The following is a 230,686-nucleotide window of genomic DNA, read 5'->3' on the forward strand; positions in this document are numbered from 1 at the left end:
ATAAATTGGGTAATGAGATTTATTTATTTACTGCTCATAATGCTCCTTATTTGATGCGTGAAGTGGGTCGTTTGCGAGAGGAAGCCTTTCGGTATTACGGCGGTGGGACTGGAGAATCGGTGGATATAGACGAATTTGATACAATGGCAACACCCTATCGTCAGTTGATTGTTTGGGATCCATCAGGAGAAGAAATACTTGGTGGCTATCGTTTTCGTTGTGGGAGTGAGATTTCTTTGGGAGAGGATGGTCAACCGAATAATATTGCTACAAGCAATTTATTTCATTTTTCTCAAAAATTCAATGATGTTTATTTACCACAAATAGTAGAATTGGGCCGTTCATTTGTATCTTTAGATTATCAGGCTAGTAGGGCTGGAACAAAGGGTCTTTTTGCATTGGATAATCTTTGGGATGGACTGGGGGCGTTGTCTGTAATAGATCCCTACCTTCGTTATTTTTTTGGAAAAGTAACGATGTATAAAACTTACAATGTGGAGGCACGTGATATAATTCTTTTTTTTCTCGATAAATATTTTAGAGACAAAGAAAAATTAGTTACTCCTATTTATCCTTTGGAAGTTCATATAAACTCTAAAGAGTTAACAAATCTTTTTAATAAGGATACTTATAAAGAGAATTATAAAATACTTAATTTGGAAATAAGGAAGTATGGAATAAATATTCCTCCACTGATAAGTGCTTATATGAATTTATCTCCAAGTATGCTTGTTTTTGGAACAGCCGTAAATAAGAGTTTTGGTAATGTAGAAGAAACTGGCATACTAATAGATGTTCATGATATTTTTGAAGATAAAAAGCAACGTCATATAGAATCATTTTTGAGAGAAAAGCCGACTAAAAGACTAATAAATCGTATTCGTAAAATGATTAGTAGGGCATATGTTCGCCGGTGCAAAAAGCAAATAAGAAGTAAGAAGTAAGAAGTAAGAAGTAAGTGAGAATAAGAGGGTGGTGGGTGGCTATATGAATTGCTGAAATGCAGTTCATATAGCCACCCACCACCCTCTCTCCAAAGCAGAGTTTATTAATCATTTGAATTGAATGCTGCTGTATTTTCTTTTCTATTGCTATGCTAGCTTTGTTAAATTTGTTCTAACAATGGAGGGGAATATATATTTTATCTTTCTTAAAGGTTGATTATCTTTTTTTTTTATAAAGGTAATTATAAAAGGTAATCGTCTAGAGCTTTCCTAGTAAAATGAATATTTTCTTTCAGTTTTTATCAAAAGTCTCCTATGTTGTATTTCACCTGAGTATTTTCTTTTCTTCTTGTATAATCACTATATCTCTTTTTTATATTGATTATTTATTATTAGTGTTTTCTAATGTAAAGAGAAGTTTTGTTTCTGATTCTCCTCTCTCTTAGGGAATGTCTTAGACTTTTTTATAGAAGGCTATTGTTTTTGTACAAAAAACGGTTTGAACGTTGTCGTTCACAATGCAAATAAAAATCTTCTACAGGAATTTATTTTTAATATCTAGTATATTTTACTATTTGACGATTTATAGTTGTACTTTTCTTCCCTTAACAGATTTTTGTTTTGTGTTTTTTGACTAATCGATAGTTTTTCTTTTGTTCCAATTCATACTTTACTACCTATGAATATAGGTAGCACTTAAAGGGCGTTTTTAAAAAAAACTATTGCGAAGAAATACCGATTTTTTCATATTTCGTCAAGTTTTGATTTTGCTTACACTAGACTAGTGACAGTTCTATCCAATTAAAAAGTTACACCTGTAATTCTCTTTTATTTATTATATTACACTATAGATATTATATTACACTATAGAGTTGGATGCAATGTGATCTTTCAAATAACATATAATTTTTTTCTATATTGGAGTCCAATTGGCTACTTTTGTTTGTTTTAACATCACGACGACCAAGTAATTCCAGTTACTTTATCTCTCTGATTCAGAGTACTGAATTTGATGTTCTGAAATTCGGATCTTTGTAATAATCATTCATAAACCTTCTTCCTATTTGTAATGAGAGATCCATGTCAATAATTTCTATCTCTTTTAATTCGAGATAAACGATGAGGAATAATAAGTTATTAGTAATTTTTTATAGTTGTTTTGTTTCTCTTCAGTTATATTTTTAGCCTGTTTTTTTGTCTGTAATAGTACTTAATCTACAACAAGCATCTATTTTTCAAAATGCTTCCATTGATGTAATTTTTACCTTACTTTCCGTACATTATTGCTTTTTTAGTGTCATATTTCTCAAAAATCTTTATCAGGATAATTAAAGCTATTGACATTTATTAATATTATAAATGTCAATAGCAGGAAATGTTACTAACATATCCCAATTCAATGTTTTTATGTTGGCGTTAATTATTGTTTCAATTGTTTCAGCCTTGCTTTACAATTAGCAACATCGTTCATTCTACACAGTAGTAATAAAATTGAAAATTTCCATAAGATTAAAATTATAAATAACATCCACCTTTTAATTAAGACGAATAGTGATATAATAGAAGCTTTTCATTCATTAAAATTCGTATCATTTATTGCTTTTTGCAAAGTGTTTAGCAGAGATACTGTTGATATTGTTTTACCTGTAGCTTCTATCATCCATTGATTTGGGGTTAGATGTCCAATACGGAAGATACGATCTATTTCTTCAGCAAAATTTTTCCCTTCCAAGTATTGTTCCAATTGGAATTCAATTATCTGTCCGTAGGCATAAGCCGATAAATATAAAGGATAACTTATCATGTGCGAATAGATTGCTAGTATAGCTTGGTCTTGTAATTCGAATACAGATGCAAAATATTTATTCCAAATTTCTTTTGACAAGTGAATGATTTCATTTTTCAATTCTTCGGCCTTTACATTGGGATGATCGTATATCCATTTCCAAACAGAAATGTCTAGCATGGATACACCGATTATTTCGTATAAAGTCCATACTTTGTCAAAAGTAGCTAAAGTCCACTTTGAAAAATCATTTTTTTTCTCCTTGATGCCTAGTAATTCTAAATCACGTTTTTGAAAAATAAAAGCTAAAGCTTCAGTAAATGCGGTGTTTGGAACACCGCTTAGCAAATAATAGTCTACATCGTAAAGAGAAAGTGTTTGTTCTACATTGTGTCCGAGTTCGTGAATAGCTGTATTATATCCTTTATAATCCATTCCTTCTTTACAGAAAGGGGCACGTAAATGTGATTTTTGCCCTTTCATTGCAGTACCCCATGCATGACCAGATCCACGAGCAGCATCGACTGTAATTTTTTTGCTTATATAATCTGCTCGTTTGGTACTGAATCCTAATTTTTCTAACAGAATGTGCAATTTTTTTTCAAAAACAATTGTATTGGGATACAATTGGCGAATTTGTTCACTTAATTTGTCTTCATTTATATTACTACGATATTTGAATCCATCATACCAGATGTCAAAGGCTTCTAATTTTCTGTTTAATCGTTTAGATATAGTTTGTCCAACTATATGTAGGCTAGGAGATGAAAGATAATTATGGAAAAGTGTTTCTGTATCTCCTATCGAAATTTCCATATCTTCTAAAAAATGACGATCCATGTAAGTATTATTTGTGTACTTATCAATTGCTTGTAATGCTTTGAAATTGTGTATGAATTTTTCGTAACGGATAGTTTTTTCTTCGTTCCCTTTTTTAGCCTTTCCGTTCTGATAAATAATATTTGAAAATGGATCCCATTGATGGTTCTTGGAATTAATAACTTCTATTGGAATTTCTTGCGAAATAATACGTTTCATTACTTCGTAAATTGTTTGTTGCTTTTCCAAAGCTTCTGCCCCTTGATTGTAGTTGGCTTTTATTTCGTCCCGCAATCCCCAGTGTGATAGCAAAACCTTCTCTTTAGAGAATAAACTTTTTCCATTCTTGAGTAATTGTCCAACATGGATACGATAATTGGAAATATAGATGTCTGCTTTGCTAAAAGCTGTTGCGCATGCTTGTTGTATAGCAGCCGGAATACGAAAAGTAAATAGATCGCCCATACGTGCATATGCCCATAATAAACGATTCCTCCCTAATTGTTCTTTTTCGTTCAATGTTAATTTGGGAAAGTTTAAAACAATAATAAAGGCAATTTTATTTGTATATAAATCTTCTGTTAAATGTGCATTTGGGTTATAAGAGGCAAACAATTCATCAATGTTTTGTAAAGCTCCAGTGTCTTCGTGTATGTGGTATTGTAAACGTAAGGACATTTCATTGAAATGTCCGTTTATAGCTTCTAAATATTTGCTTATTTTTAAAAATAATTCTTCTCTTTGTTTTGGATCACTATAATAGTGTTTTTTGCAAAATTCTATGAATTCTTTATTTCTTCCATCGGATATTCGCCAGAGTTTAGCCACTTGTTTAACTCCCTGTTCTATCAATGCGTTTTTTTTTTCGTCAATTGTCGATAGTGTTTTAACGACTTTTTTTATACTGGTTTCTTGAATAACAGTTGTACATTTAACCATAAAGCAAATAGAATTAAATTAAAATTTTTGTTTTATATTCTATAAATATAACTACAACAAATTACAACAAATTTAGCGCTGAACAGTAACATTGGGAGTTTTCGAGCTTGTCATAGATAATTTACTTAAAAACACCGTATTATTGTGATAAATCAAAAAGGAAGAAAATATTTGATAGTACAGAAAAAAAAATTATTTTTAAGATAACGTCTATGATATCTTGATATTTGTTTAGTGTAGATTCCCATTTTCTACAGGGTATTATATCTTAGTCTGATGGCTAAATTATCTGATGGCTAAATTAATTAATAATTATTATAAAAATAGCAAAAACATGTATTGGCTATTGGGTTCTTCTATTGGCAGAAAATTTGTTATGAGTATTTCTGGTGTTTTTCTTGTTTTATTTTTACTTCTTCATATGTCTATGAATCTGGTTTTGATTTTTTCTACTAAAGCTTATGATAAGATCTGCGGGGTACTTGGAGCTAATTGGTATGCGGTAGTAGCGACACTTATTTTAACGGGAGGATTCAGTATTCATATTGCGTATGGGACATTACTTACTTTTCACAATATGAGAGCAAGAGGGATTGGCAATTATGAAATACCAAATGAAACAAAAATCGAGTGGGCATCAAAAAACATGTTCGTTTTAGGGCTTATTGTTATACTAGGATTAATTATTCACTTGTGGAATTTTTGGTACAAAATGCAATTTGCGGAGCTTTTTCAATCGGGAATTACCGTTAAAGAAGGTTCACGATTGGTTATTAGTCTTTTTTCTAGTCCGATATTTTCTTTTACTTACATTTTGTGGTTGGTGGCATTGTGGTTTCATTTAACACATGGTATTTGGAGTATTTTTCAAACTTTAGGTTGGAATAATAAAAAATGGTTCCCCCGTTTAAGATTTATTTCTAATATCGTTTCAACGATTATTATGATTGGCTTTGCTGTTGTTCCAATTTATTTTACTATTTACACATTGATAAAATGATACAATTAGAAGCAAAAATTCCTGAAGGTTCTTTGATTGAAAAGTGGGTCAATTATAAAAATCATCAAAAGTTGGTTAATCCTGCTAATAAGCGTTGTCTAGACATTATTGTTGTAGGGACTGGTTTAGCTGGTGCTTCGGCTGCTTCTTCTCTTGGAGAATTAGGATTTAATGTATTGAATTTTTGTATTCAAGATTCTCCTCGACGAGCACATTCTATTGCTGCACAGGGGGGTATTAATGCAGCTAAAAATTATCAGAATGACGGGGATTCAGTTCATCGTTTGTTTTATGATACGATTAAGGGAGGCGATTACCGTGCTCGTGAAGCTAATGTTTATCGTTTAGCAGAAGTCTCCAATAATATTGTTGACCAGTGTGTAGCACAAGGGGTTCCATTTGCTCGTGAATATGGTGGCTTATTGGATAATCGTTCTTTTGGTGGAGCACAAGTTTCTCGTACTTTTTATGCAAAAGGGCAAACGGGTCAGCAATTATTGCTGGGGGCTTATTCTGCATTGAGCCGTCAAATACATAAAGGAAGTGTGAAGATGTATACTCGTTATGAGATGTTAGATTTAGTAATTATAGATGGTCGTGCTCGTGGCATTATTGCTCGTAACTTGATTACTGGTAGGATAGAACGTTTTTCTTCTCATGCTGTAGTAATTGGTTCTGGAGGTTATGGAAATACTTTTTTCCTTTCCACCAATGCTATGAATTCTAATGGTTCAGCTGTAATGCAATGTTATCGTAAAGGAGCGTTTTTTGCTAATCCTGCTTTTGTTCAAATTCATCCGACTTGTATTCCAGTACATGGAAAATTTCAGTCTAAGTTAACTTTGATGTCTGAATCATTACGTAATGACGGTCGTATTTGGGTGCCTAAGAATTTGGAAGATGTCGAATCTATTCGTGAAGGCAAGTTGAAACCAACTCATGTAGCGGAAGAAAGGCGTGATTACTATTTGGAAAGAAGATATCCAGCTTTTGGTAATCTTGTTCCGCGTGATGTGGCTTCTCGTGCTGCAAAGGAAAGGTGTGATGCGGGTTATGGTGTGGGGAATACAGGATTGTCCGTTTATTTGGATTTTTCGGATGCTATTAATCGTCTGGGGCTGAAAGCAGTAGAATCTCGTTATGGGAACTTGTTTCAGATGTATGAAAAAATCGTTGATGAAAATCCATATGAAACGCCCATGATGATTTATCCAGCTATTCATTACACAATGGGGGGTCTATGGGTTGACTATGAATTAATGACAACTATTCAAGGTTGTTTTGCTATCGGTGAAGCAAATTTCTCTGATCATGGTGCTAACAGGTTAGGGGCTTCTGCTTTGATGCAAGGTCTTGCCGACGGTTATTTTGTGCTTCCTTATACTATTCAAAATTATCTTGCAGACCAAATTCGTATTCCTCGTTTCAGTACAGATCTGCCTGAATTTATAGAGGCTGAAAAAGCAGTAGAAGATAAAATTGCCACCTTAATGAGTATTAAAGGGAATCGTACGGTAGATTCCATTCATAGAGATCTGGGGCATATTATGTGGGAATGTGTAGGTATGGCTCGCACAAAGGAATCTTTGGAGAAGGCGTTAAATAAATTGAAAGATTTGAGGAAAGAATTTTGGTCTAATGTGTTTGTTCCTGGTGAACCTAATACATTAAATTTAGAATTGGAAAAGGCTTTGCGTGTAGCTGACTTTCTTGAGATAGGAGAATTGATGGCATTAGATGGATTGAGTCGTAATGAGTCATGCGGTGGTCATTTTCGGGAAGAATATCAGACTTTGGAAGGAGAAGCTTTGCGTGATGATGAAAATTATGCTTATGTTGCTTGTTGGAAATATAAAGGAGAACATAAAAGACCGGAACTTATTAAAGAATCGATTGATTATGAATTTGTAGTTCGTCAACGACGAAATTACAAAATCTAAAAACGACATGATTAAGAAGATTAATATTGTTATGAACAAATGAGAACAAATAAGAGACAAATGTATTTTGATGAGGTCTTTGGGTGCGTTGTACAAGATAAGAGAAAGGTTACTAAGGTTGTGTTGTTATAGTGTTTCGTTGACAAAATAAATTTTATGGATAGAGATATAAACATAAGTGTAAGAGTTTGGAGGCAAAAATGTCCTAAAGCAAAAGGCTTTTTTGAAACCCATAGATTAAATAATATTTCTGGAAGTACGTCATTTCTGGAAATGTTAGATATTTTGAATGAACAGTTGATAAGAGAAGGGAAGGAGCCTGTAGCTTTTGATAATGATTGTCGTGAAGGTATTTGTGGTATGTGTTCATTGTATATTAATGGGCGTCCTCATGGTCCAGACAATTTAATCACTACTTGTCAATTACACATGCGTCATTTTGAAGATGGCTCAACAATTACTGTTGAGCCTTGGCGTTCGGCAGCTTTTCCTGTTATACGTGATTTAATGGTGGATAGATATGCTTTTGATAAAATTATGCAAGCAGGTGGTTATATATCAGTGAATACGGGGGGGGGGCCAGATGCTAATGCAATCCCAATATCTAAAATTGATGCGGATGAAGCAATGGATGCAGCTTCGTGTATTGGATGTGGTGCTTGTGTTGCTGCATGCAAAAACGGTTCAGCGATGTTATTTGTATCAGCGAAAGTGAGTCAATTAGCTTTGTTACCACAGGGCAGAGTGGAGGCTAAAGCACGTGCTAAAGCAATGATTGCCAAGATGGATGAATTGGGGTTTGGTAATTGCACTAATACAAGGGCTTGTGAATTAGAGTGTCCGAAAGGCGTATCCATCAGCCATATTGCTCGTTTAAATAGAGAATTTTTGAAAGCTAAGTTGGGTGATTAAAAAATATATAGGATATAGTTTTTTTTGCTATTTCAATTTTGGAAGGTCGTTATTTTACATATTTGTAAAGCTTGTAGAGTTTGTTTGTTCAGCTCGGATGGTGGAAATAGGTAGACACGCAAGACTTAAAATCTTGTGACCATTTTGGGTTGTGCGGGTTCAAGTCCCGCTCCGAGTACTGTCTCTTTTCAAAATGAGATTTGTTATTAATGAGATTTGTTTTTTTAGCGTTAAAATATGACTTTACTAGGTTCTTCATTTTTTGTTCAATTGTATTGAATGATACAGATCAATTCTTTTGAAGAATCCTTTATTAAGTAAGTTGAGGTGAGCAAAATCTCTGTTGATTTTTGAGTGTTTTTTTTGTAGAAATCTTTCGTTTTTTTATTCCTCTGCACTTTATTCAAAATAAAAGTTTACACATAGGTAAAAGGACACAATACGCTGTTCGAAATCTAATAAAAAAGTAAAAAGTTCAATGTTCAATGTTTACCTAATTTGCAATTAGGTGACTAAAGAGTGTAAAGGACTATAAGAACGCTCTGTGTAAATTGTTAGGTGTTATTTATTATTACCTTTTATGTTTATCTAACGCATTTTTATATGTTTAGAGTATGCTGATATTTTTTATATTTGTATTTGTGAGGTTTACTACTTTTTATAGAACTTGAAAAGGGAAGGCTAAAATTAAGAAGTAAAAGTATTATGAAACTAAACTTTGAAAAACTGGGTGGATTAGTTCCAGTTATTATACAAGACAATGAAACAAGTAAGGTATTGATGCTTGGTTTTATGAATGAAGATGCTTATCAGCAAACAGTAGAAACAAATAAAGTGACTTTTTTTAGTCGTACTAAGAATTGTCTTTGGATGAAAGGTGAGACTAGTGGAAATATTTTGCAAGTGGTCAGTATAAAATCGGATTGTGATAATGATACTTTGTTGATAAAAGTTATTCCCACAGGTGCAGTTTGTCATACAGGAAATGATACTTGTTTTGGAGAAAAAAATGAAGAGGATATTCTATTTTTGAAAACATTGCAAGACTTTATTGAACGTCGTCGTTTAGAAATGCCTGAAGGATCTTATACTACTTCGCTTTTTAATAGTGGTATCAATCGTATGTCACAGAAAGTGGGGGAAGAAGCAGTGGAAACAGTAGTTGAAGCGACTAATGGAACAAGTGAAGGTCTCATGTACGAAGCTTCTGATTTGGTATACCATCTTATTGTTTTATTAATAAGTAAGGGATTGCGAATTGAGAATTTGGCGAGAGAATTAAAAGAGCGACGCAATGGGAAATAATTTGAATATGGATAAAGTATTGATTCATTATGAAGATGTTGAGATCAATCATGGGGGAAATGTTATTCTTCACAATGTAAATTTTGAGCAACAAAGAGGAGAATTTCTTTATATAATTGGTAAAGTAGGTTCAGGTAAAAGTTCTTTCCTAAAGACCTTGTATTGTGATTTTTCTATTAGTAGTGGAAAAGCATTTATTTGTGGTTACGATTTGATAAAGATTAAGAAAAAACAAATTCCGATGTTGCGTAAAAGGATTGGAATTGTTTTTCAAGATTTTCAATTACTAATAGATCGCTCGGTGAATGATAATCTAAAATTTGTACTGAAAGTTACAGGATGGAAGAATAAAAAAGTAATCAATGATCGTATTCAAGAAGCTTTAGTTCAAGTAGGAATGGCCGATAAGGGTTATAAAATGCCTCATGAATTGTCAGGTGGCGAACAGCAGCGAATTGTGATTGCTCGTGCTTTATTGAATTTTCCAGAAATAATTCTTGCGGATGAACCGACAGGTAATTTAGATCGAGAATCTTGTAGGAGGATTGTTCGATTATTACAAGATATTAGTAGTGATGGAACAGCTGTAATAATGGCTACTCATAATTATCAATTAGTTCAAGAATTCCCGTCTAAAACAAAAAAATGTGAAGAAAGTCAACTTTTTGATTGTCAATTGTCTAAAGTAATTGAATAATGCAAGCTTTTCCGATAGAAAAATTTAGGAATCTACAAACACCGTTTTATTTTTATGATATAGAACTTTTAAGAAAAACACTGCAGGTTGTTGTTCTGGAAGCTGCTAAGTATGATTATCATATTCACTATGCAGTTAAGGCTAATAAAAATCCTCGAATACTTTCCATTATTCGTGAAATGGGATTAGGTGCTGATTGTGTTAGTGGAGGTGAGATAGAAACAGTTCTCAATGAGGGATTTTCTGCTGAAAAAGTTGTTTTTGCGGGGGTAGGAAAAACAGATTGGGAAATCAATCTTGGGTTGGAAAAGGATATTTTTTGTTTTAATGTGGAATCTATTCCCGAATTAGTAGTGATCAATCATTTGGCCTGTGCGAAGAATACAATAGCAAGAGTTGCTTTACGTATCAATCCCGAAATAGATTCTCATACACATCATTATATTACAACTGGGATAAAGGACAATAAGTTTGGAATTAATTTGGATCAATTGGATAGAGTTTTGGATATGTTGAGTACGTTGTCTTCTATTCAATTAGTTGGTATACATTTTCATATTGGTTCGCAGATTATGGATTTGACTCCTTTCCGATTACTTTGTAGCCAAGTAAATGAACTTCAGCAGAAGTTTATACAGCGAGGCATTTTTTTAAAACACATTAATTTTGGAGGTGGGTTAGGAATTGATTATGAAAATCCTGATGAAAATCCAATACCGAGTTTTCGAGAGTATTTTAATGTATTTCGTACGCATTTTTTTGTTTTAAACAATCAACAAATTCATTTTGAATTAGGTCGTTCTATCGTCGGACAATGTGGGAATTTGATTTCTAAAGTGCTATATGTTAAGGAAGGAAGTGTAAAAAGATTTGTTATTTTGGATGCTGGCTTTACTGAATTAATTCGTCCTGCTTTCTATGAATCGTATCATGTTATTGAAAATTTAAGTTTAGAAGAAGCTACCGATGTATACGATGTAGTAGGTCCAATATGTGAGTCTTCTGATTGTTTTGCTAAACAAAGAGTTTTGAAGAAGACTTACAGAGGAGATATTATAGCTATTCGTTCAGCTGGTGCCTATGGAGAAGTTATGGCTTCTCAATACAATTGTAGACAGTTGCCTAAATCGCATTTTTCAGATTGTTAATACTTTTGTTTTATAAAAAGTATAGAAAAGAGAAAATTAGGGAAATATTGAAAAGAAGTTTTGTTGGTCCTATTTCTGTTTTTTGTTCAACGAAATTGAGTTGAACTGGCAATAGACAAAATATATCATAATTACTTAAGAGTTCGAAATTGTTTATGTAATTTGAGCGCCTATAGAAATGATATTGTACAAAAAAGGATGATATGTATCATCTAACTCTAGTTATTTGTAGAGAAGTGTTTTTGTGCAAAATTCGATTTTGTTAATAATTGCTGAAGAAATGAAAAAATATAACATTAATGTCTTTGAAGAAATTCAGCAATCTTTGAATGGTTTGCAGGGGAATATACATATTTTGGAGGCTACTATTCCAATTGAACAGCAAAAGGCATTTTTTAATTATGCTGAAATAGTAAGAAGTAGTAGAAGGGAAGGAGTTGTTGAAGAGTATATAAAAATATTGAACTCGGAGGCAGTCCCTTTGGAGAATAAAAGATATGCTATGGTTTTTCTTTCCATTTCAGCAGATATTAAAGCATTTAGAGCATTGGAAAAATATAATCAGAGTCCGCAAAAGGAATTGAGTAATTGGGCATCATTGGCTTTATTACAGGCGAGAATGATTCTTGAAAATGAACTTTCTGATGAAGAACAAATTTTCGTTTCTACGGGTTTGGGAGGGAAAGGAGATAGGTTTCGGTTTTTTGCTTTTTTAAAATCTAAAGATTTGATTCCCTTTTCTAATTATCAGCGAAACTTGATTGAAAAAGAAATGGATTTTTCCGTTCATAAACATTATGGTGAAATGGAAAAAATGGAAATAAAGAGTAATTATTTTACGTTGTTGTTATTATCTACTTTCAAAGTAATTCGAACCACTATAAGTAGTGCTGTCGAAGAATGCAACAAGTATGGTGGTTTTATCGATCATGATTTTGTAATTACTAATATGGAAATATTTAATGAAGAGGATATACAAAAAGAGTTGAATAAAGAGTGAAAGAAAACTTATTTATTGCAATATTTCTTTTAGTTTCAATTATTTTAGACTAGTTGAGTTTATTAACTTGTTGGAGAAGATATGTATTTTCCAATATAGGGAATTTGTAAGGATTGTTATTATGGATTTTATTCAAAAGCATATTTGGGGGCTATGGCTTATAAGGCCAAAATTGATTTTTGATGAGAGAGGTTATTTTATGGAAACTTATATGAAGGAAGAGTTCGAACGACGTGTTGGAACAATTGATTTTGTTCAGGAAAGTCAATCCTGTTCTGTTTGTGGTGTTTTGCGAGGAATGCATTATCAGCAAGGGGAAGCAGCTCAGGCCAAGTTAATAAATGTATTGGAAGGAACAATACAAGATGTAGTTGTGGATCTTCGAAAAGATTCTAATTCATTTGGAAAATATGAAACAGTAGAATTATCTGCTGAAAACAAACTACAATTTTTTATTCCGAGAGGTTTTGCTCATGGTTTTTTGGTGTTAAGTGAATGGGCTACCATTAATTATAAAGTAGATAATGTTTATTGTCCCGATGCTGAAAGAATATTGTATGCCGGGGATAAAGATGTGAATATTTTATGGGACAAAAGATGTGAATTGTGGAAACAATCTGAAAAAGATCGATTAGGTAGTTCGTTAAGAGAAATCGAAGTGCAATTATGAAAGGTATTATTCTGGCAGGTGGGAATGCTACACGGATTTTCCCCCTATCTAAATCAATATCTAAACAAATTATGCCTGTGTATGATAAACCTATGATTTATTATCCTTTGTCTACTTTGATGTTGGCAAAAATAAAAGAAGTCTTAGTTATTTCTACTCCGCGTGACTTGCCTATGTTTCGGCAATTATTGGGGGACGGAGAAGATTTAGGTATGAAGTTTGATTATATTGTTCAAAAAGTCCCTAATGGGTTAGTACAGGCATTTGTTTTGGGAGAAAAATTTATTGGTGATGATTCTGTTTGTCTTATATTGGGTGACAATATTTTTTATGGTCAAGGTTTTTCTGAAATGTTGTATAGAGTTCAATTGCACATAGAGGGTGCTTACATCTTTGGTTATTATGTAAAGGATCCCAAGGCTTATAGTGTGATTAATTTTGATTTAGATGGAAAAGTACTGTCTATTGAAGAAAAACCTGTTTGCCCGCAATCTAATTATGTTGTACCCGGATTGTATTTTTATGACAACTCAGTCATTGAAAAGGCAAAAAAAATAAAGCCATCAACAAGAGATGAATATGAGATAACTGATCTAAATCGTCTTTTTTTAGTGGAAGAGAAATTAAAAATTTCTCTTTTTGGGCGAGGATTTGCTTGGTTAGATATGGGTAGTTTAGATAGTTTATTGGATGCTGCTTGCTTTGTAGCAACTATTCAGAAGCGGCAAGGGTTTTATATTGCTTGTATTGAAGAAATTGCATGGCGCAATGGTTGGATAGATAATGAAAAACTGCAACAATTGGGGAAGAAAATGGGTAGAACGGAATATGGTAAGTATATTTTGTCTTTGCTTACATGAGAGTAATGAAAAATTTAATATTCAGTTTTGCTAGATCAAGACTTGTTAAGACAATTGATAATGTGAGTTGTTTTTTATATAAAAAAGTTAAGGTATTATGTTTTATTTGAATATCCAAGTATTCTTATGAATACTTGCATTCATGATTGAATATAAGTATTTTGGGAAAGAGTTGAAATATTTTGTACTAATTAGTGAATTGGTTTTATAAGAATAACTTTTGTAGGTTTTAAAAATTTGAACAAATAATTTTATTTTGTGTATGTTTATTTCGTTACCGGTGGTGCTGGATTTATAGGTTCTAATTTTGTAAAATATCTTTTAAAAAAATATAGAGATATTAAAATTGTTGTATTGGATAGTTTGACTTATGCAGGTAATTTTAATACAATTGAAGCAAATTTAGAAGATTATCGTTTGTCATTTATAAAGGGTAGCATTGGAGATGTAGAGGTCGTAAGTGATATTTTTCAGAAGTATCCCATTAATTTTGTAATTAATTTTGCGGCGGAAAGTCATGTAGATAGGAGCATTATCCATCCGCGAGTATTTTTTGAGACTAACGTATTAGGTACACAAAATTTATTAGAGATTACTAAAAAATATTGGACAATTGGGAAAAATGAAAAAGGTTATCCAACATATAAAAATTTTGTAAAATATTTACAAATATCAACAGATGAAGTATATGGCAGTTTGGGCGAAAGCGGTTGCTTTGTTGAAACTACGCCATTGAGTCCACATAGCCCTTATAGTGCCTCTAAGGCTGCTGCGGATTTGCTTGTGAAAGCATATAGCGATACTTATAAAATGCCTGTGAATATTACCCGTTGTTCTAACAATTATGGACCTTATCAATTCCCTGAGAAATTAATACCTTTGGCTATTAATAATATTCTTGAAGGTAGACAATTGCCTATTTATGGTAAGGGTCAAAATGTACGTGATTGGATTTATGTAGAAGATCATTGTAAAGCTATTGATTTGGTATTACACAAAGGGAGGAGAGGAGAGCTATACAATGTTGGTGGAAATAATGAGAGAAAAAATATAGATGTTGTCAAATTAATTATTTCTACTACAAAGAATTTGTTAGAAGAAAACGTGCAGTATCAAAAAGTTTTGCATTTGCCTGCTTCGAAATATTCATTAGAATGGGTAAATGAAAATTTAATTTCTTTTACAGAAGATAGACTAGGGCATGACAAACGTTATGCCCTAGATTTTACAAAAATTACAATGGAACTTGGTTGGCAACCAGATATGCAATTTGAAAGGGGTGTCCTAAAAACCATCTGTTGGTATTTAGAAAATCAGGATTGGGTGAACGAAGTAACATTAGGAAAGAATTTTAGTTTTTACGAAAAAATATGAATATATGGGAACAGATAATAAATAATGTATAAAATCCTATTACAACAAGCCAACTGGAAGTTTCATATAGATTATTTTTCGTTTTTCATCTATAGTAACGATCATTTCATTGGCAGTAGGAATAAGGATCTCTTTACTTTCTTTTTCAACAATGAATAAAGTATTGATGGTAGATTTATCTATATCAGTAATAGATCCTATTTCTCTATTTTTTTCGTCTATTATATTGAAACCAATATAATGATCCCATGAGAAATAATTTAATTTTGTATTTTCTGCTGATTGTTTTTTTGGGAGAAAAACCTCTTGATAAGTAAGAAGTTTGGTTTGCTCTATTGTATTTATATTTTTCAATTTTACTAATACTGTTGAATTAGAAATAGAACGATATGATTCTACCCTAAAAGGGATAAAGATGCCCTCCATTTCGCAGATAAGAAAAGAGTTTTTACCTTTAAAAAAAAAATTATTTGTAAAAACAAAAGAAATTTCGCCTTTAATTCCATGCGATTTATTGAAGTTTCCTACTTTGATTAACTCATTGAAATTAATCATGTTCTTATAATCTTTGCTCCAAGAGCATTCAATCGTTTGTCAATTGCTTCGTATCCACGATCAATTTGATCTATGTTGTAAATTTGACTAATTCCTTGAGCGTTCAAGGCTGTGATCAACATAGCTATACCTGCTCGAATATCTGGAGAAGTCATTGTAGTAGAACGCAAATTGTATTTTCTATCTGAACCTATAACGATTGCTCTATGTGGGTCGCACAAAATAATTTGTGCTCCCATGTCAATTAATTTATCAACAAAAAACAAACGACTTTCGAACATTTTTTGGTGAATTAGAACATTACCATTTGCTTGCGTAGCAACAACTAAGAAGACGCTTAACAAATCAGGAGTTAATCCCGGCCAGGGGGCATCAACAACAATTAGGATAGACCCGTCGATAAATGTATTCACTGTATAAGATTCTTGTGCTGGAACAATTATATCATCATCTTCTTTATTGAGAATGATACCTAATTTTCGAAAAACATCTGGGATAACACCTAAATTGTTATAGGAAACATTTTTAATGCGTAATTCCGACGCTGTCATTGCTGCCATCCCAATAAAACTTCCTACTTCAATCATGTCGGGTAAAACAGTATGCTCACATCCGTGTAGTGATCTTGTCCCCTCTATAACAAGTAAATTAGATGCTAATCCGTTTATTTGTGCCCCCATTGATATTAACATTTTTGTTAGTTGTTGAAGATATGGTTCACAAGCAGCGTTGTAGATAGTTGTCTTCCCTTCTGCTAGTACGGATGCCATTAAGATATTTGCTGTACCGGTTACAGATGCTTCTTCTAACAATATGTATTCACCGTGCAAACTATCATTTGATTTTACTTCATAAGTACAACGCTTTGTATCGTATGTAAATGTTGCCCCTAATTTTTGCATACCTGCAAAATGAGTATCTAATCGACGGCGTCCTATCTTATCTCCTCCAGGTTTGGGAACAATTGCATATCCGAAACGAGCGATCAAAGGTCCTACTAACATTATTGACCCTCGCAAAAAGGCACTTTTTGCGAGAAAATCATTTGTTTGTAAATAATCTAAGTTTAAATCATTTGCTTGAAAAATATAAGTTTTAGACAATGGATGTTCTATTTTTACACCCATTTTTCTCAATAGAATGATTAGATTATTGATATCTATAATATCTGGTATATTATGAATAGTCACCCTTTCAGAAGTCAGTAAAGTAGCACAAATAACTTGTAATGCTTCATTTTTTGATCCTTGCGGGACTATTGTTCCTGCAAGCTTATGTCCGCCTTCTATAATAAATGATGACATTGAACAACTGAATCTTTATTTAAATAGGATAAATATTTTTATACTGTTTCCAGTAATAACAAATGTAAAGAAAAGAAACTCCCCTTATAGAAGGGGCTAATCGTTTTTTAGCCTTAGCTTATTTCTTTCATATCATGGAATCTTAATTTTTCCCAAAGTAGATCTTTCAATACAGTAATGCCTTTCTGAGTGAAAGAGGATATAAAAATGTGAGGAATATCTGTAGGTAATTCTTTTTTAATTACATCCTCCAATTTTGTGTCCAACATATCAGATTTGGATATTGCCAAAATACGTTGTTTATTCAATAATTCGGAATTATAGCAGGCAAGCTCATTTAAAAGGATTTTGTATTCATTTGCAATATCATTTGCATCGGAAGGAATCATGAAAAGTAACAAAGAATTTCTTTCTATATGACGTAAGAAACGTAGTCCTAAACCTTTTCCTTCATTTGCTCCTTCTACAATTCCAGGTATATCAGCCATTACAAATGTATACGAATTATGTACGTTTACGACTCCTAGATTTGGCTCTAAAGTAGTGAAGGCATAATCAGCAATTTTAGGTTTAGCTGCTGAAACAATCGATAATAGAGTTGATTTCCCTGTATTGGGAAATCCTACCAATCCTACATCGGCTAATAATTTCAATTGAAAAACAATTTGTCTTTCTTCATAGGGTTCTCCCGGTTGGGAATGTTTAGGTGTTTGATTAACTGCTGACTTAAAATAATTATTTCCTCTTCCTCCCCTCCCACCTTTTAACAAAACAATTTCTTGTTTATCATATTTAATATCAGTGATAAACTTTCCTGTTGTACCATCAAAAACTGCGGTCCCAATAGGGAGCTCTATAGTTTTATTTTGACCATCTTTCCCATGCCTCAGTTTTCCTTCACCTGCTTTGCCATGATCTGCAAAAATATGATATTTGTGTTTTAGATGTAACAGGGTCCAATAATTCCGACTTCCTCTTAGAATGATATCACCTCCCTTTCCTCCATTACCTCCATCCGAACCTCCCCAAGGAATATATTTTTCATGTCGAAAATGAATAGAACCTTTCCCACCTTTGCCGGAACGTATATGAATTTTTGCGTAATCTACAAAATTGGATTTTGTCATTTGTTTTTTGTTAGCGGAAAAGATTATCTATTTTTTCTACTATATTCTCAAATACTTCTTCTACAGAATTTTTTCCTATAATTTCCATAAGTTTCCCTTTTTTTCTGTAATATTCTTGCACAGATTCAGTCTGTTCCCTGTAAACAGTCAAGCGATTTTGAATTGTTTCTAAATTGTCGTCCTTTCTACTAAAAAGTTTCCCTCTTTTTAACAAGCGGCGAATTAATTCCTTTTCGTCTACAGATAGACTAAAAACAATAGCAATAGAGGTATTTTGTTCTTTTAATAAGTCATCCAATGCTTTAGCTTGAGAAATAGTTCTCGGAAATCCATCAAAGATATATCCTTTATTGTTATCTACCTTATCAAAAAGATCAACAAGAATTCTAATAGTCAAATAGTCAGGGAGTAATTGCCCTTGATTAATATATTCTTCTGCTATTTTACCCAATTCGGTTTTATCTTTTATCTCGCGACGTAAAATTTCACCTGTAGAAATGGGATATAAGCTGTATTTTTCGCTGATTAACTCGCTTTGCGTCCCTTTCCCAGAACCGGGTGCTCCAAAAATACCAATATTTAACATTGTTGAATTTATAATTTTTGTAGGTTTTTTTTTGATATCTCTTCAAATATTTCTTTTACCTGTTTACTATTTTCACGCATTTATGATACGACAAACACGCTTATTGAAATCTGTATTTATTCTTACATATCATTTTAGAAAAATCAAGTATATTTTCACATTCAAGTTTTATTTATGATGCTTTTTTGAATAAAAAAATATATTTGTGCTACGCTTTACCTTGTGTTTTATACATAAACCTTCGTTATTTCTAATAAAGGGAGCTGGTTTTCCAAAACATTTACATATCTTAATTATTGTATTATCAATAGCAATTTCTGTTTTGGTTTTATCAAAAAGAAGTTCATTTTTTATCATCCCTTGATTTTATTTGTCTCGCATCCTTAATTTAGTGTAATTAAGTACTTAAAATTTCTTATTTTTCATTTACTACTTGATATATGCTTCTATAGTTTCTACCTTGTTCATCATAATCTGCTCCAAATCCAATGACGAATTCATTGGATATTTCTTTCACTACATAAACTGGATTTATGTTGAACTGAATAGCATTAGGTTTAAACAACAAGGTTGCTATTTTAATAGATGCTGGATTTTTTTTTCTTAAGAGCTTGAGCAGATAATTTATTGTATGCCCCGTATCTATAGTATCTTCGATAACTACTATATGACGATCCTCTATATTTTCTGTTAAACTTTGTATTTCTTTCATTTTTTCTCCACGCTCTATTCCTTCATAGGATTTTAATCGGATAAAAGTAACTTCACATGGAGAATTGAATCTTCCTATCAATTCTGAAGCAAACATAAATGCTCCATTTAGAATTCCAATAAACAAAGGCGTTTTACCTTTTAGATCTTCATTGATTTGTTTTGCCACTCGCTCTATCCCTTCGATCAGATCTTCCTCAGGGATTAACAATTTAAACCACTTATCTTTTATTAAAACACGTTCTATTAACTTCATAAGCTTCAAAATATATGTATTCTCCAGTAACAGAAGGATAAAAATAATTAAATTTTAAATGTGAAGGAAAAATGATTTTTTTATTTTGGTTGTTTGAAAAAATCGTTGCCTTTGTCATCAACTAATATAAATGCAGGAAAATTTTGTACTTCAATTTTCCAAATGGCCTCCATTCCAAGTTCCGGATAAGCTAAACATTCAATACTTTTGATATTGTTTTGAGCTAAAATTGCTGCAGGGCCTCCAATAGTTCCTAAATAAAATCCACCATACTTTTGACAAGAATCAGTTATTTGTTGACTACGATTTCCTTTTGCCAACATTATCATGCTTCCTCCGTGCGATTGAAGTAAATCTACATATGGATCCATACGTCCTGCCGTTGTTGGTCCCATTGAGCCACAAATCATACCTTTAGGTGTTTTTGCTGGTCCGGCGTAATAGATCGGATGTTCTTTGATGTACCTTGGAAGATCTTCTCCTTTATTAAGGAGTTCTTTTAGCTTAGCGTGGGCAATATCTCGTCCCACAATGACTGTTCCATTTAAGGACAGACGAGTGGCCACTGGGTATTTGGTCAAATCTGCCAGAATTTCTTTCATCGGACGATTGAGATTGATTTTCACTACATTCCCTTCACCCATATTGCGATATTGTTCGGGAATATATTGAGCAGGATGTTCTTCTAATTTTTCAATCCATACACCGTTTTTATTGATTTTTGCTTTGATATTACGATCTGCTGAACAAGAGACAGTCATTCCTATAGGGCAAGAAGCTCCGTGTCTTGACAGACGAATGATTCGTATATCATGAGCAAAATATTTACCCCCAAATTGGGCTCCCACACCGATTTCTTTAGATACTTTTAGTATTCGCTCTTCCAGAGCAAGATCACGGAAAGCTTGTCCATATTCATTCCCTTTGGTTGGAAGTTTATCATAATATTTGGCTGATGCCAACTTGGCAGTTTTTAAGCAAAAGTCAGCAGATGTTCCACCAACTATAAATGTAATATGATAAGGCGGACAAGCTGATGTTCCTAACAATTTCATTTTTTCTATTAGAAAATTTTCTAATGTTTTAGGTTTCAATAATGCTTTGGTTTCTTGATATAGATAAGTTTTATTAGAAGATCCTCCCCCCTTGGCGATACATAGAAAAATATATTCATTCCCGTCAACCGATTGAATATCTATTTGTGCAGGAAGATTACATCCAGTATTTTTTTCATTATACATGTCCAAGGGTACATTTTGAGAATAGCGAAGATTTTCTTCTGTGTAAGTTTCGTATATACCTTTGGATAAGGCTTCTTCATCGCCTCCACCTGTCCATATTTGTTGTCCTTTTTTAGCCACAATTGTTGCCGTACCGGTGTCTTGACAAAAAGGAAGGATTCCTTTGGCAGAGACTTCAGAATTACGTAGCATAGTCAAAGCTACGTATTTGTCGTTTTCACTAGCTTCTGGATCTTTCAATATAGCTGCTACTTGTTTTTGATGTGAGGGACGTAAAAAAAATGCACAATCATGAAAACATTGATTTGCCAGCAATGTCAAAGCTTCTTTTGATATTTTTAAGATTTCTTTCCCCTCAAAAAAGGATGTTGAAACTCCTTCCTTAGTTAGTAAATAATACTCAGTGTCATCTTTCCCCAAAGGAAATATGTTTTGGTATTTAAAACTAAAAGGAGGGATGTCTGTCATGACAGTAGCATTTTTCGTGGCAAAGATAGTTGATTTTTTTAGTTTATGGTAACAAGGAGTGAAAAATATTCAGAAATAGAAAGGAAACGGAGAGCATTGGTTAAAAACATAAAAACAAAATACCTTTTTCTTTGCTATTGTTTTGGATTTTATATTTTTTCGTGCTGTTCTCGTCTTATAGCGGTATATTTTTCTGAATGAGGCAATAATATTTTATGTGAGAGTTTGAATTTCCCAGTTTTAGAATCTATATCTACTAATTTTATTTTAATAAAATCCCCTTCATTCAATCCTGCTTCTTCTATAGATTCTAAATGTTTCCAGCTTATTTCAGAAATATGTAGCAATCCCTCTTTGCCCGGAAGAAATTCAATGAAAGCTCCGTAAGGCATAATAGAACGAATTTTTCCTTCATAAATTTCCCCTACTTCTGGGACGGAAACAATTCCTTTAATTCTAGTTAAAGCTGCATCAATTGATTTCTTATTATCACCGAAAATTTCTATACGACCCATTTTTTCAATTTCTTCAATAGTTATTGTAGTTCCAGTTTCTTCTTGTAATCTTTGTATGATTTTCCCTCCTGGGCCAATTACAGAACCGATAAACTCTTTGGGAATAATTATTATTTCAATTTTTGGGGTATGTGGCTTTAAATCCGTACGAGGCTCAGGAATTGTCTCAAGCATTTTATCAAGAATATATTCGCGACCTTGTTTAGCTTGAGATAAAGCTCTTTCAAGGACCTCATATGAGAGTCCATCGATTTTTATATCCATTTGAGTAGCTGTGATTCCTTTTTTTGTTCCTGCCACTTTAAAATCCATATCTCCCAAATGGTCTTCGTCACCCAAAATATCTGATAAAATAGCATATTTACTTCCTTCTTTTTCAAATATAAGTCCCATAGCGATTCCCGAGACTGGACGTTTGATTTGTACGCCTGCATCCATCAGTGAAAGTGTTCCAGCACAAACAGTTGCCATAGATGACGAGCCATTGGACTCTAAAATGTCAGATACAACGCGGATAACATATGGATAATTATTGGGAATTATTGGTTTCAGTGCTCGATGGGCTAAATTTCCATGACCGATTTCACGGCGGCCTATTCCTCTCTGAGCTCGTGCTTCTCCTGTTGCAAAAGGAGGAAAGTTATAATGTAGCAAAAAGCGTTCTTTATCATTGATTAATACATCATCAATGATTTTTTCGTTAAGTTTTGTACCCAAAGTAACGGTTGCCAAAGCTTGCGTTTCGCCACGAGTAAAAATAGCTGATCCGTGAGGGCCTGTTATTGGATTTACTTCCGACCAAATAGGGCGAATTTCAGTAGTTTTGCGACCGTCTATACGGATATTTTCATCTAGAATACAACGTCTCATTACTTCTTTCTCTATTTCGTAATAATAACGTTTTATCAAAAAGATTTTTTCTTCACTCAATTCTTTTTCCTTAAACTGCTTCTTGTATTCCTCTATAATAGTTTGAAATGCTTCAATACGTTTATTTTTGCATTGACCTGATTTGGCAACAGCATACACTTTATCGTATAGTTTGGTTTTAATATCTGAACGTAATTCTTCGTCATTTACTTCGTGAGAATATGTATTTTTTATCGTAGTTCCTACTATTCTTGCCAGTTCAATTTGAGCTTTACATTGAGGTTTAATAGCTTCATGTGCAGCTTTTATAGCTTCTAACATTTCTTCTTCAGAAACTTCATTCATTTCTCCTTCCACCATCATAATATTATCTGCCGTAGCACCAACCATAATATCCATATCAGCTTTTGCTAATTCTCCAAAAGTGGGATTTATCTTAAATTTTCCGTCTATTCTTGCCACACGTACTTCAGAGATAGGTCCGTTGAAAGGAATAGTAGAGACAGACAATGCAGCGGATGCTGCTAAACCTGCCAAAGCATCAGGAATATCTTCTCCATCTGAAGAAAAAAGGATAATGTTGACAAAAACTTCTGAGTGATAATCCCTAGGGAATAGGGGACGTAAAGTCCTATCAATTAAGCGGCAGGTTAAAATTTCATAATCGGAAGCACGTCCCTCTCTTTTTGTAAAACCGCCGGGGAAACGTCCAAACGCAGAGAATTTTTCTTTGTACTCTACTTGCAAAGGTAGAAAATCTACACATGGGTTTGTATCTTTAGCTACACATACAGTTGCTAATATCATTGTATTGTTCATTCGCAATACTATCGCTCCATCAGCTTGTTTGGCTAATTTTCCGGTTTCAAGGGTAATTGTCCTTCCATCACCTAAATCAATTGTTTTGATAATAGAATTAATCATGAAATAACATTTTTAATCTTTTTAAATTTTTTCATAAGCTAAAAAACTGAACATAATATAGTCAAATTGACTAATAATGGCAAACTATGATTTTTTCAATTTGCCGCACCACAAACCAACAATAATAGTGAGTAAAATAACATAGATAGGAGAAATTCCCAAATAGGTTAAAGCGGTAACAGTAATAGGGATAACTACGGTTTTCAGATTGATCTTGACTGTTTTAGCCGTGGTAAAAACTGAAACAACAATTAAAGCTATTATAGCAGGACGAATAGCTTTGAATATTTTGATAACAAATAAATTATTTTGATAATATTGAAAAAACTTGGCAATTATTAAGATAATTACAAAAGAAGGCAGTGTGGCCCCCATTACGGCAATTATACTTCCCATAATACCTTTCATTTTGTGTCCTGTGAAAGTAGCAATATTGACGGTCCATATACCCGGAATAGATTGTGATAAAGCTATCATATCCACAAAGTCGGATTGTGAAATCCATTGTTTTTGTTCAACTACTTCTTTATGTATCAAAGGTAACATAGCATACCCCCCCCCCCATTGTAAATAGGCCAATTTTGGTAAAGGTATAGAATATTTGCCAGTATAGATTCATGGGATCGCCCTCTTATTTTTTTAAAGAGCGACCCCGTGAATTAAAGGAAGATTTTTCATTTGAAAATGGTTTTGGTTCTTTTACTTCCAGTTCGGGAACAAATCTCTTATAGAAAATCATTTGTACAATTGATCATGTATGAACAAAAAGTGAAAGGAATAAATTAGAAGGTCTTAACTTTTTTATTTTGTTTCTGTAACCTTTAAAAACTATCGTTCAGGAGAATTTTAGGAGGATTGAGATAGAATTTGTTCTATATATCCTTCTGGGGTACTAATTATTGCAATTTATTTTATATTCATGGATAACACAGCGCTTTAATATACATAAGTAAATCCTTTTCCTAATTCGTTTCCTTACAAATTCCAAGTGTTTTTTGAGCGTAACTCTATAGTCATAAATTGTTTAACAAATGCTAAATAATACTTCTTTTCTTTAAAGGAGTTAGAGTTTGTCACTATATTTATTTGTGTTTCTTTATATTTTCAGATCCTTCCATGGATTTGAAAGCATTTCCATCAATGTAGATCTGTATATTTTTTCCCGAGCATGCGCATAAATCTTATCAAAATTTCCAAATCTTACTCAGCTACCTTACACAAAATAGATGTTTTGTAACATAATGACTAAAGGATAGTCTGAGTATTCTTTGGATCTGCAGGTAAGCTAATATACGAATTTCTTTCCCCTTTTAATCCTAATTTTAGTAATATTTTTAAATTCTAAGTTTTAGAACTTTTATGCAAAAAGGTGAATGCAGCATTTAAGGTTGTTTTTTAATAAAAAAATATCAGCCTTTTGGTATAATATCTTTGGACAAAGATGCTGAGGTTTTGCTATCTATTTGAATACAATTGACAAATTTTAATTAAAAAAGTAAATTGTGTTGAAAACTGTGCACAATTATTTGTATTCCCTTAAAAAGGATATTAGAGAGGAATTTATTAAAATGAGTACAATTTCAATTTATAGATATTGATTGTTCTCAATTTTTAGATCATTTCAATATTTTTCTTTTATACCATTGATATATTGTTTATAGAGATTAAAAATCTCATCTGTAGTATGATACGGATTTTTTGTATTTCTTCTAGTTCAGTTATTATATTTTTTTGATTTTTTTTTGCACTATCAATAATAGTTTGTTATAGCTTTAATTTTGAAAACTCTTTTTTAAGCAATTCTAATTGTTCATTAATTTGTTGGTCTATTATAGTTCCTGCAGGTTTGCTATTAGAGTTTTTTTCCAGTTCGAATGAAATTTGAGAGATATGATTAAGGCATTTTCTGCTTTTTCAATACATCTAGCTGAATTCAAATCTATTTATACTTGCCTAAATATATCAGTTTTTTCTTTGATGGAATAATTATCCTCTTTAGTTGTGTTTTGAGTTTTCAAAAATCACTTATAAAATAGGTTTGTACTTTTCTTACGAAATTTTCATTCTCTTTTTCATAAGAATCACAGAAAAAGATTTAAGTAGAATAAATACGGAGTTTTCAGATTCTTTGGACTAAGAATTTTATTTTTACACTTTTTAGATGGTTGAGGTTATTTATTTGAACTTTTGCCTTTTCATACTAATTCCATGTATTATTTTGATAATTTCAAACTTAGTAATCAAGCCTTTTTTGTGTCCTCTTGCAAAATATCCTTTTTACATACTTTTTTTGTAAAAAGGTGGATGTTCTAACTTCCGCTCTATTTTCTTAGGACTATTGTATTGTAATAAATATTTTTTTAACCTTTGTTATTTGAATCGGATATTGGTTTTGCGAATTAGCATTGACTGAATAATTATCTACAACATTCAATAATAGAAAACTTATAAGTAAATTTGACTGTGTTTTCTTGGTTTCTGATTTGAAAAAATAAATTCTTAATATTTGATTTTGGATTTTTAGGAATCGAAAATAGCTTTTGTAAGCTACAACACAATAAGTTCACCCTTGTTGTTATAAAATTTCTGTGTTTTTTACAATTTTTCAGTAAACAAAGTCTTGTTATTTCTTAATTGTTTCGTTATTTATTCGATTGTATTTTTCGTAAAAGGAATTGAATTGTTGCTTGTGAATTGGGGTTTTTTAATTTTTCAATTTCAGGAAAAGGTTTTTTTGAGAGTGAGGAAATTTTCTTCTTGTAAGAAGTTCAGTTAATATTCGTTCTCTTTTTTTATGCCTATTATGCCTATAAAAATTATTCTTGTGGGAGCTTTGAAAAAAACTTTATCGATAGAGACAGTTCTTTCCTATTTATTTCAGTTATTTTTCCATCTTTTGTAACAGCTTTGCTATTTTCGAAAATTATTATTTCTTGCCTTTTGAATATAATCAGTCTTATAGCTAATTTTTTATCACAACCACTTCTTTTCCTACTTCCTTGATCTTGATAATAACTTTCAATTGAATTTTAAATGTACTACATAGCAAATATTGGACTTATTAATACCAATTTCGAGTATTTTTGTCACTATCAATAAATCGAAGTTGTTATTAATGGTAATTTGACTGATTTTTTTTCATTTTCGATGTCTTCTTTTTCGGAAAGATTTCTATCCTTTATCAAAATGTGATACTAACTGTGGAGTAGTACCGATACTTTTGGACTCCCATTTTTTTATGTGGAATATGGACAAAGTACTAGTCTTGCATTGTTTTTGCTGTCTTTTTGCTCATAAAATATTGTAGGGTTAAAGTTTGGCAGACAGATATCCTTGCTATTTGTGATTGTTGCAGTATCCAAAAATTCCTTATAAAGTTTAGCCATTTATTGAGATTAATATTTGCAATTATGTCAATAATTTTGAATTGAATTTCTGGAAAATCTAATTATTTCAAATTTTACGATTGTAGTTTCTTCAGAAATATCAACTCCTCTCCGAATCTCAGAGAGAACATTATAGGATACTTTTGCTGTTAATAAGAAAAAAGTAAATGTTTTTATGTTTGATACATAGTATTTTTTTGCACTATTCCCTAAATGTAAATAAGATGATTTTGAAATCATGTCCCCATATTCTGAAGCACAGTGTGCTTCATCAATTACACTATAACTGAAATAATGATTGTTCTGCTTGCTTATTCTTAATGATTCCACTCTAAATGTATTTTTTTGTAAATGTTCAGGTGTGACAAAAATAAATATGGTTTGTCCATTTTTATTTTTGTCTAGTGCTATCTCTTTCTCTTGTTGCTTGACTTGTTGCTTGACTTGTTGCTTGAGAGAAAAGCTAATATAAATAGTATAGTCAATATTATTTTTTGTGAGTCCCATTGGAATTGATCTTCCATTAAAGATTTAATTGGGGAGGTATTAATGATTATGATCGTTCCATGGTTTAGAGGATTTGTAAGTCGGTTGGTTAAGGATTTTCAGAGTCTACTATTTGTAGGAAGAAGTCCAATAACATTAAGTCCTTGGACTTGCCCTATTGATGATTTCAATTTGTTCTTCTCTAAAACCTGTCTTTTTGAATATGATTTGGACAAATTTCTTTAATACTCCAACTTAACCCTTGTTTTCAATGAAAATATTTTTTGTGTTCTTTTCCCCCAAGAGGGTTATATGTTATTAAACTTGAAATCTTAAAATTTCTTTTTGTTTAGGTGAATTAGCAGAATGGATTATTTTTTTTGTATTGTACGATATACAACACTGTCATTAATTTTTGTTAATCTACTTTTTTGTAAAATTGAAATATCAATCAGTAAATCGCATCTTTTGTTTCTATCAATGTCATTTGAAGACACAGAAAACTGCACTAGCAAATTTTATATTACTTTTGACAAATATTTTAATGTTAGGTGGTTTATCAATTTTGCTCTTGAGAAGAGAGTTTACTGATCCTATCAATCTTCTGTTGCCAAATTTCCATAATGAATATCTTGATCTATTATTGTAATATCCAATTTACCAATATGGATATTCAGCTTGCCTTCACAAAAAAGCAAGTGAACAAGCGCATTCTTTCTATCCTCGAAAAAGCAAATGGAATCAATTATGATTCTGCACTGTTAATACTTCTTTTTCAATATAGAGTTGATCATCAAAACTTAATTTTACTAATTAAAAAATTGTTCCTTTCAAATTATTTTATGGCATTCATTTTATTCTATGATGGCTTTTCCAAAATTTAACTTTTCAGTTGTTTTATTTCTATCTGTATTAAGTAAGTTTTGTAGGGGATATATTGAGATCTATCGATTTCAATCACCATTTTTTTTGTTTTTTATTCCGTACGGAAATTCAATAGAAAAATCTAATTGTTGTTCATTAATTTTTTTTAATCGTCCCATTTATATATTGTAGGGCAAGTTTTTAACTTTTGCTACATTTTAAATAGTCGAATCCAAATAGATGAAGCGTATTTAGATAGTTTTTTATATGAAAAGTTTTCTTCAAAAGCACTTTCTAAATTTTCCTACGTATTGATTTTTTGCTTCGAAATGTTGTGAGCTATTGAATTATGATCAATGATATGTAATGCTCGAAAGAGTTTTTGAATTAATGTCTTTCTATTTTTAGTTCCTGCTTTATCGTTTCGATGTAGAATAATTTTTTATCTCGCTGGGTAAATTAAAAGAATCTGTAAGATCTTATCTTCTAGCCAAAACATTTGCCTTGTTGACAAATCTCATTAAAAAAAATAATATTATCAGCAATGGAAAAGATTTTTTCAAAACTTAAGTTGTCTTAAAAAAAAGTAGTTGAACTTGCAATTGATATCAAAATCAAAATCAAAATCAAAATCAAAAAATGTATCTGTCCTGTACCATTTTTGAATGGTTTTAAAACTAAGATAGAAGATAGGTAAAATCAGAGTTTTTCTTCTTTTTTAGTGTCACCGCAGGGATTCGAACCCTGGACCCAATGATTAAGAGTCATTTGCTCTACCAGCTGAGCTACGGAGACTTCACCAAGTGCTAGTTGTAAAAGTACAATTGTTTTTCTTTTTCTCCTATGAAAAAAGAGGTTAATAAAAATTAATCAAGTTTGTGGATAACTAAACCTGAACGTAATTTGGGTTCAAACCAAGTTGTTTTTGGAGGCATGATATTATCCGTATCAGCAATGTCCATCAATTGTTTCATAGAAACAGGATATAGGGCTAATGCCGCCACCATTTCACCAATATCCACTCTTCTTTTCAACTCTTCTAAGCCACGTAAGCCACCTACAAAATCAATACGTTGTTCAGTACGAAGGTCTTTCATTCCTAGTATTTTGTCCAAAATTAGATTGGACAAAATAGTAACATCCAAAACAGCAATTGGATCATTGTTACTATATGTTTCTTGTTTGGAATCCAATGAATACCAGTGCTCATTTAAGTATAGAGAGAAATTGTGCAATCTTTGAGGGCGATAGATGTCTTTCCCTTTGTCTGTAATATGAAAATCTGGAGCAAGTGCATTGAGAAATTCTGTAGAAGTCAATCCATCTAAATCTTTTAAGACCCGATTATAATCCATAATTGTCAATTGATTAGCAGGGAAACAGACTGCCATAAAATAGTTGTATTCTTCCTTTCCTGTATGGTGTGGGTTTTGCCTAGCTTTTTCTTCGCCAACTAAGGCTGCTGCTGCAGAACGATGATGTCCATCAGCAATGTATAAATAAGGTATTTGTGCGAATAAGTGAGTGATTTTTTGAATAACTATATCATTTTCAATTATCCAAAAGTGATGTCCAATACCATCGGAAGATATAAAGTCGTATTCAGGTGTTTTTCTTATTTCCTCTTTAATAATGTTATCTAGTTGTGGATTATCTGGGTATGCAAAAAAAACTGGTTCAATATTTGCGTTGTTGATACGTATGTGTTTTATGCGGTCATCTTCTTTGTCTTTACGAGTTAATTCATGTTTTTTAATTACCCCATTTCGGTAATCATCTACATATGAACTAACTACCAATCCGTATTGAGTGTGTCCATTCATGGTTTGAGCGTATATATAATATAATTCTTTATCGTCTTGTATTAACCATCCTTTTTTCTGGAATTTATTGAAATTTTCGATAGCTTTTTTGTAGACATCAGGATCATGTTCATTTTTCCCTTCAGGAAAATCTATTTCTGGTTTGATGATATGGTAAAGTGATTTTTCATTACCTCTTGCTTCTTCACGAGCTTCTTTCGAATTTAAAACATCATAAGGGCGAGATGCCACTTCTGTTACGTATTCTTTTGGAGGACGAATACCTTTGAAAGGTTTTATAGTTGCCATATATTGAATTAGTTTACAGATTGTTGTACACGATTTTATCTTTTGCGATAAATAATTATAGATGTGTAACTAGAAAGTATTTTTAGAGTTATTTCAGTGCAAGACTATTAAGTATAATAAATACTAATTATGTATAATTGTCATTATCACTTCTAAAACAGATTGCATTTTCACAATATACATTTTTTAAAAATCGTTATAATTTCCAATTTTTCAGATAGGGTAGAAGACCCCAAAAGACCGAAATATTATCAGAAGATACAAAACAGGCAATAGTCTCTTTTCGTTGACTATCTAAAAATTATAGAACATTTGATTTTTTAATGATTATTAAAATAACTTTTTAGGATATTCCCCTCTTTTGATTAAATCTCGAATCTTAGAAACTACCGATGCTCGTTCTTCTAAATAAGTTATTCCAAACCATTGAGATGATGTTTTTAATACTTGTACTTTTACTTGTTTATTTGTAATTAATTGATTAACAACAGATGGAATAAAAAATTCAGCTTTAAGATTATTTTGATTCTTAATAAGAAAATCAATAAATAAATTTTCTGAATAATTAAAATATTCGGGTGTAAATCCCCACATATTCATAGAGACAGGGGTATCTTCATCTATAGTAATCCAATTATTTATGTCATCTCTGTATTTTACCTTTCCATTGTTGTCACTAATGATATAATTACGTTCTGTGATAAAAGCTAAAAACCCATCCTTGCTTGTTTCACAGATACCTCGTGCTACAGCACCACTTTTAGATAAAGTATTACCTAGTTTGTAACTAACCATAATGTAGCTGTTTTGCTCTCTTTTGAGAGAGCCTAAGTAATAGGCTAATATCTTAAAGCTATCCTGTCCATAAAAGTCATCTGCATTAATTACAGCAAAAGGCTCATGTATTATTTCTTTTCCCATCATAATAGCATGATTAGTTCCCCATGGTTTAATTCTTTTTGTATTTAGTGAGAATCCATGTGGCAATTTATCCAAAGATTGGAAAACGATTTCAGTTGGTACTACGTGTTCGTATTTTTTCAAAAAATTCTCCTTGAAATCTTTTTCAAAGGATTTTCTAATAATAAAAACAACCTTGTCAAACCCATTCCTCACAGCATCGAAAACTGAATAGTCCATAATAGTTTCTCCATTTGGGCCCAATCCATCCAATTGCTTTAATCCCCCATAACGGCTTCCCATTCCTGCTGCCAGGACGAGTAATGTGAGCTTCATAACTTGCAAAAAAAAAGCCAAAAATGTGTATACAGATTTTAAAAAAGTTCTATTGAGAAGTAGAAACAAGAGTTTTTGCAACCAAATTCAGCGGTTAGACTTGCAGTCTCTATGCTATTTTATCTAATGCTTGCTGAATATCATCTTTAATATCTTCAATATTTTCAATACCTACTGAGATACGCAATAATCCGAGCTTTACTCCTGTGGATTTTTGTTCTTCCGGCGAAAGTTGTTCATGTGTGGTTGCAGCAGGGTGAATAATTAAAGATTTAGCATCTCCCACATTAGCTAAATGACTAAGTAATTTAACATTGTCTATCAATTTATCCGCGTTAGAAGGGTTTCCTTTAATTTTGAAAGTAAGCACTGCTCCTGTTCCCTTTGGAAAATATTTTTTGGCTAAATCATAGTATTTACTGTTTTTTAGGCCAGGGTAATTTACATATTCTATCTTGGAATGTTGTTCAAGCCATTCTGCTAGTATTTGTGCATTTTGTACATGGCGTTCTAGGCGAAGGGATAATGTTTCAATTCCTTGAACAAGGAGAAAAGAATTAAATGGGCTAATTGTATTTCCCCAATCCCGAAGTCCTTCTACTCGAGCACGTACATTGAATGCAATATTGCCGAAAGGGCTGTCCATTCCAAATGCATCCCAAAATACTAATCCATGATAGCTGTCCGAAGGTTCTGTAAAAGTGGGAAATTTTCCATTCCCCCAATTAAACGTTCCACTGTCAACAATTACCCCGCCGACAGATGTACCGTGCCCTCCTATCCATTTTGTAGCAGAATGAACTACAATTGAAGCCCCATGCTCAATAGGTCGGAATAAATATCCTCCCGCTCCAAATGTGTTATCTACAATAAGAGGGATATCATGTATTCTTGCTACAGACGCAATTGCGTCAAAGTCAGGTACATTAAGTTCTGGATTCCCAATTGTTTCCAAATAAATGGCTTTGGTATTTTTATCGATATGCTTTTCAAATTCTGCTGGATTGTCATTAGGACTAAAACGTACCTCTATACCTAGGCGTTTAAATTGTGATTTAAATTGATTATATGTTCCACCATATAAATGAGAAGTACTCACCAAATTATCTCCTACTTGTAGTATATTGTTCAGTGCAATAAATTGAGCGGATTGTCCTGACGAAGTTGCCAATCCAGTCACTCCGCCTTCTAAAGCCGCTACACGCCTTTCAAAAACATCAGTAGTTGGATTTTGTAGTCTCGTATAAATATTTCCAAACTTACGCAATCCAAAAAGATCTGCACCATCTTTTGCATCCTCAAAAACATAAGAAGATGTTTGATAAATAGGTAGCGCACGAGCATGTGTTGTTTTATCTACTTCTTGTCCTGCATGAATTTGTAACGTTTCAAATCTTAATTTATTTTTTTCCATATCCATAATTTTCAACAATCTTTATAAAAATATTTCCTCATTCCCCTTATTTCATATCACTTGCACATGGGAAAAGACCGGAGCTACTACTTCTTCGTGGGTATCACTTCTCAAAAGTGGCATGCCTACCAATTCATGCCTACCAATTCTAGACAATTGGGCTCGTTTTACTCGTAATGATTGCAAAAACTTGTCTTTATGTTCTTTTTAGGAACAATCATTATCAGCGCCTTTACTGCTTTAATTAAAGCAACATGACAACATGACACGTTGTTAACAACACTTCAGCAAATTTACAAGATCGAAAGCACAAACACGAAGGTACTCAATCTAAATTATATTTCATGAGAATATTGTTTTTTAGAAACATATTTTTTTAAATATTTTGTGTCATGCCTAGCATAACTGCAGAAAATAAAATTTTGAACAATACAATACTAATTATAGTTCCATGTAATTCTCTAAAATTTTTCACAGGGAATACGTTGGCGTTAGAGTTTTCAATTAGAACTTCCTTAAAAAATAATTTAGCTTGGAATTTAAGTTTCCAATTTGTTGCTAGTTAGCAAAAATATTAATTAATCGTTTGGGCAATCTATAGCTGTGTAGGATGGATTAAAAGTTGATGTTTATACTATAAAACTTTTAAATAGGATGATGGTTAGTCAAATTAAAACTCGTTCACTAGTATTGTATGGGGATCATATCTTAATGTATTTGAGATACTCAAAAGTTATATTTACTCAATCGTGTTTTTACTCCCAAATAAAGTAGGGACCTAAAACACGATTGAAATAAACTGCTTGAATTTCGTCAAATTCCTTGATATTTAAATATTTTTCCCAGGTTTCAGCATTACGATGGGTTTAGGAGTTATTCACTCTGCATCGCTTACACCTTTTTACATAATTCCGTTGTAGTGGAATATGTTTCACCTTCTTTTATTTTACTGAAAACTGCTTTGAAAGGACATTTTTTTACTACTGGTGGAACTTACCTACTTTTAGGTAATTGCTTTCGATTTGGGGTTTTCCTTTAGTTCTTTTACAGATACAGAGAAAATGCAATGCATTGCATTGCCCTGTTGCTGCAAAGAGGATAGGAAACATTGCGATTAAGATCAGTTTTTTCATAGTTGTTTTAGTTTATTGTTAATTTTATACGTTCATTATCCACTGTTCCATGTGGAACAGTGGTAATGGAATTAGTCTCTTATTTTTGATATGCTTCAAAAGCATGTCATTCCGCAACATTCTGTGGTAAAACTGTATGTATAGACTCCTTTCTCCGACTTACCATGTATCTGTATTGGTAAAGGGAATGCTTGGGGAAGGATAGAGGTTGAAATAAGTTTTTTCATAACTAATATTAAATAAGAATGATTCCTTGTAAGTCTTTTCATTTTTTTTGATTAAGTCTTTGCAAGCGAAAAATTCATTTATATGAGTATATTGAGGAGAAGAAGAACCCTGATTAGCTAAATATTTTTATTTACAGTCTTTAGTAAACTGCTTCATATTCGACTTTATTTAATCAAACGATATGGAATTTATCTGATAATCTTAGTGGATTGGGCATTATTTATTCAAGGAACTGATGCAGCTATGCTTTCCATTTTATAAACTTGAGACTGTTGAGTTTCAAATGTAATGCAGGTCTGCATTAGACCTCCTTAAGTTTTTTGCAAATCTTTCATCAGTTCTTTTGATCATTTGCTGTGCTTCTTTGACGACATAATCTACGAATCGCACCGATCAATCTTCTAGGATAGGAACATTTTTGTTATATATCGTTTTTGAATAAGCCCCCTGACTAAAGAGAAAATCAGCTTGTATTTGACTTGGTAATAGTTTTTCAAGCTTGATTTACTCGTTTGTTACGATATATTCTTTATGATCAAATTTCATGATCAAAATTGTTGATGATATCAAAAGAATTTATCAAAGATTGGTAAGACAATAGAATAATTAAGAGAAGTAGACGTAGACTTGCGGAAGTTGGAAGATGACAAGGCCTTTGGAAGATGACAAGGCCTTTAAATTTTTTATATTAAGATAAAAAATAGGCAAAATAGGCAAAAATTATTTTTTGATCTGCCTGATATCTGATGTATGGGCAGCAAATATTGCATGGATGGATAGTTTGGTAAAATTGTTCATTATCATTTCTAATAATGAATACAGATGTTCAAGGCATTCATTTATATCAGTCGCTGACATTCAGATAATTTTTGTACTTTTTTGTGAGCTTGATGTTGAAATTTTTAAACCTTTTGGAATCCAATTCCTTGATTTTTGCATATCTATCGTTGTTGGGATTGTCAATATTTCCCTCCCTCTATATATAAATTCGTATTTAATCATCCGAAACAACTCGCTGATCTTTCTTTAATGGTTTGTACCACTTATTGTGTGGTATTGCATGAAGTTAGTTATTCCTTTTTTTTAAAGTATATGAAAAGAGACATCGTTTATATGGTTGTTACTACTGGAATGCAGTTAATTTAAAAAAGAAGGGGTTGGACTAATTAATTTATATTTACAATGTATTCGCTTTTTTAGCTACGATGTGAGAAACCTCCAGCACTGTGTGATTGACCTCCAACTTCTCTACTCCAGGAATTATTTTTCTTTTGGTGATTATGAAAGCTAGGAATTGGGGAAAGACGTCATAATGATATTTGTCTTGTCTTTTGACAAATGATTGGCATACTTAGGGGAACGAATCGATAAACGTTATTCTTTCAAAAAAAATTATTTACTCGCTTTTATTTTTCTGTATTATATTATGCAGACGTCCTTCCAAAGATAACTTACAAACCACCGAACAGAGGAATAAAAAGGAACAGAAAATGTAATAAGCGTAGAATAATTGGTGAAAGCAATTGGGAAAACTAAAAGAATCCCAATCATCACTTCAAACGTATGATATAGATAATATAAAACGTACTCATATCATTTGTGATAATGATAAAAAATAGAATACATTGGGATTACTGCAAATGTGGGAAATAATTTCCAAGATTCTTCAAGATCTTAGTGTATTAGGAATAATAAAAAATAACAATAAAATTGCAGTCTATCTTTTGTGTTTTATAGAATGGTCTATTTACTTTTTTGTTTGGTTACATATAGAGTTATTAAACCATTAATTCCCTTTATTAAATGTAATTATTGCAATTTTTTTCGATTTGCAATGCAAAATCTGTTCCAAAGATTTTGCACTATTGGGATAAATAGGATAAAGTTTGAAGAAAGGACTGACTATTGTTTCAACAGAGTAGATTTGAAATTAAGTACATAAAAGGAGTGCACGAATGTTTTTTTTTTGTGTAAAAGATTCAATGTTACGAAGTATAACATAATATTCTTTGGAATCTTAAAAAAGAGAAGAGTTAGTTTATTTGTTTCTTTAATTAATTACCGTGTGTCAAGAATTACATTTAAGCATTGATGATATGATGAAATATTTTTGTCGAAATAACAAAAGGATAGATTATTTCCCTTGGATTTTTCAAAAATGAGATAAAGAGACTAGTGAACCCTACTGACAAATAATAGTAAGAGTTCAAGTACATTGCAGTGAGCATTACAGTGATGATAAGAATGAAAATTCCTAATGAATTATATGTTCTTCATTAGGAATTAGAAGTTTGATTTTAAAACAAAATATCATAATTATATTTTATGATATATTTAACAATTGTAATGAACAATGTTCTTTCTTACTTTTATCGAAAATGGTTAGGAGGGGGTATTTAGACTTTAATTTAAAATTGATGAAAGGAAGTAAGGGATTTATGTTAGTTATTATTCATAAGTTTATGAATGCAAGTGGTAATTTTCAAAACGATAATTGGCAGTTTATTTGTCCTATTCTAGAAGAAATCTAATTTTTGGATTGTTTTTTTGTTTATGATATTTGTTTGTGATATTTAATGAAAAATGATCAGTTATTAATTCGTAATAATTTTCATGGGTTATTTCCCCTTTTTGATAGACTCTACTCTTAGGGATGGAGAACAGGCTCCTAATGTCGTTTTTCTTCGGAAAGAAAAGATTCGGTTGGCACAAATGCTTAGCGAAATAGGGATAGATGAAATAGAGGTTGGTATCCCTGCAATGGGAGAAGATGAGTGTAATACTATACAGAATATTGTTCGTTTAAAGTTAAGACCAATTATTTCTGTTTGGAGTAGGGCGATAAAAAAGGATATAGAACAAGCTAGTACACTTGGAGCAACATGTATACATATTGCTTTCCCTTTATCTGATATTCAACTACAAGCAATTAATAAGACTTATGGATGGGTGGAAGATACATTTAGCAAAACAATTCAATGTGCCAAGAACTTATTTGAACGGGTGAGTGTAGGGGCACAAGATGCCTCAAGGTGTCCAATAGATCGTGTGATTCAATTTATTGATATGGCAGAGAAGTATGGTGTTTTTCGAGTAAGGTTTGCCGACACTGTTGGGATTTTAACTCCTATTCAAACAATTGAAATTATTCGGACTATCAAGAAAAAAAAAACCAATATGAATATAGATTTCCATGCACATAACGATTTTGGTATGGCCACTGCCAATGCTCTTACTGCATATCAGGTTGGTGCGAATTCTTTGTCTGTAACTATTAATGGACTAGGTGAGCGAGCCGGGAATGCTGCTTTAGAGGAAATCTTAATGGGGTTAAGGCAGATAAACGGGAAAACAAAATATGATCTCTCTACTTTGTTTGATTTATGTCGGTATGTATCAGTCATTTCTGGACGTCCCTTACCAGATGGAAAGGCTATTTGCGGGAAATTTGCTGTAAGTCATGAGTCGGGGATACATACCCAGGCCATTCTATCAGATATATTGGCATTTCAACCATTTAACGGAGATATTCTTGGACGTGAAAAATGTTCTATTTTATTTGGGAAACATTCTGGTAAGAGAGCGATTATTGATTTATTAAAGAGACAGAATATAGAAGTAGAAGAAAGTAGAATATCGTTGCTTATAGAAAAAATTCGAAATACAGCTAATGTTATTCGGAGAAGTTTATCGTCTGAAGAAGTTGTGGATTTATACTTAGAAAATAAAGGGATATAGATAGTATAAAGTCACATTTTTTTCATTATAGCTTGTAATTCAATAGAAATATTTTATGATAATATGACAATTTGTATATGATTTGTGATAGAATAGGGAGGGGGAAATGCTGTGCTGAAGCTGATTTGACATTTCTATCTAATATGGGTGATTTGTTAAATGAAATGGAAGATCCTAAGGATGCTTTGGAAGGGATTTTGAAAAATCTTTGTGGTTTTCTAAAAGCTTTTGTAGGTATGATTACTTTGCACGATCGTCTTTCAGGTATGCTTATGACAAGTGTTTCTTATGGTTTGACTGCCGAAGAAAAAATGAAAGCAATTTATCAAACAGGCGAAGGTATTATTGGTCGTGTCGCAGCGACAAGAAAACCGGCAATTATTTCTGATATTTCAAAAGATAGTGTTTTTCTCAATAGAACAGGTATTGTTTCTACAGAAAGACCAATGGCTTTTTTGTGTGTTCCTGTCATTAATAAGAATGAACTAGTTGGAACGCTTTCTATACATAAAGTAAATGATAGAGGAATGGATTTTTCTTATGAAGAAAAAATTTTAACAATTATTGGTTCTCTTATTGGCAAACATATTTCTGTACGTCGTCGTCATATTGAAGAATTAGAAGAATTACGTCGGGAAAATCAATTGTTGCAATCGCAATCGATTGAAAAACCCTTTCGCCCCGATAATATGGTAGGTAATTCCGCTTTGATGAGAGAATTATATGGACTTGTTAAGCGGGTGGCACCGACTAATAGTACTGTAATTATTCGAGGGGAGAGCGGAGTTGGAAAAGAATTGATAGCTGAAGCTATTCACAAGGCATCCTCTCGTATTAAGAAACCTTTTGTGAGAGTGAATTGTTCGGCCTTACCTGAAAACTTGATTGAAAGTGAATTATTTGGATATGAAAAAGGGGCTTTTACTGGAGCTGAAAGACAACATAGTGGACGATTTGAATTAGCAGATGGAGGTACTATTTTTCTTGATGAAATAGCAGACATTCCTTTTTCTGTTCAAGTGAAACTACTTCGTATTTTGCAACAAAGGCAATTTGAACGTATTGGTGGAACGCATACTATTCAAACTGATGTTCGTATTGTTACTGCAACTAATCGTAATTTGGAAGAAATGTTACAAAACAATACTTTTCGCGAAGATTTATATTATCGTATTCATGTTTTTCCAATTTATGTTCCTGCGCTTCGTGAACGACGAGCAGATATAACTATTCTTACGGATCATTTTATTCAAAAAATTAATAAACAAAACCAAACAAATGTCAAACGAATTACAAGTGGGGCATTGGATATGTTGATGATGTATTCTTGGCCAGGCAATGTCCGTGAATTGGAAAATGTTATAGAACGAGCAATGATTTTAACTACTGATGATGTAATTCATTCTTATAATTTACCTCCTTCATTACAAACAGGTGTTTCTTCTGATACAGTAAAAGTGGGACGTTTAGATTTGGTATTGGGTAAAGTAGAAAGGCAAATGATTATGGATACATTAATAGCTAATAGGGGTAATGTGGCTAAATCTGCTTTTCAATTAGGAATTAGTGAAAGAGTTATGGGATTGCGAATCAAAAGATATAATATAAATGTTCTTAATTATAAACATTTATCTAAACTGTGATTTAAGAAAGGTGCTATTTGCTAATGTTGGTTATAAGTATATGTTGAGAGAAATATTTGTTATCAGTTGTTGGAGTGATCCCTTTTGATCCTGTAATTATTTCGTAAATGATGCCAATCAATGAAGGTCTCTCATGTAAGTAATTCTGCTATTAAACAATGTATTTAATTAATTTCATTTGTATTTTCTTTTTATAGTTTCATAGTTTCCTTTTATTTTATTTTGAATTGGTTAACCTTCAAATTTGAAGGTTGTGAATTATATTTATTTTTAGTGTTTGGGATGTATATAGATAATTTAGGAATAAATAGACAATGGTATTTATGTCACAAAAAATGTTCGTTTTTTTATTGTTCGTAACTATTCTTTTTTCTAGTCTAAAATTTGAGCAAGTTTTTTGTGCAAAATCTGTTTTATTTGCACAAAGTGAAGATTATTTTCAACATACCGTTAGGCAAGGAGAAACGGTCTATTCACTTTCTAAGATGTATGGTATTCCTTTAGAGGATATTTATCATTTAAATCCTAAAAGTGAAATAGGGATTAAAGTAGGAACTCAATTAAAAATTCCGTCGAAGTCTGATTTATTTTTTTATCATATTATTCAATCCAAAGAGACTTTGTATTCGGTCTCACAAAAATATCGGGTGAAAGAGGAGGACATTTTGGAAGTCAATCCAAAATTATCTATTGAAACATTTACCACTGGTAAGACCATCTGTATTCCAGTTAGTAAGAGAGATACTTGTATCAATGAGTCACAAGGAGTCCATATGGTTAAAGTGGCTTTGTTATTGCCTTTTGGATTGAAGGATAGAACATATAAAAATATTAGGGGTAGGCATATGTTGGAGTATTACGAAGGTTTGTTAGTTGCTTTAAGGGATATTAAAGCAAATGGCATTTCGGTTAGTTTACAAGTTTTTGATATTGGTTCGGAAATAAGTTCGCTGCAAAGTATATTTAATAATCCTTGTATACAAAGCGTAAATTTAATTATTGGGGGGGTGACCGGAAAACAAATCAAACTGATTTCTGATTTTAGTGATAAATATAATATTCCATATGTTATACCTTTTACTTCCAAGTGTGATGAACCATTGTTTCATTCTAATACTTATCAAATTAACACGCCTCAACCGTATCTATATTCCAGAGTTTCTGCTGCCTTTTGTTCTAAATACAAAGACGCTAATATTATCTTTTATAGTCCAAACTTTTCGGGTAATAAGATGGATTTTGTAGACATTGTTCAAAAAGATCTAAAATTGAGGGAAATAGCTTACAAAGTTATTGGAGATTCAAATCCAGCTTATTCTGATGTAATAAAAGTATTAGATGGTAATAAGAATAATGTATTTGTTCTTTCTGATGATGGGCAAGATATTTTGGCAAAATTGATTTGTTTATTGAAAATAAAGAAAGAAAGTAGGACCTACTTTTCCATTTCTTTGTTTGGATATCCTGCTTGGCAAGTTTATGGCATGAAACAAACCAGTGATTTTTTTCGTTTCAATGTTGTTTTTTATAGTATTTTCTATGCTGATTTTACTTCTCAAAAAGTCAAATCCTTTTGCAATAGTTATCGATATTGGTATTCTAAAAATTTGATTAATAGTTATCCTAGGTATGGAATGCTGGGTTACGATATGGGAATGTTTTTTATACAGTTACTTAACAAGTATGGTATTTCATTGGCTGAGAATATTAATAAATCGGATTATTTGGGTATTCAGACTAGTTTTTATTTTGAAAGATTGAATAATTATAGTGGATTTATTAATACTAACCTTTATTGGGTAGAATTTAATAAGGACTTTACTATTAGTTCCCATCGTATTTTAGTCAAGTAATAAAAATTGAATAGTCAATTAATAGAGATAAAAGTAGAGAATGAAAGAAGACGGAAGTAAAATTGATGGCATATATTAATGGCATATTAGGTAATAATATTTTTAAAAATAGTGGATGTATTTGATATTTTAGGTGGGTGAAAAAAGTACTTATGCAAAAGTTGAGTAGAGTTTTAGTTATATAAGTTGCAGTGAAATTTTATTTAAGGAATAAATGTGTGTAATGTAGGATTGATGAATGTTATATTGCGAATACTTGTTTTTTTTGATAGATGAATGATTTTAATAAAAAAAATGTTTCTCGTATAGTTATACTTGGAGCAGGAGAAAGTGGTGTAGGAGCAGCAGTATTGGCAAAGAAACAAGGGTTCGATACGTTCGTTTCTGATATATCCGAAATAAAAAAGTCACATAAAGATATTTTAGGAAAGTATGGGATTCTTTATGAAGAAAAGCGACACAGTGAGGAGCAAATTCTAAATGCTGATAGAATTATTAAAAGTCCGGGTATTTCCAATAAAATTTCTATTATAGAAAAAATGAAAGAAAGAAATATTCCAATTATTTCTGAAATAGAGTTTGCCGGGTATTATACAAAAGCGAAAACTATTTGTATTACTGGAAGCAATGGTAAAACTACAACAGCTACACTTATCTATTATATTTTAAAATATGCTGGATTTGATGTTGCTCTTGTAGGGAATGTAGGGAAAAGCCTAGCTATGCAGGTAGCGGAAAAAGACTGTAATTATTATGTAATCGAGCTAAGTAGTTTTCAGTTGGATGGTATGTATCATTTCAAAGCAGATATAGCTGTCTTACTAAATATCACTTCTGACCATTTAGATTGTTATGAGTATGAAATACAAAATTACATAAATTCAAAAATGCGTATCATTCAAAATCAAACAAAGAATGATATTTTTATTTATTGGAGTGATGATCTGGTAATTGCTCGAGAGATTCAGAAAATGAAACCTACAGTTACTTTTTATCCTTTTTCTGAACAAAAACAAGTAGGAGTAAAAGCTTATACGGAAAATGGAAATATAAAAGTAGAAACCGCCAATGGTATGTTTTCTATGCCTCAAAAATATTTGGTTTTGAGAGGGAAACATAATTTGTATAATTCTCTTGCTGCTACTGCGGTGGCTAAATTGTTGGGTGTAAAGGATGAAATGCTCGAGCATTCGTTTTTGAATTTCAAAGCAATAGAACATCGTATGGAAAAAGTTGCTCATATAAAGGGTGTAGATTATATTAATGATTCCAAAGCTACTAATGTTAATTCTTGTTTTTATGTTTTGCAGAGTATGAGAACGCCGATCATTTTAATTCTTGGTGGAGTGGATAAGGGAAATGATTATTCGGAAATAGAAGGATTAGTTAGGGAGAAGTGTAGGGCTTTGATTTTTTTGGGTGTTGATAATTCTAAACTTCATGATTTTTTTGATGGAAAAGTAAATGTCATATATGATGTTGATTCTATGAAAAAAGCCATTCAATATGCATATAAAATAGCTCAAGAGGGGGATACTGTATTACTTTCTCCTTGTTGTTCAAGTTTTGATTTATTTCAAAACTATGAGGATAGAGGGAAGCAGTTTAAGAAATATGTCTGTAATCTTTAGTAATTTGAATTTACTATTGTGGATTTTATCAATAAAATATGTAGAGGTGACCGAGTAATATGGATGGTATTTCTGTTTTTATGTATTATTTCTATTGTGGAAGTATACAGTGCTTCGAGTACTTTGACTTTTCATACCGATTATTGGCAACCTATTTCTCGACATATTATGTTTCTACTGATGGGTTGGGGATTGGTGTTGATAACACATTCTATTCCGCCTAGATATTTTAGTTTATTAGGTTTTTTTTTACCGATTATTTTTTTGTTGTTGCTTGCTGCTCGATTTTTAGGTAATTCTATCAACAATTCATATCGTTGGATTGATGTAGTGGGTATTTCTTTTCAACCTTCCGAAATGGCCAAATTGAGTTTAATAGTATTCACTTCTTTTTTGCTTAGTAAAAAAAACTCCGATAATGAAAAAAAAATTTTTTATTGGATATTGATAGTTATGGGGGGAGTTTGTGCTGTTATTTTTTTAGATAACGGTTCCACAGCAATTATGTTGGCTGGAATAATCTATTTGATGATGTTTATAGGGCAAATTTCTGTTAGGCGTATGTTGATATTGAGTAGTGAAATTGTTTTTTTGGGAGCTGTTTTTTATTATACCATTAAATATGTCCCCTATAATTATTTAGATGGAATTTTCCCTCGTATCAAGACATGGGAAGCTCGTTTTATAGATTTTAAAGTAAGCATTGACTTAAGTAATTCCAATTTTGCAATAACTGACGATAATTATCAGATAGCTCATGCTAATATTGCCGTTTCTAATGGGCAAATTTTGGGAAAGGGATTGGGTAACAGTAGCGAAAGAGATTTTCTTCCTCAAGCTTATTCTGATTTTATTTATGCAATTATTATTGAGGAAACTGGATTAATAGGAGGGTTGGTAGTTCTTTTGCTCTATATAGTTCTCTTTATAAGAGTTGGTGTAATAGCCAAATGTTCTAAAAAACTTTTTTCTATGTTTATGGTTATGGGAATTGCTTTGGCTTTGGTTATCCAAGCATTGGCTAATATGGCAGTGGCTGTTAATCTTATACCTGTTACTGGACAAACATTGCCGTTGATTAGCCGTGGTGGAACTTCCACTCTTATTAATTGTATTTGTTTTGGAATAATATTGAGTGTAAGTCGTTATGAAACCATTCAAGGTAATGAACAAGAAGAAAAAATAATAATTCATATATAAAAAATCGATCTCTTCATCTTTTTTAAATTTTTATAAATTAAATTAGTTTTTACTATAATTAAAGAATCTTGGATGAATATTATAGTATGTGGGAGAACATATCAAGCGAGCATGAGAAGAATAGAAATTTTAAACCTGATATGAATGAGATGAGTCCGTTATTTGGAAATTTCTAATCAAATCATCTCAAGGTGATAGAAAAGTTGATTCAGAACATGAATGGACATAGGAAATTCGTATTTGAGCAAGATGTACACCCATTCTGAACAATATGCCTCACGTAGAAGATGTTATAGTAGGAATCGTTTGATTTGGGAAGATGGGAGCAAAAAAGGTATTGAGACAGGGATAAATCCAATATTTGGATTGATTTAAGGTGAGTTACTAGAGTAAAAAACAAGCTAAAATAGAATACTTTATGAAAGAGAAGAGTTTTTATTTGTGTTATTTGCCAGTACTTATGTTTAATCATTACAAGGGGATTCGGGCCAATTAAAATTGGCAACAGGTACAATTAAATGAATAAATGTTATTTTACTGCAGGTATATTTAAGTGCTGGTTGTTTGTTTTGTAAGTAGTAATTACTTGAGATTGAAAAATTTGATTAGGGTTGATATAAATATTGACCTTATGACTTATGAAGTGGGAATAATAGAGGATATATCAAGCTGGTGAATTATATAATAATACGGTTAAAAACTTTGAAATAGGTAATGGAAAAGGCAAACTTTGCTCTTCGGGAGTTTCACCGTAATGTTATAGTAGAGGTGTAATGTATACTTTTGTAGTTACGCAACTGATATGATTACTATATGATTACTATCATGATTGCAATTATTGTGAGTTTTTATTATGTTTGCACGCGTTTGAGTATCTCTCTATATGAGAGGCTACGTTATTTTTCGTTGGATTTTTATAGATGTGAATAGCAATTAAATTTAATCTATCTTAATTTTTCTAGTATGATGAAATTGTTTTTTGGTTTAGTGTGACTTTTTCTTTAAATTGAAGCTGGGGATTTAATTAGAAATATAAATGGAAGTATTATTAGCGAGAATAGTATTATTAATATTGTATTTAGGGATGAGTATCGTCTTGGGGACTGTATTATTTAGATATTTTAATAGTAAATGGGTTTCATTTTTAGAGAGGGATCCTCAATATGCCTTTGTATTCAAGATTGTAAAACAATGGGCCATTGTAATATTCGTGGTATTGATGATAGGAGTATTTATATGGAGTACGGCCTATTTTTTGTTTTTCTTCAAGAGGTTTCTTCATATTTTCAATAAATTTTGTCTGGAGTAGTAATGATTGTCTAAATTACTTAGACTGATTGAATTTTTATTTATTGCTTGTGTTTTTGATAGTTGTTATTTGCAATAACAAACAGGCGTATGAATTTCTTTATATCATAAATTAATCGTTACTGATATATCAGTAACGATTAATTTATGATATATGAAGGATATTGAAGAATAGAACGTGGAAAAATAATTAATTGTGTTTTGCAATTAAAATCAATTGGGTCACAAACTACAAAAAAAATCGGGATTTTATAGTTGTCAAAAGATACTTAGATATATTTGGTGAGATTTATATGTACAAAATTTGCCACGTTTTTTAGTTAATAAAAAAATTGTGTAAGCATGGTTTTATGAACATAATTGCCAAATTCACTTAACATTAGCGATTATTTTTATTTGATTTATTTTTTACATTTACGACAACAAAAGCAAATAATATTCTTAAAGTTTTGGGAAATACTTGTGATTATTGAAAAAAGAAGATGTACAATTTTTAGGGAAGCTATGATTCCCTGTTACTGATAAAAGTACATTTTATTCTGCAATGAATCAAAATTAAGCTAATAGTACGTGAAAAAGATAATCTAAACTATAAATTAGGTTGTACTATGTTTTAATGGGAATACCTTAATTTTTCTAATGAAGTAGAATGTAGTAGTTGAGTTCGTTTGGAGAATTAAAACAGGACTTAGGGAAAAAAGGAGATAGGGATTGATTATTATTTTCTGATGAAATGCAAATTGGAGAGGTCTCTGACTTTTACAGAGTTTGAAGAATAACCTTTATAAAAAATAAAATTGAATATTTTGATCAAAAATTACTAGCAGTGAAAACAAATTCATCAGTGTATCTGATTTACATCGGATATTATGTTGATACGTTAATACAAAGAATCGTAATAAAAGACCATTTTATTCATCTATATAAGGATTATGATAGTTATAAGGATTATGATAGTTTTACTCTTGCTTTTTTTTCTAAAAATCAAGAAATAGATATTGAAATATTGGAAAATAAACTCAATGACGTAAATTGGAATGAATTAGGGTTTGTTTGCAATTCTCGTTTTCCGTTTTCTCAGAAAAATGTTGGGAAGTTCTTTGTTGCTTTGAAACTTTGTTCAATATACGTTACAGCAATCTTTGTTTCGTGCGATAAAGTGTATGAAATATATGACAATAAATAAAATTCGACTTAAAATTATTTTATCAAACAAAAATGAGTGAAGAATTGAATAAAAAGCAATTGGCAGAAAAAATTGGTGGGGAAAATCTGGAAATAGCAAAGACAGATGACCTTAATAAAAATTTTGACTGGGATATTTGTGGAAACGAAGAAATTTATGATGGAATAAGTAGAGATCAATTAGTAGCAACTTATAGTCAAACGATCGGGAAAGTTAAAAACAATGAGGTAGTTGTGGGTAAAGTGACAGCTATTACTAAAAAAGAAGTGTTTATTGATATTGGTTACAAATCTGATGGTGTGGTTTCAGCATCGGAATTTCGTTATTGTCCTGATTTGAAAGTGGGGGATGAGGTAGAGGTGTATATTGAAAATCAGGAAGATAAAAATGGTCAATTACTTATTTCTCATAAAAGGGCTCTTTATATTCGTTCATGGGACAAAGTGAATGAAGTATTTGAAAATAGTGAAGTTATTAATGGTTATGTCAAATGTCGTACTAAAGGAGGTATGATTGTTGATATTTTTGGAATAGAATCATTTTTACCTGGCTCTCAAATTGATGTTAAACCTATACGTGATTATGATGTGTTTGTAAATAAAACTATGGAATTCAAGATTGTTAAAATCAATCAGGAATCCAAGAATATAGTTGTTTCTCACAAAGTTCTTATTGAGGCTGAGATAGAGCAACAAAAAAAGGATATTATTTCAAAACTTGAGAAAGGTCAAATTCTAGAGGGTACGGTTAAAAATATTACCAATTATGGGGTATTTATTGATTTGGGTGGTGTAGACGGTTTGATACATATTACCGATTTAAGTTGGGGGCGTGTGTCGCACCCGGAAGAGATAGTTCAATTAGATGAAAAAAAAAATGTAGTTATTCTTGATTTTGATAATGAAAAGAAAAGAATTGCTCTTGGATTGAAACAATTGACACCTCATCCTTGGAATAATATAGATGAAAATTTAAAGGTAGGTGATGTTGTAAAGGGGAGAGTGGTTGTTGTTGCTGATTATGGAGCATTTGTTGAAATAGCTCCAGGTATTGAAGGGCTTGTTCATGTTTCGGAAATGACTTGGACGCAACATTTGAAGAGTGCTCAAGAATTTGTGAAAGTTGGAGATGAAATAGAAGCTGTTGTCTTGAGTTTGGAACGCGAAGAGAGGAAAATGTCGTTGGGTATTAAGCAATTGAAAAATGATCCATGGGAAAATATTAATGATAAATACGCAGTTGGTAGCAGACACACTGCTAAAGTACGCAATTTTACTAGTTTCGGTGTATTTGTTGAAATCGAAAAAGGTATTGAAGGATTAATTCATATTTCTGACCTTTCATGGACTAGAAAGATCAAACATCCAAATGAGGTAACTTCTATTGGTAGCGATATTGATGTGCAAGTGTTAGAAATTGATAAAGATAATCGTCGCTTGAGTTTGGGGCACAAGCAGATAGAAGAAAATCCATGGGATGTGTTTGAAACAGTTTTTACAGTTGGATCGATACATGGAGGAACTATTATTGAGTTACTTGATAAAGGCGCTGTTGTTTCTTTACCTTACGGGGTGGAAGGATTTGCTACTCCAAAACATTTAGTAAAGGAAGATGGTTCTCAAGCATTACTGGATGAAAAGTTGAATTTCAAAATTATAGAATTCAATAAGGATGCAAAACGAATAATTCTTTCTCATAGTCGTATTTACGAAGATGAACAACGTAGAGAGAAAGCAACAACTAATGTAGACAAAGAAAATGATAAGGGAGGAGACGCAGTCTCTTCTCGAGAGTCATTAGAGAAACCTGTATTAGGTAATATTTCCGAATTGGTAGAGTTGAAAGAAAGAATGAAAGAGGGTAAAAAATGAATCCTTTCTAACAAATAAGAGATATTCCAATCGAAATGTTTCTTATATCGACATTAATCTTTTGAAAAGTTTCGAATTAAATTAAACTATTGTTCTTTATAAGTATTAATGGGGATTTTTATGTGATGGATATAGTTTTTTTGGCAAAAACTTCGACTTTTTCGACTGAGATGTGATTAATTTACATTAGAAGAAGGATCTTTTTTAAGGCTAAGGGACTTTTGCTAACTCCGTTTTGATTGGTGAAATTATTAGAATTCCAAATAAAAGTGTAAAGAGCTTTATTAGAAGGTATGCAAGAGTTATTGGAAAGTAAGATTACAAAGACTTCCGAAGTCTTTTGGGAGTAACTATTTGGAATTCTATTGAAAATAGGTAATTGCTTTACTTAGTTTCTCTCTAGGAGAATGATTATTTTTTTATTTTACGTTTGTAAATAGTTTTAAACTGTTCTAAAAAAGAAGAAGAATTAATTACTTGTCTTAAGGAAAGAACATTAAATAGACATTTAATTTCTCATAGACTATATCAACAAGAGGTATTTATAGGTCAACTATTATTCGATGTAGGAGGTGGATTTCTCCGAAATAAGGAGAATATGAGTTTATTAAAATGTTTATGGTGTTGGTTGGAGTATTACTCTTCTACTCAATATTCTAGATCTTTTATTTGAAACTGAAGAATAGAAGTACCGAACAATTGGGTTGATGAAGTTTTATAATGCGGAATAAATAAAGGGGGATTAATACTGCTTTTTCTACAATGAGACAGATTGGACATGGAAAATGCTTTCAAAAAAACATATGAATTTTGTTTCTGTTTGTACAGATGGAAATTGTGTAAAAACATTGCTCAATTTTTTAATCAAAAAATATATGTTGTTAGATAACGTTTTCTATAGAAGCAAAGCAATTTGCTGTAGATTCTTCTTAAGTTAAGATAAGATTGGGAACAAACTTTGTTTCGTTCGAAAATAACCAATTAAAGGGCAGAATTCAATTTCCTATTTTTTACTAATATATCAGTAAAAAGTGTGGAGGCATTTGATATTTCCAAATTGGATATTATTTATATTGGGAATAATTGTATTCAGATAAAGTACAACCTGTTTAATTACAGTTTTTGATTTGACAATACATTTTGAAACGACCTTTATATTAACTATTAGGGAAGGATAGCTTTTTTCTGCTGATGAACTAACATTGGAAGTTTCTACTTCTGCAAGTTTGATACTGTATCGAATAACGAATAAATTTTATGGTATTAAGGGTATGATCAATTTTCAATGAAAATTTATTGATTGTATAAATTTTTTGTTCTACATCTCAGGTATTTGCATTCTAAATGTTAGAGAGAAAGTAAAAATCAATATAGGATTAATTTAAGGTATCTGAATTCAAAAAAAATATTTTGTAAACGTATTAAAAATTGGCATGAAATGAACAAACAACACACACTTAAAGATTTTTTTTCTCTCTCGGGGCAAAGTTCTCATAGCAGACGGACTGTGCATATCACTTTTTATCCAGCACCTGAAAACCATGGTTATAAGATTAGACGTACTGATTTAGATGGACAACCCATAATTAATGCTGTAGCCGAGAATGTGATTGATTCTTTGCAGGATACTACTATTTCTGATAATGGGATACAAGTAAATGCTGTTGAACATGCTTTTGCTGCATTATATGCCTTGCAAGTAGATAATTGTTTGGTGGAAGTAAATGCATCAGAATTTCCTATTCTTGATGGTACTTCTATGCCTTATGTCAATGAAATTGAGCGAGTTGGATTAGAAGAGCAAAAGGTTGACCGGGAGTATTACATTGTAAAAAATAAAATGGAAGTTTGCGATGAGGTTGAAGGCTCGAGTATTGTGTTACTTCCTGATGACCATTTGGTGATTAATACACTCATGTCTTTTGATTCAACTGTTTTCAGTAGTCAGTTTGCTACGCTCAATTGTTTGAAAGATTTTAAAAAAGAAGTAGCAGCTAGTCGTACTTTTGTATTTGTGAGAGAAGTAGAATCTCTAATAAAAAATAACTTGATTAAAAGGAGTGATCTTGATAACATTATTATTATTTACGATCGACAAATAACTCAAGAACGATTAGATCTATTGGCGGAAAAAATGAATGTAGTTCGTAAAGATGTTGTGCAGTTAGGATATATTATGAGTAGGTCACTAGCTTATTCCAATGAACCTGCTCGACATAAATTATTGGATATTTTGGGGGATATTTCCTTGGTTGGCAGGCCTATACGCGGGCGGATTATTGCTACTTGTCCTGGACATAAGATTAATAACCGTATGGCACGGCTTATACGCAAAGATGTAAAACCTAATGAAATACAAGCTCCTGAATACAATCCGAATAAAACTCCTTTAATGGATATTAACCGTATTAAAGAACTCTTACCTCATCGATATCCTTTTTTATTGGTAGATAAGATCATTGAAATTGGTGAAAAACATATTGTAGGTGTTAAAAATGTTTCTGTTAATGAACCATTCTTTCAAGGACATTTTCCTCAAGAACCTTTAATGCCAGGTGTTTTGCTTGTAGAGGCAATGGCTCAAGTAGGTGGGTTATTAGTATTGAATACATTAGAGGATCCACACAATTATTCTACTTATTTTATGAAAATAGATGCTGTTAAATTCCGTCAAAAAGTTGTCCCAGGTGATACGTTGATATTTCACTTAAAATTTATTAGCGATATTCGTAGGGGGATGGCTAATATGAAGGGACGCTGTTTTATAGGTGAACGTTTAGTGTGCGAAGCCGAATTTATGGCACAAATGGTCAAAAATAAATAATTTAAAAGATGCATAATACATAGATTCACTATTGTGTAATTCTTCAGTTATTATTGATAAGGATCTTGTAATTAGTTTTTTATAGCATACACATAGCATACATAAAAAATGCAATTATCCTTTCTTACAATACTACTATTTTTTTATAAGTTATGAGATAAGAAATGGATTATAATGCTTGTATATTTTGTTAGATAAGGAATTTTTGGTATATACCAAACTGGATTCATACAGAAGATGCGTGATTGTTTTTTACTATAAAATATGAATTAGAAGAGAAACATTGTGTAGGGTAGGGTTGAAATAATAAAAATTTGGCTTGTATTTTTAATTTATATATAGGTAAATATAGTTTAATAGATTATTTAGAATGAGAATTATTAATTTTAATTAAAAGAGTTGATATGGTTTATCGTTTTGTTTTAGTTTCTGATGAGGTAAATAACTTTCGTAGGGATATTACTATTGATTCTGAAGCAACATTTTTTCAGTTACATGAAACAATACTGAGCTCTGTGAATTATACTAAGGACCAATTTACTTCGTTTTTTATTTGTAATAACGATTGGTCTAGAGAAATGGAAATCACTCTGATTGATATGGAATCAAATTCAGATAGAAATATTTATGTAATGGGTTCTTGTCAATTAAGCGAATATCTTAATGAAAAGGAACAAAAGTTAGTTTATGTTTTTGATCAGTTAAATGATCGTTGTTTTTTTATAGAATTGTGTGAAATCATTCATGGAGAAAATCAAGATAATCCTCGAATTGTTAAACTTGCAGGGAATCCACCTAAGCAAATGGCTCAAATTGGGAAAGGGAGTCTTTCTGATTTTTTTTTCGCTGATAGAGATGAAGGTGAACATCTTTATCATGATGAATTTGTGACGGAAAGTTCAGATGATGAGGATCTTGAGAATTTGAGTGAAGGGGATACTTTTGATTATTGATATCAATTAAGTACGTAATTACTTTGTTAGCTCTCTTTTAAATTTCTTAAAAGAGTAAAAAAGGGGAGAATAGTCTCGGGTGCAAACTGTTCATCCCTTCTTGGGATATTGCTGCTCTGAGTAGTATAAGCTATTTAGTTCAGACATTGGTGTTGTGTGTCCTCTTGCGCAAAATACAAGTTTTTTGCATCTCTCTTTTAGTTTCTTTTTTTATTGCCTTAGCTGTATTCCATCTAAACAAAAATATACTTAACAGTAAGAGCAACAAAAAATGCATAATACAGAATCTTCTTAAATTTCACTTGACGATGAAAAATTCATTGATTTTATATATTTGCTGTGATGTTTTTTTGCCGAAACAAAAAATCCGGCACATTTACCTTTCATTTTGCATTCATCACATTCTGGCAAATAGATATTTTTCCAATCAGATATAGATTGACGGGCATAATTTTGTATACTTTTTGGTAAAATACATAATTGAGCATTATAAATGGAGACTCTCATATCTCGGAGAGCAAGATTCAAAACAGCTTCTTCCAATTCTGTATTATATTCATAGGGGTCGATCCAAATTTTGTCAATATTTAGCGAAGCTAATCCTGTTGTTTCCATTTGTACAAAAGCGATATGGTAAACAAATGGAAAATTCCGGTATATGAATTCCGATAATTGAGGTAATCGCCTAAACGTTTGTTTATGTATGACTATTCTTAATCCAATTTTCTGATGAAAAAGAGCTAGATTATAGAGTCCTTCAATAGTTTTATAAAAGGTATTTGCACCAACAATCCGATTATGTTCCACATCAATATCTGAAAACAAAGGAACATCAATTTGCAAATTGGGGTGACAAATTAAAGCAAGTTTTTGAACGTATTTTCGATCTGCAAATTTTACTCCATTGGATAGTAAACTGATAGATGATTTAGGCAGATATCTTTTAATATTTTTAATTAGAACAAAAAGATTATCGCCAATAAGCGTAGGCTCGCCACCTGTTATTCCAATATTCTTTGTGTTTTTGTCAAACATGGAAAGTAATTTGAGATTGAAATTTGTTTTATCTTTTTCTTGTAGAATAAGAGGTTGCGGACACATGACGCATCTGTGATTGCATCGCTCCGTTGCAATAATTGCATTGTGAATAGAGCAAATCTCATATAGAATGTTCACTGATCCATCGGGAGTGATACGTATCACATCTCCTTCATTTAGCTGATCTAGTTGTTGAATATTGTAGATAGCAGGTTGGTTTATTGCTTGCTTTTGAACATTTGTTAGTATAGCTGAATAGCCTGATGGGAACTTAGATGTATCAAGTGCAATATAAATGTAATTTTTCTTTGAAAATCTGGTTCTTTTGAAAGTTACTTTCCCAAGGATTTCAGTTTTTATATTTTCTGGAATTCCTGATAAATATTTCATAATCGTTTGCTATGACTGTCTTGTTATCCAAGACCAAAAAACATTGTTAATTTTGGGATCGTTCTTTTTAAGAAGTTTAAGCAAGTATTTGATAATCGTCTTGTGTTTTTTACAAGATTCGTTTGTTGGACGATGTCCAATCATATCATTCTGTTCGGAAAAATTACGAACAGGATCTGCCCCACAAAATGGCTGATAAGCACATTCACTACAAACAGGGAGACATTCGGTACAAGAATTGGTTATTACATTATGTAAAAACTCCCCATTAAACATTTCTCGATAAGTATTTTCTTTTACATTTCCCATCTTGAAGTAGTAATTATTGGAGCTCGACATCATTCTTGCTTCATCGGAAACGTATACATCACCATTATAGTCATAAATAACACCGCTGATACCTACTCCAGCGGGTGATTGTAAATCGACAAAACCTGTTGCAAAAGGTGTTAGGATACGTGTCAATAATAGTCTTGCGTAGTTTTCAACGAAAAATATACCGTTCAAGTTCAATTCGATGATATAATTCAAAGCTCCTTTGTAATTATCGATAAATTCCGAAATAGGATAAGCAATTTTATGTTTGTCACGTTTCGCAAATCCATAAGGATTCAATGCTCTTAAAAATATTGAATTAAAGCCCAATCGGATATACTCGTCTATAATCTCTTTGAAACGTCCTAAACTGTAATATGTTGTTGTCATCAATGCAGAAATGCTATCTTTCCCTAATATTATTCTGCATAAATCCAGTTTTTCCTCGAAAATCTCATGACTGTATTTGGTCTCCTGTAAAGGACGATTGGTATTATGTAAATCGCTTGGACCATCCAATGAAGTTGAAATATGACATTTATGTTTTTTGAGGTATCTTAGAATTTTGGGTGTAATCAAACTTATATTTGTGCAAATCACAAACTCTAAATGTTTTTTTTTGAATAAATTAATCCATTCTGCCTCTTCCATAATATATTGTACCATTTCAAAATTTGTTAATGGTTCACCTCCTTGAAACTCGATTTTTATTATAGACGAAGGACTTTCAAAAATCATTTTTACAATCTTTTTAGCAATACCTTTCGACATATCGAATCCCTTTTCAATTAAATTTTTCTTTGAAGCTTGACAATAAATACAATTGGAATTACAGCGCACAGTAGGAACAATCATATGTAAACTCGTGAAGTTGTTAAGTACGCTTTTCTTTGTACGGAATTTAGCTGCCAACATTTCAATTATAGGCTCTATATCTGTATCTGTAGCTATTTGTTTAGATTTCAAATTGAGAAATGCATCACTTTTTGTATCCATTTGTTGGGATACAAATTTTCGGAAGTCATTTATCGACAAAAATTCAAATTCACCAACATCATTAGAGAGAAAGTATTCAGTGTCACTAAATCTTTCAAATCGAAAGGGCAATAGTTGGTATGTCTTTGTCATAAACTCTAACTTATTGGTGAGAATGCTTTTTCAACTATTCTATTACGGATATAACCAAATTTCTGTTCTGTATCAAAACGGACTTGTTGGTCAATGAGTTCATTTCCAAATTCTTTTTCTAATAATGTCCAATTTGTGACACTCTCAATTTTTTTTTGAAAAGATATAGAAGTAATGTCGCCAATTCGCTTTTGTGAAATATAGTACCTGTCAGTAAATTTGTAGGCGGCGGAAGTAATTGTTTCTTGATTGTAGATATTCAAATCTACATTGATTATTAATTTATTCTGTTCAATTTTAAAAGACATTTTACTTTTTTTACAGTAAAGAAAACTTAAACTACTTAGCACAATATCTTGAATGCTAGCAGTAGATTCTCTCAAACTCTTGTACTTTACAAGTAAACAAGCTTAGCTGACATTTGTCTTTGTAACCTCATCCTTTTTTGAAAAATATATGGAAATGTTCAAGACATTAATTCATACTAGTAAAATTTAAGCAAATCCCTCTGCTCAAAGAATGGAGCTAAATATTTTTTTATTAAAAATAAAGTAAAAAAACACACATACTTCCTGCAAAGATATAATCAAAACTCTTCGGAAACAATTTATAATGTCGATTAATGAAGAAAATTTTAAAATATTTATATCTATAGCTATGTTTTCAATTGGTTAACTTATTAATGAAAAAGCATCTAATAAATGAGATAATCAATGCAATTTTGTATAGTTTATGATATAATAAAGGCATCTTTGATTAAGTTTTTTTTAAAAAAGGGAAGAGAGTGTAATGATTTTTCTATGTCACTAGATACAGAACTACTTGGAAATCATTTTTTACCTTGATATAAAATTGTATTTATTTGGAATATTTTTTCTTATTTAAAATTCTATTATACACTTCGCAACTTTTTTTACCTATTTATTATTATTGTGAATAATGGTAGGGAGAGAATTTGAATTACTTAAATTCTGTTCAGAGAAAAGCAAGTTGAAGTAAAAACAAATTCGGAGAAGGAAATCAAATCAACAGAGTTTTCTTACATAATAATAATCGTTCTAATTCTACTCCCGCAAAAATAAAGTAATTTGGAAAATGTTTCAAACATTACTATCCAATCCAAGCGAATCGGACGTATGAAAGATTAAAAAATATATTTTTGCGCAATTGATATCAGTTTGAGAAATTACCAACTTAAAATATTAAGTTTTAATAAGATTAAAGGAGTGAGAATTGTTATATATCTATTAATTTTATGCGGGTATTGATTTTTATTATATTTCGTGCTCGACAAATATACTGAATAACGGCATGCTGTGATGGATGATACCTTTATTCCGTGAATATTATGAAATAGGTTTTTTATGAAAAAAAAGGATTTTGTATCTATTACCGATTGTTCCAAACAAGATATTTTGCATTTGATTGAACGGTCGGCATATTTTGAACGAAATCTAAATCAGCTTTTATTAAAGGATAAAATCTGTGCTACGCTTTTTTTTGAGCCATCTACACGCACCCGTTTGAGTTTTGAGACAGCTATTAATCGTTTGAATGGTCGGATTATTGGGTTTTCTGATGTTCATACTACGAGTAGCTCTAAGGGAGAAACCTTAAAAGATACCATTAAAATAGTGAGTAATTATGCTGATGTTATTATTATGAGACATTATTTAGAAGGAGCAGCTCGTTACGCTTCTAAAATAACAGATGTGCCGATTGTCAATGCTGGCGATGGAGCCAATCAACATCCTTCGCAGACTTTATTGGATATTTATTCTATGTACAAAACACAAGGAACACTTTACAACCTGACTATTACTATAGTGGGCGATTTGAAATATGGTCGAACTGTTCATTCTCTTCTTAATGGTATGTCTTATTTTAATCCTACTTTTCATTTTATTGCTCCTGAAGAATTGAAGTTACCGATTATTTATAAGCAGTTTATGGATGAAAACAGTATTCAATATTTCGATCACTCGGATTTTTTGGTAGATATAATCAATCAATCTGATATACTCTATATGACTCGTGTACAACGAGAACGTTTTAATGATTTGATTGAATACGAGAAGGTGAAAAATGTGTATGTTCTTTCTAATGATATGCTCGCTGATAGTAAAGATAATCTTCGAATATTGCATCCTTTACCTCGTGTAGGAGAGATTACTTCTGATGTGGATACTAATCCCAAGGCGTACTATTTTGAACAAGCTAGAAACGGTATTTTTGCTCGGCAGGCAATTATATGTGATGTGTTAGGTTTATAAGTAATCTACTTCCGTCTGAAGTTCTATACCAAAAGTGTCTTTTACTAAAGAGTAAATTTTTTCTGCTAGTTGTGCAATATCTTTGCCCGTAGCATTCCCTTGGTTGACAATGATTAAAGGCTGTTTCTTATAGATAGCTGCACCTCCTAAACACTTACCTTTGCCTCCGCATTGTTCAATCAGCCAAGCTGCAGGGATCTTTACTGTTTTTTTGTCAATAGGATAAAAAGGAATGCTAGGATATTGTTTTTTTAGTCGTTCATAATGAGCAATATGAATATATGGATTTGTAAAGAAACTACCAGCATTCCCAAAAATTGCAATATTAGGTAAATATGATTGACGAATAGAAACAATAGCTTTTCGTATAGTGGATAGATTAATTTCTTTTCCTTTTAGAGCAAATTTTATATTATCGTAGTCTAATTTAAATTGTGGTTTTTTAGAAAGTCTGTATACTACATGTGTAATGTAAAAAGTCCCTCTTGAGTTTTTAAAAAAGCTGTGGCGATAAGAATAATTGCATTCTTTGTATGAGAATATTCGTTTTGATTTTGTTATAACAGAGTAAGTATGTACTTCGTCTATAACATTGGATATTTCTACTCCGTATGCTCCAATGTTTTGAAAAGCGCTTGCTCCGACTTCTCCAGGAATCAGAGAGAGATTTTCAATACCTCCCCAACCTTTATCAACACAATAGGATACGAAAGAATCCCAATTTTCCGAAGCTCCTACTTTGAGACGAATATATTCCTTGTTTTCTTCGATAATTTCAATTCCTTTTATCCCTGAATGGACGATTGTACCTTCAAAATTATTTAAAAATAACAAATTACTACCTTGTCCAATATGATAAATCGATTTGGAACAAAAATGTTTATCTTTTTGTAATTTTTGTAAATCCTCTTCTGATTCGTATTCTACGAACCAACGAGTTTTAACATTCAAATGAAAAGTATTATACTTTAGTAATGAATAGTTTTCATATATGTGCATAAGTTTTTTTGTTTTTTGGTAGGACGGTAAAATTACCACAAAAAACTTATCTTTGCTTCCTACTGTCTGTAACATGTCTAATATTTATAGAATTTTTCCTAAAAAATCTTTAGGGCAATATTTTTTAAATGATTTGTCTGTTGCTCAGCGTATTGTTGAAACCACTTCTTTTTATCCTGAACTTCCAGTATTAGAAGTTGGCCCTGGTACAGGTGTTTTAACTCAATTTCTTTTATATAGTAAGAGGAATTTAACAGTTGTAGAAATAGACGAACGATCTGTAAATTTTTTAAAAAAACGTTATCCACAGTTAGGTAATCGCATTATTGAGGCAGATTTTCTGAAGTTGAGTTTAGGCGATTTATTCCCTGGATATTTTTATGTAATTGGCAATTATCCTTACAGTATTGCTAGTCAAATTTTTTTTAAAATATTGGATTATAAAGATAAAATCCTTTCTTGCTCTGGAATGTTACAAAAAGAAGTTGCAGAACGTTTAGTTTCTTCACCTGGAAAGAAAACTTATGGAATTATTACTGTTTTGCTACGTACTTGGTATGATGTAGAATATCTTTTTACCGTACCTCCAAGTTGTTTCAATCCTAATCCAAAGGTTGATTCTGCAGTTGTTCGTATGGTTCGTAATGGGAGAACAAATTTGGGTTGTGATGAATCTTTATTTAGAACTATTGTTAAAACGGCTTTCAATCAACGGCGTAAAATTTTGAGAAATTCTTTGAAGTCTTTGTTCAGAAGAGAAACTAGTATTTCTATTTCCCCGCTTTTTTACAAACGTCCTGAACAATTATCTATAGAGGAATTTATAGAACTTGCAAATCTGTTTAACTCTTTAAAGAGTTAGTTCTAAACATGATATCTATTCCTTTTTTCTTTGTTTTATTTAGATTTTTGGAAAATCTAAATAAAAAAATAAGTATTAGATTTTTTTGTCTGAAAAATTCAAATTCAGAACTGTAAAAACTTGAAAATATGCTTTGGCTATTTATTTTAGCAAGTTTTGTACTGCTTTATTTACTTTTTCAAAGTTGAATCCATCAATAATTAACTCTTTCATTGCGGTGATCTTATCATTGCAAAGATTACCAATACTTCCTTCGTGTGTATGGTTCACTTTTTTGTTTGGGGTAAAATTACCATTTTCAATTTCTAACCCTACTTGTTTATATGCATCACGAAAAGGTAGTCCTTGTAAGACAAGTTCATTAACTTTTTCTACACTGAATATGAAAGAATATTTATCATTATCCAAGATATGAGTATTAATATCTATTTTTTGTATCATTCGAAAAACCATTCGAATACATTCTGACAATTCTTCAAAAGAGGGTAAAAATATTTTTTTTGTTATTTGCAAATCGCGAAAGTATCCTGAAGTGAGATTATTAATGATTAAGGTAATTTGTTGGGGAACACTTTGTATCCAGTTGCATTTTGCTCTTGCTAGTTCAAATACATCTGGATTTTTTTTGTGAGGCATAATACTTGAACCAGTAGTAAATTCATTGGGAAGTTTAATAAATTCAAAATTTTGGTTGCTATATAAACACACATCAGAAGCTAATTTGGAAAAAGTTGCTGCAATTCCTGCTAAAGCAAACCCTACTGTTCGTTCCATTTTTCCTCTTCCCATTTGGGCATATACTGCATTGTAATTCATGGAATCAAATCCCAATAAATCCGTAGTGAGTTGCCTATTCAAAGGGAAAGAAGAACCGTAACCAGCGGCTGACCCTAGAGGATTACGATTGCATATCTTATAAGCAGCTTGTAACAATAATAAATCATCTACCAAGCTTTCGGCATAAGCTCCAAACCAAAGTCCAAAAGATGAAGGCATTGCTATCTGTAAATGAGTGTATCCCGGAAGTAAAATATTTTTGTATTTATCGCTTTGAATGATTAAAAAGTTTATAAATTCCGAAATTTCCTTAGTCAAAGTTTGAATAGCATCTCTTGTAAAGAGCTTTAAGTCCAGTAATACCTGGTCATTGCGAGAACGTCCACTATGAATTTTTTTTCCTATATCACCCAATTTTCTGGTGAGCATCAATTCTACTTGGGAATGAACGTCTTCTACTCCTTCTTCAATTGAGAATTGTTTATAATCAATTGATTTGTAAATACTTTTAAGTTCGATAAGCAATTGACTAAGTTCACTAGAGGTTAGTAATCCTATACTATTCAACATAGTAATATGAGCTATAGAACCTAAAATATCTGACCTTACTAGGTATAAATCCATTTCACGATCTTTATCAATCGTAAATTTTTCTACTTCTTTATTGATCTCAATATTTTTTTGCCACAATTTCATTGTATAGTGTTTCTGTCAAAACGTCGGCAATTTTATTTATTCTTTCTTGCAAAAAGTTGAATAACATTGATTTAAGAAAATGATTTAGAGTGTCTTTTATGATTAACTTCATTTTTGTTTCATTCTCAGACCTTGAAACTAATTGGATTCACATGTTAGCCTTTGTCGAAATTTGACTAGTTAAAAACTTAATGGTTTTTGGAGTAATATGTTTGATAATGGAAATTTTTACTTCCCCTATAGGATTTATGAGAAAAGAAGAAGAATTTCCACCGAAGGAAAGGTATTGAAATTTATTGTTAATGATTTTATCTCTTATCTTTTCAAGACTAATTATATTGGACAACATTTCGCATATCTGTAGTTGATTGTAAAAAGGTGTTTTTATATCATTTGTATATTTAGTCATAAATTTATTTTAGTTGATTCCCCCATTGAGATGGGTTTTTTTTCCATTCTTGAAGAATTTTAATTTCAGATGAATTGATATAATTTGTCTCTAGAGCTTCTTCTAAAACAGTATCATAGTTACAGAGTGCAATCAATTTAACTTTAGCTGCTTTGAATTTTTCTTCAGCGATGAGAAATCCATAAGTAAAAATGGCTACCATTCCTATTACTTGACATCCTGCATCACGTATAGCTTTAACGGCTCTCAAACTACTTTCTCCTGTAGAAACTAAGTCTTCAATTATTACCACTTTAGCATTTGGTTTCAAATCACCTTCAATGAGATTTTCTAATCCATGATCTTTGGGGACCGAACGAATATATGTGAAAGGCAGATTTAATTCTTCTGCTATCATTGCTCCTTGAGCAATTGCTCCTGTGGCTATTCCAGCAATGGAATCTATACTTTCATAATTTTCAAAAATAGTTCGTATCAGCTCTAATTTGATAAAATTGCGGATAGGTGGATGAGAGAGAGTTTTTCTATTATCGCAGTAAATGGGGGATTTCCAGCCCGATGCCCATGTAAAAGGATTAGTGGATTGAAGCTTTATTGCTTTGATATCAAGTAATTTTCTTGCTAATTGTTGTTTTAATATTTTCATTATTCCTCCTTGTGGATTTAATGATTGCAATTTTTATGGTAGCAATTATCTAAAATAATAATCAAAAACTAAATTTTTGTCTTTTCATTGCTCAAAAGTAAAAAAACTCGATCTTTTTATAACTGAATTAGATTAACTATAATCATAAAAGAAGCGTTTTTTTAAGCTATTTATCAAAACTATATATACGATTGTTACCGTTTGCATGCTTTGAACATAGTTTTCACCTTTGTGATAAAGACACTTGTTAGCTTTATTTTAGGATGTTCATTCCAATGGAGCCTACTTTCCCATTTATTTCTCAAAATTTACGTTCAAAGCAAGCTAATACGAAAGCTACAGTTAGCAGGAGAAGATTTGTCCACCTTTCATTTTTACCCGAATACAGCGTATTCTCCTCTCTTACAAACATAATGACCTCGCTTTCTTCAGAGCTATACTTTCCATAGGGGAAAGAACAGGGAGAGAGTACAAACAAGATCGATACTAGCTTTTTCAAAAAAGTTTCGTCACTGTTATTGCTCAAAGATAAAAAATAAATAAAAAATCCAGCAAAAATTATTTGTTCTCTCATTTAAGTTATCAATGAAAAAAATATTATTTAGGTAATAAAAAACTAAAATAATACCTACTATTCGATTGGAAAGGAATGGCTATGATTCTATTGTTTCTTTAATTTTTTGAAAAATTAATAAATAATAGCAGACTACAAATTATAATTATGTCTACTTTAGGTGTTTTAGCAAAAAACCTATTCCTATCCTACGCAGGTAGTATAAGATTATGCTTCTTACATTTATCTTTGTTTTGGGCTCCTTTCTCCCCCCCCCACCTTCCACCTCCTCTCTTCTCCTCTTCATAGCTCTTCTTCAGGCCTGATTATTGTCTTTCGTCACCCTGTTGTAAAATCTCTTTGTGCTTCTCTTCTGCATGTTTGTTCATCTTCAGTGGAGCGTCTGAGTTTATGTTCGGGTGTCACCGACTTCTTAAATGATGTAGTTAACCATTCTATACGGAATCAAAAACTTACATTTCATGATTATTAGATGAATCTCCACTGATATTCTTCTTCATTGTTTTAGACTTTGGATAGCGAGTTTTTTAGCAGTTTATCTTAAAGAGACAACGTTGGACTTCAGGGTTAGTTTGGTTGTAATGGTATATTTTGTAGGAGAGCTTTTCTTTTTTCTTATTTATATTCTCATCTTATTTGCAATATCAGCTAGTCAATGAATAGTTTTTCTCCATTTCACTTTTGACTATCAATCTTCTCAATTTTTACCCATGAGATTTTTCTGACTTATATGCCAGTCTCTCCATCTATCAGATAGATAGTTATTCACATTCTCTATTTTTAGAGCCTTAGCTCTTCTCATCCTAATAATAGGTCGATAATCCTGTGACAGTTATATATATAGTATATATGTTTGAGCTCCGAATTAACAGGGGGTCAGTGGACTTGTCTTCCGCATCCATTTTATGTGCCCTTTTATATTGATGCTCTTGCCAAAATGCGGGAGTATATTATTGGTACGATAGAAGCCCATTCATGTCATTTTTCATATCATGGATATTATCATCGTATAGAGCCTCTGTGTCCCTATCTGGTATTTATTGTTAGTAAGACCAAGTCCCTCCTTTTCAATCCTTCTTTATTCTTTTAGGTGTCTTCAACGTCTCTGAGCTTTATATCATGTTTCTTTTACTGTTTTCTATAGTTTAGGGCTAGTTTTTTTAAAATCAAACAAGTAAAGAAGATGAAGATTTTTTTCTCTGAAAAAAGTTTTTTTTAAAACATAATATTATTAGTTCAATAAACTCGTCATCTGTATAGTTTCCAATTCACAGGGGATTAATTATGAATGTATGCTCTTGTGTTGTTTTTTTCTGAAATAGGAACAAAATCCCTTATTATAAAGGATAAAGGAGCTATCTATAGTATAGCCATGTATTTTTTGAAATCGATATATTATTCTAAAGTAAAAAATTCTTTGTTATGCTAATAAATTTTAGCAAAAGCAAAACAAAGTATAAAGATAAAAATTAAATTTGCATTGTTATTAGTTTTGAAAAATGGCCGCGTAGCTCAACTGAATAGAGTAGCTGACTACGGATCAGCCGGTTACAGGTTTGAATCCTGTCGCGGTCACAAAGCAAAAACGATTATAATTTTGGATCGCCAAATAAAGTAGCAGCAGAAGCTTTTTTAATTTCAACTAACACTTTCTCGCCAATATGGTAATTTTTTCTAGGGAATAGAACAATTTTATTTTGTAAAGTTCTCCCAAACAGTTGTTCTCGGGAACGTTTAGAAAAACCTTCTATTAATATTTCCATTGTTTTCCCAATATTTTCTTTATTTTTCATGAGAGATATTTTTAATTGTAGGGTAATGATTTCATTCAAACGTCTGATTTTTACTTCTTCTGGAACATTATCGGGAAGATAACGAGAGGCATAAGTTTCCGGACGTTCTGAATATTTGAACATAAATGCCGAATCAAAACCAACTTCTTTCATGAGAGAAAGCGTTTTTTTATGATCTTCCTCTGTTTCGGATGGAAAGCCACAAAATAAATCTGTTGAAATACTTACTTCGGGGACAATTTTTCGAATAGATGTTACTCGTTGCAAATACCATTCTCGTGTATATTTTCGATTCATAGCTCTTAGGATTTTAGAACTTCCCGATTGGATTGGTAAATGAATGTGTTTGCAAATATTATTGTATTTGGCAATCACTCTTAAAGTTTCGTCTCCCATATCCTTAGGATGAGAAGTGGTAAAACGAATACGCATTTCAGGTGCATTCAAAGCTACTAATTCCAGTAAATGTGGAAAATCTGTAATGTTCTCATTTTTATAAAAATAGGAATTTACATTTTGTCCTAAGAGTATTACTTCTTTATATCCTTGTTCTTTTAAAATGTGTAATTCATTCAAAATACTCTTTGGATCACGACTCCTTTCTCTACCACGAGTATAAGGGACAATGCAATAGGAACAAAAATTATTACAACCTCTTATGATGGAAATAAAACCAGAAATTTTAATTCTTGATAATTTTAAGGGGACAATACCTTTGTAAACTTCAGTAGATGATAAGTTTATGTTGATAGCTTTTGCTCCTTTTTCAACCGTTCCTATTAAGTGAGGTAAATCCATATAAGAATCTGGTCCAACTACAAGATCAACATGATATTGTTGTATCAATGTTTCCCTTATTCTTTTTGCCATACAACCTAATACACCAATGATAAGCTGATTCCTTTTTTTTTTTAAGGATTGAAAATATTGTAGTCGAGAAAATATTTTTTTTTCTGCATTTTCTCTAACGGAACAAGTATTTATCAAAACGACATCAGCCTCCAATATATTTTCAGTATATTCAAAACCATCCATTTGCACAATAGCGATTACGATTTCGCTATCAGCAATGTTCATTTGACATCCATAAGTTTCGATGAATATCCTTCGAATATTATTGTCAGTTGACAATTTTTCTTCGAACATATTTTTTGAAAAGATTCGTGGTCACAAGTTAGGGATTTTTTTGCAAAATCTTTTGTAGTATAAAAACAATTATGCATTAAAAATATATTTCTTACACAATGCTGTCAGGTCGAAAGTTATTCATTATATATAAATTGAATAAATAGATGGTGGAATGTAGTAGTGAACTTTGTCAGGGGGAAACTGGGAGAGGAATGGTTACATTGTAATGATTTGTAAAAATTAACGTTAGTTAATTTTAAGTAACCTGTTGAATGTTTCTTTCAGAACTATTCGGAATTTTAGAACAATACCAGCGGATTTTTTAAAATTGAAAAATTTTGAAAAGAATAAGTATGTACAGTTATTATTTTTTTAAGAAAACTTTCATTGGAAAACTATTCATACTATTACCTACTTGTTTTCGGTATGATGGATGTGTAATGAATTCCGAGAGGGGTCAATAGGAGAGAGATTGATAAAGAAATAGTTTAAAAAAGAAATGAGACATTTAGCTGGGATGTTTAGCTTTTATTTTGGTATAGAGATTGCACATGTACAGAGTTGAAATGGGAAATGGGATTGCTTTATTGAATGACAGTAAATATGAGATGAAAACTTTGGCATATCAGTACAACAGATATGAAAATTCATAACGGACTAAGTAAATATTATATCTGTACTGGCTATGTCAATAATTCATCAGTAAACTTCCTTTTAGGAAAGTTGTATATTTGACATTTTTGAAAAAATTATAGAACTTAGAAGAGTTATGAATTGGTCTGATTATGTTCCTTTACTGATTGTTTTCGTAGTTGTTTTTCGTTCAGTAACGAAAGCGACTAGAGAAAAGAAACGAGATACAATGAAAACAGACGTGCCTCACTATAAGAGTGAAAAGGAAATGTATTCTCCAGATACTTCTACTAAAAAAAGGACTGCTAAAAATAAAAGTACGATGCAAGCAAAAGCTATTCGAGCAGTTGAGCCGAAAACTTTTTCTACAATTGATGATACTGTGTGCATGGAGATGGAAAGTTTGAATAATGATTTTTTCCCTATTAAGAATATAGATGAAATTCGTCGCATGATTGTTTATGCGGAGATTTTTAAGAAAGGATTTTATGATAATTAAAATTTGAAAGAGTGATGAAATGAACGATTAGAGACTTGTCACATAAGTGACTATTTATATTTCATTTTTTCAGGATTAGATCTTTTATATATTGTTACTTTTCAAATCTTTCAAATCTTTCAAATCTTTCAAATCTTTCAAATCTTTCAAATCTTTCAAAGAAAAAAAATGAACTATCAAGAGGCATTACCACTTATTACAAAGAAGATTGCTGAAATATCTTATCCTAAACAACCGAAAGAACTTTACGAGCCTATGATTTATCTTTTGTCTATGAAAGGGAAAAGAATTCGTCCTATATTTACACTCATGGCTTGTCGTTTGTTTCAGGAAAATATAAAATGTGCCATAGATGTGGCATTGGCTTGGGAAATCTTTCATAATTTTACTCTGATGCATGATGATATTATAGATAATGCCTTCTTAAGAAGAGGACAGTCAACCGTCCATACAAAATGGAATAAAACAATAGCACTTCTTGCCGGTGATTCTATGCTGATACTTGCTTATAAATATATAGCTAAGTCACCTCTACAATATAGAGATATTCTATTACACTTATTTTCTTCTATTGCTGCAAAGGTTTGTGAAGGACAAGCATACGATATGTTATTGGAAAATCGTTTAGATGTTCGTAAAAAGGAATATCTGGAATTAGTTCGTCTTAAAACAGCTACACTGTTATCTGCCTGTTTGTATTCGGGAGCTATTGTAGGTGGAGCAAGTGGACAAGATGCAAAATTCTTGCAAGATTTTGGTATCAATTTAGGCATTGCTTTTCAAATACAAGATGATATGCTAGACGTATATGGGAATAGTTCTTTTGGCAAAGAGATAGGTAGTGATATTTTTTCGAATAGGAGAACGTACTTACTCATAAATGCCTTAAATATTTGTGATGAAATGGAACGAAAGGAATTGCTCTTTTGGTTAAATGAAAAAGAACAAAAAGAAGAAAAAATCACGGCTATTATTTCTTTATATGACAAGATGGAAATAAAGAAAAAAACTTGTAGAACAATAGAAAGTTATTACAGACGAGCGTTGTTCTCTTTAAAAAAAGTAAATGTTGAAGAAGAAAAAAAGGTAGACTTAGTCGAGTTAACAAAAGAATTGATGAATAGGACATCTTAGGTCATAATGGTAATTATATATTTTTTCATTTTATTCATGGTCATGGTTAGGACTTCTTATAAATTTATGATAGTGAAGGAGATGTGTTTTTAGATAATCAGAGGTGTGAAAATATGTAAAATATTAAAGTACATGTGATTTCACTTTCAAGAAAGAAAATAACTAAATGTTTTTAGTTGATACGCATACACATCTTTCTCTTGAAATATTCGATTTTGATATTCAGGAGGTAGTCCGAAGAGCATTCGTGGAGGGAGTAAAAAAGTTTTGTATCCCTAATATCGATTTGATTTCTATTCCTTATGTAAATGCTCTATGCAATAGGTTTCCTTGTGTTTGTTTTTCTATGATGGGTTTGCATCCAACAAGTATCAATACAGACTATAGGAAAGATTTGATTGTTGTCCGGAGAGAATTGAAAAAACGAAAACACATTGCGATAGGGGAAATTGGAATTGATTTTTATTGGGATAAAACATATGCCAAAGAGCAAATAGAGGCCTTTGAAGAGCAGCTAAATTTGGGTATCGAATGGAATTTGCCAATTGTTATTCACGCACGTGAATCTTTTTTACAGATTTTTGAAAGTCTGTACAAAGTGGGGATAAACAAGTTGCGGGGTGTATTTCATAGTTTTGTTGGAGATCAAAAAAATTTGGAAGAAATTTTGAAATTTGAAAATTTTATGATAGGAATTAACGGTTCAATTACTTATAAGAATGCTGAGTTGCAAAAATACTTATCTCTTGTACCTATTGAAAAAATCCTCTTAGAAACGGACGCTCCTTATCTTACTCCTGTTCCTCTTAGAGGTAAGAGAAACGAGCCTGCTTACATCGTTTATACAGTACAAAAAGTAGCAGAGATTTATAATTTATCTCTTGAAGTCATTGCAGAAAAAACAACAAACAACGCCAAGAGATTGTTCGATATTTGATTTCTAATTATTTTAGAAAGATAGGAGAGGTGCTCGAGTGGTTAAAGAGGCATGTTTGGAAAGCATGTATGCCTTAAAAAGGCATCGCAGGTTCGAATCCTGTTCTCTCCGCTTTATTATTTACTATTAAGGATTTTGTGATTTTATAAATATTTTTCTTTGTATGGAATTTGGTCAAAAGTTCAATGTTGATGAATTGTTATGCTAAGTATAGGGAGTATTTATTAAGTAATAAAAATGAAATTTATGTTGTTTTAGAGTATATTGTTTCCTTGATTATTATTTCAAATAATAATTCATAAATCTTTGTCAGAAATCGAATCAAAATGGGATTTAGAGAAAGGAAGACTTAGAAAATGTTAAACGTAATGCACAAGTCTGGTTTGTATGTTGCAAACCTTATTGCATCAAATATTTTAGCAAGATGTACGAAAAATCTTTTAATTAGAATTATTGCAATTAAAGCCATTGAAATACTTTTAACTTTACATCGGTAGAAATTTGTTATTTTTTTTAGTTAACTAAAGAATGTGCCTGATTGATTTTCGGATATTACTTTTAGTTCAAATTTTACTTTTCTACTTATTACGGCTTATTGTTTATCGCAAGTATCTTTATACTTTCGCTTTTTAAATAAATGTTGGTATTTGTTGTCGTGATGTCTCTCACTTTTTGTGAGTTGTTCTTCTTTCGTTTTTATCAACTTCTTTATATTTTTTATATAAAGTGCAAGTTTAAAGGATATAATAATTGAATTGTAAAATTTATGCCCCTTAAAAAAATATCTAATAGAGTTATTGCGTAGTATTTTTGGTATAAATTTATCTATACCTTTTTTAAAGGTAGTTTCAAGTGATTCTATATTGTTTTATTTTTTGATTTTATCTTTTAGCATTTAGATAAATGCGGTACAATAATGTATTGTTTCGTTATATTTTGGATTTGAGAAATAATATTGTTATGATAATTTGTCTTTCTATAAATTTGATTTTTTTTTAGAAATTTGTCATTCATATGATTTCATTTGTTTTCAAATAATTTCTAATTCTGAATATTGTTAATTATAGTTGGACTATCGTTTTCTAAAAAACCTTGATGAGTACCGAGTACCAGCGAGTATTTGATATGTCTACAGGGGCAAAAACTAACCAAGTAATTATTAAATAATTCTCTTTTGATATAAGCCTTTTCTTCTCTTTTATACGGATGAAAAATTAAGGAGTACAATAAAAAAGGAGCTTTCTCGGTCAAATTGCCTTTTACAATTATTCTAGAAGAGAAGATGTTTGGAGATGATGATGAGCTGTCAACTTTATTTTTTAATGATCCATCGTTTTTTAAAGAAGATGGTAGGCTTTGTGAGAGGAGAGGTTTTTTTAAGAATTAGTTTGTGCATAAATGGAGGACGGTGAATGATTTCTAGAGCATTATTCCATAACATAATCCTTCAATACTCTTGGGTATAAGTTTTTTGGCGTGTGTAAAACTTTGTATGTGCAAAGAATCGATATTTTTCCGAAATCTCTATTTATAACTTTTTTAATAGAGAGTTCATGAAATTTGACTGCTATTTATGTAGAGTTGTTTTTCTTTCTATATCACATATCCAGAGTTAAGAATCAACTAAAATTAGTTAATGGACGTTATAATACTATTATTGAATTTTAGTCAGTAATCAATAATACTATATATTTAATACTATATATATGCCAGCATATATTTAAATATAAAGGATGCTAAAAATTTTTTCTATGATTATTGATTATTGATTATTGATTATTGATTATTGATTATTGATCATGGATCATGGATTATGGATTATGGATTATTAATCTTTATAATGTTTTAGATCTGAGGTAAATCGATATTATCAATGTTGTAGAACTATAGTCTTACTGAAATCAATGCGATTTAATATAGACTTCCCCAATGTAATTTCATCTGTGTATTCAATCTCGTCACCAATAGAAACCCCACGAGCAAGAGTTGAAATTTTCACACTATTAATATTGGAAATTTTCCTATAAATATAAAAATTAGTCGTGTCTCCTTCCATTGTAGTACTTAAAGCCAGGATAATTTCTCTTACTTTACCATTTTTAACTCTTTCTATTAAACTCTTTATTTGCAAATCTCCGGGACCAATACCTTCCATTGGTGAAATAACTCCCCCCAATACATGATATAATCCATGAAATTGTTTTGTGTTTTCAATCGCCATTACTTCCTTAATATTTTCTACCACGCAAATCAAAGAAATATCTCGCGATGTATTGCTGCAAATATCACAGATTTCGTTATCGCAAATATTATAGCATACCTTACAATAATTGATTTCATTGCGAAGAGCAATAATAGCTCTCCCAAAATTTTCAACTTCTTTAGTTGTTCGTTTTAGGGAATGAAATACTAGCCTTAAAGCTGTTTTACGACCAATACCAGGTAGCTTAGCAAATTCATTGATAGCATTTTCCAATAAAAATGAAGGATATTTTTCCATTTGTCTAAATCGCACATCTTATTTTGAAATAAGTAAGAAGATACTTTAAAATTTTCATAAAATGATAGGAATGACCTTATATTTAAGTATTCATTCCTCCATCTACCTGAATAACTTGTCCCGTAACATAGGATGAGAGATCAGAAGCAAGGAATAAAGCAATATTGGAGACATCTTTGGGTGTGCCAGCACGACGCAACGGGATTTGTTTTATCCATTTATTTTGTACTTCTTCTGAGAGTTTATGAGTCATTTCTGTCGCAATAAATCCAGGGGCTATGACATTAGCACGTATTCCACGACTTCCTAGTTCTCTTGCAACAGATTTTATTAATCCAATCATGCCAGCTTTGGAAGCAGAATAATTTGCTTGTCCCACATTTCCATGTAAACCAACCACGGAGCTTATATTGATAATACTTCCCGACTTTTGTTTGATCATTATAGGAGCTAGAGCATTGATAAAATTGAACGCTGATTTCAAGTTTATTTTGAGGACTAAATCCCATTGCTGTTCAGTCATACGCATCATTAGACTGTCTCGAGTAATGCCTGCATTATTAACCAAAATATCTATGTGGTTGAAGTCCTCAACTATTGCATTCATTATTTTATGAGTATCTCCGAAATTGGATGCATCGGAAGCATAGCCTTTCACTCTTACTCCCAAATCTTGTATTTCTTTTACAGTTGTTTCTACATTTTCATCAATGATCAAATCAGTGAATGCAATATTACAACCTTCCATGGCAAAGCCAGTAGCAATCGATTTGCCAATTCCACGTGCAGCCCCGGTTACAATTGCTGTTTTCCCTTCTAATAATTTCATCGCCCTAAATTTTGTGTTACAAATATAAAATAATTTTGTATAAAACTGACCTTGACAAGAAAATAAAAAAATTAGCTAAAAAGGTTTGTTTTTTTTTTTTTAAAGATTTACCTTCGTACTCATAAAACATCGCGGAGTGGAGCAGTTGGTAGCTCGTTGGGCTCATAACCCAGAGGTCGTAAGTTCGAGTCTTACCTCCGCAACATCCGTAACAACTCATTCCCGTAACAACTCATTCCTGATAATCTTTCAAAAGAAAGTGGGGGTGGTGACGGGCCCTTTTTTTGTTTTTCTTTTTTCTCCTTTCGAGGGCTTACACATTGATAGATCCAAATTTCTTGAAAGGAAAAAACAGACGATAAGGATTATCTTGATTTCAATTTTTCCACAACAATAGCATCAACCACAGCTATTGTAACGATATTAACAATATCGCGTACTGAACTGGCAATATCAGTGAAATGGATAGGTTTCTTTAACCCCATTTGAATGGGGCCTATCGTTTCTCCCACTTTCATTTCGTGTAGCAATTTTTGGGCAATATTAGCAGAACTCAAATTGGGAAAGATCATTGCGTTTACATCTTTTCCCAATAATCGATTGAATGGATATTTGCGGTCTCGTAAAGTTTTGTCAAGAGCAAAACCGACTTGCATTTCTCCATCTATTGCTAAATTGGGATATTCTTGTTGCATAATTTTTATCATCTCATGCATACTTGCTGGACTTCCTCCTGTATATGAACCAAAATTGGAATAAGAAACTCCTGCAATCACTGGCTCTTGAGCAAAGAAGCGAACTGTTTCGGCAGTCAATTTAGCAATATCTATAAGTTCTTCGGTTGAAGGATGACGATTAACAAGGGTATCAGCAAGGAAATAGGTGCCTTTTTGTCCTGTCAAAATATGCATAGTTCCAAAAGTGCTATGTCCTTCTCGTATTCCTATCACTTCCTTTGCCACTTTGATAGTATTAGAATATTTAGTATACACACCTGTAACAAAAGCATCAGCATCACCTGTTTCTACCATCATCATACCAAAATAATTTCGTTCGAACATTTTATCTACAGCTTCATCAAGAGTAGCTCCCTCGCGAGCTCTTTTTTCAGATAGTAAAGCAGCGTACCTATGTCTTCTGTCCATTTCACTATCATGACGTAGATTGATTATTTCTATACCTTCCAAATCGATATGATTTTCAGCTGCTAATTTGGCGATACGCTCGTCGTTTCCTAATAAGATTGGGTGGGCAATCTTTTCATCTCTAACTTGTGCAGCCGCTTTCAACATATTTTCATGCGAACCTTCAGCGAAAACAACACGTTTTGGACTCTTAGAAGCCATATCACTTAATTGACGGATAAGTTTATTGTCATAACCCATTAAATCCCGTAGATAATCTTTATACCTGTCCCAATCAGTGATAATTTTCTTGGCTACTCCCGACTGTATGGCAGCTTTTGCTACTGCTATGGAAACACGGGTTAACAACCGCGGATCCATAGGTTTTGGAATAATATACTCCTTTCCAAAGTTTAAACAGGAAAGTCCATAAGCAGCATTTACAACGTCAGGAACAGATTCTTTTGCCAAGTCAGCTATTGCTGCTACAGCAGCAAGTTTCATTTTTTCATTGATAACCGTTGCTCGAGTATCTAATGCACCGCGAAAAATATAAGGGAATCCTAATACATTATTTACCTGGTTTGGGTAATCCGAACGACCAGTAGCAAAAATAATGTCTGGACGGGAAACTTTGGCTTTTTGATAGGATATTTCTGGATTTGGATTTGCTAACGCAAAGACAATTGGGTTTTCAGACATATTACGAACCATTTCTCCTGTTAAGACATTAGCGACAGATAAACCCAAAAAAACATCTGCACCAACCATAGCTTCTGCCAGAGTATTCACATTCTTCGTAGTAGCAAAAAATGCCTTCTCAGGTGTCAAATCAGAACGGTGGACAGAAATTACTCCCTTACTATCACACATGACAATATTTTCTTTTTTAGCTCCTAAGGCCATATATAAATGTGTGCATGAACTGGCGGATGCTCCTGCTCCATTAACAACAATTTTTACATCTTCAATTTTCTTACCTGCTATTTCCAGTGCATTAACTAATCCTGCTGAAGAAATAATTGCCGTGCCATGTTGATCATCATGCATTACCGGAATATCTAATTCTTCTTTCAGTCTTTTTTCTATTTCAAAACATTCAGGAGCCTTGATGTCCTCTAAATTAATTCCACCAAATGTTGGAGCAATTGCTTTAACAGCTTCTACAAATTTGTCAACATTTTTTTCATTAACCTCAATGTCGAACACATCAATGCCTGCAAAAACCTTAAATAATAGTCCTTTGCCTTCCATTACAGGTTTGCTTGCCAGTGCCCCGATATTTCCCAATCCCAATACAGCTGTTCCGTTAGAAATTACGGCAACAAGATTCCCCTTCGCTGTATAATCATATGCTTTTTCAGAATTTTTTTCTATTGCAAGACATGGTTCAGCTACTCCTGGCGAATAAGCCAATGATAAATCGTATTGGGTACTGTAAGGCTTAGTTGGAATAACTTCTATTTTTCCAGGTTTACCTTCCGAATGATAACGTAATGCTTTTTCTTTAATTGTTCTTGCCATATCCTAAACTTAGGGGATAAAAATATTCACAATATATACAAAATATATTAAACTGCCGAATCATTCTATACAATGAAAAAACCAGCTTTTATTCTATATATTTGTAGTCAATTTGTAAAAATTTATACATAAATTTTTATTCAACTTCTATATATATATACAGGACTAGTTTCATGAATAAAAAAATTGCTTTAATACTGGAGAATGGAATGAGGTTTGAGGGTTTTTCTTTTGGATACGAAATTCCAACTTCAGGAGAGGTGGTGTTTAATACTGCAATGGTTGGTTATCCTGAAAGTCTAACCGATCCTTCCTATGCAGGGCAAATCCTTACGGTTACTTATCCTTTAATCGGCAATTACGGTGTACCCGAAGATAGTATAATAAATGGACTTTCTAAATTTTACGAATCGGAGAAGATTCAAGTGAGTGGTCTAATTATTTCAGAATATTCTCACGAATATAATCATTGGAATGCACGAAAAAGCTTAGGAGAATGGTTGAAAGAACATAGAGTTCCAGGTATTTTTGGAATAGACACACGAGCCATTACCAAATTGATTCGTGAACATGGGTCTATGAAAGGGAAAATTGTGTTTGATTCACCTAATGAAATTGATTTCATAGATATTTCTTTGGAAAATTTAATAGCAAGGGTCAGTTGTAAAAAGATTTTAAGATATGGGAATGGTTCGAAAACTGTTGTATTGGTTGATTGTGGAGTAAAGCATAATATTATCCGTTGTTTGTTGAAAAAAGATATTAACATTATTCGTGTTCCTTGGAATTATAATTTCAACGAATTAGAATACGATGGATTATTTATTTCCAATGGGCCTGGGAATCCTGAACATGGGCAAATCATAGTAAATCATATCAAAGAAGCTATGAAGAATGGAAAATCCATCATGGGGATTTGCATGGGAAATCAATTACTAGCGCAAGCAGGGGGGGCAACTATCTATAAACTGAAGTATGGGCATCGAAGTCATAATCAACCTGTACGAATGGCAAATTCCAAAAAATGTTTTATCACTTCCCAGAATCATGGTTACGCAGTAGATACAAAACCATTAAGCAATGATTGGGAAATTTTGTTTACCAATATGAATGACAATTCTAACGAGGGAATCTGTCATAAAATTTATCCTTGGTTTTCAGTACAATTTCATCCAGAAGCAGCTTCTGGTCCCACAGATACAGAATTCCTTTTTAATATATTTATAGAAGGTATATCGAAAACAGAGCAGATTATACAAGGGAACGTAAAAAAAGCATTCTTTCATTTTGTTCCTTCCATTTCATATTTGCGTAGATATAAGAAAATTTTGTTACTTGGTTCTGGAGCATTGAAAATTGGTGAAGCAGGAGAATTTGATTATTCTGGGTCGCAAGCGTTGAAAGCACTAAAAGAAGAGGGTATTTATACTGTTTTAATTAATCCCAATATCGCTACCGTACAAACTTCAGAAGGGGTAGCCGACAAAATTTATTTCTTACCTGTTACTCCTTTTTTTGTGGAAAAAGTAATAGAGAAAGAAAAACCTGAGGGTATTTTGCTTTCTTTTGGAGGACAAACTGCACTTAATTGTGGAGTATTTCTTCATCAATCTGGCATTTTCGAAAAATACAACGTAAATGTATTGGGAACAACTGTTCAGTCCATTATTGATACGGAAGACAGAGAATTATTTGTAAAAAAATTAAATCAAATAAATGTAAAATCGATTAAAAGTATTGCAGTAGGAACGATTAAAGATGCCCGTAGGGCAGCTGAAGAACTAGGTTACCCCATTATTGTAAGAGCAGCATATGCATTAGGTGGATTAGGTAGTGGATTTTGCAATAATCAAGAACAGTTACAGTCATTGGCAGAAAGGGCTTTTAATTATTCAAATCAATTGTTAATTGAAAAATCATTGAAAGGTTGGAAAGAAATAGAATACGAAGTAGTACGAGATCAATACGATAACTGTATTACAGTTTGTAACATGGAAAATTTTGATCCTCTAGGAATACATACAGGTGAAAGTATTGTCGTTGCTCCCTCACAAACTTTGACTAACCAGGAATATCACAAATTACGAGAATTATCTATTAGGATCGTACGTCATATCGGTATTATAGGTGAATGTAATGTACAGTATGCTTTCGATACCAATTCAGAGGATTATCGTGTAATTGAAGTAAATGCTCGTCTAAGTAGATCTTCAGCTTTGGCTTCCAAAGCCACAGGCTATCCTTTGGCATTTATTGCAGCAAAATTGGCTTTAGGTTATGGATTACAAGATTTGAAAAATTCTGTTACTAAAACAACTACGGCTTTTTTTGAGCCAGCTTTGGATTATATTGTTTGTAAAATTCCACGTTGGGATTTGGGAAAATTTCATGGTGTATCCCAAGAAATTGGCTCAAATATGAAAAGTGTAGGAGAGGTAATGTCTATTGGCCGTAGTTTTGAAGAAGCAATTCAAAAAGGACTGCGAATGATTGCTCAAGGCATGCATGGCTTTGTAGCAAATAAAGATATGGATATATTTGATTTAGATAAATCTTTATGTGAGCCGACCGACAAACGGATATTTATTATTGCTCAAGCATTAAAAACCGGTTATTCAATTGATAGAATACATAAATTAACACAAATTGATTTATGGTTTCTTCAAAGATTGCAAGCCATTTATCAGATTTCCAAAAAAATAGAAAAGTATAATTCTATAAATGAATTATCCACCGGTCTATTAAAGATTGCTAAACGAAAAGGTTTTTCAGATTATCAAATTACTAAACTTTTATATAAAAATTCTGATATAGCAGCTAGTAAAATCATATTCTTACGCGAACATCGCAAGGCATTAAATATTCAACCCGTTGTAAAGCAAATTGATACTTTAGCTGCTGAGTATCCAGCTCAGACTAATTATTTGTATTTAACTTACAATGGAATGGAAAATGATGTCCATTATTTAAATGATAAATGTTCAGTAATTGTTTTAGGCTCAGGGGCCTATCGCATTGGTAGCAGTGTGGAGTTTGATTGGTGTTCAGTGAATGCTTTGGAAACTATTCGGAAAAAAGGATGGAGGGGAGTAATGATTAATTACAATCCTGAGACAGTTTCTACGGACTATGATGTATGTGATCGTTTGTATTTTGATGAATTAACTTATGAGAGGGTTATGGATATTGTCGAAATGGAAAATTCAAGAGGTGTGATTTTGTCTACTGGAGGGCAAATTCCAAATAATCTCGCAATTTCTTTGGAAAGATCTGGTGTTCCGATTTTGGGAACAAATGCTTCCAACATAGACAATGCTGAAGACAGGCATAAATTTTCATCCATGCTCGACTATTTAGAAATAGACCAACCTAAATGGAAAGAATTAAGTTCACTGTCTGATATTCATGAATTTATAGAAGAAGTAGGATTTCCAGTGTTGATTCGTCCATCATATGTTTTATCAGGAGCAGCAATGAATGTTTGTGCCAATCAGTCAGAACTAAATACTTTTCTGAAATTAGCTGTTGATGTTTCCCAAAAGCATCCAGTCGTAGTTAGCGAATTCATACAAAATGCTAAGGAAATAGAAATAGATGCAGTAGCAAATGGAGGAGAAATCATTACTTATGCTATTTCAGAACATATTGAATTTGCAGGAGTTCATTCAGGTGATGCAACTATTCAATTCCCTCCGCAAAGACTGTACGTGGAAACTGTTCGAAAGATTAAACGGTTGGCAAAAAGAATTGCACAAGCATTGCTAATTACCGGTCCATTTAACATACAATTTTTAGCAAAAGACAACGAAATCAAAGTAATAGAATGCAACTTGCGTGCTTCACGAAGTTTTCCTTTTGTCTCTAAAATATTAAAGTTGAACTTTATAGAGTTAGCGACTCGTATTATGCTAGGGGAATCTGTCGATAAACCAAATAAAAATGAATTCGATCTAGATTATGTTGGGATCAAGGCCTCTCAGTTTTCTTTTTCTCGCCTTCAAAAAGCTGATCCTATACTGGGAGTAGATATGGCATCTACTGGTGAAGTCGGCTGCATTGGCGACGACTATTATGAAGCTATATTAAAATCTATGCTTTCAGTTGGAATGAGTGTTCCTAAAAAAAACATATTGGTATCAGGCGGAACTTTACACTCTAAGGTATATCTTTTGAATGCATGTCGTTTACTTCAACAAAAGGGTTATATATTATATGCCACTGAGGGAACACATCATTTTTTTACAAATAACAATATTCCTTCTATTCGTGTGTATCAACCAAGCGAAAGAGAAAATCCTTCTGCACTTAATATGATTCGTGAGAAACAAATAGATTTAGTGATAAACATTCCTAAAAATTTAACGCAGGGAGAGTTATCGAATGGTTATAAAATTCGTCGTGGAGCAATCGATTTTAATATATCCTTATTTACTAATTCTCGTCTTGCTTCGGCATTTATACATGCTTTTTGTTCTATAGATCTGAACAATATTCCCATCAAGAGTTGGGATGAGTATAAATGATATAATACTGGTATTATACCATTTTAAAAAAGCAAAGCAAAGTAGATATTATTCATTAGAATTACCTTTATTTTTTTATACAAATGGCAGTGGTAATTAAAGAAGTAACTGATAGTGATTCTCTTCAGAGTTTCGTCTTTTTCAATATTAAACTGTACAAAGGGCATCCTTATCATGTACCTGAATTAGTTACAAATGGATTGATGAATTTACGGAAGGATAAGAATCCTGCTTTTGAATTTTGTGAATCGGTCTATTATTTGGCTTACAAGAATGATCAAGTAGCCGGTAGAATTGCTGGAATCATCAATTATCATGCTAACAAGAAATTGGGTCAACAATACGCACGATTTGGATTTGTGGATTTTATAGACGATGACCAAGTATCGAATGCCCTGTTTAAAGCTGTTGAAAAATGGGCAAGAGATAAAGGGATGAATGGTATTCAAGGACCTTTAGGATTTACAGATTTAGACCATAGGGGATTACTTGTTCGTGGATTTGACCAATTGGGTACAATGGCAACTACTTATAATTTTTCTTATTACAAAGAACATTTGACTAGATTAGGATATAAAAAAGATCAAGATTGGGAAGAATTTCATATTCAAATATCCAATTCTCCGGATAAACATCGTCAAATTGACAAAATTGTTATGCAGAAATATGGATTTAGAATTGTCAAATTTAAACAAAGGAAGCAATTATTATCTTATGTAAAGAAAATATTTCAATTATGGAATGAAATTTGTCGTTCTGTTTATGGTTATTTAGAACTTTCCGATAGATTGATAGAATATTACTCTAAAATGTATATGCCTATATTTTTACGTTTAAAAGAGATAACATTAATTTTTCATAAAGTAAACGTAATTGGAATGGGAATTACCATTCCAAGACTTTCTAAAGCTTTACAAATGGCAAAAGGGAGATTGTTCCCTCTTGGGTGGATTCACTTATTGAAAGCATTGTATAGTGAAGGCAAAGTTGTTGATTTGTATATTATGGGAATGCATCCGAGATACAAGAAAAAAGGATTAAATATTTTGTTTTCTTACGATTTAGTTCCTATTCGTAATAAAATGGGATTTTTTTGTGTAAAAAGTAATCCAGCGTTGGAATTGAATTCCAAAATGCATTTGAAATGGAATTATTTTGATATTAAACATCTCAGAAAATATAGAATATTTGTAAAGTATTTATAAATCAATTAGGAAGGATAATATTAAAAATGAATTGGTAAAGGGAAGTAATATTCTTTCTCTCGGATATTGATCCTGATTTAGATGTTTTACTTTAACTAGCTGATAATAAAGGTCCAAAGATGTTAAAAAGGTATATTTGGGTGTATTTTTATCTGAAAAAACTGACAATTTTTCAATCGTTCAATTGCGGAGCAAACATAAGTAGTATTTCTTGATTTTTTTAGATAATAATCTAATGTTCAGCATGTCAGATACTTCTGCTATATTGCGTGTGGTCCCGTCTTTATATAGTATGTCTATACTGTCATCAGCTTCATTGTATATATTAGTTGATATTTCGTCGTGGGCAATAAGATAAGAGGCTTCTTGAAATGAAATATGATGATTATTTGCAATTTGTTTTTGTTTTTTTTCGATATCTGCAGGGTTGAAAGGAGTAGATTTTATTTCTATTTGGAATAATTTGCGATGTAATAAACTGCTGCTCAATAGTGAAAGAACTCTGTCACTGTGTTGAGACCATACTTTCATTACTGAAAGTATATCGTTGTCGTCTAAATTGACAAAATGTTCGATTGCTTGTGGATCATTTTGAAAGGTTGATTTATCAACAGATTGGGAAAGAAAATAATGCAAGGCAGGAGAGGTAAATAATTTTATTCCTTTTTGTGTTAGTTGTCGTGCTCTGTTGAAAAGATTTATCAACATTTTTCCCGATGCAATCACTGTTTTATGCAAATAAACTTGCCAAAACATTAATTGTCGAGCCATGAGAAAATTTTCTATGGAATAAATACCCTTGGAATCTATAACTAAGCAGTCATCTTTTATGTTTAGCATCTTAATAATACGTGCTGAGCCAATATTTCCTTCAGTGACACCTGAAAAAAAACTATCCCTTCGTAAATAATCCAACCGATCTATGTCTAATTGCCCACTAATCAATTGATGAAAGAATTTTTTAGGATATTCATTTTTAAAAAGCGAAATGGTTAAATCTAACTTTCCTCTGATTTTTTTATTTATTTTTTCTATTAGTAGTAAGGAAATTGCTTCGTGATGAATATTTTTTACTAATGTATTTTCCAAAGCATGAGAAAAAGGAGTGTGTCCTAAATCATGCATCAGAGCACAAGCCAAAGAAGCTTGTGCTTCTTGAAGAGTGATCGAATGCCCTTTAGAACGTAGTTGAACGATGGCTTCATTCATTAAATACATTGCCCCGAGTGAGTGATTCATTCGAGAGTGTTGAGCACCCGGATAAACTAAGTAGGTTAAGCCGAGTTGTCTGATACGCGTTAGACGTTGAAGGTAAGGATGCTGAATGATATTATAAATAAATTCATCATTGATGTTAATGAATCCAAAAACGGGATCATTAATTATTTTTTTAGGATGGCATATTTTCATAGAGTTGTGTAATATAGAATATTTGTTTTTATTCTAAGTGTATATATCTTGCAAGGTATTTTGCCATTTCCGATTGTATTTTTTGAGCTTCTTGACTGGCTGCCTCTGCAAATTTTTTGGAAAAATCGGCATAAATAATCTGTCTGGATGAATTTACTAATAGACCGCAATGACTGTTTATTCCATATTTTGCTACGTTTTTTAAATTTCCACCCTGTGTTCCTATACCTGGGACTAATAAAAAGTGATTGGGAATAGTCTTGCGAATATTGGTTAACATTTTTACTTGTGTTGCACCAATTACATACATCATTTGTTCATCTGTTGCCCACGTTTGTGATTTTTGTAATACTTTCTCAAAAAGGTATTCACCTGTAGAGCAAGTAGCCAGTTGAAAGTCATGTGAGCCTTTATTAGATGTTAATACCAACAGGATTACCCATTTATTGGGATATACAAGGAAGGGTCTTATACTGTCTTCTCCCATATAAGGATTTATTGTTATCGCGTCGTAATCTGTATCTGCATGGTCGAAGACGGAACGGGCATACATTTTCGATGTGTTACCTATATCTCCCCGTTTGGCATCAGCGATTATAAATTGTTCTGGATAGTTTTTCCGAATGTACTTCACTGTCTTTTTTAAAGAAATCAAACCACTTATACCAGTTGCCTCATAAAAAGCTGTATTTGGTTTATAGGCTACGCAGTATTGCTGCGTAACGTCAATAACAGTTTTGTTGAAAGAAAAAATAGGGTCTTCTTCCTTTAGTAAGTGAACAGGAATTTTTTTTATATCGGTATCTAGTCCTATACAGAGAAAAGATTGTTTTTTTACAATATTATTGAATAATTGGTGTTTAGTCATACAATATAATTTCTCTTTTGTCAAAGTTCACTATCTTTTAATTTTTCAGAATTTTCTGCTATAATTAATTGATTTATAAACTCCTGAATATTTCCTTCTAAAAATGTTAGTAAATTGTATGTTGTATAATTGATTCGATGGTCAGTTACTCGTCCTTGCGGGTAGTTGTAAGTGCGGATTTTCGCCGATCGATCCCCGGTAGAAACCATTGTTTTTCTTTTGAGGGCAGTCTCATCTATTTGTTTTTGATATTCAATATTATATATACGAGAACGAAGTTCTGTCATAGCTTTCTCTTTATTTTTAAGTTGTGATCTTTCATCTTGGCATTGGACAACAATACCTGTAGGAATATGTGTTAAACGAATGGCAGAATAGGTGGTATTTACCGATTGCCCCCCAGGACCAGAAGAGCAGAATGTATCCGTACGGATATCTGACTCTTTGATTTCTATATCTACATCTTTGGCTTCTGGGAATACGGCTACTGTAGCTGCAGAAGTATGTATCCTACCTTGAGTTTCAGTAATAGGAACACGTTGTACACGATGTACTCCAGATTCATATTTTAATGTACTGTACACATTTTCACCATTTACGGTAAAGATAATTTCCTTAAATCCACCGATAGTCCCTTCACTACTACTCGTTACTGCTATTTTCCATCCTTTGGATTCGCAATACTTAGAATACATCTTATAAAGATCACCGGCGAAAAGAGAGGCTTCATCTCCTCCTGTTCCACTTCGAATTTCTACAATGGCATTTTTCCCATCTTGTGGATCGATAGGAATCAAAAGTAACTTGATTTTTTTTTCTAACTGATTGAGAAGTGAGGTAGATTCCTCCAATTCTTCTTTAGCTATTTCGCGCAGTATTTTGTCTGATTCTTTTTCTAAAATAGTTTGAGCGTCTATTATATTAATCAATGTTTGTTTATATTGATCTCTGATGAGTGAAATCTTTTCGAGTTCGCGATATTCTTTGTTAAGTTTAACAAAACGTTTCATATCCGTAATGGAATCTGGATTACTAATTAACTTGCCGATTTCTTCAAAACGAATTATTAAAATATCCAATTTTTCTAATAAGGAGGTCATCTTTATATTTTTTAAAAAGGGAATATCGTCAGTGAGTTGTTGAGTTTTCGTGGGAAATATTTGTAGAAAGTTTAATTAAATTTTCTATAAATATTTCCCATGAAAGGTTTTTTTTCTCTTTTCGAATAGGAATAATAAATTTTTCTGTTCCAATAGCGTAAATTTTTTCTATTCCATGAGCTAGATCATTAGCTTGGGCCTGACAAATTATGCCTGTATCAGATTTCTCTATTATTTCTCTTAGATTCCCGACATCGGTTGCTACAATAGGTATTTCAAAATGGTAGGCAATCGAAATTACTCCGCTTTGCGTAACTGATTTGTAAGGTATTACCAATATATCGGTAGCTGAAAATAGTAATGAAACTTCTTTATCACCTATGTATTTATTTAAAACTTGAATTCTATTTCGTGCATTGGAGGCATTGATTTGCAATTGGTATTTTTCAAACGAACTATAAAATTCGCCTGCAATTATCAATTGATAAGATTCATCCAACAACGACAATGCATCTATCAATAAGTCTAATCCCTTGTAGTCACGGACTAATCCAAAAAAGAGCAAAGTTTTTTTATTTGGAAGAAGATTTAATGCTTTTCGAGCGATATTTTGTTTAATTTTTTCTCCGAAATGATTGTAAATAGGGTGGGGAGATAAACAGTAAGAAGCATGAGGTTTTAATGTTAACAAATCATTTTTTACAACTTCACTCATTATTATGAAGCCATCGCTTTGGTTAAATAGCCAGCGGGTAATAGATTTGTCAAAAAAGTTTGGTTCGTGTGAAATTGCATTGTGGAGTAGAAGAATAATTTTCGTTTTATTTCTTAAGTATCGGGCAATATATCCGTAAGAGAGTGCAAGGAATGATATCCAGTAAGTAATTACTAATATATCAGGATGAAATTTTTCAATATTTTGAGATGTTTTCTGATATGAAAGTGGATTAATACTGTCCAATAATCTTTTAGAAGAAATAAAAATAGCTTTGTCTTCGGTTTTTACATATTGTGTTTGACCCGGGAAAAATAGTTTTGGATATAAGCGAGAGAAAGAAAAAGCTTTTACATCATGTTCTTTTTCTAGTGCTTTGTAAAATAAAGCGCTAAATTGGGCAATACCCCCCCTATATGGATAAAATGGAGAAAGGATGGCAATTTTCATAAATTTTCATAAAAAAAAACTAAAGAATAATATACTACAATGGTTATAAATCGGATTAAGGAATGTTTTCGCAAAGGTAGAATGTAAAATCTGTCTTTTCAATATTAATATTATTTTGGAAAGTGGTAAACTTCTTTCTTTATCTTAGTAAGATAAAGGATACTATTGCGGTAATATCGAAATTAACGGTATCTTTTATGTGCCCCACAACATTGTAAATAAGATGAGACTACCGTTTCTACATCTACAGCGAACTCCCTCGTTCTTAGATTAACAGAATTAGAAATGAATGATACAATAAATAAATAAATAACAGAAATAAATAAATAAATAACAGACACAATGCAAATATCGAGAATATTTAAATTTGAGAATGGCACATATTCATCTTTTCTTTGCAGGGTCATCTACTTATAAGCCTTCCTTAAGGTTTTTTCAATTTTCAATCGTTTTTTTTTGTTATTTTGTGGCTAGAGAGTCTTTCTTCAAAAGAGGAAAATTTATTGAAAAAATCACGTCTTATGTCATGTATCTCATCTCCTTGAGATCTTATCTCTTGTCGCAATTCTTCTAATTTTTTAGAGGACTCCAACAGCTCCATAGCCATAATTACCAAAAAAATAAGAATTAAAACATTTATATATGATATAAACGACCGCCTATTGTATTCCATAATCAGAATAACTTTTGTATTAAGGGAGTGACCAATTCCGAGTTCTGAGTAAAGCCTTCAACTACTCATGTGAAGTGCGAAGATAATTATTTATTTCCAGTTTTCATAAACTTATTATCATGTTTGATAAATGATCTTTACGTATTGTTTAAGTATCTTTACACCAATAAAGGGGGGACAATTATTATAATATACGTAGCAATAGAATTTCCAGAAGTACCCTTTTTTAAGTATAAAAAGAATATAGAAGTAAAAAGCTAATATTTTTCTAGAATTGTATTAATCTTTAACAGTATTTTTTTGTGGAGTTTGTGGTCAAATTGTAGTGGGTCAATTTTTTTTACATTAAAATTTTTTAACTTGTAGAAATAAGCGGTATGGAAACGACCATTTTTATGGTCGTACAGTTTATTGCATAGCCGAACGGTTTCGAATACATGACCCGTTCTTAAGATTGTTTTTAAGGAACGTTCGTTTCCCGTATCGCACATTATTTCAATACGGTAGAAACCAACGCTAAAAAGATAGGACTCTAATGCTAATAGAGCTTCTGAAATGTAACCGTACCCGGCGTGGTCTTTGTCTAGAAGAAAACCAATTTCTGCAACTTCATTATGGCAATCGATGGCTGTTTTGATTTCTCCAATAAAAGCATTATTTTTTAGACGTATGGCATATCGTAGTTCTTTTGCTTTTTCCCAAACATCGGCTGAGCTTCGAATGTAACATTTAATATTGTTTTCGTTATCCCATTTGTAAATAGTTTCTCGCCACAAGCCGACATATTCTAAGTCTTTCCTATAAAATTTTAATAATTCTTTTATAGTTTTTTTATTATTAACATATTTTGATAGAAAAAGTCTGTCGCTTTCAATTTTCTCCTGTGGTTTTATATTGTTCATAAGTTTATTCTACTGTTACGCTTTTTGCTAAATTTTTTGGTTTATCTATGCTGCAACCTTTCAACTTAGCTATCTGAAAAGCTAACAATTGTAAAATCAAAATAATATTGAATGGTTGAATTATCATCGGCAATTTATTAACAATAATTTTATTGTTAAAGTCTAGTATATCTTCATTAGTAATAGCCAGTACATTTGCACCTCTTGAACTAACTTCTTTCATATTGCTAATGGTTTTTTCTCGGATATTATTATCTGTTACAATAGCAATTACCGGTGTATTCTTTTCAATTAGTGCAATTGTACCATGTTTAATTTCACCGGCAGCATATGCTTCGCAATGAATATATGAGATTTCTTTAATCTTTAAAGCTCCTTCCATTGCTATAGCATAATCGACACCTCTGCCTAGGAAATAGATATGTTCTGATTGGTAAAGTTGGTAAGCAAATTGAGTGATATCTTCCATTTTATTGTCAATGATATGAGATAGTTCTTTTGGTAGTCCTTCAAATAGAGCTTTATTGTTCTCGATAAGAAGAGCCATACTTAGCAATTGAGCTATGTAAGCTTTTGTTGTAGCAACCGATACTTCTTTTCCAGCTTTCGTATAAATAATGTTATCTGCTTCTCTTGCAATACTGCTATCAATAACATTGACAATGGCTAACGTTGGTATTTTCAATATCTTTGCTATCTTGATAGCAGCAAGTGAATCAGCTGTTTCTCCACTTTGAGAAATAATAATTGTTAAACTATTATCTTGTACAATTAACTTTTTATAACGGTATTCACTAGCTATTTCGACATTAGTCGAAATGTTAAGTAATTGTTCTATCCAATATTTAACTAATAACCCCACATGATAAGAACTACCACATGCAACAATATCAACATGATTATATCGTGTTAAGTCGAAATGATTTTTTGTAAAATTACATATTGTTTTTTCAATGATAGTTGGTTCTTCATAAATTTCTTTAAGCATATAATAATCGAAATTACCCTTATCTTCGATTTCATCAGTATTAATTATTGGTCTGCTTATACGATTTACCTGCTTTTTATGGTGAAAAATTGTTATGATTGGATCTATTTCAGCAATATCATTGTCTTCTAATAAAATATAAGAGTCAGTATGGGGAGCTAAGACAGATGTGTCTGAAGCGATAAATCCCTCGTTGTTGTTATGGTTGATAACAAGTGGACTATTTCTTTTCATAGCGTAGAGTTTTTTAATCCCTCTGACTATAATACCAAAAGCGAATGAACCGATAAGTACATTGGTAGCTTGATAGAGTGCTTCAACAATATCTTTTGTATCATTATAGAGACTGTCTATAAGAGCACACGATACTTCTGTATCGGTTGTAGAATTAAATTGGTATCCCTTATTTTGTAGATGTTTTTTTATCTCTAAATAATTTTCAATAACACCATTGTGCACCAAAGTAATAGACCCAACATTGTGTGGATGACAGTTATCAGTATTCACTTCTCCATGTGTTGCCCAGCGTGTATGTCCGAGTCCAAGATTGGATTTGATATGTTTATCTACTTTTCTAATTAAGTTGTCAATACTGCCAATGCTTTTGTCTATTTTTAGTTCATTACTGTTGGATAGGTAGGAAATGCCGGCTGAATCATATCCCCTATATTCTAATTTGATTAATCCGTCTAAAATGACTTTTACAGCATTTCCATTGGTCCCGTAATATCCAATAATACCACACATAGGTATTTTTCAATTTTGCAGATAATTTTGTATTAATGAATACAAAGGTAGCGGTTTGCTTAGCCTTAAGCAAATGGGAATAAATATGTTGTCGCTATATATAGTATATCAATAAGATTGTATGTGGTATGTTTTTTCTTAAAAAGTTTATAATACATACCTTCGTAATTCTAGTGGAGGACTGTTTCGAACGTAAAACGTAATGAGTATTGTCATTTTATTATAGATAATAGCTCCCCTCAGTGTAGTAAGTGCCACTTAAAATTGAAAAATTGTGTAAAATATGGGTTATCTTAAATTTGACAAGACATTGCTTATCAATTTGGAAGAATCATTGCAGAGAGAGATTCTTTGTACTAATCGGAAAGGAGCTTATCATTCTACTACTGTTATAGATTGTAATACCCGCAAATATCATGGGATGTTAATTTGTCCTGTTCCTAAGTTGGATTCAGAAAATCATGTCTTATTGTCTTCTTTGGATGTAACTGTCATCCAGCACAGAACAGAGTTTAACTTGGGTATTCATCAGTATGCAGGTAGATATTTTAATCCTAGTGGGCAAAAATATCTACGACAATTTGAGTTTGAAACTGTTCTTAAAACCACCTACCGTGTAGGAGGAGTTATTCTTATTAAAGAGAAAGTGTTTACAACTTTTGAAAATCGGATATTAATTAAATATACCTTATTGGATGCTCATTCTTCTACTGTATTACGCTTCAGACCTTTCCTTGCCTTTCGTAGTGTAAATGCACTAACCTATGCTAATCCGGTAGCCAAACGAGATTATACGGAAATAAATTTTGGTATCAAAACTTGTATGTATGATGATTATCCTGACCTATACATGCAGTTTAACAAAAAAGTGTGTTTTGTGTTTCAACCAAATTGGTATAAAAATATTGAATATTCAAAAGAATTGGAACTAGGATTAGCCTATAAAGAAGATTTGTATGTTCCTGGCTATTTTGAATTGAGTATTGAAAAAGGAGAATCCATATACTTCTCGGCAAGTGATACTTTTATTGACCCTGCTAATATAGTTGATGAATATAATAGGGGCTCGCAAGTCCATACGCCTCGTACGAGTTTTTACAATTGTTTAAAAAATTCGGCACAGCAATTTTACTATCATCCTACTGAAAGTGGTTTTTATCTTCTGGCAGGGTATCCTTGGTTTAAGGTAAGGGCAAGAGATTTGTTTATTTCTATGCCTGGATGTTCGTTAGCAGTAGATGATCCAGCAAGCTTTGAAAAATTGATGGATACGGCTATGATTGCTCTTCGTAGGTTTATGAGGAATGGGAATTGTGATAAGGTTATTCAAGAAATATATATGCCTGACGTATTGCTGTGGGCAATTTGGGCATTGCAGGAGTACGCTAAATATACTTCTTTGGCACAGTGCAGCGTTCGTTATGGTAAATTAATTCAAAATATTATTCAATATATAATGTCGAATAAACATCCGATTTTAATTTTGAAACCTAACGGACTTTTATATGCCAATGGAAAAACAAATGCCGTTACTTGGATGAATTCTACTTTCGAAGGAAAACCTATATTACCCCGCTCGGGTTATATTGTTGAATTTAATGCATTGTGGTTTAATGCATTGAAGTTTTCAGTAGAACTTTCTCGATTTACAAATGAAGGGAAAAGGGCAGCTATGCTTGAACAGAAAGCTAATCAAACTGAAAGTTCTTTTGTGTCCACTTTTGTAAATAAATATGGATATCTATACGATTATGTAGATGAAGAATATATTAATTGGAGTGTTCGTCCCAATATGTTGTTTGCTATTTCGTTAGATTATTCTCCGTTGAGTAGAACTCAAAAACGCTCTGTATTAAATATAGTTACTCGAGAATTACTGACTCCTAAGGGGATTCGTTCATTAAGTCCGCGAAGTGAAGGATATCGTCCTTATTGTACTGGGTATCAACATGAGCGGGATTTAGCTTATCATCAAGGGACTGTATGGCCATGGCTATTAGGTGTTTATTTAGAAGCATATTTGAAATTATATCAACGTAGAGGTGTATCTTTTATTGAAAGAATGTTGATTGGGTTGGATGAAGAGATGAATACTCACTGTATTAGTTCATTATCTGAATTGTTCGATGGGAACCCCCCTTTTCAAAGTCGTGGAGCAATTTCTTTTGCTATGAACGTAGCTTCTATTTTACATGTGTTAAAGCTTTTGGATAATTATAATAATGAAAAATAAATAATAAAGAGATGATGTTGTAGTGATGAAAGCGTTAATGTTTGGTTGGGAATTTCCTCCTCATATTTTAGGGGGACTTGGTACGGCAAGTTATGGACTAACTAAAGGGATGGCTTTGCAGCCCGATATGGAAATAACTTTTGTCATACCAAAGCCTTTGGGTGATGAAGATAAAAGTTTTTTGCAGTTGATAGGAGCGTGTAATACGCCTGTTGTGTGGAAAAATGTGCATCGGGACCATGTCCAAAATCGGATTGGTAACTGTATGGACATTCAATTGTATTACGATTTGAGAGATCACATCTATTCCGATTTTAGTTATTGTTATACTGATGATTTGGGTTGTATTGAATTTTCGGGAAGATATCCCGACAATTTATTGGAAGAGATAAATAATTATTCCATTGTTGCGGGAGTAATGGCTCGTACTATAAAATTTGATATTGTTCATTCACACGATTGGCTTACCTATCCTGCTGGTATTCATGCCAAGTTTATTACAAATAAACCTCTTGTTATCCATGTGCATGCAACTGATTTCGATAGAAGTCGCGGTAGTGTTAATCCTGTGGTTTATGGTATAGAAAAAGATGGAATGGATAATGCTGATCATATTATTACTGTGAGTAATTTAACTCGTGATATAGTAATAGAAAAATATCATCAAAACCCTAGTAAAGTAACTACTGTTCACAATGCTGTGGAGCCGATGAATGCTGAGGTGGCAGCAGTAAAATTTCAGAAAAATACAAAAACTAAAATTATTACTTTTTTAGGCCGCATTACTATGCAGAAAGGACCAGAATATTTTGTAGAAGCAGCAGCAAAAGTTTTAAGAAAAAAGTCAAATGTTCGTTTTGTTATGGCAGGCAATGGCGATATGATGGATCAAATGATCCGTTTGGTTGCTCAACGAAATATTTCTGATAGATTTCACTTTACTGGCTTTATGAAAGGAATAGAAGTATATAAAATGTTGAAATCCAGCGATGTATATGTTATGCCTTCTGTTTCTGAGCCTTTCGGTATTTCTCCTTTAGAGGCTATGCAGTGCGGTGTGCCAAGCATTATTTCCAAGCAGTCAGGCTGTGCTGAAATTTTAGAGAAAACTATTAAAATTGATTATTGGGATATAGAAGCTATAGCAGATGCTATGTATTCTATTACTACTTACCCTAGCATGGCAGAATATTTGCGAGTGGAGGGAAAAAATGAAGTGGACAGAATTACATGGGAAAAAGCAGCAGACAAAGTACGTAATATATATGATAAAATCGTATAGTTTTTTCTCTCAATATATTCCATTTAGAAGTCTTCAATTTTTTTCAGTCCCGTTTTAGAATAGGGTTACGTTTTTTAATGAAGTCCTGATTTGATCCAAACCAGTATCGTAGATTTTTATCTTGAATTTGTCTATGTATAAGTGACTGAGATAGGCAAATTAAAATTTATATTATTGTTTTACCTACCTTAGGGACCGTTTGTGTTTTGGGCGATATTTTTTCTGATCTATTTTTATATAAAAGCATCCTCTGCTTTTGCAGAAGTAAAAGTCGCTATATTATTATGGGTAATTTTCTACTATTTTACTTCGTTACTGTGTATTCACTGATAAATTCTGTGGGTAGTAAATATTTTGGTTTCATAAATTGGTTTCGATTCTTAAGCTATATAGCATTAAGAATGAATCTTACTATATGAACAATTACTGCCTGCTTGGAGTTTTTAGGTATAATAATGCCTCATTACTGACGTAGGAGTAGAAATCGACATGTCTGATTTTGATGTTTCAAATTATTTTTTACACGTATCAAAAAACTAAAAAATCTTTTACAATTCTGTCTTGTTTGTCTCTGATTTTATTTATTAATTTTTATTGTCGGAGACAAAGATAGTGAAGGAAATTTGGCTATTGCAGGAGGACGTTTATCTATTTTTTTAGAAAATTACTTCTAGTTTTAACAATCATCTGTTTTTGTTTTCAACTTTTTGTTAAAAATATCAAATATGGTTTTTTGATTCTCAATCTCATTGGGATTTGGAGAAATTCCAAATTAGAAATCCAATTATAAATGAGCGATGAAATATGTTATTATGGAATTGAATTTTTGATCGTTGTTGGCATTGATATAATTTATTTTTATGAAAATAAATTATAGATAAGCTTCCTTACTTGATAATTCGAATTTGATTCCGTATAAAAATTATGAGAATAATTTATGAGAGCTTACCATCCTCCGAGTTTTTTGTATATACATTTTCTTATTTGCTTGAGTATCATTGACTTTTCTTTATTATTGTTTTTCTTTATACTGTTTGGCAACAGTTTCAAAGGGTGGATTAATTAGGATAATCCATTTAATATTCAGATTTATTGGATTTTTTGCAATTTTTTTAGGTGGTTTTCATATCGATTTAATCTGAAACTTGGGAAAGATAGTATTCCTGTTTTATCTGTTAAAACATTTGGTATATCATCCAAGTAACCGTCTTGAAAAGACATTGGTATCATTGGAAAGTAGTTATGAAAGATATTTCATAACTACTTTGGCAAAAGAAAAATGGGTGTAAAAAACTTTCCGTGAGAACGTAAACAGTCTCATTTGTCTGTCAGGAAGTCAATTTTTGCAAAAATTGCTTTAACTGTATTTCTTTATTATCTACTTCATTAGTATAAAATCTAAAAATGGCTATAATCTTTGGCAAAAGATTTTTTTTTAGTTTGCCATCATTCCCTATACAACGAAAAACAATTTTATTTATTTATTGCTCAATAAAAATCGTTATTACATATTTGAATGTTGCTTATAGAGTAATGACTAGTTTTGAAACTATTGCGAATATAATTCGCCAAAGATTTCGTTTCAATATTTAAGAATTTCTTCAAATTCAAAGGAATCTCTTCCGCAGTTATTTTTTGTCGCAAATCTCAAGTGATAGTTAATTTTTAGACATTTTTGGAGCTGACTCACTAAATATGGGAAATTCAATTGCATTTAAAATTGGGTATATATGTAAATTTTGTAGTATATCGATTACTGGCAATTTCATCTACCGAAATTTTATCTAGTATACTAGAAGTGCTGAATCCAAATCGTATTCGTTGTCTATATGAAATTTTTCTATTGAGAAGTGTTTCCGTTAATATTGTTCTTCATTGTTTTTCGTTGCTGTCAGTCAAATGAAGTATTAGGTAGAATAGGTTTGCTTACATGATTTACAAAATTTTAATTTGTGGATACAACACAGTATCTGAGCGAAAGTTTTAGATCTTGTCTCCGGATTTTTTAAATTCTTGTTATACCTGAGCTTAAATAACACTTATATCATATCCTATTTTGAAGCGTTTAGCAGCATACACAAATGATATATAAATGCTTTTTATTTCTTCTTCAGTTTTACTTTGCTTAAGTTTGCTTGGGAATTTGGCAAATGTATAGCTGTTACTTTTTGATATAAAAGTGATCCACTGAAAATCAGTTGATCACGTATTTGACTTAAAATTACAAATTCATGTACAAATGTCGCAATAAATAAGAGATAAAATGGGAAAGGCCCTTGCAAAATGCAAGGGCTATGTTAAAATTTTTTTGTGCGGCTGAAGGGAATCGAACCCCCATGCCTTTCGGCACCAGATCCTAAGTCTGGCGCGGCTACCAATTACGCCACAGCCGCCACAATGACAGTTGCGAAGGTATAACTTTTTCTTTATATTGGGAAAAAAAGTTGTACCTTCCCACTGGCTTGTATGTCAAGCCAACTTTTTATCTTCGCAACTTTTTAGTTGCCGTTTTTAATCATTTGTATGATTTTTTTGTATAAAACCCTCTAAGATTTACTGAATGACATTCAATAAGACCTTTCTAATATTTTGATTTTGATAAGTAGAACTATATTAAGAATAGCAAAATTATACTTGATATGGTGTTAGTATGGTGGAAAGCTTTTATTCTCCCGTAATATGTAATAGGCAGAGGCAAATGAAGATTCTAGTTTATTTGTAATAACAATAGAATTTGTACAGTTGTTAACTATAATTATCAATTATGAAGGCAATTTGTTTTTGTTTTCAGGTCCATCAACCCCTTCGTTTCAAACGATATCGTTTTTTCGATATTGGCTCTGAGCATTATTATTATGATGATTTTGCTAATGAGGACTTTATCCGTGGAGTGGCAGAGCGTACTTATTTCCCGGCAAATAATCTGTTGTTGGATATGATTGAAAAATATAACGGAAGATTTAAGGTTACTTTTTCTATTTCTGGTACTGTTCTGGAACAATTGGAAATCTATGTGCCGGAAGTACTTGAACAATTTAGAGAATTGGCAAAAACTGGTTGTGTGGAATTTTTGTCTGAAACATACGGTCATTCGTTGGCTTCTCTTACTAACCCTAAAGAATTTGTGAAACAAGTAAAAGCCCATTCGGAAAAAATACAGCTCCTCTTTGGGCAAATCCCTAAAATATTTCGAAACTCTGAATTGATTTATTCTGATGATATTGCTTTACAGGTGGCAAATATGGATTTTAAAGCTATCTTGGTAGAAGGGGCTAAGCATGTTTTGGGATGGAAAAGTCCTAATTACTTGTATTCGTCTGCTTCTGTCCCTACGTTAAAACTATTAACGCGAAATATGAAATTCAGTGATGATATTTCCTTTCGTTTTTCTGACCATAACTGGAGTGAGTATCCGTTGATTGGCGATAAATTTGTAAAATGGATTGCTGATACTCCTAATTCTGACCAGTTAGTAAATATTTTTACTACATACGATATATTAGGTGGATTACAAGCTGTATCAACAGGAATTTTTGATTTTTTTAAGTCAATTCCTCGTTTTGCTTTAATGCAAGATATTGGTTTTTTAACTCCTTTGGAGGTTATTGATATGTTGGACCCTGTTGGTGAATTGATTGTTCCTTATCCATGTTCATGGGCAGGAGAAGAGAAAGATACTAGTGATTGGATGGGTAATCTTCTTCAAAAAGAAGCAATAAGTAAATTGTATAGTCTTGCTGAAAAGGTTCATTTGATAAGTGATCGCAGAATTTTGCAGGATTGGAACTATTTGCAAGCTACTGACCATTTTCATTATATGAGTACGAGATATTTTGCTGAGCGAAGCGTTTTTAGCCCTTATGAAAATGCTTATGATGCTTTTAATAATTATATGAATATATTGAGTGATTTTACTGATAGAGTTAATGGACAATTTCCTGAAGGAGTTGAAGATGAGGAGCTTAACGCCCTGCAGAAGACTATTTTAAATCAAGATGAAGAAATTAAACGTTTAGAGCAAGAATTGAAAAAAGTAAAAAGCAGGTTGCTATAAGAAAGAGGGAAAAAGTCTGGGTAGTCAATGAAAATATCAATTAATTATATGACTTGTATAAAATAGTCTTATAGTCTTATTACTTGTTCGAGGATCGAGGATAAGAGTTGTGTTGTATCTATATACAATAGAAAATGGGTTCATCATCTCGAGATGGTTTGTCCTTTGATTGCCAATATTTGTGATGAATAAATAGTAAGTAGAGAGGATTGAATATTTAGAATTTTATTGTTTTACTATTGTTTTATCTAAGGATAAAAACAAAACAGTTTATTTTTATCAGTTCAGCTTTTGTTTATTAAAAAAACTTTTTATTTACAAGTTACCCGATGAAAGGTATGTAGAAGAATGTTACATAGCAGGTTTTGAAAAGGATATTGCAGGGCAGATTGTAGTTATTATTTATTCAATATAGAAAAAACAAATTAAGACTATTATGATAGCAACGATGATATATAATACTAAACAAAAACGTTTAAGTTTACCTGAGTATGGGAGAAATATCCAAAATATGGTTGATCATTGTATTTCTATTTCTGATAGGGAAGTAAGGAAAAAATGTGCGAATGTCATTATCAATATTATGGGGAATATGTTCCCTCATTTACGGGATATAAATAATTTTAAGCATATTTTGTGGGATCATTTGGCAATTATGGCAAGTTTCTCGTTGGACATTGATTATCCTTACGAAGTAGTTAAGAAAGAAGATTTGTATATCAAGCCTTCAAAACTACCTTATCCGCAAAGTTCTATTACTTGTAAATATTATGGAAAAAATGTAGAAAAGATGATTTGTAGAATCATTGAATATGAGGAGGGTGAGCGGAAAAAGCATCTTATTAAGCTTTTAATAATTCATATGAAAAAAAATTTTCTTCTTTGGAATAAAGAGATAGTAGACATACACAAGATTCTTGAAGATCTTAAACAACTTTCGAAAGGTAGTATTATTTTGGATGAAGATCATTATAAACTGATAGAAGCAGAAAGAAAAACACCTAGAAACTTTGGACACAATCGTTTGGTCTGTTTGCAAAAATCCAAAAAATAATTTTGTTTATTGTAATCTTTCGTATTTCGTGAAAGAAATAGGGTAAGGGTTTTTTGTATTAGCAGGAATTTTTTCCTGCTCTGTTTCATGCCATTCGCTGTAATTGATGAGAGGGAAAAAAACATCGGCTTCCGGAAAAGTAGCATAAACTTTAGTCAAATAAAGGTTATTAACGATCGGTAATGTTTGCTGATAAATTTGAGCTCCTCCAATGATAAAGACTTCTTCTTCATTCATTAATTTTGATAAAGCAAAATCTAAGGAAGTATAAACTCGAGCGTTTTTTATTGCTAGACTCCCATTGCGACTGATTATAATATTTTCCCTATCTGGAAGGATGCCATTAGGAAGAGAATCAAATGTTTTTCTTCCCATGATTATTGAATGTCCTAATGTTATTTTTCTGAAATGTTTTAGGTCAGCAGGTAAATAGCAAAGTAAACGGTTTTCTTTACCAATTTCATTATTTCTTCCTAGAGAAGCAATTATGGAAAGTTTCACTCTACTGAATTTATTTTCATTTACTGAGTTACTGAGCTAAAAAACCTAGACAGACACTTCTCCTTTAATATGAGGATATGGGGTATATCTCTCCAATTCAAAATCTTCATATTTGAAATCAAAAATGCTTTTCACTTCTGAGTTAATCTTCATTATAGGCAATGTTTTTGGACTACGGGTCAATTGTAATTGTATCTGTTCCAGATGATTGAGATAGATATGTGCATCTCCTAATACATGAATAAATTTTCCTTCTTTAAGATTAGTTACTTGTGCTACCATTTTTAGTAGTAAAGAATAGGAGGCTATATTAAACGGCAATCCAAGGAATATATCTGCACTCCTCTGGTACATCTGTAGAGATAATTCCCCATTCGATATATAAAATTGAAATAGAACATGACAGGGGGGAAGTGCCATGCTTGTAAGGTCTTTTACATTCCATGAATTAACAATTATTCGCCGAGAATCAGGGTTATTCTTTATATTGTCTACTGCAGTTCTTAGTTGATTCTTGAAATTCCATTGTTTTCCATAAATTGGGCCTAAATCTCCGTTTTTATTAGCCCATTTATCCCAAATATAAACTCCATGGTCATTAAGGTACTTGATGTTTGTATCTCCTTTGATGAACCAAAGTAGTTCATGAATAATTGGTTTGACATGTAATTTCTTTGTAGTTAGCAGAGGAAAACCATCTTTAAGATTAAAGTGCATATGGTAGCCGAATATACTGACTGTACCAGTACATGTACGATCTTTTTTCTTTACTCCTTCAGATAATACTCTGTTACAGAGGTCTAAGTATTGTTTCATCTGATTATTATTTACGTAGTGTAAAAATAATATTTACTTTGCATATATTGCGAATTGTAAGGAGAATTAAAATATTATGAAGAAATTATTCACTTATTAGAGAGTGTGTTTTATGATAACAATAGAACAGTTACGAAAAATTTTGGAGCGACGGTTGAATTTAAGGAGGTGTCTTTGACATTGATAATAAAATAATTCAGCTAGAGGAAAAAGAACTTCTCACACAAGTACCTGGCTTTTGGGTGAAGGATCCAGGATATGCCAAAAAGCAAATAAAAGCTATAGGTATTATCAAATCCTGGGTGGATGCATACAACGTAGTTCAAACAGCTGTTGAGGAATTGCAATTAGCTTTTGATTTTAACAAAGAAGGTGTTGTTAGTGAAGAGGAAGTTGATAAAGTCTACAGCGATGTTGTTCTTTTAATTGAACAATTAGAGTTGAAAAATATGCTTCATTCGGAGGAAGATCATTTAGGAGCAGTAATAAAAATCAACGCTGGGGCAGGAGGAACAGAAGCCCAAGATTGGGTAGCAATGCTCTATAGAATGTATAGTCGGTGGTGCGAAGTCAAAATGTACAAGGTGAATATTACTAACTGGTTAGAAGGTGATGATGCAGGAATAAAAACAGTCACTTTGCAAGTAGAAGGTGATGATGCTTTTGGCTATCTGAAAAGTGAAAATGGAGTACATCGGTTAGTACGTGTTTCGCCTTACAATGCACAAGGGAAACGAATGACTTCTTTTGCTTCTGTTGCTGTTGTCCCTTTAATAGATGATACTATTGAAATTGATATTAATCTAGGAGATATTACTTGGGATACTTTCCGTTCAAGTGGGGCAGGTGGACAGAATGTTAATAAAGTGGAAACGGGTGTACGTTTGCATTATAATTATAAAGATCCCAATTCAGGGGAAACCAGTGAAATTGTGATTGAAAATACGGAATCTCGTTCTCAGTTTGGAAATAAGGATAACGCTATTCGTCTATTAAAATCACATTTATATAAATTGGAATTGAAAAGGCGCAGGCAAGCTTTCGCAAAAATAGAAGCTCACAAGAAAAAAATAGAATGGGGATCGCAAATTCGTTCATACGTTTTTGATGATAGGCGAGTAAAAGATCATCGTACAGGTTGGCAAACTTCCAATGTACAAGCAGTTATGGATGGAGATTTAGATGATTTAATTAAAGCTTATTTGATGGCGACTAGTAATGAAGAATAATTTAAAAACAGTAAAAGGAGTTAAAGCCTATCTAATTAGAGATTTAAAAAGAAAGTCATAAAACATTGCTCATCAGTTGAATAGTTTGGGTTTGGAGCATGTGAATCCATACGAGACTTGGGCTCGTTGCCATTAGACTTTGGAAAAGTCTAATACTCTTGGCCGGATGGATCTGTGTCCTTTTTAATGGACTATGGAGGTAGAATTTTTTTTTTTACTTAAAATTCGAACTTTCCTTTCTAAAATTGTTCGGATAGTCTTTGGTTCTTGGTACACATATACAAATGAAGAATAGAGATGCTCTACTTATTTTAGGAACAGAGAAAATAAGTAAGTTGTTAATGCAATATGCTACTCCGGCGATAGTTGCTATGGTAGCTACCTCATTGGATAACATTATTGATGGTATCTTTATCGGTCAAGGAGTAGGTGCTTTAGCCTTGTCGGGATTAGCAATTACTTTTCCCTTACTGAATCTGGGAGCCGCTTTTAGCACTTTGGTAGGAGTTGGAGCATCCACGTTGCTATCCATTAAAATAGGAAAGAAAGATTACAAAACTGCTAATAACATATTAGGCAATGTAGTTGTTTTAAATTTAATTACAGGTATAACGGTAACATTAGTAGCTCTTCCTTTTTTGAACACTATTTTATGTTTTTTTGGTGCAAGTCGAGAGATACTTCCTTATGCTTACAATTTCATAGTAATTGTTTTGTCGGGAAATGTTATTTCTCATTTGTATTCTGGTTTGAATGCTTTGCTTCGTTCAATGGGGCATCCCAAAAAGGCTATGTTGGCAATTATTTTTTCTATACTCATCAATTTGGTATTAAATCCTTTATTTATTTTTGGTTTTGGCTGGGGAGTACGAGGGTCTGCCCTTGCAGACATTATTTCACAAACACTTGTTCTTTGTTGGCAATTATATTTGTTCAGTAACGAAAACTTTTTTATTCGTTGGCAAAAGGGGATATATCAATTGAAAAAAAAGATAGTAATCGATTCGTTATTGATTGGATTAGCACCTTTTATAGTACATGCTGGCAGTTGCTTGATAGTTGTTCTTATAAACAAACAATTGGTACGTTATGGAAGTGATTTGGCTGCTGGTGCCTATGGAATAATTAATCGAGTAGCTTTTCTATTTATTATGATTATTATGGGTCTGAATCAAGGAATGCAACCAATAGTAGGATATAATTACGGGGCAGGACAATATGATAGAGTTATTGCTGTATTGAAACAGGCTGTTTTTTATGCAACTTTTGTTATGATTGTAGGATTTACAGTAGTTGAATTATTTCCAAATATGATTGTCTCTATGTTTACAAAAGAAAAACAACTAAAAGATATTGCTGTTGTTGGACTGCGTTGGATATTTGTTGTTTATCCGTTACTTGGTTTTCAGATGGTTAGTTCTTCTTTTTTTTTAAGTATAGGAGATTCGTGGAAGTCTATTATTTTGTCATTAACTCGTCAAATTATTTTTTTGATACCTATTCTTTTTATTTTGCCTTGTTATTTGGGAATGTTGGGGGTATGGGTAAGTATGTGTATAGCCGATTTTTTATCTGTATTATTGGCAGGTGTATTATTGCGTAAAGAGTTACAAACGATAATGTTATAACTTTAGTTTAAAATTGGATTTACATTTTTCCTTTACCTAAAATATTGAAAAGCATTAGTGAGGAAAAAAATTGGAATTATATTGGAATGTCTTTACTTTTGAAGAGAAATGGACGTTGGGTCGATTTTTATCTATGAATTTATGATAATACTATGAAGTAATGTACTTACTTGGATACGATATTGGTAGTTCTTCAATTAAGGCATGTTTGGTAGAAGCAGAATCAGGAAAAATCATCGCACAAGATTTTTCCCCAAAAGTGGAAATGCAAATCATTGCTAGGAAAGTGGGTTGGGCTGAGCAGGAGCCAGAATTATGGTGGGCAAACTTGAAGGTGGCTCATGAGTCTGTTTTGAGAAAATCAGGTATTGCTGTTGAAGATATTAAAGCTATTGGCATTTCTTGGCAAATGCATGGTTTAGTTCTGGTAGATAAATTTAAAAAAGTGCTTCGTCCTGCTATTATCTGGTGTGACAGTAGAGCGGTGTCTTACGGAGAAAAAGCTTTTGAGGCTCTTGGAAGGAAAAGGTGTTTGTCTCATTTACTTAATTCTCCTGGTAATTTTACTGCTTCTAAATTAGCATGGGTAAAGGATAAAGAACCTCAAATCTATAAGCAAATAGATAAGTTTATGTTGCCTGGCGATTATATTGGTATGCGTTTAACCAATAATGTTGTAACTACGATAGAAGGTTTGTCTGAGGGTATCTTCTGGGATTTTAAGAAAGGTTGTTTGTCTAGAGAAATTTTGGATTATTTCGGTTTTGATGAAAATTTTGTTCCGGAACTTAAACCTACTTTTGGTATTCAAGGTTTTATTTCTACTGAGGTAGCAGGAGAATTGGGATTAAAGGAAGGTACTCCAGTATGTTATCGGGCTGGCGATCAGCCTAATAATGCTTTTTCGTTGAATGTATTCAATCCAGGTGAAATTGCTTCAACAGCAGGTACTTCCGGAGTAGTTTATGGTGTATTGGGAAAAATAGACTATGATCCCCTTTCACGTGTTAATACTTTTGCTCATGTCAACCATAGTAATGAACAAATTCGTCTAGGGGTTCTATTGTGTATTAATGGTACAGGAATATTGAATTCATGGATTAAGAAGAATATTGTTTCAGCAGGAATTTCATATAATGACATGAATGATATAGCTTCTCAATCTCTTATTGGTAGTAGAGGAATTTCTATTATTCCTTTTGGCAATGGAGTAGAGCGTATTTTAGAAAACAAGGGAAGAGGGTGTTCTATCCACGGAATTAATTTCAATACACATAATCAATCGGATATTATTCGAGCTGCTCAGGAAGGAATTGTTTTTTCCTTTCAATATGGAATGAAAATAATGAAAAATATGGGAATGGACATACAGGTTATTCGTGCGGGTAATGCTAATATGTTTTTAAGTCCAGTTTTTCGTCAAACTTTGGCAAGTATCAGTGGTTCTATCATTGAACTTTATGATACCGATGGGGCAGCAGGAGCTGCTAAAGGGGCAGGAATAGGAGTGGGTATCTATAAAGATAGTAAGGAAGCATTTGCTAGCCTGGAAAAACTTGCTGTAATTGATCCGGAAGTTGCTGAAAAGCCACAGTATCAGGAGGCATATGAAAGATGGGAAAATTATTTGGGTAAATAAAAAGGTTCCTTCATTTGAAATTATTACAAGTAAAATCAATTACCTGAAATTTTTAAGAGAGTAAGGTGAGAAATTGGTCTATTGATGATTAATATTTTTTAACGTTTTTCAAATCAAAATTTTATACCATGAATACATCGAATAATAGAGGATTTTTTGCAGGAATAGAAAAAATCCAGTTTGAAGGATTAGAAAGTAAAAATCCATTAGCTTTTCGTTGGTACGACGAAAATAGAGTTGTATTAGGAAAAACCATGAAAGAATGGTTGAGGTTTTCTATGGCTTATTGGCATACTTTGTGTGCTGAAGGTGCTGATCAATTTGGAGGAGGAACTAAAAAATTCCCATGGAATAAAGGCTCGGACGCCATTAGTCGTGCTAAGAATAAGATGGATGCAGCATTTGAGTTTATGACTAAGATAGGAGTTCCATTCTATTGCTTCCATGATGTAGATTTGGTGGAAGAAGGTAATTCTTTTGCAGAATACGAAAACAATTTAGCTAAAATTGTAGAGTATGCTAAGGAAAAACAAACTTCTACAGGTGTCAAATTACTTTGGGGTACAGCAAACGTTTTTAGTAATCGGCGTTATATGAATGGTGCTGCTACTAATCCTGATTTTGGTGTTGTTGCTTGGGCAGGTGCTCAGATCAAAAATGCTATTGATGCGACAATTGCTTTAGGAGGCATGAACTATGTATTTTGGGGTGGTCGTGAAGGATATATGAGTTTGTTGAATACAGATATGAAACGTGAAAAAGAACATTTAGCACAAATGCTGATTATGACTCGTGATTATGCACGTAAAAAAGGTTTTAAAGGGACTTTCCTTATTGAACCAAAACCGATGGAACCTTCTAAGCATCAATATGATGTGGATGCAGAAACTGTTATTGGTTTTTTGCGTCACTATAAATTGGATAAGGATTTTAAAATAAATATTGAAGTAAATCATGCAACTTTGGCGGGTCACACTTTTGAACATGAATTGCAAGTAGCTGTTGATGCTGGTATGTTGGGTTCTATCGATGCCAATCGTGGTGATTATCAGAATGGGTGGGATACTGATCAATTTCCTGTTGATATTTATGAATTGATACAAGCCCTTTTGGTTGTCATTGAAGGAGGTGGTTTTGGCAATGGAGGTACGAATTTTGATGCAAAAACTCGTCGTAACTCGACTGATTTGGAAGATATCTTTATTGCTCATATTTCTGGTATGGATATTTTTGCTCGTGCTTTAGTTTCGGCTGCAGCCATACTTGAAAAATCAGATTACAGAAAACTACGTGCTGATCGTTATATTTCTTTTAATTCCGGAGATGGGAAATTTTTTGAAAATGGGGAATTGACACTTGAAGACTTGCGTAATATTACGGCTAAAAATGGTGAGCCTATTCAAATTAGTGGTAAACAAGAGTTGTATGAAGCAATAGTAAATATGTATATATAAATTTTATTAATGTGTTAGTTAGCAAATCTTTACATTTTTGAACTGAGATCATGAGACAATATAATTTATTGTATGTTTTTGGGATTACATTAGTAGCAACTATTGGAGGATTGCTTTTTGGATATGATACTGCAGTAGTTTCTGGTGCTGAGAAAGGATTGGAGGGATTCTTTTTGGGGGCAAAGGATTTTCAGTATACCAAGATTTTGCATGGAATCACATCTTCTAGTGCTTTAATTGGTTGTGTAATAGGTGGAGTTATATCTGGATTTTTAGCATCCGAATATGGTCGCAGAAATTCATTGCGATTTGCATCTGTATTGTTTTTTTTATCGGCATTGGGTTCTTATTGTCCAGAATTCTTGTTTTTCCCTAAAGGAGAACCATCTTGGAATCTTTGGATAGCTTTCAACTTATATCGTATTTTAGGGGGTATTGGTGTGGGATTAGCATCTGCCATTGTACCTATGTATATTGCTGAAATTGCTCCTTCACATATTCGAGGTACATTAGTTTCATGTAATCAATTTGCTATTATATTCGGTATGTTGGTAGTCTATTTTGTGAATTATTTAATATTGGGTGGTCACACTAATCCAATAGTAATTAAAAGTGCGGGTATATTATCCGTTAGTGGTGATTCGGACCCATGGACTATTGAGTATGGGTGGCGATATATGTTTGGTTCTGAGGCTTATATAGCAGCGATATTTGGATTTTTACTTTTTTTTGTACCTAAAACACCTCGTTATTTGGTATTAATAGGTCAAGTAACTCAAGCATTATCTATTCTTACGAAAATAAATGGAACGGAAAAGGCAAAAGAAATTTTATTCGATATACAAAATACTTCAAAAGAAAAAACAGAAAAGTTATTTTCTTATGGTATCATGGTAGTGATTATGGGGATCCTTTTGTCCGTTTTCCAGCAGGCAATCGGAATTAATGCTGTATTGTATTATGCACCTCGTATTTTTGGAAGTGCTGGGGTTGGAGGTGATGGGATGATACAAACAGTTGTTATGGGTATTGTGAATATTGTATTTACAGTAATAGCCATTTATACGGTGGATAGACTTGGTCGCAAACCCTTGCTAATCATTGGTTCTATTGGTATGGCAATAGGTGCTTTTGGTATAGCCATGTGTGACCATTTTAGCTTTAAAGGATACATTCCTGTACTTGCTGTTATTGTGTATGCAGCCTTCTTCATGATGTCGTGGGGTCCTATCTGTTGGGTGTTGATTTCTGAAATATTTCCGAATACTATTCGTGGTAAAGCTGTAGCTATGGCTGTTGCTTTCCAATGGATATTTAATTATATCGTATCATCTACTTTTCCACCACTTTATGATTTCAGTCCGATGATTTCATATGGGTTGTATGGAGTTATTTGTGTACTTGCTGGTATTTTTGTGTGGAAATGGGTGCCTGAAACAAAAGGAAAAACTCTAGAGGATATGAATAAACTTTGGGGAAAATAGAGAAAAACAACTCTTTCCACACTGATAAAAGATGGGGGAAGGTGAATATTCATCCTTGTTTATCAGTGTGGAAATCGACTATAGATTTTATTTACACAAAATTTCGCAAAGAGGATTATCTTGCACAGATGTGGTGGATTGGGTCGTTAAAGAAATTGTCAATTGTGGGTGTGTAGGAAAGTAAACAACTTTGTTTACTTCACTCTTTCACGACAGTAAAAAAAACTGTATAAGAATAAATTTCAATAAATATTTATTAAAATATTACTACTCTAGTAGTAGTTTTTGTAAGTCTGTCCACTTGTATAATTCCTTGATTCTTCTTATTTAAAGATAAGAACAGGCTGAGAGTCAACAAATATCCCTCAGGTTTTCAAATCGAATCAGTCCATAATTTATATAAAAAAAAACTTTTGATATTCACCATAAGCAAATTTTTCTTTGTCTGAAAGAGTATTTTGAAAAACAAACTGTTGCATAGGCTATAATCTTAATCGATTCGGCTTTTAATTTCCAGCTTTTCTCATTTCATATCCATACGAGTTATAGATCTAACATTTGAATTCAAAATCAAAGAACTGCACCCCTTCTCTTTTATATATCACACCATATGGATGATTCCTCACTCATATATGGAAAAATAAAACTTCAAAACTATTGTTTAATAGTGTGTTTTCTCCAAGAGGACATAACACAAAAAAGCCAATTCTACAAATTTAGGACTGACCTTAAACTTTAAAAGTTTGTCATTTGTCAATTGTTGACTATTAATACATATACCATATGAATAGATTTAGTATGTAAACCGTGTTTTCTTAATTGTAAAAATTACTATCAACCATGTATACAAACCCAATAGGGTTTGTTATTTAGGTTATGTTATAACAGCAGATAATTTATTACAATTCCAATGTTATTTTTTTTTACTAAGTATACTATTATCTGATTATTTATAACAAAATAATCAGCAAGTATACGAAAAAATCGACATAAAAAAATCAAGTCAATTTTTTGATACAAAGCCGATCGGAAACTGTAACAAAACATCATATCTATCGCAATACTTTAATTTGTTAGAGTTTCGCTCGTGCTCGTAATTGATTTTATTTTTTTACTTCACTTCTTCAAAATCCACGTCTGTAACATTGTTATTATTGTTGTCGGAGGCATTATTATTGTTTTGTGTATTGTTTCCGGCAGAATTATTGTTTCCGGCAGAATTATTAGTCTGTGCTTTTGCATTATATAATTCTTGACTCATTGCTTGGAAAGTATTGTTTATTTCTGCGATAATCGTATCGATACTTGACAAATCTTGTGCTTTGTGTGCTTCTTTCAATTTTGTCAATGTAGCTTCAATGGAAGCTTTTTTATCAGCTGGTATTTTGTCTCCAAAATCTTTCAATTGTTTTTCTGTTTGGAAAATTACACTGTCAGCATGGTTCAGTTTATCAACACGTTCTTTAGCTTTGGTATCTGCTTCCGCGTTAGCAGTGGCCTCTTCTTTCATACGTTTGATTTCAGCTTCACTTAAGCCGCTAGAAGCTTCAATACGAATACTTTGTTCTTTTCCAGTAGCTTTATCTTTCGCTGATACGCTCACCACTCCGTTAGCGTCGATATCGAAAGTTACTTCAATTTGTGGGATACCGCGTGGTGCAGGCATGATGCCATCTAAATGGAATTTTCCAATAGTTTTATTGTCTTTTGCTAATGGACGCTCACCTTGCAGAACATGAATTTCTACTGATGGTTGATTGTCTGCAGCTGTTGTAAATGTCTCTGATTTTTTGATTGGGATGGTTGAATTTGCTTCAATCAATTTTGTCATGACACTACCCATTGTTTCTATACCTAAAGAGAGAGGAGTAACGTCTAGTAGTACCATTTCTCCTAAATTACTGTCTCCTGAGAGAATAGCTCCCTGAATAGCAGCACCTACAGCTACTACTTCATCTGGATTTACTCCTTTAGAAGGAACTTTACCAAAGATTTTTTCTACTTCTGTTTGAATAATTGGAATACGAGTTGAACCTCCTACCAAAATGATCTCATTTATATCTTTTGCTGTTAAACCGGCACCTTTCAATGCCTTTTCGCAAGGATCAACTGTGGAGCGAATTAATTTGTCAGACAATTGTTCAAATTTGGAACGAGTCAATGTTACTATTAAATGTTTAGGCATGCCATCTACTGGCATAATATAAGGCAAATTAATTTCAGTAGAAGTTGAACTTGAGAGTTCAATTTTTGCTTTTTCTGCAGCTTCTTTCAATCGTTGCATTGCCATAGCATCTTTACGTAGATCTAGACCCTCGTTTCTTTGAAATTCATCTGCTAGAAAATCTATGATTACATGATCAAAATCATCCCCCCCCAAGTGTGTATCACCATTAGTTGATAAAACTTCAAAGACTCCACTTCCCAATTCAAGGATGGATATGTCAAATGTTCCCCCTCCGAGATCGAATACGGCAATTTTCATATCCTTGTCGGCTTTTTCTAAACCATAAGCCAAGGCAGCGGCCGTTGGCTCATTAATAATACGCTTTACTTTTAAACCAGCAATTTCTCCTGCTTCAATTGTCGCCTGGCGTTGTGAATCACCAAAATAGGCAGGAACAGTAATGACAGCCTCTGTTACTTCTTGACCTAAATAGTCCTCAGCTGTTTTTTTCATTTTCTGAAGAATCATCGCTGAGATTTCTTGCGGAGAGTATAAACGTCCATCAATATCTACACGTGAAGTATCATTACCACCACGTGTTACTTTATAAGGGATTCGGTTAATTTCGTTCTGTACTTTATCGTAGGATTCACCCATAAATCTCTTGATTGAGAAAATAGTTTTAGTAGGATTAGTAATTGCTTGACGTTTTGCTGGGTCCCCTATCTTTCGTTCACTACCAACAAATGCTACTATAGATGGTGTTGTCATTTTACCTTCACTATTAGGTATAACTACTGGCTTGCCTCCTTCCATTACAGCAACACAGGAGTTGGTTGTCCCTAAATCAATTCCGATAATTTTTCCCATAATTGTAATATGTTTAATTTCAAAATTAAATTCATTAGTTAATGAACTAATGCAGCAAACGATATGCCAAAGAGTAGAACTGACAATAAGTCAGCTTCTATATCAATAAAATATTTCTTAAATAAAGAAATATTTTCATATAAAAAAGCTAAAATCATTTTGTTTCAAATGTTATAGGAAATTATGAGAAGTAGGAATTTTTGATTAGTATTATTTCAATACTTAATGGACTTTATTTAGAATCTCTTTTAATGCCATTGGTAACCCATTTATATCTTTTCCTCCTGCAGTAGCAAAATGAGATTGTCCACCACCATTACCTTTGATAATTTTGGAAGCTTCGCGTACAATCTGTGAGGCATTTAGCCCATTTTTTACTAAATCATTGCTAATCATAATAGTGAGTAATGGTTTACCTTCCGCAACAGTTGCAGCAGCAAAGTAGGATTTTTCAGTAAATTCACTTCCAATTTGAAAAGCAATGTCTTTAACTATTGAGGCAGGAAAAAATCCTTCTAATATGAACAGATTGATTCCACTTGGCGTTTGTTTTTTTGTTTTTATAACTTGATTTTTGATAAATATTGTTTTTTCTCTATTATATGTTTCTACTTGTTTTTTTAATAAAATATTTTCACTAATTAGTTTTTTAATTGATTGTAGTAAATCCGATGTATGGTTCAATAACATTTTGGCATTGTGGATGATGTCTTGTTGAGCATAAAAAAAAGATTCTACTTTTTCTGCAGTAATTGCTTCTATGCGACGAATACCTGCAGAAATAGAAAATTCACTAATGATACGGAAATTTCCGATGTATCCAGTTGAAGTAGTATGTGTTCCACCGCATAATTCGATGGAAGAACCGAATTTTATTACTCGAACATTTTCTTCATATTTTTCATAAAAAAGTGCTATTGCTCCAAGTCTTCGTGCCTCGACAAGGGGTATATGACGTTTTTCTTCTAAAGCAATATTTTGGCGTATTTTTTTTGTAATAATTTTTTCTAGTTGACGAATTTCTTTCTCTGTCACTTTTTTGAAATGTGAAAAGTCAAAGCGTAGAACTTCAGAAGAAACATATGAACCTTTTTGTTCTACGTGTGTTCCCAATACTAGACGCAAAGCTTCGTGTAATAGGTGAGTTGCAGTATGATTGCATTCCGTTGCTCGTCTTTTTCTAGCATCTACTTCTGCATTAAAAGTGTCATATAAGTTTTCTGGTAATTGATTGATTATGTGAATCACTAAATTATTTTCGCATTTAGTATCTATAATAGATATACTTATACCATTGGAATCAATGAGTTGTCCACTATCTCCTATTTGTCCTCCCATTTCCGCATAAAAAGGAGTTTTGTCTAAAACGATTTGGTAGTATTCTGTATTTTTTTGTTTGACTTTTCGACAACGAAGAATTCGAGCTTGAGTTGTTATGGTATCATAACCAACAAATTGAGTATCTCCTTCTTGCAGGACTATCCAGTCGCCAGTTTCTATTGTAGTGGCATTGCGAGCTCGTTCTTTTTGTTTAGACATTTCAGCATCAAAACTCGCTTTATCCATTTTCATATTCTGTTCGTGCAATATTAGTTTTATTAAGTCTAATGGAAATCCGTAAGTGTCGTATAGAATAAAAACATCTACACCATTAATAGTCGTTTTGTTTTTAGTTTTTGCTTCTTGAATTTTCTTATTTAATAATTTTGTACCTATTTCAAGCGTTTGTAAGAAAGAATTTTCTTCTTCTTTAATGACTTTTTGCATCATTTTTTTTTGAGCAATTAGTTCGGGATAAACTTCTCCCATAGAATCAACTAAAGATGGAATTAATCTATAAATAAATGCTCTTTTTTGTTCTAAAAATGTATAGCTATACCTGACTGCTCGACGAAGTATTCGTCTGATGACATAGCCAGCTTTTGTATTAGAGGGTAATTGACCATCCGCAATAGAGAAAGCAATAGTTCGAATGTGGTCTGCAACAACACGTATAGCAATATCTCTTTGGGAATTTTGCCCATAACTAAATTTTGTAATTGTGCTAATCGCTTGAATGATAGTTTGAAAAACATCAGTATCGTAGTTGGATGCTTTTCCTTGAACAACCATGCATAGTCGTTCAAACCCCATCCCTGTATCAATTACTTTTTGAGGAAGATTTTCTAATGAACCGTCAATTTTGCGATTGAACTGCATGAAAACTAAATTCCAGATTTCGATTACTTGAGGATGATTTTTGTTAATCAGAGTTAAACTGTCTACTTTTTCTCGTTCTTCATCTGAACGGATATCTATATGAATTTCCGAGCAGGGACCACAAGGTCCCATATTTCCCATTTCCCAAAAGTTGTCTTTTTTATTTCCATCTATAATGTGACTTTTGGGAAGATATTTCCCCCAGTAATTGGCAGCTTCGTTATCTCTTTCTAATTTTTCTGAAGAGTTACCTTCGAAAATAGTCACATATAGTCTGTCCTTGTCCAATTTTAGTATCTCAGTTAAATATTCCCAAGCATATTCAATTGCCTCCTTTTTGAAATAATCACCAAACGACCAATTACCTAACATTTCAAACATGGTATGGTGGTAAGTATCGTGTCCTACTTCTTCTAAATCGTTATGCTTGCCGTTTACACGTAAACACTTTTGTACATTAGCTATTCTTGTGTATTTGACGAGAGCATTTCCTAATATGACATCTTTGAATTGATTCATTCCCGCATTGGTAAACATTAAAGTAGGATCATTTTTGATAATCATGGGAGAAGAAGAAACAATTTTGTGATTTTTATTCTCGAAGTAATCTTTGAATGATTGACGTATTTTTTTGGCTGTCATACCTAAATTATTTAAGAAGATATTAAATCTTGTTGGCTGAAATAGCTTGCGCAAGTACAACAAATATCCTACTTTTGTTCAAAATGAAAAGCGAATCGTGTATGTTTTTAATAGCTGAGGTATGGAGTTTGAAAAGGGGAAACTATTTTATTCCATTAAAGAAATTGCTAATAAGTTGAACGTTAGTGAATCTTTGTTGCGATATTGGGAAAAAAAATTTTCATCTATTAGTCCTGCTAGAACAGCTAAGGGCATCCGTCAATATCGTTTGAAGGATGTGGATGAAATTCGTCTTATATATTATCTGGTAAAAGAGAAAGGGATGACTTTATCTGGTGCTCAGAAAAAGCTCAAAGATAATAGGGATAAAATAATCCATACAGAAAAGATTATCAACTGTTTGAAAGATGTTCGTGCAGAACTTGCCAGTTTGAAAACTGAATTTGACGAGTTAGATAAGCTTTATGGACATTATGGACATTCATTCGACGAGTAAATAATGCATTCTTACTTAAAGTTGAAAGAATTATATTAATTTCAGCTCCTTCAAAAATTCCGGAATGCCTTGTTCAAAATTAACTCCAAAACGGACGTCCGTTTTGGAGACTGCAGTTTTTTGAATCGCAGCAACTGTAAAACGAGTGGCAATCGATGCTGAAACAGCTAGGCTAAAGCCGTTTAACAATCCCGATAACAGAGCTGAACTAAATACGTCTCCTGTCCCATGAAAATAACCCGGAATTCGTTTTTCCAAAGTATAGGTTATTTTTCCACTTGAAGCATTATATGTTGCTACTCCTAATTCTTCTTCCTTGAAGAAGACACCTGTCAAAACTATTTTTTTAGGACCTAATGTATTCAGGTTTTTTAATATCCTTTCAATATATTCTTTTGTATAGGGTCCATGTTTGTATTCTTCTTTTGTTAAGAATGCTGCTTCCGTAATGTTGGGAACAATAACATCTGCTTTTTTGCATAATTGATGCATCCCCTTTACAAATTTCGGAGTAAATGTTTTGTATAATTTTCCGTTATCTGCCATAACGGGATCTACTAAAATGATATTATTATCGGTTTTGAAAGTTTTAAAAAATTCTATCATCAAATCTAATTGTTTAAAAGATCCTAAAAACCCTGTATATATAGCATCAAAAGTAATATTAAGACTCTTCCAATGAGTTGTTATGGATGTTATGTCTTTTGTTAAATCACGGTAAGTAAAATTTTTAAATCCTCCTGTGTGAGTAGATAGAACTGCAGTTGGAAGAACGCTTGTTTCTATTCCTGCTGCCGAAATAATAGGTAAAGCTACTGTTAAAGAACACTTACCAACTCCGGAAATATCGTGAATAGCAACGATTCTCTTTAGTCTTTTCATAAAATTAATTATAGAATATTAAATATTCGTAATTTTTTCTTACCTTCTCACTCCTAGTTTTTTTAGATCGTCTAAAGACAGTCAGTGTACTTTTCGTCTTTTGAAAGGAGTGAGACTTTTGCTTTTGTATTACTTCTTCATTATTCTCTTCATATTCGAAGAGCGCTTCGTTCTTGTGCCGGACAAGACTGTTTCTGTTTCTTTACAAGTACAAGTTAAATAACTACGACATAACTACAAAAGTATTAACTGACTTTAATGTGAAAAACTATTTAAATAGGACAAATAAATATTGGCACATGATTTTTTAGAATTATATGAAATAGAATAAGTTATGCAACGTTACTTACAAAGAGGGGTATCGGCTGAAAAAGAGGATATTCACTGTGCTATAAAAAATGCGGATAAAGGATTGTTTCCTAGAGCGTTTTGTAAAATTATTCCCGATATTTTGGGAGGTGATGAGAAGTATTGCAATATTGTGCATGCTGATGGGGCTGGAACTAAGTCTTCACTTGCTTACTTGTATTGGAAAGAAACAGGCGATATTTCTGTTTGGAAAGGTATTGTACAGGATGCTTTGGTGATGAATATAGATGATTTGCTTTGTATTGGTGCTGTAGATAATATTTTATTGTCTTCTATCATTGGAAGGAATAAACGATTAATACCGGGAGAAGTTGTTTCGGTTATTATTGAAGGAACAAATGAGCTTTGTGAAGAATTAAGTAAATGGGGAATCCATATTTATTCTACAGGAGGAGAAACTGCTGACGTAGGGGATTTAGTAAGGACAATTATTGTAGATAGTACCGTTGCTTGCCGAATGAAAAGGGAAGATGTGATTGATAACGCCTATATCCAGGCAGGAGACGTAATTGTGGGCTTGAGTTCTTGTGGGCAAGCGATTTATGAAAAAGAATATAATAGTGGAATTGGAAGTAATGGACTAACTTCGGCGAGGCACGATATTTTTTCTAACTATTTGGCAACAAAATATCCCGAAAGTTATGACACTAATCTTCCTGAAGGTTTGGTTTATTCAGGGCAAAAAAAATTAACAGACAAGATTGAAGGGTTAGGGATTGATATTGGGAAATTGGTCCTTTCTCCTACTCGTACTTATGCACCAGTAGTTAAGCAAATATTGAATAAATGGCATTCTTACATACATGGGATGGTGCATATATCAGGAGGAGGGCAAACAAAAGTATTGCGTTTTGTAGATAAAGTACGGATTTGTAAGAATAATTTATTCCCTTTACCACCATTATTTCAGTTGATACAACAACAATCTGCAACTGAGTGGAAAGAAATGTATAAGGTTTTTAATATGGGACATCGAATGGAAATTTACCTTTCACCAGAGTATGCGACTGAAATAATAACAATTTCTCAATCATTTAATATTGATGCACAAATTATTGGAATAGTGGAGAAATCGCAACAAACGGAACTAATTGTTGAAACTCCTTACGGGATCATTAGTTATCCCTAAGATAGGGGATAGGTATAACTAGTGATAGAAATTAAGGCAGATAAATAGAAAAGGAAAAAGTCACATTATATGTAATAGGTATTTTTTGGATTAATCGTGCAATTAAGTACTATGCCCATGTTTTTTCAGTGTGGAAGTTTTTCCTGACAGAAAAACACAATGATGAATGTAAACTACGGATCTTGATAAAGCTTAGGAGTACATAAAGACAAAAGATAAGCCTAACCCCCTACTAACCAACCGCTTTCTCTATTCTTGAATGGAGGAGATCTTAATTTTCAGATAGTCTGACGGGAGTAGGAACAGATAAAGAGACAGCAAAAAAAAAGATAAAGTCTTTGGAGGATTCAACCATAATATATACTGTCTTTTTACGATCTATATTGTTACTACTACAATATAGCAATTAGTTGATTTCAAGAAACAACTTCTTCCACTAGAACTTATTTTTTTATGTCTCAGGCTAAATGTAGGATGCTACTTGGTTAAGCCCAACCAAGTAAAATTATAGATCAGCATGATCTATAAATCATTTGCTTTATCGATCTTTTGATCGACAATTAAATCTGCGCGTAAATATCCCAGATATTGTTCTGCTTTCTAACCCTGCCCCTGCCCAAATACTTTCCACCCCTGTCTGATCAACCTTGGATCTCCCTTTTGCAGGTCCGGACAAAAAAGACAATCCCCCACCACTACCGTACCTAACCCATACATTTCACCTCAAAGAGCTGTATACTCCGACAATAGAGAATGACAGAGAAAAAGACACTTCTGATGCCATTTTTTTATCTTCAATCTTTGTTATTTGATTTGTCTTAAATCAATGTTTGTTATAGTAAAAAGTTTTACCTTATGAAAAGTAATTCACGGTATTTTGGTAATGTCCACAACTCATCGTCGACTAATAGTTCCAATTTATCGACATGATAACGGATTTCATCAAAGAATGGGATTATTTTATCATGATACTCTATTGCTTTTCCTCTCTCGTCTTCTATTGCATTTGCTTTTTTACGTGTATTAACTAGTTCTAGAGTTTTTAATTTGATAATAGCAATTCTTTCAGAAATTTCTTCTATAATACTTGTATTATGAGCCGATAGTTCAGCAGCTTTTTCTTTTTCGTAAATCTGATAGATTTTATGGACATTATCAAGTAAAGAAGATTGATATTTTGTTGCAACTGGGATAATATGATTTAGTACCAAATCGCCCAATACACGGGCCTCAATTTGAATTTTTTTAGTATAAGTTTCCCATTTTACTTCATTACGAGCATGTAATTCTCTTTCACTGAAAACACCTACATTCTCGAATAATGCTATGGATTCTGGCTTTGTATAGGCATCATAGATAAGAGGGACACTTGTCTCATCGTCCAACCCTCGTTTTTTAGCTTCGATTTTCCATGCGTTACTGTAGCCATTTCCATCGAAACAAATCGGTTTTGCCTCTTTAATATATTTTTTTAATACATCAAAAATAGCCTTGTGTTTAGTTGAACCCGCTGTAATTCTAGCGTCTACTGTTTTTTTGAATTCGGCAAGTTGAGATGCAACGATAGAATTTAAAACAATCATAGCCGAAGAGCAATTAGCCGAAGATCCTACTGCACGAAATTCAAATCGATTACCAGTAAAAGCAAATGGGGAAGTTCTATTACGATCTGTATTATCTAAAAGTACTTCGGGAATTTTTGCAATACCTAATTTCATTCCTTGTTTTGGATCCAATATAATGGCATCTTCACTATTACTGCTTTCTAATTTACCTAACACCGCTGAAACTTGGCTTCCTAAAAATGCAGAGATAATGGCAGGGGGTGCTTCATTAGCTCCTAGTCGATGGGCATTTTGAGCCGTCATAATAGATGCTTTCAGTAAAGCATTGTGCTTATATACTGCTAGTAAGATATTTACTATAAAGGTGATGAACTGTAGGTTCTCTTCTGGAGTTTTGCCAGGCATCAAAAGACCTATACCAGTATCCGTTCCCAATGACCAATTGTTATGCTTTCCTGAACCATTGATACCTGCAAATGGCTTTTCATGTAGTAATAAACGAAAACCATGATGGCGGGCAACTTTTTTCATGATAGACATAATTAATAGATTTTGGTCTACAGCCAAGTTAGTTTCTCCAAAAATGGGAGCTAACTCAAATTGATTGGGAGCGACCTCATTGTGCCTGGTTTTTAAGGGAATCCCATACTTATACCCTTCAAATTCTAAATCTTTCATGTAAGCTTGTACACGTGTTGGTATAGATCCGAAATAATGATCTTCCAATTGTTGATTTTTCGCTGATTCGTGTCCCATTAATGTGCGTCCTGTTAGTACTAAGTCCGGACGGGTTGCATACAAACCTTCGTCTACTAAGAAATATTCTTGCTCCCAACCTAAATAAGAGAATACTTTTTTAACGGAAGAGTCGAAATATTGGCAAACTTCGGTAGCAGCTTTATCTATCGCATTCAAAGATTTCAACAGTGGAGTTTTGTAGTCTAAAGCTTCACCTGTATAGGATATAAAAACTGTAGGAATGCAAAGTGTATCATCAATAATAAACGCAGGAGAAGAAGGGTCCCATGCTGTATAACCACGTGCCTCGAATGTATTACGGATTCCCCCACTTGGAAAGGAGGAAGCATCTGGTTCTTGCTGTGCTAATAGTTTCCCTGAAAATTCTTCTATTACGTGGCTTCCTGGTCTCCCTGAATATTCAATGAATGAGTCGTGTTTTTGTGCTGTCCCCTCTGTTAAGGGTTGAAACCAATGTGTGTAATGAGTAGCCCCCGTTTCTATCGCCCACCTTTTCATTCCGGCGGCTATATGATTTGCTAATTCGCGGTCTAGAGTCGCTCCTCTTTCAACGACATTGGTAAGCATCTTTAATGTTTCTTTGGATAGGTATTGAACCATCTGTTCTTTAGAAAATACATACTTCCCAAAATAATCAGAAATTATTGGTGACGGAGCTGAAACTTCCACTGCTTTTTTCTTAAAAGCTTCTTTTATTGCTTCAAATCTTAAATTTGACATAAATCTTTCATTAAAGAAGTTAAATATTTTTTTATTTTTTAGATACACTTTGCCTGTACAAAGTAGTAACTTTTAAGTGAAAGATCAAAATTACTATATAAAATGAAATTCTCTATGTCATATGCCATAAAATTTATTTATCTGACTCTATAGTATGAAGTCAATTCCTTTTCTGTTTTTTATATTATATTGATGTATAAAAAGTTATGATAAATTAGGGATATTAAGTTCTGGACAAATTGATGCTGTATTTGGAAATATTTAAGACAAGTTGAGAGAATTTTTCTTTAATCAAGAGTCAAAAATGTTTTTGTTTTAGTTGCCATTTCCACGCCGATTTTAATGCTTCTTCGATGGTTTCTTTAGCGTTCCATCCCAGAATTTTGTTGGCACGAAGAGGATTCGCCCAAATTTGTTCAATGTCACCTTTGCGTCTTTCTGCAATCTTATAGGGAACTTTTATGCCGATAGTTTTTTCAAAAGTATTAATCATTTCTAGCACGGATGTTCCTTTACCCGTTCCTAAATTGAAATATTCCAATCGAGAATTGGATTTGTTATTTAGCACTCTTTCCATAGAAATCACATGAGCTTTTGCTAAATCCACTACGTGAATATAGTCACGAACACAAGAACCATCCAGGGTATTATAGTCATTACCAAAAACAGATATCTCGTTTCTTATACCCATAGCTGTTTGTATGATGAATGGCACTAAATTTCGAGGAATTCTATTGGATAGCTCTCCAATTTCAGCTGACCGATGTGCTCCTATTGGGTTGAAATATCGTAAAATTATGCTTTTATAAGAAGCACCCGCTGTAATATTGTCACAAATAATTTCTTCGTTGATTTGTTTTGTGTTTCCATATGGAGACAAGGCAGGTTGGATGGGTGTATTCTCATCTACTGGTAGATGTTTAGGTTGACCATAGACCGTACAGGAAGAAGAGAATACGATTCCTTCTACTTTATATTTGGGCATTAATTCTAAAATATTAATTAGTGAGATAAGGTTATTTTTATAATAGAACAGAGGCTTTTGAACAGATTCGCCTACAGCTTTTTTTGCTGCAAAATGAATAATCCCTTTAATTTCAGAATGTTTTTTTAGAACTTTTTCTAGGCCATTTAGGCAGATGCAATCTATCTTTTCGAATGCGACATGAATACCTGTAATTCTTTTTATTCCATTTATCACTTCCAAATTGGAATTGGATAAATTGTCCACTATGATTACTTCATATCCTGCGTTTAGTAATTCTACTGTAGTATGTGAACCAATATATCCTGTTCCACCTGTAACTAATATTTTTTCTTTCATATACAATTTTAAAGTAAAATTTATTCAAGAAATTTTATGAGATTATTTTTCAAATGAGGATACATAAATGAGGATACATTCTTTTTTACTATCACTATTTTCAAAAGTATTGTTTAATTTTGTATTCCCTAGAGAGTTTAATGAAAAATTATGATTTTATGTTTGCGCTTAAAAAGATTAAGAATGCTCTTATTTCTGTGTACGATAAGGATGGATTAGATGAAATTTTAATGAAATTACATAAGGAGAACGTTGACCTATATTCCACTGGAGGGACGCAGAAATTTATAGAATCATTAGGGTTGCCTTGTCGGTCTGTTGAGAGTTTAACAGGTTATCCTTCTATACTTGGTGGTCGTGTAAAGACTTTGCATCCTAAAGTATTTGGTGGGATACTTGGTCGTCGTAATATAACAGCAGATAAGGAGCAAATGAATCAATATAGCATTTTAGAGATGGATTTAGTTATAGTAGATCTGTATCCTTTTCGAATAGCTGTGGCATCTGGGGACGGAGAGCAAGAAATTATTGAAAAAATAGATATAGGGGGCGTTTCTCTTATTCGAGCAGCAGCTAAAAATTTTCAGGATGTACTTGTTGTTGCATCTAAATTTCAATATGCTGCTTTAATTCAAATACTTAATAAACATGGAGTATCTTCTAGTGTAGAGGAAAGGAAGTGGTTTGCTAAAGAAGCGTTTGCTGTTTCGTCAGAATATGATACAGCTATTTTCAATTATTTTGATGCAAACGGAGGAACCTACTTTAGGCAAAGTTTTAATGATATAAAAACGCTACGTTATGGAGAAAATCCTCATCAAAAAGGTGCTTTCTACGGTGATTTCAATTGTATTTTTGAGCAATTACATGGGAAAGAAATTTCTTACAATAACTTATTAGATATTAATTCTGCAACTGATTTGATGTTTGAATTTAGTGAATTGACTTTTGCTATATTGAAGCATAATAATGCTTGCGGTATTGCCTCTCGTCCTACTGTGCAAGAAGCTTGGTTAGCAGCATTAGAAGGTGATCCTATCTCTGCTTTTGGAGGGGTTTTGATTTGTAATGCAAAAATTGACAAGCTTGTTGCGGAGGAGATTAATAGGATTTTTTTTGAAGTAATTGTTGCTCCGGCTTACGAAAGTGATGCGTTGGAAATTTTGAAGCAAAAGAAAAATCGGATCGTTTTGCTTCAAAAAAAGCAAAGCTCCCAAACGGTTGTTCAATTTCGTTCTTTGTTGAATGGTGTCTTGGTACAAGATAAGGATACAAGTGTTCAGACAGAAGATGATATGAAGGCAGTGACTATTCAAGTACCTTCTAGACGAGAAGTTGAAGATTTGTTATTTGCTAATAAATTAGTTAAACATACAAAATCGAATGCAATTGTACTGGCAAAAAATAAACAACTTTATGCAAGTGGAGTAGGACAAACTTCTCGTGTTGATGCTTTGAAGCAAGCAATTGAAAAAGCCAATACTTTTCATTTTGATTTAGTAGGGGCAGTAATGGCTTCTGATGCTTTTTTCCCTTTTTCTGATTGTGTAGAAATTGCCTATAAAGCAGGGATTAAAGCGGTTATACAGCCTGGTGGCTCGATAAAGGACAATTTATCCATAGAATATTGCGATAAACAAGGTATGGCAATGGTAGTAACGGATATTCGCCATTTTAAACATTAGTTTCATATGGGTTTATTTTCATTTACAAAAGAAATAGCGATAGATTTAGGTACGGCGAATACTGTTGTGATTTATAATGGCAAGATTGTAGTCGACGAACCTTCGGTAATTGCTTTTAATGATCGTACTGGGAAGCCTTTGGCGATTGGTTCTGAAGCACAAAAAATGCAGGGGAAAACACATAGTAACATAAAAACCATACGTCCGCTTCGAAACGGGGTAATTGCTGATTTTTATGCTACGGAGCAAATGATAAGGGGGATGATCAAGATGGCTAATTGCAAAGGCAATTTTTTTATTTCATCTATGCGTATTGTTATATGTATTCCTTCGGGGAGTACGGAGGTAGAAATCCGTGCAGTGCGTGATTCTGTTGAACATGCAGGTATACGTGACGTATACCTGATTTATGAACCAATGGCAGCAGCTGTTGGTATTGGATTAAACGTGGAGGCTGCGGAGGGCAATATGGTTGTAGATATAGGAGGTGGGACTACTGAAATAGCTGTTATTTCTCTAGGAGGAATTGTTTCTAATAAGTCTATTCGTCTTGCAGGGGATGATTTAACTACTGATATCTTGGAATACATGGGGAGACAGCACAATATAAAAATTGGAGAACGTACCGCCGAGTTGATAAAGATTAATGTGGGTTCAGCCTTGGCAAATTTAGCTAATCCTCCTGAAGATTATATTGTATTTGGTCCTAATCGTATGACTGCCCTTCCGATGGAAGTTCCTGTTTCTTATCAGGAGATTACTCATTGTTTGGATAAATCAATTTCTAAAATTGAATTAGCAGTGCTAAACACATTAGAAAATACACCTCCTGAATTGTATGCTGATATTGTTCATAATGGAATTTATCTTACTGGGGGAGGTGCTCTTTTGAAAGGCTTGGATAAGCGTCTTGGAGATAAAATTAATATTCCTTTTCATATTGCTGAAGACCCTTTACATGCAGTTGCAAAAGGAACAAGTATAGCTTTAAAGAATATTAATAAATTCAACTTTTTAATACGGTAATTGAGAAATTTATTCCGATTTTTTCTAAGAAACGTTCATTGGGTACTTTTTTTATTACTATTAGTTTTCTCTGTTATTTTGATCATTAATAATAATCAGATGCAACGGAGTAGATATTTTGTTGTAGTTCGAGAAGTATTAGGGCGATTTTATTCTATAGTCGATGTCTTTCAATCTTATATTAATTTGAACGTTACTAATGCCGAATTAATGAGAAAAGTATCTGAGTTGGAAACGGAAATTTACAAGTATAAAAATATTTTAGAACTAATAAAAGATTCAATTCAAACGACTTCAATCAACATAGATTCTTTGCATGCTATTGTTTACCAATTTATTCCTGCTAGAGTTGTTGATAATAGTATTCTTAGGAAAGAGAATTATATAATCCTTAACAAAGGCTCTGAAAATGGTATAGAATCAGATATGGGAGTTGTTTCTTACAATGGAATTGTGGGAATTGTAATAAGTACATCTCCTCATTTTTCAGAAGTTATTTCACTTTTGAATCCTCAATTAAAATTAAGTTGCAAAATAAAAAATAATGATCATTTTGGCCCACTGATATGGGATGGAAAAGATTCACGATATACTTGTTTAACGGAATTTCCTAATTATGTACCTATTAAAATAGGGGATACCATTATTACAAGTGGTTATTCTGCAATATTTCCTGAAGGAATTCCTGTAGGAATTGTCACGGGTTTGCAAAAGAAAAAAAATGATATTTATAGTACCCTTAAGGTAAAATTCTTTATCGATTTTGGAAATTTGAACGAAGTGTTAATTGTGAAAAACGTATATCAAAAAGAACAAAATGACATACGAAAAATTATTGTTCAATAATTGTATCAAGGCTTATGAGGATAATGTATTCGGTAATAAAACAATTACTATTATTCTTTGTACTTGTTTTCTTACAAGTGTGTTTATTCGATAAGATACATCTTTTTGGATGTGCTATTCCATTGCTTTATATTTATTTTGTTATTCAATTGCCATGGAATATGAACAGGAGTTTTGTTTTGCTTCTCTCTGCTTTAATTGGATTGTGTATTGATACATTTAATTGCACATTAGGATTAAATATGTTTGCTTGCGTAATTGTTGGGTTTTTAAGGTTTTATCTTTTACAGTTATTTGTACCGAATAGTTTGTTTGAAAATTATTGTCATTCAGTAGTTAATTTTGGAGAATTTGGATTTTTTTATTACTTATACTACTCAGCTTCGATGACCTTGTTGCATCAAATTGTTTTATGTTTTGCTGAATCTTCATCTTTATCTAATCCTTTGTCGCTTATTTTTCGTGTTGTTGGAAGTTTTGTTCTTACAATGCTTCTTATTTTTGCCTTTGATAGGATTAAATGTTGCTACTGAACTGAAAGCTTGAAAGCTAATGGGGATAAATAAATATTATTTGGATACTCGCAAGGTATTCATGATTGTGAGTGTTTGCATAGTTGTACTCGTTTATGTTATACAGCTTTTTAGATTACAGCTACTTAGTCCCAAGTATAAGGATTGGGCATATGGTAATGCTTTTCTAAAACAAGTAAGATATCCATCACGAGGTATGATTTATGATCGTAAGGGGAAATTGCTTGTCTATAATCAATTTGCATATGAGCTTAAGGCAGTTATGCAGGAAATCAGTAATTTAGATACAATAGCTCTTTGTAAAGCAATAAATATTAGTTTGGAGGAATGTCGGAAGAGATTGGAGGATATAAAAGATAAGTACAAAAATCCGGGTTATTCTCCTTATACATTGCAAGTTTTTTTAGATCAACTAGGGAACAAAGAATGTAGCATTTTTCAAGAGTTTACATATAAATTTCCAGGATTTTATGTTCAAAAGAGGGCTATTAGAAAATATGTTTATCCTTATGCATCTCATGTGTTGGGTTATATTTCTGAAGTGGATAGACAAAATATTGTTAATGATTCTTATTATCAGGTTGGTGATTATATTGGAAAAACAGGGGTTGAATGTTCTTATGAAGAACATTTGAGGGGTAAAAAGGGGTTTGAAATATTGTTACGTAATGCTAAAGGATATATTGAAGGGAAATATGAAAATGGTGTACATGATATTGTTCCGACACAAGGGGAAAATTTGACCCTTTCTATTGATATCGATTTACAAACATACGGGGAAGAATTGATGCGTAATAAATTGGGAACAATTATTATGATAGAGCCTCAAACAGGAGAGATTCTTTGTATGATTTCTTCTCCCACTTACGACCCTTCTATTTTAGTTGGGAAACAATTCGGCAAATCTTTTGCTAGTTTAGTTCAAAATCCTTATAAACCATTATTTAACAGAGCTTTAAGTGGAAGTTATCCTCCAGGTTCCACTTTTAAAATGGCACAAGGTTTGGCTTTTTTGCAAGAAGGGATTATCACCTCCAATACAGTGTATTCTTGTCACAATGGATGGCCAATTGGTAGAGGGCGTCCAGCATGTCATAGTCATGATTCGCCTTTAACTTTAGCATCAGCTATTGGAACGAGTTGTAATTCTTATTTTTGTTGGGGATTAAAAGCTATGATTGAAAATAAAAAGTACGGTTCTATGCGGAATGCTATAGACAAATGGAGAGATTTTATGGTATTACAGGGTTTTGGTTATCCTTTAGGAGTGGATCTGCCTGGAGAAAGGAGAGGGATGATACCGAATAGTCAATATTATGACGAAATGTATAGAAAAAATTGGAATGTATTTTCGGTTATTTCTATTGCTATTGGACAGGGAGAAGTTGCACTTTCACCTATTCAGATATGTAATTTAGCTACTACTATTGCTAATAGAGGCTATTTTTATATACCTCATGTTGTCAAAAAAATATCGAATGCTCAATTGGATGGGATATATTTATGTCCTCATTATACAGGTGTAGAATCGCAACATTATTCGCCAATTATAGAAGGGATGCGTTTAGCTGTAACAAATGGGACCTGTAGTTTGGCTAATATTCCAGATATAGCTGTGTGTGGTAAAACTGGTACTGCTCAAAATAGCGGGAGGGACCATTCTATTTTTATGGGTTTTGCACCTATGGATAATCCTAAGATAGCTATTCTTGTGTTTATTGAGAATGGAGGTTTTGGTACTTCTTGTGCAGTTCCTATAGGTAGATTGATGATTCAAAAATATCTTAAAGATACGATTCCATGTAGTGATGAATGGATAGAAAATAGTATCAAAAATATGGTAATCTTACGACGTGTTGTACGGAAAAAATAGTGTTTGGAATACTCTTGATTGGTTGACTGTCAGAGTTTACCTGGTATTAGTGCTAATAGGGTGGTTTTGTATTTATGCAGCCAGTTATGAATGTAATACTGGTAGATTTGATTTTTCAAATCGAGCAAGTATGCAAATGGTTTGGATACTTTCTTCTTTGTGTATTGCTTTTGTGTTATTGATGATAGAGGGTAATTGGTATGAAGTATTTGCTTTTGGTATATATATTGCCGTTATGCTCTTGTTGATAGTTACTGTGTTTGTGGCAACACCTATTAAAGGTTCTTGTTCATGGCTTACATTAGGAGCTGTAAGGATACAGCCAGCTGAGTTTGCTAAGTTCGCTACCGCTTTAGCCGTGGCAAAGGTAATGGGTAGATATCAGTTTGATATATCAAAGAAACGAAGTATAATAAGTTTATTAGGTTTGGTTTTTTTACCTATTTCATTGATTTTGTTACAACGAGAAACAGGTTCTGCTTTAGTTTTTTTTGTTTTCTTTTTGGTCTTTTATCGTGAAGGGATGTCTGGCAAGATATTACTTATTGGTTTTTCTGCTGCTTTGATTTTTGTTTTGGTTGTTCGTTTCCCATTCGTTGTAGTATCGAGTATTTCTTGTGGTGAGTTATTAGGGATGGGATTTATTATCTTTTGTGTTATGGGTCTTTTGTTACAGTACAATTATTCAAGAGAACTGAAGCATGTAAAATATTTATTTTGTGCTGTTTTAGGAACCACCGTTGTTTCCATATCGATGTTTTTGTTTACAAGTTTTAATGTATATTGGATTATTTTATCCTTTTTTGTTTCTATCTGTTTCTATTTTTTATTTCTATTCATGAAGAATAGATTTTCTATTTATCTATGGATTGTTCTGTTTATCATTGGTTCTTTCTCCTTTTTATATTCTACTGATTATATTTTTGACAATGTATTAGAACTTCACCAAAAAAATCGTGTACAAGTAGCATTGGGAATAATAGATGATCCAAGAGGTGCCGGGTATAATGTGAATCAATCCAAAATAGCTATTGGTTCTGGTGGTTTTAAAGGCAAGGGTTATCTAAGAGGCACTCAAACCGAGTTAAAGTATGTACCAGAACAGGAAACTGATTTTATTTTTTGTACACTTGGTGAAGAGATGGGGTTTATTGGTTCTGTTACAGTATTAGTCTTATTTTTGATTTTAATCATACGTTTGGTATGGTTGGCGGAAAAGCAACAACGTGTTTTTATTCGCGTATATGGTTATTCGGTTGCTTGTATTATTTTTTTTCACTTTGCCATTAATATAGGTATGGTACTTGGTATTACTCCGGTGATTGGTATCCCTTTGTCGTTTCTTAGTTATGGAGGATCTTCTTTGTGGTCTTTTACAATCCTTTTGTTTATCTTCCTTCGTTTGGATACTTCTAAACGATTTGGGAAGGGTGATTTATTAAAATTTAAATTTAGTACTTAGTAAGGAAAGTCGGTTGCTTTTGACTTGGAAACTCATCGAGGATATGATGCTGACCATCCACGTGTAATAAGTGATGTAGGAAAGGCTAGTGTCTCTATTTGTTCACTTGAAGATATGAAAATATTAGATGAAAACAGTTGGAATTAAATTCCTTAATGTGAATGAAAAATGGTAATTTTACGACTTCACTTTATAAAAGTGTATTAATTAATAATTAAATTGTTGTTTTATGGATATTTCTCGCATTGAGCATATTGGGATTGCTGTGAAAAATATTAAGGACAGTCTTCCTTATTATGAAGGGATATTAGGATTAAAATGTTATAGTATAGAAGAAGTAGTAAATCAAAAAGTAAGGACCGCGTTTTTTAAAGTAGGAGAAACAAAAATTGAATTGTTAGAACCTATTTCTGATGAATCTACTATCGCAAAGTTTATTAAGAAAAAAGGAGAAGGGATACACCATATTGCATTTGCTGTTCCGAATATAGATACTGCATTAATTGAAGTGGAATTAAAAGGTGTTCAAGTGATAGATAAGTTATCTCGTAAAGGTGCTGAAGGGTTGAAAATAGCTTTTTTGCATCCGAAATCAACAAGGAATATATTAACAGAATTATGTCAGTAAGAGTTGTATAGAGTTAACTCTATAGGTGTAAGAGTATTATCTTTAATTAAAATAGTGATTAAAAAGGTTTTATGAGTAATCAATTAGATAAGATAAGAGAACTTATTGAATTAAGAACGAAAGCTCGGTTGGGTGGTGGGGAGAAAGCTATAGATAAGCAACATTCACAAGGCAAACACACTGCTCGCGAACGTATTATGATGTTGGTTGATGAAGGAAGTTTTGAAGAATTAGATATGTTTGTACAGCATCGGTGTGTTAATTTTGGAATGAGGGAAAAGACCTTTCTTGGTGATGGCGTTGTCACTGGATATGGTACGGTTGCGGGGCGTTTGGTATATATTTTTGCTCAAGACTTTACGGTTGTTGGGGGTTCGTTATCTGAAACAATGGCAGGAAAAATCTGTAAAGTGATAGATTTAGCTATGCAAATGGGAGCTCCTGTTGTTGGTTTGAATGATTCGGGAGGGGCTCGAATACAAGAAGGTATTAATGCTTTAGCAGGTTATGCTGAAATATTTCAACGTAATATTCTTGCTTCTGGGATGATACCTCAGATTTCTACTATACTTGGTCCTTGTGCTGGTGGAGCTGTTTATTCCCCAGCTTTGACTGATTTTATAATTATGGACAGAGGAACAAGTTACATGTTTCTTACAGGACCAAAGGTTGTAAAGACTGTTACAGGAGAAGATGTAACTCAAGAGCAACTAGGAGGAGCAGATGTACATGCAAGTCGTTCTGGTGTTTCGCATTTTGTCGTGGAAAGTTGCGAAGAAGGAATTGTACTTATTCGTAAATTGCTAAGTTTCCTTCCTCAAAATAATTTGGAAGAGCCCCCTATTGTTCCAAATGACGATCCTATCGATCGTTTAGATGAGGTTTTAAATGAAATAATCCCAGATAGTCCAAATAAGCCTTATGATATGTATGAAGTGATAGGATCAATTGTGGATAAGGGTGAATTTTTGGAAGTACATGCAGATTATGCTTGTAATATTATTATTGGTTTTGCTCGGTTTAATGGTCGTTCAGTTGGTATTGTTGCAAATCAACCCAAAACATTGGCAGGAGTATTAGACATCAATGCGTCTAGAAAAGCTGCTCGTTTTGTGCGTTTTTGTGATGCTTTTAATATTCCTATTGTTACATTAGTAGATGTACCGGGATTCCTTCCTGGGACAGGTCAGGAGTATGGGGGTGTAATTATTCACGGAGCTAAGTTACTTTATGCATATGGGGAAGCGACTGTTCCCAAGGTGACTGTTACTTTACGTAAATCTTATGGGGGTGCTCATATTGTAATGAGTTGCAAACAATTACGAGGGGATATGAACTACGCATGGCCAAGTGCCGAAATTGCCGTAATGGGTAGTGCAGGGGCCGTAGAGATTCTCTACGCAAAAGAAGCTAAAGATTCGGATAACCCTGAAAAAGTATTGACAGAAAAAAAAGATGAGTATACAAAAGTTTTTGCTAATCCTTATAATGCAGCTAAATATGGTTATATAGATGATGTTATTGAACCGAGGAATACTCGATTCCGTATAATACGTGCTTTACAACAGTTGTCTACAAAAAAACAGACTAATCCAGCAAAAAAACATGATAATTTGCCATTATAATTTAAAGATTAGTAGTAATTCTTGATTTTATGTTTAGAGTTAAATACAAAACATACAAAATAGTGCTAGTTTGTTTATTGGTATTTTATATGATTCCCAAAGTCCAAGCACAGTGTACAGCCGCCCTCAAAATTAATGAAATATTAGTTATTAATGAAGATAATTTTATTGACGATTATGGGAAAAGATCTCCGTGGATAGAGATCTATAATTCTGCTTCTGGAACAGTTAATATTGCAGGATGTTTCCTAACTAATGATATTAATGAGCCGAGAAAGTATATGGTACCCAAAGGTGATATTTTGACTAAAATTAAACCTCGTCAGCATATTCTTTTTTGGGCAGATAATATTACTACACATGGGACTTTTCATTTAAATTTTACATTGAATCCGGATGAAGCAAATTTTATTGCTCTTTTTGATTCAGATGGAAAAACTTTGATTGATTCAGTTACTATTCCTGTTGGACAACGAGCAAATATTAGTTATGGTTTAGTGGAAGATGGTTGGGACCAAAAACGTTTGGAAAAAGAAATTAAACTAAATTCATCTTATAAGAGTGGCAATAAACTCTGGGTTTATTATGAAAAAGTAACTCCTAATTCTAATAACAGGATATTAGATGCTAATAGTAAGATAGATAATCTTGAAAAAAATGACAATGGGGGTGTTGGGATGACATTAACTGCAATGTCTGTAGTATTTGGTGGACTCATTGTATTATATTTAATATTTAAGGTTGTAGGGAGAGTAGCGATATTATTGAGTACTCGTCGCACTATATTGGCATCAGGAATTACTAAGGAGGAACTAAAGAATATTGCTCAACCTTCTGGAGAAATTTTTGCTGCCATTGCTATGGCTATTTACGAGGCTACCGAAATGCATGACGAAGAAAATACAATTATCACTATTAAAAATACGGCACGAAATTATTCTCCTTGGAATTCTAAAATATATATGTTAAGAGAAACTCCTAGTAAAAAATGAAAAGTTTTAAATATACAATCAATGGGAATGTTTATAAGGTAGTTATAAATAGAATAGAAGATACTACTGCAGATGTTGAGGTGAATGGTACACCTTACAAAGTAGAAATGAATAAGCCTGCAAAAAAGCACGTAATAACAATTAATCGTCCTGTACAGACTGTTGCACCTCCTGTTACTCGTCCACAGCCTTTGGCAAATGTAAGTGCTTTGCATTCTCCATTGCCTGGAATAGTGCTTGATTTGTTTTGTAAAAGAGGGGATATTGTAAAAAAAGGCCAAAAACTATTAATTTTAGAAGCTATGAAAATGGAGAATGTTATCAATTCGGATAGGGATGGAGTGATAAAAGAGATAAAAGTTAGTAAGGGAGATTCTGTATTAGAGGGTGCATCCCTTGTAATAATTGGATAATACTATGGATTTTTTATCATTTTTGGGAGAAAACCTTGAAATTTTTTGGACCTATACTGGTGTTGCTAATGTAACTGTTGGACATATCATTATGATTTTTGTCGGTCTAATTTTTATTTATTTAGCTATTGTCAAAGAATTTGAACCTATGCTTTTAATTCCAATTGGCTTCGGTATTTTGGTTGGAAATATTCCTTTCAAGGATGCAGGTTTACAGTTGGGGATATACGAAGAAGGTTCTGTTTTGAATATTCTTTACCAAGGGGTAGTACAGGGTTGGTATCCGCCTATTATTTTTTTGGGTATTGGTGCAATGACTGACTTTTCAGCTCTTATATCTAATCCTAAGTTAATGTTGATTGGTGCTGCTGCTCAGTTTGGTATTTTTGGTGCTTATATTTTGGCTTTTATAATTGGTTTTGCACCTGACCAGGCAGGTGCAATTGGAATCATTGGTGGGGCAGATGGTCCTACTGCAATATTCCTTTCCTCTAAACTTGCTCCCAATTTGATGGGAGCTATTGCTATTTCAGCTTATTCTTATATGGCTTTAATACCAGTGATACAGCCTCCTATTATGCGGTTGCTTACTACAAAAAAAGAAAGGCTTATTCGCATGAAACCTCCTCGAGTAGTTTCTCATACAGAAAAGATATTATTTCCCATTTTTGGATTATTGTTAACTTGTTTTCTTGTCCCTTCGGGACTTCCGTTATTGGGAATGTTATTTTTTGGTAATCTGTTAAAGGAATCTGGGGTTACTCGTCGTTTGGCAGAAACTGCTCGTGGCCCGTTAATTGATACAGTTACTATTTTATTAGGAATAACTGTGGGTGCTTCTACACAAGCAACGCAATTTTTAACGTTGGATTCTGTAAAGATTTTTGTTTTAGGAGCTTTATCCTTTGTTATTGCTACTACTGCGGGTATTTTGTTTGTTAAGTTTTTCAACTTCTTTTTGAAGAAGGATAATAAAATTAATCCTTTGATTGGGAATGCAGGTGTTTCGGCCGTTCCAGACTCAGCACGTATTTCTCAAATAGTGGGATTAGGATATGATTCCACTAATTATTTGCTAATGCATGCTATGGGTCCAAATGTAGCAGGGGTAATTGGTTCAGCAGTGGCTGCAGGTGTTTTACTTGGCTTTCTTGGATAAAAAAGGGGGGAGAGATAGGAGAGATAATATAAATTCAATATGAATTTCGATAAATAGAGGTATTCTTTTGTTTGTTTGAATTGATTTTTTATATTTGTTTTTGCATTCGAGTTTTTAGAACAGTTTTTATTTCTTGTGAGTGTTTTTTTCGGTTAGGTAATAAAATCTGCAATAATTCTCTTGTGTGGGAGTTTAATTCTATTTTTTTTAATTTATATTTTATAGTGATGAACATTTTTATTGCAGGTTTGAGTTTTAGATTGAATGATGATGATTTAAAAAATCTTTTTGAGTCTTATGGGACTGTTAGTTCAGCAAGAGTGATTATTGATCGTCAAACGAGTAGATCTAAAGGTTATGGGTTTGTGGAAATGGAAGACGATGAGGAAGCAAGAAAAGCTATTGCTGAATTGAATGGTAGTGAATTTGATGAAAGAACAATTTCTGTATCTGAAGCTCGTCCGAAGGAAAAAAGGAGTGGTTTTATGAATGATAATAGAGGTGAATATAATCGTAATAGGTAGCAATTATTTTTTTTGTAAAACTATTGAGAGGCGAGTCTATATGATTTGTCTCTTTTCTTTTTTTAAGATATCAGAGCAATTTTCTATTTAGAAATTTTCTTTAACCGTTGTTAAGTATTTTAATTTCTATATAATATAATTTCCGTTGTAAACAGATGAATGAAATTGTAATTGAGATAAAACGTCGTAGAACATTTGCAATTGTTAGTCATCCTGATGCAGGGAAAACAACATTGACTGAAAAAATCTTACTTTTGGGGAAGGCTATTCATACAGCAGGGGCAGTCAAGTCAAATAAAATTAAAAAGACAGCTACTTCTGGTTGGATGGAAGTAGAAAAATAACGAGGTATTTCTATTACAACTTCTGTTATGAGCTTTGATTACAGTGGTTATAAAGTCAATATTTTGGATACTTCCGGACATCGGAATTTTTATAGAAGATTACTCATCGTACTTTAACTGCAGTTGACAGTGTTATTAATCGTAGTAGATATTGCAAATGGTGTTGAAATACAAACTAGTAGGTTAATAGAAGTATGTAGAATACGCGAAGTACGCGTCTGTTACGATTTATTGTCAATAAAATGGATAGAGATTGTGGAAGGACACCTTTGATTTGTTAGACGAATTGGTGGGGGAGAAACTAAAAATCCATGTTTGTCCTTTAAGTTGGCCAATAGGAACTGGAGTCCGGTTTAAAGGGTTGTTTATAATATTTACGAAGAGAAATTGGATTTACGTGCTTCTACTAAACAGACTATAACAGAATTTATTGTTTTTAATGATTTGAATAGTTCAGAGAGCCAAAGCAATTTATTTTATAGGTATTGATTTGGCGGATAAGCTGCGAGATGATGTTGAATTAATAGATGGTCTTGCACCGTTTTTTTCAGTTCGGCTTTGAATAATTTTGGTATAAGAGAGTTTATTAAATTGTTTTGTTTGTATTGCACCTTCTCCACATCCTAATTAGGGCAAAAGAGAGAATGGTAAATCTTGAAATTGATTTGTTTTATGGTTTTGTTTTTAAAATTTATGCCAATTATGGATCCCAATCATAGAAATTATATTGCTTTTATAAAAACATGTTCTGATAAATTTGAATAGAATGTAAATTCTAAACATACCCGTTTAGGTAGAGTGATGAAGTTTTCACAAGTAGTAGAATTTATGGAACAAAAAAAGGGAACAGTAGATTCGGCTTATGCAGGGGATATTATTGGTATTCTGAATGCAGAAGATTTTAAAATAGGCGATACACTAACATTGGGGAAGATTTGCATTTTAAAGATTTGCCAAGTTTTTCCCAGAAAAAATCAAATATATTGAAAATGCTGAATCAATGAAAGCCAAGCAGTTTAACAGAGGCATTGATCAATTGATAGGTGAAGGTGTTGCTCAACTTTTTATAAGTTCTTCTAATGGAAGGAGAATTATTGAAACTGTAAGACAATTACAATTTGAAGTAATTCAGTATCGACTTTTGTATGAATATGGGATTGATGTAAATGGGAAACTGTTCGTTTCCACGAAGCATGTTGGATTGAAAGTGACTTGTAAAAAGTATTAGATGATTTTAAGAAACGAAAATATCATTATTTGGAATTAGACAAATAAGGCAGGGATGTTTTTCTTGCTAATTCTGATTATATATTGAAAATAGCACAGTAGGATTTTCCGGGAATACGGTTTTATTTTAGCTCTGAATTTTAAAAGATTAGTAAATATACATGAATATTGTTCGCTTTTGGATAAAAAATGCTCGTTTTAAATCACTACCTCAAAGCTTTTTGCCAGCTGTTTTGGCTGTTTGTTTGGCATCTAAAGTCGAAAGATTTTCTATTTGGCTTGGATTGTTAGCTATTATTGGAGTTAGTGTCGGTCATTTAGGAATTAACCTTTTTGATGATTATTTTGATTATAAAGTAAAGAAAAGCGATTTCCGCGATATTATGGTAAAAAAAGGGTTTCGTGCAAGAACTACAAAATGTTATTATATTACTTCAAAACAAACTACTTTAGGACAATTATTGATTGCATGTGTTGTTTTTTGTGCTTTTGCATTATTAATTGGCTTAATAATATGGTTTTTTCGCAAAAATTTCATTTTATATTTAGCAATAATTACTGCTATTTTAGGAATTTCTTACTCTGGCCCACCTTTGCGATTATCTTATCATGGGCTAGGAGAGTTTGTTATTGGAATAGTATTCGGTCCATTATTAATGATAGGTGTCTATTACGCAGCTTGTGGCAAAGCTGACCCTTCTGTGTTTTTTATTTCAATTCCTGTTGGAATGTTGGTTGCAAATATTGTTTATGTGCATTCTATTATGGATTATGAACCTGATAAAGAAATTGGAAAAATGACACTTGCTGTCTTATTAAAAGATAAGAGATTAATGTTAATTTTTGTATTTCTTTTATTGATAATTTCTTTTGGATGTATTCTTGGTGGAGTTATTGCAGGGTATTTGTCAGTTTACTATTTATTTGTTTTATTTACACTACCCATGGCTGTTTCTTTATTATACTTGATGGTACAGTTTATTTATTATCCTAAAAAGAAGTTTTCTCCTCGTTTTTGGATGGGCCCTATGGGTGATTGGCAGCAAATAAAAACAATGGATATTGATTGGTTTCTTATTCGTTGGTTTTTAGCTCGCAATATGCTTTCCTTCTTTTGTTTTATCATCATAGTTGTTTGTTTATTTGTTTGAAATAGGGGTAATTTTTGGGTTTTGGTATGAAACTATACTCTAATAAGTAGAAATCAAGTGTAGATAGTTATAGTATTTCTTTTTGTAAAGAAAAATACAGTTGGGTGAAGTTTATTACAAATATTGGAAGTATTGCTAGATAAAAAATGAGAGTTAATTGAAATTAACAATGTATAAATTGTCAAAACTTTTAGTATATTGCGTGGGCAATTCAGTAATTCGGAGGTATTTAGTAAGAAGAGATGAGTCTTGTGTTTTACTATTTTTTTTAGTTTTTTTTAATGAGTTAACCTCGCAATTTTTTTATTTGGTGAATCTAAATTTTCAAATGAAAAATCTGTCTATTGTCTAGAAATAGCTAGTAAACGAGAAAGAGATGTATGCAATTGTAGAGATTCAAGGACAACAATTCAAAGTTGAAAAAGATCAAAAATTATATGTTAATCACTTTGAAGCTAAAGAAGGTGTTCCTATAATTTTTAATAAGGTATTGTTAGTAGATAATGATGGTTTTATTACAATAGGTAATCCTTTAATAAAAGGAGCCAAAGTGGAAGTCAGCATTTTACGATCATTAGTAAAAGGAGATAAAATATTAGTTTTTCACAAGAAAAGAAGGAAAGGATACCGTAAATTAAACGGACATCGTCAGCAGTTTTCCCAAATCTTAATTAGAAATATTTTGATTTAATTAGTAGAAAATTCTATAGATGGCACATAAAAAAGGAGTTGGTAGTTCGAAAAATGGGAGAGAATCGCATAGCAAACGATTAGGGGTTAAAGTCTTTGGTGGTGAGATTTGCAAAGCAGGGGATATATTAGTTCGGCAAAGAGGGACTAAACATCATCCTGGTAATAATGTAGGTATTGGCAAGGATCATACTTTGTATTCTCTTATTGAGGGTAGAGTAATTTTTAGGAAAAAGCAAGAGAATCGTTCTTATGTTTCAGTAGAAATAATTGCATAGAGAGGGAATGTATCTGTGAATTTTACAATATTCATCATTGTATCGTGCGGAGATAGATATACTATATCTAGAAAAAAGTTATACGGTGGGTGGTTGGGGCTGTTTCGATTTTTTCTATTTTACAATGGCCCTTGTTTTATTGTTTGTGCTGATAGTCCTTATAGGACTACTGAAAAGTATCCTGCAGATTTTTGTCGTTCACTTTCCCTTCATCTGTTGTACAAAGGGGGATTGTTGTAATACGGATAAGTAATCTTTTAGTCTGAAATTCTAAAATAGCTTGCTTTTTACACCAGCATTAAGGTTATTAAAATACCTTTTAGATCTATTGATGTATGCTTACACTCAAAACTATTACAGACAATACGCAAGCAGTAATAATCAAATTGGCAAAAAAACATTTCGATGCCAAAGATATTATCACGGAAGTAGTTAAAGTTGATGAAAAACGGAAGTCTATCCAGATTCTATTAGATAGAAACTTTTACAAACTAAAAAAGATGTCAAAATCCGTAGGACAATTAATAATAAAAAGAGGACAAGAGGAAGAAGTAAAATTAATTCGTAAGCAAGTAGTTCATTTGAAGGAAGACAACAAGAAGTTAGAATCTGAAATGAAAAAGGCAGAAAATAAAATAACAGAATTGCTTTATCAAATTCCAAATCTTCCATCCGATCAAGTACCTGTGGGAAAATACTCAAAAGATAATGTAATTGAAAAAAGAGAGGGACAAATTCCATTTTTATCTTCTAATGCTTTACCTCATTGGGAATTGGCGAAGAAATATGATTTAATTGATTTTGAATTAGGTGTCAAAATTACTGGTAGTGGATTTCCGGTCTATAAACAAAAAGGAGCTCAATTACAACGAGCTTTAATCAATTTTTTTTTAGATAATGCTCGCAAAGCCGATTATATAGAAATTCAGCCTCCTTATATGATAAATGCACGTTCTGCATATGGGACAGGACAATTACCTGACAAAGAGGGACAAATGTATCATTATGAAATGGATGAATTGTATTTAATTCCGACAGCTGAAGTCCCTCTAACGAATATTTATCGTAATATAATTCTGGATGAAAAAGATTTGCCTATTAAAAATACAGCTTATTCAGCATGTTTTCGCCGAGAAGCTGGCTCTTATGGGAAAGATGTACGTGGTTTGAATCGTTTGCATCAATTTGACAAAGTAGAAATTGTTCGTATTGATACACCAGATCATTCTTATGAATCATTACAAGAAATGGTGAGCTATGTGCAAACACTAATAGGAAAATTAGAATTGCCATGGAGACTTTTGCGTCTTTGCGGAGGAGATATGAGTTTTACTTCTGCCTTAACTTTTGATTTTGAAGTATATTCAGCAGCACAAAAGCGCTGGTTGGAAGTCAGTTCAGTTTCTAATTTTGAAAGCTACCAAGCTAACAGACTAAAATGTCGTTATCGTGGGAAAGATAAAAAAATACATTTGTGTCATACATTAAATGGTAGCGCTTTAGCATTGCCAAGGATTGTCGCTGCACTGATAGAAAATAATCAGACATCGGTAGGGATTAAAATCCCCAAAGCATTAACTCCTTATACACAATTTGACTTTATTCCCTAAAAGCTTCTTTATCCAATGCGGCTAATCCTTCTTAGTTTTTCTTCATTAAGTAATTTGATTTTACGGCCATCTACTGCAACAATCTTTTCATTAGCGAAAGCAGACAAAGTACGAATAGCATTAGAAGTAGTCATATTGGACATATTAGCGAGATCTTCTCTAGATAGATAGATATTAATGGATGAATCTGTATCTAAACCATAATTCTTTATGAGAGAGAGCAATGTTTCAGATAGACGTCCACGAAGATGCTTTTGAGTTAGATTAACTACGCGTTCATCTGCATTCCCTAAATCTATAGAAAGCTGTCGAATAAAAAAAACACAAAGATTGTGGTTATTTCTCATTATTTGTTGTACCACTTTCATGGGAATAAGACAAACGATAGAAGGTTCAAATGATGATGATGATGTCAAATAATTTTCTCCTGCAAAGTAAGCTCTATAAGCAAAATATTGAATAGGTTTTATTACTCGTAGAATTTGCTTGCGTCCATAAATACCATCTTTATAAATTTTCACTTTCCCTTTCAATAAACACATCAAATAAATAGGACTTGTTCCTTCGGAATAAATTAGTTGATTTCTTTTATAGTGCTGTACTATACTATTTTCTCGTAATAATTTATGTTCACAATCATTCAATAATCTCCAAATATCACTCAAATTAGAGGGGAAGTCAAATTTATTATTTGATTCTATTATCATTATTTCTCTAATTTTGCGAAAGCCTAATTTGATGCACAAAAATAGGAAAATTATATCCCAAAAAGAACTACCTTTGAGTAGCTCTTTGATTTGAGAACATGAAAAATAATGGAATCAGTTAGATATTCTTCTAAAAGAAAATCAATCACTTAAAATACAATTTAAATAGAAATTTGTACAGAAAAAATAAGTTACACTCGTTATTCAAGATGGGGGAGGGTATAAGGATAAAGTTTCGGAATTATTTAAAAAGATGTTTTTAGATATAAAGTATATGAATAATATTTTGATAAAGTCAATTGCTATTTCTATTCATGAAAATACATAGAGAAGGACGTAGTATTATTTTTACTGTTTTCTTTCTTTTAGTACTACTTAATGTTGGGTGTTATTTGCTTGTATTTCGTACTCTTATCTATTTGTTCAGTCTAATAGCCTCTGCTTGCTTTTTTTCCATTGTAGTTATTTTTTTTAGAAATCCAGATCGTATATTCATAGGAGATACTAAAAATATTGTTATATCTCCTGCAGATGGGAGGGTAGTGTTTATTGAAGAAGTTTTTGAGCAGGAGTATTTTCGAGAAAAAAAAATACAGATTTCTATATTTATGGGAATCAATAATGTGCACGTTAATTGGATCCCAATAGATGGGGAGGTGGTGTATTACGTACACCAAAATGGACGATTTTGGGCTGCCTACCTTCCTAAATCCAGTACAGAAAATGAACGTTCAACAGTAGTGATAAAAAGGAACAATGGAGAACATGTTCTTTTACGTCAAATTGCTGGTGTGATAGCAAGACGAATTATTACCTATGTTGAACCAAATCAAAAATGCCGAATTAATGAACAGTTGGGATTTATTAAATTTGGTTCTCGTATAGATCTATTTCTGCCTTTAAATGCAGAAATACTGGTAACTCTTGATCAAAAAGTACGAGGGAATTACACTATTGTTGCACGTCTAGAATAAAATATAAAGAGACTAATTGTATAGAAATGATCTGATTTGTCTTATAAAGACAAATGATTTAGCAATCTTTCCGCTTTTTTCTTTCCTATTAGAGAAATTATCTCCTCTTGGGATACGTCTTCTTTTATTTGCTTCGTGCTTTTATATTTACGTAATAGTTTTTCTTTAGTAACAACTCCTATTCCTTTTATACTGTCTAATTTTGAGATTAACTGATTTCGACTCCTTTGATTGCGGTGAAAATTTATCCCAAAACGATGAGCTTCATCTCTCAAATATTGAATGAGCTTTAATCCTTCGGAATTTTTATCTAGATAGAGAGGTAATGGATCATTTGGGAAATAGATTTCTTCTAAACGCTTAGCAATAGCGATAATTGGGATTTGTTCATAAAGACCTATTTCTTTCAAAGCATCTACTGATGCATGCAATTGTCCTTTCCCTCCATCAATAACAATTAGGTCAGGTAAAGGCTGATTCTCTTCAATCAATCTATTATAACGACGCAAAACAGTCTCATACATAGATCGAAAATCATTTGGTCCGTTTACTGTCTTTATATTAAAATGTCGATAATCTTTTTTAGAAGGGTTAGCCTTTTTAAATACGACACAAGAAGAAACAGGATAAACCCCTTGTATATTAGAATTATCAAAACATTCTATGTGCAAGGGCAATTTTTTCAAGTGCAATTCATTTTGAAGTATTTTAAGAATACGTATTGAACGTTGTTCAGAATTTAATTTATCAGCTTTGTTTAATTGGTCTAATTTGTATTGTTTAACATTCTTTTCAGACAAACAGAGTAATTTTTTTTTCTCTCCACGCTTTGGTATTGTAAAAATTAAATTGTCTATTTCTATTTCTGGATAAAAAGGAACAATAATTTCTTTTGCTTTGCTTTTAAATCGCAATCTTAACTCTGTAATTCCCATTGCTAAAATAGTTTCTTTAGATTCGTCCAATTTTTTTTTATATTCTATTGTATAACCGTTGACTATTGCACCATCGATAATATGCAAATAATTAATATACGCTGATTTTGCATTCTCATCAAAAGAGTAAACATCTACATTGTTCAAGCTTTGACTTACAACAATAGACTTCGAAGAATAATCTTTTAGCATTACATATTGTTTTCTTACGATTTCTGCTTTTTCAAACTGCATCTCTGCAGCTAAGTTTATCATTTTCTGATATAATAATCTGCTCACTTCTCTATATTTTCCCTTCAATATTTTTTCTGATAAACGAATATTTTCGTCATACTCTTTTTCCGTTTGCATCCCAATACAGGGGCCCAAACATTTTTTTATATGATATTGTAAACAAACATGAAATTTCTTTCTTTTTATGTTCACTTGCGACAAAACGTACTTACATGTCCGTATTGGATAAAGAGAACAAATAAGTTGTAATAAACATTTTACATTTGACACAGAGGTATAAGGTCCATAGTAACGAGAATTGTTCTTGACTTTTCTACGAGAAAGCTGAATGCGTGGGAAGGATTCATTTTTTATTGCTATCCAAGGGTAAGTTTTATCGTCTTTAAGTAAAATATTATATTTTGGCTGGTATTTTTTTATTAAATTGTTTTCTAACAAGAGAGCATCCTCTCCTGATTCCACTACTAAGTAGTCTATGTTTCTAACTTTTTGTACTAATATTTTAGTTTTAAGATTATCATGTGTTGTTTTCTTGAAATAAGAAGATACCCGTTTCTTCAGATTTTTAGCCTTTCCAATATAGATAATTATACCATTTTCATCTGAATACATATACACTCCGGAACATTCAGGCAAAGCAGAAATAATAAGGGATAAATCGTTTTTATATGTTTTTTTCAATGTATCATCTTTTTAAATTTTCTCTAAATATAAGCTAAGAATTAGATTAGGGAAACACTGATTTAAGCAATTCATCCAGCAAAAGGTTGCTAAATTAAAATTTTTTCTGTTTTTTAGATCTTTATTCTGAATTGATAATTTTTCTTCAAGGTTGCCCATGTTATGACAACTTGATTGGAGAAGTTTGATTCAAATTGAGATATTCTTGTATATCTTTCCGTTTTTGTCCTTTAACAGTTCTTGTAAGTGGGTGTTAATTGTCTTAGGAATATAGTTTCCTAACTTGGAATAGACATAGTCTTTCTGTTTGTTTACAAGAGGATGATGGTGATGCTATTTGTTTTTTTGTTATACTACGTCTCTCACGCTTATGTATCATCTTTGTCAGTTTCGTATACTATATACTATGTTCGTTCTACCGAACAATTCTTTGCAATCTTTAACAAAGAAATCATTTCATTTAAGATAACCCCTTTTTTAAGTGCACTTATACTAACTCCAAACACTAACAAGAGAATTGGAATATTTGTCTAAATGAAAATAGAAGATGAACAGAAGGATTAACAATTTTCTTTGATTTGACTAGTATTAGTGTATAATTTGAACGTGATTTTTTTTTGATCCTTTTACGAAAATATTGATTTGCTAGAAAGGTTATTCCTTTTCTACCAAATTTGCAACCTTTTGATCATTCTTCAACATACTATGAATAGCTGATAATAGCTTTTCATAGTTCTTTTGTTTTTTTAAGTTGCTTTTTTTATTAAGAGTGTTATTTAGTAGTATTTTAATAAGAGGACCAACGATAATTACACACATCAATCACTCCAATAAGTATCTTTATACAAGATTACTATTATTTATTATTGCAATTTTATATGGGTATCTTAATTGTTCAATTATTAGGATGATCTTTCGTATCTCTAGCAGAGTGAGATCTTTTTCTGTATGGGTATAATAATTCCCAAATATCTTGTGAATATCCTTAATTTCTCCGTTTATATGCTTTTGTTAATTCTCTTCCATCTTCTATTCATTATCCATCCTATAGTTTCTTAAGCTCAGTATTTTTGACCTAATTAAAAATAATTGGCAATTACGGAAAGGTGTCTCCAATTGTTTTTAATTAAAGAAGTAAATTATTTAGTATCTATTTATAAATTTACTTTGAAACAGACTTGTTATAGTAAGACTATTTCTAATTATTAGATAACATTGAGATTTTACAGATTTTAGGATTATTTTTACTTGTTGTTTACCTCATAAGTATTTTTGTTGTACAGTCTACATATATGTACACTGTACAAATAAGAATTTAGTAAGCTACATACAGTACACATACACAACACATATTTAATATGAACATCTGTAATAATTAGGTTCATCTATGATCTCATATCTCATTATATTTTGTAATATCTATCCTTAAATGTTTTGGTATTTTTTTCATGGATGTAAACACTGTATTATGTTTAACAAGCATTCCTTTTATTTAGCTAGATACGGCAGAATACTTCCTGATTGGTTATATGAACAATTAGAATTTAGGGAGTTTATTATTTTTTTATAGAGAAGGATCAATAGGCAATTTATTCTCGTTTTCATTTGTAGGAATTGCCGATTGTGATAGGGAAAACATATAATTAATAAAATTGTAATTTTTTTAGTTATTAGGATTCGTCATATTATATGTAATTATATGGTAATAATACACTTCTATATTTGCCTATAAATTCGTAATTGTTGTGCCAATAAAAATGATACAGCTAACTAGTTTCCATATGATTGTTAATTCGTAACTAGTTCAGCTAAGAGATGGTAAAAATACCATAGCGAAAAATGTTTACTCTACAAAGGTATGCGTTGGTAATTTCCCCATCTCTCTGTGTTTATTTTCTTCCATTTTTCATCGTTATCAAAGAACACATATACAGACAACAAGTATATTTTTTGCTTACCTTTTCTTATTTATTACATTCGCTAAAGCTCTCTTAGTAGAGAAGGCTAAGTTTTGTTATCGTTCTGAGCCATTAACATGGTTGTGTAGTTGCGTTATTTGTGGTTGGGGGGAGGGGTTGGAAGAGTTTTTTTAATATTTATATATCCAATGAGGGGAGCACGAAATAATACCATTTGTATCGAATGGAGAAAGAGGAGATACTTGCTGAACACATGATAGATGTAAACACAGATTCTTTCGAGCCAAGAGTTCTAAACTAATCGGAGAGAAAAGGACTCCCTCTCCTATATAGAAAGTATCAGCCACATTCAAAGGAATGTGCGTTGTCTTTATATAGAGAGCAGCTCACGACTACATGAGAAGACGAAAAATCAAGTCTCTCACAGAAAAAAGAACCAAAACACTATTATCAAAGTAATAATCCTCATCATCATCTTTCTTTGCTTGTATACTTCATAAATTTTAGCTTTCTCAATTTATATCTGTTCCCTTTTTATTCCTTTTATTCCCTTCTTTTTTAAAGTCTTAATTTTTCCTTTTTTTCTCTTTGAAAGCAAAGAATAGTTTCTGTCTTCTATATATCTTTTTGAGCTTTTTTTCTGTAAATAGCCTCCTTTCCTCTTCTTTTTTATCAGCCTTATTGCTAAAATCGATAAAAGAAATTTTATATAAATATGAAATATATCAATATTTGTTTTGGAATTCAGCTTTTTCTATTCGCTCTTTAGCATAATTTTTAGTTATATGTAATTCTTTCCTGGATGTAGAAGGAATTTCAAACATTGCGTCAATCATAATATTTTCTGTGATCGAACGTAATCCTCTTGCCCCTAATTTAAACTCTATAGATTTATCTACAATATAATTTAACGTCTCTTTGTCAAAACTCAATTTGACTCCATCCATTGCAAACAATTTAATGTACTGTTTAACAATTGAATTTTTTGGTTTTGTAAGAATATCTCGTAAAGCGATACAATCTAATGGTTCAAGATAGGTTAGTATAGGAAGTCTTCCAATAATTTCAGGAATAAGTCCAAAAGCTTTCAAATCCTGTGGAGCTATATATTTCAGTAGATTGTTTCTATCTATTTTTTTTGTATTTTCATTTGCCGTATAACCAACAACTTGCATGCTCAAACGTTGAGCTATTTTTCTTTCAATTCCATCAAAAGCACCTCCACAAATAAAAAGAATATTCTTTGTATTGACTTGTATCATATCCTGTTCAGGATGCTTTCGTCCTCCTTTGGGAGGTACATTTACTAAGGAACCTTCTAATAGTTTCAAGAGGCCTTGCTGAACACCCTCTCCGCTCACATCCCTCGTAATAGATGGATTATCGCCTTTACGAGCAATTTTATCTATTTCATCTATAAATACAATACCCTGTTCAGTGGCTTCCAAATTAAAATCAGCTACCTGTAGCAAGCGAGTCAAAAGACTTTCAATATCTTCACCAACATATCCAGCTTCGGTTAGAACCGTCGCGTCTACAATAGTAAACGGAACTTTTAATAAACGTGCAATCGTCTTAGCTAAAAGTGTTTTACCTGTCCCAGTAGCCCCTACCAAAAGGATATTGGACTTTTCTATTTCCACATCATCATCATCATCATCTGTACACCTTGGTTGTAATAATCGTTTGTAATGGTTATAAACAGCAACTGAAAGATAGCGTTTAGCAGTATCTTGACTAATTACATATTGATCTAACAAAGCTTTGATATCTTTTGGATGAGGAAGCTCATCTGCTTGAAGGGGATAGGCATTTTTTGATATTTTTTTTAAAGACGATTTGAGTACTTCATAAGCTTGCATTATGCAAACGTCGCAAATATAAACATCCTTTTTTTGGACAAATATATTTAATGGATTCCCACAAAAACTACAACGTTTTTCAGCTTTCTCTTCCATAATCACTTCTTCTTAGTCAATATCCCATCTATCATTCCGTAAGCCAATGCCTCCTCGGCGTTCATCCAAAAATCGCGGTCTCCATCTTTTAATACTTGCTCATAAGATTGTCCTGAATGTTCGGCAATGATAGTATATATTTCTTTTTTAATTTTTAATATTTCTCGAGCTGTAATTTCAATATCAGAAGCTTGCCCTTGAGCTCCACCTAATGGTTGATGAATCATTACTCGCGAATGACACAAAGCCGAACGTTTCCCCTTTGTTCCGGCAACCAACAAAACAGCCGCCATAGATGCTGCCATACCTGTGCAAATTGTAGTCACATCGCTAGAAATAAACTGCATTGTGTCATAAATGCCATATCCGGCATATACGGTTCCTCCCGGAGAATTAATATAAATAGAAATATCTTTACCTGGTTCCGCTGAATCGAGATATAACAATTGAGCTTGGACCACACTAGCAGAATAATCGTCTATTCGAGTTCCTAAAAAGATAATACGATCCATCATCAAACGGGAAAAAACATCCATTTGAGCTACATTCAATTGTCGTTCTTCTATAATTGTCGGCGAAATATAACTGTTAGAAACAGTTGAATACTTATCAAGTAGATTTGTATCTATACCTAAATGTTTAATAGCATAATTCTTAAAATCATTGTTCATTTTAATTCTCTTTAGTTATTCTTTAGGCAATTTTTCGAAATTCTTCTTTCATTACACTTATAGGCTTCAAACTGATTTTTTCTTTCAAAAAACCAATAATCTTAGTTTCTAATGCTTTATTATGCAATTGCTGAACCCATTTTTCTGTTTTCAATATTTCGTTTGCGTAGCTTTCTAATAAATCATTTGAAATTAAACGTAAATTGTACAAAGTAAATTGTACTCGTGCTAAGGTTTTTGCAGTCTGTCGCATATCTTCTGATGTTACTTTTATTCCATTATCCTCCACTATTTTATTCCAGATAAATTGTGTCTTGATAGCCTGCAAAACATTTGGAAAATCTTTTTCGTTAGCATTAGATTCCATAAATAATCGCTTTAGAAAATCTTCAGGGAATCGAACCTTTTTTATTTTTTCCAATAATATTTTTTTTATATCCAAGAGAAATCGGTAATTGCTTTCAGATTCTAATTGTAAAATTAGATTTCTCTTAATTACTTCTTTAAACATTTTTTCGGAAGTAACTACTCCTATTCCATACAGTTTGTCAAATAATTCCTGGTTGATTTCAGCTTTTCTGTAATAGCTTATTTCGGTAATGTCAAAAGAAAAATTTCCTTGATGATTGGGTATCTCTGTTTTTTTTACTTTCAAAAGATAGGATAATTCAGTTTCATTTTTTTTAAAAGCTCTATATGGATTAAAAATAATAACATCTCCTATCTTCTTGTTTATAAATTTATCTCTCTCCATCTCATCTTTTATAGAAAAAGGCAGCAATATTGCATCTTTAAGGTTAATCCCATTCTTCAATAGCGCATTCTCTGCGTCTAACTCTACAAGTCTCCCCTTTATTATACTATCATTTTCTACTACATCTACATTGGTGTCATGCTTACCATATTGCATCTTAAGAGTACTGATTTGATTTTCAATCATTTCGTTTGTTACAACTATAGTATAATACGGTAGTTCATCATTTTTTGTTAAACCAATATCTACTTCAGGTTGTAATCCTATATCAAATAGGAATTCATAATCTTTTTGATTATTCAAGTCTAGATTTTTTTTAATTAAAAGTGGTTCCCCCAAAATACGTAGTTTGTTCTCTTTTATATATTTTAATAATTCATTTGAAACCAATTTATTCAGCTCCTCTACCAAAACATTTTTCCCATACATTGATTGAATAATCGATTGTGGTACATTGCCTTTCCGAAACCCAGCAATAACTACATTTTTACAAAGATTACTTAATGATTTTCTCACTAAATGTTGATAGTCATCTTTAACCACACTGATTGTAATTCGAGCATTTACATCATCAGTTTTCTCTATCGTGATATTCATTATACCAAATTTTACTTTTCACCCGTAAAAATAATCATTTATTCTAATATTATGTAGTAACTTACTTCTCTTTTGTATAACTTGAAACCAAGTTTGTATCTATAAAACTCAGCATTATTAGCAACCGAACTGACAAAGAACCATGATTTCTTTAATCATGGTTCTTTTAATAACATTGCTTGTTTTTTCTTAATTCAATATTAACTGCCATTCTTTTATTGATTATGTATCTGATATTGATATGTATCTGAATTTTTAATATGTACAGCGGTTGTGTAGATACAAGTAATTGCTTGATGTTTTATCATGGCAAGTCCAATGTACATGTCTTTCATTTCTTTGAAAATCAGATTTGTGCTTTTTGCCACTTCCCAGAGAAGGGAAACGATATAGTTTTTTGCTTCCTGATCAGGCTTCGTAAAATTTACCGGGAATTTACCGGGAAGAGTATCATGTAATCGTAATAAATCCCTTACAAATATGCACTAATTCAAACGGTTGTAATTTTTTATTTATTACAGATATCATTTATTACAGATATCGTAACGGTTATTGATCAAGCATATTATCTATGTGTATAGATTACATAAATTTATTCTTTGTAGAATATCATACCACTGCTAAATCCTCAATTCAGTAAGCGGTAGATATCATAAAAATAATCTCAAATTGTATTGTTTTTATATTTGTTACTATTTTTATATTTTATTACTAGTTTTTCCATAAATATCATTCATTACCGTTTTATTAGTAGTAATAGATCAAAGTAATGATACTTAATCTATAGAACAGTCGAAAAACATGATCCTTAATTGACAATTGAATGATTTTTTCGAATGTTTGTTCAATTCACTTTCTCTTTTTTTTGTTCTTTCATCTTAAATAGGCCATGTTTCTTAGTTGACATGGTTGACATGAATGATTTATTGACAGTAATGAAAATTTAAGTAAGCTTATTAGTTCAGTACTTCTCATTCTGTCATTTGCGTTCACTTCTATTTTGTACAGGTTCAGTAATTTTTGTTTTTTTTATAATTGATCAATAATTCAGGTGTCATTCACACATTAACCAAAGATTTATACATATGCTACATGTTTTTGTAGATTTCAATTTTGTAGATTTCAGAAGGAAAGTTATATTTGAAAATATATGGCAAAATGCTTTTAGTAAAATAAAAAGAAATGCTCAAAAATAGTGTGAATATGTTTTGTATCTTGGGATATATTTTGCAATGGGAACAGGGCAGATAGTTTTTTTTGAAAAAAAATTTTGTTTTATTATTGATTTGTAGCAATGATGTTCTTTTTTTAAAGTCGAGGGAGTTTTAATTTTTTTCTACATTTTTGTATGATTTGTCGTTTTTATCTCACATTTTTGGTGGATATTTTTTTGTATGCTTCTCATTGTGATGGTTTTCTTTTTTATTGCAAATCATTGTTTATTAATTGTTTTGTACTTATTTTATTTCTTCTTGTTTTCTTGGATGAAACCTTAAAAAGTATGGCATAGGATTTGCTATGTTCCTCAGCTGTAAGACTTAAGGTTTAATAAATTAAAGAAATCAATTTTATGAGGAAAATTGCTATTTACGGAAAGGGAGGTATTGGAAAATCTACTACTACTCAGAATACAGTTGCTGGCTTGGTAGAAATGGGACGGAAAGTAATGGTTGTAGGTTGTGATCCTAAGGCTGATTCGACTCGATTGTTATTACATGGTTTGGCACAAAAGACTGTGTTGGACACTCTTCGCGATGAGGGAGAAGATGTAGAGCTAGAGGATGTAATGAAAAAGGGTTTTAAGGATACAAGTTGTGTTGAATCGGGAGGGCCAGAGCCGGGTGTTGGTTGTGCGGGACGTGGTATTATTACTTCTATAAATTTGTTAGAACAATTAGGGGCCTATGATGATGATAAACAACTTGATTATGTATTCTATGATGTGTTGGGTGATGTAGTGTGTGGGGGGTTTGCTATGCCTATTCGAGATGGAAAAGCGCAAGAGGTGTATATTGTTTGTTCGGGAGAAATGATGGCAATGTACGCTGCAAATAATATTTGTAAGTCCATTCACAAATTTGGGAAAGTGGGAGATGTTCGGTTAGGAGGATTGATATGTAATTCTCGTAAAGTAGATAACGAGGCCAATATGATAGGGGAATTCGCTAAAAAATTAGGGACCCAAATGATACATTTTGTGCCTCGTGACAATATGGTACAACACGCTGAAATCAATCGTAAAACGGTTATTGATTATGCCCCTGATCATTCACAGGCAGATGAATATCGTACTCTTGCCAGTAAGATAGATAATAACACTATGATGGTTATTCCGAATCCGCTTTCTATTCAAGAATTAGAGGATCTGCTTATCGGTTTTGGTATTATGAATTAAAATCGATACTTTAAGATTATTATTATCTCATATTTTTGAAGATATGATGAGGGATATACTGGAGGAGGTAAAATTTCATCCATAAGTTGCTGTTTGTTAGTTTTGTTAGTTAGTGCTTGTTGAGATTGATAAGAGGATAATTGAAGAACAGATTATGAAGATAAAATGGAATAGGTGTCTTTTTTATATTTTTATAGGGGGAAAGTCAAAAAAATAAATTAATTATATACAATTATGTTGTTGATAAGAGCTATTGTGCGACCGGAAAAATCTCCAGTCGTGATGAGAGATTTGTTTAATGCTGGATTTCCTGCAGTGACAAAGTTGTCTGTTTTTGGGCGAGGGAAGCAGCGTGGTCTTAAGGTAGGTAATGTTACTTATGATGAATTGCCAAAAGATTTGTTGATCATTGTGATTCATGAAAAAGACAAAGATTTTGTAGTAGAGACTATTATTAATGCTGCTCGTTCTGAGTCAAAAGGACAGGCAGGTGATGGAAAAATTTTCGTAACCCCAGTAGAAGAGACATATACTATATCAAGAGCTAAAAAAGATTGATTATGAAGTTAATATTAGCTGTTATACGGATAGCCAGAATGAGTGAAACGAAACAGGCATTGGCAGACGTTGGGTTACCATCATTTACGGCAATGCCTGTGTTGGGTCGTGGACGTGGACATGGCGATTTGGAAAAAATCAAAGAGGGAGTAGTAACTAATGAAGATATTGAATTTTTGCCTGAGATTCCCCGTTTAAAGTCGAAACGGATGATAACGTTAGTTGTGACCGATGAGAAGAAAGACTTGGCAGTTGAAACTATTCTCAAAATTAATCACACCGGGAAAAGTGGTGATGGGAGAATTTTTGTGGTGAATACGCTTGATTCTTTTACGATTCATACTGGGATTTCTGGAGATGCTTCTTTAGATTAAAGTAATGAATGTATGATATATATTAACAAAATTGGTATAAATAATGGTTGACGAAAAAGATAAAATAGGATCGATGGATTCTCTTGTTACTGAGCTGCAAGAATTCCGCAAAGAAATAATGACTAAATATCCGAAAAAGGTTGGTAAAAAAAGGGCAAAGTCTATTGTGGTTAGTAATCCAGACAATCCCCCTGAAATACAAGCAAATGTGCGAACGGTCCCAGGTATTATTACACAAAGGGGTTGTACCTATGCAGGGTGTAAAGGGGTAGTATTAGGTCCTACACGGGACATTATAAATATTACGCATGGGCCTATTGGATGTGGTTTTTATTCGTGGCTTACAAGACGTAATCAAACATTGCCTGTTGATGAGAATGATTCAAATTTTATTACGTATTGTTTTTCTACTGATATACAGGATTCAAATATTGTGTTTGGTGGAGAAGAGAAATTGAAGCAAGCCATACGTGAGGCATACGAATTATTTCATCCTCATACGATTGCTATATTTTCTACTTGTCCAGTTGGATTGATTGGTGACGATGTGCATCGCGTAGCGAGGCACATGATGGAAGAAATAGGAGGAGGTATTAATATTTTTGGGTTCTCATGCGAAGGTTATCGTGGTGTGTCTCAATCAGCCGGACATCATATTGCTAATAACGGATTGTTTAAAAATTTGATTGGTCGGAATGATGAAATAAGAGGTTCATTGGAATATCGTGTCAATCTTCTGGGTGAGTATAATATAGGAGGGGATGCTTTTGAATTAGAACGTATTTTTGAGAAATGTGGTATTAATTTGGTTGCTACTTTCAGTGGAAACTCAACTATTCAAAAGTTTGAAAATGCACATACTGCTGACCTTAATATGGTAATGTGCCATCGTTCTATTAACTATGTAGCTGAAATGATGGAGACGGCATTTGGTATCCCCTGGATTAAAGTACAGCCTATTGGAGCAAGTTCTACGGCAAAAATGTTGCGTAAGATAGCACAATATTTTGGTGAAAAAAAACTTGTTGATAGAGTGGAAGAAGTTATTGCTGAAGAAATGGTTGAGGTTGGAGAAGCTTGTAAAGAAGCTCGTAAGCATACTACTGGGAAATTGGCAATGCTTTTTGTGGGTGGTTCACGAGCACATCATTATCAAGATTTATTTGAAGAATTAGGTATGACTACTATTGCTGCGGGTTATGAATTTGGACATCGGGATGATTATGAAGGTCGTCGTGTGATTCCGAATATTCAGATTGATGCAGACAGTCGTAACATTGAGGAGATAACTGTTACTAAAGATGCCACTCGTTATAATCCTCGTAAAACAGAGGAGGAATTGAAGGAATTGGAAGCAAATGGTATGGAATTCAATGAATATCATGGCTTAATGAAGCAAATGGAGAGGGGGGCATTGGTAATAGACGATCTTAGCCATTATGAAATGGATAAATTGATTGAAAGATACCATCCTGATGTTTTTTGTGCAGGTATTAAAGAAAAATTTTGTGTACAAAAGATGGGTGTTCCTCTTAAGCAACTTCATAACTATGATTCGGGTGGGCCTTACGCTGGATTTAAGGGAGCAATTAATTTTTATCGTGATATTGAAATGATAGTTAGTGCTTCTATTTGGAAAGAATTGAAGGCACCTTGGGAAAGTGAAGTCCATATAGAAGCAACTTTTGTATATTGAACAGTTTAAATTAAGAGAAAAATATGTTATTACGTCATACAACAGCGAAAGAAATACAAAGGAAGGCATTGACTATTAATCCTGCTAAAACTTGTCAGCCAGTGGGAGCTATGTATGCAGCACTTGGTTTGCATAGGTGTTTGCCGCATAGTCATGGTTCGCAAGGATGTTGTTCTTATCATCGAAGTACGCTTACACGTCATTTCAAGGAGCCAGTAATGGCAGCTACCAGTTCTTTTTCGGAAGGCTCGTCTGTTTTTGGAGGGTCCTCTAATCTTGTAAGTGCTATTGATACTATATTTACCGTTTATGAACCGGATATTATTGCTGTTCATACTACTTGCTTGTCTGAAACGATAGGAGATGATATGACACAAATTATTTCTAAAGCGAAAGAGGAAGGGAAAATTCCGGAAGGGAAAATAGTCATTTACTGTAATACTCCTAGTTACGTTGGAACACACATTACAGGTTATTCCAATCAGATATCTGCTTTTGTTAAGTTCTTTTCTACAGCTACTCCTAAGAAAAAGAACGTAGTTAATCTTGTTGCAGGCTGGATGGAGCCGTCTGATATGAGAGAGATTAAGCGCATTGCTCGTGTAATGGAAGCCCGCATTATTTTGTTCCCAGATATGTCGGGTGTTTTGGATACTCCTTTAACAGGAAAATTTGAAATGTATCCGTCAGGTGGGACTACAATACAAGAGATTATAGCAACAGGTGATAGCAAATTTACTATTGGGCTGGGAGCATATTCTACAGAGGATGCTTGTGTAAAGTTAGAAAACAAATGTAGGGTTCGGTTTGAGGTTGTAGAGATACCTATTGGATTGAAGGCAACAGATCGTTTTGTTATTTCTCTTAGTCGTCATGCCAATGTTCCTGTACCTGATGTTTTGACAGAAGAACGAGGGCGTTTAGTTGATCTGATAGCTGATAATTCTAAGTATTTTTACAAAAAAAGGGTAGCTCTTTTTGGAGATCCCGATACGTTGATTCCGTTAACTGAATTTTTACTCACTTTGGATATGAAACCGGTTTATATTGTTACAGGAACTCCAGGTAAGCATTTTGATGAATCTATAAGAGAACTACTATCGGAAAGAGTCCCAGAAGCTAAATATAAAAGTGGTGAGCGTGCTGATATGTTTCAGCTCCATCAATGGATTAAACAAGAACCGGTAGATTTATTAATTGGGAATACTTATGGTAAGTATATCGCTCGAGATGAAAATATTCCATTTATTCGTTTGGGATTTCCAGTTACAGATCGACCAGGGAATAACTACTTCCCACATATAGGGTATGTAGGAGCTAGCAATTTAGTTACTAAGTTTTTGGAAAAAATGTTGGATTATCAGGATCGGACTTGTCCTGAATCAAAGGTAGAATTCCAAATGTAGGCGGTTAGGGATGTCTTTTTTTTTACAAGAACGTAAGGAGCAGATTTTTACCAAAGGGGTTGATTCTTTTGATTTGGTAGGGGGGAAGCCTAGTTTGGCAGGGTCTGTGAGTCAGCGAGCTTGTGTTTTTTGTGGTTCAAGAGTTGTTTTATATCCGATAGTGGATGCTTTGCATGTAGTACATGGACCTATTGGATGTGCTGCTTATACGTGGGATATACGTGGTTCTATGTCATCCGGATTAGAATTGTATCGTAGCAGTTTTTCTACTGATTTGAGGGAAAGACATGTGATATTTGGTGGGGAGAAACGACTTTTTCAAACACTTATGGGGTTGATTGAAAGATATTCTCCTGAAGCAGTATTTGTTTATTCTACTTGTATAGTAGGATTGATTGGAGATGATATTCGATCAATATGCAGTCAAGTGGAAAGGGTGAAAAATGTTCCTGTTATTCCTGTCATGTCGGAAGGATTTCAGGGGACTAAAAAAGATGGCTATAAAATTGCCTGTGATGCTTTGGCAACTTTGGTTGGGACAAATAATGGTAAGGAAGTATCGCCATATAGTATTAATATACTTGGGGATTTCAATTTGGCAGGTGAATTGTGGATATTGACCGATTATTACAGAAAAATAGGAGTTCAAGTATTAGCATCTTTGACAGGAGATGGACGGGTGAAAGATATTCAAAATGCTCATCGGGCTGCATTGAATGTAGTTCAATGTTCTGGTTCTATGATTCATTTGGCAAGGATAATGAAAGACAGATATAATATTCCTTTCATTAAGGTTTCTTATTTTGGTATTGAAGACATGTCTGATGCATTGTATGAAGTGGCCAAATTTTTTCGGTGTGAAAAATTAATGGAAAATGCCCGAAGCTTAGTAAAGAATGAATTAACAAAAATGTTCCCATTGCTTGAATCTTATCAGAGAGCTTTGTGTGGGACGAAAGCTGCTATTTATGTAGGAGGAGCATTTAAAGCTATTTCATTGGTAAAAGCTTTGCGATTAATAGGAGTAAAAACAGTTATTGCTGGTACACAAACAGGTAGTGTTGAAGATTATGAATTGTTGAAAACTATTTGTGATGATGGCTGTATACTCGTGGATGATTCTAATCCTATTGAATTATCTGAATTTGTAAAACAAACCGGAGCTAATCTTTTTATAGGAGGAGTAAAAGAGAGACCTATTGCTTATAAGTTGGGAATCGGTTTTTGTGATCACAACCATGAACGTAAATTGGCACTTGCGGGGTATGAGGGTATGCTCAATTTTGCTAAAGAAGTATATGAAACAATTAGTAGTCCTGTTTGGCAATTTGTAAATTCTTTTGAGTCTAAATGAGAAGGAATTTAGGAATTAAGATGGAAGCTGCGCTTTTGGAACAGGAACGCAGTAATTCTCTTTCTGTAGAAGAAGGAATGGGAACTTGTAATGCTTGTAAGCAATGTGCTCCATTGGGAGCATGTGTGGTTTTTAAGGGTATAGAAGGGGCTTTGCCCATGTTACATGGGTCACAAGGATGTGCCACTTATATCCGTCGTTATTTGATTAGTCATTTTCGTGAACCGGTAGACATTGCTTCTTCTAATTTTAGTGAAGAGACGACTATCTTTGGTGGAAACAGGAATTTTAATTCAGGTATAAATAATATTATCAGTCAATATCATCCACAAGTGATTACCATAGCAAGTACTTGTTTGAGTGAGACTATTGGCGAAGATATACATCGTCTTATTTTTGAATACAAAAGTATACATGAAGTAAATAAAGATCTACCTGAAATGATTTTTGCTTCTACACCAAGCTACCAAGGGACACATTATGAAGGTTTTCATGAAGCAGTTTGTGCAGTTGTAAAAGCATTAGCGAAAGGAGATAAAAAATTTGGTAGTCATATCAATTTATTTAGCAATTTTATTTCACCAGAAGATATTCGTCATCTTAAAGAGATAGTTAGTGATTTTAGTATAAATGCTATGGTTTTCCCCGATTATTCGGATACGCTAGATGGAGTATCATGGAGGACTTATCAACGTATTCCTGAGGGGGGGACCCGAGTTAGCGCTTTGAAAAAAAGCGCTTTGGCTTCCTTTTCTGTTGAGTTAGGATATATACTGAATGCAGTATGTAAGAATGGTAGGATAAAAACTAGATCTCTTTCTCAATCGGCAGGTGAATACCTTCAAACAAAGTTTAATGTAAATCTGTGCCGTACAGGGTTGCCCGTGGGTATTCGGGAAACGGATAAATTTTTTCAATTGTTATCATCTATTTCAGATAGATCTATTCCTTTAAAGTATGAAAGACAACGGGGGCGTTTAATCGATTTATACATAGATGGGCATAAATATGTGTCTGGAAAGAAAACTATTATTTATGGAGAGGAAGATTTAGTTGTTGCTTTAGCTTCTTTTGCTGCCGAAATTGGTATTAAGCTTTTGTTGTGTGCTACAGGGGGTGAAAGTGGAAAACTCGAAAGTACTCTACGGGATGTCCTTGGTGATATGTATTCCAATGAAACAATTGTTGGACAAGGTATGACTTTTGAACAAATGGAAGGTGTCGTTACTAAGTCCGGTATTCAGCCTGATTTAATGATTGGTAATAGTAAAGGTTATTACATTGCTCGCAAATTGAGGGTTCCATTGATTCGTGTGGGTTTTCCTATACATGATCGTATAGGTGCTGCTCACAATAAATTATTAGCATATGAAGGGACAACTTTGCTTTTTGAACAAATTGTAAATGCCTTGTTGGAGAGCAAACAACGTCGTTCATCCGTAGGATATAAATACATGTGAAATCTTAAAATATGGATGTGGTAAAATGAATAATCACCCTTGTTTTAATATTGATTCCAAAGATAAGTATGCACGAGTACATTTGCCTGTTGCTCCTACATGCAATGTTCAGTGTAATTATTGTGATCGTCGTTATGATTGTTGTAACGAAAGTCGACCTGGTGTAAGTAGTATGTTATTATCTCCTGATCAGGCATTATATTTCCTTAAAGCTTTGTCTGAAAAGATGCCTAATATTAGTGTAATTGGTATTGCTGGTCCGGGGGATCCTTTTGCTAGTCCTGAGATAACGATGCGGACGGTTCGGTTAGTAAAAAAAGAATTTCCTGAGAAAATTATGTGTCTCTCAACCAATGGACTGGATTTATTTCCATATATAGATGAATTAGTGGAAATCGGGTTGTCCCACCTTACAATAACAATTAATTCTGTCAAATCTGAAACTTTGGCAAAGTTGTACCGTTGGGTGCGATACAATAAACGAGTTTATAGAGGAGAAGCAGGTGGAGATATTTTATTAGAACAACAGTTAAGATGTCTTCAACGGACTAAAGAGAGATGTATTGTCGTTAAAATCAATACGGTGATTTGTCCAGGTATTAATGATAGTGAAGTAGAAGAAATTGCTCAAAAGGTTGCTGATTTAGGTGCTGATACAATGAATTGTATTCCATTGTATCCCGTTGAAAATACGGAGTTTGCTTTTTTACCAATTCCTTCGGAAGAAGCAATGGGAGAGATAAAATCAGTTGTTGCACAGCATATTCGTCCAATGAAACATTGTACTCGTTGTCGTGCCGATGCTGTTGGATTATTAGGAAGTGATAATACTGAAATGATAAATTTTATTGGGCAAATTTCTGCGTTTAGCCAAAGTATTAATCAAGCTAGAAAGCGTCATCGTGTAGCAGTTGCGAGTAATGAAGGATTGTTGGTGAATTTACATTTAGGAGAAGCCCGTAAAGTTTATATTTTTGAACAGTCTAAGAATGGGTATCATTTTGTAGAAATGCGTTCTACTCCTCCAGAAGGAGGAGGGATGGAAAGATGGAGAGAATTAGCAGATAAAACTCTTGTTGATTGTCAGGCTATTCTAGTTGCAGGAATAGGAGAGAATCCCATGAAAATGATGCGTGAAAAAGGTATTCGGGTTATTCAAATGAATGGGCTTATTGATGCAGGATTAGATGCAATATATCTTAATCTTCCTCTGAAGACGATTTGTCGTAGCCAATATGCAAAGTGTGGAGAAAGATGTAAAGGTAGTGGAAATGGTTGTGGATAAAGATAGATATAGGTAAAAAAAGTTTTCTGCATAATTAATTAATCTCACACATTAGAATTTAGTTGTTTTGAAGACTGATTTTTATCTATTAAGCCCTCTTATGAGGGCTTGTTATTGAAAAGGATATTTCTTTATAAAGAATAATATTTATATTAATACTAATTAATTGTTTTATGAAAAAGCCGAATTATACTATTCTAGTTTGTAACTCTTATCGTGTTACAGGAGATGCACAGGGTTTTTGTAATAAACAAGGTGCTGTTTCTTTATTGCAATACATTACTGAGGAATGTGCTGATCGCAATATAGATGCTGTCGTTACTACGACTGCTTGTTTGAGTGTTTGTAGTCAAGGGCCTGTTGTAGTTGTTCAGCCGAATAATTACTGGTATGGCGGAGTAACTAAAGATAAAGTGGATGAAATTCTTGATGCTTTGGAAGAAGGAAAATCCATTAAGGAATATCTCATTGCATGAGAGTGTAAAGAAAATAGAGTATAAGCAGTTTATCTAATTAGGAATAAACTGCTTTTAAAGGAGGTGGGAAAAATTTGATTATTAGAGATTCTATTTATATCTAAGATATATGCGATGTTATATATCATGGTTTTTTTATATCCTTAAAGTTTTTTGAAGAGAGGGAGGAGGGTGATGGAGAGTGTTAGGTATAAAAATGAGGAAGATCATTACCTGTTTTAAATAAGGTTTTTGTTATACCGCTATAACTTTGGAAGTAATAGACTGTTGTTGATAAGTATAATGATAAAAGAAGTAGAGGTTTGTCTTTTTTGTTATTTCTGGTGATGTAGTTAATATTCGATTAACAAAAATTAAGAAATCATGTTTTGAATGTGCTTTGTCGTTATTATTCACTAATAAACTCTCTCAACAGAAGAAATTAGTCTTTTGCTCTCATTATAGTACATATGGAGGATGTAAATGGTGAATATTATTTTATTCTGAACAGTTGCGAAAAACAAATCTTTGAAAATTTTATTTTGTATAGGAGGTGGAGTTAGATTGCCCGAGCTTGTAGCTATTTTAGCTTTAGAAGAGACATGATTCTGCCGAAACAAATTGGAATATACTCTTTCTATAGTTCTTAGATATTGAATGATAAGTTATTGGAACAATAACAATGTGTGAGTGTAATAATGCATTGGGTTTTCATGTTTCCAATTTTTTTAATAAAATGCTGGATATTAATAATTGTTATTTGCAATCTGATATTTTCAGACTAGTATTACTTACTAGACTGTTTCTCTTTTTCAGAAATAGAGATTACATTTTTGAAAAAATGGAAAGATTGAAATTGAAAATTAAGGGATAGTTTTCAAGTTTATAAACTTTACCAAATCATTTGTGATTTTGCTTCTTTAGTGTGGAAAGGGTTAGGTTTATGAATTTTGTATACAGGGTTATTGGTATTATTGCCAATTTTATTGCTTTGCTTGTGGAGAGTATCTCAAAAGGTAATTGATATTTTGGATTATATCCATCTCCTAGAGAGTCTATATCTATAATAGAAAGGATTTCAAAGTAAATTTCAAAAATCAATAGGGGGTTAATAATGCTTCGTTTTTTGCCGGTGATATAAAGGATATACTGACTCCTATGTATATGCACCTCAATAGTTGAGGTGGCTTTCCCCTATAAGGGTCATATAGAAGATGTAGTATTATTTTGGGCAGGATAGAGAAACTTCTCTAAAGTAGATGACGTGCTATTACATAAAAAACTAAATTATTTAGTTATAGTCGGTATTTTTTGTCATTTATTTATTTTTCATAATTTTTTGAAAGCGTTCTATAATCTTTAAAAATTCCGAAAAATATTTTTCTCCTATTTCTGGATTATTTTTCAAAAGGTAGTGTATGATATTTTGTAAAAAAATGACATTCTTTTTTATATCTTCCGTAACAGAAGTATATTGATGATCATTCAAACGATTGTACCATTTTAAATCTTTTAGCGAGATTTCTGCTAGTTTTATATATAATTCATTTGCTTTTTTTTTGTCTCCAATTTGATGATAGGCATTTGCCAAAGGGACAGTAGAAGAGTAATCATATGGTACATTGTAAGAAGGTATCACTTTTAGGCATTTGTCTAGTACATCCTTTGCTCGTTCGAATTTTTTTTTCTCTATCAACTCCATGGCTAATTGTCCAAATATTATACGAAAAGTTCTTATCATTTGTATAGTATTTTCGTCTAGATAGATGTCTGATTGTTCTAGATTTCCCCAGTGGTATTTATTTATCACGTTTTCGTACATTATGTCGATATCAATAGGTTGATATCGGGTAGCTTCGAATGGTACAATTCGGTAGGCTATACCATCGCAGCGGAAATATGGAAATAGCCGCAAATATTTATCTAAACCTACGGTTCTGGCATAATAAATAGGCCGTGACCAGTCTTTATTGTTTTTCAATATTTCTAATATCATCATTTCGTCTTTTGTTAAATATCTTTTTTCGTCAGTAGTTGGTTCTCCATTTGTATTTAGTTTATTTCCCAAATCTATAAGGAGATAGTGAGGTATCCATATCGCATTTTCAGGTTTTACTAATCCCGATGCTATTACTGCTGCTGAATCAACAGGAATAGTTATTTTGTAACTAGGGATGTTATCTATCTCGAAATTATAACTTAAAAGGTATTTGTCTTTTATGTTTTCTGATTTGATTCGGTTTAATATTTCTTCTACTTGCATTGGTTCTTTTCGTTCATTGAAAATATAAGCAATATCGTGTTTCCCTTGTGTATATTCATGTTTTTTCCACTCAATTGGGAGTGGCTTAGATTCGTATGCCTGTCGTTTCATTTGGTCAATATACCAGTCTGTTTGTAAATAACTTAAATTACATACACGGACATCATTGCGAAATCCTTCTACTTCTTGTACGTACCATAAAGGGAAAGTATCATTGTCTCCGTTAGTAAAAATGATAGCGTTTGGTTCACAAGTGGATAAATAGTTCATTGCGAAATCTCGAACAATAAATCTTCCGGAACGGTCGTGATCGTCCCATGTTTGAGATGCCATTTGTATCGGAATTAATAAACAAAGGATAGTTCCCGAGATTGCTGTTGCAGTATTCGGAATTTTGAAGTATTTCAATACTCTAATTATTCCAACAGTACCAATTCCTATCCAAATACAAAAGGCGTAAAATGAGCCAGCATATGCATAGTCTCTTTCACGTGGTTGAAAAGGGGTTTGATTGAGATAAATAACTATTGCTAAACCAGTCATAAAGAAGAGGAGAAAAGTAATCCAAAATTGTTCTATTCCTTTCTTTCCGGAATGAATCTGAAAAAAAATTCCTACTATACCTAGTAACAAGGGCAACATGTAGAATTTGTTGTGCCCTTTATTTTTAGCAATACTATCTGGCATATTATCTTGTGGACCTAATCGAAGTTGATCAAGAAAACCAATACCTGTAATCCAGTTTCCATTAGTAATTTCACCATATCCTTGAATATTGTTTTGTCTTCCAGAGAAGTTCCATAAAAAATAACGCCAATACATAAAATTAACTTGATAACGTAGGAAGAATTTCAAATTTTCTCCGAATGTAGGTTTAATCCTACATTCACTCCCTTGTGGAGAATTTACTCTAAAATGAATTCCTTTAAAGTTTGTCCATGTCTTATATCCTTGTATATGTTGTGGTAATGAACTGTACATGCGTGGAAATAATGTGTTTGATTCATAGACATAGTACTTTTTTCGTCCTGATTCAAAATATCTGTCTTTTTCAAATGGTTCTTTTTTAGAAATTTGCGACCAAATAGCTCCTTCATCTTTTGTAGCAGCTTCAAATACACCCCCTCTGTTTTCATATTTTACTTTGGATGCAAATGTTTGTCCATAGAATAAGGGGGTTTCTCCATATTGTTCGCGAGTCAAATAACTTTTCAATGTAAATATATTTTTTGGCGAATTTTGATTCATAGGTGTATTGGATATAGATCGAATAATAATGAGTGCATAGGAAGAATAACCAATAGTAATAACTCCTAGGCTAATCAATATGGTATTTAGTATAGTTACATCTATATTTTTGGACACAAATAGATAAAAAGATAGAGTGATTATAATAAAGATACCCAATCCTAAACCATTACCAAGGAATGGTATTCCTAATAGAGTAATAGATATAATGAAGGCAATTTTTGCTTTTTGAAAATTTTTAGAATCGTGCATGGTTTCCCAGATTGCCCACGATAAAATACTAAATATAAGAAGCAAATAAAAAAGAACACCGGAGTTGTAAGGCAATTGAAATACATTGACAAATAATAATTCGAACCATCCGCATATTTTCAAAAGTCCTTGAATCAACCCATAAAGAATAGAAATTATAATACTAAAAGAAATCGCTAAAGTAATAACGATTCCCTTCCATGTGGGATTAGGTTTTTTGTGGAAGTAATAAACTAATGTAATTGCTGGAATACAAAGTAAAATTAATAAGTGAATAGCAATAGATATTCCTATCAAATAGGCGATTAATATTAACCATCGACTAGAATGGGGTTCATCCGCTTTTTCTTTCCATTTCAAAATCAACCAAAAAATAATTGCAGTCATAAATGAAGAGAAGGCATATACCTCTCCTTCTACAGCTGAGAACCAAAATGTATCGGAAAAAGTATAAGCTAAAGCACCTGTTACGCCTGCTCCCAAAATAGTAATCAATTGAGAATAACTAATTTTTTTAGAAATATCTTTTAAAAAAAAAATCCCAACGAAACGTGTAATTGTCCAAAAGAGGAATAAAATAGTCAAAGCACTAAGTATGGCAGAAAGAGCATTTAGCACTAACGCTACTTGCGAAGGATTAGGAGCAAGATGAGAAACAAGATTACCTACTAACATAAAGATGGGTGCTCCGGGCGGATGTCCTACTTCCAATTTATATGCTGACGTAATAAATTCACTACAATCCCAAAAACTGGCTGTCGGTTCAATAGTCATTAAGTAGACAATTGCTGCAATTGTAAATATTATCCATCCTGAGATATTGTTTACGAGTTTATACTTTTTTATTTCCATTTTTGTTACACTTTGATTATTTATCAAATTCTATTGTTAGTGAACATACTTTTCCTTTCTGCAAAGACAAATATCGGAATAGTTTATAACACAAAAATATTAAAAAATTAGACTTTAATTTTCTTTTCTTTACCCTTATAAAAAATGAGAGACTGTTATGAAAAAACAGGCTCGCTTTCTTACGATTATGCTCATTTATATTAGGATAGTAAGTTTACTTTTTATTTTTCCTATTGTGACGAGATAGGACATGTTGGAGATGTTGCTAGCGAAAGAGGACTGAATCAATTGCGACTTGTGAAAATGGTATGAGCTATATATAAATATATCCATATGTCCGATATATATATATATATTACGTTTTAGGTTAGAAAAAGTTGATATTTTGTTGGCTTGGAAATTATTCGGATAAGATATGATTTTAGATTTCACAATGAGCTTTATAGTAGTTCATCTAATTTTTTTGTTGGGGGACATATTCTCATATTTTAAAAATCATGTATGGTGAGTACTTACAAATGTTGTGTATAAATCCAGATGTTCAGAAAATATGGAGTTTATCAGGTGTGTATTTTTGCAGTTTATTATTGACAGAGTATGAATCAAAGATATGGGATTCATAGAATTAATATAAACCTTGTTTTCTATTGCACCCCTTATGCTAAACTCCATTGTCATTCTCGTTACCTAATTACTTGTTTTTGGCATGTTAATTGCACATTAGAGTTTTTTGTTAGCTACAAAAAGTATTGAGTAATTATTCGTTTGAGCTTAATAATAAAATTTGCCGTTGTATTAAGTAAATACAATAAGATGTCAACAAATGGTTATGTCGGTATTTTGAGATGCATTAGGTGTAATTAATATGTAACTTCAGTAAATGATCAATCCACACTATAGTGGATCAAAGTAATAGTACTTTTTTCTTTGAAAAAATATACATACAATTTCTTATGGAACGAAAGTAAAAAGTTACAATCCAACTGACTCTTTGTGTACCACATATATGGAGAGGAGTAGAAATAATTATATGTAATTGTCAAAAGACAATTCCTTTTTCGTAGAAAAAAACGATATGTATAGCACAAAGATTATAATTGTTTTTAATATTTTTTTTGAGGAAATATCTATTTCTAAAAAGAATACAAAAAAACAGTAGCATATGAATAATGAAATAATTCATTATGAAGGAAATTTTTAAAAAGTTTGATATGGCTTTGTGTAGAGGCGATATAAATCGTAAAACAGCTGAAATTATTATGAATTGGGAGAAAAATGATACACCTGAAATATGGCGTTTGCTATATTCTTGTATTGATGTGACGTCTTTAAATACAGGAGATTCGGATGAGAACATTTGGGCAATGGTGGAGAAAGTTAACGAATTTGATAATATTTATTCTGATATGAATAATGTATCTTCTATTTGTGTTTATCCGAATTTTGTTAAAACAGTAAAAGAAATGTTAAGAACAAATGTAAAAATTACCTCGGTAGCTGGAGGATTTCCTTCGTCTCAAACTTTTATGGAAATAAAAATAGCGGAAATTTCTTTAGCTATCGCAGATGGAGCAGATGAACTAGATGTTGTAATGAATTGCAGTAAATTTTTTGAAAGAAATTTTCAAGAAGTTTATGAAGAAATAGCTGAAATAAAAAATGTATGTGGAGATACTCGATTAAAGATTATTTTGGAAACTGGATTATTGAAAGAATTTTCTGATATTAGGAAAGCTGCTATTTTATCTATGTGTGCAGGAGCAGATTTTATTAAGACTTCTACAGGGAAAATTTATGCAGGGGCAAAACCTGAATCCGTTTATGTAATGTGTGAAGCTATCAAGGAATACTATGAACAATATCATAAAAAAGTAGGATTAAAAGTGTCAGGCGGTATTTGTACAACTCAAGAGGCAGTAAAATATTATACATTGGTGAAGGAAATATTGGGAATGGAATATTTGACACCTGAATATTTTAGAATAGGCTCTAGTAGTTTGTCGGATAATATTTTGCAGATTTTACAAGAAGTAGATTAATGCTATGAAGAAAAGAATAAACTCTTGAAATTCATTTTGGTTTTTCTGATAAAAAATAAAAAACTGGAATGAATGTATGAAAGCGGCTGTCAACAAGCTCTTTCATTCTTGTCAATGATAAGGGCCAAAACATTGTAAGGGGGTGTTGTAATATATTTCACCATATATATCTCCTCTATTTCTGTCCAGAATAATTAAAGTTGTTAAGCGATACAAAATAACTCAGCGCATGTAAGAGATACATGCGTATGACGTAAAAGTCTATTTGTTTTGGCAAACTGGGATCGATGATACCTACTGAAACTACAACCCCTGCTTATTTAATATGACATATTAGAAATGGTCTTATTCTTCTCCTTTTTATTATGTAGAAACAAAAATTATGTAGCATGTAGGTAACTGAACGCCATCTCTTCCATTCTTAGCTAGTTTTATTTCGATTAAACGAAATAGTAATGTGATTTTTTTTTAAAAAATATATTTGGCATGATTTGTATAGTTTATAAACTAAATAACCTAGTGATAGACCCACTAGTACTCCAACTAAAACATCTGAAATAAAATGTACACCTAGATAAATACGGGAGTATCCAATAAGGCAAGCGAATAATAAAATTGTCCATACGTAGATACGACTTCGAAAAATAAGTGCTGTGATTGTTGCAAATCCGAAAGCATTAGTGGTATGACCAGAAATAAAACCATAAGTCCCTGCCCCCAAATATCCAAAAACTGTATTTACACATTCTTTAAAATCAGGATGGTATGTAGGGCGTAAACGATGAAAAATTGGTTTAAAAAGGCTAGAGGAAATCCATTCGCACAAAAAGAATACCAATGCAACCGATAAGATTACTAGTAAGGCTTCCTTGTAATTTTTTTTATGTAAAAAGATCCATAAACAACTAATGTAGATACAAGCTTCTAGCCATGAATTGGAGCACAGCCAAAAGAAATAATCCCCAAGAGCATATCTTCCATTTAGGAGATGGAAAATATTCTTTTCCCATTGACTCTCTTGTTCAAGTAAGTGACAAAGTTTTTCAATCATTATCATTCAATAAAAGTTCCAGAATAGTTGTAGCAGCTAATGTTATCGGTGTACCTGGCCCAAAAATAGCAATTACGCCTGCCTTATATAAAAAATCGTAATCTTGTACAGGTATTACGCCTCCTGCAACTACAAAAATATCTTCTCTACCTAATTTTTTTAGTTCTTCAATCACTTGAGGTATCAAGGTTTTATGACCAGCAGCCAAAGAAGATATACCTAATACATGTACATCATTTTCTACAGCTTGACGGGCAGCCTCTTCGGGAGTTTGAAATAACGGTCCCATATCTACATCAAAACCACAGTCAGCATAACCAGTTGCTACTACTTTAGCTCCGCGATCGTGACCATCTTGACCCATTTTTGCAATCATAATACGTGGTTGACGACCTTCTTTTTTAGCAAATTTAGATACTAATTCTTGGGCTTTTAGGAAAGTAGAATTTTCTTTTGTTTCCGATGAATACACACCAGAAATGGTTCTAATTATTGCTTTATATCTTCCACAGACTTTTTCGCAGGCATATGATATTTCTCCTAAAGTTGCACAAACACTTGCTGCTTGAACAGATAGATCTAACAAATTCCCTTTTCCTGTTTCGGCACAAAGAGTAATTGCCTTCAGTGCCTCTTGTACAACATTATTATTGCGTTTAGTTTTCAATTCATTTAATCGTTTGATTTGTTGTAGGCGGACAACTGTATTGTCGATTTCCAAAATATCAATTGGGTCCTCTTTCCCCAAACGATACTTGTTGACACCAATTATTGTTTGACTACCAGAATCAATACGTGCTTGCGTTCGTGCAGCTGCTTCTTCAATCCTTATCTTAGGAATACCAGTTTCTATAGCTTTTGCCATACCCCCTAATTCTTGAATCTCTTGTATTAAAGTCCAAGCTTTATTTGTTAATTCCTGAGTCAAATATTCTACATAATAAGAACCTGCCCATGGATCTATTTCTTTAGTTATGTACGTTTCTTCTTGAATGTAAATTTGTGTATTACGTGCAATACGTGCTGAAAAATCACTAGGAAGAGCAATGGCTTCATCTAAAGCATTGGTATGCAAGGACTGTGTATGTCCCAATACCGCTGCCATTGCTTCTATACAAGTTCTTCCTACGTTATTGAAAGGATCCTGTTCAGTTAATGACCAACCGGAAGTTTGACTATGTGTTCGTAAGGCAAGAGATTTTGGGTTTTTAGCACCAAAACTCTTTACAATCTTTGCCCACAGCAAACGACCAGCACGCATTTTAGCAATTTCCATGAAATGATTCATTCCTATTGCCCAAAAGAATGACAAACGTGGAGCAAAAGCATCTACATCAATGCCAGCTTCAATTCCAGTTTTTAGATATTCCATGCCATCGGCAAGAGTATAAGCCAATTCAATATCAGCAGTAGCTCCTGCCTCTTGCATATGGTAACCAGAAATTGAAATAGAATTAAATTTCGGCATCTTTTGAGAAGTATATTCAAATATGTCGGCAATAATGCGCATGGAAAACTTGGGTGGATAAATGTAAGTATTTCGCACCATAAATTCCTTTAGTATATCATTCTGAATAGTTCCCGTTAATTCCTCCAATTTGGCTCCTTGTTCCAAACCTGCATTGATATAGAACGCCAATATCGGAAGAACAGCCCCATTCATAGTCATAGAGACAGACATATCTTTTAATGGGATCCCATCAAATAACATTTTCATATCTTCAAGTGAACAAATAGAGACACCAGCCTTTCCTACATCACCTATCACACGTGGATGGTCAGCATCATATCCTCGATGAGTTGCCAAGTCAAAAGCAACCGATAGTCCTTTTTGTCCAGAAGCAAGATTTCTTCTATAAAATGCGTTGGATTCTTCAGCAGTGGAAAATCCGGCATATTGGCGAATAGTCCAAGGACGCGTGGTATACATAGCAGAGTAGGGTCCCCTCAAAAAAGGTGGAATGCCAGAAGAGTACTCCAGATGTTCCATTTTCTCTAAATCGTCTTTAGTATAGATTGATTTTACTGGAATTTGCTCTGGTGTATTCCAATCGGTTTTAACTTTGTTTTTTATAACCAATTTATTAGTATCTCTTGCTATGAATTCAGTTGAATTGATGTCTATGTTTTTGAAATCGGGCTTCATATTTCTGAAATCAAATATTCAATAGTTTATTAAGTTGTTGCAGTGTTTCCAAAACATTACTTTTTTTATTGATAAAATTTGTAATACCTTGTGATTTCAATTTTTCTATAGAAGTGGGAATACCTGCAATAATTAGGATTTCTTTACCAGAGATTAATCTATGGGCTTCTGGAGCAAAAATATCATATTCATCATCGCTTGAACAAAGGACAATAATATCAGCATTTATTTTTTTAGCATTCTCTATACCTTGTGTTATAGTTTCAAATCCAAGATTGTCAATCACTTTGTAACCGGCACATGCTAAAAAATTGGAAGAAAATTGTGAACGAGCCAATCGCATAACCAAATTTCCAATGGTTAGCATAAATGCTTTTATTTCTCTTCCAGACCTTTCGGTAGATAAACGTAGTGCTTCGAATTCCTCACCTAAACGTTTCATATTTAGAACCTTAATTTCTTCATGTTTATGGGAATGAAAATTACAAATACTGACTCCATTTATGGTCTGAGTTTTATTGAAAGCTGTTTCCGAAAAATTAGGGAATTGATTTGTTCCCAACAATATTTCGCGGCGTTGTGCTACATCTTTAAGCCGTTTGTAAGCACTTATATTTACAGATTCTTGGATTTTACCTTTTTTTACTAACTCATAAAATCCTTTTTCTTCTGTTATAAGGAATAAATTCCATGATTCTTGAGCAATAGAATTTGTGAGCGATTCTATATAATAAGAACCTCCGGATGGGTCAATCACTTGATTGAAGTGACATTCTTCTTTTAACAACAATTGTTGATTACGTGCAATACGTTCTGAAAAATCATTAGGGACTTTGAAGCACTTATCGAATGGGACAACTAGTAGTGAATCCACTCCTGCAATACTAGCTGCCATTGCTTCAGTCTGTGTACGAAGTAAATTAACATAAGCATCATAAAGAGTTTGGTTAAATAATGAAGTTTGTGCAAAAATATTCATTTGTGCTCCACAAAAACATTGGCATTCTGTTTTGTAGGCTTTTACAATTTCAGCCCATAACCAACGAGCAGCACGGAATTTGGCAATTTCCATGAAATAATTTGTACTAATACCGAAATTGAATTTAGTTTTTTTAGCCACAATCATCGAATCAATCCCTGTTTCTACCAATTTATTTAATAATTCATTTCCCCAAGCTAAAGCATAACTTAATTCTTGGGTAATAAAGGAACCTGCATTGCTCAAAAGATGAGCATTAACAGCAATTACTTTGAAAAATGGCATTTCAGACGCAGCATTTATTGCTATACCCATTTGTTCAACCCATTCTTCTTTGATTATTCCTTTCGTCAATATATTTCCAATGAAATCAATATTAACAGAACCATGTATTTGGGCTAAATCAAAATTATTTTTTTTAAAATATTCAACTAAAATATTAATTAGTTTTACAGATTCCGTATTACAGGTAGTAAAGTTAAGTTCGATGCATTGCGGAAGAATATTGGATAAAAGAGTAGCAATATTTTTTTTATTGATTTTTTCTCCAGGAATATCAAATCCTAAAGAAGTAATTCCTTTGTTCAAAATATCCAGGGCTTTCTTATTCGCTTCAAAGAAATCTATTACTACAATGTCTTGGCGAATAAGCCACTCATTGTCATCTTTACGAGTTCCACGTACGTATGGGAACTCCCCTGGTAAGGATTTAATTGTTTTTAGGTCGGCAATGTCTTCCGCACGATAAAAAGGCATTACATTGAAACCTTCGTTTGTCTTCCAAATCAGTTTTTTTTCAAAATCAGCACCCTTTAGGTCGGAAACAATTTTTTTTTTCCATTCTTCAGTAGATGTGTGAGCAAATTCTGAAAAAAGCTTTTTAGATGGATTACTCATAACAGTTTGATTGATTTCGATAAAATATATTAGAAAAGACCATACAAAAAAGCCGAAGCTTTCATCATTCAGTGACAAAATCTACACGAAATTACAACTAAAATAAATATTAAATTTAATTGTTGACAACAAAATATCAACTTGTTTAATTGTCAAAACAAAAGTTTTTTCCATATCTCTTACATATTTACAAGTAGAAAAGGTTATCTTCGTAGGGAGTTTATGCAATCATGTTTCACATTGATATATAAGGGACTTATCATTGGGGTATTGGTGTCTGTTCCTGTGGGACCGGTAGGATTGTTGTGTATTCAGAGAACATTGTATAAAGGGAGGTGGTATGGTTTTTCTTCTGGATTAGGAGCTGCTTTTTCGGACTTTTTATATGCAATAATTGTATGTACCAGTATGGGAATTGTAGGTGGTTTTATAGAAAAAAACAGGCTATTGTTGCAAATTTTAGGGAGCATTTTGTTAATTGTTTTTAGTATATATGCTTTTTTAAATAGTCCTTTTAAGAGTTTAGAAAAAACAGAAATAGGAATAAGCTCATACTCGCAAAACATTTTAAGTGTATTTTTGCTATCTTTTTCTAATCCGTTTGTTGTATTTTTGTACATCAGCTTATTCAATAGTTTTGGGTTTTTAGCAGGAGAAAGTTTGTATGTTACGATCATGGGGGCGTTCTGTGTTTTTATGGGTAATCTACTATGGTGGTTTGTAATTACTTACTTGGTGTCAAAACTTCACGGAATTTTCAATATTCAGAGATTATACATTTTGAATAGGACCATAAGTATTGTTATAATGTCATTGGCTTTTGGAATAATTGCTTATTCATTCATTCATTGAATAAATGGCAACTTGTAATCCACTATACGGTGTGGTAGTTCAGTTTGGTTAGAATACATGCCTGTCACGCATGGGGTCGCGGGTTCAAGTCCCGTCCATACCGCAAAAACTTATAATTTTATAGGAAAGGCTTCTCAAAAAAATGGAAACAAATGCTTTAAAAGTTTTAAGGAATGTGGTCGTTATAGCGAAATGAGTAAAAGTATTGTAAAGAGGTTTGTTGTCTTGATGGAACAAAGGAAAATAGATAGCAATGAGATAAGTATTTGTTTTGCGAATTTGAAAATGAATGAGAAATGGAATTATCGAAAATTGACGAAACTTTATAAAAAGTATTCAAAATATTTTTATAGATGAAGGATAGATAAGGTAAGTTCAGACAGTCATTTGAAGAAATACCCTTTGTTATATCGATGGTAGATTTGAAAAATGTTACGAAAGAGAGTGTCAATTCTTTGAAAGAGGCTTTGTTAATTATCAAAGATTAAATCGAAATAGAGGGATTGAAATAAATAGATCTTGAATGTTTTTCTAAAAAGAAAGAATTAAAAGTGTCATTGACTTTTATAGGATTTTCAAACGAAAATTTTAAATAGTTGATAACTACTATTCGAATAGTTGATTATCAAGGAGGTCGATGGCGTTGGTTTTGTTTCTTGTTAAGAGAATTCCTCTTTTTGAATTAAAAAATTTAGTAAATCAAAAATTTAAATTTGAAATTCCTGGATTAATTGGTGTTTTAATTTTTTTTATAAAAAAGGAAGTTTTTAGCGAAAAAAGAGGATAATCTCAAGAGGTTTATTTTCGAATTTTTGGAGAAGTTATATTTTAAATATAAAACAGGTGATTTAATTTAAATTTGAAGGAATTGATGTATACTACTCTGATAGTAAATAGAAACTGGATTTTGTAATTCTGAAATAATTCTTCTCAGCAACAATTTCTTCGGAAGAATGTGATGAAGTGTCAAAGTTCAAAATTTCTGATTGAAAAACATTATTCCAATTCCAATTTTACCAATTTTATTGGGTTTTATGGTTGGGTTTATGGGTTGGTATCGGGGATTGGTTGGGGATGTGTACGTAAAAAGAGATCTAGAGCTCCTTGTTGAAGCCACATGAAGACCCCTTTACTTCTTACAAAATTGAGTTGCAAAGACTTGAATAGTTGTTCAATTGAAACCCTCAATAAGGGAGCGTAAGCGTATAAATAAAATTTTACACGACGATCATTTGGATTTTTCAAAAATATTCCTGACGATTCAGTCAATATGACCTTTGTGTATACACCACCTTTTAACCTGAAAGGTACACAAATTATCAAGGTAATATTAAATATTCAAGAATATCTAGATTGGCGTGCAAGATGAATTAATGAAATGGTCAGAATGACTAAGTCAAAGGGTTCTGTTTTTCTACAGAATATTTCCAAATGGTTAATTTATTATGTTATTCATTTAAATAAATTTATTCATTCAATCATAGTGTTAACACTAGTTTCATCAGGATTGATAAATGCACAAAGTAATGTAATTGATGAAGTTGTTTGGACGATAGGAAACGAGGTAATTCTTCGCTCTGATGTGGAGAATGTACGTTTGCAAATGCAAATAAATAATCAGTACATAGAGGGTGATCCTTATTGTGTTATTCCAGAACAATTGGCTATTCAAAAATTATATTTGCGTCAGGCGAAATTAGATAGTATTAATATACCTGAGTCACAAGTTTCCCAAATGACAGAATCATGGATTAATCATCTGATTGACCAAATAGGTTCTAAAGAAAAAGTGGAGGAGTATTGTGGAAAACCTATTAGTGTTTTACGTGAAGAAAAAAAGCAAGCTATAAGGGAACAAGGTATGATTCAAGCAATGCAAAATAAATTAGTCAGTGGTGTAAAAGTAACTCCTTCCGATATTCGTAATTTTTACAATCAGATTCCACAAGATAGTTTACCTTTCATACCAACTACTGTAGAGGTAGAAATTATAACACTAAAGCCACTTGTCACTTTGGAGGAAATAAATAATATTAAACAGAAATTAAAGGAATATATTGAATTAGTTACTTCTGGACAAAAAGAATTTTCAACTTTAGCACGTCTTTATTCTGAAGATATAAATTCAGCAATGAAGGGGGGAGAATTAAATTTTGTATGTAAAAGTAGTTTATCCCCTGAGTTTGCAGCAGTAGCCTTTGAACTAAGTAACCCTAAAAAAGTTTCTCGAATTGTAGAAACAGAATATGGTTATCATATTATTCAATTGATAGAAAAAAAAGGAGATCGTATTAATGTCCGTCATATCCTTTTAAAACCTCATGCTACTAAGGAAGAGCTGGCAAAAGTTTCTTATCGTCTTGATTCTATTCGAACAGATATAATAAGGGGGAAACTTACATTTGAGGAAGCAGTTACCTGTGTTTCACAAGACAAAAATACTCGTAATAATAAAGGTTTAATGGTGAATTATAATGGTCAAGTTGGAATAGAACATATGATTACTTCTCATTTTGAAATTAGAGAGCTACCGCCAGAAATTAGTAAAGCCATTCGTGGAATGCAAGTAGGTGATATATCCAAACCATTTACTATGATTAATTCTGAACAAAAAGAGGTCATTTCAATTGTTAAATTGAAATCAAGAATTGAATGTCATAAAGCTAGCTTTGCAAATGACTATCAAATTTTAAAAGAAATATTAGAGCGAAAAAAACAAAATCAGGTTCTTACCGAATGGTTAAATAGAAAAAAACAAGAAACATACATCCATATTAGTGACAATTGGAAAAATTGTAATTATCAAATTAAAGGTTGGCATGTTGAATAGTTTTCAAAAAAACCTCTTTTGTTTTTTATTCTATTCTACTTATTCTACATTTTAATTCTATACTAACTTTTAAATTTTTTCCCACTTACTACCAGAACAAATTCGCCTTTAGGTTTGTTTTTTGTAAAATGGAGAATTAAATCTTTCAATGTCCCTCGTATAGTTTCTTCATATAATTTGGATATTTCACGTGAAATAGAAGCTAATCGTTTTTCTCCTAAATATTCTGCCAACTGTTCCAATGTTTTTACTATACGAAAAGGAGATTCGTAAATTATTATTGTACGAATCTCTTCGGTTAATTCTTCAAATTTTGTTTGTCTACCTTTTTTACGAGGTAAAAAGCCTTCGAAACAAAAATGATCGATCGGTAATCCAGAGTTTATTAGTGCTGGTACAAAAGCTGTTGCTCCTGGTAAACATTCTATCCCTATTCTTTGTTGGATGCATTCTCTTATTAAGAGAAAACCTGGATCAGAAATTCCAGGCATACCAGCATCTGAAATTAAAGCAATATTTTCACCTATTTTTATTCTCCATGTAATTTGTTTAACTGTTTCATGTTCATTATACTTATGACAAGATTGCATTCGGGTTTTTATATCAAAATGATTTAATAAGAAACTTGTCGTACGAGTATTTTCAGCAAAAATCAAATTTACTTCCTTCAATATTCGTATTGCTCTGAAAGTCATGTCTTCCAAATTACCAATGGGTGTAGGAACTATATATAATTTATTTGTTTTTAGCATCTTTATTGACAATTTAATTCTCTCTAAATAAACAATTATTGGAGAATCCAACCATCCGAGGGGATATAACTACGAACGGCACAAATCAGTAGCTGGTTAGTAGAGAGGGGGTGTCTAAATTTTTATAGTATTGGGAATTATGTGGTGATAAAGTGATAACATTCATGTTCATGCTAAACGATTGGATATATTGAAAAAGGGATAAGCAAGTAGAGAAATTACTTATGTATAAAATACATAAGTGCAAAATAAAAATATGGACGATTCCACCATATACTTCTGTACACCAAGAATGTTAGAAACAATATTAAGTTTTAACTAGGATTAACCTTTTCCTGTCTATTTAAGTTTAACATTAGTGCATTCCACCATGAGACTTCTATCTATCTATCCAAATTCTTAGAAGTGTGTAACCTCATATTTTTTTAAGTGCTTCATAATGGACAAAACAACACTTTTTAGTAAAACCTGTTGGGACGGCTAGTGCCGTTTCCTCTATAAAAATATCTAGAATAGAAAACTTTTTTAAGATAAGATCTGCTTTCCTGCCTTATTCTCTATGTAGTTTGCTCACTTTGTACTTCTCATCTTCGAAACTTACATTACCCCCTTATGTTATTATTATAATGGGTAAATAGTCCTCTGTTAAGGGTTTAATATTTGTGTCATATCCAATCTCAATAATCAGTATTAGATTTTTCAATCTGCAAAGTTTTTGACGGTTGGTCACAAATTTCGCTAGGTCCAAAATATTGAATAGGTCCTGGATAAACATAATCCGTATTAATTGCCCATTGATCACGTTGAGATGCGAATGCACGAAAAGGCATTCCGTCCAATTTTACTAATGCTTTTTGAATAACAGGTTTTATTTTCCCATGACGACGTTCCATATTCATCATCATTGTAATAGGTATTCCCCCTATAATCCATTCTGAGACAGGGGCAGTGGTATTTCGAACCAATGACATATAACCAGTTTTTCCATTTCCAATCAATTCAGCTGCTGTATAACCTAACGAATAACAATAATCTGCATCATAGTTAGATGGTGCAGCACAACGTCCTTCATATCCAAAGAAGTGGGTTATTGTAGAAAATCTGCCTATATATTTCCCTTCCGAAGTCATTTTTTCTAAGCGCTTTTTCACCATTTCTGCTAGCAGTTTTTCCGTTTCAATCAAGGAAACTTGTACATTGCCATGAGGATCTCTATCAAGTGTTAATTGACGAGCTATGGTTTCTGGTAGACTTTCGTAAATCTTTGCATTTTCATGACTTAAGTTGTCAAGGATATGTTTTCGTTGTTTTGAATGCTTAATACATTTAAATTCCGTTTCGTTGTGGGCTAAATATTCGTTCAATTCACTAATTAGATTTTTCATTGTAGGGATAAACTCTACCAAACCTTCCGGAACTAATACTGTTCCGAAGTTATCTCCATTAGAAGCTCTTTGGGCTACAATATTAGCAATGTACTGAATAATATCATCGAGAGATTGATTTTTAGCTTCAATCTCTTCTGAAATAATACATATATTTGGTTGTACTTGTAAAGCACATTCCAATGCAATATGAGAAGCTGAACGACCCATTAGTTTAATAAAATGCCAATATTTTCGAGAAGAATTGCAATCGCGCTGAATATTCCCAATCATTTCCGAATAAACCTTACAAGCTGTATCGAAACCAAAAGAAGTTTCTATTATTCCATTTTTTAAATCTCCGTCAATAGTTTTTGGACAACCAATTACTTGAACATTTGCATTGATTCGCTTGTAATATTCGGCTAATATACAGGCATTTGTATTAGAATCATCTCCTCCAATAATTACTAATGCTGATACATTCAATTTTTTTAAAACTTTCAACCCTTTGTTGAATTGTTCTTCAGTATCTAGTTTTGTACGTCCAGAACCAATGATATCAAATCCACCAACATTACGATATTCATTTATAATATCTGCTGTGAGTTCTTTATATTTATGCTCAATCAATCCCACTGGACCCATCAAAAATCCATACAGACGACTATCGGGATTCATATTTTTAATACCATCAAATAACCCAGCGATTACATTATGTCCACCGGGAGCTTGTCCTCCCGATAAAATAACACCTACGTTAGTAGGTGGACGCTGCTTTTTTTCTGTTCCTTCTACAAACTGTATGATTGGTAAACCGTAAGTATTAGGGAAAAGCTTTTTGATTTCTTCTTGGTCGGAAACTGATTCAGTGGGGTTCCCTTCTTGAATTTCTATTACTCTTTTCATTATTTTTGGAACCTTAGGCTCGTAAGATGCTCGCACAATCTGTAAAATGCTTTTCTTCATATTATTTGTTTTAAACATTGTTCTACAAAATTCAGTATTTTCCCAAAATTAAAAGCATAACTTATTTGGTTTTTTTATAAAGATATTTAAAGATGTAAACATTTGTATTTTTATGTCTGAATTTTATATTTTGGTAGTCGGTGAACACTTTATCTAAAAAATGCACGTTAAGTCTTTGTGTTTGATTTTGAAGAATGGCTATCATCTCATTTTTGATGAGTACCCTTGTCTTAAAATTAATTATTTAATTATCAAATTAGGAAGAAACTAATTGAGTTTCTATAAACTCTGAAATGGAAAGTATTAGTGTCTGGCAAAAGGACTTATTCTGGACTTATGCAGTAGTTTTTCTGCAGGTAGGCAGTAACGTTATTTTGTTGCCTTTTATTTTGAGGACATTCCCTCAAGAAATAGTAGGTATTTGGGCTATTTTTTCAACAATTGTAGGATCGACGACAGAATTATTGGATTTTGGTTTTAACACTTCTTTTACTAGGAGTGTGTTTTATATTTTCAGTGGAGCAAAAACATTAAAAAAAAACAGGATACTATCTTGTAGGAAATACTTCAGAAATAGACTACAGTCTTTTGAAGGGACTAATTGATGCTATGCGTTGGGTTTATTTTCGTATGGCACTTATTCTTTCGTTCGTTTTAGCGACAATAGGAACTTATTATATTTTTATTATTTTAAAAAAAAACTATTCTGGAAATCAGCAAGATATATATCTTACACGGATTATTCTTATTGTTGTTACTTCATATTCTTTTTATACACTTTATTATGATGCCCTATTGTTAGGGAAAGGGCTGGTAAACGCAATAAACAAAATTGCCATTATTAGTTAGGTTGCTTATTTAATTGTTCCCATTATTGTTGATGACCTTGCAATTTAATCTTATTGCTATTTATGAGTGCAAAGGCTTTGTCTGTTCTCACAATGAAGATTTTATCTTATAGAGCAATCTACACGATAGATTTTAAACATCAGCTTACAAAAGTAGTTTCTCAATCGTACCAAGAAATATTAAAATTTGTTTATCCTAATGCTATAAAAATCGGACTAACTTCTCTCGGAGGCTTTTTGATTAGTCAATCTTCTACTCTTATTGGGACTCTTTATCTTCTTTTGAAAAAATGGCTTTATATGGAATAACTATGTAAATAATAGGGGTTAATTGTAGCTTTGGCAAATGTTTATTACTGGGTTTACCAACCCAAAATTGTCCAACATAGATTGCAGGGATATATAGATTCTATTAAATATCTTTATTTGAAGGGGATTTTTGCTTTCATTTTTAGTATTTATTGTTGGTGGTTTAATATTGTTATGTTTAGGGAATTGGATCTTCTTTTGGATTAGAAGTCAGACTCCCTTGTTTTCTAATTTTTTTGTAACAGTTGCTTTGTTCATTTGTTTTTTGGAAGTAAATTACACTAATGCGGTAGAAATTATTTTGACGAAGAATTAAGTTCCTTTTTTTAAGTTTCCTTGCTTTCCGGTATAGCTGCATTTGTCTTGTTATTTTTACTTTTTCAATACACTCCTATGGGTATTTGGGCTACATTATTCGCGCGAGGTATTATTCAAGGAACTTATCAAAACTGGAAGTGGCCTTTAGAAGTAATACGAGAATTAAAAGTAAGAAAACAAGATTTTTGCAAAATAATTTTTAGGTAATTGTTATTGTAAATCTGAGCTACAATGGTAAAATAATTTTGGAAAGATGTGTTTATTATCTTTCTAAATAAGCGATTGCGATACTGAATTTGTTTTGTATAGTGATTGTATATAAGACAGTGGCATGGGTTGGATAGAAAAACTATACATAGAAGCAATTGTAGATAATCAGTGTTTTTTGATTGAAATATTAAAGTGGAAGCAAATTATTTATGTAATTAATTCTTTTTGTTCTATAGGAATAGAACCCTATAGATATAGAAATTGGATCCGAAGTAGGAAATGATGGTCATGTGCGTCTTCATCATTTCTGTAAATGACATAACGAAATTTTCAGTCGAAAATATAGAGATTGAAATTAGGATAGCAAGCTTAATCTATTACTAGAACCTAACAGATGAAATTTTTATTCCCTTTAAACTGCATTTGGATACTTCCAAATACAGTTTTTTCTTCTATTGAGAAGAGTCAGCGTATTTTTGCTGGTTTTTTCCCCTTTTATAAGGATTATATATTCGTACAGTTTATTCATTGAAGATAAGGGGGGGGCTGGGAAGTTATGATAACTTTTCTGCTTCTTTGTTTTTAGATCTTATATTTGCTAGCGCTTTCAACTTCTTAATTTGATTTAGTTTAGTTTAGTTTAGTTTAGTTTGTTCAGGTAGAGCTAGGATTGTATTAATCTGGCTCTTTTTGTTTTTAACAGTGCTTTCGAACGAACCCATTTATAGTTTTTGTGCTTTCTTTTGTATGCTTGACTATTGTCTGTTTTTTGGAATTAATAAAGATTATTATTCCGATTATTTATTTTTTCTATTTACTGCAATATACACTATTATTTTGTCCGTTCCTCTTTAGATATTAAATATTCCCTTATTGTAAGGATACTCAAGCATTCTTCACACGCTTCTTCTGTTCTTTTTAATGTAAGGATTGATTTTTCTCAGCTGTTACAATCCTTCTCTTGGTAAAAGGTAATGTGTTCCAATCGGTGCAGAAGAAATTCCTCCAGATGGTTCCACTGTATATTCTTCGGGAGTAAGAGACAGGAAATCCTTAAGCCTATTCCCTGACCTGAGAGTAGTATTTGCTTCATCTCTTCAATACATTGCTTAAAGACTTCTTTCACCATTGATTCTAATTTTACTTTTGTAAGGCAATTCTCCTCGTTAGATGATTCAACCCCCACGTCACCAGCATAGTGAAAGGCTTCAAGAGCTTTAGAGTATATTGTATCTTCTTGCTGTATATTTACGGAATCTATCTATAATACATGGACAACCGGAACGTTCTCTGTTGCACGATTGGTCCCAGTGTCCATAGCATGCCCTTGTTTCTTTACATATATTCATCTAATTGGTTTACATGTATTAGCCAACTCCCTTATGGCATTTTCTACTCTAGCTAGGGCAAACCATAGCATCATCCCATTTTAGACGAGCAGTTTCGCTATACATTGTCTTAATATAGGTATTCCATAGCTTGTATTTATCCCATGATCCCTACTTCTACTTCCTTCTTCATCTCTTGTTGTAGGTCTTTATATATGCCTTCATGGGAGTTATTACATTTATCGATATTCCTATCTGAGTATTTAATGTGTATGTTAAAGCCACATCTCTCATTATACTCAGTGCTTATTTTTTTATTGGAAGATCCATCTTAGTTGAGCTTAATTGAGTTGATCTTATGTTCGATGTATACAACTTAAAGTCTCTTAACTTAAAGTCTCTTAAGTATTCGTACAACTCTTTGTACTCACTATATTTAAGATCACTCTCCGGTTTCCGGTGTGCTCTCAAGTTTATCCAATGCCTTTTTGAGCGATAGTATAATAGAAATCTAAGAAAGGCCCTATGATAGTAGTGTCTTTTGTCTCAAACGGGCTTTCTTTTCCTGAATTTTTACATTGTCCTTCCATTATTTATGTATTATTAAGACATTTAAGGCTCAAAAAACTCATCGGTGCTGACGTGTTTTTCTAATCCCGGTGAATCCATTAAAATCATTAAAATTACTGTCTATACTACTCATACCAGTTTAGGTCGAGTCTTTAACTTAATTTGGGTTTTTTACCATTGATGATTAGCCAGATCATTAGAATAATGAATACAACAATAATAGTCCATTTCCAAAGCATAGCAATTGAGTAGTTAATTCAGGATACAAACAATTTCTCTTCATATGTTCTTAACATACCCCTATCAAATACATGACACTCCGAACTGCGAGAATAAAAAAGCTCGTTAAGATAACGATCAAGGAGTAAGCAGCGAAGGCTGTCAAAAGCTTCTAGTTTGAAATTCTTCTTCTCTTCAATCATACTTCTACCTTTCTATTTTTTTTACAGTTATTTGTCGCTGTGATGTTCCCAGAGAGCCAAAATAGCAATTCTCTTTAACTTATCATCAAGTAATACATATACCTGTTCGGTGACGCTCATCAATTCCATAGGAAAAGATATTTTGATTATCACTTACAAGTTTCTTTATCTTTTCCCTCCCCTTATTGGAGCAAAAGTACTCTCTGCATAACTGTACTTATACCTACTACTCTTTTGTAGTAGGCCTCATTGAGGACGAGTTTAAGTTTTCAGGATTTAAGACGTACCCGTTGTTTCATATTAGGCATGATGAACTAGGGAATCTCACTTCTTAAGATTGTCAAAGTTACAACCACGGGGATCAACTCATATCAGGACATCCCAGTCTTCTTCTATTTCAACAAAATAATCGTCCATTTAACGAAAAAGAGATTTAGTTTTCTTTATTTTCCACTTTATAATCGTTTCTATGGGAATTAGAATACCTCCCTTTTTTCTCACTTATCTTCTCAATGATTAATCCTACTGCGAAGATACATGTTTCGATAAATATGATGAGCCATTTGAACAGAATATGAATAATTATGGAGATTATCCCAACTAAAACAAAAATTGGGAATTGATACGAGAATATTTTTTTCAAAAGATCATGCATTACCTTCGTTTATATATGGTTTTCTTCAATTATAGTTATATAGTTGACAATAAGAGAATCAGAAAAACTATCTTATAAGCCCCCTATTGTCACTCAATGAATAATAAGTTAAAGAGAGAAGGTACCGAATATAAAAATTTTAATACTAGCTGTCATCAAAATCTATTCTAAGTTCCCCTTTTCTGACTTTCCTTAGTACTTTTCTTCTTTGTATCTGATATCCACACAAGCGTTATCTGTACAATACCTGCAATGGATGCTATACAAAGAATAAACCAGAGTGCTGTATGTCTTTCACTAACAGCTATATCAATCAGAAAGCCAAAACATCCCAATAGCCCAAGCAATATAATCAGTCTTCTAATCAGTCTCTTCATGGCGGATTTTACACGTAATGTAAATAAAAGAGCCGACATAATTACCAATTGTTCCTCCAATTTAAATACTTTAAATACACCATTCTGTATTTCTCAAAGACCGACTGGATAACTCTTCCTTATATTTTTTCTCGAATTTATGATTCGATGTATAACTCTATGAAAGTAATATTTTGTAGTAAACTGTACACTTCACTACATATTGTAATTATTTACAGCCTTTCCCTAAGTGTGAGGACCACACTTAAGTCAAATTTTACTACCAATTGCTACTTTTATAGATACATCTATATATAGAAATAGATTTTCTTTTCTTTTTGGTATATCGAAAAATTAGTAGTTGTTAGATTGGTAGTTGTTGTCCTTCATCATGAGAAGGAAATTGATAGAAGATAAGGTTATGGAAAAGGTTGATACCAGTACTATAGACTAACTTTCTCTAACTTCCAAAGAGGATTTCACTTCCTATAAAAGAAACGCACTTGAGAAGTGTATTAAAATGCATTAAAACAATGCCGTTTATAATTGGGATACACACTTATTTTTTACCATTTATAGTAGTAAATCTTAAGGAAAATAGAAATAATACCACAATATTTGTATTAAATTTGTATTGCTACTTGCAGGATGAATTTCGTAGGATGGACAGTAGCCTTTGTAAATATTTACAAATAAAAAATTGTGAAGATAGTTAAGTGTGCACTATTAGGATTGATATGCCTTACGCTTACGTCAGGGAAATATGGAAATATACCAACAAATGGTCAAATCGGAATAGTAATAGTCAATTCAGAAGGGGAAACGATAGAACAGAGCGATATAGTCTATAGTATCGATAAGTATACTTATAGCACAGAAAATAATGGGGAGTTCGTTTTTCGTATTCCAGACATATATGTAACAAATAGTGAAAGTTATCAGGCAATAAAAAATTGGATAGAATGGGTAGAAGAAGAAAAAGGAATCGATGTATGTGAGAAGATCACAGAAGTTTCCAATAAAGAATATCCCGATATTGGTAGAGATGCCTGTTTCGTATTTAAGCAAGCTAATATATCCATAGATAAAAACGGGTTATATGAAAGCATAGAAAAGAATATTAGAATATTAACTGTTATATTATGAGGATAATCTAGTATTCACATGTATTTGCATTACACAAAACCAATTACGAAATATGAATATGAACAACAATAAGAACAAGATGAAAAAAGTCGTTGATTTGGGAGGAGAAAGAAGAAAGGCTTCCAACAGTTGATGATATGTTGGTGCAAACATATGGGAAGGAAATGGACACCAACAAGAGAGGCATTTTAATAGGAAAGCAGATGCTTACTATCAAAGTACTATTGTAGTAATGGGTGTGTGAGGACGTGTGGAGATAAAGTCGGGACTAAAAAACAGAACGTGTTAGTTGTAGGAGAAAAATAAAACAGAAAAAAGTTTCAGCACTGTTTAGAAACATTACTATCTCTTCTCTCAGTTTGTTCCATAAGGATTTCCATTTATTGGCTAGTTGTTGTTTCCTTACACAGACAGAACATTTCCTACAGGGGACACAAGTTTTATTTATTTGTTTTACTAATGACTTTTTTTGATCAACTAGTACCGTGTAATGTTTATATACCCTGCTTCGATTAGTCAATTTCGTTTTGCATATATCCACTTATCGATCTCACTGCGTTCTCGCTCATGACGTATAACTTTACCATTGTTTGTTCATTTCTTTCTTTACACGGAGTCAGCGTCCTCAAATCCGATCCTCCTCAAATCCAACCCATAGAATTGAATAATGTTAGTTACCATAATATGTAGAATCCGTAAATGATAATATTTCAGTAGAATCTACTGAAAGTTCCATTGGCATATTCACTGGGGTTTTACAATTTTTAGTGTTATACTTGAGACATATCATTATTGAGAATAATTATAAAGATCATCTTTAGCTATCTAATTAATGATATGTATATATACATATACATATATGTGTGCTGTACTTCTATTTTTTTGATTAAAAAAATATACTTTTGCAGTCGATGTGAAGCTAATGTTCTTATAGATTAGATTAGATTAGTTTAGTTTTTTATTACTATACTTCAAATATATGAAACTAAAGATTGCCGTTTTACCTGGTGATGGTATTGGAGGTGAAATTACAAAACAAGCTCTTGAAGTAGCTAAAACGGTTTGTAAAAAATTTAGGCATGAATTAAGCTATAAAGAAGCATTGATAGGTGCTACTGCCATTGAAGCTGTTGGAAATCCTTATCCGGATGCAACTCATGTTCTCTGTATGGAATCAGATGCAGTTCTTTTTGGTGCTATTGGACATCCTAAATATGACAATGATCCGACATCCAAAATACGTCCTGAACAAGGACTTTTAGCTATGCGTAAGCAGTTAGGATTGTATGCCAATATTCGTCCAGTAACAATTTTTTCTTCTTTGATACATAGATCTCCACTTCGTGCTAGTTTGGTAAAGGATACCGATTTTATGTGCATTCGAGAATTAACAGGAGGCATTTATTTTGGTCGCCCACAAGGAAGAAGTGAAGACAGCACAACAGCTTACGATACTTGTGTTTACACAAGTAAAGAGATCGAACGTATTGTTCATCTAGCTTATAGGTATGCCTTGCAGCGGAAAAAGAAATTAACTATTGTAGATAAAGCTAATGTTTTAGCGACTTCTCGTCTATGGAGACAGGTTGCACAACAAATAGAAAAAGAGTATCCAGAAGTTGAAACTGAATATATGTTTGTGGATAATGCCGCTATGCAAATTATACAAGTGCCAAAACGTTTTGATGTAATAGTTACAGAAAATATGTTTGGAGACATTCTTACTGATGAAGCTTCTGTCATTACTGGGTCATTGGGAATGTTGCCTTCTGCATCTATAGGGACACATACGTCCGTTTTTGAGCCTATTCATGGTTCTTATCCACAAGCAGCTGGAAAAGATATAGCTAATCCCTTAGCATCTATTCTTTCTGTTGCATTAATGTTTGAATATGCTTTTTCCCTTCATGAAGAAGGAAAATTAATCCGTGAAGCAGTGAATGCTTCAATAATTGCAGGAGTAGTAACAGAAGATATAGCAACAAGTATAAGAAGTTCATATAAAACGTCGGAAGTGGGACAATGGATTGTGGATTATATCTCTAAAAGATTAATTGCCTTATGAACTATTTGACAACTACTAATTATTGCTTTCCATGTCAAACTCATCTTTACCATGGGAAGGTGCGAGATGTATACACAGTTGGGAGTGATATGCTAGTGATTATAGCTACTGATCGTATCTCGGCTTTTGATGTTGTTCTCTCACGAGGAATCCCTTATAAGGGACAAGTTTTAAATCAAATTGCAGCAAAATTTTTAGATTCAACATCCGATATTCTTCCTAATTGGAAATTAGCAGAGCCAGACCCGATGGTTACAATAGGGCTGTTATGTGAACCCTTTAAAGTGGAAATGGTAATCCGAGGTTATCTGACTGGTAGTGCATGGAGGAAATATAAAGAAGGAGAAAGAACTTTATGTGCAGTTACTTTACCTGAAGGTATGAAGGAAAATGAAAAATTTCCCAATCCAATTATTACTCCGACTACCAAAGCGTACAAAGGGCATGATGAGAATATTTCTAAAGAAGAGATCATTGAGAGGTTTTTAGTTAGCAAAGAAGACTATGAACAACTGGAGTATTATACACGAGCTCTGTTTCAAAGAGGGACCGAAATTGCCTCTTCCAAAGGATTGATTTTAGTAGATACTAAATATGAATTCGGCAAAAAAGATGGAAGAATATATTTAATAGATGAGATTCATACACCTGACTCTTCTCGCTATTTTTATTCAGAAGATTATCAAGAACGATTTGAAAAAGGAGAGGGACAAAAACAACTTTCCAAAGAATTTGTTCGACAATGGTTGATGAAGCAAAATTTTCAAGGAAAAGAAGGACAAATTGTTCCAGAAATGACTCCTGAATATTGTCAAATTGTATCGGAAAGATATATAGAGTTGTATGAAACAATTGTAGGAGAGCAATTTATAAGAGCGAGTACTAGTAATATTTCTGCTCGCATTAAAAAAAATATAGAAACTTATTTAATGAACAAAGAACAAGTAAAATGGAACAATATGGTTTAATAGGTTATCCATTACGTCATTCTTTTTCTATGGGGTTTTTTAATGACAAATTCAAATCTGAAAATATTGATGCCAGATACATAAATTTCGAAATTTCTACTGTTAAAGAGTTTAGAAATATTATCAAAGAAAACCCAGACTTAAAAGGACTAAACGTAACTATCCCATATAAAGAACAGGTTATTCCCTATTTGAATCGATTACATGAAGATGCTAAACAAATTGGAGCAGTCAATGTAATAAAAATAGAAAGGGGGAGAAAGAAAATTTGCTTGATAGGATTTAATTCTGATATTGTCGGTTTTAAGGAGTCCATTCGCGCATTATTACAACCCCATCACAAATTAGCATTAGTCTTAGGGACAGGAGGGGCAGCTAAAGCAGTTTTTTATAGCTTAAAGCAGTTGGGACTTATACCTACATATGTGTCCCGTAGAAAAAAACTGAGAAATATATTAACCTATAAAGAATTAACTGCTGAAATAATAAGTTTTCATACAATTATTGTCAACTGTACACCTGTTGGGATGTATCCACTTATGGATGATTGTCCAAAAATTCCTTATGAATTTTTGGACGATAAACATTTATTATACGATTTGCTTTACAATCCTGATGAAACGCTATTTATGAAATTAGGTAAAGAACGAAATGCAACCGTTAAAAACGGTTTAGAAATGTTACTGTTACAGGCTGTTGCAAGTTGGGATTTTTGGCACGGAAATGAACAATAAATCGGCTGCTGAATTGATGTTATGCACTTCGGTCAATTGTCATACCATTGACTGAAATGAGGTGGGTGATTTTTGGAAGTGTTGCGCAATTTACCAAAAAATTATTTTTTTTAGTTAATAAATCTAAAATAGATTGGAACAATAATATTGGCTATAGGTCCTAAGTGTATATTTTAATATCAAATGATATTTGCAAGAGTGAGTGGAGTGGAGAAAATCGAGAGTATTTTTTCTCTTGAAAAACTAAGTATCCGGGGGTTTTTAGCGTGTCATCTTCAAAGATTCTTTTCTCAATATCTTCTATATTTTAGAATGATCTATTTGTAATTAGTATTTTAATACTTGCTATAATTTTTGAGAAAAGATATTTAATTTTACCGAATTATTTTGCCGATATGCGTTTAAATACACTTACAGCTATTTCTCCTATTGACGGTAGATATCGAAGTAAGACAGCGTCGCTTTCTGCTTTCTTCTCCGAATATGCATTGATCAGATACAGAGTATATGTAGAAGTTGAATATTTCATTTCTTTATGTGAAATCCCACTTCTTCAATTGAAGGGGGTAAACTTGTCTGCTTTGTATAACTCTTTAAGAGACATTTATCGTTTTTTTTCTATAAAAGATGCAGAAAGTATAAAGCAGATAGAACGAACTATCAACCATGATGTAAAGTCAGTTGAATATTTCCTTAAAAAAAGATTTGATGAACTAAGTTTGGGGGATTACAAAGAATTTGTTCATTTTGGATTGACTTCTCAGGATATCAATAATACAGCTGTTCCTTTGTCAATCAAACATGCATTGGAAAATGATTATGTCCCAATGTTGAAACAATTGCTTAATATGTTACAACAACATATAATAGAATGGGAAAATATATCGATGTTAGCGAGAACGCATGGACAGCCGGCATCTCCTACTCGTTTAGGTAAAGAAGTTCAAGTTTTTGTTAGCCGTTTAAAACAACAATTGAAATTATTACGAGATATTCCTATCTCGGCTAAATTTGGTGGAGCAACGGGTAATTACAATGCACATGTGATTGCTTACCCACAAATTGATTGGAAAAAATTTGGAGATGATTTTATATGTAAAAAAATCGGATTGGTCCGGGAAGAATATACTACGCAAGTATCGAACTACGACAATCTATCAGCTTTATTAGATGCTTTGAAACGTATTAATACTGTTTTATTGGATTTGTCCAGAGATTTTTGGTTATATATTTCAATGGAATATTTCAAACAAAAAATAGTAAAAGACGAAATAGGTTCTTCTGCAATGCCTCACAAGGTGAATCCGATTGATTTTGAAAATGCTGAAGGGAATTTAGGTATTGCTAATACTCTTTTGGAACATTTATCAGCTAAACTGCCAATTTCCCGTTTACAGCGAGATTTGACTGATTCTACTGTTTTGAGAAACATAGGAGTACCGTTTGCTCATATTTCTATTGCTTTCCAAAGCTTGCAAAAGGGATTAAATAAACTTGTCCTCAACAGGGATGCTATAAAAAAAGATTTAGAAAATGCTTGGGCTGTAGTAGCTGAAGGTATTCAAACTATTTTGAGAAGAGAAGGATATTCAGAACCTTATGAAATGTTAAAATCATTAACCCGTACTAATGAACAAATCACAGAGAAGTCAATTCAGGTTTTCATAGATACTCTCAATATAGATGAGTCCATCAAAAAAGAATTACGATCGATTACACCTCATAGTTATACAGGCATATAAACTTATGGAGGTTATATGTATAGGAATGTGAATGCAAAGTATTGTAAGAAAGGAAGGCAAAACAATAGAATGATAGAGATGCCATACGATTTAAGTTGCATGCTTAAGAAAAATGATACTCGAGATCATTTGGGAAAAGAAAAATATGGTAATAAGTGGAATTATAATAACCAAGGTAAAAGTGATTGCAATCTTAATTCAAAATATAATTTTCAAAAAAAAATAAAATACTATAAAGTAGAACCTAATTCAAACGGTCCAATTCGCTTAAACAGGTATTTAGCTAACTCAGGACTTTGTTCTCGTCGTAAAGCAGATAAATATATTCAAACTGGTTTAGTAAAAAAAAATGGAATACCTGTTACTGAATTTGGAACAAGAGTAAATCGTACAGATAATATAACATTTTGTAATTCTCTTGTTCGTTCCGAACATAAAGTTTACCTTTTGCTGAATAAACCTAAAAATTGTGTGACAACTACTAATGATCCGCAAGGAAGACTTACAGTTATGGATTTGATCAAAACAGCATGCAAAGAACAAATTTTTCCCGTAGGAAGGCTAGATCGAAACACAACAGGTGTTTTATTACTGACTAATGATGGTAAATTATCAGCAAAATTGACTCATCCCAGACATATGAAAAAAAAAATCTATCATGTATGGCTAAATAGAGGAATAGACGCAGCTGATATAAAAAAACTATCTAAAGGTATTCAATTAGAAGATGGTGGGATTTGGGCCGATGATATTAGTTATGTAAATGACAAAGATAAGACCCAAATAAATATTGAAATTCACTCGGGACGCAATCATATTATTCGTCGTATGTTTGAAAGTTTAGGTTACCATGTGGTGAAATTAGATCGTGTTTATTTTGCTGGACTTACAAAAAAAAAACTAAAAAAAGGTCAATGGTGTTTTCTTAATGATAGAGAAGTTTCCATGCTTTACATGGAAAAATTCAGTTAATATTTAGAAAATGAAAATGAAAAGGGCGAGAATAGTAGACTTATTGAGTACACCTGATTTTAACAGAAAGGTATGTGTAAAGGGGTGGGTACGAACTCGTCGAGGAAATAAAAATATCTCTTTCATAGAGTTGAACGATGGCTCTACTGTTCATGGTATTCAAATTGTAGTAAACGTTGTAAAGTTAGGAGAGGACTCTCTGAAATCTATTACTACGGGAGCCTGTATTGCTATAAATGGTTTGTTAGTGAAATCGAAAGGGGAAGGTCAAAAAGTTGAAATTCAAGCTGATGAAATTGAAATTTACGGAATAGCAGACCCTAGTGTTTATCCTTTGCAGAAAAAATGGCATTCACTGGAATTTTTAAGGGAGATCGCATATTTACGTCCTCGTACAAACACTTTTGGATGTATTTTGCGGATTCGTCATCATTTGGCATACGCTATTCATAAATATTTTAATAAACAAGGTTTTTTCTATTTCCATACACCAATAATAACGAGTTCTGATGCAGAGGGAGCAGGTTCTATGTTTCAAATAACCGATCTGGATATTGCTAACTGTCCGAAAACAAAAGATGGGGAAGTGGATTATACACGAGATTTTTTTGGATGTTCGACCAATTTAACTGTTTCTGGACAATTAGAGGGGGAATTGGGAGCTTTAGCATTAGGTGGAATTTATACTTTTGGTCCTATCTTTCGAGCCGAAAAATCTAATACTCCTCGTCATTTAGCGGAATTTTGGATGATTGAACCAGAGATAGCCTTTTATGATATCAATGACAATATGGATTTAGCAGAAGATTTTTTGAAATATATTATTTCATATGCAATGAAATATTGCAAGGATGATATAGAATTTTTAAACAATACATACAATAATGAATTAATTGAGCATTTGAATTTTGTACTTAGTAATAGATTTGTTAGACTGGCTTATTCCGAAGGAATAAGAATCCTTGAGCAAAGTAATGAGGAATTTGAATTTCCTATCTATTGGGGTATTGATTTACAATCAGAACATGAACGCTATTTAGTAGAAAAATATTTTAAGTGTCCAGTAATTATGACTAATTATCCAAAGGATATTAAATCGTTTTATATGAAACAGAACGATGATGGAAGAACCGTACGAGGGATGGATGTTTTATTTCCAAGAATTGGAGAAATTATTGGTGGTTCAGAACGAGAATCAGATCATCAAAAATTACTGAAACGTATAAAGGAACTAAATATGTCTATGGATAATTTATGGTGGTATTTGGATACACGCCGTTTTGGGACAGCTCCTCATTCCGGATTTGGCTTAGGTTTTGAAAGATTAGTTTTGTTTGTCACAGGCATGCAAAATATTCGTGACGTAATACCTTTCCCACGCACACCTAAAAATGCAGAATTTTAGTCAACTTGAAATTTTATCATCAAGGATAAGTGTTGGTCTCGAGTAGTAGTTTACTATGTGTTGTTAAGTGGGAACTTACAAATTGTTTTTTCTTAAAGTAAAGCGTGATTTAGTAAGCAGTTCATAAGCTTGTTGATAAACATTTTGCTTGGGATTTGCGAGTACATTTAGTGCGAAAAGTATAACTATTCTTTCCAAGAATATAGCGTTCGGCTTTAAAAAGGAATGATTGAACTGTTCTCTTTTTGTAGAACTCTGAAATTTGTATATTTCTAATCATAATAATAAAAAACGAGTTTTTATATGGTACGAATAAATGAACACTATATTGAAATCAGCAACAGTTATTTATTTGCTGAAATAGCAGAGAGGGTGAATGAATACAAGCAAAATAATAAGAATAGGGAAGTTATTAGTTTGGGGATAGGAGATGTAACTCAAGCAATAGCTCCAGCTGTAGTTGAAGCTATTCATAAGGCGACCAATGAAATGGCATGTACAAAAACTTTACGAGGATATGCTCCCTACGAAGGATATGATTTCCTTATTCAAGCTATTCTGAAAAACGACTTTACGGATAAAGGTATTTCTATTGAAGCTGATGAAATATTTGTTAATGACGGAGCAAAGAGCGATACAGGGAATATTGGAGACATTTTGGGACAAGACAATCATATTGCAATTACCGATCCGGCTTATCCAGTGTATGTGGATACTAATAGGATGGCAGGTAGAACAATAGAATTACTCCCATGTACACCTGAGAATTATTTTGTTCCTAATTTCCCCAGAAAAACAGCAGATGTAATTTATCTATGTTATCCAAATAATCCTACAGGAATAGCTTTGAATGCAGCCCAATTAAAAAATTGGGTAGATTATGCTTTGACAAATAAGTCTTTGATCCTTTTTGATGCTGCATACGAGGCTTATATTTCTCAGCAAGATGTTCCACATAGTATTTATGAAATATCTGATGCAAAGAAAGTAGCTATAGAGTTTCGTAGCTTTTCCAAAACGGCTGGGTTTACAGGGCTGCGTGCGGGCTATACTATCGTTCCAAAAGAATTAATTATTCAAACATCTAAAGGAAAAATGCTTTCTCTGAATGCTATGTGGAGGCGTAGACAATCTACTAAATTCAATGGTACAGCTTATATTGTTCAACGTGGGGCAGAAGCTGTTTATTCTATAGAGGGTCAAAAACAAATTCGTAAAGCAATAGATTATTATAGGGGAAATGCTTTAACTATTAAAGAAGGCTTGGAATCATTGGGTGTAACTACTTATGGTGGAATAAATGCTCCTTATATCTGGGTAAAAACGCCAAATAATCTGACTTCGTGGGAGTTTTTTGATTTATTACTTAATAAGATACAAGTAATAGGAACACCAGGAGATGGATTCGGACAAGCAGGCAAAGGTTTTTTTCGTTTCACTGCTTTTGGTAATAAAGAAGATACTTTAGAGGCAGTATTGCGCATGAAAAAATTATTGGAGTTTCACTGAATTGACTATTTTTCTTAGTCAAACGTTTAAAGACCAATATTAAAATGGAAATAAAAACAAAAAATTCCTCCTTGAGTTTATTAGGGATTTTCTATGATTGCATAATCGTATTCTCAAAATTCACATAGATATTTATTTTTATAGATGTTTTTATTGATAGAAGTCTTCTTAACCTTTGTTGAAAACTGAACAGTAAGTAATAAGGGAGTGATTCCTAGTTGAAAGGATTTTTGTAAAAAAAAACAATAATGTAGAGAAAAATTTACGTATCAGAAGTTGTTCGTTAACTGAAAACTTATTTAAAGACTTTATCCTATCTACAGTCGCGTAACGGATTTTTTATAAAGATAAAAAAAATAAAAAATTCTATAAGGTAGAAGAAATTGAAAAATACAGAATGGCAATTGAATCAAAATTCAATTGAAAATTGCCTATACAACCTAAATAGTTCACAAGTGGAATGGAAAAAATCGTTATTCTTGATTTTGGATCGCAGACTACCCAATTAATAGGTCGCCGATTACGAGAATTAAATGTCTATTGTGAAATAATACCATATAACAAATTCTATCCCAAAGATAATCTTGTAATTGGAGTGATTTTATCAGGGAGTCCTTTTTCTGTAAAGGATATGAAAGCATTCAAAACTGATTTATCTTTTATTAGAGGGAAATATCCGTTATTGGGTATTTGTTATGGAGCACAATATTTAGTGCATGTTTCTGGCGGGAAAGTAGACAAAGGAGATACTCGCGAATATGGTCGTGCCATGTTGACATCAATAAAGAAGGTAGATCCCTTGATGAAGAATATTGCGGATTACTCACAAGTTTGGATGTCACATGGAGATACGATAACATATATGCCAAAGCATTTTACAGTTATTGCAAGTACAGAAAATGTACAGTGTGCTGCTTATCATATTGAAGGAGAGAAAACATGGGGAGTTCAATTTCATCCTGAAGTTTCTCATACTGAAATAGGAATGAGAATCTTGGATAATTTCCTCACTATTTGCAATGCAAAAAGAGACTGGACATCAACAAATTTTATTAATTCTACTATACATCAGTTACAAGCACATTTGGGTAACGACAAAGTAATTTTAGCTCTTTCGGGAGGGGTAGATTCATCAGTAAGTGCAGTTTTAATAAACAAAGCTATTGGAAACAATCTTACTTGCATTTTTATAGACAATGGACTTTTGAGAAAAAATGAATTTGATAAAGTTTTAAAAGGTTACGAACATTTAGGATTAAATATAGTAGGAATTGACGCTAAAGACTATTTTTACAGAGAACTTGCTGGTGTAAAAGGGCCAGAAAAAAAACGGAAAATTATAGGGAAGGGATTTATATATATTTTCGAACAGGAGGCAAAAAAACTAAAAGATATTCAATGGTTAGCTCAAGGTACAATTTATCCTGACATTATAGAATCGCTTTCTATTACGGGAACAACTATTAAGTCTCATCATAATGTGGGAGGACTACCTGAAAAAATGAATCTTAAATTAGTTGAACCACTTCGCCTTTTATTTAAGGATGAGGTACGCTATGTCGGTCGTGAATTGGGAATGGAAGAACATTTGATAATGCGACATCCTTTCCCTGGTCCAGGGTTAGGGATTCGTATTTTAGGAGAAATTACACCAGAGAAAGTACGAATCTTACAAGAAGCTGATAATATTTTTGTTTCTAGACTTTATGAGTGGAATCTATATAGTTATGTTTGGCAAGCAGGAGTCGTATTACTACCCATAAAGTCAGTTGGAGTAATGGGAGATGAAAGGACCTATGAAAATGCTGTTGTTCTGAGAGCAGTTACTTCAACGGATGCAATGACTGCTGATTGGGCACGTTTACCTTATGATTTTTTGGCAAAAATATCCAATGAAATAATTAATAAAGTAAAAGGAGTAAATCGAGTAGTTTATGATATCAGCTCCAAACCACCTTCAACTATTGAATGGGAGTAGTTTATTTCTGGAATTTTTTTTTGCATTTCTGAAATGGCTAAAACTTTTTTACTACAGAGAATTAAAACATGAAGTAATTTTTATGATTGGCTCCGATTGCATCTCACATGGATGCTGTAAAATAATCGAATGATAAATTGAAAGGATTAAATATTTTTGTTCTTAGTATTGGAACTTGTTGAATTAAATTCAATCTAGTATGCTTGAGAAGCTCAAATAGCATTGTTTAGCGTGTAAAATTAATTTTATTTTAACTGAATTATGATAAATAAAAAAAGGGAATTCGTACAATTGTTAAGTTCTCTGTAAAGAGTCGTATGCCTCTGAGTTTGAAATCAGACATATCGACAATCATGACAAATCCCTAACTATACAATAAATATAAAAAACCACAATGTATCGTCTATTGCTGCTCTTAGTCCAAATATAAGATATTACGGCGCCTCGTTTTACTTCGTTTGCCTTGAACATAGTTCATATCCAGAGTAATATGCTTTACAAAAGTTGAGACGATTGTAAAATTGCTAAACTTTTCTGCACTGTATCATACGAATGTTAAGATTAACCACGCCCACAACAAATTTTAAAAATCACTGAATTATCTCAATCGCATAAAAACAGTAGTAAGATTACAAAGTATAAGTTTAATAAAAAAATAGAAATGTGAGCTCAGATTCCATGAAGATCATAAAAGTAATGCTATTAATTCGATCAATTATATTAAATCAATACTTTTTTTTTAGACTTAAAAACTGGTAAGGATTTAGAATTAATAAAAAACTTCTGTTCTGAACAAAAAACAATTATTGGGATGATATACAATCCTTGGTAACGAATTAGTATGGAATTGGTAGTTACAATATTGTACTTTACAACTGCGTATAATAAACTCGGGGACAATAAGGAGTGGAAGCAATGACAAGTATAGGAAGTAAAACCATTGAATAATATAGATTATACGTACTTAAACTAGGTTTAAAGGAACATAGATTATAAAATAAATTACAAAATATAAGATTTAGAATGAGCAGAATAAATTGCAATGAATTTGTATAAAAATTTGATTAAAGGCAATAATTTTATTTATGACATAACATGCAAGATGAGACAATAATAAGAGAAACTGTTCCCAAAGAATATTTAACTGATTTTAAAAGAGTGATAACTTTGTGATCAAAGTTGGTCAATGTAAAAATCAACAGAACCAAATTTAATGTATTAGGAGTGAATGTACAAATCTCAAAGAATTGAGATATAAAAGAGATGTTTAAAATGAAATTCCAACCGAGAACGAGTTTTCTTGCATACAAGACTGGGTATTAAAAATGCAAAACACACAAAATAAAACTAAATTTTAAAATGTGCTGAAAGGACTTCTAATAGGGATTTTGTTTAGAAGAAGTGATCAAGGATGTAAAGAAGTCATAAAATGCTTATTAGTTGAAGAAGGATATACTGTAGAATAGTTTTAATTCTATATTAAGCAATTCCTTGTCGAAATATGAGTATACTAACACCAAACAATACTATACAAAACATGCAAAGCAACACCTATCGAAGACAATGTCATCAGGAGTTGTATCTAAAATTTTGTAAAAGGTCAACGATATCGGAATTTTTGAAACAGATTTCTGGAATTATTTGATAATAATGCTTGTAAGCAAAAACAAAGGTAAAAAAAAAGAAAATTGAGTGATTTTTTTTTAAAACAATTTTCTGATACGGTGGAAACAAAATTTGAGGTATCTGTCCCATTTTTGACGACCTTTTTAAAACTTCTCAACTGCAATTGATGATAAAATTGAAACTTCAGTGCTAAAAAGGAGGTGGTATGCAAAGGGGCATTAACGTTAGTAATTATTCAAACCTATTCAGATTTTTGAGAAAAACAAAGATGTAAAAAAATCCTTAGTCCTTCCGTAGCCGTGGCAGACAAATATATCCTGATCAGTCAATATTGGAATGGAAGTAGAAAAGAATGATGACGAAACAGAGAAATTGGATTAATGTCCGAAAGTAAAAAAAATACATATGCCGTGTTCTTCTATATTCGGTAGACCACACGGTTATAGCGTTTATTGATCCTATGTGTCCGGACATTCTCATCCATATACATCAGTGAGGTCATTTTATATCTACAAGAGATGTGTCAGACTTGACTTTCTTGTTATATCCTTTTTCGCGTCTGAATTCTATATTACGATGTAAGCTACTCAATCTATGTTTATCTCTATGTCTTTTTTCACGTAATAGAATCAGCCCAAAAAGAATTGGACTGTAAATCACTGTACAGCTCTTTTCACATATAAACTGGAATACTAGAAAGAAAGGACCCATAATCCCCAAAGGAGCAAGCAAGCAATAGGATCATTATTACTCCCGTATATCACCTAGAACAGATGGGTAATTATCCCTTCTATGTAGGAGACGAGAACAGCTAGCAGAAAGTGATGAAAACTGGATAGTATTCAAACTGCTTTGAGAAGCATATGTTTAATTTCTTTAGAGATGAACTGGAGAAATTTGACGGAAAGCTGTATTAAAGAATAGAGAACACGGTTATCTGATTTCGGTTGTTCTAATCATGAAAGGGGAATATAGAAAAGGTGGAAGATAAATTTAAGCGGTTACTATGAACGCTGGCATTATGTATACTACGTGTTTTAGATGTTTTTTTTGTATTTTTCCTCCACTTGGCAGAAAAAATCTTCGTTATAAAACGTTTTGTTTACGGGCCTTATTTTGTATCAAATACAATCCTATTCTAGTACAGCGTACAGGCACACATAATGGGAGAACTAACATCGATCAATTTTTTCTTTTTAGGGGCCCCGCCCCCCTGCCGAAATAGGGGTAATTTTTAGTTACTTAGGGTTCTATATTTCCGATTTTTTTTTGATTCTGATTATTTAAGAGATTATTACAGTACACTTATTATTTATTATTGATTATAACTTATCACTTGTAAAAAAAGTAATTTCAAATTAACTAGTCGCTAATAAGCTGCGTTGTTATAGTTGAAGAGTAAAAGGAACAATCATAAGACAAATCCTTTTAGTATATTTATACGTATACGTCAATCCTATTTATATGGGAGGTCTACAGTTAGAGTAGGAATAGAAAAAATCCAATTGTTTTAACAACATTGAAAGACAAATATATAGATTCCATTCCATTAAACAATTTTATGTACTGGTGACGGATAGATATGATTTTTTCCATACGTATTATATTATGAGTAATGTACAATTTTGCTCTACGATATGGGATTACGAAGCATTAATAGAAATTTTTTGATGAAGAAAATAATATTGTTATTTATCCTGTTTTTCCATTTTGTTTGCTTATCAGCAGCACAAGGGATGGATGAAACCCCGCTTGTCATTTATAGGTTAAATAACAATGATCGTAAATATATTATTGCAGAAATAAAGATTAAGGGAGTAGAAAATTGTGGTTATGAGGATTATGTATTGACAAACATGTGTGGACTTTCAATAGGGGATAAGGTAAGTATACCGGGAGACGAAATTACTTTTGCACTTAAAACATTTTTGAAACAGAAATTGTATTCGTATGGAGAGATTTTAACAACTAAGCAAACGGCAGATAGTGTGTGGCTTGAAATTGTTTTGCACCCTAATCCGATTGTGTCTGGCATTAATTTTATGGGGGTTGAGAAGAGTGAGCAAGAGGAATTAGAGGATAAGATAGGGATAGTACGTGGTTTACAATTGACACCCGATTTAATCGGTTGTATTGAGAAGCGAGTAAAAGATTTTTTTATTAAAAAAGGTTTTAGTAATACCGAAGTGAAAATTCAACAAAAGAATGACATTGCTGACGCAGGTAAGAAAATAATAAATATTATGGTGAATAGAAACCTTAAGGTCAAAGTTAGATATATCCATATTGTTGGGAACAATGTACTTTCAGATTATGCTTTGAAGGTAATAATGAAAAATACTAATGAAAGGTTTTCTTTAAGGGAAAGACTCAGATTGAGCTTACGAAAATTGTTTAGTACTAAGAAATTTATTAAAGAGAGGTATGATAAAGATGTCGAAGATATAATTCTTAGATATAATGAAAAAGGGTATAGAGATGCTCGTATTGTTAGTGATAGTATAGTTCTTCTTAAAGAAGATCAGATAGACATCTATTTGACAATAAATGAAGGCAGTAAATATTATTTTCGCAATATTAATTGGGTAGGAAATACGTTGTATTCTTCTGAAAATTTGAGTCATATCTTAAATATAAGATTGGGCGATGTTTATGATCTGAAAAAACTCAATTCACGGCTTTTAACTGATAGAGATGCTGTATCTAATTTATATCATAATAATGGATACATTTTTTCTTCTATGAATCCCATAGAGGTATGTGTTGAAAATGATTCGGTTGATGTAGAAGTTTGCGTTTTAGAAGGTATTCAAGCAACTATTAATCGTGTTTCTATTAATGGAAATGTTGGAGTTTATGAAGATATTATTCGTAGGGAATTAGCTACTAAGCCCGGGCAATTGTTTAGTAAAGAAGCAATAATGTATTCGACACAGAAAATTGCTCAAATGGGGTATTTTGAGCAGGAATTAATTGATGTTCAACCTATTTTTGATTCTGAAACTGGTATGGTAGATATTAATTATAATCTAACATCCAAAGTAAATGACCAAATTGAATTTTCGACGGGATGGGGAGGAAACAATGGAATTATAGGTCGTTTGAATTTGAAGTTTTCTAATTTTTCTGTTAAGAATTTGATACATCCAAAGGAATACAATGGAATTATTCCGCAAGGAGATGGACAAATACTGGCTTTAGATGTTCAGACTGGAATCCATTCTAAACTGTATAAAATTTCGTTTTTAGAACCATGGATGGGTGCTAAACGTCCGAATAGGTTTTTGTTTAATATTGGTTACGAAAAAACAAAAAGGCAAAATGCATCTTTAAGTATATGTAATCTTTCCGCAAGTTATAGTAAACTGTTGAGTTGGTTAGACAATTATTCTACTTTTACATCAGACCTTTCTTACCAATGCTATTGGCCGGAAAATTGGCAGGATTTTCCTTATGGAAATATTCAAAGGGCGCATAATCTGACTTTTGGATTTACTTTGAGTCGTAATTCTACAGATAACCTGGCATATCCACGCTATGGATCCATTTTTTCTTTGTCTCTTAATGCAACTCCTCCTTATTCGTTGTGGGACATTGTTGGTAGCAAATCACCCGAAGTACATGATAAATGGATAGAATATTATAAATGGAAATTCAAGGGGAGTATATTTATTCCGTTATTCAATAGAGAAAAGGTAAGGTACAAACCTGTTTTGATGAGTGGTGTGGAATATGGTTTTGTAGGAAGTTATAATAAAAATAGTACGCTTTTTGGAACCTTTTGTATAGGTAGCAATACGATTACTAAAGATTATGATTTTAACGAAAAAATTGGGTTACGAGGATATCTTCCTCCTGATGAGAAAGAACATGGAGCTAATGCCTATACAAAGTTAACCTTGGAATTGCGTTATCCATTTGTGCTTGAGCAGGCATTCACTGTTTATAGTTTAATATTTATGGAAGCAGGAGGTATTATGGAGGATGAGAAATATTCTTTTGGTTTGAAGCGGTCAACTGGTGTAGGCATCCGTATCCTTTTACCAATGATTGGACTAATGGGACTTGATTGGGCCTATGGTTTTGATGAGCCGTTTGGTATTGATGAAAATAAATCAAGCGGCTTTCATATTCATTTTATTTTTGGAAAAGAATTTTAGAAAAATGTTTTTTTTATTTGTAAGTGAGAAAGTTTTTTACAAACCTATGTGAACACTTTGAGATAATTGTTTTTTGAAAAAAAGATGTGATGTGAATAGAATCAATGATTTAAATAAAACATTTTGATTTGGGTTCAAATTGATTTGGGTTCAAAATAGAAACAATAGTTTTTGAAACCATCAAAAAAATGAAAAGGATGTCATTCTATATTAGAATAATCATGCTGTTACAGACATGTTTCTTCCGATGGAATTTATGTATCTTTGTATGCAGGAATTGGAATAGGTGTGGTATATACAATATATATCTTATATGTTTCGGAGTAAACGTAGGTATTAGTTCTTAAATCAATCTGTCTGAAATAAATGGAAGAGTATGAAGGAATAGGAACCTTATTTCAGAAGGTAAAAACAAGAAACCAATAAATTTTCATGGGTAAGTATTTTTAACTGAGAAAAAATGCTAAAAAGTCATACTCGGGATAAAGTTTTATACTAGGTTAACTGTGTTTTGTAGTCAAAATTTTAACCTGAGTTTTTTAGTATAATTCTAATTGATATTTATTCGGTAGACAAATGTCTTAACCCTAATTTGAAGAAGGATATTAAAAAAAAATTTTTCAGTCCAATTATAGAAGACATAAAAGTTTCATCAAGAGGAAAGTTATGAGAACAATCTGTAAATCGAATGTATTCAAATGGTTTTTTATTCTTTTGGATAATAGAATAAAGTGGAAAAGGATTGTTGTGACATCTATCCTTTTGTTGTTTATTATCATAGGAGTATCTGCACAGGAAAAGGTTGCTTATCTCAATTATTCTGAAATAATTAAAATCATGCCTGAATATATTCAAATGCAGGATTCTATAAAGAAAATCCAAACTGAATTACAAAATGAAATGAACATTCTAAAGGAGGAGTACGAAAAAAAGTATAAGGCTTTTATCAGCGATGCAGATAGTCTTGTGGAGAGCATTAAAATGAGAAGAATGCAGGAAATCAAAAATATTGAAGAAAGAGCAGTGGCTTTTCAAGAACAATCTCAAAAGCAATTGCAACAAATGTATGAAAAACTATTTGCCCCCATTCAGTGGAAGGTGAAGGAAGCCATAAGAGTAGTTGGTGAAGAGAACGATTTTGTCTATATATTTGAAGGGACAGAACTTTTATATACCAGTTCTTCTGCTATCAATGTTACTCCTTTTGTAAAACGAAAGTTAGGATTAAAATAAATTCACATTTGTTGATTTCGGAATTTTTAAATGAAAGTGAAAGGATCCATTGGAATATTTGATTCTGGGTATGGTGGTTTTACTATTTTAGAAAAGATACGTTATCGTTTGCCTAGATATGATTTTTTGTATTTAGGCGATAATGCACGTGCTCCTTATGGTACTCGTTCGTTTGAGATTGTCTATGAGTTTACGTTGCAATCCGTAAGAAAACTTTTTGAAAAAGGGTGTCATTTGGTTATCTTGGCTTGTAATACGTCGTCAGCAAAAGCATTGCGGACTATTCAACAGAATGATTTGCCCAGTATTGCTCCTCAAAAAAGACTACTAGGGGTAATTCGTCCCACAGTAGAAGCAGTAGGACGATTGACTCAAACTCGTCATATTGGTGTATTAGGAACACAAGGGACAATTCTTTCTGGTTCTTATTCTATAGAAATGAAAAGATTATTTCCGGATATTGTTGTAACAGGAGAAGCTTGTCCTATGTGGGTCTCTTTGGTAGAAAATGGTGAATACGACCGGCCTGGTGCGGATTATTTTGTCAAACAACATATAAATTCTATCTTAAATAAAGATCCGCTGATTGATACACTTGTTTTGGGATGTACTCATTACCCGTTGTTAGAGACTAAAATCAAGCAATATTTGCCGAAATCAGTTTCCATTTTATCACAGGGAAAATATGTTGCTGAAGGGTTGGCGGATTATCTTCGTCGTCATCCAGAAATTGACATGTGTTGTTCTAAGAATAGTGTGGAATGTTTTTATACTACGGAATCGGAAAATAAATTTGCAAGTATGGCGAATATTTTTTTCAAAAAGAAAAAGATTGATATTCATCGAATCTCTTTAGGATAGGAAAAGATAAAAACCGTTGTCCTTTGAATTCGATTCAAAGAAAATTTATTAGAAATACAAATAAAAAAAATTACCTTTGCACTATATGGTGGTCGTAGCTCAGTTGGTTAGAGTGTCAGATTGTGGTTCTGATGGTCGTGGGTTCGAGTCCCATCTTCCACCCGGAAGTTCTTTCATAATATATGTACAACACATATGTATATTACGAGAATAAGCCTAGAATAGGCGTGTTACAATCCTTGCTTTTCTCCGCAATTATTATCCACCGTCTTTACGGGTAGAAAGGCTTGTTGTTACGAGAGTTGCTAATATTTAGCAACAATGAAAAATAGTCTTTGGGATATTCAAATAGGGATTTGCCTCTTATCGGAAGCCTTTTTTGTTTTTCCTTTTTTGCCAAAAATTTTAATTTTTTTTGCATTCTTTTCTGTGCAAGAGAAGAATAAAATCGTGAACAATTTTTTTTGTTCTTCTAAAATCTTTTTCAAAAAGGAAGTTTATGCAATATTTTACATATTGAATCTTTTACAAAAAAATACCCACGCACTCTTTTTCACGCATTTCCTTTTGTATACTTAGTTCCAAATTTGCTTCTATTGGAACAATAGTCAGTTCTTTCTTCAAGCTTTATTCTATTTTATCCAGATAGAGTTAACCAGATAGAGTTAAATCTCTGGAGCAGATTATGTAGATGTGTTACATATATATTAATTATGATGAATTTGTGTTCATGATTATAAGTAGCCAATCTATAAGCCGGATTCTGTTCCTGAATCATAGATTCATTCAGGCAACTGTCATTTATCTAGATTTAATGTATCCATTAAATTCAAGCAGTCTACCCCCCGACATCGGACGAGTAATCCTATTATTCGTCGGTATACATGACCTTGCAACCCCTAAGTAGTACAGCTTTTTACATTTCTGTAAAGACTGGTAAGCTCTTACCTCACCTTCTCACCCTTACCTTAAAAAATTTTAAAAGGCGGTTGTTTTCTTCTACTTGACTCTGTTTTTACAAACAGCTATCCGTTAGATAGTAAGGTACTCTACGTTGTCCGGACTTTCCTCTTTTAATACAAAAAGCGACAGTTTAATTGGCTACTTATATTTATATAAGTGAGACAAGCAAAAAGTTACTACAAATAATAATATATACAAATATATAAAAGTCTGTTGTAAAATATTTGTATTATTTAATAATGAGTAAAAACAAAAATAATAAAAAAAACAATAGTAAATTACAATTAATTGGTATATACAAAAGTATAAGCATTGATATAAAATATTAATTTCTAGTATTTTATATGTCAATAGTTGAACTATTAATAGGAACATTTTTGTTTAATTTGTATTTGCAAATACAAATTAAACAAAAATATCTAGGTTTATAGTCAAATCCTATTGAAAATCAATAGATTATTGCATATCTATTAAAATAATATTACAAGTTTATTTACAAATGATTTTGTGTAATTATTTTTATTCTGATATTGTTTTTCTATTTATATTATAGAAATGGATTGGATACATTTGTATTTTTAATACAGTGTACTATTATTATGAACGATGAAATAGGAAATAGAATTAAAATACTAATGGGAAAAGAAAACATTAGTCCTCAATCATTTGCTAATGAAATAGGAATTACTCCTGGAGGATTAAATCATATTTTAACAGGAAGGAATAAACCACGATATGACATCTTATTAAAAATTGTTGAAAAATACAAGGCTATTAGTTTAGAATGGCTAATATTAGGTAATCTTCCTATGTATAAAAGGGAAAAAGCAACTTTTGCCCCTATAAAAGAGCTAGCTCCGCCTAATACAGATTTTAGTAAACTACCTGAAATAAATGAATCGAAAAATATCAAAGAAAGGACAATAGTAAATAAATCAGAGAAATTCCCCTCTGTAGGAGAGTTTTCAATGTTCGAATCTATTGAAGAAATAAGAGTTTATTTCAAAAATAAAACCTATTTAGTACTAAAGCCAGAAAAATAAACTTTATCCTTATTGTCTTCATTTTGAATTGATTTTGCTAACAGTAAGGATTATATTTGTTATATTGGAATTCATGAGGGAATCTGTGAATAGATACATATCGGATTGGAGAATACAAGAAAATATACTCTTAAACGATAATTTTTTTTTATTAAAATTAATTTCAGGGAGACTTTTGCCAGAAATTTTACCTGGTCAATTTGCTCAAATCAGAGTGAAAGATACGGAAAATGTATTTTTACGCAGGCCTATTTCAATTCATTATATAGATAAGAAAAACAATGAACTTTGGTTATTGATTCAAATCGTAGGGAAAGGGACCAGTAGACTATCTGAGATGCAGCCAAATGGACATTTAAATTTAATTTATCCATTAGGAAATGGATTTACTATTCCTTCCAATTTGATCAAAAGTAAAGAGGTACTTTTGATTGGTGGGGGAGTGGGTATTGCCCCTTTGTTGTATTTGGGTTCCTATTTGAAAGAACGAGGTTTTAAACTCACCTTCTTGTTGGGGGCGAAAACAGAAAACGGCCTACCTCAGTTATCTGAATTTCGAAAGGTTGGAATGGTATACATTACTACTGAAAATGGAGAGTTGGGAGAAAAAGGGGTTGTAACCGATCATTCCTTATTGTCTAGAGCATACGCTGATTTTATCTATTCTTGTGGTCCTAAACCAATGATGATGGCTGTAGCTCGATACGCTAAACAACACGATATATTTTGTGAAGTTTCTCTTGAAAATCATATGGCTTGTGGAATCGGAGTTTGCCTTTGTTGCATCGAAAAGACACAAAAAGGAAATACTTGTGTATGTCAAGAGGGTCCGGTATTTAATATAAATCAATTGAAATGGCAGATTTAAATATCAATATAGGTAAGTTAAAATTCAAAAATCCAGTATTGGCAGCATCCGGAACATTTGGTTATGGAATAGAATACTCAGACTTTGTGGATTTGTCGAAAATTGGTGGAATATTTACAAAAGGAATAACTCTTTACCATAGAGAAGGTAATGATTATCCAAGAATGGCTGAAACATCTTCTGGGATGTTAAATGCCGTAGGTTTGCAAAATAGAGGAGTAACCTATTTTATTAAAAATATTTATCCGAAAGTTAAGAATATAGAGACTAATATAATGGTTAATATCAGTGGTTCAACTATTGAAGATTGTGTTTCTTGTGCAGAAAAAATTAATGAATTAGACAAAATTCCTGCTATTGAATTAAATATCTCTTGTCCTAATATGAAACAAGGAGGAATGGCTTTTGGAACTAATTGTTCCAATGCTTCGGAGATTGTTAATGCCGTTAGAAAAGTATATCACAAAATATTGATTGTTAAACTATCTCCCAATGTAACCGATATCACCGAAATTGCAAAAGCTGTCGAGATAGCAGGAGCCGATGCTGTTTCTTTAATCAATACTTTAATAGGAATGGCAATTGATATTAAAATTAAGAAACCAATCTTGTCTACGGTTACAGGAGGGTTATCTGGTCCTTGTATTAAACCGATTGCTTTACGCATGGTTTATCAAACTTATAAGATTGTGAAGATTCCTATTATTGGTTTAGGGGGAATATCCAATTCAGACGACGCTATTGAATTTATTTTAGCGGGCGCCAGTGCTATCCAGGTAGGCACTTACAATTTTATTGATCCTACGATTTCTACAAAAATAGTGGATGGAATCAATGCATACTTAGACAAATATCATCTTCTATCAATAAAGGAATTGGTAGGAGAATTGCTTTAATTAGGAAATTAAAGGCATGTATACAATTTTCCCCTAAAAGAAAAGTTTATTCGATACCAAACCATATTGGAATTGAAGGACCAATATGGAAGATCATCTTTTCTCATTGGATAATTGGTTTCAGTTGAAAAAAGATTTTAAAGCATTTTTGTAACTAGTGTTGTTTAGCTTTAGATGAGATATCCCTCAAGAAAAAAAAGAAATAGGAAGATCTGTGTAGATTGCAACGATACACTTGTTTATGTCGAAGACGTACTGGTTAAAATAGAAATGGGAAAAACTCTATCAAACATGGCTTGACAATGATAGAAGGATAGAAAAATAAAGCCAAAATTGGATGATACTTTTTGAAAATATAATAGGAAGAGGTTATTTCATAACCAATAAACATGTTGACAGAATAAAATGAGACCTACTTTGAGATTTGTATTGGAATAAATTGCAAAAAGTAGAAATGTAATCATATTAATGTGGTATGAATTGATCTGAAAGTACTGGCATGTTCAGGTATAAAACAAAAAAGCAAACTTCTTGAGATAACTTCTAAGCCTATTCTTAGAAAAAATAGGCGGAATATAATCAGATAATCAACCAACCAAATAAATAAACATTTAAGAGAATAAGAGTGACATTTTGACCGAAATAATGGGAGATTTGAGTAGGTATAAAATCTTTTTAGATAGAGGTGATGAGACTCAATTTCTCTGATAAAATTTATACCTTTCGCTTCCATATAATTCTACCTAATTATGTTTGTTTTACTTCATTATTTTTAATAATCACCTATGTATACAATATGTTTATGAACATGAATGATACGGCGACACACCATCTGTTGAAAACAGATGTAAAAGGAGCTAGGTTATGTAATATTAGTAGATGAATCACATGTTAAAAAAAGGTATCAAGATATTTTTTTTGGAGAAAGTGTTCGTAAAATTCGTTCAAAACAAGTTTCAATTGTTTTACTCTCACAAGAAATGGGAAGAGTATCGTCAGTGTAATTTTGACTTTTTGACCATGTGTGAGAATAGTATTTTTGTTAGGTATAACAATATAGAATCTATGAAAAATAGAATCTATGAAAACAATGGGAAAATTTTTAGGTGTGTATGGAGAAGAGACTAAAGCTATTGTACGAAGCATATAAAAAGGGAAATCACACTCAAATATTAAGAAATTTGAAAAAGCAAAATTATTCACAATAAAACAATATTGAGAAACGGATAGACGTAAGTTTATTAGAGATTTTACAAAATCTCATTTTCTCCGTTATTAAGTTTAATTGTTTCTTATTCATTTATTTTTGCATGTAGTTTTTCATAAAATCAGAAATTATGTTTGAAAATTTAACCGATAAGTTGGAACGATCTTTAAAATTGTTGAAGGGCGAAGGGAAAATTACTGAAATCAATGTTGCTGAAACACTCAAAGATATTCGCAAATCGTTATTGGACGCAGATGTCAATTATAAAATAGCCAAATCATTTACCAATACTGTCAAGGAAAAAGCACTAGGACAAAATGTACTTGGATCAATAAAACCTGGTGAATTGATGGTTAAAATTGTTCATGATGAATTATCCAATTTGATGGGAAGTAATGCTTCCGAATTAAATTTATCCAATAAACTGTCAATTATTTTAATTTCCGGTTTACAGGGTTCTGGTAAAACAACTTTTTGTAGCAAATTAGCCAAAATGTTGAAGGATAAAAAGAATAAAAATCCTCTTTTAGTTGCTGACGATATTTATCGTCCAGCTGCAATTGACCAATTAAAGATTTTAGGTAAACAAATTGATGTGACTGTTTATTCAGAGCTTAACAATAAAAGCTCTATACAAATTGCTCAAAGTGCTATTAAACAAGCAAAACAAGATAAGAATGATGTGGTCATCATAGATACAGCGGGACGCTTGGCTGTAGACCAACGGATGATGGAAGAGATTGCATCTATTAAAAAAGCTATCAATCCTGATGAAATCTTGTTTGTGGTGGATTCTATGACTGGACAGGATGCTGTAAATACAGCAAAAGAGTTTAATAATCGCTTGGATTTTAGTGGAATTGTTCTTACTAAATTGGATGGAGATACGAGGGGAGGAGCAGCTTTATCCATCCGTGCAGTTGTTAATAAACCCATCAAATTTGTAAGTAGAGGAGAAAAAATGGAATCAATTGATATTTTTCATCCCAAACGTATGGCTGACCGAATCTTGGGCATGGGAGATATTGTTTCTCTTGTAGAGAAAGCTCAAGAACAATATAATGAAGGACTTGCCAGACGTTTGAAGAAAAGGATAGCTAAAAATCAGTTCGACTTTGATGATTTTCTTATCCAAATACAGCAAATTAAAAAAATGGGTAATTTAAGAGATTTGATTTCTATGCTTCCGGGCATGGGTAAAATGGTAAAAGAGATAGATGTTGATGACAATGCTTTCAAAAAGATTGAAGAAATTATTTATTCCATGACACCTACCGAAAGGGCTAATCCGTCTATCTTAAATAGTAGTCGAAAGTCACGTATAGCAAAAGGCAGTGGGAAAAAAATATCGGAAGTAAATCAGCTACTCAAGCAATTCGAGCAAATTCGGAAAATGATGAAAACAATGACTATTCAAAAATCATTGAATAAAACGTTCCGTCGCAAATAAAAATAACGTAATGAATATTTCATTTAATTGGTTAAAAGAGTATCTTTCGTTTGACCTGTCTCCTAATCAGTTAGCCGACATTTTGACTTCTATTGGTCTGGAAACAAATAATATAAAAGAAGTAGAAATCATCAAGGGTGGATTAAAAGGATTGATTATCGGACAAGTACTTACATGTGAAAATCATCCTAATTCCGACCATTTATATATTACAACTGTTGATTTAGGCATGGATAGACCTCAACAAATTGTATGTGGAGCATCTAATGTAGCTATTGGCCAGAAGGTGATAGTAGCACCTGTGGGTACAACTTTATATTCTGGAGGCAAAATTTTCACAATCAAAAAATCAAAAATTAGAGGGATTGAATCTAATGGAATGATTTGTGCCGAGGATGAAATAGGTATTGGAGAAGCTCATAATGGTATTGTTGTGCTTCCAGAGACTATTAAAATTGGTATTCCAGCAAGCGAATATTATCAATTGAAGAATGATTATGTTTTAGAAATAAATATTACCCCTAATCGTATAGATGCAGCTTCTCATTATGGAGTTGCCCGTGATTTGGCTGCTTATTTATCCTTTCATCATTCCCCATCTGTTGCTCATCGCTTTAATGTTGATTCTTTCAAAATAGAAGATAAATCACCAATAATTACTGTTAAAGTTGAAGATATTTTGGCATGTCCCCGTTATACGGGAGTGACTATTAAAAATGTGCAAGTAAAAGAAAGTCCTAATTGGTTAAAAAGACGTTTGAAGGCTATTGGAGTACGCTCTATCAATAATGTAGTAGATATTACCAATTATATTTTGCACGAAACAGGTCAACCTATTCATGCTTTTGATTTGAAAGCGATAAAGGGCAATAAAATTTTTGTTAAAACATTGCCAAAAGGAACGACTTTTGTGACATTAGATGGTATAGAAAGACGACTTTCTAGTGAAGACTTGATGATTTGTAATGAAGAAATAGGTATGTGTATTGGTGGAGTACTTGGAGGATTGGATTCCGGTGTGACGATGTCTACAAAAAATATATTTCTTGAATCGGCCTCTTTCAATCCAACTTACATTCGCAGAACTGCTCGCTTTCATGGGTTGAATACAGATGCTTCGTTTCGTTTTGAGCGTGGTACCGATTCTAACAATACTTTATATGCATTGAAGCGGGCTGCACTGTTAATTAAAGATATTGCAGGTGGAATTATCGTAGGAGAAATACAAGATATTTATCCAAATAAGGTTACAAATAAAATAGTAGAACTAGATATTCGCAAGGCCAATAGTCTAATAGGGAAAAACATATCTGAAAAAGATATAGAAACCATTTTTGATGGTCTTGAGATAGTCATTTTAAATAAAAAAAACTATGTATGGTCATTAAGTATTCCTAGCTATCGTGTGGACGTTACGCGTGATGTAGATGTTATTGAGGAGATTCTTCGTATCTATGGATACAACAATGTAGAAATGAAAGAAGAAATAAAATCTACGCTTTCCTTCCAAACTTCTACCGATAGAAAATACGAATTACAGAATATTATATCAGAGCAACTTGCAGGTAGTGGCTTCAATGAAATTTTAAATAATTCACTTACTTCCAGTACTTACTATGAAAGTTTAACTTTTTTTTCAAAAAAAAAATGCATACCACTGTATAATCCGTTGAGTTCCGATTTGGATATAATGCGTCAAACATTGTTGTTTGGAGGGTTAGAATCTATTGAATACAATTGCAATCATAAAAATTCAGATTTGAAATTCTACGAATTTGGCAATGTTTATTTCCATTTCCCAGTAAATGGGAACGATTGTTTGACTTCTACTAAAGAAGAATTTCATTTAGCTTTATGGATCATAGGTAATTCTATAGTTGGTAATTGGGTATGCACGACGGAGAAATCTTCTATTTACGAATTGAAATCATACACAGAAAATATTCTGTTTCGTTTGGGGATTCCCTCAAGAAAAATTGTTTACATTTTGTGTGACAATGATATTTTTTCGTCCGGTTTATTTATTAAAACATTATTAGGTAAGCAATTAGGAATTTTAGGAATTTTGCAAAAAAGCATTTGTAAAAAGTTTTCTATCAATACAGAAGTTTATTTTGCTGAGTTGAACTGGGATTTGTTGATAGGGGAGATTGAGGATATACGTATAAAGCAGACTGATATACCTAAATTTCCATTTGTGAAAAGAGATTTGTCATTATTACTCGATACAAATGTTCTTTTTGCAGAGATTGAAAAAATCGCTTATCAAATAGATAAGAAAATTCTAAAAGAAATAAGGTTATTTGATGTATATGAAGGGGGGAATCTACCTGAAGGAAAAAAGTCATATGCTGTAAGTTTTATTTTGCAAGATCAGAAAAAAACATTAGATGACAAACAAATAGAAAATTTAATGAACTGTATCCAAAAAAAATTGGAAGAAAAACTTAATGCACAATTAAGGTGGTTCTAAAAATAATATAGGAAGAGCATTGAATAATGAAGTAAAACTAATATGATAAGGCAACAGAATTAGAATGTTTAGGTAAACATGTGGCACGTGTATTCCCTAAATTTGGGACAAGTGTGTTATAATTTGCCGTAAAAAAAAGTGGAACTGATTCAAATATTAATCTTCGTTTGCGTGTTTTGATGTAACAGGCGAAAGAGTGGAATATGCCTAAAAGAAAATGTAGAAAGAGCAATTAAGATAAGAATGATAGTAGTTTGTTAGGGATAAGCGTGAACTTGTAATTCCTTTTTAGTCAAAAATGTATATGCAAAATTACATATAAGAAAGGAAATACTATACCAATTTACAGTGAGTTCCATTTTGTTCAACTATTCAAAAATATTTATGTGCAAAATGTTTTTTTATAATATGAAGTACCCTCGAATATATCGTCATTCTGTTTTTACCAAATTTTTTCCTGTCATCTCTTGAGGTTTTTTTAGACCCAAAATATGAAGAATAGAAGGAGCTACATCAGCTAATTTGCCTGATTCCACTATTGCATTTTTATTTTCGGATATAAAAATAAATGGTACTGGGTTTAGTGAATGAGCAGTGTTGGGAGTCCCATCGTTATTTAAAGCATAATCGGCATTTCCATGATCAGCAATTACAATGGAATTGTACCCATTAGATTTAGCAGTTTCAATAGTGTCTTTCAAGCATTCATCTACAACTATTACAGTTTTTTCAATAGCTTTATAAATACCTGTATGCCCAACCATATCACCATTGGCATAGTTGACCACAATAAAATCAAATTGTTGAGATTGAATAGATTCTATCAATCTATCCTTAATTTCGTAAGCTGACATTTCTGGCTTTAAATCGTAAGTAGCCACCTTAGGAGAATCTACCAGAATACGTTTTTCATTTTTATACGGCACTTCTCTACCTCCATTGAAAAAGAAAGTAACATGTGCGTATTTTTCTGTTTCTGCAATACGAAGTTGTTTTAATCCAGAATTAGAAAGAAATTCACCTAAAGTATTATTTAAATTTTCCTTATCAAAAAGAATATGGATATTCTTAAAAGTAGGATCATAAGGAGTCATTGTAAAGTATTGAAGATCAGGGATAGTTGTCATCCCTTGCTCAGGCATATCCTGCTGACTAAAGACAACGGTTAGTTCTTTGGCTCGATCATTCCGGTAATTAAAGAAAAGAACTACATCCCCTTTTTCTATCATAGCAACAGGCTTCCCTTTTTTTATACAAACAAGAGGTTTCATAAATTCGTCCGTTATACCTTCTAAATAGAATTGTTCTATAGATTTTATTAAATTTTCGGTAGGAGTTCCTATTCCCCTCACTAATAAATTATATGCTTCCCTTATTCTTTCCCAACGTTTATCTCTGTCCATAGCATAATAACGTCCTATAACAGACGCAATCTGTCCGGAAGTCTGCCGTAAATGAGCCTCTAATTTTTTAATAAATCCAATTCCACTTTTGGGATCTGTATCTCTTCCGTCTAAAAAGCAATGCACAAAAACTTTATATAAATCATAAAACTTGCTGATATCTATCAATTTGAATAAATGTCTCAAGCTACTATGAACTCCACCATTAGAAACTAGACCCATTAAGTGGACTTGCTTATTATTTTCTTTTGCATACGAATATGCTTTCTGGATGGAAAGATTTTCTAATATGGAATTATTCTGTATTGCAGTATTAATTCTTACCAAATCTTGATGAACTATACGTCCGGCACCGATATTTAGATGACCTACTTCCGAATTTCCCATTTGTCCAGAAGGTAAACCTACATCTTCGCCAGATGCTTGAAGTTGAGAATTAGGGTAATTTTCCAGCAAGTAATCCCAATAGGGAGTTGTTGTGCTGTATATCACATCCTTTTGAGTATGATCACCACATCCCCAACCATCAAGGATAACTAATAGCACTTTCTTTTTTGCCATTTGGATTTTTATTTATTCTAATAAAAAATTTTCTAATGCAGATTTAATGAAAAGTTCAATATTCTTACTTCAGATTATACTGTCCTATTTTTCTCTCTTCATTTTTGCTAATCCACAAATTGGTCTACTACATAAAATAGTAGAATAATTTCTTGTGAAATTAAATCAAAAATAAAAGACAGAAAATGGTAATTTATTGGTTACTAAAATATATAAATTAATTCTGTTTTATTTTTTCTAAATTAAAAGCTCTATGCATTGAGGATGCTGCCTTGCGTCCATCTCCCATTGCTAAAATTACAGTCGCACCACCCCTTATTATATCACCGCCAGCGTAAACATCGGATAAGTCAGTTTGCAAGGTGTCTTGGCGCACAGTAATTGTTCCCAATCTGCTTACATTCAGTCCTTTAAAGGAATTAGGAATAAGTGGATTTGGAGAAACACCAATAGCTACAATAACTACATCAACATCCAAAATTTTAGTTGAATTAGGAATTGCTGATGGTTTTCTTCTACCAGAAATATCTGGCTCTCCCAATATCATTCGTTGGAGCACTATTTGTTTTACTCGTCCCTTCTCGTTTCCGATATATTCAGTTGGATTGTAAAGGTTCATAAAAATAACTCCTTCTTCTTTGGCGTGTTTTACCTCTTCTATACGTGCTGGCATTTCCTCTTCCGAACGACGATAAATAATTATAGCTTTTTCTGCACCTAAGCGCCTAGCTGTTCTTACGGAATCTATCGCTGTATTTCCTCCACCAATAACTGCCACATTTTTACCTAAAAAAATGGGAGTATCGGCTTCTTTCCGATTAGCGCCCATTAAATTAACACGAGTCAAATATTCGTTAGAAGATAAAATTCCTGAAAGATTTTCTCCTGAGATATTCATAAAATTAGGTAATCCGGCACCTCCGGCGACAAAAATTCCTTTATAATCCTCATCATGCAAATCTTGATATGAAATTGTCTTACCAACAATTATATTTTTGATAAATCGAACACCCATTTTTTTTAGCACATTGATCTCTAAATCTACGATCCGATTGGGTAAACGAAATTCAGGTATACCATATTTTAACACACCACCTATTTCGTGCAAAGCTTCAAAGACGGTTATTTCATATCCTAATTTAGCCATATCTCCTGCAAAGGATAATCCCGCAGGACCTGAACCAACTACAGCGATTTTAATTCCATTATTCTTAGAAATTTCAGGAACAGATAATGAACTGTTTTCTCGTTCAAAATCGGAGGCAAATCGTTCCAAATAGCCAATAGCTACTGGCTCCCCTTTAGTTTTTAGATAAACACATTTACTTTCACATTGTTTCTCCTGAGGACAAACCCTACCACAAACTGCTGGCAGAGCAGAAGTTTGTTTTAATACCTTAGCAGCTTCTAATATATTGTTTCGCTCAATGTTTTTAATGAATTTTGGAATATTGATTTCTACAGGACAACCTGTTATACATTGTGGATCAAGGCAATCTAAACAACGTTTAGATTCCAACAATGCTTGTTCTAATGACAATCCTATATTTACCTCATCGTAATTATGGATTCTGTAGTTTGTATTCAGTTCTCTCATTTTAACGCGTTGAATACTAATGCGTTCTTTATTTTTCATACTCTTTTGTAAGCTTTCTCTCCAAGATTCCTTCCGTTGAGATCTTAAATATTCCTTATCAATCATAAATTATAATTTTTGGGCCTTGTATAATTTAATTGTAAGCGTTTAAACGCATTATCATTTCATCAAAATTAACCTTGTGAGCATCAAATTCAGGACCATCCACACATACAAATTTAGTTTCTCCTCCTACTGAAACTCGACACGCACCACACATTCCTGTTCCATCTACCATAATAGTATTCAAGGAAGCAACCGTAGGAATATCATACCTCTTTGTCAAAAGAGAAACAAACTTCATCATAATAGCGGGTCCAATTGTTATACATAAATCTATTTTTTCTTTCCTGATAATCGCTTCCACACCATTGGTTACAAGTCCTTTTGTTCCATATGAACCGTCATCTGTTATTATGATCACTTCATCCGAAAACTGCCTAATTTCTTTTTCCAAAATAATTAATTCTTTAGTTCGTGCAGCCAAAACAGTAGTTATTTTATTTCCTGCCTTTTTCATTGCTTCTACAATTGGTAGCATGGGAGCGGCTCCAACTCCTCCACAAGCACAAACAATCGACCCAAAATTGTCAATGTGAGTTGCTTTACCTAATGGACCCACCAGATCGGTAATTTTATCTCCTTTATTCAGAGCACAGATTTTTTTAGATGATTTCCCTACCTTCTGAATAACTATAGTAATTGTACCCTTTTGAACATTTGCACTTGCGACAGTCAATGGAATACGTTCTCCATTTTTACCTATTTTCACAATTACAAAATGTCCTGCTTTCCTCGTTTTAGCAATTAAAGGAGCTTCCACTTCCAACTTAACTACGTTTTCGGAGAGAATTTCTTTTTTGACAATTCTATTCATCTAGCGCAAATTAAATAATAAAAATCTTGCAAAAGTAAGTAAAAAATAGAGATTTAACTATAAATCTAGTATTGCTGTGTAATTTTATCTCAAATATTTTTTGATTAAATTCGATTGAAAGAGCTTATTTTTATATATACAGAGATGAAGCAGTTTTTTTCTTTGTATTGAAAGATTTGAAATCGATGTCGAGCTGATGTTAAGTTAACATATATTAGGAAACATAATTTGGACCGTTTTATAGAATTATAGAAAAAAGGAATTGAGGCGATAGATTTTCTTGTATTTTCTTGCGTTGCGATGGACAACACAAACATTCTTATTGAAAGAGTTGCCAATATTCATTTAAAAGAACGAATAGGGTTTCTTCCCGGAATCTAGAAAAGCTTCTGGGTTGAATTCTCCCATAGTACAAGGGTATAAGTAGCGAATGGAGATATAATTGTACTCGACCTCGCTTGTGTGAGAGAATAGAACTACACATATGAGAAGTTTAATAGTAGTGTTAGGTCCTACTGCCGTAGGCAAAACAAAGGTGGCTATCTTTTTAGCAAAATATTTTCAATCACCTATTATTTCTGTAGACTCCCGGCAGCTTTACAAAGAATTGCCTATTGGAACAGCAGCTCCTTCTATTGTAGAATTAAATCAAGTAAAACATTATTTTGTAGCCAGCCTTTCTGTTACCGATTATTATAATGCAAGCAAATTCGAAAAAGAAGCAATAGCTCTCATTTCCAATCTTCATCAGAAATATCAAACAATCATTGCCTGTGGAGGTTCTATGCTATATCTTGATGCTCTTTGCCGAGGTATAGATGAAATTCCAACAATAGATCCCAAGTTACGTATGAATATTCTTTCTGTCTACAGGAAAGAAGGAATAGATTCAATTCTCCGACAATTAAGGACTCATGACCCCACTTTTTATAATTTGGTAGATTTGAAAAATCATAAAAGAGTAATTCATGCTTTAGAAATTTGTTTGATGACAGGAAAACCTTATTCTCAACTTCGATGTGGAAATGTTAAAAAACGCTCATTCAATATCATCAAAATCGGGTTAAATAGAGAGCGTCAAGAATTATATAATAGAATTAGTATCCGTGTAGATAAAATGATAGAAAACGGACTTCTCGAAGAAGCCCGTAGAGTTTATCCTTATCATCATTTTAATTCTTTAAATACAGTTGGATATAAAGAACTTTTTCAATTTTTTGATGGAAAATACACTTTGGATTTTGCCATCGAAAAAATTAAACGAAATACAAGAATTTATTCTCGCAAACAAATAGCATGGTTTAAGAAAGACAAAGAAATCAATTGGTTTTATCCAAACAACATTGATGAATTTGAAACTAGCTGTTTACTTGATACCATTTCGCATAAATCCATTTTACTTACTTAATTCCTTTTATCTTTAAAGAATTTTTTCATTAAAAAACCAGATTCTTCTGCTAGTATTTTACTAGTAACTTTTGTTTTGGGATGTAAAATGAAAGGAGTTATCTTGTGGTACCCTCGCTTTTCATCTTTTATCCCATAAACAATACGTTTTATTTGAGCCCACGCTAAAGCTCCTGCACACATCGGACAGGGTTCGACCGTGACATAAAGCACACAGTTTGTTAAATACTTTCCTCCTAAAGCTATTGATGCAGCGGTAATTGCCTGCATTTCTGCATGTGCTGTTGTATCATTAAGCGTTTCTGTAAGGTTGTGAGAACGAGCAATAATTCGTTTATCTGACACAATCACTGCCCCAATGGGGACTTCTGCTTTTTCGAAAGCTTTTTGGGCTTCCAACAAAGCCTGTTTCATATAATATTCATCCTCTTGTAACATTGTTATCTATTCCAGTTTAGTTAATTAACTAAAATCTGTTGTTGAACAATTATTAATGGAACGGAGTTTTTTGTTTAAAATAGAGCCTTCACCTCCAAGATAATTCAAAAAAACAGATAAATAGCACTTTGGATTTGTTTTTTTATTAAGGCAAAAAAAGTTTTACTTTTACAGATTCTCTAATTAATTTTTTTTGAAATGGATGAAAAAGACAACTCTTTAATAAAAATAAATATAATTTTAAAAGCGTTAAAAAATAAAAAAGGCAAAAAAATCACTGTTCTAGATTTAACTAAACTTGAAAATTCTATTTGTGAATATCTCATTATAGCTCAAGGGAATATACCAAATCAAGTGTTAGCATTATGCGATTCTGTATGGAATTTAGTTTATAGCTGCTTACAAGAGAGGCCATTGGGTGCTGTAGGAATGAAAGAGGCAAAGTGGATAGTGACAGACTACGGGACAATAATGTTGCATTTATTTATCCCTGAGTTTAGGGTATATTACGATTTAGAAAATCTATGGGCTAATGCCAATATAATAGAAATCCCCGATATGTTATGAGCAAGAAAAAGAATAATAATATATTTTCAGATAATAAAAAGCCTATTAGATTTGGAATAAATTGGGTGTTTGTTTTAATGTTGGCCGTATTTATTTACATCTTTTTCTCCAATCGTAATGCATCCAATAACAAAGATGTTAATTGGAGTGAATTTCAACAACTTACTCAACAGAATTCTTTTAGTAAGATGATAGTCAATTTGCATGATAACAAAGTAACGGCTAAAATCAAAAAAGAAAAGATTGCTAGTATTTTAGGTACGGATGCTTTTCCTCGTTCATATTTATTTTGTAGCACAGAGGGTACTGTTTCTACAACAGTCCCCTCTACGGAATTTGCTAATTTTTACAAAGAGACAGCTTCACGATATACTATTGATGCTACAGTAGAATATAACGAAGGGCACAATTTATTATGGTATTTGCTTGGAAATCTTCTACCGGTTCTTTTTTTTGCATGTATTTGGGTATTCATTATGAAGAGAATGTCTGGAGGAGGAGGGGGAATATTTAATGTAGTTAAGAACAAAGCACAAGTCTATGATAAAAGTTCCCCCAATTCTAAAAAAATTACATTCAGAGATGTGGCAGGATTGTCAGAAGCTAAACAGGAAGTAGAGGAAATTGTAGATTTTTTAAAAAATTCTAATAAATATACTGGTTTGGGAGCAAAAATTCCGAAAGGAGTTTTGTTAGTTGGTCCTCCTGGAACAGGAAAAACACTTTTAGCAAAAGCTGTGGCAGGGGAAGCTGATGTCCCGTTTTTTTCTATATCAGGTTCTGATTTTGTAGAAATGTTTGTAGGAGTAGGTGCTTCGCGCGTTCGAGATTTATTTCATCAGGCTAAAGAGAAGTATCCTTGTATCATTTTCATTGATGAAATAGATGCTGTCGGGAGAGCTCGCGGGAAAAATCCAATTATGGGTACTAATGATGAACGAGAAAATACATTGAACCAATTATTGACTGAAATGGATGGATTTGGTTCAAATAGTGGTGTGATTGTCTTAGCAGCAACAAATCGTGTGGATATTTTGGATAAAGCATTATTACGTGCTGGTCGTTTTGATAGACAAATCAATGTAGAATTACCAGAATTAAATGATCGCAAAGAAATATTTGCAGTTCATTTACAAGATATTAAAACGGATAGTTCAGTAAATATGGATTTTTTGGCTCGTCAATCGCCCGGATTTTCGGGAGCAGATATTGCTAATGTTTGCAATGAAGCTGCCCTAATTGCTGCTCGCAATGGAAAAGAATCAGTCCAAAAAGAGGATTTTACAAATGCTATAGACCGTATCATTGGAGGGTTAGAAAAAAGATCAAAGGTAACAACTGTTGAAGAACGTAAAACAATTGCTTTACATGAGGCAGGCCATGCTTCCTTGAGTTGGATGTTAGAATACGCTAATCCTTTAGTAAAGGTGACTATTGTTCCACGAGGCAAGGCTTTGGGAGCAGCTTGGTATATGCCAGAAGAACGACAAATCACTACTTATCAACAATTACAAGATGAATTATGTGCTACTTTAGGTGGAAGAGCTGCTGAAGAATTGTTTTTGAAGAAGATCTCGACTGGTGCTGCCAATGATTTGGAACGAATAACGAAACAAGCATACGCTATGGTTGTTTACTATGGGATGAGTGAACTTTTGCCAAATTTGAATTACTATGATGCCACAGGTCAAGATTGGGGATTTCATAAACCTTATAGTGATGACACTGCCCGTATGATAGATAAAGAGGTACAACGAATAGTAGAAGAGCAGTACAAGAGAGCAAAAACAATTCTTACGGAATATAGCAAGCAACATCAACAATTAACAGATATTTTATTGGAACGAGAAGTAATTTATGCTGATGATTTGGAGCAAGTATTTGGGAAACGAAAATGGTTGTCTCGATCACAAGAAATATTAGAAAAACAAAATGCTCTAGATCAAAAAAATTGTAGTTGATACAAAGAGGTGAAATTTATAAATACTAAAATGGGCTAATACTTTTTTTTGGAAAAAACAAGAAGTATCTAATGAAAAATTTTTTTATAAGAGTTATTTCTAGTATTGTTTACGTTTTTTTTATAATACTGGGTATTTGGTATTCTTACACTTTTTTTATTGTATTTTCCATAATGATTTTTCTTTGCTTACATGAATTTTACGGATTGATTAATGCAAAGCAAAAAATTGACATTCACTATTTGCATTGTCTAGGAGGCGTATTATTGTTTATTGTTACTTATTTTTATACCTCTGGGGTCTTCCCTTATTCTCATATATTCCTACTTTATTTGCTCTATATTGTGTTTGTATTTGTTTCAGAATTATACAAAAAACATCAAGATTCTATTATACACGCAACATTCATTTTATTTGGGCAATGTTATGTAGCCCTTCCTATATCATTACTAAATACTGTAGCTTTCATCAACAATTTTTACTATAGAGAGTTATTGTTAGCTTTATTTATATTCATTTGGATAAATGATGCTTCTGCCTACATTATAGGAACTAATTTTGGGAAACACCAATTATCCAAGCATATCTCTCCTAAAAAGTCATGGGAAGGATTTGTGGGAGGGCTCATTTTTACTCTCCTTGCCTCTTCCTTGTTTTTTACTTATTACTTTTCAAAAACTTCTCTCTATCAAAAAATTCCTCTCTATCATTGGATAGGGATGGGTATAGTCATAGTTGTGTTTAGTACATGGGGTGATCTAATAGAATCCCTCTTGAAACGTACTTGGAAAATAAAAGATTCGGGACTTGCTATACCTGGACATGGAGGATTCCTTGATCGTTTTGATAGTTTATTTTTTGCCGTTTATGCTTTACTTTTTTATATAAAATGGTGTACTGTATTCGAAAACGGTCACATAATTGTTTTGAAAAAATTATTTTTACCTTTGTTTTGAAACAAATTCTATGTAATGGCTAAGCAGTTAAACGAAAAAAATAGTGTATTCATTTTTGATACTACTTTGCGAGATGGAGAGCAAGTTCCTGGTTGTCAATTGAATACAATTGAAAAAATTCAGGTTGCACAATCTTTAGAGAGCCTTGGAGTAGATATCATTGAAGCAGGATTTCCAATTTCCAGTCCTGGAGATTTTAATTCAGTAATAGAAATTTCAAAATCTGTAACATGGACTATAATATGTGCGTTGACTCGTGCAATAGAAAAGGATATTGACATAGCTGCCGAATCGCTCCAATATGCAAAAAGAAAGAGAATTCATACCGGAATAGGCACATCTCCTTATCACATTAAATATAAGTTCAATTCGACGCAAGACGAAATTTTAGAAAGAGCAGTGGCATCTGTAAAATATGCTAAAAAATACGTTGAAGATATTGAATTCTATTGTGAAGATGCAGGAAGGACAGACAATGTTTATTTAGCAAGGATAGTTGAAGCTGTTATTAAGGCTGGTGCAAAAGTAGTAAATATTCCAGATACTACAGGATATTGTCTTCCTGAAGAATATGGGGCAAAAATCAAATTTCTGATGGATAATGTAAAAGGTATCCAAAATGTTATTCTTTCCACTCATTGCCATAATGATTTGGGGATGGCAACAGCTAATACTATATCAGGAATTATAAATGGGGCCCGTCAAGTGGAGGTAACCATAAATGGTATAGGAGAGCGGGCTGGTAATACTTCTTTGGAAGAAGTAGTAATGATTATTAAGAGCCATAAAGAGTTGAATATAGGAACTAATATTAATACAAAGCATATTTATCCTATCAGTCGCATGATTTCTAGCTTGATGAATATGCCTGTTCAACCTAACAAAGCTATTGTTGGGAGGAATGCTTTTGCCCATTCTTCAGGTATTCATCAAGATGGTATATTAAAAAATCGTGAAAACTACGAAATCATAGATCCGAAAGATATAGGAATTGATAATAATATTATTGCTTTGACCGCCAGGAGTGGGCGTGCTGCATTAAAGTATCGATTGAATATTTTGGGAATTGAATTGTCTCAAAAAAAATTGGATGACATTTATGAAGAATTTCTCAAATTAGCTGATTATAAAAAAAATATTAATGACGATGATATATTGATGCTTGCTGGCAAAGATCGAACTGAATCGAATCGGATAAGATTAGAATATTTGCAAGTTACATCCGGGGTGGGTATTTTACCGGTGGCTTCTATTTGCCTGAATATTGCAGGTGAAAAATTTGAAGCTGCTGCTTCAGGGAATGGACCTGTAGATGCAGCTATTAGAGCGGTAAAGCAGATTATTCACAGGCAAATGGTTATTCAAGAGTTTTTGATCCAAGCTATAAATAAAGGCAGTAACGATGTGGGGAAAGTCCATATGCAAGTAAAATACAATGATGTTAATTACTATGGTTTTGCAGCCAATACTGATATTGTTGCTGCTTCAGTAGAAGCGTTTATAGATGCGATAAATAAATTTGTAGAATAATTAAAATATTATTTTATGGGACAGACTTTGTTTGAGAAAATTTGGAATAGGCATATCGTAACTACTGTAGAAGATGGCCCTACACAATTATATATAGATAGAATGTATTGTCATGAGGTAACTAGTCCGCAAGCGTTTGAAGGATTGAGAAAGAGAGGATTGAAAGTTTTTCGTCCACAACGAATTACTTGTATACCTGACCATAACGTCCCAACTCAAAATCAAAATCTACCTATTCAAGATCCTGTTTCAAGGAAACAAGTAGATATTTTAGATAAAAATGCTAAAGAATTTGGAGTTAATTATTATCCAATAGGACATGTTTCTAATGGTATTATACATGTAGTTGGTCCTGAAACAGGGTTGTCTTTACCTGGGATGACTATAGTATGTGGAGATTCCCATACTTCTACACATGGTGCACTGGGGGCAATAGCTTTTGGTATTGGGACAAGTGAAGTGGAAATGGTTTTAGCTACACAATGTATTCTTCAAATTCGTCCCAAAACCATGCGAATTACAGTAAGAGGACGATTAAAACCAAGTGTTAGTGCTAAGGATATATCATTATATATTATTTCCCAAATGAACACTGGAGGTGCAACTGGATATTTTATAGAATATGCGGGAGAAGCAATTGAAAGTCTTTCAATGGAAAGTCGCCTGACACTTTGTAATCTTTCTATCGAAATGGGAGCAAGAGGAGGAATAATTGCTCCAGATGAGACAACATTTGAATATATCAAAAATTGTGAATTTGCTCCAAAAGGGAAAGATTGGAGCAAATTTTTAGCTTATTGGCAAACATTGAAAAGTGATGTGAATGCCTCCTTCAATAAGGAAGTTATTTTTGATGCAGCTAACATTGAACCTATGATAACTTATGGAACGAATCCTGGAATGAGTATGAATATCAATGATGTTATTCCCACAATAGAAAATATTGAAGAAACAAGCCAAATTTCTTTCTTAAAAGCGTTGAAGTATATGGGGTTTAAACCAGGGGAAAAAATTGTAGGAAAACCTATCGATTATATATTTTTGGGAAGTTGTACCAATGGAAGAATAGAAGATTTCAGAATCTTTGCTAACTTCGTGAGAGGGAAGAGAAAGGCAGACAGTATTATTGCATGGCTTGTTCCTGGTTCGCAAAAAGTAGATAGACAGATTAGAGAAGAAAGATTAGATAAAATTTTGAAAGATGCTGGATTTGAAATTCGTCAGCCAGGGTGTTCTGCTTGTTTATCTATGAATGAGGATAAAATTCCAGCAGGCAAGTATGTCGTATCTACTTCTAATCGTAACTTTGAAGGTAGACAAGGACCCGGGGCAAGAACGATTTTATCTGGAGTATTGATCGCTGCTGCTTCAGCTATAACAGGGGAAATAACGGACCCGAGAACAATTTGTTAAAAATACATAATGGATAATGCTAGCATAATGCTATTGTAATATATGGAAAAATTTGTAACATTAACAAGTACAGTAGTGCCTTTGCCAATACAAAATATTGATACTGACCAAATTATTCCGGCACGTTTCTTAAAAGCTATTTCTAAGGAAGGATTTGGTAATAACCTCTTTCGTGATTGGCGTTACGACAAGAACAATAATGCAATATCATCTTTTGTATTAAATAATCCTATTTATAATGAAAGTAAAATATTGGTAACGGGTAAGAATTTTGGTAGTGGTTCTAGTAGAGAACATGCAGCATGGGCAATTGCGGATTATGGATTTAAGGTAGTAATATCTAGTTTTTTTGCAGATATTTTTAAGAATAATGCAATGAATAATTTTGTTCTTCCATTAGTAGTTTCTGAAACTTTTCTTTCTCAAATATTTGAAAGTGTTAATAAAAATCCAAAAACAACGTTAACTATTGATCTTGAAAATCAAATAATTAATAATAATTCCACTAGACAATTGGAAAAATTTATAATTAATGCTTATAAAAAAGAATGCTTCTTAAATGGTTTTGATGACATTGATTTTTTATTAGATAAAAAATATAAAATAGAAGAATACGAACGTAATTGTGAATATTGAAATATTAGATACAACTTTGCGCGACGGCGAACAAACTTCTGGTGTTTCCTTTGCCAGTAGTGAAAAACTGCATATTGCTCGTATTTTGTTGGTAGATTTGAATATTGATCGCATAGAAATTGCTTCGGCAAAAGTGTCGGAAGGAGAATATGAAACTGTAAAGCGAATTGTTCGTTGGGCTATTGCGAATAACTATATAGATCGTATAGAAGTATTGGGTTTTGTAGATAATACAATTTCATTGAACTGGGTAAAAAGTACTGGGTGTAAAGTAATGAATTTACTTTGCAAAGGTTCTCTTAAACATTGTACTAAACAACTTAGGAAAACACCTGAACAACATCTTGTTGACATCAAAGAAGTATTGAGAAATGCAAAAAAAATGGATATTATTATTAATATTTATTTGGAAGATTGGTCAAATGGAATGACCGACAATCCTGACTATGTTTTCTTTTTGATGGATAATTTGAAGGATACAAATATTCAACATTTCATGCTTCCTGATACACTGGGAATTCTCAATCCATTTAACACTAATATATTTTGTAAAAGAATTCGTGAAAGGTATCCTAACATTCAGTTGGATTTTCATGCACATAACGATTATGATTTAGCAGTAGGAAACGTTTTTGCTGCGGTCAATGCTGGTATTACAGGAATTCATACGACTATTAATGGTTTGGGCGAGAGGGCTGGCAATGCTCCATTGGCAAGTGTTATTGCTACTCTTCATGATCAGTTAAAAATAAAGACGAATATTGTGGAGGAACATTTAAATTGGGCAAGTCGTACAATAGAATCTTATTCGGGTGTTCGTATTCCTAATAATAAGCCAGTAATTGGAGATAATGTTTTTACTCAATGTGCCGGAATCCATGCCGACGGTGATAGCAAAAGTAATCTTTATTGCAACGATTTGCTACCAGAACGTTTTGGACGACTAAGAGAATATGCCCTTGGTAAAACTTCCGGGAGATCCAATATAAAAAAAAATTTAGAAGAAGCAGGTATTGAATTAGATGAAGAATCTATGAAAAAATTAACTGAACGGATTGTGAGACTAGGTGATAAGAAGGAGATTGTTACTCAAGATGATTTGCCTTATATCGTTTCTGATATTCTACATTCTGGCAATGCCGAAAAAATACGAATTATCAATTATTCGTTGTCTTTAGCACATGGTTTGAGGCCAGTTGCAACTGTAAGAATCGAGATTAATGGGCAGGAATATGAACAAACAGCTGTAGGTGATGGACAGTACCATGCTTTTTCTAGAGCACTTTGGAAAATTTACACTCAATTGAATAAATCAACTCCCATATTGAAAGATTACAATGTATCTATTCCTCCGGGGGGACGCACTGATGCTTTAGTACAGACAACTATTGCATGGAGTTTTAATAGTAAAGATTTTAAAACACGTGGTTTAGACGTAGATCAAACAAAAGCCGCTATCAAGGCAACCGTTCGAATGCTGAACAGAATAGAAAATATGTAAAATCGGTAGAGGACTAATTCAACTCAACTTAATTGGGGGCCTGAAGAAATCAAGTATTCACCTTCAGGCAGATATTGTTCAAAATTTTTGATATATTTAGCCGCAAGCGATTTTGCTTTTTCTTCCCATTCTCCACGATTGGTATATGTATCACGAGGGTCGAGAATACCTTTGGATACCCCACTCAGTGATTTTGGAACATATAAATTAAGAATAGGAATATATATCTTTTCTGCTTTCTCAATAGATTCATCTATAATGGCATCTATAATAGCACGTGTATCTTGAATAGAAATACGCTTATTTGTTCCGTTCCAGCCAGTATTAACTAAATACGCGGTAGCATTATGTTCTTTCATTTTTTTGGCCAAAACGTTTGCATATTGAGTAGGGTGTAAGGTAAGGAAGGCCTCACCAAAAGCGGGAGAAAAAGAAGGAATTGGTTCAGTAATACCACGTTCCGTTCCAGCCAATTTAGATGTATAACCACAAAGAAAATGGTACTGACTAGATTTTTCATCCAATACTGAAACCGGAGGGAGTACACCAAAGGCATCAGCAGATAAATAGATAATCTTTTTTGCATGTCCAGCACGCGAAGGAAGTACTATCTTATTAATGTGGTGAATTGGATACGAAACACGTGTATTTTCTGTTTTAGATGCTACTTTAGAATAGTCAAGAGTACCGTCAGCTTTCACAGTTACATTTTCCAGCAAAGCATCACGACGAATAGCATTCCAAATATCTGGTTCATTTTTTTGACTTAAATCTATCACTTTTGCATAACAACCACCTTCATAATTGAATATGCCATTATCATCCCATCCGTGTTCATCATCTCCAATCAAATAACGCTTTGGATCTGCACTAAGAGTAGTCTTACCTGTTCCAGATAATCCAAAAAAAACAGCAACATCGCCTTTTTCACCTACATTTGCCGAACAATGCATAGATGCAATTCCTTTCAGAGGCAAATAATAATTTTGCATAGAAAACATACCCTTTTTCATTTCTCCACCATACCACGTACCACCAATAATTTGTTCCTTTTCTGTCAAATTAAACAAAATATATATTTCAGAATTCAAACCTTGTTCTTTCCATTTTGGATTGGTTGTCTTAGAGCCATTGAAAACTACAAAATCAGGATCTCCATAGTGATCTAATTCATAATTCGAAGGACGAATAAACATGTTGGTTACAAAATGTGCTTGCCAAGCTACCTCAACAATAAAACGTACCTTCATACGGGTATCATTGTTTGTTCCACAAAAAGCATCTATTATATATAGTTTTTTCGCTGTATTAAGCTGTTTAATAGTTAAATCTTTCAAATTATCCCAAATAGTTCGCGAAATTGGTTTATTGATATTGCCGTCCCACCAGATTGTATTTTCAGTTATCTGGTCCTTTACAATATAACGATCCTTTGGAGAACGTCCGGTAAATTTGCCTGTATCTACTGATACAGCACCTGTATTAGTCACTATGCCTTTTTCAAATCCCTTGTTTTCAGAGTTTATTTCTGCTTTATAAAGGTCTTCATAAGAAGGGTTATAAACAACAATAATATTATTGCTGATACCATATTTACTTAAGTCTACTTTGGCCATTTAGAAAATGATTTAGTTTTTTATTTGGGTTAGATTAATTTTTTATCTTTTCCCATCCACAATCACGCAGCATAATACGAAGATAAGTTTTTTTTTGATAAAATCAAGCGAATTATAACCAAATAAGGAATTGATTACAAACAATTTATTGATACAATACAAGATGTGATATAAATTAAAAAGACCGTAAATTGAAATTTATTTTTCATTTAAAAATTTCCTTAATTTATTTAAAGCTAATGCCCTATGACTAATAGTATTTTTTATTTTTTCTCCTAATTCGGCAAATGTTTGGGTATATCCTTGTGGAATAAATATGGAGTCATAATCAAATCCAGCCGTTCCTCTTTCTTCCTTCGTAATTGTTCCTTCCACAATTCCTTCAAAAAAATATTTTTCCTTCCGAAAAATCAATGCAACTACTGTTCTAAATCGAGCGGAATAATCATTTTTCCCTTCTAATTCCTTCAATACTTTATACACATTGGCTTTTAAATCTTTTGCCTTTCCAGCATAACGAGCGGAATAAACACCCGGCGCATAATTCAGAGCATATACTTCCAATCCAGTATCGTCGGAAAAGCAATCCAATCCATATTTTTGATAAATATATTGTGCTTTTAACAAAGCATTCCCTTCTAAAGAAGACTCAGTTTCCAAAATGTCTTCAAAACAAGCAACATCTTGTAAAGAAAAAAGTTTAAAACCATCACCTAAAATATCCTTAATTTCTTGTAATTTGTGCAAATTTCCTGTGGCAACAATCAGCTTTTTAGTCATCTTAGTCATCATTGCTGTAATGATTCCATCATATATTCACAATAAAGGTAAATAAATAATACAACCCATTTGCATACAAATACGAAAAATAAAAGATTTTTTTTAAATACGAATTAAACTTTTCCTGCTTTTCTTAGTCTAAGAGGAATTTATATATGAAAAATTTTTAGAAGTGTTTTCCTTCTCCTTTTATTTTTTTGTCCGGGGTTCAGAGCAATATTATTTTATCGGCTATTCTCTGGGACAAAACTGATGACAGTCCTATTATTGAATACAATGTCTTCTTCTTATAAAATGAGAGAAAATGCTATTGTGGAAAATTTGCTAAAAAATACCGGGTGTATAAGCGAGCAAGGATGGAGAAATTACTGTTAATGGGAAAAAGTGTTTTGGGAGACAATCCAAAATTAGTTTCCAAAAATTTACCGGTAAAAATGATGGAAAAATTACAAGTTATAGAGCAAAAATCTGGTAAGGCAAGCCTAACTGTGATATTAATGATGGAAAAGAAGAAACCATAATCAATTTAAGTATAAGTCCAGGAGCAAAAAAAGCACAATATGACACCTTCTATTTGGCATAGAAGGTTGTGAAGAGTGAAGAGGGTGGGGGAAAGAACTCTGGAACCTCGTTGTCAAATAGATTCTTTTTGTCAATCAAAAAAAAAAAAGAAACCTTTATATCATTGTTTAATTGTTTATTGGAATAAACAATTAAACAAAAACAAAGAATAAAATAAAATCATTTTTGGAAGAATGGGAATTCTACAATAACTAAACAACCTTTCAGTCTCAGTCGCCAATTATCGAGATCCAGGTCACTGCAACCATGAGCTAACAATATATATGCAAAGACAGAGAGTTCTGACACAAGGAACACGTCACACATACTTTATGTGTAGTTTATTTACAAATTTGCCATTTTTCCACATAATACCCTCTCTGTTCCAGAGGGATATTGAAAATAAAAATAGGGATATTAAAAAAATGAAATCCTATTTTTAATTTCCATATACCTATATATGAATGTAAGTGAAACCATTTAAGTGCATTTTTTTTTTGTCGTAAATATTTCTTCCGTCAAGAAGAATTGAATGCCCCATTGTTTTTTTTAATAATTCCCACGAAGGTGAATAAAATTCCTTCCATTCCGTTAACAAAAGCAGAACATCTGCATTCTTGGCAGCATCGTACATATTCGTGTAATAGTACAGTTTATTACCAAAATGTCTTCTTGTTTCTTCCAATGCTACAGGATCGTATACTTGTATTATTGCCCCTGCTTTGAGTAGTGCGTCAATCAGTGTCAAAGCAGGAGATTCACAGATATCGTCTGTATTTGGCTTGAAAGACAAACCCCAAAGAGCAACAATTTTCCCTTTCAAGTTATTTTCAAAAATACGTAAAAGTTTGTCAAAGAGTATTGTTTTTTGATTGTTATTGACAGCTTCTACAGCTTGTAGAAGCTGCATTGCATAACCATTTGTATAACCTATCTGAATCAGAGCTTTTATATCTTTTGGGAAACAACTTCCTCCGTATCCACAACCCGAATACAAAAATTTAGTACCAATTCGAGAATCAAAACCGATACCAATACGGACCATATTTATATCGACACCAATCAGACTGCAAAGGTTAGCAATATCGTTCATAAACGAAATACGTGTGGCCAACATCGCATTAGCCACATATTTAATCATCTCCGCAGAAGGAATGTCAGTATAAATTATTCGATATGGTTTATATAATTCATCTATTAGTTTCTGTACTTTTTCATTTTCTACTCCTACTATTACTCTGTCAGGGTTCATAAAATCTTTTATAGCCGTTCCCTCTTTCAGAAATTCAGGGTTAGATACTATTTCAATAGAAATGCCTACTCTTCTTTTGTCTAATTCTTCTTGTATGATACTCTTGATTTTTTGAGAAGTACCTACTGGAACTGTACTTTTGATAACTACTAAAATATCGTGTTTTATATTTCTCCCTATGTTACGGGAAGCTTCTAATACTTGACACAAATTAGCAGTTCCATCATTATTTGAAGGAGTTCCTACAGCAATAAAAATTGCCTTCACCCTTTTTAGACAATTTGCTAAATCAATTTCAAAATGTAAACGACCTACTTTATGGTTTTTTCGGACCAATCTTTCTAAATCAGGTTCGTAAAAAGAAACAATATTTTCCCGAAGTCTTTGTATTTTATTTTCGTCAATGTCTATAACAGTAACATTGTTTCCCATTTCAGCAAAACAAGACCCTGTTACTAATCCTACGCGTCCAGCGCCTATGATCACAATATTCATTTCGTAAAAATAACACATTTTACAAATCAAGACATAAAAATATTTATGTAAATATGATATAACGTATTAAAAAATTACATTACATTTGTAGCTGTAATTTCCGTGAGGGAAATTGATATAATTTTTAAGTTGTTTTAATCGCTACAAAATGAAAAAATTAGTATTGTTTGCAGCTTTTTTTTCTGTTATTTGTTTTGGTTCTTGTAACAAAAACAAAGGATCACAAGAAGGTCAAGAAGGAAGCCCTACAGAAGGAACAGAACAAGTAGGAAAAAATCCGACTTCTGATGAGAGTGATGACAGTCAAAAATCATCACCTTCTGAGGAAGAACCAAAGGCAAATGAAGAAAAATCTCCGGAAGGAGGCAAGTAATTTGCTCGAACCTAGGAAACTGTAGGAGGAAAATAAAACAAATTTCCTCCTAATTTTTTATCCCGAACCTCCAATTGGCTTTGTTGTGTCAATCGATAAAAAAGTTAAAAATAATTTACCTCAGCAATTTATCA

152 protein-coding genes, 8 tRNA genes, 1 other RNA gene and 3 pseudogenes (1 of these 164 cut by a window edge) are annotated in these 230,686 nt (G+C 32.5%); 105 read left to right on the forward strand and 59 right to left on the reverse strand.

All coding sequences use genetic code 11. From position 1 onward, the window contains the following. Window positions 1-944 carry the 3' portion of a GNAT family N-acetyltransferase gene (locus CFPG_RS02595; RefSeq protein ID WP_012573475.1) on the forward strand. The gene continues 79 nt to the left of window position 1, outside the view, so only the last 944 of its 1,023 coding nucleotides appear in the window; the start codon falls outside the window, past its left edge; its stop codon occupies window positions 942-944. Window positions 945-2,514: 1,570 nt separating this feature from the next. On the opposite strand, the gene CFPG_RS02600 is transcribed toward CFPG_RS02595, so the two are convergent. Continuing rightward, entirely contained in the window at window positions 2,515-4,488 is a 1,974-nt protein-coding gene (locus CFPG_RS02600; RefSeq protein WP_012573476.1) for a hypothetical protein, read from the reverse strand. Between the two features lie 292 nt (window positions 4,489-4,780). Here CFPG_RS02600 and CFPG_RS02605 point away from each other — a divergent pair, with 292 nt between their 5' ends. From CFPG_RS02605 to rfbB, 11 genes are all read left to right on the forward strand, one after another. Then, a complete protein-coding gene (locus CFPG_RS02605) occupies window positions 4,781-5,488 on the forward strand; it encodes a succinate dehydrogenase/fumarate reductase cytochrome b subunit (RefSeq protein ID WP_265347954.1) in 708 nt (235 codons plus the stop codon). Next, window positions 5,485-7,428 carry a fumarate reductase/succinate dehydrogenase flavoprotein subunit gene (locus tag CFPG_RS02610; protein ID WP_012573478.1) on the forward strand — a complete coding sequence of 648 codons (1,944 nt, stop codon included), beginning with the start codon at window positions 5,485-5,487 and terminating at the stop codon, window positions 7,426-7,428. The genes CFPG_RS02605 and CFPG_RS02610 overlap by 4 nt, the downstream gene beginning before the upstream one ends. A 156-nt stretch (window positions 7,429-7,584) precedes the next feature. Continuing rightward, the gene (locus CFPG_RS02615) at window positions 7,585-8,340 is read left to right on the forward strand and encodes a succinate dehydrogenase/fumarate reductase iron-sulfur subunit (RefSeq protein WP_012573479.1); all 756 of its coding nucleotides are present in this window, start codon (window positions 7,585-7,587) and stop codon (window positions 8,338-8,340) included. Window positions 8,341-8,431: 91 nt separating this feature from the next. Next, window positions 8,432-8,518, forward strand: a tRNA-Leu gene (locus CFPG_RS02620). Window positions 8,519-9,000: 482 nt separating this feature from the next. Then, a complete protein-coding gene (hisIE, locus tag CFPG_RS02625) occupies window positions 9,001-9,645 on the forward strand; it encodes a bifunctional phosphoribosyl-AMP cyclohydrolase/phosphoribosyl-ATP diphosphatase HisIE (RefSeq protein ID WP_265348057.1) in 645 nt (214 codons plus the stop codon). Continuing rightward, the gene (locus CFPG_RS02630) at window positions 9,635-10,342 is read left to right on the forward strand and encodes a cell division ATP-binding protein FtsE (RefSeq protein ID WP_012573481.1); all 708 of its coding nucleotides are present in this window, start codon (window positions 9,635-9,637) and stop codon (window positions 10,340-10,342) included. Before hisIE ends, CFPG_RS02630 begins: the two co-directional genes overlap by 11 nt. Then, window positions 10,342-11,490 carry a diaminopimelate decarboxylase gene (gene lysA, locus CFPG_RS02635; protein ID WP_012573482.1) on the forward strand — a complete coding sequence of 383 codons (1,149 nt, stop codon included), beginning with the start codon at window positions 10,342-10,344 and terminating at the stop codon, window positions 11,488-11,490. The genes CFPG_RS02630 and lysA overlap by 1 nt, the downstream gene beginning before the upstream one ends. Before the next feature lie 244 nt (window positions 11,491-11,734). Next, window positions 11,735-12,490 (forward strand): hypothetical protein, encoded by a 756-nt coding sequence (locus CFPG_RS02640; protein WP_041572400.1) that lies wholly within the window; start codon window positions 11,735-11,737, stop codon window positions 12,488-12,490. A 121-nt stretch (window positions 12,491-12,611) separates the two neighbouring features. Beyond that, a complete protein-coding gene (gene rfbC, locus CFPG_RS02645; protein WP_012573484.1) occupies window positions 12,612-13,160 on the forward strand; it encodes a dTDP-4-dehydrorhamnose 3,5-epimerase in 549 nt (182 codons plus the stop codon). Next, window positions 13,157-14,020, forward strand: a complete 864-nt coding sequence (gene rfbA, locus CFPG_RS02650) for a glucose-1-phosphate thymidylyltransferase RfbA (RefSeq protein ID WP_012573485.1) — start codon at window positions 13,157-13,159, stop codon at window positions 14,018-14,020. The genes rfbC and rfbA overlap by 4 nt, the downstream gene beginning before the upstream one ends. Window positions 14,021-14,278: 258 nt before the next feature. Then, on the forward strand, window positions 14,279-15,394 hold the full coding sequence (rfbB, locus tag CFPG_RS02655) for a dTDP-glucose 4,6-dehydratase (protein WP_012573486.1): 1,116 nt from the start codon (window positions 14,279-14,281) through the stop codon (window positions 15,392-15,394). A gap of 39 nt (window positions 15,395-15,433) precedes the next feature. Here rfbB and rimM read toward each other — a convergent pair whose 3' ends face one another. The 13 genes from rimM to CFPG_RS02730 form a co-directional block, all read right to left on the reverse strand. Beyond that, window positions 15,434-15,949 (reverse strand): ribosome maturation factor RimM, encoded by a 516-nt coding sequence (rimM, locus tag CFPG_RS02660; protein WP_012573487.1) that lies wholly within the window; start codon window positions 15,947-15,949, stop codon window positions 15,434-15,436. After that, window positions 15,946-17,253: a UDP-N-acetylglucosamine 1-carboxyvinyltransferase gene (murA, locus tag CFPG_RS02665; RefSeq protein ID WP_012573488.1), complete on the reverse strand. Its 1,308-nt coding sequence runs from the start codon at window positions 17,251-17,253 to the stop codon at window positions 15,946-15,948. The genes rimM and murA overlap by 4 nt, the downstream gene beginning before the upstream one ends. A gap of 113 nt (window positions 17,254-17,366) precedes the next feature. Beyond that, complete coding sequence (gene obgE, locus CFPG_RS02670) at window positions 17,367-18,380, reverse strand: GTPase ObgE (RefSeq protein WP_012573489.1); 1,014 nt, start codon at window positions 18,378-18,380, stop codon at window positions 17,367-17,369. A 10-nt stretch (window positions 18,381-18,390) separates the two neighbouring features. Then, window positions 18,391-18,966, reverse strand: coding sequence for an adenylate kinase (locus CFPG_RS02675; RefSeq protein WP_012573490.1), 576 nt, complete (start codon window positions 18,964-18,966; stop codon window positions 18,391-18,393). A 415-nt stretch (window positions 18,967-19,381) separates the two neighbouring features. After that, window positions 19,382-19,933, reverse strand: a complete 552-nt coding sequence (locus CFPG_RS02685; protein WP_012573491.1) for a phosphoribosyltransferase — start codon at window positions 19,931-19,933, stop codon at window positions 19,382-19,384. Between the two features lie 80 nt (window positions 19,934-20,013). Then, entirely contained in the window at window positions 20,014-21,642 is a 1,629-nt protein-coding gene (locus CFPG_RS02690; RefSeq protein ID WP_012573492.1) for a fumarate hydratase, read from the reverse strand. Between the two features lie 149 nt (window positions 21,643-21,791). Continuing rightward, a complete protein-coding gene (locus CFPG_RS02695; RefSeq protein ID WP_012573493.1) occupies window positions 21,792-23,951 on the reverse strand; it encodes a polyribonucleotide nucleotidyltransferase in 2,160 nt (719 codons plus the stop codon). Window positions 23,952-24,035: 84 nt separating this feature from the next. Next, complete coding sequence (locus tag CFPG_RS02700; RefSeq protein ID WP_322107771.1) at window positions 24,036-24,530, reverse strand: chromate transporter; 495 nt, start codon at window positions 24,528-24,530, stop codon at window positions 24,036-24,038. A 2,834-nt stretch (window positions 24,531-27,364) separates the two neighbouring features. Continuing rightward, entirely contained in the window at window positions 27,365-27,844 is a 480-nt protein-coding gene (locus CFPG_RS02705) for a hypothetical protein (RefSeq protein WP_041572402.1), read from the reverse strand. A 1,565-nt stretch (window positions 27,845-29,409) separates the two neighbouring features. Beyond that, window positions 29,410-29,482: transfer RNA gene (locus CFPG_RS02715), tRNA-Lys, on the reverse strand. A gap of 71 nt (window positions 29,483-29,553) precedes the next feature. Further along, entirely contained in the window at window positions 29,554-30,798 is a 1,245-nt protein-coding gene (locus tag CFPG_RS02720) for a DUF1015 domain-containing protein (RefSeq protein ID WP_012573494.1), read from the reverse strand. 330 nt (window positions 30,799-31,128) lie between these two features. Continuing rightward, window positions 31,129-32,034: a nucleotidyltransferase gene (locus tag CFPG_RS02725; RefSeq protein ID WP_012573495.1), complete on the reverse strand. Its 906-nt coding sequence runs from the start codon at window positions 32,032-32,034 to the stop codon at window positions 31,129-31,131. A gap of 109 nt (window positions 32,035-32,143) precedes the next feature. Then, entirely contained in the window at window positions 32,144-33,448 is a 1,305-nt protein-coding gene (locus tag CFPG_RS02730) for an O-acetylhomoserine aminocarboxypropyltransferase/cysteine synthase family protein (protein WP_041572528.1), read from the reverse strand. A 3,974-nt stretch (window positions 33,449-37,422) separates the two neighbouring features. On the opposite strand from CFPG_RS02730, the gene CFPG_RS02735 reads away from it, so the two are divergent. The 9 genes from CFPG_RS02735 to CFPG_RS02780 all read left to right on the forward strand — a co-directional run bounded on the left by CFPG_RS02735 (window position 37,423) and on the right by CFPG_RS02780 (window position 53,016). Then, window positions 37,423-38,547 carry a homocitrate synthase/isopropylmalate synthase family protein gene (locus tag CFPG_RS02735; protein WP_012573497.1) on the forward strand — a complete coding sequence of 375 codons (1,125 nt, stop codon included), beginning with the start codon at window positions 37,423-37,425 and terminating at the stop codon, window positions 38,545-38,547. A 77-nt stretch (window positions 38,548-38,624) separates the two neighbouring features. After that, window positions 38,625-40,190, forward strand: a complete 1,566-nt coding sequence (locus tag CFPG_RS02740) for a sigma-54-dependent Fis family transcriptional regulator (RefSeq protein WP_012573498.1) — start codon at window positions 38,625-38,627, stop codon at window positions 40,188-40,190. Window positions 40,191-40,513: 323 nt separating this feature from the next. Then, on the forward strand, window positions 40,514-42,043 hold the full coding sequence (locus CFPG_RS02745) for a PBP1 and LysM peptidoglycan-binding domain-containing protein (RefSeq protein WP_265347957.1): 1,530 nt from the start codon (window positions 40,514-40,516) through the stop codon (window positions 42,041-42,043). Window positions 42,044-42,315: 272 nt separating this feature from the next. Next, on the forward strand, window positions 42,316-43,674 hold the full coding sequence (gene murD, locus CFPG_RS02750; protein ID WP_012573500.1) for a UDP-N-acetylmuramoyl-L-alanine--D-glutamate ligase: 1,359 nt from the start codon (window positions 42,316-42,318) through the stop codon (window positions 43,672-43,674). A gap of 18 nt (window positions 43,675-43,692) precedes the next feature. After that, window positions 43,693-44,874 (forward strand): FtsW/RodA/SpoVE family cell cycle protein, encoded by a 1,182-nt coding sequence (locus CFPG_RS02755; RefSeq protein ID WP_012573501.1) that lies wholly within the window; start codon window positions 43,693-43,695, stop codon window positions 44,872-44,874. A 2,134-nt stretch (window positions 44,875-47,008) separates the two neighbouring features. Continuing rightward, on the forward strand, window positions 47,009-47,368 hold the full coding sequence (locus tag CFPG_RS02765; RefSeq protein ID WP_012573502.1) for a hypothetical protein: 360 nt from the start codon (window positions 47,009-47,011) through the stop codon (window positions 47,366-47,368). A gap of 32 nt (window positions 47,369-47,400) precedes the next feature. Next, entirely contained in the window at window positions 47,401-49,239 is a 1,839-nt protein-coding gene (rpsA, locus tag CFPG_RS02770; protein ID WP_012573503.1) for a 30S ribosomal protein S1, read from the forward strand. Window positions 49,240-50,677: 1,438 nt separating this feature from the next. Then, a complete protein-coding gene (locus CFPG_RS02775; protein ID WP_012573504.1) occupies window positions 50,678-52,063 on the forward strand; it encodes a bifunctional UDP-3-O-[3-hydroxymyristoyl] N-acetylglucosamine deacetylase/3-hydroxyacyl-ACP dehydratase in 1,386 nt (461 codons plus the stop codon). Window positions 52,064-52,467: 404 nt separating this feature from the next. After that, window positions 52,468-53,016 (forward strand): IS1096 element passenger TnpR family protein, encoded by a 549-nt coding sequence (locus tag CFPG_RS02780; RefSeq protein ID WP_012573505.1) that lies wholly within the window; start codon window positions 52,468-52,470, stop codon window positions 53,014-53,016. 291 nt (window positions 53,017-53,307) lie between these two features. On the opposite strand, the gene hxsC is transcribed toward CFPG_RS02780, so the two are convergent. The 3 genes from hxsC to hxsD are packed head-to-tail and all read right to left on the reverse strand — an operon-like array spanning window position 53,308 to window position 56,195. Then, window positions 53,308-54,444 carry a His-Xaa-Ser system radical SAM maturase HxsC gene (gene hxsC, locus CFPG_RS02785; protein WP_012573506.1) on the reverse strand — a complete coding sequence of 379 codons (1,137 nt, stop codon included), beginning with the start codon at window positions 54,442-54,444 and terminating at the stop codon, window positions 53,308-53,310. A gap of 9 nt (window positions 54,445-54,453) precedes the next feature. After that, on the reverse strand, window positions 54,454-55,887 hold the full coding sequence (gene hxsB / locus CFPG_RS02790; RefSeq protein WP_012573507.1) for a His-Xaa-Ser system radical SAM maturase HxsB: 1,434 nt from the start codon (window positions 55,885-55,887) through the stop codon (window positions 54,454-54,456). A 5-nt stretch (window positions 55,888-55,892) separates the two neighbouring features. Then, window positions 55,893-56,195, reverse strand: coding sequence for a His-Xaa-Ser system protein HxsD (hxsD, locus tag CFPG_RS02795; protein ID WP_012573508.1), 303 nt, complete (start codon window positions 56,193-56,195; stop codon window positions 55,893-55,895). Between the two features lie 1,056 nt (window positions 56,196-57,251). Between hxsD and pyrB the strand changes: the two genes are divergently transcribed. Continuing rightward, entirely contained in the window at window positions 57,252-58,160 is a 909-nt protein-coding gene (gene pyrB / locus CFPG_RS02800) for an aspartate carbamoyltransferase (RefSeq protein WP_012573509.1), read from the forward strand. Here the strand turns inward: pyrB and murB are convergent. Further along, the gene (gene murB, locus CFPG_RS02805; RefSeq protein WP_012573510.1) at window positions 58,155-59,159 is read right to left on the reverse strand and encodes a UDP-N-acetylmuramate dehydrogenase; all 1,005 of its coding nucleotides are present in this window, start codon (window positions 59,157-59,159) and stop codon (window positions 58,155-58,157) included. The two genes, pyrB and murB, sit on opposite strands and share 6 nt — an antisense overlap. Before the next feature lie 73 nt (window positions 59,160-59,232). Between murB and rsmA the strand changes: the two genes are divergently transcribed. Beyond that, entirely contained in the window at window positions 59,233-60,021 is a 789-nt protein-coding gene (gene rsmA / locus CFPG_RS02810; RefSeq protein ID WP_012573511.1) for a 16S rRNA (adenine(1518)-N(6)/adenine(1519)-N(6))-dimethyltransferase RsmA, read from the forward strand. Window positions 60,022-60,162: 141 nt separating this feature from the next. Here the strand turns inward: rsmA and argH are convergent, their stop codons facing one another. The 3 genes from argH to pyrE all read right to left on the reverse strand — a co-directional run bounded on the left by argH (window position 60,163) and on the right by pyrE (window position 62,549). Further along, window positions 60,163-61,494 (reverse strand): argininosuccinate lyase, encoded by a 1,332-nt coding sequence (gene argH / locus CFPG_RS02815; protein ID WP_012573512.1) that lies wholly within the window; start codon window positions 61,492-61,494, stop codon window positions 60,163-60,165. A gap of 148 nt (window positions 61,495-61,642) precedes the next feature. Further along, window positions 61,643-61,903: a hypothetical protein gene (locus CFPG_RS02820; protein WP_041572407.1), complete on the reverse strand. Its 261-nt coding sequence runs from the start codon at window positions 61,901-61,903 to the stop codon at window positions 61,643-61,645. 4 nt (window positions 61,904-61,907) lie between these two features. Beyond that, window positions 61,908-62,549 carry an orotate phosphoribosyltransferase gene (gene pyrE / locus CFPG_RS02825; RefSeq protein WP_012573513.1) on the reverse strand — a complete coding sequence of 214 codons (642 nt, stop codon included), beginning with the start codon at window positions 62,547-62,549 and terminating at the stop codon, window positions 61,908-61,910. Between the two features lie 2,075 nt (window positions 62,550-64,624). Here pyrE and CFPG_RS02835 point away from each other — a divergent pair. Beyond that, window positions 64,625-64,698: transfer RNA gene (locus tag CFPG_RS02835), tRNA-Arg, on the forward strand. A 14-nt stretch (window positions 64,699-64,712) separates the two neighbouring features. Here the strand turns inward: CFPG_RS02835 and miaB are convergent. After that, complete coding sequence (miaB, locus tag CFPG_RS02840; protein WP_012573514.1) at window positions 64,713-66,062, reverse strand: tRNA (N6-isopentenyl adenosine(37)-C2)-methylthiotransferase MiaB; 1,350 nt, start codon at window positions 66,060-66,062, stop codon at window positions 64,713-64,715. Between the two features lie 751 nt (window positions 66,063-66,813). Between miaB and CFPG_RS02845 the strand changes: the two genes are divergently transcribed. The 4 genes from CFPG_RS02845 (at window position 66,814) to CFPG_RS02860 (ending at window position 69,358) form a co-directional block, all read left to right on the forward strand. After that, window positions 66,814-67,176, forward strand: a complete 363-nt coding sequence (locus CFPG_RS02845; protein WP_012573515.1) for a twin-arginine translocase TatA/TatE family subunit — start codon at window positions 66,814-66,816, stop codon at window positions 67,174-67,176. 168 nt (window positions 67,177-67,344) lie between these two features. Beyond that, window positions 67,345-68,310, forward strand: coding sequence for a polyprenyl synthetase family protein (locus CFPG_RS02850; protein WP_012573516.1), 966 nt, complete (start codon window positions 67,345-67,347; stop codon window positions 68,308-68,310). 166 nt (window positions 68,311-68,476) lie between these two features. Next, window positions 68,477-69,247, forward strand: a complete 771-nt coding sequence (locus CFPG_RS02855; protein WP_012573517.1) for a TatD family hydrolase — start codon at window positions 68,477-68,479, stop codon at window positions 69,245-69,247. Window positions 69,248-69,270: 23 nt separating this feature from the next. Further along, a tRNA-Ser gene (locus CFPG_RS02860) sits at window positions 69,271-69,358 on the forward strand. Window positions 69,359-71,117: 1,759 nt separating this feature from the next. On the opposite strand, the gene recR is transcribed toward CFPG_RS02860, so the two are convergent. Continuing rightward, on the reverse strand, window positions 71,118-71,747 hold the full coding sequence (gene recR, locus CFPG_RS02865; RefSeq protein WP_012573518.1) for a recombination mediator RecR: 630 nt from the start codon (window positions 71,745-71,747) through the stop codon (window positions 71,118-71,120). A gap of 82 nt (window positions 71,748-71,829) precedes the next feature. Next, complete coding sequence (fabG, locus tag CFPG_RS02870) at window positions 71,830-72,576, reverse strand: 3-oxoacyl-[acyl-carrier-protein] reductase (RefSeq protein ID WP_012573519.1); 747 nt, start codon at window positions 72,574-72,576, stop codon at window positions 71,830-71,832. Window positions 72,577-72,706: 130 nt separating this feature from the next. On the opposite strand from fabG, the gene CFPG_RS02875 reads away from it, so the two are divergent. Beyond that, window positions 72,707-72,779, forward strand: a tRNA-Met gene (locus tag CFPG_RS02875). A gap of 162 nt (window positions 72,780-72,941) precedes the next feature. On the opposite strand, the gene CFPG_RS02880 is transcribed toward CFPG_RS02875, so the two are convergent. After that, entirely contained in the window at window positions 72,942-75,224 is a 2,283-nt protein-coding gene (locus tag CFPG_RS02880; RefSeq protein WP_012573520.1) for an NADP-dependent malic enzyme, read from the reverse strand. A 173-nt stretch (window positions 75,225-75,397) separates the two neighbouring features. On the opposite strand from CFPG_RS02880, the gene carB reads away from it, so the two are divergent. Beyond that, on the forward strand, window positions 75,398-79,747 hold the full coding sequence (carB, locus tag CFPG_RS02885; RefSeq protein WP_012573521.1) for a carbamoyl-phosphate synthase (glutamine-hydrolyzing) large subunit: 4,350 nt from the start codon (window positions 75,398-75,400) through the stop codon (window positions 79,745-79,747). A gap of 83 nt (window positions 79,748-79,830) precedes the next feature. After that, window positions 79,831-80,952, forward strand: a complete 1,122-nt coding sequence (locus CFPG_RS02890; RefSeq protein WP_012573522.1) for a hypothetical protein — start codon at window positions 79,831-79,833, stop codon at window positions 80,950-80,952. A 180-nt stretch (window positions 80,953-81,132) separates the two neighbouring features. Here CFPG_RS02890 and CFPG_RS02895 read toward each other — a convergent pair whose 3' ends face one another. The 6 genes from CFPG_RS02895 to glmS all read right to left on the reverse strand — a co-directional run bounded on the left by CFPG_RS02895 (window position 81,133) and on the right by glmS (window position 88,805). Continuing rightward, window positions 81,133-82,362 (reverse strand): HD domain-containing protein, encoded by a 1,230-nt coding sequence (locus CFPG_RS02895; protein ID WP_012573523.1) that lies wholly within the window; start codon window positions 82,360-82,362, stop codon window positions 81,133-81,135. 28 nt (window positions 82,363-82,390) lie between these two features. After that, on the reverse strand, window positions 82,391-83,230 hold the full coding sequence (gene pyrF, locus CFPG_RS02900; RefSeq protein ID WP_012573524.1) for an orotidine-5'-phosphate decarboxylase: 840 nt from the start codon (window positions 83,228-83,230) through the stop codon (window positions 82,391-82,393). A 20-nt stretch (window positions 83,231-83,250) separates the two neighbouring features. Continuing rightward, window positions 83,251-84,336 carry a peptide chain release factor 1 gene (prfA, locus tag CFPG_RS02905; protein WP_265348059.1) on the reverse strand — a complete coding sequence of 362 codons (1,086 nt, stop codon included), beginning with the start codon at window positions 84,334-84,336 and terminating at the stop codon, window positions 83,251-83,253. Window positions 84,337-84,358: 22 nt separating this feature from the next. Then, on the reverse strand, window positions 84,359-85,495 hold the full coding sequence (locus CFPG_RS02910; RefSeq protein WP_012573526.1) for a glycosyltransferase: 1,137 nt from the start codon (window positions 85,493-85,495) through the stop codon (window positions 84,359-84,361). Between the two features lie 930 nt (window positions 85,496-86,425). After that, entirely contained in the window at window positions 86,426-87,070 is a 645-nt protein-coding gene (locus CFPG_RS05170; protein ID WP_012573527.1) for a GNAT family N-acetyltransferase, read from the reverse strand. 4 nt (window positions 87,071-87,074) lie between these two features. Next, complete coding sequence (gene glmS / locus CFPG_RS02925; RefSeq protein WP_012573528.1) at window positions 87,075-88,805, reverse strand: glutamine--fructose-6-phosphate transaminase (isomerizing); 1,731 nt, start codon at window positions 88,803-88,805, stop codon at window positions 87,075-87,077. 283 nt (window positions 88,806-89,088) lie between these two features. On the opposite strand from glmS, the gene CFPG_RS02930 reads away from it, so the two are divergent. Both CFPG_RS02930 and CFPG_RS02935 read left to right on the forward strand, forming a co-directional pair. Continuing rightward, window positions 89,089-91,038: a glycogen debranching enzyme N-terminal domain-containing protein gene (locus CFPG_RS02930; protein ID WP_012573529.1), complete on the forward strand. Its 1,950-nt coding sequence runs from the start codon at window positions 89,089-89,091 to the stop codon at window positions 91,036-91,038. A 25-nt stretch (window positions 91,039-91,063) separates the two neighbouring features. Next, window positions 91,064-92,320: a glycosyltransferase gene (locus CFPG_RS02935; RefSeq protein ID WP_012573530.1), complete on the forward strand. Its 1,257-nt coding sequence runs from the start codon at window positions 91,064-91,066 to the stop codon at window positions 92,318-92,320. Between the two features lie 2,311 nt (window positions 92,321-94,631). Here the strand turns inward: CFPG_RS02935 and CFPG_RS02940 are convergent. Beyond that, window positions 94,632-94,713, reverse strand: a tRNA-Leu gene (locus CFPG_RS02940). 371 nt (window positions 94,714-95,084) lie between these two features. Between CFPG_RS02940 and CFPG_RS02945 the strand changes: the two genes are divergently transcribed. Both CFPG_RS02945 and CFPG_RS02950 read left to right on the forward strand, forming a co-directional pair. Beyond that, a complete protein-coding gene (locus CFPG_RS02945; RefSeq protein ID WP_012573531.1) occupies window positions 95,085-96,374 on the forward strand; it encodes a glycoside hydrolase family 57 protein in 1,290 nt (429 codons plus the stop codon). Window positions 96,375-96,822: 448 nt separating this feature from the next. Further along, on the forward strand, window positions 96,823-97,428 hold the full coding sequence (locus CFPG_RS02950; protein ID WP_012573532.1) for a DUF4290 domain-containing protein: 606 nt from the start codon (window positions 96,823-96,825) through the stop codon (window positions 97,426-97,428). A 6-nt stretch (window positions 97,429-97,434) separates the two neighbouring features. Here CFPG_RS02950 and CFPG_RS02955 read toward each other — a convergent pair whose 3' ends face one another. Both CFPG_RS02955 and CFPG_RS02960 read right to left on the reverse strand, forming a co-directional pair. Beyond that, complete coding sequence (locus tag CFPG_RS02955; protein WP_012573533.1) at window positions 97,435-97,929, reverse strand: dihydrofolate reductase; 495 nt, start codon at window positions 97,927-97,929, stop codon at window positions 97,435-97,437. Window positions 97,930-97,974: 45 nt separating this feature from the next. Continuing rightward, entirely contained in the window at window positions 97,975-98,745 is a 771-nt protein-coding gene (locus CFPG_RS02960; protein WP_012573534.1) for a thymidylate synthase, read from the reverse strand. 112 nt (window positions 98,746-98,857) lie between these two features. On the opposite strand from CFPG_RS02960, the gene prfB reads away from it, so the two are divergent. From prfB to xylE, 5 genes are all read left to right on the forward strand, one after another. Continuing rightward, window positions 98,858-99,974, forward strand: a protein-coding gene (gene prfB, locus CFPG_RS02965; protein WP_265347959.1) for a peptide chain release factor 2 whose coding sequence is annotated in 2 segments (ribosomal slippage) — window positions 98,858-98,920 and window positions 98,922-99,974 — 1,116 coding nt in all. Because the reading frame shifts where the segments join, the coding sequence is not laid out codon by codon here. A gap of 284 nt (window positions 99,975-100,258) precedes the next feature. Continuing rightward, the gene (locus CFPG_RS02970; protein ID WP_012573536.1) at window positions 100,259-101,602 is read left to right on the forward strand and encodes an MATE family efflux transporter; all 1,344 of its coding nucleotides are present in this window, start codon (window positions 100,259-100,261) and stop codon (window positions 101,600-101,602) included. Window positions 101,603-101,762: 160 nt separating this feature from the next. Continuing rightward, the gene (locus CFPG_RS02975) at window positions 101,763-103,241 is read left to right on the forward strand and encodes a xylulokinase (RefSeq protein ID WP_012573537.1); all 1,479 of its coding nucleotides are present in this window, start codon (window positions 101,763-101,765) and stop codon (window positions 103,239-103,241) included. Window positions 103,242-103,369: 128 nt separating this feature from the next. Further along, the gene (gene xylA, locus CFPG_RS02980; protein ID WP_012573538.1) at window positions 103,370-104,695 is read left to right on the forward strand and encodes a xylose isomerase; all 1,326 of its coding nucleotides are present in this window, start codon (window positions 103,370-103,372) and stop codon (window positions 104,693-104,695) included. A gap of 50 nt (window positions 104,696-104,745) precedes the next feature. Continuing rightward, on the forward strand, window positions 104,746-106,179 hold the full coding sequence (xylE, locus tag CFPG_RS02985) for a D-xylose transporter XylE (RefSeq protein ID WP_012573539.1): 1,434 nt from the start codon (window positions 104,746-104,748) through the stop codon (window positions 106,177-106,179). A 1,111-nt stretch (window positions 106,180-107,290) separates the two neighbouring features. Here xylE and dnaK read toward each other — a convergent pair. Together dnaK and alaS are read right to left on the reverse strand one after the other, a co-directional pair. After that, entirely contained in the window at window positions 107,291-109,216 is a 1,926-nt protein-coding gene (gene dnaK, locus CFPG_RS02990) for a molecular chaperone DnaK (RefSeq protein ID WP_012573540.1), read from the reverse strand. A gap of 222 nt (window positions 109,217-109,438) precedes the next feature. Further along, the gene (alaS, locus tag CFPG_RS02995; RefSeq protein WP_012573541.1) at window positions 109,439-112,057 is read right to left on the reverse strand and encodes an alanine--tRNA ligase; all 2,619 of its coding nucleotides are present in this window, start codon (window positions 112,055-112,057) and stop codon (window positions 109,439-109,441) included. Between the two features lie 121 nt (window positions 112,058-112,178). Between alaS and CFPG_RS03000 the strand changes: the two genes are divergently transcribed. Further along, window positions 112,179-112,553: a MerR family transcriptional regulator gene (locus tag CFPG_RS03000; protein ID WP_012573542.1), complete on the forward strand. Its 375-nt coding sequence runs from the start codon at window positions 112,179-112,181 to the stop codon at window positions 112,551-112,553. Between the two features lie 30 nt (window positions 112,554-112,583). On the opposite strand, the gene CFPG_RS03005 is transcribed toward CFPG_RS03000, so the two are convergent. Then, the gene (locus CFPG_RS03005) at window positions 112,584-113,435 is read right to left on the reverse strand and encodes a pyridoxamine kinase (RefSeq protein WP_012573543.1); all 852 of its coding nucleotides are present in this window, start codon (window positions 113,433-113,435) and stop codon (window positions 112,584-112,586) included. Between the two features lie 334 nt (window positions 113,436-113,769). On the opposite strand from CFPG_RS03005, the gene CFPG_RS03010 reads away from it, so the two are divergent. Next, a complete protein-coding gene (locus tag CFPG_RS03010; protein WP_012573544.1) occupies window positions 113,770-114,933 on the forward strand; it encodes an AIR synthase related protein in 1,164 nt (387 codons plus the stop codon). Between the two features lie 848 nt (window positions 114,934-115,781). Here CFPG_RS03010 and CFPG_RS03015 read toward each other — a convergent pair. After that, complete coding sequence (locus CFPG_RS03015) at window positions 115,782-117,977, reverse strand: glutamine synthetase III (protein ID WP_012573545.1); 2,196 nt, start codon at window positions 117,975-117,977, stop codon at window positions 115,782-115,784. A gap of 298 nt (window positions 117,978-118,275) precedes the next feature. Next, window positions 118,276-119,301 (reverse strand): UDP-glucose 4-epimerase GalE, encoded by a 1,026-nt coding sequence (galE, locus tag CFPG_RS03020; RefSeq protein WP_012573546.1) that lies wholly within the window; start codon window positions 119,299-119,301, stop codon window positions 118,276-118,278. Window positions 119,302-119,459: 158 nt separating this feature from the next. Here galE and purH point away from each other — a divergent pair, with 158 nt between their 5' ends. The 18 genes and pseudogenes from purH to serS all read left to right on the forward strand — a co-directional run bounded on the left by purH (window position 119,460) and on the right by serS (window position 137,367). Beyond that, the gene (purH, locus tag CFPG_RS03025; RefSeq protein WP_012573547.1) at window positions 119,460-120,986 is read left to right on the forward strand and encodes a bifunctional phosphoribosylaminoimidazolecarboxamide formyltransferase/IMP cyclohydrolase; all 1,527 of its coding nucleotides are present in this window, start codon (window positions 119,460-119,462) and stop codon (window positions 120,984-120,986) included. Window positions 120,987-120,992: 6 nt separating this feature from the next. Then, complete coding sequence (locus tag CFPG_RS03030) at window positions 120,993-122,012, forward strand: rod shape-determining protein (protein ID WP_012573548.1); 1,020 nt, start codon at window positions 120,993-120,995, stop codon at window positions 122,010-122,012. Continuing rightward, window positions 122,013-122,858: a rod shape-determining protein MreC gene (gene mreC, locus CFPG_RS03035; RefSeq protein ID WP_012573549.1), complete on the forward strand. Its 846-nt coding sequence runs from the start codon at window positions 122,013-122,015 to the stop codon at window positions 122,856-122,858. It begins immediately after the preceding gene. A 14-nt stretch (window positions 122,859-122,872) separates the two neighbouring features. Further along, entirely contained in the window at window positions 122,873-123,391 is a 519-nt protein-coding gene (locus tag CFPG_RS03040; protein ID WP_012573550.1) for a hypothetical protein, read from the forward strand. Between the two features lie 19 nt (window positions 123,392-123,410). After that, window positions 123,411-125,264, forward strand: a complete 1,854-nt coding sequence (locus tag CFPG_RS03045) for a peptidoglycan D,D-transpeptidase FtsI family protein (RefSeq protein ID WP_012573551.1) — start codon at window positions 123,411-123,413, stop codon at window positions 125,262-125,264. Further along, entirely contained in the window at window positions 125,245-126,726 is a 1,482-nt protein-coding gene (gene rodA / locus CFPG_RS03050; protein WP_012573552.1) for a rod shape-determining protein RodA, read from the forward strand. The genes CFPG_RS03045 and rodA overlap by 20 nt, the downstream gene beginning before the upstream one ends. A 3-nt stretch (window positions 126,727-126,729) precedes the next feature. Further along, window positions 126,730-126,852, forward strand: a pseudogene (locus CFPG_RS05515) (methylmalonyl-CoA mutase family protein); the annotation flags it as partial. 103 nt (window positions 126,853-126,955) lie between these two features. Beyond that, window positions 126,956-127,354: a methylmalonyl-CoA epimerase gene (gene mce, locus CFPG_RS03055; RefSeq protein ID WP_012573553.1), complete on the forward strand. Its 399-nt coding sequence runs from the start codon at window positions 126,956-126,958 to the stop codon at window positions 127,352-127,354. A 71-nt stretch (window positions 127,355-127,425) separates the two neighbouring features. Then, window positions 127,426-128,979, forward strand: a complete 1,554-nt coding sequence (locus CFPG_RS03060; RefSeq protein ID WP_012573554.1) for an acyl-CoA carboxylase subunit beta — start codon at window positions 127,426-127,428, stop codon at window positions 128,977-128,979. Window positions 128,980-129,008: 29 nt separating this feature from the next. Beyond that, window positions 129,009-129,971: an OadG family transporter subunit gene (locus tag CFPG_RS03065; protein WP_012573555.1), complete on the forward strand. Its 963-nt coding sequence runs from the start codon at window positions 129,009-129,011 to the stop codon at window positions 129,969-129,971. Further along, the gene (locus tag CFPG_RS03070) at window positions 129,968-130,384 is read left to right on the forward strand and encodes a biotin/lipoyl-containing protein (protein WP_012573556.1); all 417 of its coding nucleotides are present in this window, start codon (window positions 129,968-129,970) and stop codon (window positions 130,382-130,384) included. Before CFPG_RS03065 ends, CFPG_RS03070 begins: the two co-directional genes overlap by 4 nt. Before the next feature lie 4 nt (window positions 130,385-130,388). Then, entirely contained in the window at window positions 130,389-131,543 is a 1,155-nt protein-coding gene (locus CFPG_RS03075; protein ID WP_012573557.1) for a sodium ion-translocating decarboxylase subunit beta, read from the forward strand. Window positions 131,544-131,770: 227 nt separating this feature from the next. Then, the gene (locus tag CFPG_RS03080) at window positions 131,771-132,067 is read left to right on the forward strand and encodes an RNA recognition motif domain-containing protein (RefSeq protein ID WP_012573558.1); all 297 of its coding nucleotides are present in this window, start codon (window positions 131,771-131,773) and stop codon (window positions 132,065-132,067) included. 155 nt (window positions 132,068-132,222) lie between these two features. Then, a pseudogene (locus CFPG_RS03085) lies at window positions 132,223-133,740 on the forward strand (peptide chain release factor 3). A 59-nt stretch (window positions 133,741-133,799) separates the two neighbouring features. Continuing rightward, the gene (locus CFPG_RS03090) at window positions 133,800-134,789 is read left to right on the forward strand and encodes a prenyltransferase (protein WP_012573559.1); all 990 of its coding nucleotides are present in this window, start codon (window positions 133,800-133,802) and stop codon (window positions 134,787-134,789) included. Window positions 134,790-135,165: 376 nt separating this feature from the next. Further along, window positions 135,166-135,480, forward strand: a complete 315-nt coding sequence (gene rplU, locus CFPG_RS03095; protein ID WP_012573560.1) for a 50S ribosomal protein L21 — start codon at window positions 135,166-135,168, stop codon at window positions 135,478-135,480. A gap of 19 nt (window positions 135,481-135,499) precedes the next feature. Next, complete coding sequence (gene rpmA / locus CFPG_RS03100) at window positions 135,500-135,757, forward strand: 50S ribosomal protein L27 (protein ID WP_012573561.1); 258 nt, start codon at window positions 135,500-135,502, stop codon at window positions 135,755-135,757. 335 nt (window positions 135,758-136,092) lie between these two features. After that, window positions 136,093-137,367, forward strand: coding sequence for a serine--tRNA ligase (gene serS, locus CFPG_RS03105; protein WP_012573562.1), 1,275 nt, complete (start codon window positions 136,093-136,095; stop codon window positions 137,365-137,367). Window positions 137,368-137,375: 8 nt separating this feature from the next. Here the strand turns inward: serS and CFPG_RS03110 are convergent, their stop codons facing one another. Next, window positions 137,376-138,074, reverse strand: a complete 699-nt coding sequence (locus CFPG_RS03110) for a Crp/Fnr family transcriptional regulator (protein ID WP_012573563.1) — start codon at window positions 138,072-138,074, stop codon at window positions 137,376-137,378. Window positions 138,075-138,388: 314 nt separating this feature from the next. Here CFPG_RS03110 and CFPG_RS03115 point away from each other — a divergent pair, with 314 nt between their 5' ends. Then, the gene (locus tag CFPG_RS03115; RefSeq protein ID WP_012573564.1) at window positions 138,389-139,048 is read left to right on the forward strand and encodes a phosphatidylserine decarboxylase family protein; all 660 of its coding nucleotides are present in this window, start codon (window positions 138,389-138,391) and stop codon (window positions 139,046-139,048) included. A 41-nt stretch (window positions 139,049-139,089) separates the two neighbouring features. Here the strand turns inward: CFPG_RS03115 and uvrC are convergent, their stop codons facing one another. From uvrC to CFPG_RS03135, 4 genes are all read right to left on the reverse strand, one after another. Continuing rightward, a complete protein-coding gene (gene uvrC / locus CFPG_RS03120) occupies window positions 139,090-140,829 on the reverse strand; it encodes an excinuclease ABC subunit UvrC (protein WP_050720687.1) in 1,740 nt (579 codons plus the stop codon). 2,713 nt (window positions 140,830-143,542) lie between these two features. Next, window positions 143,543-144,778, reverse strand: a complete 1,236-nt coding sequence (gene clpX / locus CFPG_RS03125) for an ATP-dependent Clp protease ATP-binding subunit ClpX (protein WP_265348060.1) — start codon at window positions 144,776-144,778, stop codon at window positions 143,543-143,545. Continuing rightward, complete coding sequence (gene clpP, locus CFPG_RS03130) at window positions 144,778-145,446, reverse strand: ATP-dependent Clp endopeptidase proteolytic subunit ClpP (protein ID WP_012573567.1); 669 nt, start codon at window positions 145,444-145,446, stop codon at window positions 144,778-144,780. Before clpP ends, clpX begins: the two co-directional genes overlap by 1 nt. A 22-nt stretch (window positions 145,447-145,468) precedes the next feature. Further along, the gene (locus tag CFPG_RS03135) at window positions 145,469-146,797 is read right to left on the reverse strand and encodes a trigger factor (RefSeq protein WP_012573568.1); all 1,329 of its coding nucleotides are present in this window, start codon (window positions 146,795-146,797) and stop codon (window positions 145,469-145,471) included. Between the two features lie 1,570 nt (window positions 146,798-148,367). On the opposite strand from CFPG_RS03135, the gene nifH reads away from it, so the two are divergent. From nifH to CFPG_RS03180, 9 genes are all read left to right on the forward strand, one after another. Further along, window positions 148,368-149,192: a nitrogenase iron protein gene (gene nifH / locus CFPG_RS03140; RefSeq protein WP_012573569.1), complete on the forward strand. Its 825-nt coding sequence runs from the start codon at window positions 148,368-148,370 to the stop codon at window positions 149,190-149,192. A 234-nt stretch (window positions 149,193-149,426) separates the two neighbouring features. Continuing rightward, window positions 149,427-149,750, forward strand: coding sequence for a P-II family nitrogen regulator (locus tag CFPG_RS03145; protein WP_012573570.1), 324 nt, complete (start codon window positions 149,427-149,429; stop codon window positions 149,748-149,750). 2 nt (window positions 149,751-149,752) lie between these two features. Further along, complete coding sequence (locus tag CFPG_RS03150) at window positions 149,753-150,124, forward strand: P-II family nitrogen regulator (RefSeq protein WP_012573571.1); 372 nt, start codon at window positions 149,753-149,755, stop codon at window positions 150,122-150,124. 43 nt (window positions 150,125-150,167) lie between these two features. After that, window positions 150,168-151,820, forward strand: a complete 1,653-nt coding sequence (locus CFPG_RS03155) for a nitrogenase component I subunit alpha (protein ID WP_012573572.1) — start codon at window positions 150,168-150,170, stop codon at window positions 151,818-151,820. Window positions 151,821-151,843: 23 nt separating this feature from the next. After that, window positions 151,844-153,226: a nitrogenase component 1 gene (locus CFPG_RS03160; protein ID WP_012573573.1), complete on the forward strand. Its 1,383-nt coding sequence runs from the start codon at window positions 151,844-151,846 to the stop codon at window positions 153,224-153,226. A 10-nt stretch (window positions 153,227-153,236) separates the two neighbouring features. Further along, window positions 153,237-154,580 carry a nitrogenase iron-molybdenum cofactor biosynthesis protein NifE gene (nifE, locus tag CFPG_RS03165; protein ID WP_012573574.1) on the forward strand — a complete coding sequence of 448 codons (1,344 nt, stop codon included), beginning with the start codon at window positions 153,237-153,239 and terminating at the stop codon, window positions 154,578-154,580. Further along, on the forward strand, window positions 154,577-156,040 hold the full coding sequence (locus tag CFPG_RS03170; protein ID WP_012573575.1) for a nitrogenase component 1: 1,464 nt from the start codon (window positions 154,577-154,579) through the stop codon (window positions 156,038-156,040). Before nifE ends, CFPG_RS03170 begins: the two co-directional genes overlap by 4 nt. A gap of 25 nt (window positions 156,041-156,065) precedes the next feature. Further along, window positions 156,066-157,325: a radical SAM protein gene (locus CFPG_RS03175; RefSeq protein ID WP_012573576.1), complete on the forward strand. Its 1,260-nt coding sequence runs from the start codon at window positions 156,066-156,068 to the stop codon at window positions 157,323-157,325. Between the two features lie 173 nt (window positions 157,326-157,498). Next, window positions 157,499-157,801, forward strand: coding sequence for a (2Fe-2S) ferredoxin domain-containing protein (locus CFPG_RS03180; RefSeq protein ID WP_012573577.1), 303 nt, complete (start codon window positions 157,499-157,501; stop codon window positions 157,799-157,801). Window positions 157,802-159,098: 1,297 nt separating this feature from the next. On the opposite strand, the gene CFPG_RS03190 is transcribed toward CFPG_RS03180, so the two are convergent. Continuing rightward, the gene (locus tag CFPG_RS03190) at window positions 159,099-162,395 is read right to left on the reverse strand and encodes a glycosyltransferase family 117 protein (protein ID WP_012573578.1); all 3,297 of its coding nucleotides are present in this window, start codon (window positions 162,393-162,395) and stop codon (window positions 159,099-159,101) included. A gap of 1,184 nt (window positions 162,396-163,579) precedes the next feature. Between CFPG_RS03190 and deoC the strand changes: the two genes are divergently transcribed. After that, window positions 163,580-164,434: a deoxyribose-phosphate aldolase gene (gene deoC / locus CFPG_RS03195; RefSeq protein ID WP_012573579.1), complete on the forward strand. Its 855-nt coding sequence runs from the start codon at window positions 163,580-163,582 to the stop codon at window positions 164,432-164,434. A gap of 421 nt (window positions 164,435-164,855) precedes the next feature. On the opposite strand, the gene CFPG_RS03200 is transcribed toward deoC, so the two are convergent. The 3 genes from CFPG_RS03200 to CFPG_RS03210 are packed head-to-tail and all read right to left on the reverse strand — an operon-like array spanning window position 164,856 to window position 169,507. Continuing rightward, complete coding sequence (locus CFPG_RS03200; protein ID WP_050720675.1) at window positions 164,856-165,491, reverse strand: phosphatase PAP2 family protein; 636 nt, start codon at window positions 165,489-165,491, stop codon at window positions 164,856-164,858. Continuing rightward, entirely contained in the window at window positions 165,478-167,631 is a 2,154-nt protein-coding gene (gene scpA, locus CFPG_RS03205; protein WP_012573581.1) for a methylmalonyl-CoA mutase, read from the reverse strand. Before scpA ends, CFPG_RS03200 begins: the two co-directional genes overlap by 14 nt. Before the next feature lie 10 nt (window positions 167,632-167,641). Continuing rightward, entirely contained in the window at window positions 167,642-169,507 is a 1,866-nt protein-coding gene (locus tag CFPG_RS03210) for a methylmalonyl-CoA mutase family protein (RefSeq protein WP_012573582.1), read from the reverse strand. A 222-nt stretch (window positions 169,508-169,729) separates the two neighbouring features. Here CFPG_RS03210 and CFPG_RS03215 point away from each other — a divergent pair, with 222 nt between their 5' ends. From CFPG_RS03215 to CFPG_RS03230, 3 genes are all read left to right on the forward strand, one after another. Continuing rightward, the gene (locus CFPG_RS03215) at window positions 169,730-170,359 is read left to right on the forward strand and encodes a LysE family translocator (RefSeq protein WP_012573583.1); all 630 of its coding nucleotides are present in this window, start codon (window positions 169,730-169,732) and stop codon (window positions 170,357-170,359) included. A gap of 28 nt (window positions 170,360-170,387) precedes the next feature. Further along, window positions 170,388-170,462, forward strand: a tRNA-Asp gene (locus tag CFPG_RS03220). Between the two features lie 1,284 nt (window positions 170,463-171,746). Beyond that, window positions 171,747-173,189, forward strand: a complete 1,443-nt coding sequence (locus CFPG_RS03230; protein WP_012573585.1) for a peptidylprolyl isomerase — start codon at window positions 171,747-171,749, stop codon at window positions 173,187-173,189. Window positions 173,190-173,251: 62 nt separating this feature from the next. Here the strand turns inward: CFPG_RS03230 and rsmI are convergent, their stop codons facing one another. Continuing rightward, window positions 173,252-173,941 (reverse strand): 16S rRNA (cytidine(1402)-2'-O)-methyltransferase, encoded by a 690-nt coding sequence (gene rsmI, locus CFPG_RS03235; RefSeq protein WP_012573586.1) that lies wholly within the window; start codon window positions 173,939-173,941, stop codon window positions 173,252-173,254. 677 nt (window positions 173,942-174,618) lie between these two features. Beyond that, window positions 174,619-176,274 (reverse strand): diphosphate--fructose-6-phosphate 1-phosphotransferase, encoded by a 1,656-nt coding sequence (locus CFPG_RS03240; RefSeq protein ID WP_041572541.1) that lies wholly within the window; start codon window positions 176,272-176,274, stop codon window positions 174,619-174,621. 293 nt (window positions 176,275-176,567) lie between these two features. Here CFPG_RS03240 and CFPG_RS03245 point away from each other — a divergent pair, with 293 nt between their 5' ends. The 3 genes from CFPG_RS03245 to CFPG_RS03255 all read left to right on the forward strand — a co-directional run bounded on the left by CFPG_RS03245 (window position 176,568) and on the right by CFPG_RS03255 (window position 177,431). After that, on the forward strand, window positions 176,568-176,879 hold the full coding sequence (locus CFPG_RS03245) for a hypothetical protein (RefSeq protein WP_041572412.1): 312 nt from the start codon (window positions 176,568-176,570) through the stop codon (window positions 176,877-176,879). After that, window positions 176,863-177,123, forward strand: coding sequence for a hypothetical protein (locus CFPG_RS03250; protein WP_041572413.1), 261 nt, complete (start codon window positions 176,863-176,865; stop codon window positions 177,121-177,123). Before CFPG_RS03245 ends, CFPG_RS03250 begins: the two co-directional genes overlap by 17 nt. Window positions 177,124-177,185: 62 nt before the next feature. After that, entirely contained in the window at window positions 177,186-177,431 is a 246-nt protein-coding gene (locus CFPG_RS03255; RefSeq protein WP_265347961.1) for a hypothetical protein, read from the forward strand. A 3,670-nt stretch (window positions 177,432-181,101) separates the two neighbouring features. Here the strand turns inward: CFPG_RS03255 and CFPG_RS03270 are convergent. Next, window positions 181,102-181,350 (reverse strand): hypothetical protein, encoded by a 249-nt coding sequence (locus tag CFPG_RS03270; RefSeq protein WP_265347962.1) that lies wholly within the window; start codon window positions 181,348-181,350, stop codon window positions 181,102-181,104. Between the two features lie 642 nt (window positions 181,351-181,992). On the opposite strand from CFPG_RS03270, the gene CFPG_RS03275 reads away from it, so the two are divergent. From CFPG_RS03275 to CFPG_RS03335, 13 genes and pseudogenes are all read left to right on the forward strand, one after another. Continuing rightward, a complete protein-coding gene (locus CFPG_RS03275) occupies window positions 181,993-182,436 on the forward strand; it encodes a hypothetical protein (protein ID WP_012573233.1) in 444 nt (147 codons plus the stop codon). Between the two features lie 979 nt (window positions 182,437-183,415). Next, window positions 183,416-184,501 (forward strand): 3-isopropylmalate dehydrogenase, encoded by a 1,086-nt coding sequence (gene leuB / locus CFPG_RS03280; protein ID WP_012573588.1) that lies wholly within the window; start codon window positions 183,416-183,418, stop codon window positions 184,499-184,501. After that, window positions 184,498-185,469, forward strand: coding sequence for a phosphoribosylaminoimidazolesuccinocarboxamide synthase (locus CFPG_RS03285; RefSeq protein WP_012573589.1), 972 nt, complete (start codon window positions 184,498-184,500; stop codon window positions 185,467-185,469). Before leuB ends, CFPG_RS03285 begins: the two co-directional genes overlap by 4 nt. Continuing rightward, window positions 185,451-186,203: a shikimate dehydrogenase family protein gene (locus CFPG_RS03290; RefSeq protein ID WP_012573590.1), complete on the forward strand. Its 753-nt coding sequence runs from the start codon at window positions 185,451-185,453 to the stop codon at window positions 186,201-186,203. The genes CFPG_RS03285 and CFPG_RS03290 overlap by 19 nt, the downstream gene beginning before the upstream one ends. A 395-nt stretch (window positions 186,204-186,598) precedes the next feature. Next, window positions 186,599-187,945 (forward strand): adenylosuccinate lyase, encoded by a 1,347-nt coding sequence (purB, locus tag CFPG_RS03295; RefSeq protein WP_012573591.1) that lies wholly within the window; start codon window positions 186,599-186,601, stop codon window positions 187,943-187,945. A gap of 144 nt (window positions 187,946-188,089) precedes the next feature. After that, window positions 188,090-188,917: pseudogene (locus CFPG_RS03300) on the forward strand (pseudouridine synthase); the annotation flags it as partial. 10 nt (window positions 188,918-188,927) lie between these two features. Further along, window positions 188,928-190,322, forward strand: coding sequence for an asparagine--tRNA ligase (gene asnS / locus CFPG_RS03305; protein ID WP_012573593.1), 1,395 nt, complete (start codon window positions 188,928-188,930; stop codon window positions 190,320-190,322). 303 nt (window positions 190,323-190,625) lie between these two features. Beyond that, a complete protein-coding gene (locus CFPG_RS03310; protein ID WP_012573594.1) occupies window positions 190,626-191,831 on the forward strand; it encodes an LL-diaminopimelate aminotransferase in 1,206 nt (401 codons plus the stop codon). A 460-nt stretch (window positions 191,832-192,291) separates the two neighbouring features. Further along, entirely contained in the window at window positions 192,292-193,809 is a 1,518-nt protein-coding gene (gene guaA / locus CFPG_RS03315) for a glutamine-hydrolyzing GMP synthase (RefSeq protein ID WP_012573595.1), read from the forward strand. A gap of 3,296 nt (window positions 193,810-197,105) precedes the next feature. Next, entirely contained in the window at window positions 197,106-199,595 is a 2,490-nt protein-coding gene (locus tag CFPG_RS03320; protein WP_050720676.1) for a BamA/OMP85 family outer membrane protein, read from the forward strand. A gap of 666 nt (window positions 199,596-200,261) precedes the next feature. Further along, the gene (locus CFPG_RS03325) at window positions 200,262-200,828 is read left to right on the forward strand and encodes an OmpH family outer membrane protein (RefSeq protein WP_012573597.1); all 567 of its coding nucleotides are present in this window, start codon (window positions 200,262-200,264) and stop codon (window positions 200,826-200,828) included. Between the two features lie 30 nt (window positions 200,829-200,858). After that, on the forward strand, window positions 200,859-201,689 hold the full coding sequence (gene murI / locus CFPG_RS03330; protein WP_012573598.1) for a glutamate racemase: 831 nt from the start codon (window positions 200,859-200,861) through the stop codon (window positions 201,687-201,689). Between the two features lie 87 nt (window positions 201,690-201,776). Further along, a tRNA-His gene (locus CFPG_RS03335) sits at window positions 201,777-201,852 on the forward strand. A gap of 573 nt (window positions 201,853-202,425) precedes the next feature. On the opposite strand, the gene rnpB is transcribed toward CFPG_RS03335, so the two are convergent. After that, window positions 202,426-202,794: RNase P RNA component class A (gene rnpB, locus CFPG_RS05205), an RNA gene on the reverse strand. Window positions 202,795-203,251: 457 nt separating this feature from the next. Here rnpB and CFPG_RS03340 point away from each other — a divergent pair. From CFPG_RS03340 to pheT, 5 genes are all read left to right on the forward strand, one after another. Then, on the forward strand, window positions 203,252-203,695 hold the full coding sequence (locus CFPG_RS03340; protein WP_012573599.1) for a helix-turn-helix transcriptional regulator: 444 nt from the start codon (window positions 203,252-203,254) through the stop codon (window positions 203,693-203,695). Between the two features lie 85 nt (window positions 203,696-203,780). Next, on the forward strand, window positions 203,781-204,563 hold the full coding sequence (locus CFPG_RS03345; RefSeq protein WP_012573600.1) for a dihydroorotate dehydrogenase electron transfer subunit: 783 nt from the start codon (window positions 203,781-203,783) through the stop codon (window positions 204,561-204,563). Continuing rightward, window positions 204,551-205,459, forward strand: coding sequence for a dihydroorotate dehydrogenase (locus CFPG_RS03350; RefSeq protein ID WP_012573601.1), 909 nt, complete (start codon window positions 204,551-204,553; stop codon window positions 205,457-205,459). The genes CFPG_RS03345 and CFPG_RS03350 overlap by 13 nt, the downstream gene beginning before the upstream one ends. A gap of 1,337 nt (window positions 205,460-206,796) precedes the next feature. Further along, the gene (gene ffh / locus CFPG_RS03360; RefSeq protein WP_012573602.1) at window positions 206,797-208,116 is read left to right on the forward strand and encodes a signal recognition particle protein; all 1,320 of its coding nucleotides are present in this window, start codon (window positions 206,797-206,799) and stop codon (window positions 208,114-208,116) included. Between the two features lie 10 nt (window positions 208,117-208,126). Then, the gene (gene pheT, locus CFPG_RS03365; protein WP_012573603.1) at window positions 208,127-210,589 is read left to right on the forward strand and encodes a phenylalanine--tRNA ligase subunit beta; all 2,463 of its coding nucleotides are present in this window, start codon (window positions 208,127-208,129) and stop codon (window positions 210,587-210,589) included. Window positions 210,590-211,020: 431 nt separating this feature from the next. Here pheT and gpmI read toward each other — a convergent pair whose 3' ends face one another. From gpmI to CFPG_RS03380, 3 genes are all read right to left on the reverse strand, one after another. After that, complete coding sequence (gpmI, locus tag CFPG_RS03370; protein WP_012573604.1) at window positions 211,021-212,553, reverse strand: 2,3-bisphosphoglycerate-independent phosphoglycerate mutase; 1,533 nt, start codon at window positions 212,551-212,553, stop codon at window positions 211,021-211,023. 217 nt (window positions 212,554-212,770) lie between these two features. Next, complete coding sequence (gene gltA, locus CFPG_RS03375; RefSeq protein ID WP_012573605.1) at window positions 212,771-214,255, reverse strand: NADPH-dependent glutamate synthase; 1,485 nt, start codon at window positions 214,253-214,255, stop codon at window positions 212,771-212,773. A gap of 28 nt (window positions 214,256-214,283) precedes the next feature. Further along, window positions 214,284-215,066, reverse strand: a complete 783-nt coding sequence (locus tag CFPG_RS03380) for a sulfide/dihydroorotate dehydrogenase-like FAD/NAD-binding protein (protein WP_012573606.1) — start codon at window positions 215,064-215,066, stop codon at window positions 214,284-214,286. Between the two features lie 484 nt (window positions 215,067-215,550). On the opposite strand from CFPG_RS03380, the gene miaA reads away from it, so the two are divergent. Then, window positions 215,551-216,474, forward strand: a complete 924-nt coding sequence (gene miaA, locus CFPG_RS03385) for a tRNA (adenosine(37)-N6)-dimethylallyltransferase MiaA (RefSeq protein ID WP_012573607.1) — start codon at window positions 215,551-215,553, stop codon at window positions 216,472-216,474. Here the strand turns inward: miaA and CFPG_RS03390 are convergent. Beyond that, the gene (locus CFPG_RS03390) at window positions 216,471-216,911 is read right to left on the reverse strand and encodes a nucleoside deaminase (RefSeq protein ID WP_012573608.1); all 441 of its coding nucleotides are present in this window, start codon (window positions 216,909-216,911) and stop codon (window positions 216,471-216,473) included. The two genes, miaA and CFPG_RS03390, sit on opposite strands and share 4 nt — an antisense overlap. A gap of 198 nt (window positions 216,912-217,109) precedes the next feature. On the opposite strand from CFPG_RS03390, the gene rsfS reads away from it, so the two are divergent. The 7 genes from rsfS to CFPG_RS03425 all read left to right on the forward strand — a co-directional run bounded on the left by rsfS (window position 217,110) and on the right by CFPG_RS03425 (window position 225,475). Next, complete coding sequence (gene rsfS / locus CFPG_RS03395) at window positions 217,110-217,478, forward strand: ribosome silencing factor (RefSeq protein WP_012573609.1); 369 nt, start codon at window positions 217,110-217,112, stop codon at window positions 217,476-217,478. After that, window positions 217,475-219,439, forward strand: a complete 1,965-nt coding sequence (gene ftsH, locus CFPG_RS03400; protein ID WP_012573610.1) for an ATP-dependent zinc metalloprotease FtsH — start codon at window positions 217,475-217,477, stop codon at window positions 219,437-219,439. Before rsfS ends, ftsH begins: the two co-directional genes overlap by 4 nt. 71 nt (window positions 219,440-219,510) lie before the next feature. Further along, complete coding sequence (locus CFPG_RS03405) at window positions 219,511-220,395, forward strand: phosphatidate cytidylyltransferase (protein ID WP_012573611.1); 885 nt, start codon at window positions 219,511-219,513, stop codon at window positions 220,393-220,395. Between the two features lie 15 nt (window positions 220,396-220,410). Then, on the forward strand, window positions 220,411-221,925 hold the full coding sequence (locus CFPG_RS03410) for a 2-isopropylmalate synthase (RefSeq protein ID WP_012573612.1): 1,515 nt from the start codon (window positions 220,411-220,413) through the stop codon (window positions 221,923-221,925). Window positions 221,926-221,940: 15 nt separating this feature from the next. After that, window positions 221,941-223,338: a 3-isopropylmalate dehydratase large subunit gene (gene leuC, locus CFPG_RS03415; protein WP_012573613.1), complete on the forward strand. Its 1,398-nt coding sequence runs from the start codon at window positions 221,941-221,943 to the stop codon at window positions 223,336-223,338. 42 nt (window positions 223,339-223,380) lie between these two features. Next, entirely contained in the window at window positions 223,381-223,974 is a 594-nt protein-coding gene (leuD, locus tag CFPG_RS03420) for a 3-isopropylmalate dehydratase small subunit (RefSeq protein WP_012573614.1), read from the forward strand. Next, on the forward strand, window positions 223,964-225,475 hold the full coding sequence (locus tag CFPG_RS03425; protein WP_012573615.1) for an alpha-isopropylmalate synthase regulatory domain-containing protein: 1,512 nt from the start codon (window positions 223,964-223,966) through the stop codon (window positions 225,473-225,475). Before leuD ends, CFPG_RS03425 begins: the two co-directional genes overlap by 11 nt. A gap of 23 nt (window positions 225,476-225,498) precedes the next feature. Here CFPG_RS03425 and pckA read toward each other — a convergent pair whose 3' ends face one another. Both pckA and CFPG_RS03435 read right to left on the reverse strand, forming a co-directional pair. After that, complete coding sequence (pckA, locus tag CFPG_RS03430) at window positions 225,499-227,091, reverse strand: phosphoenolpyruvate carboxykinase (ATP) (protein WP_012573616.1); 1,593 nt, start codon at window positions 227,089-227,091, stop codon at window positions 225,499-225,501. A gap of 198 nt (window positions 227,092-227,289) precedes the next feature. Further along, complete coding sequence (locus CFPG_RS03435) at window positions 227,290-227,871, reverse strand: non-canonical purine NTP diphosphatase (RefSeq protein ID WP_012573617.1); 582 nt, start codon at window positions 227,869-227,871, stop codon at window positions 227,290-227,292. Between the two features lie 356 nt (window positions 227,872-228,227). Here CFPG_RS03435 and CFPG_RS05520 point away from each other — a divergent pair, with 356 nt between their 5' ends. Continuing rightward, on the forward strand, window positions 228,228-228,392 hold the full coding sequence (locus tag CFPG_RS05520) for a hypothetical protein (RefSeq protein WP_265347966.1): 165 nt from the start codon (window positions 228,228-228,230) through the stop codon (window positions 228,390-228,392). A 494-nt stretch (window positions 228,393-228,886) separates the two neighbouring features. On the opposite strand, the gene CFPG_RS03440 is transcribed toward CFPG_RS05520, so the two are convergent. Next, entirely contained in the window at window positions 228,887-230,179 is a 1,293-nt protein-coding gene (locus tag CFPG_RS03440) for a UDP-glucose dehydrogenase family protein (protein WP_012573618.1), read from the reverse strand. Between the two features lie 148 nt (window positions 230,180-230,327). Here CFPG_RS03440 and CFPG_RS03445 point away from each other — a divergent pair, with 148 nt between their 5' ends. Then, window positions 230,328-230,552, forward strand: coding sequence for a hypothetical protein (locus CFPG_RS03445; protein WP_041572420.1), 225 nt, complete (start codon window positions 230,328-230,330; stop codon window positions 230,550-230,552). Window positions 230,553-230,686 lie beyond the last annotated feature (134 nt).

This window comes from Candidatus Azobacteroides pseudotrichonymphae genomovar. CFP2, assembly GCF_000010645.1.
Classification (GTDB): domain Bacteria; phylum Bacteroidota; class Bacteroidia; order Bacteroidales; family Azobacteroidaceae; genus Azobacteroides; species Azobacteroides pseudotrichonymphae.

Coding starts and splice junctions, on each gene's coding strand:
- CFPG_RS02600 (WP_012573476.1), bottom strand. CDS start 4,488: ATGGTTAAATGTACAACTGTTATTCAAGAAACCAGTATAAAAAAAGTC.
- CFPG_RS02605 (WP_265347954.1), top strand. CDS start 4,781: ATGGCTAAATTAATTAATAATTATTATAAAAATAGCAAAAACATGTAT.
- CFPG_RS02610 (WP_012573478.1), top strand. CDS start 5,485: ATGATACAATTAGAAGCAAAAATTCCTGAAGGTTCTTTGATTGAAAAG.
- CFPG_RS02615 (WP_012573479.1), top strand. CDS start 7,585: ATGGATAGAGATATAAACATAAGTGTAAGAGTTTGGAGGCAAAAATGT.
- CFPG_RS02630 (WP_012573481.1), top strand. CDS start 9,635: ATGGGAAATAATTTGAATATGGATAAAGTATTGATTCATTATGAAGAT.
- lysA (WP_012573482.1), top strand. CDS start 10,342: ATGCAAGCTTTTCCGATAGAAAAATTTAGGAATCTACAAACACCGTTT.
- rfbC (WP_012573484.1), top strand. CDS start 12,612: ATGGATTTTATTCAAAAGCATATTTGGGGGCTATGGCTTATAAGGCCA.
- rfbA (WP_012573485.1), top strand. CDS start 13,157: ATGAAAGGTATTATTCTGGCAGGTGGGAATGCTACACGGATTTTCCCC.
- rimM (WP_012573487.1), bottom strand. CDS start 15,949: ATGATTAATTTCAATGAGTTAATCAAAGTAGGAAACTTCAATAAATCG.
- murA (WP_012573488.1), bottom strand. CDS start 17,253: ATGTCATCATTTATTATAGAAGGCGGACATAAGCTTGCAGGAACAATA.
- obgE (WP_012573489.1), bottom strand. CDS start 18,380: ATGACAAAATCCAATTTTGTAGATTACGCAAAAATTCATATACGTTCC.
- CFPG_RS02675 (WP_012573490.1), bottom strand. CDS start 18,966: ATGTTAAATATTGGTATTTTTGGAGCACCCGGTTCTGGGAAAGGGACG.
- CFPG_RS02685 (WP_012573491.1), bottom strand. CDS start 19,933: ATGAAGTTAATAGAACGTGTTTTAATAAAAGATAAGTGGTTTAAATTG.
- CFPG_RS02690 (WP_012573492.1), bottom strand. CDS start 21,642: ATGACAGACATCCCTCCTTTTAGTTTTAAATACCAAAACATATTTCCT.
- CFPG_RS02695 (WP_012573493.1), bottom strand. CDS start 23,951: ATGATTAATTCTATTATCAAAACAATTGATTTAGGTGATGGAAGGACA.
- CFPG_RS02705 (WP_041572402.1), bottom strand. CDS start 27,844: ATGGGACTCACAAAAAATAATATTGACTATACTATTTATATTAGCTTT.
- CFPG_RS02720 (WP_012573494.1), bottom strand. CDS start 30,798: ATGGCAACTATAAAACCTTTCAAAGGTATTCGTCCTCCAAAAGAATAC.
- CFPG_RS02725 (WP_012573495.1), bottom strand. CDS start 32,034: ATGAAGCTCACATTACTCGTCCTGGCAGCAGGAATGGGAAGCCGTTAT.
- CFPG_RS02730 (WP_041572528.1), bottom strand. CDS start 33,448: ATGGAAAAAAATAAATTAAGATTTGAAACGTTACAAATTCATGCAGGA.
- CFPG_RS02735 (WP_012573497.1), top strand. CDS start 37,423: ATGGGTTATTTCCCCTTTTTGATAGACTCTACTCTTAGGGATGGAGAA.
- CFPG_RS02740 (WP_012573498.1), top strand. CDS start 38,625: ATGATTTGTGATAGAATAGGGAGGGGGAAATGCTGTGCTGAAGCTGAT.
- CFPG_RS02745 (WP_265347957.1), top strand. CDS start 40,514: ATGTCACAAAAAATGTTCGTTTTTTTATTGTTCGTAACTATTCTTTTT.
- murD (WP_012573500.1), top strand. CDS start 42,316: ATGAATGATTTTAATAAAAAAAATGTTTCTCGTATAGTTATACTTGGA.
- rpsA (WP_012573503.1), top strand. CDS start 47,401: ATGAGTGAAGAATTGAATAAAAAGCAATTGGCAGAAAAAATTGGTGGG.
- CFPG_RS02775 (WP_012573504.1), top strand. CDS start 50,678: ATGAACAAACAACACACACTTAAAGATTTTTTTTCTCTCTCGGGGCAA.
- CFPG_RS02780 (WP_012573505.1), top strand. CDS start 52,468: ATGGTTTATCGTTTTGTTTTAGTTTCTGATGAGGTAAATAACTTTCGT.
- hxsC (WP_012573506.1), bottom strand. CDS start 54,444: ATGAAATATTTATCAGGAATTCCAGAAAATATAAAAACTGAAATCCTT.
- hxsB (WP_012573507.1), bottom strand. CDS start 55,887: ATGACAAAGACATACCAACTATTGCCCTTTCGATTTGAAAGATTTAGT.
- hxsD (WP_012573508.1), bottom strand. CDS start 56,195: ATGTCTTTTAAAATTGAACAGAATAAATTAATAATCAATGTAGATTTG.
- pyrB (WP_012573509.1), top strand. CDS start 57,252: ATGAAAAAAAAGGATTTTGTATCTATTACCGATTGTTCCAAACAAGAT.
- murB (WP_012573510.1), bottom strand. CDS start 59,159: ATGCACATATATGAAAACTATTCATTACTAAAGTATAATACTTTTCAT.
- rsmA (WP_012573511.1), top strand. CDS start 59,233: ATGTCTAATATTTATAGAATTTTTCCTAAAAAATCTTTAGGGCAATAT.
- argH (WP_012573512.1), bottom strand. CDS start 61,494: ATGAAATTGTGGCAAAAAAATATTGAGATCAATAAAGAAGTAGAAAAA.
- CFPG_RS02820 (WP_041572407.1), bottom strand. CDS start 61,903: ATGACTAAATATACAAATGATATAAAAACACCTTTTTACAATCAACTA.
- pyrE (WP_012573513.1), bottom strand. CDS start 62,549: ATGAAAATATTAAAACAACAATTAGCAAGAAAATTACTTGATATCAAA.
- miaB (WP_012573514.1), bottom strand. CDS start 66,062: ATGTTCGAAGAAAAATTGTCAACTGACAATAATATTCGAAGGATATTC.
- CFPG_RS02845 (WP_012573515.1), top strand. CDS start 66,814: ATGAATTGGTCTGATTATGTTCCTTTACTGATTGTTTTCGTAGTTGTT.
- CFPG_RS02850 (WP_012573516.1), top strand. CDS start 67,345: ATGAACTATCAAGAGGCATTACCACTTATTACAAAGAAGATTGCTGAA.
- CFPG_RS02855 (WP_012573517.1), top strand. CDS start 68,477: ATGTTTTTAGTTGATACGCATACACATCTTTCTCTTGAAATATTCGAT.
- recR (WP_012573518.1), bottom strand. CDS start 71,747: ATGGAAAAATATCCTTCATTTTTATTGGAAAATGCTATCAATGAATTT.
- fabG (WP_012573519.1), bottom strand. CDS start 72,576: ATGAAATTATTAGAAGGGAAAACAGCAATTGTAACCGGGGCTGCACGT.
- CFPG_RS02880 (WP_012573520.1), bottom strand. CDS start 75,224: ATGGCAAGAACAATTAAAGAAAAAGCATTACGTTATCATTCGGAAGGT.
- carB (WP_012573521.1), top strand. CDS start 75,398: ATGAATAAAAAAATTGCTTTAATACTGGAGAATGGAATGAGGTTTGAG.
- CFPG_RS02890 (WP_012573522.1), top strand. CDS start 79,831: ATGGCAGTGGTAATTAAAGAAGTAACTGATAGTGATTCTCTTCAGAGT.
- CFPG_RS02895 (WP_012573523.1), bottom strand. CDS start 82,362: ATGAAAATATGCCATCCTAAAAAAATAATTAATGATCCCGTTTTTGGA.
- pyrF (WP_012573524.1), bottom strand. CDS start 83,230: ATGACTAAACACCAATTATTCAATAATATTGTAAAAAAACAATCTTTT.
- CFPG_RS02910 (WP_012573526.1), bottom strand. CDS start 85,495: ATGAAAATTGCCATCCTTTCTCCATTTTATCCATATAGGGGGGGTATT.
- CFPG_RS05170 (WP_012573527.1), bottom strand. CDS start 87,070: ATGAACAATATAAAACCACAGGAGAAAATTGAAAGCGACAGACTTTTT.
- glmS (WP_012573528.1), bottom strand. CDS start 88,805: ATGTGTGGTATTATTGGATATTACGGGACCAATGGAAATGCTGTAAAA.
- CFPG_RS02930 (WP_012573529.1), top strand. CDS start 89,089: ATGGGTTATCTTAAATTTGACAAGACATTGCTTATCAATTTGGAAGAA.
- CFPG_RS02935 (WP_012573530.1), top strand. CDS start 91,064: ATGAAAGCGTTAATGTTTGGTTGGGAATTTCCTCCTCATATTTTAGGG.
- CFPG_RS02945 (WP_012573531.1), top strand. CDS start 95,085: ATGAAGGCAATTTGTTTTTGTTTTCAGGTCCATCAACCCCTTCGTTTC.
- CFPG_RS02950 (WP_012573532.1), top strand. CDS start 96,823: ATGATATATAATACTAAACAAAAACGTTTAAGTTTACCTGAGTATGGG.
- CFPG_RS02960 (WP_012573534.1), bottom strand. CDS start 98,745: ATGAAACAATACTTAGACCTCTGTAACAGAGTATTATCTGAAGGAGTA.
- CFPG_RS02970 (WP_012573536.1), top strand. CDS start 100,259: ATGAAGAATAGAGATGCTCTACTTATTTTAGGAACAGAGAAAATAAGT.
- CFPG_RS02975 (WP_012573537.1), top strand. CDS start 101,763: ATGTACTTACTTGGATACGATATTGGTAGTTCTTCAATTAAGGCATGT.
- xylA (WP_012573538.1), top strand. CDS start 103,370: ATGAATACATCGAATAATAGAGGATTTTTTGCAGGAATAGAAAAAATC.
- xylE (WP_012573539.1), top strand. CDS start 104,746: ATGAGACAATATAATTTATTGTATGTTTTTGGGATTACATTAGTAGCA.
- dnaK (WP_012573540.1), bottom strand. CDS start 109,216: ATGGGAAAAATTATCGGAATTGATTTAGGGACAACCAACTCCTGTGTT.
- alaS (WP_012573541.1), bottom strand. CDS start 112,057: ATGACAGCCAAAAAAATACGTCAATCATTCAAAGATTACTTCGAGAAT.
- CFPG_RS03000 (WP_012573542.1), top strand. CDS start 112,179: ATGGAGTTTGAAAAGGGGAAACTATTTTATTCCATTAAAGAAATTGCT.
- CFPG_RS03005 (WP_012573543.1), bottom strand. CDS start 113,435: ATGAAAAGACTAAAGAGAATCGTTGCTATTCACGATATTTCCGGAGTT.
- CFPG_RS03010 (WP_012573544.1), top strand. CDS start 113,770: ATGCAACGTTACTTACAAAGAGGGGTATCGGCTGAAAAAGAGGATATT.
- CFPG_RS03015 (WP_012573545.1), bottom strand. CDS start 117,977: ATGTCAAATTTAAGATTTGAAGCAATAAAAGAAGCTTTTAAGAAAAAA.
- galE (WP_012573546.1), bottom strand. CDS start 119,301: ATGAAAGAAAAAATATTAGTTACAGGTGGAACAGGATATATTGGTTCA.
- purH (WP_012573547.1), top strand. CDS start 119,460: ATGTTTGCGCTTAAAAAGATTAAGAATGCTCTTATTTCTGTGTACGAT.
- CFPG_RS03030 (WP_012573548.1), top strand. CDS start 120,993: ATGGGTTTATTTTCATTTACAAAAGAAATAGCGATAGATTTAGGTACG.
- CFPG_RS03040 (WP_012573550.1), top strand. CDS start 122,873: ATGAGGATAATGTATTCGGTAATAAAACAATTACTATTATTCTTTGTA.
- CFPG_RS03045 (WP_012573551.1), top strand. CDS start 123,411: ATGGGGATAAATAAATATTATTTGGATACTCGCAAGGTATTCATGATT.
- mce (WP_012573553.1), top strand. CDS start 126,956: ATGGATATTTCTCGCATTGAGCATATTGGGATTGCTGTGAAAAATATT.
- CFPG_RS03060 (WP_012573554.1), top strand. CDS start 127,426: ATGAGTAATCAATTAGATAAGATAAGAGAACTTATTGAATTAAGAACG.
- CFPG_RS03065 (WP_012573555.1), top strand. CDS start 129,009: ATGTTTAGAGTTAAATACAAAACATACAAAATAGTGCTAGTTTGTTTA.
- CFPG_RS03070 (WP_012573556.1), top strand. CDS start 129,968: ATGAAAAGTTTTAAATATACAATCAATGGGAATGTTTATAAGGTAGTT.
- CFPG_RS03075 (WP_012573557.1), top strand. CDS start 130,389: ATGGATTTTTTATCATTTTTGGGAGAAAACCTTGAAATTTTTTGGACC.
- CFPG_RS03080 (WP_012573558.1), top strand. CDS start 131,771: ATGAACATTTTTATTGCAGGTTTGAGTTTTAGATTGAATGATGATGAT.
- CFPG_RS03090 (WP_012573559.1), top strand. CDS start 133,800: ATGAATATTGTTCGCTTTTGGATAAAAAATGCTCGTTTTAAATCACTA.
- rplU (WP_012573560.1), top strand. CDS start 135,166: ATGTATGCAATTGTAGAGATTCAAGGACAACAATTCAAAGTTGAAAAA.
- rpmA (WP_012573561.1), top strand. CDS start 135,500: ATGGCACATAAAAAAGGAGTTGGTAGTTCGAAAAATGGGAGAGAATCG.
- serS (WP_012573562.1), top strand. CDS start 136,093: ATGCTTACACTCAAAACTATTACAGACAATACGCAAGCAGTAATAATC.
- CFPG_RS03110 (WP_012573563.1), bottom strand. CDS start 138,074: ATGATAATAGAATCAAATAATAAATTTGACTTCCCCTCTAATTTGAGT.
- CFPG_RS03115 (WP_012573564.1), top strand. CDS start 138,389: ATGAAAATACATAGAGAAGGACGTAGTATTATTTTTACTGTTTTCTTT.
- uvrC (WP_050720687.1), bottom strand. CDS start 140,829: ATGTATTCAGATGAAAATGGTATAATTATCTATATTGGAAAGGCTAAA.
- clpP (WP_012573567.1), bottom strand. CDS start 145,446: ATGAACAATGATTTTAAGAATTATGCTATTAAACATTTAGGTATAGAT.
- CFPG_RS03135 (WP_012573568.1), bottom strand. CDS start 146,797: ATGAATATCACGATAGAGAAAACTGATGATGTAAATGCTCGAATTACA.
- nifH (WP_012573569.1), top strand. CDS start 148,368: ATGAGGAAAATTGCTATTTACGGAAAGGGAGGTATTGGAAAATCTACT.
- CFPG_RS03145 (WP_012573570.1), top strand. CDS start 149,427: ATGTTGTTGATAAGAGCTATTGTGCGACCGGAAAAATCTCCAGTCGTG.
- CFPG_RS03150 (WP_012573571.1), top strand. CDS start 149,753: ATGAAGTTAATATTAGCTGTTATACGGATAGCCAGAATGAGTGAAACG.
- CFPG_RS03155 (WP_012573572.1), top strand. CDS start 150,168: ATGGTTGACGAAAAAGATAAAATAGGATCGATGGATTCTCTTGTTACT.
- CFPG_RS03160 (WP_012573573.1), top strand. CDS start 151,844: ATGTTATTACGTCATACAACAGCGAAAGAAATACAAAGGAAGGCATTG.
- nifE (WP_012573574.1), top strand. CDS start 153,237: ATGTCTTTTTTTTTACAAGAACGTAAGGAGCAGATTTTTACCAAAGGG.
- CFPG_RS03170 (WP_012573575.1), top strand. CDS start 154,577: ATGAGAAGGAATTTAGGAATTAAGATGGAAGCTGCGCTTTTGGAACAG.
- CFPG_RS03175 (WP_012573576.1), top strand. CDS start 156,066: ATGAATAATCACCCTTGTTTTAATATTGATTCCAAAGATAAGTATGCA.
- CFPG_RS03180 (WP_012573577.1), top strand. CDS start 157,499: ATGAAAAAGCCGAATTATACTATTCTAGTTTGTAACTCTTATCGTGTT.
- CFPG_RS03190 (WP_012573578.1), bottom strand. CDS start 162,395: ATGGAAATAAAAAAGTATAAACTCGTAAACAATATCTCAGGATGGATA.
- deoC (WP_012573579.1), top strand. CDS start 163,580: ATGAAGGAAATTTTTAAAAAGTTTGATATGGCTTTGTGTAGAGGCGAT.
- CFPG_RS03200 (WP_050720675.1), bottom strand. CDS start 165,491: ATGATAATGATTGAAAAACTTTGTCACTTACTTGAACAAGAGAGTCAA.
- scpA (WP_012573581.1), bottom strand. CDS start 167,631: ATGAAGCCCGATTTCAAAAACATAGACATCAATTCAACTGAATTCATA.
- CFPG_RS03210 (WP_012573582.1), bottom strand. CDS start 169,507: ATGAGTAATCCATCTAAAAAGCTTTTTTCAGAATTTGCTCACACATCT.
- CFPG_RS03215 (WP_012573583.1), top strand. CDS start 169,730: ATGCAATCATGTTTCACATTGATATATAAGGGACTTATCATTGGGGTA.
- CFPG_RS03230 (WP_012573585.1), top strand. CDS start 171,747: ATGACTAAGTCAAAGGGTTCTGTTTTTCTACAGAATATTTCCAAATGG.
- rsmI (WP_012573586.1), bottom strand. CDS start 173,941: ATGCTAAAAACAAATAAATTATATATAGTTCCTACACCCATTGGTAAT.
- CFPG_RS03240 (WP_041572541.1), bottom strand. CDS start 176,274: ATGAAGAAAAGCATTTTACAGATTGTGCGAGCATCTTACGAGCCTAAG.
- CFPG_RS03245 (WP_041572412.1), top strand. CDS start 176,568: ATGGAAAGTATTAGTGTCTGGCAAAAGGACTTATTCTGGACTTATGCA.
- CFPG_RS03255 (WP_265347961.1), top strand. CDS start 177,186: ATGAGTGCAAAGGCTTTGTCTGTTCTCACAATGAAGATTTTATCTTAT.
- CFPG_RS03270 (WP_265347962.1), bottom strand. CDS start 181,350: ATGTCGGCTCTTTTATTTACATTACGTGTAAAATCCGCCATGAAGAGA.
- leuB (WP_012573588.1), top strand. CDS start 183,416: ATGAAACTAAAGATTGCCGTTTTACCTGGTGATGGTATTGGAGGTGAA.
- CFPG_RS03285 (WP_012573589.1), top strand. CDS start 184,498: ATGAACTATTTGACAACTACTAATTATTGCTTTCCATGTCAAACTCAT.
- CFPG_RS03290 (WP_012573590.1), top strand. CDS start 185,451: ATGGAACAATATGGTTTAATAGGTTATCCATTACGTCATTCTTTTTCT.
- purB (WP_012573591.1), top strand. CDS start 186,599: ATGCGTTTAAATACACTTACAGCTATTTCTCCTATTGACGGTAGATAT.
- asnS (WP_012573593.1), top strand. CDS start 188,928: ATGAAAATGAAAAGGGCGAGAATAGTAGACTTATTGAGTACACCTGAT.
- CFPG_RS03310 (WP_012573594.1), top strand. CDS start 190,626: ATGGTACGAATAAATGAACACTATATTGAAATCAGCAACAGTTATTTA.
- guaA (WP_012573595.1), top strand. CDS start 192,292: ATGGAAAAAATCGTTATTCTTGATTTTGGATCGCAGACTACCCAATTA.
- CFPG_RS03320 (WP_050720676.1), top strand. CDS start 197,106: ATGAAGAAAATAATATTGTTATTTATCCTGTTTTTCCATTTTGTTTGC.
- CFPG_RS03325 (WP_012573597.1), top strand. CDS start 200,262: ATGAGAACAATCTGTAAATCGAATGTATTCAAATGGTTTTTTATTCTT.
- murI (WP_012573598.1), top strand. CDS start 200,859: ATGAAAGTGAAAGGATCCATTGGAATATTTGATTCTGGGTATGGTGGT.
- CFPG_RS03340 (WP_012573599.1), top strand. CDS start 203,252: ATGAACGATGAAATAGGAAATAGAATTAAAATACTAATGGGAAAAGAA.
- CFPG_RS03350 (WP_012573601.1), top strand. CDS start 204,551: ATGGCAGATTTAAATATCAATATAGGTAAGTTAAAATTCAAAAATCCA.
- ffh (WP_012573602.1), top strand. CDS start 206,797: ATGTTTGAAAATTTAACCGATAAGTTGGAACGATCTTTAAAATTGTTG.
- pheT (WP_012573603.1), top strand. CDS start 208,127: ATGAATATTTCATTTAATTGGTTAAAAGAGTATCTTTCGTTTGACCTG.
- gpmI (WP_012573604.1), bottom strand. CDS start 212,553: ATGGCAAAAAAGAAAGTGCTATTAGTTATCCTTGATGGTTGGGGATGT.
- gltA (WP_012573605.1), bottom strand. CDS start 214,255: ATGATTGATAAGGAATATTTAAGATCTCAACGGAAGGAATCTTGGAGA.
- CFPG_RS03380 (WP_012573606.1), bottom strand. CDS start 215,066: ATGAATAGAATTGTCAAAAAAGAAATTCTCTCCGAAAACGTAGTTAAG.
- miaA (WP_012573607.1), top strand. CDS start 215,551: ATGAGAAGTTTAATAGTAGTGTTAGGTCCTACTGCCGTAGGCAAAACA.
- CFPG_RS03390 (WP_012573608.1), bottom strand. CDS start 216,911: ATGTTACAAGAGGATGAATATTATATGAAACAGGCTTTGTTGGAAGCC.
- rsfS (WP_012573609.1), top strand. CDS start 217,110: ATGGATGAAAAAGACAACTCTTTAATAAAAATAAATATAATTTTAAAA.
- ftsH (WP_012573610.1), top strand. CDS start 217,475: ATGAGCAAGAAAAAGAATAATAATATATTTTCAGATAATAAAAAGCCT.
- CFPG_RS03405 (WP_012573611.1), top strand. CDS start 219,511: ATGAAAAATTTTTTTATAAGAGTTATTTCTAGTATTGTTTACGTTTTT.
- CFPG_RS03410 (WP_012573612.1), top strand. CDS start 220,411: ATGGCTAAGCAGTTAAACGAAAAAAATAGTGTATTCATTTTTGATACT.
- leuC (WP_012573613.1), top strand. CDS start 221,941: ATGGGACAGACTTTGTTTGAGAAAATTTGGAATAGGCATATCGTAACT.
- leuD (WP_012573614.1), top strand. CDS start 223,381: ATGGAAAAATTTGTAACATTAACAAGTACAGTAGTGCCTTTGCCAATA.
- pckA (WP_012573616.1), bottom strand. CDS start 227,091: ATGGCCAAAGTAGACTTAAGTAAATATGGTATCAGCAATAATATTATT.
- CFPG_RS03435 (WP_012573617.1), bottom strand. CDS start 227,871: ATGACTAAAAAGCTGATTGTTGCCACAGGAAATTTGCACAAATTACAA.
- CFPG_RS05520 (WP_265347966.1), top strand. CDS start 228,228: ATGGAGAAATTACTGTTAATGGGAAAAAGTGTTTTGGGAGACAATCCA.
- CFPG_RS03440 (WP_012573618.1), bottom strand. CDS start 230,179: ATGAATATTGTGATCATAGGCGCTGGACGCGTAGGATTAGTAACAGGG.
- CFPG_RS03445 (WP_041572420.1), top strand. CDS start 230,328: ATGAAAAAATTAGTATTGTTTGCAGCTTTTTTTTCTGTTATTTGTTTT.